Below are 230686 nucleotides of genomic sequence, written 5' to 3'. Positions count from 1 at the left end.
CTTCTTTTGCGGATAGAGAGCTTCTTCACGAAATATGATAAAATGGGACGGGTTCACTTTAATCAAGACAGAACAGGATGATGAATGACATGGCACAGCAGCTGCCTGCCGCTTTTGAAGAGCGGATGAAGTCGCTTTTGCAACAGAATTACGATCGTTTTATCGCTTCATACGACCATAATCCGTTCAGCGGACTCAGAGTCAATACGCTGAAAATCTCCGTGGAGGAAATGCTTGCGCTAAGCCCTTGGCAGCTGAAGCCGATTCCATGGTGCCCAACGGGATTCTATACGGAAACAGGCGAAAGGCCAGGAAGGCATCCTTATTACCATGCCGGTCTCTATTATATACAAGAGCCCAGCGCCATGGCTCCAGTGGAGCTTCTGGACGTTCAGCCGGGCGAAAAAGTGCTTGATTTATGCGCCGCTCCAGGAGGAAAGTCCACTCAGATCGCAGCCAAGCTAAAGGGCCAGGGCCTTCTTGTCAGCAATGATCTGAATGCGGAGCGGACGAAAGCGCTGGCCAAAAATCTTGAGCTGTACGGTGTGCGTAACGGCGTCGTACTGCAGGAGCATCCGGACCGGATCGCAAGCAAATTCCCGGCCTTTTTCGATAAGATCCTTGTCGATGCCCCATGCTCGGGTGAAGGCATGTTCCGTAAGGACGAGGATATGATCCGCCAATGGACAGCCGAATCTCCGGCAAAATACGCAGCCATGCAGCGGGATATATTGAAGTCGGCAGCAAAAATGCTGAAGCCCGGCGGGCGTATGGTTTATTCTACCTGCACATTCTCGCCGGAGGAAAATGAAGCCATTATTGCCGGTTTCCTTGCAGATCACGAGCATTTTCATGTACAGGCGCCTGCGCGAAGCGAGCTGTTCGCCAAGGGAGAAACGGGCTGGATCCGGGAGAATATGGAGGAAACGTCTTTCATTTTGGATGAGATATGGAAACAAGCAGAGCATACTGCGCGCTTGTGGCCGCATCTGATCGAAGGAGAGGGACATTTCCTCGCCGTGCTGCAGCATGATGGAACAGAAGAAGCGGAACACGGGCATCTGGACGTTGCTGAACCTTCCCATACAGCAGAAGGAGGACGTCTGCGCGGCAAGGATCATGCCCGGTCTGATCGGAATCGAAGCGGCGGAAAAAAAGGAAAAGATTCCTCTAAGGTTTCTGCGGCTGATCAAACGTCCGGCCCACTCGAGGCGTACAACGAATTTCTGAATAGCCATCTTACCTTTGAACCTGATGGTTATGCCATTGTCTACGGGCAGCATATCTATCAATCTCCGCTTCCTTCCGAGGCATTGGACGGGCTTAAGGTTGTGCGTCCGGGCTGGTATATGGGAGATACGAAGAACGGCCGCTTTGTCCCTGCTCATCCGCTGGCCACAGCTCTGCAACCACATGAATTCCTGCGTATTCTGGAGTTGCGGGTGGAAACAGGCGAGGCCGTTCGTTACTTAAAGGGCGAGACGCTTAATGTGGAATCCGGCCGCATTCGTTGTTCCGAAGGTACAAACATCAAAGGATACGTACTGGTATGTATCGACGGCTTTTCTGCAGGCTTCGGCAAATGGCAGGACGGTTTTTTGAAAAATGAATACCCAGCAGGGTGGAGGTGGACTTCCGTATGAGCGGAAAAGGGAGAGTAACCCTAAGACTCGATAAAGTGCTGACACATATGGGGTATGGCAGCCGGAGCGAAATCAAGAAATACGTAAAACAGGGATTCATCACAGTGAATGGAGTCCGCGCGAAAGACAGCGGCATGCATGTTCATCCTGAAGAGGATGTCATCCTGCTGGACGGGGAACGGATTGTATACAAAGAGTTCATATATGTCATGCTGCACAAGCCTCCAGGAGTGGTGTCCGCCACGGAGGATAACCGTGATCGTACCGTATTGGATCTGCTTGAGCCGGCGATTCTGGCTTTCGAGCCGTTTCCGGTGGGACGTTTGGACAAGGATACCGAAGGGCTGCTGGTGCTTACGAATGACGGCAAGCTGGCCCATGAGTTATTATCCCCCAAGCGGCATGTGCCCAAGACTTATACGGCGCTCGTGTCCGGCGACGTTAACGAAAAAGACGTGGAGCAGTTTGGCAAGGGAGTCACGCTGGATGACGGTTATGTAACCTTGCCGGGAGAACTGGTTATCCTGCAGCAAGAGCGGCGGGAGGATGAGGTTATTTCCCGAATTGAGCTGACGATCCACGAAGGGAAATTCCATCAGGTCAAGCGGATGTTTGAGGCGGTTGGCAAAAAGGTTCTTTATTTGAAACGCATCCGGATGGGCAACCTGAATTTGGATGCAGAACTGAAACTGGGCGAATACCGGGAACTCACGGATGCAGAGCTTGGCCTGCTTAAAATGAACGAATAAGTGCTGGCAGAAAAATACAGGTTACACTTCGATAACATTCCTGTATTACAATAAGAAGAATGATTCATCGTTATAGATAAAATGACTTAAAAGGATGGATGGAGACGTGAATTATAAGCTGATTGCTCTGGATGTTGACGGAACCCTGCTGAATGACAACCATGAACTGAGTGAACAAACCATAAGCACGATCCGGGAAGTATCCCGCAGCGGGGCTGAAATCGTGCTTTGCACGGGGCGAGGACCGCAAAATTCTATTCCATTCATGGAACAGATCGGATTGACTGGTTATGTCATCAGTCATAATGGAGCGGCAACGGTGGATGTAGAGTCGAAGGAAGTCGTGCACCAGTTTGCCATGGATTCGAAAGCGATTTTGGCTTATATGGATTTTTTCCGCGATAAGCGCGTCCATTTTGATGTCAATACCGCGTTTCATATGTATGTCGACAGTGTGGAGGGGATGGCTGTTGAGGTGCGCAGCATGTATGAGAATTTTCTGATGCTGCCTGCGGCACTCCCGCCTTTGACGGAATTCAGCGAACCGATCGTTAAAGTAACCGCGTTTGATCATGCCGATGTGCTGGACAAGGTTTACGAGGAACTTGTTTTATGGAAACCCGAATTCAATATTTTGCGCAGCGGCGAGTATTTCCTGGACTTGATGCATCCGGACGCTTCCAAAGGCAACGCGCTTAAGCAGCTGGCAGATCGCCGCGGAGTCCGGCAGGAGGAAGTGCTTGCGATCGGCAATTATTTTAATGATATTACCATGCTTACCTTCGCGGGTCTCGGCATTGCCATGGACAATTCTCCGTTAGAGGTGAAAGCAGCTGCAAATGAAGTAACTGCGTCAAATAATGAGGACGGCGTACATGCAGCCCTGCTCAAATACTGCTTATCCTAATCCGGAAATGATAAAAGGTACTCCGAGGTCTTCATAAGACCTCAGAGTACCTTTTTTTGGATGGTTTAAAATTGGCGAAGACCTTTGGGATAATGATTCTTCAGCTGGCCTCCGCTTGCTTTGCCCCAGCCTAATGGTAGACCATCTACGGTTACGAGCGTCCATCCGCGAAGCATCGGATCAACAGGCAGCGTTTCCCCGCGCAGGTACGCATCCACCTGTGGATCGCTCGCAGCGAGTTGTATATGCCGTTTGGCTTGCTCCGGCGTTAGGACCATGGCCAGCGCATGGGCGGGTTCGATCCGGTTTTTCTTCAAATGAGCCAGATGAAGGCCTGCTCTTGGAATTTTGAGGCCGCTAACAGAAAGTGGTTCTTCTGCCGGGAGCAGGTACAGGGCTTCTCCGAATAACACAGGACTGCCTGGTGGGAGCCGGTATCCGGGGAGTTCTTCGGCGGACCAAGCGGCAAACTCGCTCAAAGCGGTTTGCTCAGCTTTGTTATTTTTACCTTTATTTTGTGCTTTACGGGATTTTTTCTTCTCTGCTCCGGTCTGTTCCGGATTCTCCTGCTTTCGGAGCAAGGCTACGAAATGCCCTTCTCCGGCCTCTTGATGAGGCCATAACCGTTTCATTTCAACGATCTCCATGTCGGGATAATGGGTTGTGAATTGCTCCATCATGTCTTCGTTTTCACTACGGTTGAAGGTGCATGTCGAATAAGCCATCGTTCCTCCAGGCTTGAGCATCAGATAGGCGTGGTCCAGAATGTCGCGCTGGCGGACCGCACACATCTCTACCAGCGAGGGGGACCATTCTTCCAATGCCTTGGGATCCTTCCGGAACATGCCCTCACCCGAACAAGGAGCGTCCAGCATGATTCGGTCAAAAGCCTCCGGAAACCGGCGGGAGAGCTCATCCGGTGCGGCGCAGGTAACAAGGGCGTTAGCGACACCCATCCGTTCCACGTTCTCTGCAAGAATTTTAGCGCGTTCCGGATGTATTTCATTGGAGACAAGGACTCCCTTGCCCTGCATTTTGGAGGCGATATGAGTGCTTTTGCCTCCGGGTGCGGCCGCCAAGTCCAGGATGGTCTCACCCGGTTGCGGATTCAGCAATTCAACCGCCGACATCGCTGACGGCTCTTGAATATAATACAGCCCTGCCTGATGGTACGGATGCTTGCCGGGTCTGGATGTTTCCGTATAGTAGTACCCGCTTGGGCACCAGGGAACCGGCGTCAGGTCAAACTTGGAGATGACTGCCTGCTTAAGCTGGGGAGAGGTTTTCAGTTCGTTAAAGCGCAGACCTTGTGTTCGCGGATGATCATAGCTGTGCAAAAAAGCGGGAAGATCCCCGCCAAGTATGGGTTTCATTTGTTCAATGTATACGGAAGGCAGATTTTCTTTGCCCATGGTTCAAACTCCTTTGTTCAACATGGTTGTCCGGATTCGGAAATCCTCATGATTGTTTTGTTTGATAATGATGGTTATGTATGTTTTCCTGCATTAGGATACGGTTTCTTCCGCGTCCTTCTTCGGTGAAGGTACCCGGTAAGGGGATACCTTGTTCTTGCCTGTCGTTTTGGAGCGGTACATCGCCTGGTCGGCTTGTTGCACCAGTTCTTCGGCAGAGACATTTTTACGCAGTGAACTGTATCCTACGCTTAGTGTCACAATGGATTCCTCGGCTACTCGGGCACGAATGCGTTCTGCGATCTGGGCGACCTTGGCCCGCTTGTCCACGACCAGCCCCACCAACTCTTCACCGCCAAACCGGCCGCTAAGACCGAACTCGGATACTTCTTCATCAATAATAGCTGCAACCTGCTTTAATACCAAATCTGCACGATGATGCCCTTGGGTATCGTTCAGCTTTTTGAAATTGTCGATATCGCAAAAGATCATGGATACCTTGACGCCCTGCTCGACATAACGGTTCAGTTGTTTTGTGAAATAGCGGCGGTTATAGAGATTCGTCAGACCATCCGTTATGGAGGAACGGTAAATCGACTGCATTAGCTCGACAATGCGTTCAAACAGAATCAAGAATAGGATGGTGTAGTACGCAAGCGGCAGCCACAATAACGCTCCATCGATCCATGCTCCCTGTTCGTTTGCATAACGGGAGAGCATTCCGATCGCTATATACACAAAATACACGGCGATTCCCGCGAAATATTTCCCGCGCTGACCGATCCGCGGCGAAATAAAGGAAACTCCCGCACATAGAATGCCCAGCTGATAGACATCCAAGTAAAGCTTTTGCCAGCCGGTTCCTCCAAAAGGAATGAATGCTGAACTGACAGGCACTAAAAACAGCAGCGTTAGAACAGCAAATACCGTATAAGAAGCTCGGTTCATTCGCCTGTACAACTGATAAACCGAGAGATTCAGGAGCAGGAACGAAAAAATTTGCAGATCGGCTGCCCAAATACCGCTTCCATGATTCCGATCCGGTGAAAAAGCGAAATGGATGTTCAGACTTTCGTATGTCATAATGAAAAGAAAGGCAGTCACCATCGACAAATAGGCTTTTTTTCGCTGCTTGCTGTACATAATGAGGCACATTAGCGTCATGATGAGTATGATGTACAGACTGCAAGCTGAAGCTATACCCGCCTGAATGGCGGATGATGATCCAGATGTGTAAGGCATAATCATATATCGGCTCCCGAAAATGGTTTTCCTTTACTGAAACATATGTTCTAATATATCATAATTTCAAAGATCCTGAAACGAGGGGGATCTGCAGTAGAGGCCTATTATATTGATCGGAAATTTATCGTTCGATCATAAATGGCAGCCAAAGTCCGCAAAGCTGGGTGATTCTGCAGATTCCCGGAGAATAAGAGATTACGGAAAGGGGCATTCCCCATGAGATTACTGCAAGCACTCTTCTTTCCACCGGAGCAACCGGGTGGCGTTTCCTCGATGATTCCTTATATGCAGGAGCGGTTTCAATCGTCAAGGTGGGATATGGAGATGTTCTGGCTGCCCAAGCGCATCCGCAACAAAGGCCATGAGGAGATCCGTTTCGAAACCTTCGACTGGACGGAATACGGTGACAGCCCCACGGTTCAAAAATATATTCAGACCTACAGGGATTACCTGTGGTGGACGAAACTTCGCATTCAAAAGCCATATGATCTGATTCATGCCCATCATCCGATCGCGGGCCTGGCGATGAAACAGGTGTTTCCCGATATTCCGCTCATACAAAGCATCCACTCTAGTTATGAAAAAGAGTTGATTCTGAATGGGAGAATCGAAGCTGACGGCCCGGAGCACCGGTTCCTCGTTTCCCTTTATCGCGAACTGGAGCTGCGGAGCGAACGAATGCTGACCGTGTCACGGTCTTTCGCGGATTATCTGGGTGCCTACGTCGATCAGCCGGAAAGAATAGGCGTAACGCCAAACGGTTTTGATGAAAAACGTTTTAAGCCCGTTCCGCATGAAAATGAAGTGCCTCAGCTGATCACCGTGTGCCGCCTGGTGCCTGCCAAAGGGCTTGACATCTTACTTAAAGCCTGTGCTGAGCTTAAGAAAAACGGCCTGGATTATGTGCTTCATATTATTGGGGACGGTCCTTTCCGCACGGAGCTTGAAACGCTGGCCAAGCAGCTTGGCATATATAATGAAACCATTTTTTACGGATATACGCTCCATCCGGAGGAATTCATGCCTTTCTTTGATATATTCGTTTTGCCATCCAGAGCGGAAGCTTTCGGCTCCGTTTTTGCGGAGGCTGCCCTGAGCTGCCTGGCATTAGTCGGAACGGATGTCGGCGGCATATCCGAGCAGATCGAAGATGGCGTCAACGGCCTCCTCGTGCCTCCAGAAGATTATATGGCGCTCAGCGAAGCGCTGGAGAAGGTCATTGCCGATCCGCTCTATCGCTATGATTTGGCTCGCACGGCCTGGGATAAGGCGAAGAGCCATTATTCCTTGACTCATGCCGTGAACGAACTTAAAAAATTATACTTACAATATTCTTCATGAAAGAGTGATTGAATGGTTTCTTTCAAGTTCATTCATGCCGCGGATCTTCATCTCGACAGCCAGTTTAAGGGCATTAGCGAATTGTCGGAGGGGATCCGCTCCTTTTTACGCGAGTCCACGTTTGCTTCGCTTGATCGCTTGGTGCAGCTGGCGATCTCAGAACAGGTTGATTTTCTGGTGATCAGCGGAGATGTTTACGATGCCCAAGACTCGTCGCTTCAGGCCCAGCTGCGGTTTCACGAAGCGCTGGATCGGCTGGGTGGGCAGGGGATCAGGGCATATATCATTCACGGGAATCATGATCCTCTCGACAGCCCGCGCATGAAATCCGGAAAAAAAGAGCATGTGCATGTATTTGGTCCTGAATTTGAACAGGTAGTAGCAATTCGGAGACAGGATAAGAGACCAGCAGCAGTTATCGGCGGCATATCCTATCCGACTTCCAAAGTTACGGAAAATACATCGCTTCACTTTCGCAGGAACAGGGAAGAATCCCTGTTCCATATTGCGCTTCTGCATGCCAATGTGGATGGAGACCCGGCCCATGAAACTTATTCACCGTGTACCCGGCAGGATTTGATTGGTTCGGGTTATGATTACTGGGCTCTTGGACATATTCATAAGAGACAGGTACTGCATGAGCGTCCCCATATTGTTTATCCGGGCAACATTCAGGGACGAAGCGTCCGCGAAACCGGAAAAAAGGGTTGTTATGTAGTACAGGTGAACGATATCGGGGAGCCAAACATGGAATTTCATGAGTTGGATACGGTTCGCTGGTTTCAAGAGACGATCCCGATAGACGGCGTTGAAGACGAAGAAGCGTTTCAATTGCTGGTGGAAGACAGGATGCAGTACATCCGAAACGAATGTCCCGGCAAAATGAGCATCGTCCGGTTTATTCTTACGGGTCGGGGAAGCCTGCATGAGAAGCTGGAAGACGGGCGCATCGCGGACGAGTTGCTGCATGAGCTGCAGCGCAGAGCAGTACGATCGGCTGTGGAAACTAGCGGGTTCGAAGGCCTCGTCTGGGTGGAAAGCTTTCAAGTCCGATCGGGGCCGTGGGTCGATCGTCATGCCTTGTTGAAGGAGGACAGCTTTCTTGGAGAACTGCTCCGCTTCGCGCAGCAGACACGTGAAGAAGGGAACAGCCGTAGCGAGCTGCTACGGAGTGCCTTGAATCCTCTGACGTCCAATCGGGAGCTGAGCAGGCTGCTGAGCGGTATCGATGAAGAAGAGAAGACGCTGTGGCTGAACCGGGCTGAAGAAATGGCCATTCACCTTCTTTCCGGCCATCAAGAAGGAAAGGGGGACAAGGAAATCGATGAGGCTTGAGCGCTTGTACATTCATGGCTTCGGCAGAATCAAAGAGCGGGAGATCCATTTTAATGCTCCCATATCTATGCTCGCAGGCCCGAATGAAGCGGGGAAAAGCACCATTCTCATGTTCGTGCGAGCGATGCTTTATGGCATACCCGGCCGCATGTACCCTACTGAACGATATGAGCCTCCCGGAGGCGGCAGCCATGGGGGCGTGCTGGTTGCGGAGGCGGCAGACGGTTCGAAGTGGACCGTCACCAGATATGCTTCCTCGGAGCAGCGCTCGGGAAGCGGACGCGGAGAACGGCTGTCCATCGTGAAAACAGAAGCCCAAGGAGTTGCTATAGAGAGGACACAGAATGAGCTGGAGCAAGAGCTTTTGGGCGGGATGACAAGGGATATGTTCAATCAGCTGTTTGCCGTTACCCTGACGGAGCTTCAGGAAATCCGAACCTTGCAATCCGACGAAATGAGCAGTTATCTGTTCCATGCCGGCTTCGGCGGAGGCGGAGAAATCGTCCGGGCCGAAAGAAAGCTTACCCAGCATATGGAGAAGCTGTACAAGCCGCGGGGGCGTGTGCAGGAGAGCGCCAAGATCCTGCTGAGAATGGAGCAGCTGCAGCGTGAAATTGCCGAAAGTCGTTCCTATCTGTCCAAATATATGACCGCCGAATCTAATCTGGAGGATACCCAGCAAAAAATTGCGGAAGCGGAAAAATGCAAGACAGACGTAAACAGACAACTTGTCGTGGTTCACAAAGCGCAGGAAATTCGCACGCAGTGGTTGGAATGGAAGGAAGCGTCTATGGAACGGGGGGCGATTTCAGGCGAAATTCCGTTTCCTGCAGAAGGTCTCCCGCGCTGGGAACGTTTGCGCGAAGAACTTAATCGGATAGATCTCAGGCTGGAGGAGCTCGAACGAGCCTCGGAGGATTGGAATAACCGGCTGAAGGAGCTCCGGACAGACGAACAGTTGATAAGTCAAGGCCCGATTATTGAGAGGCTTTCGAGCCGCCGCGAGTATATGGAAATGCGGATGAAGGAGCTACAAGAGTTGTCCGGCGAGGAGGCAGCGTTGACGCAGCAGCTCCAGAGACTGCTTCTGCAGATTCATCCCGGATGGGGAATATCCCACTTAAGAGCCTTCTCCGGAGCGGTCTCCGAGAGAGAAACCGTCCGGCGATATTCGGCTGGTTTTGCCGAATATGACCGTAGGATGGAAGGGCTTGCGCTTGAACGTGAGCAGAGACATAGGCAGCTGGAAACGGCAGAATATGAGCTGAGCCACGCAGAAAACGCTCTTCGCGAACGAAAGGAAGCTGGCAAAGAGCGCTTTCACATATTTATTCCGCAAACCAAGGCAGAACTGCTGCCGATCTGGCAGGAGTTGCAATCGGAAGCGGAACGATGGCGCGAATTCAGGCTAAAACGGAGCTCGGCGATGGAGCAGGAACAAAGGGATGCCCTGATCAACGGGCGGATGAAGGCATTGTACGGTAAGCTGCTATGGGCCTGCGCTGTGCTGACGGTGATCTTTCCGGCCGCTTTATGGTTTATGAACACTCCATGGGGGGCTGTGGCTGCTCTTCTGGTTTTTGTCATAGCCGATGTTTTGCTGTGGCGGGGAAGTCAGGCTCTGACAGATAAGAACCGTCATTCCCGAAGAACTAGGGGACGGTTAACGCAGGAGATTTCTGAGACGGGAGAAGAACGCTTGTCACGCTTGATGACTTCTCTGATTTCCGATCCTCTGACGGCTGCGGCTTCGGCAGGCCATCGTCTGCGAGAATTCCCCATCCCCGAGGAGGATATGGAGTCTGCCCTGCGTGGGCTTCGGAAGCTGGTCGACGCTTATCTGCTGTGGCAAGAGGAACTGGAACGCTCGAAATCGGAAGCAGCTGAGGCGAGGCAGCGGGCTGAATTATTGCGGCGGGAATTATCCGATCTCATTCGTAAAATGGATGGAGAAGAAAGCACGTTTGCGGAGCTGGACTCTCAGTGGCAGTTCTGGCTTGCGGAGCGAGGCCTTGCGGAAGGATGCTCGCCTGAAACGGTAATGGATATGTTTGGATTCGCTGAACAGGGAATGGAGCTGGTACGGCGGCTTGACGCGCTGGAACGCAAACAGGAATCTCTGAGGCAGGAAATTGAAGCCTATGAGAACGAATGCCTTTTGTTATTGGCAGAGCAGGAGACGCAGGGCATCCATGTGATCTCCCGGCTGGAATTGAGAAGGCAGGCGTGGGAGGAACAGCAGGTTCTTCTTCGCAAGAAGGAGGCCGTCAGCTCAAAGCTTGAGCCGATTCAAGAGGAGATTCTAAGATTGAACGGGGAACGGAACCGGTCTTCCAAGATGATGCAGTCGCTTCTTGATGAGGCACAGGCAGCGGATGAGGAGACTTTTTTAAGAATGGGCACGCTGGCGGGACGCCGTACTGAGTTGGACCGCATGATTAGGCAGCTGGAAGTCGCGATGTTCAGCGGGTGGCCGGATGAGCAGAGGCGGGTTTTGGAGGATATGCTGGAACGGCATGATAATACCGCACTTGATGACGCATGCTACAGAGCGGAAGAAGATTTGGCGCAGGCTGAGAAGCGATGGAACGAACTGCAGCAGCAGCGGGGAAGGCTTTTGCAGGAAAAGGATCAACTGGTGGGTCTTTGCTCGCATGATACCGCTTTGCAGCAGCTGGAGGAGCAGAAGTCCATGTTGAAAGACATTGCTGCAGAGTATGCGGTGCTTTCCATCTGTTCGGAATTGATCACGAGGACCCGGGGGATTTACGAACAGGAAAAACAGCCTCAGGTACTGAAGTTGGCCTCAACTTATTTCCATGAACTTACCCGAGGGAATTACAGACGGATTGTGATGAAATTGGGTGAGAAAAAGCTGCTTGCGGAGCATCATGACGGTAGTCTGATCGACAGCTCGCAGCTGAGCCGGGGGACGGCAGAGCAGCTGTATTTGGCAATGCGCTTCGCGCTTGCAGGCAGTATGAACAGCTCACTCTCGATCCCCTTGATCCTGGATGACTTATTCGTTAATTTCGATGAAGAACGGATGTGCTCCGCACTTGATTTGGTCGGCAGGCTGGCTTCGGACAGGCAGATCGTTCTGCTCACCTGCCACAGGTATATGTCGGATCAGGTACGGAAAAGGCTGTCCGAGGCCGAAATTATCCCGATTTGAGCATGAGCTTCACGACCCACAGGATGCTCAGACAGCCGAACAGCGGGTATAACACGGACAATAGCGAACTGAAGCCAAACTGGCTGAGCATGAAGCAGATGAACATGACACCTACGGATATGAGCTTCGGAGACAGCGTGGTGTGCTGTTGAATTTGGAGCGTAATTCCATAAATATCGGCAACAAACGTGCTGAATATTTCCATGAAAATGAGCAGCACATAAATGATTTGGACAACCGCACCGAGATGCGTTGCGATACTGCCCATAGGGATTTCATACTGACGGATGCCCGGCATGTGTGCAGAGATCGCTATATGAGCAGAGAGCAGCATCAGTCCGACACCGATGCCTCCGGCGATCCCGCCCCATTTTACCGCGGTTGCGCTTTCTGTCTTGCTTCCCAGGGGCACAAGCACGGCTTGGGCCATGACGAGGTTAAAGGCCGTGTAGATAATGGGGGAGAACCAGACGGCCACCATATGCTGGTCGGTTGATAAGCTAAGGAAGCGGTCAGCTGTGGGCATCTTGAGCGTATTAAGCACGATAAGCACAGATAAAGTCAACATCATAGGAACGACGATACTGTTAATCTGCAAGATGGCTTGAATGCCGCGCTTCAGAAGCAAATAGGTTCCAATAATCGTTAGCAGCAGGCCTGTCTGATAATGCATATTGAGATGCTCCATAAATACTGAACCCGCACCGGCCAACATGACGCTGTTAACGCCGATCAGTATAATCAGCATGATGATGCTGATGACAGCTCCTGCCCGAGGTCCGAATAGATGCTTGTTCAAATCTTCATAGGATCTGGCAGAGATCCGTCGTGACATGAGCATCATCTTCGTTCCAAGCCAGACGAACAGGGCCGTGGCAACCATGATGGTCAGAGCCCCCCATTTGCCGTACTGGGTAAAAAACTGAATGATTTCCTGCCCGGTTGCGAACCCGGCTCCGACGATGGTTCCGATGTATGTAAATGCGATTTGAAAAATGCGTATCCCGGTTTTCATCATGTTCCTCCCTGCTTTAAAGCGGCGCTATTGTGCACTTCGCTTAGTACAGGTTATGATGAGGACATGAAGGACATGACTTAACATGTCCAAAAATCGGTTAGACCTCAGGTTTATGACAAACTCTAGAAGATCCGCATGAGAAAAGAGAGGTAACACGTTTGGCAGAAATTATGGTTTTCCTGACGCAATACGGTTACATCGCGTTGTTTATACTGCTTGCTCTAGGCATTTTGGGAATTCCGGTTCCGGATGAGACACTAATCGCGACTTTCGGAGGAATGATTGCGCAAGGACATTTTCATTTTGCCGGGGCACTTGTAGTTACGTTTTTAGGAAGTATGACAGGTATGATGATTAGTTATACGCTGGGACGGAAGGTGGGCAAGCCGCTGCTGGAACGTTACGGCAAGTGGATACGGATAACGCCAAGCCGCTTGGCGTCCACGGAAGCCTGGTTTAAGCGCTACGGCTCCTGGAGCATTTTACTGGGCTATTTCGTTCCGGGTCTTCGGCATCTGTCCTCCTACATGGCGGGGATTTCCAAAGTTCCCGTGAGCCGTTATCTGCTCTATGCGGCAGCAGGTGCATTGCTGTTCTGTACAACGTTTTTGCTGATCGGTCATGCTGTAGGTTATCACTGGAATGAGGTGGCTGCTGCGATGGAACGTTCGACGCTCCGCATCGGTGTGATTGTCATTGCTCTGATCGCAATTGCGAGCGCCGTCATCGTCTGGTGGAGAAAGCGCTGATTAACATCGGACCGGATTGTGTTATTAATTCTTGAATAGTGGACAAGGATTATGTTATTTTTACGTCAAAAGAAGTGCCGTCTTGGGGGTTGATGGAATGGATAAATTAAAGCAAAGAATTATTGAAGAAAGCTCGGTCATGTCGGAGCAAGTCCTGAATCTGGACGGGCTGCTTAATCATCAGGTCGATCCGGAGCTTACGATGGAGATGGGCCGTGAATTTGCCGCGCGTTTTGCGGATGCAGGCGTGACCCGTGTCATTACAGTTGAATCCTCCGGTATTGCCGTTGCCTTTGCGACGGCGCTCGAGTTGGGTGTTCCGCTGGTGTTCGCCCGCCGGAAAAAAACGCTTCTGGCCGATCCTGATGCTCTATGCGAGCGTGTGCCGTCCTTCACCAAAGGAATCGTCACCGATATTATGCTTTCGCGTAAATATATTCATGAACAGGATAAAGTATTGTTTATTGACGATATTATTGCCAATGGTGATGCGGCAAGGGGACTGGTGAAGATTATCAGCCGTTCAGGAGCCGAGTTGGTCGGACTTGGCGTCGTCGTGGAAAAATCCTTCCAGGCAGGTGCCCGCGCCATTCGTGAACAAGGGATTCGACTGGAATCGCTGGTGCGCATTGAGTCGCTTGATAACGGCACCATTACCTTTGGCGAGTAATCGTCCAAATATAAACAATTCCTTTCATGTAACATTCTTTTCGCTTATAATATAGTTGAGAACACGAAGAGGGGAGGCAGCACAAATGGGGAAAGAACCGGTAACGGAGCAATATTTCGTCGATAAACTGGCTGCAGCGAAGGATCACTTCGAACGCGCACTGGATTGCAAACATACGGAGTTTGATGATCTTTATCCCTATATTATGGAGCATCCTCAGTTTTTCTGGTACAAACGCTATGTCGCCTGGTCAGAGCTGCTGACCATCGTGCGCATGTGTGATGAGCTTGACTTTTCCTGGAAGGAATTGTTTACCCCTCATCAGGTGGAGTATGTTGAAAAACGGGTGATGTCTTCGACCGTGCTCGATTTTTGGTTTGAGAAAAACGACAGCAAAGAACATGCACAACGTTAATTTGCCGTTTAGATAACAATTCAGGCAGGAGTCTGCTGCAAAGATATGACCTAAATGAGCCCATTTAGGTCTTTTTTTGTGAAGATAAAAGAAGGGAGCCATAATGATGATTACTGATGAGCAGTTAAACAGCTACCGCCTTTCCGGAGAAATGGTCAGAGTGGTTCGCGATGGCATTGAAGATAATGATGTTAAAGGCATCGTGGTTGCATGGAATGACGAGCAGGTCATGATCCGTCGCCGCAATCGCAAGGTGGTCAAGCTTGACCGCAAGTACATTTACCAGCCGTTTGATGAACCGCGCGCGAATCCGGAGGCTTAAGGGGTCAAGTCAGAGGCATACTTTGATTATCCGGTACGAGTACAATAAAATAATTGGAATGTGCAGCCGTTTCGACCGATCAAGCTCTGCTTGGTGGTTGAAGCGGTTTTTTGAACATGGTTAAGAATTCTGGAAAGCCGTGGCGGAAGGATGCGGTTCAGGGGCGAAACCTCCGGGAGAAGCTGCAGATTGAAGTCCCAAATAAGCTTTCATTCTGGCTAGCATCTCGCTGCGGAATGCGGGCCATAAAATATTCATTTCTCCCGTGTATCCTCTGCATACATATTCCGCTTCGATCCCGCGTTCATCCTGGCCGACTTGGTACACCCGAATTCTGCGGCTTTTGAACTCACGCTTGACTTCCGACAGCAGCATTAAAGCTTGCCGGTCCCCTCCCGCAAGAACTTCCATGTAGAGCTCGGGGGTTTTGAACACGCCGCTTTCTTTCATGATCCGCAGATCGCGGTCAAACACTTTATGGATAAATTGAAGCAGCAAATAGCTTTTGATCAACGATAATTCATCTTGGGTTATGCCTGGGGCTGTCATTAAGAACACCACCTTCATTTGCGAACTTGTGTTCTTATTTTACCCTGAGCCATGGATTCTAATCAACACTTTTTGATATGGAATTTAATCCCGAAATGTCGCGTGAAAACTTTTTTTAGGGAAAAGTGTTGACTATATTTTATCAGCATGGTATGATCTATCTTGTCGCCGCGAAAGAGTTTGAAACGCGGATGCGACAAATACATATGCGGTCGTGGCGGAATTGGCAGACGCGCACGGTTCAGGTCCGTGTGGGCTAACCCCCGTGGAGGTTCGAGTCCTCTCGACCGCATCACCTTATCTACAATAGGTTTCTGATTGCTCATTCGGGCAAGTCAGAAACCTTTTTTGTTATGTTTAACAAATTCAGGCTGTTGCTCATCAGCGAGGCCAATGGTCTATGAACTAGGAAGAAAAGCAGTAGAGCAGGTCGTAAGTTCCCTTGGGAGGGCTTTTTATAACAGTGGAAATGGCTGATTGCCGTGTTTAAGGTAGTACTCACTAGTCGCTTTTTTTGCAGGTAGCCTTTCATTAAGCTCATTGAGCTCAACCTGAACAGGGAGTGCACGATTGGTATGTTCTACCTTAGTTGTAGTATGGGAAGAGTATTGGATCGCTTAGGTATGACATATGAAGGTACCCGTCGCAGAAACCATATGGTAAAAGGTGTCCTAGCAGATAGCGCACATTATTCTATATTAAAAGAAGAGTATGCAAAATAATGGAGAAAGAACTGATAAAGAAGCAACAAGGAAGCGCCAATTAGGTAAACCGGTCAAGGGTCAGACTTATTGGCTCTTCTATTTTTCCCTTGGTATTGAATTCCTCAATTTCTTATGGATGCAATGATTAGTTTAACCCGCGAGTTATTTCCTTCTAAGCAACGATTTGACTGGTAAGGCAAATATGAGATCATTCGGGATAAAAAAACGCCGGTGCCCCTTAAGCAGGAGTCCGGCGTTTACGTATTAGCTTTTCGGCATTTTGCTCTCATCCATGTACAGCAGGTTCCAGCGGTGACCGTCTAGGTCGGCAAATCCTGCGCCGTACATCCAGCCGCCAGTTTCACTCGGCTTGCCAAAGATGCTTCCTCCGGCAAACTCTACTTTTTGAATAAGGGCGTCTATTTCTTCTCTGCTTGCAGCGCCAATGGAAAATATGACTTCTGCGCTCTCGGAAGTATCTGCGGTTTTTGAACCTGTAAATTTCTCAAACGCCTCATCCGGGAACAGCAGAATCGTTGTTTGGCCTATGGCAAGCTTGGCTCTCTCCTTACCGACGCTCACCGCATGGAATCCAATCTCATTGAAAAAGGCTGTTGACCTCTCAACATCTTTGACCGGCAGGTTAATCCAAATCTCCTGTGACATGGCTGTAGCCTCCTGGAATATATTCGCAACAACTCCTACTATACTCTACTTCTGGCAGCGGAAGCGAATAAACCGCAAGACATCCCAGTGATTATTTATAAAGCGATAGCGGAGGTGCCGATATGGGGGAAAGATACGGCGAAACGGAGATACCGCCCCATCCCAAGCGTATCGTCTCGATCGGGATGGAAGATATGCTGCTTTCGCTCGTTGTACCGCTCGACAGAACAGGCGGGATACGGCAGCTTAGCAAAATCGCTTCCACGATCACTTTTAACTGGCAGTCAGGGATTCTGGATATTGGCAAAGCGCTGGGCAAGGAAGAACAGGCCAAGGCTGTGCTCCAGGCATATCAGGAAAAAGTAAAAGAAGCAAAGGAAAGATCGTACAAGCTGTTGGCGAAGAGAAAACAGTCGCATTCATTCGCCCGTCGATGAAGGAATTTTTTATGGATTACGGGGCATCGATGTCTTCCGAATCCGAGTTTCAGCAGGATGTCGCCAAAGCTTCCGAAGTGGAAAAATTAAAAGTGTGGAAATCGATTCCTGCCGTTGCGCAAGGGCATGCGTTCAAGGTATCGGCCCGACATTGGGCCTTAAACGGTCCGACCGCCGACGGGTTGAAGATCGACGATGTTGTGCAAACGCTGACGGCAATCAAATAAATAGGCTCTTATTGTTCAGGAGAGGAAATCTGAGAGCGTCTTTTTTCATGGGAATACATATTTCCACCTGCTTTCTCAAACAATGAGATAAACGATAAACGCTGCAATGAGAAGGAGGAAGAAGGCTCTTGAAATCACGGAATATATTCGAATGGCGCGCATGCATAAAAACGGCGGGACTGGCGCTCCTCCTCACAACCGCATCGGTATCTCCGGCATTTGCCGAATTTGCGGGAGCGGGGCTGCACAGCTCAATTGCGCCGGCAGGGGATGAACAGAATCGGCCTATTCAGCAAAATCCCATGAAGAAAGAAAAAAGGGTTGCTGTGATTATTGATGACTTCGGAAACGGTCAGGGCGGAACGGAAGAGATGTTGTCCATGCCCATTAAACTGACCGTAGCCATCATGCCTTTTTTGCCGACGACCCGCAGTGACGCCGAATTGGCGCATAAGAAGGGCTACGATGTCATTGTTCATATGCCAATGGAACCCAAGCAGGGAAATCCCAAATGGCTGGGACCCGGGGCTATAACGGCCAATATGAGCGATGAAGAGGTCCGCAGGAAAGTGGAAGAAGCCATTGATAACGTTCCTTACGCGATCGGTATGAATAATCATATGGGATCCAAAATAACCGGCGACGAACGGATCATGGCCATCGTGCTTAAGGTCTGCCGGGAGCGGGGGCTGTTTTTCGTCGACAGCAAAACCAACTACCACTCCGTCGTTGGCAAACTCGCGGTTAATATGGGCATGCCGCCGGTCGCCAATCATATTTTCCTGGATGACCTCCACACCACCAGTCATATCAGCAAACAAATGAAATTAGTTGAAGACTTTGCCAGAGAACATGACAACTGCGTGACTATTGGCCATGTAGGAACCCAAGGCAAGAAGACGGCTGAAGTGCTGAGAAGCAGCGCCGCCGATATGCAGGGACGAGTCACTTTCGTCGGCATCAGTGATTTGGTGCGTGATATCTGGGGCTGGCAGCCTTCGCCTATATTACCGTCAAATAATAACTGATTCCATCGGCGATGGCCTTGGCGATTTTGAGCTGGCCTCTGCGATCCGTCAACATGGCACGGTCTTCGGCGTTGCTCAGAAAGCCGGTTTCGACGATAACCGCAGGATCGGCTATCTGATTGAGCAGGTAGAACGGCCGCCCATGCTTGATGAACCCTTTATTGCCGTAAAGCTGGTCGAGCTGCTGCTGAATGGCGGAAGCAAGCAGCACGCTGCGTCCTTCATCCTGAAAGAGGACCAATCCGCCGCGTTTTGAAGTATTGCGTCCCCAGTTCACATGAAGGCTGACGACGATCAGCGTAGGGATTTGTTGGCTGAGTTCTTTTCGTTGGGCCAGATCGCGGAGATGTCTTGATCTGCTGCCTAACCAGTGATTATCATCGCTGAGCGCGTAATCGCCCGTCCGGTTCAGAACAGCGTGATAGCCTTGGCTGCGCAGCAGCATGAATACCTTTTGCGCGATCGCCAGATTGATATCCTTTTCCAGGTAATGCTGAAATGAAGTTCCTCCGTCGATACCGCCATGACCCGCATCCACGATAATCAAATCCCTTGGAAAGGCAGGATGCTCTTTGACCTCTTCGGCCGGTCCGGATGAAGACATAGCCTGCACAGGAAGGGCCATGGCAAGAGATGCTGCAATAAGGACGGGAACGGTCAGCTGTAAGAGCTTGTTCATACGTAAAGGCCATCCTTTCATGTAAGTAAAGTCCAGTTTTCTATTCTGGAAAATATCCAACCATCCATACCACAGCATTAGAATGTGCAAAATTCGGAAAAAAATGCATTTAACGGGTTCTGAATTATTTGAAGTGACTCGTTGTTTTCGGTTCGTTTAAAAAGCTGCGGATTTGCGCAAGCTATAATCATTACAGCTGCGGAAGGGGATACGCGGATGGCCAGTGGAGATGAACTCGTAAAATATATTACAGAACGTGTCGTAACGTTTATGGAGACGCCTAAGGAGGAACGGAGGCGGCATACCAAGCCGAAGGAGCCTTGGACCGCAAAATGGTTCGGCATGATCCCGCTTGGATTATCGCTGATGAAGAAGCAATCTCCGAAGAGAAAGTCAAAATCATGAGTGAAAAAAAGACGCCCAAGCCGAACATTCCGGCAGGTCGTCTTTTTTAATCCCATTAGAGATGAGATAAGTTCATATTGCGGAATTCTCCGTGCGAAAGAAGTGACGAAGCGGGTAAGTAACGACTGCCATTCTTTCCAGATGCAGCGTATAGCACGTTACCTTCCTTATCGGCCGCAGACCAGGTGTGGAGCCCTGTAATGGCAAAAGGGGCTCCATAGTTGGCATTATGGCCCGGTGAAGTGAATACTAGGCTCATATGCTCAGCCTTAACGGCTTGGATTAAGTCACCCGTTCCTTTGAATGAAAGCTTGGGCGAAGTTAACCACAACAGATTGTCGTAGGGGTCGCTTGCCCGCTGAGGCTCAGGGACTGTCGCCGCCGTAAGTTGAATTCCCCGCTGCGCAGTGAGTGCACCGCTGGCCGAATCTTTCTCAGTGGCATCGAAGGGCAGCTCCTCCGCAGAGATCCCATGGATATAAATCGCCCTCTTCCCTGGTTGCATCACCTTCCAGACCGGCAGCAACGCGGAATACTGCGCCTCTATACTTACGCCTGCAGAGAGCTTAAAGCTCGCGTTCAGAATACCCTGCTGCTTCAGGCGGTTGTATAGAGCTTGCGAATTGTACGGCATGGCTTCATCCCGTCCGTATTCACTGAGCATATAACTCCCATCATCGGTTGAAGTGAGAATCATATAGCCGATCGGCTTGCCGTTTTGGCTAACCGTGGCCAGCCAGCTGTGTGTACCGGGTCCTAGCGGATCATAGGAGATGCTGGCATTCTTCCATTTTTCAAAGGAATCCTGATGTGACAACTCGTCGGCCACGTCCTGTGTAAAGCTTTGTAATGAAGAAGGCGTGGCGGCGAGCTTTTGACTGAACACCATATTTTTAAGGGCGTCCGCTGTATTTATAGAAACGCTTTGCTTGACGGATGAGGTTTTGGCTGCCGCTTCCGCAGCGTTTGTTCCCGCTGACATGAAGCACCCCGTGAGGAGAAAGACGACAGCTGCTTTTGCGGTGAAAGAGATCATATTCATTGGGTTACCCTTTCTTGTGTTTCAAAATTACCTTCAGTGTAGCGGACAAGCCCTGAAAAGACTGTTGCAAGCTGTCGCGCGGCAATCCTGGGACCGGGTTCTATTTTTGCCTTCTTTTGTCTAATGTCATCTACCGGAGGAACGCAGGTGAAACAGACCGCAGGTTATGGCGGACAGTTGTACTTTGGGTTCGTATTGCCATGTCGTTTCACTGCGTCTGCTGGCATATTGCTCACGGATGGCAGCCAGCTTTTCCTCATCCTCTTCCTTGAGCAGATCCTCGTAGTAAATGTCGATTACGGCAAGCTCCTCACTCAGTCGTTCTCTGGCCTGCTCAGCCCATCCATAATCCATTTCCGCCAGCATACGGGTCATATAAGCCTCAAGAGAGATGGCAGCTTGCGGAAGCGATACAGTGGCAGGCTGAATATGAATATTTTCCGGCAGGCGGGGACTCAAGGTCACGCCGTGCAATCGTTCGGGAAAGGGAGAGATGATCCTTCCAGTGACGAGCGATATTCCGACAAAATGAAGTTCTTCCTTCTTCACGTCGCAGGACATTTCCGCTTTGAAGCAAACGCCAAGCCATGGTTCGTAGGCCGCAGAGAAAAGCGTCTCGCGCTGGAGCGCCGCGGGCTGCTCGAATAGGTAAAGGCAGGAGCCTTCCTGCCGCGCAGCATTCCAAATCTGCTGAAGCCTGTTGCTGCCATAAGTCACATCCTCGCGCTGTATCCTTCCCGGTCCAATGCGCGGCACCATGGGGGCGGTACCGAAGTAGCGGGAGAGGATGCTGTCCTGCTGTGGTTTCGTTTGCGGAATGCTGTCGTCCATTTGATTATTGTCATATTGTTCAGGATCAAAAACGAAAGTGAAGGAAAGGGTTTCCGGTTCTGCGCCCGTTCTCTCGACGAATCCCCAGTAATAGGGCCTGTTGGTCAGCTGTTTGTCAGCCTGGGGAGACAGCTTGACTGTCACATGGTATGGCGATTTTTCGATGATCTGACATTCCGTGCTTTCCAGATAGGTCATCATGTGGTCTTGAACCTGCTGCGATGACATGCTCACGTTATGCTTCCTCCTCCCTCATGGTTTCCGATTCGTAATCAACCTGCTGTTTAATTTGATCCAGCGTTTGGCCGAGTGAGCTGACCTTTTGCCGGATTTCCTCATTGGAATCAGACTCCAGGAACAACTTATATAAGCTTTTCTCCAAGGACTCCTGTTTTTCAAACCGTTCGAGAATCACGTCCAAACCGCCAATGACCATTTCGAACATATTGATCTTTTCGTGAAGCAGATGCAGGATATGTTCCTCGATCGTTCCGGAAGTGGACAAGTTGTATATTTGCACGTCCTTTTGCTGTCCCAGCCGGTGAACCCGGCCAATTCGCTGTTCTACCCGCATGGGGTTCCACGGCAGGTCAAAGTTGATCATATGGTGGCAGAATTGCAGGTTAATGCCTTCGCCGCCTGCCTCGGTCGCGATCATGACCTGGGCGCGTCCCCGGAACAAATCCATCATCCAATCTTTTTTGCCCCGATTCATGCCGCCGCGGTAGGGAACGCAGATCAATCCGTGCTTCTGAAAATATTGGAGCAGATATTCCTGGGTAGCACGGTATTCGGTGAACACGATGACCTTTTCATTCATTTGCTTGATCAGTTCGATTGTTTTTTCGGCCTTTGTGTTCGCCTTGATGGCTTTGATGGCATTGACCAGCTCCCAGACCTTGGCGGTGAGGGGGGACTCGTCCGGAATTTTTTTCGATAGATTTACCAAGGTGAGGAATACGGCATCACGGCTGCTGCACACTTCCCGTTGCAAGGTAACGAGCGACAGCATACTGCTTAAATTCCCCTCTGAGGCCTTATACTGGTCTTTGACAAAGGCTGTCACACCGTCATATAAGGCTTGTTCTTCGGCAGATAATTGAAGGCTGATATTGCTCACATTCCGCTTCGTAAAATATACCGGGCCTTCGCCGCGTCGATTGCGGATCATGACCTTGGCGAGTTCATCCTTCAGTTGTTCCTGATTCTTGGGCTGGCGCTTGCCGACGACGAAATTCGTGGAAAAGTCTCCCTGGCGGCCTAGCTGTCCCGGCTTCAACAGCGTGATGAGATTGAAGAGCTCACTCATGTCGTTTTGCACCGGCGTGGCAGTCAGCAGGAGACAATATTTCTTGCGAAGCTTCTGAATGAACTGATAGTTCGTCGTTTTCTTGTTTTTCAGTTTGTGGGCCTCATCGATAATTAGCATGTCGTATTCCTGTTCGAGCAGGAAATCTTTATGCGGATCACGCTTGGCTGTATCCATGGAGGCAACCACGACATCGGAATGCCAGGTGTAGGCTTTTTTCTGGGCAACGGCGGAAATGCCGAATTTGCTGTTCAGCTCTCGCACCCATTGCAGTACGAGCGAGGCCGGTACGAGAATCAGGACTTTGGAGACGAGACCGCGTATCATATATTCTTTTAAAATCATGCCGGCTTCTATCGTTTTGCCGAGTCCGACCTCATCAGCCAATATAGCTCTTCCGGACATTTCGAACAGCACCTTGTGCGCCGTGTCGAGTTGGTGGGGGAGCGGGGAAAGGCCTTGCAAATGCTTCAGGCACTGCAGCTCATCAAAGCTTGTGACCAGGCGCGCTTCTTCTCCCTGGATAGCCAGCTGTGCTAGCCGCCAATCGCCCCAGGGCCCGCCTTTTTCGAGACGGTTATTCAGCTGCTCGAGCCAGCTGCGATCGATATGGAGAGGAACCGGGAGTTCCTGCGGCTGTCCGTTTGCACTGGGTTGGGAAGTATTCATGCCCCGTACCTCCTTCGTTTTCGTATCATGCGTATAAGGATTTGCTTGATCCAAGTAATGTGTAGTATGCACGTAAAAGGAAGAGTTCATAACAGGGCCGAATCGGGCTTCGTTCATAAGTAAGGGATGATTTTCATGAATATTTTCAAAGTGCGTAAATCAAAAAAGTGAGATAGATGGAGAAAAGAAGAGTTTGTCCCCTATTGAAGAGCTTACATGCCTTAAATTTCAGGGTGTCTTTGTAGAGTTACAATATGTGGTATAGTATAATGAGTAATGAACACTATATATTGTGCGTGAAGAACGAAAACGTGTTTTTGTGCCTTCATCTTATGAAATAAAATGAACTAAAGTTTTTCTCTTTTATAGTTCGATTTTAGGTATGGAATGAGCGAGAGATAGGGCCGGAATTTAGCGCTTGAGTTCATTTCGCGGTGTGTATGTGAATAATACCAATATCATGGGAGGTTGTTTCATTTGGGTATGATTCAGCAGAAGCAAAAGCTTGAAGGATTGAGCGAAAAAATCTTTTTGGACCGTTATGCCTGGAAGGACCCGGATACGAGCCATGCGAAGGTCGGGGACGTCGTTCTGGTGTTGACCAAAGACGATCCGAAGTTTCCTACCAAGGAAGTCGGAGAGATCGTGAGCCGTGAAGGCAGCATCGTGACGGTCAAAACCCGCCGCGGTGAGCTCGTTGAATCTCATGTGGATAAATTGACTTTAAATATAGAGAAGACACCGGAAGAAATGTGGAACCGTTTGGCGGAAGCCATGTCTTCCGTGGAAGAGACCCCGGAGCTGCAGGAAGAGTGGCAGAAGAAGTTCCGCTATATTCTGGATGACTGGAAACTGGTTCCCGGCGGGCGCATTGCTGCCGGCGCAGGCGCCAGCGATGAGCTGACCCTGTTCAACTGCTATGTCATTCCATCGCCTAAAGACAGCCGCGGCGGCATTATGGCTACGCTGTCCGAAATGACGGAAATTATGGCCCGCGGCGGCGGGGTTGGGATCAACTTATCTTCTTTACGTCCGCGCAGAGCCGTCGTCAAGGGCGTTAACGGATCTTCCAGCGGCGCTGTTTCCTGGGGTGGACTGTTCAGCTACACGACCGGGTTAATCGAGCAGGGCGGCAGCCGCAGAGGCGCCCTCATGCTGATGATGAACGACTGGCATCCGGATATCCTGGATTTCATCACCGTCAAGCAAACGATGGGACAGGTTACGAATGCGAACTTGTCCGTATGCGTGAGCAACGACTTCATGAAGGCCGTTAAAGAGGATCGCGACTGGGATCTCGTATTTCCGGATACGAATGAGCCGGATTATAACGAAATCTGGGACGGCGATCTCGACAAGTGGAAAAAGGAAGGACGCAGCGTCATTCATTACCGCACCGTCAAAGCGCGCGAAATCTGGCATACGATCATCGAATCGGCCTGGAAATCCGCGGAGCCCGGTGTGGTATTCATGGAATACTACAACCAAATGTCCAACAGCTGGTATTTCAACCCGATCATCTGCACGAATCCTTGCGGTGAGCAGGGATTGCCGGCTTGGGGCGTCTGCAACCTGTCCGCCGTGAATCTCTCTAAGTTCTATGATGAAGAGAAACATGACGTGGCATGGGATGATCTGGCGCTAACCACTCGTTATTCCGTGCGTTTCCTGGATAACGTCATCAGCAAGACGCCTTATCATTTCGAGGAAAACGAGCGGAACCAGAAGAAAGAACGCCGCGTAGGTCTTGGCACCATGGGTTTGGCCGAGCTGATGATCAAATTAAACATCCGATATGGCAGCCCGGAATCCATGGAATTTCTGGATAAGCTCTACGGATTTATTGCCCGCGAAGCCTATTTGGCGTCTTCCGAGATTGCAGGGGAGAAGGGTTCCTTCCCGGCATTCGACGCGGAATTGTATCTGCAAAGCGGCTTTATGAAAAATATGACCGAGGCATATCCTGAGGTCGGCGATGCTGTCCGTGAAAGCGGCATGCGGAACGTCACCGTCATCACGCAGGCTCCTACGGGAAGCACGGGTACGATGGTAGGCACTTCGACAGGCATTGAGCCGTACTTCGCATTCAAGTATTTCCGCCAAAGCCGTCTCGGCTTTGACGAACAATTCGTGCCGATCGCGCAGGATTGGCTCGACGCCCATCCTGGAGAAGAGCTGCCGGATTACTTCGTAACCGCCATGGATTTGTCCGCAGAGGATCATATCCGCGCCCAAGCGGCAATCCAGCGCTGGGTTGACAGCTCCATCTCGAAGACGGCGAATTGCCCTGCGGACTTTACGGTGGAAGAGACAGGGCGCCTGTATGAGCTGGCTTTCGATCTGGGCTGCAAAGGCGTGACGATCTACCGTGACGGTAGTCGCGATGTGCAGGTCTTGCAGACCGAGAAGAAGGAAGACAAAAAGCAAGATACCGCAGTGAACGAAGCGGCCAGTACGAAAGAAACAGAAGTGCAGGAGCCTGCGGCCAAACTGCAACCGGCTATGGGCGAGTCCGGAGCGAAAGTCGTCGACAAGCAGTACAAGCGCCGCCCGCAGGTGCTGCGCGGAGCAACCTACAAAATTAACACGCCATTCGGCATGGCATACATCACCATTAATGATTTGGACGGCATTCCAAGCGAGATTTTCCTCAATGTAGGCAAAGCCGGTTCGGACGTCTTTGCGATGGCGGAAGCCCTTGGACGCGTCTGCTCGCTGTTCCTGCGTTACGGGGATCACGGTCACAAGGTCGAGCTGCTCATCAAACATCTGAAGGGCATTGGCGGTTCCGGAGCCATTGGTTTCGGCGCGAACCGCGTCGAGTCCATTGCGGATGCCGTGGCCAAAGCGCTCGAAACGCATGTGCAGGCAGGCTACGACGAGGATCATGATCCGGCACCGGTTGCGGCGACGCTGGCCCCTGAAACGGCCGATCACGGCGGCGGTCAGGACCACCGCTATGACGATCCGAAGGCATCTCGCGATCTTTGCCCGTCCTGCGGTTCCGCGACGCTGATTAATATCGAAGGCTGCAAAACCTGCGGAAATTGCGGATACAGCAAGTGTTCGTAATATAGAGAATGTGTGGCGTCATAATTATTGAGAAAACTTTTTAAATTATTGAGAATAAAATTTCATAATTAATGATAAATGTATAATCATGCATCTATATACATTGACTTGTTCTGTTGCTTTATGGGCGGAGCTGCCGATGTAGAAGCAATGGTTATAAACGAAGGCGTTGAAGTTGTTGTGGATCTGCGAGAGGAAGCAACGGAGTGTGCAAATCCGACAGATCATGTTCGCTGGGTGAAAGTTCCGCTTGACGACAACACGAAAGAAAATGAAGCAGATCTCTTTGAAAAGCCGATTAATGAAGATTTTGTTGCGTATAATGATGGTAAGAAAGTTGTCTTTCACTGTGGCGGAGGCAAAGGTCGGACTGGGACCGTTGCTGCTGGCGTACTGTTAGAGCTAGGACTCCCGAATTCGGTCGATGATGCTGAATCAAAGGCAAGCATCAGAAATATTAACGATATTAAGCCTATGCAAAAGGAATTATTGAAAAAAATATATGCAACATAATCAGAATAAAAGAGAGGCATCCACTAAAATGGATGCCTCTCTTTTATTCTGATTTCTTAAGGCACTCTATCTTCAATACAAAGACATCATTTTTACTGGTGTGTCTCTTTTGGGTTATAGCCAATTCTTTTTTCTTCACCAAATATGTCCCATTTGCGTTACGTGGATGGGATTCGTGATACGGTGATCTTATCGTTATTCTAGATGGAGGAAGGTACTACACACCTGTGCCAGAATGGGGGGGGCTCTTTTTTGGAGAACACAGAGTTCATGCAGATTATTCTCTAAAGTATTTTACGAAGGGCAGTCCTGCCTACAAGTTGAATGAGTTTCTTTTCAACAAAGATAATCATGAGCAGGGGTATGCTCGAAGGCGTTTCTTCGAGGTCGTTCTGTTGTTTGAGGATTCGCTTGAAAAGGATGCGTTTCTTGAATACGTCCATCACTACAAAGACGATTATCTGAAAAGATTAGCAGCCTTAGATGGCGAATGGTCATGGATAGAGTTGGTCATGGATAGAGTCCAACACCAAACGGCAGCTCGTTAAATTTCGAGACTTGACCGGTTAGATCGAGATTATGATGGGATCATTCGGGAATGGAAGCACATTACACGCGAAGTTGGTGCTGACATTGTCTGCCTGGATAATGAAACCTTGTTCGATAGTCGAAAGTTTAAAACAATGGGTGACTTTGGAAAGGTGATGGAGGATCAGTATTTAAGCCTCCTGGCATACGTGGCTGAACAGGAGCGTAAGAAGAACCGGCAGCGGCAGGCGGAAGGTATTGAAGTTGCACGTATGGAAGGAGTTACGTTTGGTAGACCCCGGAAGGAAATCGATGATCGTTTTCTTTAGGTCCAAATTTTTGTAAGACGACAAGAACATTTTGGTGGTCAGATGGGATTGTTCTTGAACCAGTAAACTCATCGTGTGAAGAAATAAAGAGAGCGACGAAAACGGAAACATGGAGTATTATCGCCTTCTTTCTCAAAGAAGCAGATATCAAAAAAAATTATTAAAAATTGTCACAAATCCACCCGCTTCACTATCTTAGTTTATGAAAGACAAAAAGGGGGAAGGGAGGTATCAACGATGAAACAGTTTGATGTGGCAATCATCGGTGGAGGTATTGCAGGATTGGTTGCTGCTATTGACTTGGCTCAGGCAGGTAAGTCTGTTGTCCTGTTGGAGAAGTCCAGCCAATTTGGTGGTCGGGCTATATCCGTCAAGAAAAACGGGGCTACCTTCGATCAAGGTGCTCATGCAATAATCAGGGGAGGGGCAGTAGATGAAATCTTTCAAGATTTAGGCATAAGAATGGAAGGGGGATCCCCCTCGGCTAACATATCATTTCTCTGGAACAATCAAGTATCTCATATATTTCGATTTTTTTTCTCTCAAAACTTGAGATGGTTAGGAAAGATAGAGTTTTTTAAATTTTATAATAAGTTGACAAAAATCGATGCTGATTCCGTGCCGGCTATCAGCCTGCGGAGTTGGCTGGAACAAGAAATTCGCGATCCGATGACTCGTCATATCGCTTACGCCATGTTCCGGGTAAGTTCGTATTTACATGCTCCTGATCACCAATTGGCGGGCCCTGCCTTACGTTCGATAGCACGCACGACGAAAAAGAATAGCATTATCTATGTACAGGATGGCTGGCAAACTCTAATTGATCAACTTTACGAAAAAGCAGTTCAGTCAGGCGTATCGATGATGATAAGAAAAAACGTAACGCAAATCAAGCATGATGGGGCCGTTCGCAAGATAAGGTTTGCTGACGGACAGGAGATGGACATCACGCATGTGATTTCCGCCACCCCACCTGCAGTAACCTCCCGACTCTTGGAAGATGAGGGAAGTAAGTCGGTTTTACGTTGGAAAGAACAAGCTCGTGTCATTAAGGCGGCAAGTTTGACTCTTTCTTTGAAGCGGCTTTCCGCACCAGATCATTTTGCGGTTTTGGGTGTGGATCAACCCATATACTTCGTGAATCAATCGAAATTTACTCGATTAAGTGAGGATGACACTCCCGTGGTGAACATTGTTAAATATAATGGCACTGGTGGAACAGATCCAAAAACTGACGAACGATTTCTCAAACAAATGTTGGACCTGATCCAACCGGGCTGGCAGGAGGAAGTCGTCGCCAAACAGTACCTCCCCAATATGGTGGTAGCCTATGACTATATGCACTTAGGCAGGGAAGATCGATTTCCGGGTCCAGCCGTACCCGAAATTGCAGGGCTGTATGTGGCGGGAGAGTGGGTCAGCCATGGGGAACAGCTGGCAGATGCTGCGGCGGCAAGCGGGAGACGTGCGGCGCGGTGCGTGTTAAAAGATATGGAGGCAGGCTGTAAGGGTGGTCGGGAAACCATTGTAGTGTGAATAACACGAAGAAAGCAGGTGGTTAACATGTTGGAAAACATAAAAACAGAACAATTCTATACCGAATACAAACCACTATTGTTCTCTCTTGCCTACCGTATGTTGGGCAGTGTCACAGATGCGGAAGATATTGTCCAAGAAGCCTTTTTAACCTTATATAAATCGGGGTCAGATCACATTCAAAACATGAAAGCATATCTGTGTAAAATCGTAACTAATGGCTGTCTCGGTCTGCTTCGTTCTACGAGGAAGCAACGGGAAAAATACATCGGGACATGGCTGCCTGAACCACTTGTGACAACAGCGAGTGAGGAAACAGATCCGATGCAGTCCTACTTACAGAAGGAATCGATATCTACCGCTTACTTGCTGTTGTTGCAGCAATTATCTTATGTGGAGCGGGCTGTCTTCTTGCTGCACGAGGTGCTGCAGTACGATTATAAAGAAATTGCCGACATTGTTGGCAAGAGTAGTGCGAACTGTCGGCAAATATTTCATCGAGCGAAACGCAGTCTTCATGTAAAAGATGATTCGGATCTTTTGGATCACTTCGATCAGGAGCAAACCACCAACTTGGTGGAGCAATTTATGCAAGCTCTTGCTTCCGCTGACGCAGCCCGAATCGTAGAATTCCTATCGACTGATGCAGTACTCATCACAGATGGGGGTGGTAAAGTAAAGGCACAACTGCAACCTCTTAATGGGCATATACCAATTTCCCATTTGACATCGAATTTCTTGAAAAAATTGCCTGGAAACTTAACTTACCGTCTCACCATGGTAAATGGACTGCCTGGAATCGTTGTATATTTGGATGGAAAAACGTTGACTGTCCTTTCATTCAAGATTCTAAATGGCCACATCGTTAATCTTTACTTTGTTATAAATCCAGATAAGTTGACACATGTGTTTTAGGTTATACACATTTGATAAGTTGTTTAGATCGATGTATATCAGCTGTTCCCTTCCTACTAAGTAATTCGTTTCCTGTCTTCTTGTTATTTTCATCTGGATCAACTTGCCCCTCAGTTGCTGTTTGCAGATTCTAGAGGCCTATCGTTTTTTAACATGGTGCTCGCTATGATATTAGATTTTCAGAAAAGATGTCACAAAACTACACCCTTCCGCATCTTAGTTTATGAAAGACAAAACAGCAAGGATGGTCGGAATGATGAAGAACAACACTTGATCATCCGGAAGCGCACTTTCAAAAAAAATCTTGATGAATGATTAGGAGGAACCACAATGTCCAACCAAGTAGAATTCGTTATCACGCGTACCGTAAATGCACCTAGTGAGCTTGTGTTCAAAGTTTTTACGAAACCTGAGCATTTGAAAAAATGGTGGGGTAATAAGGGTTTTGAGATGAATGTGACTAATTTAGATCATCTTCGTCCTGGAGGTCGCTTTCATTTCAACCAAAAATCTCCTGATGGCAAAGAATTGTGGGGGAAGTTTGTGTATCGTGAAGTGGTCGAGCCAGAAGATCTTGTGTTCATCAACTCTTTTTCCGATGAAGAGGGCAATACGATCCGTGCTCCATTTCATCCCACCTATCCATTAGAAATTCTGAATACCTTAAAGTTTAGGGAGCAGGAAGGTAAGACTACAATCACCATGCGTGTAGGTCCTTGGTCCGCTACAGAGGAGGAGCTCAAAACCTTTGAGGGGGGATTGGAGTCGGCTCAAAAGGCATTTGCTGTACTCTTTGACCGGCTTGAAGATTACTTGGCAAGTGTGGTTTCGTTGTAAATCAAACAAATCAACACCCATACAAAACAGTTGGTGATGATCGCTTGACATGGCGAATGGACGGCGAATTCGGTTTGTTCCTGTTCGACAAGCGGCAGTTGGCCACCCTTAAAAAAACAGCATTGGAAGGTTGATTCCACATGATTGGAACGGAAAGTAAGAAACAAGAAATTTTAAAAGCTTACCTGTTCAGACATGCTTGCAAGGTTTTTGACCCCAACAAAAAGATATCGGATGAAGATTTCGACTTTATTTTGGAGACGGGAAGATTGTCTCCAAGCTCATATGGACTCGAGCCTTGGAAGTTTGTCGTGATCCAGGATGCAGCGCTTCGTGAAAAATTAAAACCTGTAACTGGTGGTGCCCAGGGACAACTGCCTACTGCAAGCCATTTTGTGGTTATATTGGCGAGACAAGGCTTAAGGCATGATTCGGCTCACGTAATCAAGATGTTCAAAGACATTCATCATTTGCCTGAAGAAGTTGTACAGCGTGTTTGCGGTTTCTATAAATTATTCGTTGAAACCGAACTCGAAAATAATGATCGTCTCCTGTTTGAATGGGCAAGCAAACAAACATATATAGCAATGGGCAACATGATGACAACCGCAGCACTAATAGGCATTGATTCCTGCCCGATCGAAGGTTTCGATAATAAGCAGGTGACCTCTATTTTACAAAATGAGGGTATCATAAACACTAACGATTTCGGTGTAAACTGTATGGTCGCTTTCGGGTATCGGCAAGAGGATCCCAAGCATCCAAAAGCAAGACAAAATCTCGATGAGATTGTTGTGTGGCGATAAATGGTTAATAAAGTTGGGAAGTTACATTAAGCATCGTAAGAGCATTGTAACACTGCTACTCATGGATGTAAGGGTATTGACTGGTAAAAACGTGTCAAAACTTGATTTCTGGACGTGATGATTCCCCTAATTTGAGGTATAGAATGAACCAGGATTACCCAAAGTATAAAGGGTAAACTCAGATAAGCTGCTCTGCTTTCTCCTCTTCCCGGCCGTCCTATTGGGCGGCTTTTTGTTTTACCATCGTTAACTGTAATTGAAATGTATTATTAGTTAGGTTCTTCGTAATAATGTCCAAACTTAGACATGAAACAAAGTTTGGTTTGCCGGAGCTTTTTATCTGTCGAAATTATTCTTCAGGAATTTTTGAATAACCATTCGTCGTCTTATCTATACAGAAGATGACGAGATTTGGAGATGAATAAACATGAAATGTATACTTATTGGTATATGCCTTTTACGGAAGTAGCGAGGATCGAAATCGAAAATGATGGGGCAGAAGCATGCGAAACCCCAGGGGATATCCGGTATACTTTATCTACGAAGTCCGACACGGATGAACTCCTTCGTATTCAAGAAAATTGGTACTGCGATGACCTTATCTAGATCTGGATACGGAGCGTTTTAAGGAAGGGGAAGATCGCTTTAGGCGAGTCGAGACTTGATTCCATAATCGATGTATATAGGTGAATAAATATGCAAAACCAGTTTTGCGGGAATTCTCACTAATACTGAAAATAAGCATGATATCCGGCGTTTACTAAAGGAACTCCTCTCATTAAATATGAAAACACGCCTTGATGAAACAACACTTTTCCGTCGGATTTTCTCATCAATTTTGACAACACACAGTCTTCATAAAGACCAGCCACTGAGCTGGTCTTTTTTTATGGCATTTAGCCAGGCACCGGGCCTGTCCTCCATCTTCGCCCGTTGGCTGCTGCGTGAAGGCATCGCGGATATCTCCCTTCGTGTCGGGGGACGGCGAACGCTGAAGACGTTACCTTTTATACTGCTGTTTCCTGCGTTCATTGGCCTGATTGCTTACGGAATGGCCTGGACGACGGGGCTGGTACAATTCGTCACGCCGGACACGTTCATTAAAGCTCCGCCCGCGATTATCTTCTTAGGACTTTTGCTCATGCAAATGGTCGGCGGCACAGCAGTGGGCCTAATCGGGAGTGTCGGAGAGGAACTTGGCTGGCGCGGTTACATGCTCACTCGATTGATCGACGCCCGCGTTCCTTACCCGATGCTGACCAGCGGGATGATCTGGGGATTATGGCATCTTCCTGTGATGATTGCCGGTCTTTATTATTCCGGTCCCTATCCAGTCCTCTCCGTTATTTTGTTTATGGTTTCGGTGACTTCCTTCGGCTACATTATTGGACGTCTGCGGCTAACAACCGGCAGCATATGGCCCGCGTTCCTTCTGCATGCATCCTGGAATGCCGTGATCCAAGACGTCTTCGATTCCTTTTCCAAAGGTGAGAATGTGCTGCTATGGACGGGGGAGTCAGGGATTTTAGTGGCTCTTGCCTTACTGGCCTCGGCATGGATCATTTCGAGGAGGCCGATGAGCGTGAGGCGGTTATAAGAAGAGGCTCCCCTAAGGGGAGCCTCTTCAAATTCAAGGATCGATGGTTGCCGTTCCATTGAACCTTAGTATTTCTTCGGCGGCTTAAGACGCCAGACTTGGGTTTGCTTTAAGCTTCTTTGATCACTGCTTTTTTTAGCGGGACTTCGGAAGAATCCTCAGTGGTTCGTGATGTACGCTTGATAAAAAACGACAGCAGCAGGCCGACGACCCCAATTCCAATAATGACAACGTAAGCATCGTTAATTCCTTGGATGGTGGCTTCTAGAATCATATGTTCCTGGGTACCGCCTGTTGTGCCTGCGGCCATCATATCGGTCAGATGCGTCTTCGTCCGGTCCGTCATGACCGTGACCAGCAGAGAGGTTCCTACCGCACCTGCCACCTGTCTTACGGTATTGGAAATCGCCGTGCCGTGCGCATTCAATCGTGAAGGCAACTGGTTCAGACCGGCGGTCTGGATAGGCATCATCAGCAGGGCCATGCCGATTCGGCGACCGGTCGACATGAGCAGCAGATAGACATAGCTGGTCGAGTCTGTCAAATGGATGAAGCCGGCCGTGGTTGCGATCGTGATGATCAAACCGGCGATGGCGAGCCATTTGGCGCCGAACCGATCGAACAGCCGACCAGTGACGGGCATGAGTAAACCCATCACGAGCGCGCCGGGAAGCATCAGCAGACCGGATTCCAGTGCGGAATAGCCTCGCGCATTCTGGAGGTAGAGCGGAAGCAGCATCATGTCCGCATACATCACCATCGTTACCATGATGTTAATGACCGTGGTGAGTGAGAACATATTATACTTGAATGCCCGGAGATCCAGCAGGGGTTTCTTGGAAGTCAGCTGTTTCCAAACAAAAAGCCCGAGAGCTACGATGCCGACGGCAATGGACAGAAGAACTTCGCTGCTGGACCATCCTTGGCTACCTGCTAGGCTGAATCCGTAGAGCAGCGTGCCGAAAGCAATGGTTGACAGGAGGACACTGAGAATATCCATTTTGGAGCGAACAGGCTCCGAAACATTTTTCAGATAAACAAAACCGCAGACGATGACCAGGACGGCGAGCGGAATCATTCCATAGAACATCGTTTGCCATTTGTAGTTTTCCAAAATATATCCTGCTAGCGTAGGTCCGATCGCCGGGGCGAAAATGATGGCAAGTCCCATCATCCCCATGGCGGCGCCCCTTTTTTCCGGAGGGAACAACACCAAGATCACATTGGTTAGAAGCGGCATAATAATGCCGGCACCTGCAGCCTGGATCATCCGTCCTGTAAGGAGAACGGGGAAATTGGTCGCAATGGCGGACACGATCGAACCCGCGAGAAAGATCAGCATCGATGCCTGAAAAAGCTGGCGAGTGGTAAATCTCTGCATTAGATAAGCAGTAATAGGAATCAGAATTCCGTTGACCAGCATATAACCGGTAGTCAGCCATTGAGCTGTGGTAGCCGAAATATTAAAGTCAACCATCAATTTTGGCGTCGCCACGCTCATGACGGTCTGATTCAGTGTTGCCAGAAAAGCCCCCAATATCATGATGATTAAAATGGGGCCTTTCTTTACGGAACTGAAGGTTGTTTCCATACGGTTACTCAACTTACTCCTTTCTTTTCTCTCTAGATATAATTTACAATGTGTAGGATAATCAACATTGTATAAATTAGATTATAGTCAGAATGATTTAACGAATACAAACTACGATTTTTGTTGAAATGTAAAGTAATTTACGCATCACCTCAAAGTGTTCATTAAATTGGAGATCTACTGCATTATTTTAAAAATTGTATATTTAAATATGAAAAGAAAGGAATGAAAATGATGCCGGGCCATTCTAAGCATCCCATAGACCCTCGAATTATCCGTACAAGGCAGTTAATCAAGGAAGCTTTTATCGATTTGGTCCAAGAAATGGACATCGAAAAAATGACGATCAGCCGAATCGCCGACCGCGCAACGATTAATCGGGTTACGTTTTATCTTCATTATCGCGATATTCCGGATATGTTGGAAAAGATGGCGGATGAGATGATTGAAGATCTTCAGCTGGTATTAAACCAAGATGTCGCCGATGAAGAGGATTGGTTGATGCTGGTAAGGCTTCTTGAATATATCGCCGAACATGCGAAATTCTATAAGGTGGTCTTGGGTACGAAACGAGCCTCCGTCTTTACCGAACGGTTGTTAAACATGCTAACCGGGGTAATTACATCAAGAATCGAAATGAGGGGACCCGAATCATTGGTTTATAAATTGGGCATTCAAAAAGACATTGCCATTTGGCACGGTTCCTCGGCTCTAATCGGTACCATCGTGTCCTGGCTGCGGAACGATATGCCATACACGCCGACTTTTCTGGCAAAACAATTTTTTATGATCAATAATAAGGGACTATATTAAATTGAAGTCATTATGTTGCGCTTGTAATAATCAGGGATTCATCCATATTGTTAACTGGACAAACCACCTATGAATTCAGGGTTCTATCCTCTTTCTGGAGTAAGCATCGGCGTATGAAATTGAGGTCAAGCGCTCATCTTATGAGTGGAGGTGAACGTCATGTCTGGAAGAAACAACAAGCCGAAGAACGACGGACCTGCCTCTTCTCCTGGACGGCTCGATCAATTCGGCGAGAAGCTGACAGAAGATCAAGGCAACAAATCGACGAACCGGGGTAAAAACAACCGAAAGAACGGGTGAGTAGAGACCTTCGCCTTTTTTTCGGAGAGATTTCCAAAAAAAGAAACGGTGGCCTTTAACCGGCAGCCGTTTCTTTTTCATGCATGTTTCTCTACGCATGTCTAATCGCGTAATCATAAGATATTCGGGGCAATAATAGCATGGCATATCCATTCCTCGACATTTATAATGAATTCTATAGCCGCCCGGCAGCTAGGACCGGGCACGAAAGGGGGAATTCAGGCTTTGTCGCTAGTAGGTGAGGAACGCAAGACCTTCATAATGGATCTACTGAACCTGGAGGGTCAGGTCAAGACCTTCGATCTAGTCCATCGACTGGACGTTTCCTCCGAAACGATCAGGCGATATCTCGAAGAACTGGAGAACGAAAATCGTCTGAAGCGTGTTTACGGGGGAGCCGTCAAGATCAATCTGAACGGGGGAGAGCCTTCCTATCTGAAGCGCGAGGTGCTCAATGCGGAGGTGAAGAAGCTTATCGGCAAGGCAGCCGTTTCACTGGTTGAAGATAACGACGTGATTTTCATCGACGATGGCACCACCCCTCTGCAGATGATTCATTTTCTCATGAACCGCTCCAATCTGACCGTCCTCACCATGTCCATGCCCGCTCTTCACTTGCTCATCGAGTACAAGAACAAGGAGCTGTTCTCCGGCGAGATCTACTTGATCGGGGGCAAGGTGAACGCGACGCATTCCCGGGTGACCGGCTCGATCGCGGAGAAGATGGTATCGTTGTTTAATCCGAACAAAGCCTTCATTTCCATCGACGGCATCACCTTGAACAAGGGAGTAACGGCCTTCGATCCCGATCGGGGGCAATTGGCGAACCGGGTCATCGAGAATTCGAAGCAGACGATTATCATGACCGATGACACCAAGATCGGCTTGACGCAGCTGTATCGGATGGCGGACTGGCGGGACATCGACGTCGTCATTAGTAATGCGGCTCTGCCCAAGGGATGGGAAAGCACGCTGAACGACAACGACGTCACCTGGATCAAGGCGGAATAATGATATCGATTTGAAAATAGCTAAAAAGCCCCACCCTCGCTTATTCAGCGGAGGCGGGGCTTTTTGCGTTGCATAGCATTTCCCGTCGCCGGTTTAATCTACCTTATTCAAATGATTGAATTAAGTTGTAGATCGCTTGCGTTGCTTCTGCACGAGAGGTAAGAGCGGTTGGTTCGAAGCGTCCTGCTTGACGTCCCTTCAATAGATTCGCATGTAATGCTGCATTGACGTAAGGAAGCGCCTGTTGGCTAATTTTGGCTTCGTCAAGGAGGTTCGCAGGGGTGCGCTCGAGATTTTGTTCCGTTTGATGTTCGTAAGCTCGCACAAGCATTATTGCCATCTCTTCACGGGTGATGTTGCGATTCGGCCCGAATGATTGAGTTGATGCGCCAGTGACGATTTTTGCAGCATATGCCGCATTCACTTCATCTGCATACCATGCGTTTTCGGTTACATCGCTAAATGGAGATGCAGCCGAAGATGTAGTCAGACCAAGCGCTCTGGCAATGAGTGCCGTGAATTCTGCGCGGGTCACGTATTGGGATGGCGCAAAGCTTGAGTTCGTCACACCTGTAACGATATGCTTCGCTGTCAGTTCCCGGATCGCATCGTATGCCCAGTGCTGGGCATTTACGTCGTCAAATGTTTTTTCAAAGAACAATACCGCGTAGGGGCTGAAATGATCAAGTTCGATTTCGATCGCCGTGTTCCCCTGAACGAGTGTTCCTCCCAAGTATAGCGGGCTCTCGTTCTTCTGAATCCAATAAATACCGGCGAGCTTAGGATTCATCCCTCCAGGAATCGGGAACGACACCGTTACAGGTTTCGGAAATGCACTCAGGTTGTACGTTTTCCTGGATGCATCCGTTATGAAGATCGATAGATCGAACATGTTGCCGCCGAGCTTATAGCTGCCGCTGCCTGCCAGGCTTGCCTTCCGGAGCGTCTCATTTGCGTATACTGCTGCAAGCGGTTCGATTTTCACCGTAATCATTGCGGATTCATCAGCCGTTGGCAGCAAATGTCTTAATGCTTGCAAGAGATCGGCGGGGACGATCAGTTTAACGTTCTCGGCTTGGACGGTTAGGGTACGGCCATTCAGTTTATCCGTTTGCGACACGGGAATCATGACGCGGTTTTTACCTTCGGTCAGTTGAACGGATACGGATGGGCTATCGGCGTTCAGATCCTTATCTTGAATGGCGACGGCATCCGAAGGAAGCTCTGGGTTAACCTGAGGTTTAGATGGGAGTTCAGATGAGCCTCCGGATGAAGATCCAGTCGATTCCCCAGGCGACGTCTCGGTCGATGCTTTATCCCGATCGACGTTCACTACATATTCCTTGGTTGTGCTATGGTCGTGTGCTGTGACAAGGACGGAGATGCGGTTGTTCCCTACATTCAATTCAGGTCCTCCGGTAATGCGAACCGTTGCGGCGGGATCCTCTGCCGCGTAAGTGACTTGGGCTACGGACACTCCGTTGGATACGTTTAGGGTGTATTCAAGCTTATCCGGTGCAAAGTCCGCTACGGTCGTCCCGTTGATACGCAGATCCGTTAGGTTTGCATTTGACGATACCGCCTCAGGCAGCCTTGTGATTAGGATGTGATATGCAAGTTTTGTAATGCCATCTTGCGCTGTGACGGTCACAGTGATTGGATTCTCACCGATGACTAATGGGTCGCCGCCAAGAATTTCTACGGCTGCAGCAGGGTCCGCTGCCTCATACGTCACCTTGGTTACCGATGTCTCGTAAGGAACCGTTAGCGCATAATCGAGCTTGTCCGGCGCAAAATCTGCTATCGCTTTTCCATTTACGTTCAGCTGCAGCAGTGACGCATCGGATGGAAGAGGGGCGTCTGCCCGTTGTACATGGATAACGTAAGTTTTGCTGCTGCCATCCAGTGCGGTTACGACAACTGACACCAGGTTATCGCCAACCTGCAGATCCATTCCGCCGGTCACGTTGACGGTCGCATCAGCATTCTCTGCTGTGTACGTGACATCGACTGAAGTGGTAGAGTGAGATACGTTTATCGCATATTCAAGCTTATCCGGTGCAAAGTCAGCTACGGTCGTCCCGTTCACCTGCAAATCAAGCAACTGCGCGCCCCGGCCCGCGATCTTCTCGCCGGTAAAATCAATTTCGCTCATGCTGGTGAACTTCTTGGTTGTATCGGTATTATAAGTGCCTGTAACTAAAAATTTAACGTATCGACCCTGTACGTTTCTGTCGAGAGCGACAAAATCTTTGTATACGGAACCCGTCCAGGTTTTGCCGAACTCACCGGATACTTTATTCGCTGCGTCGCTCAGAAAGCCTGGATCACTCAGATCGGTTAGCTTGTCTGAAGCATACAGTTCAAATTCCTTGGGGAATTCCATCGCCGATTGATTCGGCCGGCTCGTACGTTGAATGCCGCTAAGTCGATAGGAGTCTTCCATGTCGATGATGACCCAATGCGGGAAATCAGCTACAGGATCTTGCCATTTGGAATGCCAGATGGTGGTCTGATCGCCGTCCAAAATGTTAGCTGCAAAGGCATCTTCATTGTCTGCATAGGAGCTAAAGGAATCGATGGTAAAGTCCGATTTTGGAAGGAAGTTGTACACCACGACTTCTTTCGCCGTTTGTAATTCCCACATTAAATCGATATAAGACTGGTCGATTGTGACTGCATCATCTCCTGCGCTCAAAGACTTCGCGGCAGTTAGCTGCCGAATCAGTGCTTCCTTCGCTTGCGCTGGAAGAGAAACTCCTGGCGTTGCAGAGACATACGTTATGAATTTCTCGGTCTCGGCGATTTTAGCCTTTAATTGTTCAAAAGAGTACTTCGTTTGTGTCATGTAGGAATCGGATAACGCTTTGGCTTCAGTAGCAGAGAGCGCGCGTTTCCATATTCTCAGGTCGTCGAGCGTCACGTTCGCTCCGCCGTTAGCTTTTTTGCCGTCCGCGCCAAGAATGATGTTATATGGCGTGTCCATACTTTCGGTCCCTAATGCGGAAATATCCTTGGTTGCCTTGGCAATGCCGTCGACGTAGCTTGTCGCGGTATTGTTCTCCCGGTCCACCGATATGGTAATGTGGTGCCACTCGGTTCCTACCCCGTTCGCGGAGGAGTCGATGCGTTTGCCACCCGAAGCCATGTTGAGTGTCATGTTATTGGTGGTGGCAGGACCGATATACCAACCCGCATTGCCTCCAGAATTCCAGTCTTTATTAGACAGAACGGTCTGGTCTCCTGCCAAATTGCCCATATGCCAGAACGATACGGTATAGCTGCCGCTTCCGAATTTCAGATCGGCGCGGTCGCCCAGATCAACATAATTGCCATTGCCGGCAGGAATGCTGATGGCTTTGCCGGATTTTCCTTCGACGAAGGAGACAGATCCAGCTTTGGTCGCGAGTCCTGTTACGCCTGCAGCGTCGTCACTTAAATCATCATCGAATTTCATATCGGATACGAGCTGTTTCCACATCGTTGCCGGATCGATCGGTGTTAATTCAGGCGGCGTACCCCCGGTCGTGAAGGAGGTTTGCAGCGGGGCGCTCTTGTTGCCATAGGCATCGACAGCAGTGACTGTAATGGAATAAGAGGTTGCCGCATCCAGTCCGGTCATCGGAATATTCATTTTGTTTGGAATCGGCGAGAAATAGTAATCCGATAGCACGTTGTAGGACTTGGAGATGGCCCCCGTGCGTTTGTTCAATATTTTGATTTCGTAGTGGTGCATGGATTGGTCATCTTTTGCTTGCCTGAATGAGAGCACAGGCGTGTCGTCCGCGCCGGTCGTTATTTGAAGCTCGGGATTCGACGGGAATTGCGGCGCGATTTGATTCCGGCTGTTCGACGTATAAGTGAAATTGCTTTTGATTTCTTCCTTGGTGTTGCCTTGCAGCTTCACGACCCACTTCTTGCCCGCAAGCGCGCCGGCACTGTTAAATGGTGCATTGGAAGGTCCTTGCCATTTGCCGTCTTTATAGATTGAACCAGGATCGCCATTGAATTCGACGCGCTCAATCTCGATGCGATCGGCGTATACCTCGATGAATTGGGCTTGGTTCACAGGGAATTCGAATCGTCCGTCTGCAAGACCTTCATCCGTGACGGCAGAATAGCCGTGGTCTACCTCGATATAAGACATCGATCCCAGGTTGATGGATGTAAAATCCTTCTGATGTATGGCCCGATCGTCATTGATATTCAAATGGGAGTGCCCGCTTAAGACGATGGCCTCCGGATAATCCTTCAGGTCCGTATAGAGGTTCGGGTTGGACGTCTGTTGGCCATCCATGACCGTGCCCGTAACGGGATGATGCAGCGTAATGAAAATCGGCTTGTTCATATTGGCCGGATCACTCGTAATTTCCGAGAGCCTGCTTTTCAGCCAGTTCCGCTGCGCGGTATCGCTGTTATAGTTGTTGCCATTCAGGAAGAAAAACGAATAACCGCCGATCGTCTGCTCGTAGTAGCCGTTGGGCTGTGTCGTGAACCATTCCGTCGGATAGTTATTGGTGGCCGTTGCGACCTTGTCGTCATGATTTCCCATTGAGAATTGAACGCGCGTATTCGTCATGTTCGTGCGCGCCAATTGTTCCTGAAAAATGTCCCGCACAATTGCGTGATTCGCACCGAGCCCGTCGCCGTTATCATTGATTGCGTCGCCTGCAATGACAATGGCGTCCGGCTTATTGAAGATCGAAGAAATAACGTCAAAATTGCTGGTATAACGGGCACGAACTTTTGCCAGAGCCTCTTCCGAATTGCCTTGTGGGTCTCCGCTAGAGGAACCGACGTGCACGTCGGACATCGCTACAAATTCAAGCAGGGGTTTCTCGGTTGTCTTAATGATGTAGCCGTAAGTACCCGCTGTGCTCCAGACGCCGTCTTTTAACGCCCTAACCGATACGTTCGTCGAATCCGTCAGAACAATCGGTGTTCCGTCGTACTTAAGGCTCGTGTCATCGGGAAGCGTCCCATCGAGTGTGTAAAAAATGGTTGCACCAGGGGTAGCACTGTTCAGCGTGATTGTCACGGACTGCTCATAGCGTCCGCCAGGTTTGGAAGCCACCGGCTTATCGACCGCGGCTGCAGCGAGTGCAGCTTGCGTATGCAAGGCTCCCGTAGAATACATAGCGGAAAAAGCAATCATTCCAGCCATGCACACGGATAACAATTTTTTGGCCTTCAAAATTTTAAATCCTCCTTCATGATGTCATTTGTGGATAAGGACGTAACGAGACTATAGCTGCGTGCCTGATCATTCAAAATGGGGCAGATGATGGATCATATGTCACAACTCCCTTCTGTTACAAAAAACAACTAAAAACAATATTTTAATTTGTGTTTATATTGTTTATGTTGTTTTTGATATAAACTTTACAGCAACTTTGTTCGATGATTGTTAATTGAATCCAGTTATTATGTAAAGATAGCTCTAGTGAACCGATTGTCATCATTTCATACTGCGATCACATTCCCCTAACAATTCAGGATTAGAGTAGAGGACAAACACGAGAAAGGCACTTTACATGGCTTTCATATCACGGTGTTATTTTCTTCTTGGAGGGAGTCACGAGGGTGTTTGGTTTTCTAAATGATTTTCGCACGATGGTAATCGGAATTTTGCTGGAGTCCCTGCCGTTTATATTGATCGGAGTTATTTTGTCAGCTTTGCTGCAGACCTTAGTCAGCGATCAGACCTTGCAGCGCTGGATTCCCAGAAGAACGATCACGGGCATTCTATTCGGCTGTCTGCTAGGTATTGTCTTTCCGGTATGCGAATGCGGATTGATTCCCGTCGTGCATCGGTTGATTCGCAAAGGGATGCCTCCGTACATCGGAATCGTGTTCATGATGGCAGGCCCCGTTATTAATCCGGTAGTCTTTGCGTCCACGTACGTAGCCTTTCCATCGCATCCGGAGATACCGGTCTTCCGTACACTGCTCGCATTTGCAGCAGCGGTTATCATTGGTTTGTGGGCCGCCCGGGTGAGAGGGGATTCCATGCTAAGAAACCCAGTAGATCCTGAGCTTGTATCTGTTCAAAAGAGCGGGCACCGCCGAAAAAACAAGCGTCAACACGGCCTAACTACTTCGCGGTCCAAAAACGCCGGGATGGCCAAATTTCATGAAACGCTAGAGCATGCAGCGATTGAAATGTTCGATGTAGGAAAATTCCTCGTGTTGGGTGCCACGATCGCTGCGCTGCTGCAGACCGTGGTTAGCCGCACATGGCTGCTGTCGCTTGGCGAGGGGGACGGAGTGCCGCAATTATTTATGATGGGATTGTCGTATGTCCTATCCGTTTGTTCGACAGCGGATGCTTTCGTTGCCGTGACGTTTAGTCCGGATTTCAGCTTTGGATCACTGCTTGCTTTTCTGGTGTTCGGGGCGATGTTCGACATCAAGAGCACGCTGATGCTGCTCAAAGTTTTTCGCGCCAAAACCGTATTCACCGTGTTAGCTCTTTCGGCCATTTCCGTTCTGGCCGGGTCGATCCTGATCGATCGGCTGTATTATGGATAAGTCGGGAATAGGAGGATTTCGATGAAAAATTGGTCTGAGTTTGCGCACCGAATCATTCGCGCTCTGATCTTGTCAGCATTCGCTTTATTTATCATGCACGCGCAACGGACCGATGCACTGGTTTATTTTATTGCGCCAAGAATGATGGTTTGGGTAAATTTTCTTGTGATCGGCATGTGTGTCCTGGCGGTGCATCAATGGTATCTTGCCGTAAAGAATGTGCTTCCAGGCCGGAAGCAGGAGCAAGCAAGCTGCGCTTGCGCTTCACATCACCATCATCACTCCAAGAGTGCGCTGATTGCATATGGAGCTTTGGCCGTTCCGGTGATGCTTACCCTTATTTTTCCGAATCAAGTGCTTGGAAGCCAAATGGCAGCTCAAAAAGGACTTAATTTAACGCCTTCTAGCATATTGCTCAATACCGCTGGCAAGGGAATTGAGCCACAATCAGGAATGAATGCCGAGTTCCCGTCGAATGAATCCACACGGCCTTACGCCAATTTAGCCGCAGAAATGATCCATAAACCAGTGATTCCGATCCCAGAGGATATGTATATTGAATCGCTTACTTCGCTGGATTTATACAGGGATCGTTTTGCAGGCAAAAAGGTGGAGTTGAAAGGATATGTGTATCGCATGAAGGGGATGGCCGAGAATCAGTTCGCCATCGGCAGATTCTCGATGCGCTGCTGTGTCGCGGACACGGTGCCTCTTGCGATGATGGCCGAACTGGGTGACGCCAAGGAGTGGAAAGACGATATGTATGTCGATGCGGTGGGTGAAATCGAATTACGATCATTTGGCGGGAAATCCGTGCCAACCATCGTCATTAAATCCATTACTGAAGTTGCGGACGAGCTGCCGGACAATCCTTATGTGTATCAGAACCCGTACTTTGGGGTTTAACTTCAAGAGTGTTAGACAACGCTAGTGGAATTGCATGCGTCGATTTTAAATATTTAATGATCATTCCATGCCGCTATGATCATTAGAAGGGTCTGAATCCTATTTGGATTCAGGCCTTTTATCCGTTTTTCCTTCGACATGCCGTTTCGAGATTATGGGATGATGGGCTTGCTGGGGCTGCGGTCGGGCAAAAAGTTGATTTTTGGATCATACAGTATGAATTGAGGGCGAAAGGTTACTGCTTACGCCGATTAAATCCATTGCCAAACCGCAGATCGGTTTGAATTCCACGGGCCTGCAAGCGTATTGGAAGCCATTTTCCGAAATTTGTGAACGCTCGCAGGAATACGGACGATTCATTGAGAAGAAGATGTCAATCCGCGGCCGAATCCACTATTTTGGGTTCGTGAACGAAGAAAGTATGGGACGAGGGGCGGGAGAGGTGTCATGTTATTACACACAATCAGGGAGGGTTCACGTTGTCGAACGAAATTGAAAAGGCTTACGAACTCGCAAGGGAGCAGTATGCCAAACACGGCATAGATACAGATCACGTTCTCGAACAGTTGGCAAAGATCAAAGTTTCGGTTCACTGCTGGCAAGGAGACGATGTCCGTGGGTTTCTTTTTCAGGATCAGGACTTGAGCGGCGGTATCTCCGTAACAGGCAGCCATCCCGGAGCGGCCAGAAACCCGGGTGAATTACGACAGGATCTGGAACAGGCTTTCAGCATGATACCAGGCAAACATAAAGTGAATTTGCATGCCATTTATGCGGATACGGATGAAGGGCCGGATCTGGACGAGATCTTGCCGCATCACTATGAACCTTGGGTGGCGTGGGCCAAGCAGCAGGGACTGGGGCTGGATTTCAATCCTACCTGTTTCTCGCATGAGAAGTCGGGGGACGGTTTTACGTTAAGCCATCCGGATGATGGAATTCGCCAGTTCTGGATCGACCACTGCAAAGCGTCCCGCAGAATTGGTGCCTACTTCGGAGAGGAGCTCGGACAGACCTGCGTGACGAATATCTGGATTCCGGACGGGTACAAGGATACCCCTGTGGATCGTATGTCTCCAAGAAAGCGGCTGATGGAATCGCTGGACGAAGTATTTGCGGAGCCTATCGATCCCGCATTCAACCTGGACGCGGTCGAAAGTAAACTGTTTGGCCTGGGTTCGGAAGCTTACGTTGTGGGTTCGCATGAATTTTATATGGGATACGGGATGAAGAACCAGAAGCTGATCTGCCTGGATGCCGGACATTTTCACCCGACCGAGACCCTATCGGGCAAGCTGTCCTCGCTTGCGCTGTTCACCAGCGGGCTTCTTCTTCACGTGAGCCGTCCCATGAGATGGGACAGCGACCATGTCGTCGTCATGGACGATGAATTGCTGGAGATCGCTCGGGAACTGGTACGGCATCAACTGCTCGGCAGCACGCATATCGGACTGGACTTTTTCGATGCGAGCATCAACCGGGTGGCGGCTTGGGTGATCGGAACGCGCAGCACGATTAAAGCGCTGCTCCGCGCCATGCTTGAGCCTATCGATGTGCTGAAGCAAGCTGAACTGGCGGGCGACTTTACGACGCGCCTTGCGTTAACCGAAGAATTCAAAAGCTATCCTTTCGGCGCGGTATGGGACTACTACTGCCTGAAGACAGGGGTGCCGGTGAGGGAAGCATGGCTGGAGCAGGCAAAGGATTACGAGCGGAACGTGCTTTTGCAGCGTGGTGCGCAGGTCTCTCCTGCGGTTGAATAGGGGGCGGGCTTATGAGCATCATCGCTTTTGATTTGGGTGCAAGCAGCGGCAGGGCTCTGGCCGGAGATTTAAAAGGGAATAGAATCCAAATTAAAGAAATTCACCGTTTTTCGAATGGGCCGATCCAACGCGGCGGTCATCTGTACTGGGACATTGACCATTTGTTCGCTCAGATCAAGCAAGGTCTGGCAAAAGCGAAATCGATGGGCAAAGAGCCTGACAGTCTCGGAATTGACTCCTGGGCTGTCGATTACGGGTTGATTGCCCAGGGACGGCTGTTGCAGGCTCCATATCATTACCGGGATCATCGTACGGATGGGGTGATGGATAGAGTTGGGGAAAAGATCGGCAGAAGCGAGATTTTCAGTAGAACAGGCATTCAGTTCCTGCCATTCAATACGATCTATCAGCTTGCGGCTATGGGTGAGCAGGAGCCGGAGGTGCTGATCAAGGCGGAGCGCTTCCTGATGATACCGGAGCTGCTCAGATATTGGCTGACGGGAGAGATGATCAGCGAATTCACCAATGCCACGACGACTCAACTGGTTCATGAAGCTACGCGTACCTGGGATGTTGAATTAATATCCCGATTGGGTCTGAAGAGGTCGTTGTTCGGGTCTTTGGTTCAACCTGGAACCCCTGCCGGACGGCTGTTATCTTCCGTTAGCGCCGAACTCGGATTGGGCACCATTCCCGTGATGGCCGTGGGAGAGCATGATACGGCATCGGCAGTAGCCTCGGTGCCAGCCATGGAATCCTCCTTCGCATATTTGAGCTGCGGAACCTGGTCCCTCCTGGGAACGGAAGTGGATCAGCCGGTTACGGGCAGGAAGGCACTGGATCTGAATTTCACGAATGAAGGGGGCGTCGGCGGCAAATACAGGCTGCTGAAAAACATTATGGGCCTATGGATCTTGCAGGAACTAAAGCGTGAATGGGACAGGAAAGGGCAAATCTATTCTTTTGAAGAATGGGTAGCCCTTTCCCGGCAAGCTCCTGCATTTGCATCATGGATCAATCCGGATGATCCCGCCTTTCTCCCCGCTGGTGACATGAGCGTCCGCATTCGTGAATTCTGCCTGAAGACAAAGCAGCAGGCGCCTGAGCAGCCAGGAGAGTTCGCTCGCTGCATTTTGGAAAGCTTGGCGCTGCAATACAGGCATGTCCTTGAGCAGACGGAGCTGCTGTCAGAACGAAGCTTTCCTGGACTTTACATGGTCGGGGGAGGCATCCGGAACGAGCTGCTGTGCCAGTGGACCGCGAATGCTATAGGAAGGCCGGTCTGGGCCGGTCCGATCGAAGGAAGTGCCATAGGAAACTTAGCCGTGCAGTGGATCGGCACGGGTGAGATCCGGGATCTGGAGGAAGCGCGGACCATCATCAGGAATTCGTTTGCGGTCAGGGAATATGAACCCGCACAAGGACCGCAGTGGCAGGAGGCTTATGACCGGTTTTGCGGACTTGGCGGGATGTAGTGTTGGAATACGCAGCCATGAGCAAGCTGGTAGAGCATACTGCCAACGCCGCCTGGCAAAGCTATATGAGCGATTTGCTGCTGCCGTGGGAGAATGGAGAGACGGCGAAGCGGATACCCGAAGCTTATTGTTTTGTCAGTTCATAAACATGCATATAAAGCTCGCAAACCGAAAAACCAGCCGGAAGGGACATCATCCCTATTTCGGCTGGTTTTAGTTTTTCCTTAGATCTAGACTATCTTCTTCAAAATTGCGTTGCTAAAAAAATTTAGGTCTGTATATCATCATATAGAAAAAGCCCCGTTACGATTCTCCTTAGAAATGTAGGATCATGCATTCAAGCTAACTATTCCGTGAACGAACTATTCTTTCGTAATATACTTTCTGCCGAGCAGCAGCATGGCGATGCTTAGAATCAAGAAATAGACGGGCATCGTCATCAAGGATTCATTATGGAGAGAACTCATGCCCCATGTCGTCAAGCTGACTAGCAGATAATATCCCAAACTGAACATTGCGCCTGCCGTTCCCGCCACATCGTGAAAACGGGCAAGAGCCAGACTCAAACAATTCGGCAGGGCGATCCCGGCCCCCATTAACAAAACAAATACACTCATTAAGATGCATCCGATGGCGACCGGATCAGGCATTGCTGTAACGCTGCTCATGACGGTTAACAACAAGGCTCCGGCGGTCATCACGAGACAACCCCAATGGATGATCTTTTCGGGAACTAAAACGTTCAATAGTCTCTTGGAGATCAGGGCACCCACAATCGATGCCAACGCCACCAGAATGCCAAGAAAACCGTAAATTCCCGGCGATAGATGAAAATGCTCCATGAAAATAAAGGGAGCTTCTGCGTAGTAGCTGAACAATACTCCGTTGATGCCTCCGATCAAGAGCCCGAAAACAGGCACTCTCGGGGATGCTACCATTCTTTTCAAGACAGGCAGCATCGAAATCCTTTTTCTAGTGGAAACATCGGTTGTTTCGGGCAGCCTGGCAGAGGCATAAATGAACAACAGGACGCTCATCACCACAAGGGTGAGGAAAACGGCCCTGAAGCCCAAGGCCTGGTCAACCCAACCGCCGATTAGCGGCCCTGCCGCGGGCGTAAAGGCGATGACGGCAGAGATTTGCGCAAACATGGCATGCCGCTGATGCCCCGAAACGCTTTCGCGAAGAATCGTTTGGGTGATGATCGATCCTGTCGCGGCTCCAAAAGCCTGAATGAAACGGCTAACGAGCAGCAGGCCGATGGATCCGGAAAAGAAACACATCAGACTGCCCAGTCCGTATACGATGAGACCTCCGAGCATGGCAGGCCTCCGCCCGATCCTATCGGACAGCCAGCCCCAGCCGAAGACGCCGAATGCGAAGCCGATAAAATAGATGCTTAGGGTGAGCTGCACCGCATTATTGGTGGCACCCAGCGCGATTGAAATATCAGGTAAAGAAGGTGTGTAGATCGTCTCGCTGATTTGCGGAAAAGCCACAAGTACGATCATTAACAGCAAAGAAGGTACTGTATATTTTTTCATTCCGTTTATGCCCTCCTACAGGCTCGTTATTTCAGATTCAGAATCAGGGAAATAGGAGCCTAGCTAGGGAAACGGGGGCATCATGACAGCAATACGGCCATAAATCATCATATGAGAACCGCCTTTTCGTTTAGTGGTAGGAGGGCTTGCTTGAATAACCGCTGAACGGATCAGAGGTCATCGGTATTTCGTTACATTCGGATTCACAAAAGGATACCATGCTTCCCGGGACAACTCAAGAATTCGAGAGGCAGGCCTTCTTAGAGAGGCGGTAAAAGCAAACATTCAACAAAATTATACATTTCCGATAGATTAAATTGGTATTTTTCGCTGCGCTGACGCGATTTTCGCGTAAAACCACGATTTGCCGAATAAAATCTATATCCCATTTTCCAAAAAAAGTTTTGCCTTCCTGACCAAGTGCCCTTATATTAAAAGTACAATCAACGTTCAATGTTCGTCTTTGGACATGAGCGCTGTTGAATATTCATGTTGGGAAAGGTGACTCTGCATTGAAGAAATCTATTTTTCAGTTGAACACAAGAACTGTGGTGACGATAGGCATCGGTGCGGCCCTGTATGGAGCCACCAGCTTTATTGGTATTCCCGTGGGACCCGATACCTCGTTACGTCCGGCGATTGCGCTGCTGGCGATTTTTGGAGCCCTGTTCGGCCCGGTGGTCGGGTTTATAGCGGGACTCATCGGCCACGTGCTGAATGACCTGCTGACCAGCGGTACGGTATGGTGGGGCTGGGCTCTTGGTTCGGGCATCACCGCCGCATTTATGGGACTTATTTTTCTCTCCAAGGGATTTGACCCGCAAAACGGTGCTTATAAAGGAAAACATATCAGTTTGTTTATCGTATACGGGATCGTAGGAATCATTTTGTCGCTTCTGTTCTCCGGCTGGTTCGATATTGCCTTCATGGGCGAGCCGTCCGACAAGCTGGTCGTACAGGTGACTGCCGCTTCGATTTCCAATATTATCGTATTCCTGGTGCTGGGCGTGCCGGCCGTGATCGGCTTTGCGAGAAGAAACGCCAAAGTCAGCAACCTGAGCGTCAACGAGTAGGTGCCTACAGCACCGAAGAGATAGGAGTTTTTAATTGTTATGCAGCCAATCATCTTGTTTCAACACTACGGATTTAAATATAAAAATCAGTCGGAGCCTACGCTGAAAGAGATTACGCTGGATATCTATCCGGGGGAGAAGATCTGGATCGCGGGACCCAGCGGCTCCGGCAAATCGACATTGGCCCATTGCATCAATGGGCTTATTCCTTTTACATACGGGGGAGAAGCCACTGGCAGTCTGAAAATCGATGGCCAGAATCCTTCCGATTTAAGCATTTTCAAATTGAGCCGCACGGTCGGGACCATCCTGCAGGACCAGGATTCCCAGTTCGTGGGGCTTACCGTCGCTGAAGATACGGCTTTCGTCATGGAAAATAAAGCGATGCCCCGCCCGCAGATGAAACAGGATGTGGCGGCTGCTTTAAACATGGTTGATATGCTGGAGTATATCGAGCACAGTCCGTATGAACTGTCTGGAGGCCAAAAACAGAATGTATCCTTGGCTGGCGTCCTGTCCACCGATGCAGATGTGCTTCTTTTTGATGAGCCTTTGGCAAACCTCGATCCGGCAAGCGGGCGCAAGGCGATGCAGCTCATCGACGATATTCACCGCCAGAGCGGAAAGACGGTTATCATTATCGAGCACCGCGTCGAGGATGTGCTGCAGCAGGCGGTCGACCGGATCGTGCTGATGAATGAAGGACGGATTGCCGCGATCGGCACGCCAGATGAGATTTTGTCTGCCGGCGTTCTGCGCAGTTACGGTCTGAGACCGCCGCTTTATGTCGATGCGCTCGAATATGCCGGGCTCTCGGTTGCCGGCGTGAGCGGCCTGAGCCGTCCGCAGGCGCTGAATATGCCGGAGTTAAAGTCCAAGCTGGATCTATGGAGCGAGCAAGCGGGGCTGGAACAAGAGCATGGGCAAACGAAGAATTTGCTCGAGGTTAACGGCCTTACGTTTGGTTATGATCCACAGAAGCCGGTTATTCAGGATGTTTCCTTGAAGATCGGCTCAGGTGAGATTGTTGCCTTGCTAGGCAATAATGGAGCCGGAAAGTCGACCATTTCGCAGCTGATCACGGGCATTCTGAAGCCGCAGGCCGGCGGACTGCTGTATGACGGACAAGATATGAACTCCTGGTCCATCCGCCGTCGCGGCGAGGCCATCGGTTACGTTATGCAGAACCCGAACCGGATGATTACGCAGCATATGATTGCCGAAGAGGTGGGACTTGGACTTAAGGTCAGGGGAGTCCCTGCGGCAGAAATCAAGGAGCGTGTCGAAGAGGTACTGCGGATCTGCGGCTTATATCCGTTCCGCAACTGGCCGGTCTCGGCGCTTAGTTACGGGCAGAAAAAGCGGCTCAGCATTGCTTCCATTTTGGTACTGGAGCCGAAACTGATCATTCTGGACGAGCCGACCGCAGGACAGGATTATCATCATTACAAGGAATTCATGGATTTCATCGAATCCTTATCAGGCCTCGGCATGGGATTTCTTCTGATCACTCACGACATGTATTTAGCGCTGGAATATGCAGCGCGGGCTATCGTTCTCAGTGGCGGACGTGTTATTGCCGAGGCTTCGGTTGCGACTGTGCTGAGCAGTCCGGATATTACGGAAGCCGCACACTTGAAGGAAACCTCGCTGTCCTTGTTCGCGAAAGCGAACGGGCTGGCTTCGCCGGAGCGGTTCGTGCAGGCGTTTATCAACGAAGAGAAAAAGGGGAAAGGCCATGAATAGAACGGGAAGCCTCTATGTAACGGGGAACTCGCTGTTTCACCGGCTGGACGGAGCTGTTAAGCTGGTGTTGTTTATGGCCTGGACGGTCATGACTTACATGTTTTTGGATCTGCGGGTGTTTGTTCCGATGTTGATTGTAGGCATTGCGCTGCTCATTACCGCAGGGATTCCTTTTAAGCGGATGGCTTTTTTGTTCTGGCTGATGATTATCTTCACCGTACTGAACGGGATTTTCATCCTGCTGATTACGCCGACCTTCGGAACCCGGCTTACCGGAACGGATACACCGGTTATTCCGCTTGGCTATAATACGATTAATACGGAAACATTGTTTTACGTATTAACGTTGTCAGCCAAATATTTGACGCTGCTGCCGATCACGATCCTGTGCATTTTCACGACACAGCCCAGTGCATTTGCAAGCAGCCTCAACCGCATCGGCATTCCCTACAAGATCGCCTATGCGGTCAGCATTGCGCTGCGTTATATCCCGGACCTGACGGAGGAGTTCCGCAGCACTTTGAATTCGATGCAGGCCCGCGGCATGGGCATCTCGAAGGAGGACGGCAGCATCAAGCAGCGTTTGCGCAACCTGGCTGCCGTGGTTGTGCCGGTGCTGCAGTCTGCCCTGCACCGCATCGATTCGGTTACGAATGCGATGGAGCTGCGGGGTTTCGGTACGCAGAAGTGCCGCACCTGGTACAGCGGGAAAAACATGGAGCCGGTGGATTGGACCATCGCAGTTCTGGGAGTTGCATTGCTTGCAGCAGGGATCTGGCTCAAGGTTGCCGTGCTTAAGCATTTTTGGTATCCATTTTCATGATGACACCGCGCTCGGAATTTCCGGGCCAAGAGAAGCTGGGGAAGCCGCCGTCCGGCTTCTCTTTTTTCGCCCTCGTTATAGCGATATTCATTATGATACAATAAGCGGGCATGAATAGAGGAAAGGGAGGTTAGCCCATGAAAGCTCTAGTGTTTGACCGTTTTGGAGGACCGGAGGTGCTGGAATACAGAGACATCCCGGAACCCGTCATTTCGGATGGTCATGTCATCGTGAGGATGAAGGCAATCGGCCTGAACTTCGCCGACATTTACCGCAGAAAAGGAAATTATCATTTAACAGGAACGCCTCCCTATATTCTTGGTTATGAGGGAGCAGGCGTCATTGAACAGGTGGGTGCCGGCGTGAGCGGCCTGAACGTGGGTGACCGCGTTGCTTTTGCCGATGTGCCGTTTGCCAATGCGGAGCTTGTGTCAGTTCCTTCCGACAAGGCCATTCCGCTGCCTGATGATATATCGTTCGAACAGGCCTCTGCCGTACTGCTGCAAGGACTCACCGCGCATTATCTCGTTCACGACAGCTACCCGGTACAAGCCGGGGAAGAGGTTCTCATCCATGCCGCCGCTGGGGGCGTGGGACAGCTTCTCATCCAATTGTGCAAGGCAAAAGGTGCACGGGTATTCGGTCTTACCTCGAGCGACGCCAAGAAAAAGGTGGCGCTTGAAGCCGGGGCGGACGAAGTGATGCTGTATCAGGAAGACTGGGTGAAGGCTGTGCCTGCATGGTCGGCTGGCTTCGAAGGCGTTCATGTGGCTTATGACTCCGTAGGCTCTACGCTGATGGACAGCTTTGCCGCCGTACGGAAGAGAGGAGCGGTCGTATTCTACGGAATGTCGGGTGGCGATCCGGAGCCTGTCGATCCCCGCATGCTGATGGATACCTCCAAAACCTTGACTGGCGGGGACCTGTGGAATCATGTCACGACAAGGGAAGATCGGATTTGCCGCGGCGATTCGCTGTTTGAAGAGATCAGGGGAGGCCGGTTAAGGTTGGGTGAACCGGCCCGTTATCGGCTGCATGAAGGGGCGGAAGCTCACCGGTTTTTGGAAGGGCGCAAGAGTACGGGCAAAATTTTATTGATTCCGTGATTTTCTTATTTGTTCAATAGACATAGCCAATCCGTTTACGGGTTGGCTTTTGTCATTGGCCGGCATCTTATGTATATTGAATAGAGGAGGGGATAGCATGAACCGTACCACAATATTGATCGCAGACGACGAGCATGAAATTGCTGACCTGATAGCATTACATTTACAGAAAGAGGGTTACCACTGCATCACTGTACATAATGGGCAGGACGCAATTCAGACCGTACATACACAGCCCGTTGATTTGGCCATTTTGGACATCATGATGCCCAAGTTCAATGGCTATGAAGTGACCAGGCAGATCCGGGAAAAGTATTATTTCCCCATCATTTTTTTGAGCGCCAAAGCGTCCGATCTGGATAAAATCGAAGGATTGGTCCGCGGGGCGGATGATTATATGACGAAGCCATTTAACCCGATGGAGCTGGTGGCCCGCGTGAATGCCCACTTGCGGCGGACTATGCAGCTTACGCAAATGGCCACGGCGAGCAAACCGATAATTGAAGTTGGGGGCTTGATCATTTATCCGGAGCAGCGCACCGTGGACCTGTACGGTAAAACGATCGAGCTCACGCCAAAAGAATTTGATATTTTATACTTGATGGCCAGACACCCGAAGAAGGTATTCAGCGCCGAAAATATTTTTGAGCAGGTGTGGGGCGAGGATTATTTCGAAGGGGGCAATACGGTCATGGTTCATATCCGAACGCTGCGCAAAAAGCTGGACGAGGATAAGAACAAATTCATCAAAACGGTATGGGGGGTAGGTTATACGCTCCATGCGTAGAATTATACACAGCTTTCGAACCCGAATGATTCTGCTGTTGATGCTTAGCATGCTTTCGTCCGGGGGGATCACGTTTGCTATCTATAAGGTGCTGCAGCTTTATTATCGTTCCGAGGTGCTGTATGAGAATCCGCTGACGCAGATCCGGTATTTTATGAGGGATGTAGGCGATGTGAACGCCTTTTTGATTATTTTTGTTCCCCTTGCCATCTTGTTTTTCTTTCTGTTTACGAAGCCCTATGCCACCTATTTCAAGAAAATATCCCAGGGAATTCATCACTTGGCGGAAGGGGACTTTTCTCATGAGGTCCGGATTTCTTCGAAGGACGAGTTTGGAACGATCGGTAAAGACGTCAATATCGCGATGAGAATGCTTCAGGAAGCGGTCGAAAGGGGAGACTACGCGGAAAGCAGCAAGGATCAGCTGGTGTTGAACCTGGCTCATGATCTTCGCACGCCGCTGACTTCGGTCATCGGGTATCTGGATCTTATTCTTCAGGACCCTGAGCTGAGTCCGGACCAGGCGAAGCATTATACGACGATCGCCTATACCAAATCGCAACGGCTGCAAAAGCTAATCGATGAGTTGTTCGAAATTACCCGGATGAATTATGGCAGAATGACGCTGGATAAAAGGCGGTTTGATCTCAGTGAGCTGTTAATGCAGTTATGCGAGGAGCTGTATCCCGTTTTCGAGAAAAACGACATGACAGCCCGCCTGGCCGTGGCCCGGCCGCTGAACATCACGGCGGATGGTGAGCTGCTGGCGCGCGTGTTCGAGAATCTGCTGACGAATTCGGTCCGCTATGGAAGCGATGGCCGTTTTATCGATGTTCGAGGCTTTATCGACGAGGAAGAAACGGTTGTCCAGGTCATCAATTACGGAGATTGTATTGATCCGGAGGATCTGCCGCATATTTTCGATATGCTGTATACGGGGGATAAGGCCAGAACGCAACCATCCGGAAGCACGGGTATAGGTTTGTATATAACCAAAAATATCGTGGAGCAGCATGGAGGGACGGTCTCGGTACAGAGCGGCCCGATAGAAACGCTTTTCGAAGTCCGTCTGCCCTCAAGCGAAGCCTGATTCGAACAGCAAATTTTAATCATGAATTGCTAAAACGAGGGTGGACGAGCTGAATATTCCTCAGAACCCGGATTTATGATACATTTATACCAAGTTCGATAGATCGGGGTTGGAACAGGTTGCTGCATAAATTCGGATTTTCACAGTATGAGAGCAAAGTGTATGAAACGCTGGCTGCGACGATGCAGCCAATGGACGCGACGATGATCGTCAAGCATTCCGGCGTGCCGAAAGCGAAAATTTATGAGGTCATCTCCCGGATGGTGGAGAAGGGGATGGTGCTGGAGTCGATTTCGGAAAAGAAAAAACTCTACACGGCACTTGCCTTGCCGCTGGTGATCGAGAAACTGACGGCCGAGTTCAAGTCGGACATCAAGGAACTGGAGCAGCAGAAACTGCAGAAAGAGATCGTGGATGACCGCGTGTGGAGCCTGAAGGCTGATACGTCCATCGAATCGCAAATCAAGCAGATGCTGGTAGATGCAGATCGATCTATCCGGTATTCCTCTTGGAAAGAGGATTTCCAGAAGTATTTGCCTATTCTTGAAGAAAAGGAACGGGCGGGAGTTCGCGTAGAAGCGCTGGCTGTCGGGGAGATCCATAGCGGTCTAAAGAATCTGGTGATTATGGAGCCGAATGAGGAGCATGTATCGCTGGAGCGGTTCAGGCTGCTGATCGTCGACGATGCGGAAGTAATCTTTGCCGGCGTGGAAAATGAGGCCTGGCAGGCTATCAAGACCCGATCCCAGCCTTTTGTGCGCGTCTTTACGGATTACTTCTACCATGATGTGCTCTTGAGCAAGATTACAACCAAATATAATGACGTCTTAATGAATGATACCGAAATCATGAACCAGCTTCTGCAGTTGAGGTACTAAGATTCTGGGGCATGGGCTGACTGGCGGATAGAGTAACTCTATCCGCTTTTTCATGCTTAAATTTCTTCTTGATGATAAAATGCATATAAGTTACTATTACGGTAGTAACCTTGGAGAGATGCAATATGCGACAACTTAGAGAAGGGGAGAAATTGCTTATGAATTATAAAATTTACATTCTGGCGATTGCCTGCTTTGTAACGGGGATGGTAGAGCTGATCGTCGGAGGCATTCTGGATCTCATCTCGGGAGATCTTCATATATCACTCAGCGCTGCCGGGCAGCTTATCACGCTGTACTCCATCGTGTTTGCCATATCAGGCCCGCTGCTGCTTACGGTCACGGCCCGCATGGAACGGAAAAGATTATACCAATATGCGTTGCTGGTGTTCATTATCGGCAATGTGATTTCTTCGTTGAGCCCCAATTTTATCACGATGGTGATTGCACGCGTCTTATCGGCGGCGAGCAGTGCGCTGATTACGGTGTTGTCGATTACGATGGCTTCGCAAATGGCGGAGGAGCGGTATAAAGCGAGAGCAATCGGCATTATTTTCATGGGTGTGAGCGGTTCGCTTGTGCTTGGTGTTCCGTTAGGCATGATGCTGGGAAATGCTTTTGGCTGGCGAGCTCCGTTTATCATGATTACGATGCTGTCGATCGTATCGCTGATTGCGATCCAGCTATTCATACCCAAGACACAGCCCGAAGCACCCATTCCGCTGCGTCAGCAACTGGCTTCCCTGAAGAATGGGAAAATTATTTTCGGCCAACTCATTTCGGTCCTGATGCTGACAGGTCATTTGACGCTGTATGCTTATTTGACGCCTTTCCTGCAGGAGACACTGCATCTTGGAGCGTCCACGCTCAGTTTGTTTTATCTGATCTTCGGGATTGCGGCCGTGATGGGCGGCGGATTCGGAGGCTGGGTAACGGATAAGTTCGGTGCAGAAAAAAGTATTCTGGCAATCGTGAGCGTGTTCGCCGTGGTGATGTTCCTGATGCCGCTTTCGACGGTTTCGGTGTATGTATGCTTGATTGTTATGATCGTATGGAGCGCCTTAAGCTGGTCGATCTCGCCTTCGTTACAGAGCTACCTTATCCGATCCGCTCCGGAGTCGGCTCATATTCAGCAAAGCCTGAACACTTCGGCAACTCATATCGGCATTGCGCTGGGATCGGCAATCGGTGGCATTGTCATCGAAAGCTCATCTGTTTATTACAACGCATGGGTTGGAGTCGTATTCGTTATTCTTGCGCTGGGTTCTGCGTGGATGTCCATCAAACGGAAGACAGGCATGAACACTTCGGATACCGCTTCGGCGGCTCATCATGTACAGTGACGTGTGAGGAGGGAATGCTGCTGCGGAAGACCGCAGCGGCGCTGATATGAGTGGAGGATATCTTTTTGAATCGGCCAAATGCATGGCCTTAACGCTTCAGCTCATGCAGGGCAGCGCGGCAACCGGCCCTGTGGAAGAATCTTTGTTGGACTACCGGCTGGTGAATGAATACCGGGCGGAAGCAACTTTTTGGCAGGAAAACACTCATGGCAGCGGAATCGAAGACAGCATTGGCCGCAACTCGCTGCTGGATTTTTATGAGAAGTTGGCCGTGCTGAGAAATGACGCCCTAATTAACGATCTGCTCACCCATGGGGATTTCAAGCTTGCAGCGCAGGAGGATGCGCATGTTTTCGCCTTTGAACGGAGTCTCAAGGGCCGCCGGTTCCTGATCGTATCCAACTGGAGCAAGGAGTTCCTTGATTTTTCATTAAGCAAAGATTGTTTAGGCGGCGACGTGCAGGTATCCGTATACCCGGAGACCGTGATGGCAAAGCAAATGAAGCTGCGCCCTTACGAAGCATTTGCGGTCTTGATATAACTGGAAAGGCTCATTATATGATAAAAGACCGAATTCTCATGCTGAGAATAACGGTCTTTTTGTCATTTCCGAATCCTTGAATTATCGTAGCGAAAACGATGTTATCTTGCCATCCATCCGCCGTCAACGCACAGAACATGCCCATTTACATAATCCGATGCGGAGGAGGCGAGGAAGATGGCCGCGCCCTGAATGTCTTCCGGCGTACCCCAGCGTGCAGCGGGGATGCGCTCCGTAATGGAGGCTTTACGCTTCTCGTCGGCCTGGATTTGAGCCGTATTATCCGTAATCATGTATCCCGGGGCAATGCCGTTGACCTGAATGCCGCTTGCAGCCCATTCATTGGCAAAGGCCTTGGTCAGCCCGGCTACGCCGTGCTTGCTTGCGGTATAGCCTGGCACATTAATGCCGCCTTGATAGGACAGCATGGAACAGATATTAATAATCTTGCCGCTGCCCCGTTCGATCATGTGCCTGCCGGCAAGCTGCGACAGCAGGAAGACCGTGTTCAGGTTCAGGTCGATGACATCGAACCAGTCTTTTTCGCTGTGGTCTTTGGCAGGCGTCCGCCGGATGGTGCCGGCATTGTTGACGAGAATGTCAATTTGTCCCGTTAAAGTCAGCGCTTCTTCGAATACTTTTTGAAGTCCCGCTGCGTCGCTTAGATCAGCTTCGATCGCAGCACCCTTGCGGCCCAAGGCTTTCGCTCTCTCGACGGCCTCCTGGGATGAACTGCGGGCAACGCATACCACATCGGCTCCAGCCTCTGCCAGCCCGATGGCAATTCCTTGGCCGAGACCACCGGATGTACCGGTAATCAGTGCCGTCTTACCTTTCAGATTAAACAGATTCATGTGCTCATCCGCTCCTTGATATTAAATGGGGATCAATAATCCCCGCTCAGCTCAATCGGAATACCCGCTGCCCGGAACTGTTCCAGACTTTCGCCGGACAGCTCATTGTCAGTAATTAGACTGTGCAATTCACGCAGTTGTGCGAACGTACGCAGCGCAGTCTGTCCAAATTTATGATGGTCGACCACCGCGATGATTTCCCTGGCGGTATCGATGAGAGCACGCTTGAATGCGATCAATTCCCCGGTATAGATGGTAAGTCCATGCTCCAGATGTATGCCGGTAGCCGAAATGAAGGCTTTCTGAATGTTCAGCTCCTTCACGTAGGCCACCGCTTCGGGACCGGTCAGAATGTTGCGGACCCTGTAGCCTCCAGGAACAACGAGATTGATTTTGTCTTTTTTGGAAAGCTCGCTGATGACATATACATCATTCGTAATGACGGTGAGCTGCTGGTTGGGCAAAAGGCGGGCGATTTCCAGCGTGGTGCTCCCGCCGTCAAGTGCGATAATGTCGCCGGGTTGGACGCGCTTGAGCGCTGCCGCCGCAATGCTCCGCTTCATATCCAAGTGTCTTGAGATCGGCTCCTTGGACGGCAATATGCCGAATTGATCCGCTTGGGCAAGGACGGCGCCGCCGTGAATGCGACGGATTAGCCCCTGTTCCTCCAGTCGGGTCAGGTCTTCGCGAATGGTTTTGCCCGTAACATTCAGAATTTCGCTTAATTCCGTCACGGTCACTTCCTTGCTCGTCAGCAGAGCCTCCATAATCTTCTCGTGCCTTAGTATCGGGTTCATTTGTCACATGCCTCATTTCAAATCAGGGTAAATAAGATTCTATCGCGTTTATTTTAAATCCTTCATATCCACCGGGTCCATATCGGAATAGATTTTGTTGTCGCCTGCCATGCCCCAGATAAATGTATAATTGCTCGTGCCTACACCGCTGTGAATCGACCAGCTTGGCGAGATGACGGCTTGCTCGTTTCTCATGACGATATGGCGCGTTTCACTCGGTTCACCCATTAAATGAATGACAACGGAATCATCCGGAAGATCAAAGTACATATAAGCTTCCATTCGGCGTGGGTGGACGTGGGCCGGCATCGTATTCCACATATTTCCCGTTTTGAGCAGAGTCATACCCATGACAAGCTGCGAGCTCTGAATGCCATTTTGATGAATGAAACGATAGATGGTCCGGTCATTGGAATTCTCGATGGCACCAAGATCCGCAGACTCTGCATCCGCAAGTGTAGCTTTTTGTGTCGGGTAGGTCTGGTGAGCCGGAGCGGAATTCAAATAGAATTTGGCTGGCTTTTCAGAATCGACGCTTTTGAAGAAAACTTCCTTGTTGCCCATGCCGACGAAAAGGCATTCCTTGTGATCCAGCGCATGCTCCTTGCCTTCCACCACGACGATTCCTTTTCCGCCGACGTTGATGATGCCGATTTCACGGCGTTCCAGGAAATAGCTAACGCCAAGCTCTTTTAAATCCATATCCAGCTTAATCTCTTCGGCAATCGGAAAAGCGCCGCCAATGATGAGCCGGTCTTCATGAGTCAGTACGAGCTCCAGGTGATTCGGGATAAACAACTTGGGAATATGAAATTCTTCACGCAATCGAGCCGTGTCAAATTGTTTGACTTCACGTGGGTGCGAGGCATATCTTCTTTCCAAAACAAACACTCCTTTAGGGTTCATTTATGTTCATATCGTTCATATAGGTTCACATTAACCCTTTTTTAGGTTTATGGCAATAGCTTTTGCATAAAATGGCGGATGAGGATTGGATGAAGACCAAGCAAAAGGGGAGAATCGCGCTGGTCTTATAAACGAAAAGGATAAAACGCTTGCAATTAAACCGTGAAGAACATGGCTTGCAGGCTTTTTTTGAATATAAAAAAATAGAAGTGTTCATCTTACTGATAGACGTTATTTTTGAAAATATTAAAAATTTTATGTTTTAGTGTCCTTGGTGGATGTACAAATGAATAAAAAGATGCTACATTGATTACTAGATAATCTCTTGTGTGGTAAGGTTTTTTAATGATATTAATGTCCTCTGTATGAGGACGCCTGTATATTTAGGAGGGATTCGCTATGTCCAGTCATTCGCTTGAGCAATTTTTAACGGAGAACATCGAGGATCTAAAAAGCAAGGGCCTATACAATGTTATTGATCCGCTGCAGGGTCCAAACGGGCCGACTATTGACATTGAAGGGAAGTCACTGATTAATCTGTCTTCCAACAATTATTTGGGACTCGCGACAGATAATCGTCTGGTTGATGCATCCATTGAGGCGGCGAAAAAATACGGCGCAGGCGCCGGTGCGGTCCGAACGATCAACGGCACCATGGATCTGCATTTGGAACTGGAACACAAGCTGGCCGAATTCAAACATACGGAAGCGGTCATTACTTACCAGTCCGGCTTTAACTGCAATATGGCGGCCATTTCCGCGGTCATGGACAAAAACGACGCCATTTTATCGGATGAGCTTAATCATGCCTCCATCATTGACGGCTGCCGGTTGTCGAGAGCCAAAACGATCCGTTTCAAGCATTCGGACATGGAGGATTTGAGAGCGCAGGCCAAAGCAGCCAAAGAATCCGGTCTTTACAATAAAATCATGGTGATTACCGATGGCGTGTTCTCCATGGATGGCGATATCGCCAAGCTGCCCGAAATCGTGCAGATCGCCGAAGAATTCGATCTTATTACGTATGTGGACGATGCCCATGGCTCAGGTGTTTTGGGTCAGGGAGCCGGTACCGTCAAGCATTTTGGCTTATCGGACCGCATTGACTTCCAAATCGGTACCCTTTCCAAGGCTATCGGCGTGGTTGGCGGATATGTGGCGGGCAGTACGAAGCTGATTGAATGGCTTAAGCTGAGAAGCCGTCCGTTCCTGTTTTCGACCGCCATGCCGCCTGCTTCCGTCGCAGCCATCATCGCTTCGGTGGATATTCTCATGAATGATCAGACGCTGATCAAAAAGTTATGGGAGAACGGCGATTTCCTGAAAAGCGAGCTGAAAAAGCTTGGTTTTGATGTAGGTCACAGTGAAACGCCTATTACGCCTTGCATCATCGGGGACGAAGTGAAGACGCAGGAGTTCAGCAAACGCTTGTACGAAGAGGGCGTATATGCCAAAGCGATCGTCTTCCCGACGGTCCCTAAAGGAACCGGACGAATCCGCAATATGCCTACGGCTGCACACAGCAGGGAAATGCTGGAACAGGTCGTTTCCGTCTACGAAAAGGTAGGCAAGGAATTGGGGATCATTTAATCGGTCTGCCGGGAAGCCAAACGGGGAGGAATAACGATGAAGAACATTTTGGTGACGGGTGCATTAGGCCAAATTGGATCGGAGCTGGTCGCCAAGCTCAGACATATGTATGGAAACGATCAGATCATTGCCACCGATGTACGGAATACGGGGCATGAAATCACGAGATCGGGACCTTTTGAAACACTGGACGTAACGGATGACAAAGCAATGTTTGAGGTTGCCAAACGTCATCGGGTGGATACGGTGATCCATCTGGCGGCGCTGCTGTCCGCTACGGCTGAAGAGAAGCCGTTGCTGGCATGGAACCTCAACATGGGCGGACTCGTGAATGCGCTGGAAGTTGCAAGAGAACTCGGCTGCCAATTCTTTACGCCAAGCTCGATCGGGGCCTTTGGTCCGTCCACACCGAAGGATCATACTCCGCAGGACACGATTCAGCGTCCCACGACGATGTATGGCGTGAACAAGGTATCCGGAGAGCTTCTGTGCGATTATTATTTTCATAAATACGGACTCGATACCCGGGGGATCCGGTTCCCTGGTCTCATCTCCTATGTGACACCTCCCGGCGGAGGCACGACGGATTACGCCGTGGAAATTTACTATGAAGCGGTAAGCCAAGGGCGTTACGTCTCGTTTATCGACAAAGGCACTTATATGGATATGATGTATATGCCTGATGCCTTGGATGCGGTCGTTCAGCTGATGGAAGCCGACCCCGCAAAGCTGGTTCACCGGAATGCGTTTAACATCACTGCGATGAGCGTAGATCCGGAGGCTATCGCGGCCTCGATCCGCAAAATGATGCCGTCATTTGCCCTTGGATACCAGGTGGATCCGAAAAGACAGGCTATCGCCGAGAGTTGGCCGAATTTCATCGATGCATCTGCAGCAGCCAGTGAATGGGGCTTCCAGGCGAAGTATGATCTCGATGCGATGACGCAGGATATGCTAAGCCAGCTTAGTTCGAAAGAGATGCTTGCCCGGAAGGCATAATCATGAATGAAGCATGAATGAAGAATAAATCATAGACTGTCTGCTTGGTCCGAAGTCAGGGCGATGGCAGGCAGTCTTTTTTTGATCGAATACAGTTAACAGGGACACGTGATGCATATTGACCTAAGGTTTATTTTTCATCCCGCATATGGAAATAAACGTGAAAGTTACTCTATAATGAAGGTGAAGCCCCGGTAAACCAGGGACTTCAATTTCCGGGAGACAGGAGATGTTCAGATTCATGATTCAATTTCCTAAGCCAGATGTGGAGCAATTCTTTCAAACTTATTTGATTCGTTCTTTTGGCGTCAGCAGCGATGAGTCTCGCCTCATATTCAGCAGCACGCTCAGCGGTAAATTCAACTTATGGGCCATGGATTTGAAGGGGGAGACATCCTATCCTTTTCCACTGACATACAACGATCAGATGTGCAGCTTCATCAAGCTGGACCCGCAGGGTAGACATATTCTGACGGCGTTTGATCATGACGGTAACGAAAATTACCAGTTAAGCGCGCTCCGATGGAACGGCGGCGAACCGATGCCGCTATTGGATGGATTGTCGCCGGATGACAAGCATGAATTCGTGCATTTGTCGGAAGACGGTAAGCGAATCTATTACACGGATTCTAAAGGAAACCCTAATTTCCTTAATTCGAGGGTATATCATCTGGACACGAAGGAAAATCATCTGTTGATCGAAGGCAAGGACACGACGACGGAGCTGTGTGCGGTCAGTCCGGATGAGAAAACGTTCGCTTTTACCAAAATCTACGCGAATACGTATTATGTAAGCTATATCATCCGGGAAAATGGGGAAGAAGCGTGTCTGACGCCAGATCCGGAACAGGTTCATACAGCGGGGAGCGTTCAGTTCCTGGACAATGACAACGTGATTTTCGCAACGGATTACGAGTCGGAATTTACATATATGGCGCATTATCATATTCCAACAGGGGCCTTTAAACGACTCTGCGAAATCGACAAGGAGACCATCGCGCAGCTCCGCCTGCATAAGGAAACGGGGACGGTTTATATCGTCACCGAAAAAGGGGTGGAGGATCATCTATATGCTTACTCTCTAGACAGCGGTGAGCTCACCTCAATACCACTGCCGGTCGATATTCTTGAGCAGCTTGCAGTTACCCGGTCCGGTAACCTGTATATATTGGGACGCGGGGCGGTGAAGCCGTTTAATATTTACCGTTATGACGGCAGCGGCTGGACGATGCTGACCAAGAATGTCATGACGGGCCTGACGGAGGAGGACCTCGTGGCTCCGGATGTCGTGACTTACAAGTCCTTTGACGGCATGGAGATTGAGGCGCTTCTTTTCCGTGCCAAAGAGCATACTGCAAACGGCTGTACGGTATTCTGGCCGCATGGCGGACCGCAGGCTGCAGAGCGTAAGCAATTCCGCGCCATGTTCCAATACATAATTGCCCAAGGCTATAATATTTTCTGTCCGAATTTTCGCGGAAGCACAGGCTACGGCAGCTCATTCGTGAAGTTGGTGGAGCAGGATTGGGGCGAGGGCCCACGCAAAGACTGCCTGGCCGGCATGGACTGGTTGTTCGAGCAAGGGATTTCGAGCCGAGACCGCCTGTTTGTCCTGGGGGGCAGCTATGGCGGCTACATGACGCTGCTGCTTGCCGGGAGGAATCCGGAATATTTCAAGGCCGCGATTGATATCGTCGGGGTCAGCAACCTCTTCACCTTCTATAACTCGGTGCCGGAGCACTGGAAGCCGATCATGAAGCAGTGGCTCGGCGATCCGGAGCAGGACCGTGAGCGGTTTATCAAAGACACTCCGATCACCTATCTCGACAATATGGTGAATCCGATGCTTATTATCCAGGGTGCTAATGACCCGCGTGTCGTCAAGGCAGAGTCCGATCAGATCGTCGAGGCGCTGCGCGCAAAAGGCCGTGACGTGGAATATATCGTTTTTGACGATGAAGGTCACGGTATCACGAAGAAAGCCAATGAGAAAATCGCTTATGCCCGGATGGTGGAGTTCCTGAACCGCTGCCGGTAGTATGTTGAACATGACGCATACGCTCATTCATCGTTATTGAAACTGAAGCGAATCTATCGAATTCGCATTGCCTAGGAGGCTATCCTACATATCTACGGATATGTAGGATAGCCCATTTTGATATAGTTGGTATGTTTGATTGCATAATTGAACATAAATTTGATATAATCAATTCGATTATGTGAATAAAGGGACAGACTGGAAGTGAGTATATGCAGTCAAACCAAAAGCCGTTGTACATGGTGATTATCGAGGATCTGAAGGAAAAGATACTTTCCGGTGAATATAAAGAAGACCAGCAGCTGCCAACCGAAATGGAGCTTGCCGAACGGTCGGGCGTCAGCCGGATTACATCCAAGAGAGCGCTGATCGAACTCGAACGGGAAGGATTGATCTACCGTAAGCGGGGCAGCGGCAGTTATGTGAAGAAACAAGAGCCGAGAAGCGGAGCAGGGGAACCCGGCACCGTGTCCGCAGCTCCGATTATTTCGATGGTATTGCCGTATATGGCTACGAGCGAGCTGGATTTCATTAAGGGAGCCACCGATTACCTGGATACCAAGGGATATTATTTGAGCATTCATAACAGCAATTGGAGCAAGGACAGGGAGCGGGAATTCCTGCTCCGGATTCCGAAAAACGGTTCGAGCGGGATCATTCTGTACCCCATCAGCACCATCAGCAATATCGATGTGCTGCATGCACTGTACTGGAACGACTATCCTCTGGTCATGATTGATCAGTACGTGGAGAGCCTTCCGGTAACCAGCGTCGTGTCGGACAACACGCAGGGCGGATACTTGATTGCCAAGCAGCTGATTGAGCTGGGTCATGAACGGATAGCGTTTGTTTCGAGCATTGCCATTGAGTTCCGCAGCTCGGTGCGCGACCGCTATCAAGGTTACTGCAAAGCGCTGCGGGATCACGGACTTGCCGTCGATCCGGAGCTGGTAATCGCGGACTTTTACCGCGACGCCGACGAAGACAAGAGCAATACCTTTTACAAGAACATGATCAGCAGGATCATGGATCTCGGCGTGACCGCCATTCAAGCGGAGCATGACCATCTGGCTGTTGATCTTCTGCGCAGCGCGTTGGACATGGGAATCCAAGTACCTGGACAGTTGTCCATTGCCGGATTCGACGATCATATGATTTCCAGCCTGGTGGAAGTGCCGCTGACGACGATTGCCCAGGATTACAGCGAAATCGGCCGCAAAGCGGCAGAGCTGATCGTGAGCCAGATCGAAGGGAGCGGGAAGAACCCCGTGCAAGCCGAGATACCGGTCCGCCTAATTGAAAGAGCTTCGACTGCGGCATTAACCGATGAATACACCGCCCAGGAACAAATATAGAAATAGTCTCACCATGGCCGGCCCAGCGGGGCCGGTCTTTTTGTTGTCCTTAAATGGAGAAGCGTGCACATCCGGTGATCAAAACGGTGGTTACCGGAAGATTGTTTGTGTTAGATATAATGAATAGGGACTAGTTGTATAATAAGATATATTCACTATTTACAAAATATAGGCACCCGATTATAATAACTCGTGTAAGCGGTATAAATGATATATCTAATATGATATATAAAGCGACAAATTCTGATCTTTTTACTCATTCAGGATGATGGGCGTATCGCTTATTTGTAAAAAGCTATTATGTAAGCGCATTCTTTTTTGTGGTTAAACGCAAATGACAAAGGGGTGATCGGTTTTATTGCTTAAGGTTTCATTGGTCTTTTCTGTATTCAGGTCCACAACACTAATCCGAAACGGAAAATGGGGGATGAACGCGTGAAGAAAATGAAAGTACTCTCCATGCTGCTCGTAGTCTTGTTATTTGTATTTACCATTGCAGGCTGCTCGGGCGGCGGCGCTCAAGAAGGCAGTTCCAATGAAAGCAATAAAGCCGCTGAGCAGGAGCCAGCGAAAGAGGCGGATCAAGAGCCTGCCCCAGAGCCTGAGAAAGAGCAGGCTGCTGCGCCGGAAGAGAATAAGACCGATTTGGGCGGAGACACCATCAAGATTGGCGTATGGTATGACGATGCCGATCCGAGACTGGTGAAGGAAAAAGGTCCTGCGGAAGAAGAGCAGATCAAGCTGATTGACCAAGTTGAAAAGAAATACAACTGCAAAATCGAATTCGTGAAATTTGGCGATTACGGCAAATACGTAGAAAACTTCACCACGACATCCCTCTCCGGCACACCTTTTGCCGACATTGTCCTCCTCGAGCTGTTCTGGGCCTTCCCGACGCTCGTCAACAAAGATTTTATACAACCGGTAGACGACAAACTTGATTTGAACGATCCGAAATACATCGACTGGATGAAAAAGGGCGGAAACTTCAAAGGCAAGCAGTACGGCATGACCGATTCCTCTCCATCGCCTTACGGCATTTTTTACAACAAAACACTCGTGAAGAAGCTGGGTCTTGAAGATCCGTATGAACTTCAGCAAAAAGGCGAATGGACGTGGGAAAAATTCCGCGACTTCGCCAAAAAAGCAACCAAAGACACGAACGGCGACGGTAAAACAGACATCTTCGGAATCGCCGGCGCTTACGGAAAAATCAATTCCTTCACGGAGCAAATGATCTACTCCAACAAAGGCACGGTTGACAAGGATGCCGAAGGCAACATCAAATTCTCACTGAACGGCGAAAATTCGATGGAGGCGCTGCAGTTCATAGCGGATCTCTACAACAAAGACAAATCCATCATGCAGCCAATTCCGGAGGATGCGAACAAGGAATTTGTTGCAGGCAAAGGCGTCATGTACGCCGGTTTCAGCTGGGAGCTGGGCGGATTGCTCGACAATATGAAGAACCAGGAACTCGGGTACGTGTTCTTCCCGAAAGGTCCGAAATCGGATAAGTACGTCTCCTACACTCCGTTCGGCAACATGTTCATGGTAGCGAAGTACTCAAAACATGCGGATGTGGCAGCAAAGATTCTGGATGAGATCAGCCTGCATGATGCCGGCAGAAAATTGTCGCAGCAATCTTGGGAAAGCTCTTATCCGAACAAGGAATCGCTGGATACGCGCAAGCAAATGTCTGAAAGCATCGACTACATTTCCTATTACGCGATTCCGGATGGCGGCAAGCTGTTTGAAGGTGTCGTCAAGGATATCACGACAGGCAAAATCTCGCCTTCCACCGCGGTCGATAAGGTTAAGCCGCAGTTCGAAGCCAACATCAACAAGCTGCTTCAGGACAGTAAATAACCGACCGGCAGCATAGTAACTCTGATGTGTACCCCTGTCCTTGGCCAAGGGAGAGGGGTACTGCTGAAGAGGAAGGGGGAGCCCATGCACAGATCGATATTCAAGGCAGCATCCACTCTGCTTGCGGTGTCCGTTGCCGCCGGCTTAATCACAGCTGCGCAGGGACCATCTTCCCGCGAGGCTTCAGCCTCGGCCGTGCAATCGCCGGTACAACTGGACCTTCGCGGCATCAAACAATCGGCGAAACCAGGCGGCTATGAAGAGTACCTGAACAATCATAAAGCGTCGGCCACATCAGCCGGGGACATGGTTATTGAAGGAGACGCCTACAACCAAGCTGAAGGCATGAACGTCTCCGTTCTTCCCAACTATCAGGGCGTTCAGGGGAATTCGATTCTTACACAGGATTCCGGCAGTGTGACATGGGATTTTGACGTGAAGAAGGCGGGCCTGTATAACATACGCCTCGAATTATACACGGAACCGGGCAAGGATTCCGACATCGAGCGGGAGCTGGCTATTGATGGTGCCGTTCCATTTGCAGAAGCAAAAAACTTGGTTTTGAACCGGGTATGGAAAAATGAGAAGAACCAATTCGACCAGGACGGGCGCGGGAATGATTTGACGCCGGGACAGGTGGAAGAGCATTTGTGGCAGGACATTGCCTTGAAGGACAGCAGCGGCGCGTACGAAGATCCGTTTTTGTTTTATTTTTCCGCAGGGAAGCACAGCCTGTCTTTGAACTCGGTCAAGGAACCGCTGGTGATCCGGCAGATTATTCTGTCTGCACCGGCTGCCATGCCATCATACAGCGACATCGCGGCGAAATACGCATCGGAAGGACTGAAGCCTGCGGCGGACGTTTCCATGAAAGTTCAGGCTGAGCAGGCCATGTATAAATCTTCACCGAGCCTTCTTCCCTATAACGACCGCTCCAATCCGGCGGTGGAACCTTACCATGTATCCAAACTTCGCAATAACGCCATGGGCGGCTATGCCTGGAGGCTTCCTGGGCAGTGGATCGAATGGGAAATCGAAGTGCCGAAGGACGGGTTATATCAGATCGCTTTTAAAAATCGGCAAAACTATCTGCGGGGCTTATCCGTGCTTCGTTCGATTTACATAGACGGCAAGCTGCCGTTTAAGGAAATGCAGACCGTTACATTCCCGTACAGCAGCTCTTGGCAGATGAAGGTGATCGGACCGGGGGGAGGGGAGCCTTATCTTTTTCATCTCACCGAAGGAAAGCACCGGATTCGGATGGAGGTTACGCTCGGGGACATTGCACCGATTCTCCGTTCGGTGGAGTCCAGTATCCTGGAGCTAAACGCCATGTATCGTCAAATCATCAGTTACACCGGCACGGTGCCGGATACGTTCCGCGATTATAACCTGGAGCAGCGCATACCGGAGATGACCCAAGTGTTCCGGGAGTCCAGCGAACAGCTGTACAGCATCGCGAAGGCGATCGAGGGACCATCCGGCCAGAGCGATGAGCGGACGTCCATTATCAATACGGTAGCTTACCAGCTGAAGGACATGGCAGACAAACCCGAATCCGTGCCTTCACGCATTGAGACGTTCAAAACCAACGTCGGTGCGCTCAGCTCATGGATGCTGACGGTGAACGAGCAGCCCTTGTCGCTGGATTACCTGATCGTCAGTTCTCCGGGCAGCAAGCTGCCGCAGGCTGAGGCTGGGGCTTGGACCAAGCTGGTATCCGGCACAGAGTCTTTCCTGGCATCGTTCTACGAGAATTACGATGACTTTTCTGCAGACGACAACAAGGACAGCATTTCGGTATGGGTTACTTCCGCGCGCGATCAGGCGCAGGTGATCAAAAGGCTCATTGACGACCAATTCACGCCGAAGACAGGCATCCATGTCAATCTGAAGCTGGTGGCATCGGACGTCATTCTGCCTTCGACCGTGGCCGGCAAGGGGCCGGATATCGCGCTTCAGATCGGCAACGATCTGCCCGTGAATTATGCGAGCCGCAGTGCGCTGCAGGATTTGTCGGCGTTCCCGGATTTTGGCACGGTGAAAGACCAATTTAATGCAAGTGCGCTTGTGCCATATGAGTACGGCGGTTCTTACTACGCGCTACCGGAGCAGCAGACGTTCCCGATGCTTTTCTACCGGAGGGATATCCTCGAGGATGAACTGCATCTGAAAGTGCCGCAGACCTGGGATGATGTCCATGACATTCTGCCGGTACTGCAAAAACATAACCTGCAGTTCGGTTTACCGCAAAAGTCGCTCGATTCCTTGGGCAATGACGTGGCCAATACCAACATCGTCACAATGCCGCCGAGTCCGGCCTACGCCATGTTCCTGTACCAAAACCAGGGACAGTTCTACAAGGACGGCGGGGCGGCCGTGGATCTCGATTCGGAAACGGGCATCAAAGAGTTCAAGCAGTGGACGGACTTCTACGTGAATTATAAAATCCCGATCTCCGTCGACTTCGCCAACCGCTTCCGGACCGGCGAGATGCCGATCGGAATCGTGGATTATACGATGTACAACAAGCTAAGCGTGTTTGCGCCGGAAATCAAAGGGCTGTGGTCGTTCGCGCCGGTGCCCGGCACGCTTGGCAGCGACGGCAAGCTTCACCGCGAGGTCGGCAGCAGCGGCTCGGCAACGGTGATGTTCAAGCATACGGAACATAAAGACGCGGCATGGGAGTTCATGAAATGGTGGACCGGGAAGGACACGCAAGTTGCTTATGGACGCCAGATGGAAATCCGGATGGGCGCTTCCGCCCGTTATCCAACCGCCAACAAGGATGCCCTGACGCAGCTTCCTTGGCCGACGCTCGATCTTCGCAAGCTGCAGGAGCAAATGCAGTGGGTCAGAGGCATTCCGGAGGTGCCGGGAGGCTACCTGACAGGACGCAACATCGACAATGCGTTCCGCCGTGTCGTCGTGCATGGCGATGACCCGAGGGAAACGATGGACAATTATGTGCGGGCCATGAATGAGGAAATTACGATCAAACGCAAAGAATTCAATCTCCCGACAGAGAAATGAGGGACCTTCATATGAAGCAGCAGATTGCCGATCGTCCCGTTGTGACGGGAGCGAAAATGCCAGGCGGGGGCGCGCCGGGGCGCATGATACGGAACAAGGCCGCGCGGATATGGACGGAAATGAAGATGAATAAGCATGCTTATGTTTTGATGGCGCCTTATTTCATTATTTTCTGCACGTTTACCGTTATTCCGGTGCTTTTATCCTTTGTATTAAGCTTTACGAATTTCAATCTGCTGCAGTCGCCGAAATGGATCGGCTGGCAGAACTATGCGAGATTGTTCGTTCAGGATGATATCTTTTTGATCGCTTTGAAAAATACGCTGCTGTTTGCGGCCATTACCGGTCCGATCAGCTATATTGCCTGCTTCATGTTCGCATGGCTGATCAACGAGCTGCCGCCGAAGCTGCGGGCGCTGCTGACGCTGGTGCTGTATGCTCCTTCGATTTCGGGCAACACGTATTTGATCTGGACGCTGCTTTTCGCCGGCGATTCTTATGGATACGCCAACTCGTTTCTGATGAAATGGGGCTTCATCATGGAGCCGATCCAGTGGCTTCAGGATTCCAGATATGTGCTGATGATTCTCATTCTGGTGCAGTTGTGGCTTAGCCTTGGCACATCCTTTCTGGCATTTATCGCCGGTCTGCAGAACGTGGACCGGACGATGTACGAAGCGGGCAGCATTGACGGCATCCGCAACCGCTGGCAGGAGCTGTGGTTCATTACGCTGCCGGCCATGCGGCCGCAGCTGATGTTCGGCGCGGTCATCCAGATCGCCTCCGCTTTTTCCGTCGCGGAAATTTCGATCTACCTGATCGGATTTCCAAGCGTGGATTATGCTGCACACACGATCGTAACCCACCTGGTCGATTACGGGACGATCCGTTTTGAAATGGGTTATGCCTCGGCGATCGCGACCGTGCTGTTCACCATCATGCTGTCGGTGAACCTGTTAACCCAGAAGCTCCTAGGAAAAGTAGGTGAGTAAAGCATGAAGCTCGTACTAAAGATGCCGAAAAGATTGAACCGTTCCTGGGGCGTAGACCTGCTTCTGTTCGTGCTGCTGGGCGGAGTGGCCTGTTTCATGGCACTGCCGCTGGTATTCACGATCAGCAACGCGTTTAAGCCGATCGATGAGATCTTTACTTTTCCGCCTAAACTGTTCGTGCGCAATCCCACGTTCAAAAACTTTACGGATTTGGTCAACATTTTCAGCGATTCCTGGGTTCCGTTTTCGAGATACGTGTTCAATACGTTTTTCATTGCCATCATCGGAACGGTGTGGCATGTCATCCTGGCTTCGGCCGCGGCATATCCGCTTGCCAAGCTCCGTTTTCCAGGCAAAAGGATATTATTCAACATCGTGGTGCTTTCGCTCATGTTCACGGTATACGTGACCCAGGTTCCGAACTATATGATCATTTCATATCTGGGTCTGATCAATACTTATTGGGCCATTCTGCTGCCAGCATTCGGTATGACGCTCGGACTGTACCTGATGAAGCAGTTCATGGAACAGATTCCGGATGCGCTGCTTGAGGCGGGGAAAATCGACGGGGCCAGCGAGTACCGTATCTACTGGCAAATCGTCATGCCGATCGTAAGGCCCGCCTGGCTGACGCTGATCATTTTCTCGCTCCAAAATCTTTGGACCAACGGCTCTGTCACGAGCCACAAATACATTTACAGCGAGCAGCTGAAGACCGTGGATTACGTGTTCGGGCAGATCGCAAGCGGCGGCCTGGTCCGTACCGGACCGGTAGCTGCCGTCACGCTCCTCATGATGATCGTTCCGATTACCGTATTCATCGTGACGCAGAGCAGCATCATCCAAACGATGTCCACGTCGGGCTTGAAGGAATAACAGGGGGGCATGCAGATGAAGAGAAGGTTCGCATTGTTCATGATCGTGCTGCTTCTGGCTTCCGGAACCGGCGCGGCGCAGGTATCGGCGGACGATACCTCTTACAACTACTCTTACTGGGGAACTCCGGTTCCGGCACCGGCTCCTTATGCGCTCGAGCAGGTGGTATACGGAAACGACTGGAGCGCAGGGCCTTTATCTTCTCCCCAGGATATGTACGCCGGTCCTGACGGCCGGTTGTACGTTGCCGACACTGGCAACAGCCGGATTGTCATCCTCAGCGGGGATATGCAGGTGGAGAAGGTCATTGCAGGTTTCGAGCATGACGGGAAAGAGGACAGTCTGAATCAGCCGCAGGGCATTTTCGTGGATTCCGAGCGCCATATATACGTCGCGGATACCGGTAACCGGCGGATCGTCGAGCTGGATGCAAACGGAAAGCTGATCCGGATCATGAACGAACCGAAATCAACGCTGCTGCGGGAAGGCTTTCAGTATTCTCCGGTCAAGCTGGCGGTGGATAAAGCCAAAAGGCTGTATGTCATCAGCCAAGGGAGCTATGAAGGCATCATGGAGTTTGATTCGGATGGCGTCTTCAATGGTTTCATCGGCACGAACCGCGTCAAGTTCAGTCCAGTGGATTTGTTCTGGAAGCGGATATCGACCAAAGCCCAGCGTGACCAGATGCAGCAGTTCATCCCGATCGAGTTCAACAATCTGGATGTGGATGAGAACGGCTTTATTTATACCTCCACCTCGGAGGAAGATTCCGATCAGCCCTTGAAACATCTCAATCCATCCGGTACGGATATTCTTCGCAGCAAGGGATATTTTCCGCCCAAAGGGGATGTGGGCAATCTGGAAGGCGGGAGCGTGACGGGCAGCTCCATATTTATCGACGTTATTCCGGATCAAGGCGGGATGTACAGCGGCCTGGATTCGAAGCGCGGGCGCATCTTCACCTATGACAAGGACGGGAACCTGTTATATGAGTTCGGCGGCCTGGGGAGCCAGCAGGAGAATTTCCGCACGCCGTCGGCGATCGAGATGCTGGGCGACCGGATGCTTGTGCTCGACAAGGATAACAACCGCCTTTCGGTGTTTGCGCCGACAACCTACGGCAGCCTGATACGCAGTGCGGTGGCCGCGCTTAACGAAGGACAGACAGAGCGTTCAACGGCCGACTGGGAAAAGGTACTTCAGCTCAATGCCAATTTTGACGTTGCTTATATCGGCATTGGCAAATCCCTTCTGAAGCAGGGGGATAACCGGGAAGCTATGACGTACTTCAAGTTGGGCAACAGCCGCGAGTATTACTCGGAAGCCTTCAAGCGCTACCGGAAGGAAGTGGTATTCGACCACTTCGGCTTGATCGTGCTGGTCATCGTCCTGGCGGTTGCCGTCATCGTGGCAGGCGTCAAGCTCGCGGGCCGCAAGACCAAAGGGCAATTCTACCAGGAGTTCGGCATTGTCCGAAATCCGTTGTATACGATACTCCATCCTTTTAACGGCTTCTGGGAAATGAAGTACGAACGCAAGGGAAGGCTGAGCGTGGCATTCATCATCGTGGCGCTGCTTGTGATCGCCATGATCGTCAAACGCCAGTTCAACGGATTTGTCATTAATTTCAACGATCCGGAGCAGCTGAACAGCCTGGATGAACTCAAATTCATCGTGCTTCCTTTCCTCTTGTGGTGCATCGCCAACTGGTCGCTCACAACCTTGATGGACGGAGAAGGTAAGTTTACCGAAATTATCATTGCAACGGCATATTCCCTGCTGCCGCTGGTGCTGATCTATTTTCCTCAGGTGCTGTACAGCAACGTGATCACGGCGGATGAGAGCTCGTTTTACTACCTTCTGAACACGGTCGCGCTGATATGGTTCGTCTGGCTTCTGTTTACCGGGACGATGACCGTTCATCAATATTCGGCCGGAAAAACCATCGTGACGATGCTGCTGACGCTGGTCGTGATGGGCATCATCATTTTCTTGGGTGTATTGTTCTTCAGCATGCTTCAGCAAATGATCAATTTCGTCAGCTCCATCTATAAAGAAATTTCATTCCGGATGTAGACGCCAAAAGGAGGGATGGGACGTGGGCATACGCAAAAAACAAGCCGCAGGCATCCTGTGCGCACTGCTCCTGACAGCAGCGATTCTGGAATCAGGCCTTGGCGGATTACAGGGCAGGGAGGCGGCAGCATCCGAAGCTCCAGCCATGGAAACGGCGCCAGTAAGCCAGGAGGCAGGGACAGATCAAACTCCGGTACACACGGTGACGGCAGTATCAGAGGCAAATCGGAATCAGGTGACCGCGAATGCCCCGCAAGAGCTCGCCGCGCTGGAAGCAATGGACATGGCTGCGGAGAATGATCAGCTCAGGTTGTACGTGAACAAGGAAACCGCGGAAATTGCCGTGCAGGAGAAACAAAACGGATATATTTGGTTTTCCAATCCGGCGGGGCGCGGTGATGATCCGCTGGCATCTCCCCTTTACCAATCGGAGTTGTCCGCGCAGGTGCTGCTTACCTACTATAACGACAAAGGGCAGGTCAATGCCTTTAACAGCTACGACGACAGCGTGGCCAAAAAGCAGTTTGAAATCTCTTCCGCGGATCATGGAATCCGAGTGGATTACCGGATGGGCAACGTGGCGCAGTCCTTTGCCAACATCCCCAAGGCGATCAGCAAAGAACGTTTTGAAAAAGAAATCCTTGAACATCTCAAGGATGCGGATCAGCGCGATGACGTGAAGTACAAATTCCGCCTGGATGAGCAAAAGCAGGTGTACGAGGTTCGGAAACTGCAGGATTATGTAGCGGAGGAGCTCTCGGCCGTGCTCGAGACTGCAGGTTATACGGCAGCGGACGCTGCGCAGGACAATAAGGAGAACGGGGCGGGAGAAACCGTGGCTTCGGAAGAAGCGGAATTCACAATCCCAATCGTGTACGCCCTTGATGGCGGCAATCTTGTCGTTTCCGTTCCGGCCAAAGAACTGAAAGCGACCAAAGCTTATCCCATCGCATCCCTGCAGGTGCTGAAGTTTTTCGGGGCGGCAGATGCGGGCAAGAAGGGATACCTATTTGTTCCCGACGGTTCCGGGGCGCTGATACATCTGAACAATAAAAAGCTGGACGCGGAAGGCTACAATCTTCCGGTTTACGGCAATGACGGCACCTTCGACGTGAAAGAGAGAATCCAAACGAACGAGACCACCCGCCTGCCGGTATTCGGACTGAAGCAGGGCGACCACGCCATGATCGGCATCATCGAAGACGGGGATGCGGGGGCAAGCATTTCAGCTGATGTGAGCGGTCGCAACGATTCCTACAATACGGTCAGCAGCAAATTCCAGGTGACGGCGATGGATTACTACACCTTGTCGTCGGGAACGAAGAGCAGCGCCGTGCCCATGTTCCAAACGGGAAAATATCAGGGCGATTTGCAGGTCCGCTACGCGTTTCTGTCAGGCGATGCCGCGGATTATAGCGGGATGGCCGCCGCCTACCGGAGTTATCTGGCGGACAAATACAAGCTGAAACCGCTGACGGCGTCAAAGGACGCCCCGTTCATACTGGAGCTCGCAGGTGCCTTCCGCAAGCAGAAATCGCTACTCGGCATTCCTTATCAAAGGGCGGAGGCTTTGACGACCTTCGGTGAAGCGGAAATGATCGTGGGCAAGCTGAAGGATGCCGGAATCCAAGCTATCGATCTGAGGTTGACGGGTTGGTTTAACGGCGGCATTCGCCATTCCTCCCCTGATGATGTGGCGATTGCCGGTGTTCTCGGAGGCCAAAAAGGATTTCTTCATTTGGCCGACTACTTGAAGCAGAACGGATACGGGTTCTACCCCGATGCCGCTTTTCTGGAGAAATATAAAAACTCCGCGGGGGCTGCGACTCTGCTCGACCGCAGCAAAGCGGAAGTATACCAATACAATCCCGTGACGTATGCGAAGGATACGGCTAAATTCTCGCATTACGTTCTGTCGCCGCGCCAGCTGCCGAAGCAGGTCGACGGCTTTCTGAAGGATTACACGAAGCTCGGTGTTGCCGGCCTTTCCCTGCGCGATCTCGGCAAGGAAGTCAATTCCGATTTCGATCCGGGCCATCCGGTGAGCAGGCAGGATTCCCTTGCGGCTTCGGTCCAAGAACTGATGCTTCTGAAGGACAAAACCGGTCCGCTGATGATTGACGGAGGCAATGCATACAGCCTGCCCTATGCGGGTCTGGTTGTGAATGCTCCGGAACGCAGCAGCCGGCTGAATATTATTGATGAAGAAATACCCTTTTACCAGATTGTTCTTCACGGTTACGCGGATATTGCCGGGGCCCCCTACAATATGAACGAGCTGCAGAGTCCGCGCGCGTCCATGCTGAAATCGCTGGAAACAGGTTCTGCCGTGTACTATCAATGGTTCGCCAGCGATGCATCCAAAGTGAAGGATACGGATTATAACGGGTTGTACGCGTTAAATTACCGGGATGGGTTGGATGAAGCCGTGAAGTTGTACCGGGAGGCCAATCCGATTTTGACCCAAGTCCGGAATCAAGTCATCACGGCCCATAAGGAGCTTGCTCCAGGCGTGGTCCGAACAACGTATCAAAACGGACTAAGCATCACGATTAATTACAATCAAACGGCGGTAGCCGTGGACGGCCTGCAGCTTCAGCCGCAGAGCTATCACGTAGGCGGTGAATAACATGTTCAGAAAACCACTCACTTTGTCCCAGAAAAAGCAATGGTACGGCGTTCTGTTCGTCACGCCGCTGATTTTGGGACTCGTCATCCTGTTCCTGCTGCCGCTCATCCAGTCGTTTCGTTTCAGCTTAAGTTCGATTCACCTGGTTGAAGGCGGTTTTGCCGTCGATTATAAAGGCTGGTCCAACTACAGCAATCTGTTTACGACCAATCCGGATTATCCGCGTAAGCTGACGGAGTCGGTTACGGGCATGGTAGTGAACGTGCCGATCATTATTATATTCAGTTTGTTTGCGGCGGTACTGCTGAACCAGAAATTCCGGGGCCGGGCGCTCGCGAGGGCCATCTTTTTCCTGCCGGTGATTCTGGCATCAGCCGCGATCGCGAATTTGGATATCAGCAGCTTTGTCGGCGGTTCGACCATGTCCGGCGGTAGCGAAGGCAGCGGCGGGCTGCTGCAAAGCTTCGAGCTGAAGAAAATGCTGACCGAGTCGGGCCTAGCGCCGGTATTCGTCGACTACATTACGGGAGCGGTTGACCGGATTTATGAGATCATCAGCTCCTCGGGCGTGCAGATCCTGATTTTCCTGGCCGGTCTGCAGTCGATATCGCCTGCTCTGTATGAGGCTTCCCGGATTGAAGGAGCGACGGGCTACGAGATCTTCTGGAAAGTCACCTTTCCGATGATGACGCCGCTGATCTTAACGAATGTAGTTTATTCGATCATCGATTCCTTCAGCCGTAATTCGATCAACTCCCTGATTTCCGAGACAGCATTCAAATCGTTCGAGTTTGGCCAAAGCGCGGCGATGTCCTGGGTATATTTTGCAGTCGTGACCGCGATCTTGGGCATTTCAACGGCCATCATTTCCAGGAAGGTATTCTACTACGACTGATAGAGGAGGAAAAGGCTATGAAATCGCCTGCCGCATACGCGGATATCATCCAGTACCGCTTCAACCCGCTGGAAAAATCCAAACTATGGCTGTGGATTCTCGTGCGCACCGTCCTGATCGCGGGATTCTGCTTCATCATATTATTCCCGCTGTTTCTGCGCCTGTCCGTAGCATTCCGCAGCAAGGTCGATATTTATGATCCGACGGTGCTGTGGATTCCCCGGCACTTCACGCTGGACAACATCAAAATCGCGATGGAAGCCACTCATTATTTTTCGGCGCTCCTAAATACCTTTCTGATCTCGGCCGGAACGACGATCATCCAGCTCGCCTCGTGCGCCCTTGCCGCTTATGCATTTGCGAGGCTGAAGTTTAAGGGCAGCGGCCTGCTGTTCGGATTAGTCATCTTCACGATTGTGGTGCCGCCGCAGACGATTATGATTCCGCTGTATCTCACGTACCGGTATTTCGATTTGTTCGGCGCCATCAAGCTGCTGACCGGCAAATCGAGTCTGAACCTCATCGACACTTTCTGGCCGTTCCTGATCTCTTCGGCTACCGCAATGGGACTGAAAAACGGTTTGTATATCTATATCTTCAGGCAGTTTTTTCGCGGCATACCGAAAGAGATCGAGGAGTCGGCATTCGTGGACGGTGCGGGCGTGTTGAAAACCTTTTATCGGATCATGCTGCCCAATGCAGTCCCGGCCATCGTTACGGTGCTGCTATTCTCGTTCGTGTGGCAATGGAATGACAGTTACTACGTATCGTTGTTCCTGAGCAAGGTCAAAGTATTGTCCACGCAGCTGATGGATATGGGCTCGGCGCTCGGCAAGGAACCGGATCTCGTCTACCAGTCCATGCTTCTAAACACGGGTGTGCTGCTGCTGACGGCACCTTTAATCATTCTGTACTTGTTCGTGCAGCGATACTTTGTGGAGAGCGTGGAAAGAACGGGAATCGTCGGATAATGTCTGAGTTTCTGGACGATTACCCATGCTGCAAGAGACCCTGATTGCAGAGATCGAAGAGGCTATGAAGGGTCTTCCGGCAGCGCAGGACAAAATACCCGGTAAGATTGGAGTGCAGAATATTGACACAATCAAAGACCGTACATATCATTTCACATACGCATTGGGACCGGGAATGGTATCTGCCTTACGAAAAGCATCATGTGCGGCTGATCAAGCTGATGGATCATTTGCTCGAAGTGCTGCAGGAAGATCCGGATTTCAAAAGCTTTCATCTGGACGGGCAAACGATCATGTTGGAGGACTATTTGCAAATTCGTCCGGAAAACAGGGCGCTGCTTGAGCAGTACGTCCGGGAAGGCCGAATACATATCGGACCCTGGTATATATTGCAGGATGAATTTCTGACCAGCAGCGAAGCCAATGTACGGAATCTGTTGTATGGGCATCAGGATGCTGCCCGGTACGGCGGCGTGAGTCAAACGGGGTATTTCCCCGATTCCTTCGGCAATATGGGGCAGGCACCGCAGCTGCTGCAGCAGGCAGGCATCGGCAATGCGGTGTTCGGACGCGGCGTGAAGCCGACCGGCTTCAACAATGAAGTCAGCGAAACGGCCGCCTATGAGTCTCCTTATTCCGAAATGATCTGGGAAGCGCCCGATGGTTCGCGTGTTCTGGGAATCCTGTTTGCGAACTGGTACAGCAACGGCAACGAAATTCCGGTGGAACCGGAGGCAGCGCTGAGCTACTGGGAACAGAAGCTGAAGGATGCGGCGGCGTATGCATCCACGCCGCACTTGCTGATGATGAACGGCTGTGATCACCAGCCGGTGCAGCTGGATGTGGCAGAAGCCATCAAGACGGCACAGCGCCTGTATCCGGAGCATCGGTTTATCCATTCCAATTTTACGGATTATATCGAAGCGGTATCTTCCGCCGCACCGGATTTTCTGTCCGTGGTACGCGGCGAGCTCCGCAGCCAGCATACGGACGGCTGGTCTACGCTGGTGAACACGGCTTCCTCCCGGATCTATTTGAAGCAGATGAACAGCCAAGGCCAGACGATGCTGGAGAAGGTAGCCGAGCCGCTTGCCGCATTCGCCCATCTAACCGGCAAAGCGCCATATCCTCATCATCTGCTGGAATACGCCTGGAAAACGCTGATGCAAAACCATCCGCATGACAGCATTTGCGGCTGCAGCGTAGATGAGGTGCATGAAGAAATGGTGACGAGGTTTGCGAAAAGCAGGCATGTGGCCGAAGCAGTAGCAGGAGAGAGTTTGACGGTGATCGCCGGAGAGATCGACACCAGCCTGTACGGAGATGAATTCCAGGATTCGGCGAGTGTTGTTCCGTTTATCGTATTTAATACCACCGGTTGGCTGCGATCAGGCGTAGTGACTACCGAGTTGGAGCTGAAGAGGATTCATTTTGGCAGCGGGTTGGGTTTCTCGGAGATGAAGCAAACACTGAAATCGCTGCCGCTGGAAGATCTGCATCTCGTGGGCCCGGAGGGACAGGAAATTCCTTTTAGCTGGGAGGATCAGGGCATCGCATTCGGATACGAGCTTCCGGATGACCGCTTCCGCCAACCGTATTTTGCGAGGCGCATTCAGATACGGTTCGAAGCTGAACGCGTGCCTGCATTAGGGCATAAAACGTATGCGCTTATGCTCGGAAAACAGCAGAAAAGCCGAATGAAGATCAAGGATCGGACCGGCCATTCGGCTGCGCAGTTGACGTGTCGGAATTCGCTGGTTACCAGCGAACGCAGCATGGAAAATGAGTATTTGGCGGTCACGATTGAGCCGAACGGCTCCCTGACTCTGAAGGATAAAGCGACGGGGAACATCTATGGAGATTTGTGCATCTACGAGGATACCGGCGACATCGGCAACGAGTATATGTACAGGCAGCCGGAAGGCGATGTGCCCATAACGACAAGAAATAGCACGGCTTTGATTCGTCTGGTAGAGGATGAGCCGTTTCAGGCTTCATTTGAGATGATACATACCCTGCGCATTCCGAAATCCGCGGATCATAGGCTTGTTCAGGAACAGAAAGAGCTGGTTTGGTTTACGGGCAGAACCACAAGCCGTTCTACGTCGCTCATGGATTTTCAGATTCATACCCGGATTACGCTGGACCGTGGCGGAAGGGGGCTGCGGGTGGAGTCGACCTTCTTCAACGAAGCGGAGGATCATCGGCTGCGAATGCTCTTCGAGACGGGAATAAACTCCGATACTCACAAGGCGGACTCCATTTTTGAAGCGGCGGAGCGAAACAATGCACCGGCTGCGGAATGGCGGAATCCGAGCAACTGCCATCATCAGCAGGCGTTTGTCTCGATCGGTAACGGGGAACAGGGCCTGACCATTGCCAACCAGGGCCTGCCGGAGTACGAAATCCTACACCAGGATACGGCTGTCATTGCCGTCACCCTTCTCAGATCAGTTGGGGAAATGGGGGATTGGGGTTACTTCCCGACGCCCGGAGCACAGTGTCCCGGGAAGCACACGACCCGGCTTGAGATTATCCCATTCGGCCCATCCGTACCAAGGGAGGATCAAACCCGGACAAGTGAATCAGATTCAATGATCATGGCCATGCAGTTTCAGGTACCTTGGTCGGTACAGCAGACGGGCCTTCATGACGGAAGCCTTCCTGCGGTTCATTCCTTCCTGGCCTGGAAAGGGGAAGATCTGATGTTCTCTGCGCTGAAAATGTCCCGTGAGACCGGCAGCATCATTGCAAGGTGGTACAATACGGCCTCAAGCCCGCGTTATTTGACGGTGAATCCGGATTTCAGGTTCCAGGAAGCAAGGGAGAGTCACATTTTGGAGGAACCGCTGGAGATAACGGGCCTCGAGGCCATGGAGATACGCCCGGCAGAAATTAAAACGATCAGCTTGAGTTTGCCGGAATAGTTTTTTACAAGTTGCATATCCAGCCGAATAACCGCCGCAGGAAGCCTGGCTTCCGCTGCGGTTATTCGCTGTTTCCGGAAGAAAAATGACGGCCTCCGGATTTACATATCGCTTCTTAGGGCAAAGGGATGAGGCGCCGATCCCCGTTGACTGTTTTCGTAAAGCGCGGTTATTGTATAGTTACAACTCGGGGCCACTGAGGCCCGGGGAGACGACACAACGCATAAGGTGATTAAGATGCATAAGAATTCATGGTATTCCCTGATCAAGAGAAAGTCTTTCGTTCTCCGGCGGTTGTCGATCAAAAACAGGCTGCTGGCTGCCTTCGTGATTACCTCGCTATTGCCGGTCGTATTCGTGAGCGTATATTCCAATATGAAATATGAGACCTCGGTTACGAATAAGATGAGTGCTTACTCCATGCAGATTCTGGACGAGCTGTCCCAGAATGCGACACGCGAGCTTGAGCAGTACGAAACCTTGAGCGAGAACATTATCATCAACCATTTAATTCAAAATGGAATTCCCCGATTTAATCAGATGAGCGATTACGAAAAAAATCAGCTCCAGACTCAGATTGGTGACGAAATGGGGCAGCAGATTTTCCAGCTCGGCAATATCAGTAACGTCATGATCCTGACCAACAGCGGAGAGTCGTTTTTCGATCTCGGCTTCGAACTGTATCCGGCGAAACCAATCCAATCGATGCTGGAAGAGACGAAGCAGTCCTTTGGAAACGCTTACTGGACTTATTTGCGTTCAAGCCGCGGAACCAATACGATTGCCCTCAGCCGCAGGATCTATGCGGAGGATAAGCTGAATAAGCAGCTTGGCTATCTGATTATATTCATCGATGAAAAAGTGTTTTCGCGCAATATTTATAAATTCGTCAATCTCGGAGCCGGAAGCAGCATTTATATTTCCGATGCAAGCGGAATGGTGATATCATCCCTTTCGGATGACATCCCGAAGGGGAGTCATTTTGCGGAAAAGGAAGTGTTTGACACCATAGACAAGCAATTTAACCAGGAAGAGAAGCTCAGTGCTTTTCATACCGATGTGGGCAAGCATCAGTTCCTCGTGGGGAGTTCCTATATCCGTTCGGCGAATTGGTTCTTTGTTGGAATGATTCCGCAAAAATTCATCGTATCCGAGCTCTCTGAAATGAGGCGGAACATTGTATTCATCTGTCTCGTTGTGCTTCTCTTATCCGGCATGATTTCGATGTGGATTTATTTTACGATCAGCAACCCGATGCGCTCGCTGCTGCTGTATGCCAAGCAGATCCGCATGGGCAGGCTGGAGGCGACGACAAGCACCAGGAACGCATATCCGGATGAAATGGATAAATTGACGGAAACCATCGACGGAATGGTGGAGCAGTTGAAGCAGCTGATCGGACAAGTACAATCAGAGCAGCAGGCCAAACGCGACGCGGAGCTGAAGATGCTGCAGGCACAGATTAATCCGCATTTTTTGTTTAATACTTTAAATTCCCTAAAATGGAGTGCCATGCTGGGCGGAAACGAATCGGTCACCAGCGGTATTGAGTCCCTGTCCGAGCTGCTGCGCAGCACGATTATGGTGAAGGATGAGTTTATTCCGCTGCAAACGGAGATTGAAAATTTGCTCCATTACGCGACAATCCAGAAAATCCGCTATGGTGATTCCTTCGTGCTGCATACTGACGTGGACGAGGATCTGTCTGTCGATCTGGTGCCGAAGTTTATTTTGCAGCCGATTGTGGAGAATTCCATTTTGCACGGTGTAGGGGACGATGAGAAACGGGTTGGCATATGGGTAAAAGCCAGCCGCGAGAATCATGTGCTCACCATCCGTATTACCGATAACGGAAAAGGCTTTGACATGAATGATGTCAAGACAAACCCTAAATCCCATTCCAAGCTGTCAGGACTTGGCATTGCCAATGTGGATGAGCGGATCAAGCTGCATTTTGGCGCAGCATTCGGTCTGGTTACAACCAGCGTTATCGGAGAGGGTACCGAAACCGTGATTACACTTCCGGTCTATACACACGAGGGGGATATGGAGCGATATGTATAAAGTATTGATCGTCGATGATGAAATGATTGTTCGTCATGCCGTGAAAACCCTGATTCATTGGGAAGGCAGCCAATTCGTCTACGCCGGTTCAGCCGCAAGCGGCAAATCAGCGCTTAGAATAATGCAGGAACAGCCTGCGGACATTGTCATTACCGATATCAAAATGCCTGAAATGGACGGCATTGAGTTGATCAAGCAGCTGCTGGATTCCGGCTTTGACGGGGAGATTCTCGTTCTCAGCAACTTTAATGATTTTGAACTGGTACGTGAGGCGCTGAAATGCGGTGCCCATGATTATATGCTGAAACTGACGCTGAAGAGCGATAATTTCATGCAGACACTGGGGGAAATTGCCACGAAGCTGGATGCGAAGAAGCGGAGTCCCGGAGTTCCTGTCTCCGCAGAGCAGCCGGGAACCACAAACCGTCTTCATGATGTATTATCTTCCATTTATTTGCCCGCTGGAGGAGCAGACGCGTTCAGTATCGAGGCTGCCGAAGAACTATGGCCCAAGGATCATTTCGTATACACCTTCGTCATTCAGGCGGAGACCGTAGGAGCAAAGAGAGAGGCGGGTTCTCTGGAGCATTCACTCAGCCAGCTCTGGAGCGACGTCTACCCGGGAAGTACTTGGCAGTGTACTGTAGCTGACGAGGACCAGAGGTTCCTGTTCGCGGCAGCCTACCCGGCAGCGGCTGAGGCTGCCGAACCGGCGGAAATGGCCGAACGAATCATCAGCCTGGCTTCGATGTACTACAGCATGAAGGTGAATATCATTTATGGCAATGCGGCTTCTCAAGCAGAGGAGCTGCTGACGGAAATCCGGTTATGCCGGGAGGCCCAGCCCCTGCTCTTCTACAAGGCAGCGGGCTCTATTTGCGAATCATGCCGGAGCGCAAGTGATGAAGATCCCGGATACCAACGCTTGGAGACGGAATGGCTGGAGGGGATCACTAAGGGGCAGTCCGAGTTTATTGCGAACTGGGAGAATCGGGCGCAGCAGATGATCCTGGAAGGGGCAAAGCGACGGATCTATCCGCGTATTGTCAAACGGGTGATCTGCGAGGGAATGTGGACTTTGAGCCGCAAGCTGGGGCTGGAACAGCAGCGCGGCTTTGATCCATCACTATGGCTCGAACGCATCACAGGGGCCGGCACGGATACGGAGATGATGATCATCGTGGAGGAACTGGCCCATGACGTCCTAGAGCTTGCTGGAAGCGGAGCCGGCGTGCGCGCGAATCGGCCCGAAGTTCGCAAGGCGCTGGTGTATCTGGAGGAGAACTATCCGCGGGCAGTAACCATACATGATGTGGCTGTGCACGTGAGCTTGTCAGAGACTTACTTATGTCAAATTTTCAAGACGGATACCGGCAAGAGCATGATGACTTTTCTGAACGAGCTTCGGATGGTTAAAGCCTACGAGATGCTGTCTTCCGGACAAATGCTCGTCAAAGAGGTTGCGGCCGAGGTCGGTATTCATGATCCTTTTTACTTTAACAGGTTGTTTAAAAAGCATTACGGGATCCCTCCAAAACAAGTCAAGTCGAAAGAAATTACAGGTTCTAAGGAGGAATAACGCGAAACTGAACAATCCTAAGCAACAATCATAAAATTGTCCATTAAGAGTGTAAACGCTTTCGGGAATTACCTAAAATCGTCCATGACAATCATCGGGTTTCTCCATTTGGCAGCGCCTTCAGCGGAAGTATAATGACAACATATATAAAGGAGGTCATGAAATGAAATGGAATAAGATTCTATCCGCTGTAAGCGTTTGCGCATTGACTGCATCCCTGCTTGCAGGATGCGGCAGCAGCAGCGACTCAGATTCAGGCGGCACGGATGCTGTAGGCACAAGCGATGGCGGCTCCAAAAAGGTAGCGAACGGAGAACTGAATATCGCGGTATTCCAGGGCGGATATGGGCGCGAGTATTGGGATCAGGTTTCGGACGAATTCATGAAGGAACATCCTGGCACCAAAATCAATATTACCGCCAGTCCCAAGATTGCCGAGCTGGTTCGTCCGAAAATCGTAGCGGGCAACCCGCCGGATTTGATGTACATTGCAGGCGGTGATAACCTTCCGATCCTGGACGGACTGATTAAAGATAAAGCGCTAACGGATCTCAGCGACATTTTCAATACCGATGACGGCAGCGGCGCACTCAAGGATAAAATGCTTCCGGGTGTACTCGAATCCCGTTCCATGGCGCCTTACGGCGACGGGAAAATCTATCTGGCACCTTTCAATTTCGGCGTGCTTGGCCTGTGGTACAACAAAACGCTCTTCGACCAAAAGAACATCCAGACGCCAAAAACCTGGGATGAGCTGTTTGCGATGAACGCCACCGCCAAGGACAACGGCAGAGCGCTCTTTACATATCAAGGCCTCTATCCAGGATACTTGGATGAAGTCATTATTCCTTCCATTTACGATTTGGGCGGGCAAAAGGCATTGGATCAATTCTTCGACTACGATCCCGAGTTCTGGAAGGGCGATGTTTTCAAACAGGTATGGGGCAATATCCAGAAGTTCGCGAATGAAGATAACGGCCTGATGAAAGGTACGGTCGCTCTGAACCATACCCAGGCGCAAACCTCATTTATGCAAGGCAAGGCGATGTTTATTCCTAACGGAACCTGGTTTGAGGATGAAATGAAGGATGCCCCTCGTGAAGACGGCTTCCAGTTCGGCTTCCTAGGCATTCCTTCGTTTAAGTCGGGCAGCAGTGTGAAGGCGATGAGTCAGATCGAGCAAATTGTCATTCCGGCTAAGGCGAAAAATCCCGAGCTTGCCGCAGAATTCCTGAAGTACATCTACAGCGACAAGAGCATCAAGCTGAACGCAGAAAAATCCAAAGCCGTAATGGCGGTCAAAGATGCAGCGGATCTGGCGAAACCTTACATTTCCGAAACGACGTATAACGTATATAAAGCCGTAGACAACGGCATGGAGCTTGTAAACGGAGCCTTCAAAACGGTAGCCAAAGGCAGCCGATACAGTCCGAAGGACGAAGTTTACAAAACGATCTCCTCCTTGATGAACAAGCAAATGACGCTGGACGAATACAGTGACAAGATGTACAAAATGTACACGGAAGTCAGCAAGGAATTGAAGGACTCGGCAGAGTAATTCTCACACCCTAACCTACTGGATACTTCGAAGGCAGACAAAAAGAGGTTGGCAAAACCCTTCGGCATTAATGCCGATTCGGGTTTTGCACAGCCTTAAGAACCAAAGTGAAGGAAGTGGAGAGAATGACTTTAAAAGCACGGCGGCGCTTTTTTATGGCCGCCTGTCTTATTCCCGGCCTGGTTATGTTCATACTGTTTAAGCTGTACCCGGCAATGCAGGTATTTTACAGATCCTTTTTCCTATGGACGGGGATCGGGGATAAGCCCAAATTCATCGGTCTCAAAAACTTCGTGGACATGTTCCATGACGACGTATTTCTTCTGGCACTCCGGAATACCGGCTTTTTGATCATAATTGTTCCGATCTTTACGCTGCTTATTGCCCTCGTCAACGCTTCGATTCTGACGCGGACGAAGCTGAAGGAAAAAGGGCTGTACCGCACACTGTTTTTCTTTCCGAGCATTTTGTCCTTTGTTGTCATCGCGATTCTCTGGTCGTTCATTTACCATCCCACCATCGGTTTTTTGAATTCTGGCATGGAACTGCTTGGCCTTGGGGATTACGCGATGGCCTGGCTCGGGGATTCCCGGACCGTACTGTGGGCGCTGGCCGTCACGCTGATCTGGCAGGCAGCCGGTTATTACATGGTCATATACATGGCGGGAATCGACAGCATTTCGCCGGATCTGTATGAAGCGGCAAGCATTGACGGAGCGACTTCGTTCAAGCAGTTCATTCATATTACGATTCCGATGCTGTGGGAGATTATTCGGATCACGATTATTTTCAGCATCAACGGCGTACTGACGATCAGTTTCGTTATAGTAACGATCATGACGGCCGGCGGACCGGACCGTCACTCGGAAGTGGTCATGACCTACTTGTACCAGCAGGCGTTCACGAATTCGAATTTCGGTTATGCGATGGCGATCGGTGTATTCGTATTCGCATTCTCCGTGATCCTGTCGCTGATCAGCAACAAACTTACGGAAAGGGGATCGAACTGATATGGCACAGATTCAGGCAAATGCGGCGATTCCTTCCCGTAAAGATCATAAATCCGTCAAACCCATGATTATCATCCGAAATTGGCTGCTCCGTATTGTTCTCATTATCCAGGCGTTGGCGGTTGTATATCCGCTGCTGTGGAATGTGCTCGCATCCTTCAAAACCAATGCGGAAGTCATGGAAAGTCCATGGAGCCTGCCCCAATCGCTCCATTGGGACAATTATGTCAGGGCATTTACTTCCGCCAAAATCGGCGATTACATGTTGAATTCGGTTATGGTTGTCATTTTATCCATGGTTATGCTGATTCTGATGGCCGTTCCCACCGCATATGTACTGGGACGGATGCGTTTCCGCGGGCAAAAGCTGATATCGAACATCTATATGGCGGGACTGTTTATCGGAGCAGTGTACATCATCGTCCCGTTGTTCATTCTGATGAACGATTTTCATATGCTGGATAACCGTTTTTGGCTGAGCGCCGTGTATGCGACGGGAACCTTGTCTTTCTCCGTATATCTGCTGACCGGATTCATGAAGTCGATTCCGCCCGATTTCGAAGAAGCGGCCATGATTGACGGCTGCGGTTACTTCTCGACATTGTTCCGGATTATCATGCCGATGGTGCGTCCAGGCATTATCACCATGGTCGTGTTCAGTTTCTTCGATTTCTGGAATGAATACGTGCTCGCCATGACGCTCGTGACCAGCGATGCGAAAAAGACCATTCCCATCGGTCTGAGCAACCTGATGCAGGTGCAGCAATTTGCGACCGATTGGGGCTCTTTGTTCGCTGGACTAGTCATCGTCCTGATTCCTACCGTCATTATTTACGTACTGTTGCAGAAGAAGCTTACCGAAGGCATGATGCTTGGCGGTGTCAAAGGCTAGGCATTGGTAGGCAAAATAGTCAAAATAATCTATCCCATTGGCCCTGATTCTGGCTTATAATAGCCCGGACAGGGCTAATGGCAAGAAAAGGGCCAAAACAAGACACCCAAAGGGAGAGATCAAGCGTTATGGCAGAGCTTAAGGTTCAAGGAAACGATTTTGTGTACGAAGGGAGTCCCCTCCGCATTTTATCCGGTTCCATTCATTACTTCCGCGTAGTTCCGGAATATTGGCGCGATCGCCTGTTGAAATTGAAGGCTTGCGGTTTCAATACGGTAGAGACGTATGTGGCTTGGAATGTTCACGAACCGGAGGAAGGGAAGTTCGTATTCGAAGGACTCGGCGATATCGAGAGATTTATCGAAACGGCCGGAGAGCTCGGGCTGCATGTCATTGTACGCCCAAGTCCTTATATCTGCGCTGAGTGGGAATTCGGTGGTCTTCCTGCTTGGCTGCTTGCAGATTCCTCGATGCGGCTGCGCTGCTTTGACCAGGATTACCTGAAAAAGGTTGACCGTTATTTCGATGAGTTGCTGCCGCGGCTGAAACCACTGCTGTGCACAAACGGCGGTCCGATTATCGCCATGCAAATCGAAAACGAATACGGAAGCTACGGCAATGACAAACAGTATCTGAACTATCTGAAGGAAGGTATGATCAGCCGCGGCATGGATGTGCTGTTGTTCACCTCAGACGGTCCTGAGGATCATATGCTTCAGGGTGGTATGGTTGATGGCGTGCTGGAGACCGTAAATTTCGGTTCCCGGGCCAAGGAAGCCTTCGAGAAGCTGCGTGAATATCAACCGGAAGGTCCTCTCATTTGCATGGAGTTCTGGAATGGTTGGTTTGATCACTGGATGGAAGAACATCAGTCGCGTCCGGCAGATGACGTGGCGGAAGCGCTGGATGAAATGCTACGCGAAGGCGCTTCGGTTAACTTCTACATGTTCCATGGAGGAACCAACTTCGGTTTCTATAACGGGGCCAACCATATCCAGCGATATGAGCCGACCGTGACGAGCTATGATTATGACACGCTGCTCAGCGAGGCGGGGGACCCGACACCGAAGTTTTATGCCGTGCGCGAAATCTTGTCGCGCTATACGGGCCTGCCGGAGCTAGACTTGCCTGAGCCGATCCGCAAGAAGGCATATGGCGACGTGAAAATGACTGAACAGGTCGAATTGTTCGCCAGTTTGGAGAAACTGTCGGAGCCGATCCGCCGCGCATGTCCTGAACCGATGGAGCGGGTTGGGCAAAGCTACGGCTTCATCCTGTACTCCACTCGCATCAGCGGGCCGAGAAAAGGTTTTGAACTGGTGCTGCAGGACGTGCGTGACCGGGCGCTTATCTTTGTGGACGGTAAATATGTGGGGACCGTGGAACGATGGAACCCGGCGGGAATTCCGCTCGAGATTCCGGCCGAAGGGCTGCAGCTGGACGTGCTGGTCGAGAATATGGGCCGCGTCAATTATGGGCCTCTGATGAGAGATCCGAAGGGAATTACGGAGGGGATCCGCCTCGGCAACCAGTTCTTGTACGACTGGACGATCCGTCCGTTGCCGCTCAACGATCTGTCTGATCTTTCGTTTGCGCCGCTTCGTGAAGACGAAGCTTCTGCACAAGAAGAGACTCCGGCTTTCTATAAAGGTACGTTTGAGGTAAATGAAAAAGCAGATACCTTTATCCGCCTTGACGGCTGGAAAAAGGGCGTAGTGTATGTGAACGGGTTCAATCTGGGGCGCTATTGGGAAGTGGGACCGCAACAAACATTATATCTTCCGGCACCGCTTCTGCAAGAAGGCAGCAACGAGCTTGTCATCTTTGAGCTTCACGGGACAAGCACGGCGATGATCAGCCTGGTGGATGCTCCGGATTTAGGATAATACAAATAGGGCGGTTTCTTATGGTCAATCCTTAAGAAACCGCCCCTTTATTTATTTCGATGTCCCGGGATTATCCTTGTTTATTGCGATGATTCCGTACGTATCCTTTGCTTCCGTCGATGCGCCAAACCAGATTTCTCCATTGCCCACCATAACGCCTTGATAATTGACGAACAGCGTATTCAGCTTCTGATCCGCGAGCGCCTTCTTGACAGAGTCAGTCATAATGTGATCGTAATCCGCGATAAATTCTGATTTATCCTTGTAACTCTTGCTTTTACCGTTTTCGTTCACGCGGAGCGGATAAAGAATATAACCGGCAACCTGCTCTTTGTTGCCAGCTGACACTGCCTTCTGTACAGACTCGAAGGTCTCTTTGAACTTGTCCGGATTGTCTATGCCTGCGACTTCATATGGATTTCCACCATTCGACGGAGTCTGGGAATGTTCCGGCGTATCCACATGGGGCGTGGTCACCGGTTCGTTGGTTTCTTTGCTTGCATCTTGTCCGGAGGCGTCCGTAACTTGATCACCGGTGCCGCACGCGGATAGGGCGATGCTTAAACAAAGCGCTACCGTTGAAGCTATAACGGGAAGACTTCTGGAGCGTACATTCTTAATCATGGATATCCTCCTCTCTGTACAGTAAAACTTAACCCGTTCCGCATCATTTAAACAACCGTGCATCGGCTCTCATTTCAGTTTTCCTGCTCCCCATCTTCGTACCAAGGGTTCAAATGCACCATGACGTCTGCGACCAGCTTCATCCGCTGCATGATCGTTTTCTTGACATCTCTGCTCACATCATGCCCCTCTTTGACGGTCAATTGATTGGGGACGCTCACTTTTACATCGACAATAATGGCATTCCCAAGCTCACGCGCCCGTATGCTGTCCACCCGTTTGACATTCGGAACGGAATAGATGATGGAACTCAGCTCGGCGAGCTGTTCATTCGTAATGTTTTTGTCCATCAGAATGTCGATTGCTTCCCGGCCCATTTTAAAGCCCAGACGGATTACGAGGTATGAAACGATAATACCTGCAGCGGAATCACCATATTCCGTATATGCGATATGGAATCGGTCTCCAATCAGGGAAATGCCGATCCCGACAAAAGCGGCTGCAGATGCATACACATCGGCAATATGGTCATAAGCGGTCGCGATCAGACTGCGGCTGTTCTCAGCTCTTCCGATGCGAATACAATACAAATATAACGCTTGCTTCCATATCAGCGAGATGAGTGCTGCAATCAATGATATCCAGCTGGCTGCGGCTGGCGGCTCAAAGAAGGATTCCACGGATTTATATACCATGAGAAGCGCAGCCATGATCAGAATAATGGCGACAAGTCCGGAGGCAATGGCTTCGGCCTTTCCGTGTCCGTACGGATGGTCTTCATCCGCCGGTTTTCGGGCAACCAGGGCAGAGGTCAGAGCTGCGATGGTCGCAACAACGTCGCCGGCATTATGTATACCGTCTGCCACGAGAACCTTACTATTGAAAATAAGACCGGTAACAATTTTTAATATCGTCAACAGGACATTGCTGATCAGACTGATCCATACTGCAAAAATGGATTTATTCGCCACTTCGATAATCTCCTTGATTCGATGGTTTATATGTATTTTCGAGATTGATTTAACAAAAGATGGATTGAATCCTCAAGTACAAAGTATTCAACATATGAATAAATTATATGCATCAAAGTTGGAAGGACAAGCAGGTTATGACTTATTTCAAACCATCGAAAAGGAAATGGCTGAAGGAAGAAGTAGGCCGGCAAAAAAGTACATGTCTGAATCAAAAGAGCTTAATCAGGAAGATGATCAAGACGATCGCTCCAACAGCAATAAGCAAATTAACTGTATTCCAGAGTAAACCCCTAAAAGAGCCGGATAATCTCTTTTCCAGTTCTTCTTCATGGCGTTTTTGGTGTACATCCGGGTCGTATTGTCCTGGCGGATTGCGGAAATCCATAAGTGCATCCCCTCTCGGCTTCTAATATTTTCCTAATTATAACATCTAACGCCTGCCTTCGTTTGTTCTGAACAGCTAACGTTGTACGGATGTACTCCATGATGTTTGAAACAAAGGCAAAAAAAGCGCTCTAAATTGAAGAAGTAATCTCGCTTCAATTCAGAACGCTTTTTTAAGATATCCCGCATTACCATGCGCTTTTTAATCTGCCTTGACATAAAATGAACGATTATTAAGGATTCTTCAAGTAGCCTATCTTGATTAGAACCGGAGATCCATCCGCCGTACCGATTAGCAGGGCAGTGTCCTTTTGACCCGAAATGCGCAGGGGCTGAACGAGTAGGCCGCTGTTAAAGGTTGTCCGGTTAATGACCTTATTCCATTCGGTGTTCCCATCGCTGCTAAGCTTCCATACAAGCTGCTTCGACACCGTTCCATGCCAATCCTGATTCACCGTGCCGGTAGCCATGAAGCCGCCGTCCGGAGCGGGCTGGATATCGTTCAGCATGCTACGGTCCAGTGAAGGATCGGGTTGATGAATCCATTGCAGAGAACCCTCTTGAGAAATACCCATAACGTAACCCGAGGTCAGATAACGGTAGCTGCCATCCGGATTCGGATGATTATAGTAACCGGCAAGTGCTAGATTACCGGAACTTCCTTCTGACAGGGCTGTAATCCACAGATTCTCGGTATCCTCTGCCGGATCATATTTGTTTTGCCAAATCAGATTCAACGCAGCATCCCATTTGGCGATGAAAATCTGCTCTGTACCGGTCTCCGTTACCGATTCCGCCGAAACGGCAAAGCCCCCATCCGATAAAGGGGTCAACGTATCGACGTTATCAAAGACAGCGCCGGGAAGCTCTTGTGAACGGAAGACCTTTCCGCTTGCAGTAAAATGGATCAACCGCAGCATACTCGTATTAGGCTGTTCGGCTGGTGAAGTGACGGCAGCCATATAACTGTGATCCTTCAGTTGAACGGCGGAACGAATGAGACCGGCAGGATCGCTCGAAGATGTGGTATATTCCCATTCCGGTTTGCCGGAATCATTAAGCTTCATGATGGCATTTCCGCCGGCAATCAAGAAACCGTGATCATCTGTCCCGTGAAATGATGAAATATAATTGAGCTTTTGGCCTGAAAACGACGCGACAGGCTTGATCTGTCCATAGGCGCCAATGGCAGTTACACGAACTAGACCATCCTGAATGGCTGCATAGGTTATCTGGTTATCATTATGCTCATAGACGGCACCATCGGGTATATCAATGGCTGAATAGGATAGCATTTCAGGTGGAACTTGCACGGATGGCTCTGCCTGAACATGGGCCGAAAGAGGGAGGAGCAGGACGGCGGATAATGCGGTGAGCAGTAGTTTCCCCGTTCGTGTTCCTATCCTAGTTATCTTTAAATGATACATCTTGGATCACTCGTTTCATGTCAGTTTTGCCCGGGCACATTCTATTATGGACCCCGGCCAAACCGCCTTCAAGCGTATTTAGTCTAGTCTTCTCTAAGGATTCTCGACCTAACGTACCGGTAGAATGGAACTAACCCTGCTAGGCAATTGGCAGCTTGAATGACTTCTTGAATATCGGATACAGCCACTTGACGCCTGCTGGCGTAAGAGAATCCGCAACCAGATGCGACATATATCCCGCGGTTGCGACGAGCATGATGCCTTCCATTTGCAGCTGATTCTGAAGACCCCAGCCCATGGCAGCCCAAAGTCCCAGCGCCCAGATCGTATGCGTCATGCCGCGGTGCTTCAACCAAGGGGCGGCAGCGACGAAAATGCCGAATCCTTCAAGCCACATCATATGATGCTGCCAGCCGTAATAGAGCAGAAGGCATCCGATGGCACTGACAAGGATGTTACGTAGAAGACCGTCCTTAATAATCAGGCCGAGCAGGAATAGGCTTAGCGCTGCCAGTGAATATTCCACGACAAAAAACTTCTCCGTAAAATATAACCAGGCAAGAATCACGATGAGAAGCAGGCCGGACCAATAGAGCATTTCCCGCAGCCATTTGGAAAACTGGCCGATCCTGGAACTGAGCATGCTCCGACCATCCAGATCGGCACTGAGCGCGGACAGCGCGGAAACCGCAATATAGAGTGCAGCATGCTTCAGCGTGAAGGGATAATGGGCGGCTGCTGCCGCTCCAATGGCTACGCCGATGGCCAAATGTGTTGAACCTTTCATTGTTCCTCCTCTGACTGACTAGATGAATTGTATGCAAACATATGTTTGCTACCATATTATACATGCTGAACCTGCATTTGTGCAAAGCTTCATATGAAAATTTTCATTTTTCCGTATGTATGATACACAGCTGCAGCTTTATGGTTCTGAAAACGTTGGCTCCGTGTCTACAGAAGCCCTGGGAATGTCTCTCCTTCCAAGCAAGTAATCAATGGAGACCTGAAACAGATCCGCCAGTCGGTTTAGAGTCTCGTAATCCGGCTTCCTTCGGTTTTTCTCGTAGTGAGATAACGCGGCCCTGCTGATTCCGATTGAAGCGGACAATTCCTCCTGCGTCCAGCCTTTCTGTTCCCTAAGCTCCGCAATCCGGTGTCCGTACTTCATTCTTTCCCACCCTCCAAGTGTGATTCCAAGCTCTTTTAAATAACGCTTGACATGATACAAAATGTATCGTAAATTAACAGTGTCGTCAATAGTTAATATTCATTTTGAAACCATTTTCCTAATAAAACAGGTTCCTATCCCTCTTGTAATCCTTGGAAAATTGCCTATTGGCGCAAGTTTTGGTGTCTGCTTCACTTCTCATCATGTCTTTTCAGATTTCGTGCTTTCTCAACAACAAACGCTGTCGACATCTTTACAGATGATACATATTGTTACAAAAAAGTTGTGAAAGAAACAGGTGCATATCAGATGATTGATACCCATTGCCATATCATTCCGGGAGTGGATGACGGCCCGAGAACCATGGAGGGAGCACTCCGCATGGCTGCCGGAGCGGTGAAGGAAGGCATTGATACCATTATCGCCACACCCCATCATGCCACCAAGAGGTATACCAACACAGCCCGAAAAATACGGCGGCGGATTGATGCACTCAACAGCAGGCTGAAGAAAAGCAGCATCCCGCTGAAGATTTTACCGGGACAGGAATTCAGGCTCACGGAATCGTTCCGGTCGGAACACCGGGCGGGGCGGATTCAGACAATGGCCGGAAGCTCTTATCTGCTGGTAGAATTGCCGTCGCGGGGAATCCCGGATTTCTTTCATGAATTTCTGTCTTTTGCCAGGAAACAAGGGCTTCGTCCAGTCATTGCCCATCCCGAACGGAATCTTGGCATTATGGCCAACCCGGATCAGGTGTTGGAATGGATTGAACAGTACGACGTAAGACTTCAGGTGACAACACAGTCGCTCATTGGTTTGTTTGGCGGCGAGGTGCAGAAAACGGCTGCCTATTTATGCGAAAAGCGCTGGATTCATTTGATAGGAAGCGATGCGCATAACACCTTGCGAAGGAACTTCTATACGAAGGAAGGATACGAGATGCTGAACCGGTTGTGCGGGCCATCTTATTTGCAATCGCTACAGGAACACGCAACCAAATTAATTCTTGGGGGAATGATCGACAAGCTGCATAGCTAGAAAAAATGCGGGTTCAAATCGTACAAGAGTTGGGGGAGTCCTAATGGAACTGAAGTTAATGATTCAAATGCTGAGAAAAAGGCTGTGGATGATTGTGGCATTTGTCGTCCTATGCAGCGCGGGAGCCGGATTGTACAGCAAGTATATGATGACGCCGGAGTATGAAGCCACCAGCACGCTGATCGTGAATAAGATGAATGTGGATCAGGGAGGGGGTAGGGGACTGGATCTGAATGAGATCAACTCCAATATCATGCTGATCAATTCCTACAAAGTCATTATTACGTCAGCATCCATTATGGACAAGGTCGTAAAACAGAATCCGGATCTGCAGGTAACTTCCACGGAATTGATGGATAAGTTGCAGGTTATCACGGTGCAGAATTCACAAGTTATTACGCTTAAAGTCAGGGATGAGTCCTATCAACGCGCTATGAAAGTCGTCAATGCCGTCTCACAGGTGTTTCAGGATGAGATCCCGAGGATCATGAAGGTCGATAACATTACCATTTTGGACAACGCCAAACCACAGAGTAATCCGGTACCGGTTAGTCCGAAGCTTAAAATGAATATGGCTCTTGCATTTGCCATTTCGTTTCTGATTGTCGTTGGCATCGTACTCCTGCTTGAATACCTGGATGATACCGTTAAAAACGAATACGACGTTGAGCGATATCTGGAGCTTACTACGCTTGGCGCGATTCGGAAAATGAAGAAGAGTGATCTTAAAACACGTTCCTCCGCCCGAACCAAAAAACAGGCAGGTGAAAAATATGCGCCGCTCAGCCAATAAAAGCAAGCTCATCATGAATACTAACCGCAGATCTACCATTTCCGAAGGTTACCGCACTCTTCGAACGAATATTCAGTTTTCCGGTTGGAACCACAAGCTGCAGGTACTGGCAGTTACTTCGACTCAAGCGGGTGAAGGCAAAACCACGACGATCAGTAATTTGGCGGTAGCCTACGCTCATGAAGGAAAAAAAGTGCTGCTGATTGATGCTGATTTACGACATCCTTCTTTGCATAGCATATTCAGTTGCTCAAACCGAATGGGCTTATCTAATATTTTGGCGAATCAGTGCACTTATGGAGAAATCCTGCATCAGACGACCATTGATAACTTGTCTCTGGTCACAGCCGGTCCCATTCCGCCTAATCCGACAGAGCTGCTGTCCTCAGATAAATTAAGGGAAATCATCGATTTTTGGAGAGAGGAATACGATGTCATTCTGCTCGATACCTCGCCGGTGATGGCGGTAGCGGACGGTCTGATCGTGGCCTCTATCAGCGATGGAGTCGTTTTGGTCGTTTATGCGGGTAAGGTGAAGCGTGAATATATCAAAAAAACGAAGGAAAAGCTGGAGCTCGCCAAGGCTAACATTCTAGGCGTGGTTCTGAACAATAAGAAGTACAGCAAGTCTGAAGCGAATCAGTACTATTATTACGGTCTTCCTGAATAACGGGGTTATAGATTGAAGAACTAAAGGTTATGTCTACTGTACCTTTATCATGGTAGGCACTCGATCATGCTGTGGGTATGCGAATACCTTAGACGTAAATCGTCAAGAGTGTGATGTGAGGTCGGGTTAAATGCCCGTTTCTTGTTTTGGTCGAAGTATGAGCTATATGACTGCCGGAGATATACCTCATACTTTGATCCATGTACAACAAAGAGAATGCAAGATCAAAAGGGGGATGAAAGCAATGAACAAAGTCAGAAAAGCAATTATTCCGGCAGCCGGTCTTGGGACGCGTTTTCTGCCGGCAACCAAGGCGATGCCGAAAGAAATGCTTCCCATCGTAGATAAGCCGACCATCCAGTATATCGTGGAGGAGGCCATTGCTGCGGGTATTGAGGATATCATTATCGTCACGGGAAAAGGCAAACGTTCCATTGAAGATCACTTCGATCACTCATTTGAGCTAGAGCATAATTTAATGCAAAAAGGCAAACTGGAAGTCCTCGAATCTGTACGCCGTTCTTCGGAGGTCGAGATTCATTATATTCGGCAAAAGGAAGCTAAAGGACTTGGGCATGCCATATGGTGCGCACGGAATTTTATCGGCAACGAACCCTTTGCTGTGCTGTTGGGGGATGACATTGTTCGATCGGAGGTTCCTTGCATCGGGCAGCTTGTCGGACAATTCGAAAAATATGGCATCTCGGTGATCGGAGTAGGTGCAGTTCCCATAGATCAGACACACCGCTATGGGATCATTGATCCGCTGCATGCGCTTGATCATTCCGGCATGACCTATGAACTGCGTAGAGTCGTGGAGAAGCCCGATTCTGGCGAAGCTCCGTCCAACCTTGCGATTATCGGTCGTTATGTGCTCACACCTGAAATATTCGGTTATTTAGAGCGGTTGGAAGCGGGATACGGTGGTGAAATTCAGCTTACGGACGCCATTCAGCAGCTCATCGTTGAGAAGGGATGCCTCGGCTACGCCTTTGAGGGAGAACGGTTTGATGTTGGAGAAAAACTCGGCTACATCCTGACAACGATTGACTTTGCACTGCATCAAGAGGATCTGAGGCTGTCTCTTCTGACTGAAATGGACCGTATCTTACAGGTGGAAAAGCAGGGAAAAGTATTGTATTAGATTTTCTTAACGTGTGATCTCGCTGATTTATATTTAATGATAAGGCAGGGACTCTAATGGTGAAGAAAGTGTGTGTAGTGGGGCTTGGCTATATCGGACTGCCTACAGCCAGTTTGCTGGCATTAAACGGATTTCAGGTGCATGGCGTTGAGATTAACATACATACCGTAGAAGGGATCAACCAAGGGAAGGTCCATATCGCGGAGCCGGAGCTTGAGCATGCTGTACAGCGTGCTGTTGGGGGAGGGCTGCTGAAGGCATCCACATTGCCGTCGGAAGCGGATATTTTTATTTTGGCGGTGCCGACCCCGTTTCGAGAGAACAACAGACCCGATTTAACCTATGTCGAGCAGGCGGCGAAGTCCATTATTCCGTTTTTGAGAGCCGGAAACCTGGTTATTCTTGAATCGACAAGTCCAGTGGGAACGACGGAGCGGATTGCGGACTGGATCGTTGAAGCGAGGGATGATTTGAGTATCTCGGACGCTGCCGAATACAATCGCATTTTTATATCATACTGCCCCGAGCGTGTGCTTCCAGGCCAAATTATGCGTGAACTGGTTGAGAATGATCGCATCATTGGCGGCATTGATGATGCCTCCACGCACTTTACGGCTGAATTTTATAAGCATTTCGTCAAGGGAGCCATTCTTGAAAGCAACGCCCGAACGGCTGAAATGGCCAAACTAACCGAAAACTCATTCCGGGATGTGAATATTGCTTTTGCCAATGAATTATCGCTAATTTGCGACCAACTGGATATTAATGTGTGGGAACTCATTCGTCTTGCCAATCATCACCCAAGAGTTAATATCCTTCAGCCGGGTCCGGGGGTGGGAGGTCACTGTATAGCGGTCGACCCGTGGTTCCTGGTCGATGCGGCCCCGGAACAGGCCAAGCTTATACATACCGCAAGAATCGTAAATGACCAGAAACCCTGGTACGTGGTGGAAAAGGTACTGCAGCAGGCCGCAAAGCTTCGATCACCGGTCATTGCGTGCCTGGGATTGTCTTTCAAAGCAAACATTGATGATTTGCGCGAAAGCCCATCCATGGCGATTGTTGAACACTTGGCCAAGATGGGGGGAGCCACTTTGTATGTGGCTGAGCCTCATATCGAGAAGCTGCCGGACCGGTTGAATTATGAAAATGTATTTTTTGCTGATGCGGAAGAGGCAGTGCAGCAAGCGGATATCGTCCTATTGCTCGTTAACCACGAAGCATTCCGCTTCATTAGTCCCAATCTGCTGCAGGAGAAGATTGTCGTCGATACCCGGGGCTTTTTCCTGCAATCGCCACGCATGGAAGTAGGCGTGTGAAGAATGGCGACGGGTCAAGTTCAAATCAAACGTTTGATGGCCATGCCGCTTCGTGCCGCAGTGAAGAAAATTGCCGGCAAAGCGATACAAGAGGCCAGGTTCGCTTACAGGCAGTACCGGATAAGCCGCTCGCCGATCATGTTGCAGCCGGAGCTGTTTCATTCGTTCGAATCGCATATGGTTTTTTCTTACGAGTCGCCCATCCGTGAACATGCTGCGGATTACCTGCGGGAGGAAGGGCTTGATGGGGAGATCATTCGCGATGCGGACCGGATTTGTGCACATATATTTAATTTGCTTGGTTCCGGAGACAAGAACCTGGGGCCGTTTCTGCCTTGGAGCGAAGATTTCAAAACAGGGTACCGGTGGGAGAACAAATATTATCAAAGAATTGCAATCGTGAATCTTGACGATGCTGCGGACGTTAAAGTTCCTTGGGAGCTTTCCCGGTTCCAGCATTTTTTTACATTGGGGAAAGCATACGCCTTGACGGGGAACGAGAAATACGCCCGCGAGTTCCAGACGCAACTGGAGGACTGGATGCTGAAAAACCCGGTCGAAATGTCGGTCAACTGGACTTGTGCCATGGATGTGGCCATCCGTGCCGCCAACTGGATCGCAGTAGTACCTTTTTTTCTTAAAAGCCTGTGTATACCGGACTTCTTCTGGGATAGATTCCATGCATGTCTTTATTTGCACGGAGCTTTCATCCGGAGCAACTTGGAAAGAACCGGGGAACACACCGGGAACCACTATGCGGCGGACTTGGCCGGGTTGATCGCGCTCGGCTTATATTTTGGTGGCAATGACGTGCAGGTGGGCCGTTTCGGCGAAACCCCTCGGGAGTGGCTCCATTTCGGGATGGCGGAGCTGGAGAAGGAGCTGTTCGTTCAGGTCAATGAGGATGGAACAAACTACGAAGCATCGACCTCCTATCATCGACTCGTCGCCGAAATATTTCTAATAACAACGGTTTGGTGCAGTAATAATGGGATATCTTTTTCAGAACGTTATATGAAGCGCCTGGAAAGCATGCATGAATTTCTTCTCAACATCATGAAACCGGATGGACGAAGCCCATTAGTCGGCGACGCGGATGATGGAAGATATTTAATTGTTTCCCGCTATGGCAATTGGGTACGCAGCGACTTTCGCCATCTGCTAGCCGTTGCCGGCGAATTCTTTAACCGGGATGATTTCCGGTCTGCCGGCCGAGGCAGCGCAGAGGATGCGCTGTGGATTATCGGCGGCATAAAGCCGCATACAAAGTCGCGGATGATAGGCATGAAGTCGGCTGCTTTTCCGGACGGGGGTTATTATATCCTTCGCAGCGCGCAGGCATATTGCCTGATCCGATGCGGAGAGAATTCTTTCCATGGTCATGGGGCTCACAGCCATAATGACCAACTGAGTTTTGAGCTGCATGTGAAGGGCAAGGATATCTTGGTCGATCCCGGATCATATGTATATTCGGCAGATTTTCGGGCCAGGAATCTCTTCCGCAGCACAGCTATGCATAATACGCTGCAAATCGGAGAGCTGGAACAGAATGATATAGAAGAACGAAATTTGTTTTTGCTGAGGGAACAGACTTTTGCGGCAAGCGATTCTTTTACAGAACATCGTTTTTCTGGGAGTCATCAAGGTTATCTGGAAAAAGTCGGATTCATCCATAGACGCCAGCTTGAGTTGGAGCAAACCGGGCTTGTTATTTTCGATACATTGGAGCAAGCCGTTCCGAATTCCGATCCGGTCACTTCGGCCTTCGTAACATTTCTGTTGGCACCGGACGTCCGCATAACCGGACATATGATGAACTGGCTCCTCGAATCCGGCGATTGCAAGTTATCCATTGATTTTGACGGTGCCGGGGAAGTGCAGCTTCAGTATGCATGGATATCGGCAAGCTACGGCACTCGTGTACGAACCCGCTTGCTGCGGGCATATATCCGAAATCGATGTCTGAAAACGAATATTCGTTGGGTATAAAAACGAAAGGAACATAGCCATGAATCAAGTAATTATTAGGCAAGGAACTGCTGTGGTCGAACAGATTCCGGCACCCGAGATTCAAAAAGGGACGGTATTGGTCCAAGTTGACTATTCATGTATTTCCATCGGAACTGAAATCAGCGGCCTTCGGACCAGCGGCGTTCCGCTGTGGAAGCGGGCGGTACAGCAGCCGGACAAAGTCAGGAAGCTGATAAGGATCGCCGCCAAGCAAGGTTTGTCTCACACACGCAACATGATCAAGGTCAAGACGGGAGCGGGACAGCCTTCGGGATATTCTGCAGCTGGAACTGTCATCGAAGTTGGCGAGGGCATTGCCGATCTGAGAGTAGGCGACCGCGTTGCCTGTGCTGGAGCGCAGTTTGCCCACCACGCAGACATTATACGTGTTCCGAGGAACTTGGTGACTCCGGTGCCGGAAGGTTTGAGCATGAGTGAAGCGAGCACAGTAACGCTCGGCGCGATTGCCATGCAAGGCATCCGCCGTGCTGCGCCAACGCTCGGGGAGACGTTTGTTGTGATCGGGCTCGGTATCTTGGGTCAGTTGACTGCGCAGCTGCTGAAGGCAAACGGCTGCAGGGTTATTGGAACGGACTTGGATGCCGGTCGAATTGCCACAGCCAAGGAACTGGGGATGGAACTCGGGATATACCCTCGAGAGGATAACGGGATTGAAGCGGTTCGAAGGCTGACGGATGGCGTGGGTGCAGATGGCGTCATTATCACCGCGGCGACCAAGTCAAGCTTAATCCTCTCTGAAGCGTTCCGAATGACTCGAAAAAAGGGCCGTGTCGTTGTCGTCGGCGATGTGGGACTGGAAATTAACCGCTCCGATATCTATGAGAAGGAGCTTGATTTTTATATCTCTACATCCTATGGACCTGGAAGATATGACCGCAGCTATGAAGAGAAGGGGCAGGATTATCCTTTAGGTTATGTGCGCTGGACGGAAAACCGCAATATGGGAGAGTATCTGAGACTTGTCTCTGAAGAGAAAGTCCGGCTTGTGCCGATGATTTCGCAAGTTTTTCCGGTTGAGAAAGCATCCGAGGCATATAAATTCATCCAGCATGAAGAGGCCAGACCAATGATGGTTCTGTTATCTTATCCGAAACAGTCTGAAATCACAGGACCTTCTCATAAAGTTATTGTGAATCCACGGCCGTTGCCGCTTCGCAGAAACGGGCAGCAAATCCGTATCGGACTCATTGGAGCCGGCGATTTTGCGAAACATATGCATCTCCCCAATATTAGAGCTTTATCCGGGAACTATGAGCTGCAGGCCGTGATGAGCCAAACGGGACATAACGCCGCTGAGACGGCAAAGCAATTTGGAGCACGATATGCGGCAACAAGTTATCCGCTATTACTTCAGGACCCGGATATTGATGCGGTTTTGATCGCTACGCGGCATGATACGCATGCAGCGATTATTCTGGATGCGCTCCGGGCAGGTAAACATGTGTACGTCGAAAAGCCGCTGGCGCTTACCCGTGAAGAGCTTGATGAGATTCAGCGATTTTATGATGACATTCCGGAAGGTGGTAGCTCACCGGTACTGATGACAGGATTTAATCGGAGGTTTTCGCCTTATGCGGCGAAAATCAAGGAATGGGTTGCGCAGCGCAGCAATCCCATGATACTGAACTACCGGATGAATGCCGGTTATCTTCCGCTGGATCACTGGACGCAGACCGAAGAAGGAGGAGGGCGCAACCGCGGGGAGTGCTGTCATATTTATGACATATTCACCTATTTAACGGGCAGCAAGGTACAGCGGGTTCGGGTGTCGCATCTCGAGCCGGCTACGAAGTTCTACTCGCGTTCGGATAACTTTGTAGCCACGATGGAGTTCGCGGACGGATCGGTTGCAACGGTAACCTACACGGCGTTGGGATCGAAAGATTATCCCAAGGAACAGATGGATATTTACGTGGACGGGAAAAATATTTTTCTGGACGATTACCGCAAATTAACGATGACAGGCGTCAAAGCCAAGGGCCTGGAAACGAAAACCAGCAGCAAAGGACAGCTAGAGGCGCTCGAACGGTTTGCCGAAGCGGTTCAGGGACGCAGTGAATGGCCGATTCCGTTATGGCAGCAGGTTCAGGCGACAGAGATTGCACTCGAAGTAGAACGATCATTAACCAAAGGAATGATGAATTTATGAGTATAACCAGAACAGCTGCCAAACAGATATTATCGTATTTCCCGTTCCGGTACGTTAATGTCGGCAGAGAATTTCATCAGTGGCTGCACAAATTCGAGCAGATGCAGAGCATGAGCTATGAGCAAATCCGGGAAGCGCAGCTGCAGTCCTTGAAGGATATCGTTATGCTTGCATACGAGCACACCGTTTTTTACAATCGCCTGTATAACGAGTACGGCTTTCATCCGAGCATGCTCAAGGACTTCAGCGATGTGGAGCGCATCCCCGTCATACACAAGGAGGATGTAAGAGCGCATGGCAAGGAGATGGTAGTCTCCAAATACTCGCCGGATAAGCTTAAAAAATTAGGAACAAGCGGAACGACCGGCACCTCGCTCACGTTGTACTCCAACCGCGCCGTGGAACAGCGGGAGTGGGCTGCAATCTGTTTCCAGTGGGCGAATGTCGGTTATAAGCCGGGCGAAGGGCGAGTGGAATTCCGGGGGGCTTTGCCGAGCGGTAAGACGTATATTTTGGATAAATACTCAAGGACCTTAAAAATCAATACGACCGGCATCACGGAACGCAATATAAGGGAAATCGTGAACGTTATATTATCTTCGGGTTACGAGTATTTATACGGATTTCCTTCAGCTCTTGCGATGTTCACCAAATTTCTGGTGGATCATCAGCTCACGGCGTTATATCAGCCGAAAGGCATATTGCTCGCCTGTGAAATGGTGCATGACTATCAAATATACCTCATCAGCAGCGTGTTTTCAAAATCCAAAATATTCGCCCACTATGGCCAGACGGAAAAGGTGGCTCTGGGCGGCTGGATGGATGATTCCCGCTCCTATTATTTCCTGCCTTTATACAGCTACGTAGAGCAGAACCCAGATACTAGCGCTATTATGGGTACTTCCTTGTTGAACGATGTGATGCCTCTGATTCGTTATGAGTTAACCGATGCTGCCGCGCGATTCGACCAGCAGCCGATGCCGGGAATGGAGCACTTGTTTCCTGTGATTCGATCCATCGACGGCCGGATGGGAGAGATCATGTACAAGCCGAATGGGGATATGCTTCCTTCACCGCTGATTGCGATTGCGCTTCGGGGTACCACTACCTTCAGTGCATGCAAGCTAATTCAACACCGCTATGATCTGATCGAAATTATGGTCGAATCCACGCAGCCGGAAGTGATGGTACGAGAAGAAATCAAGATGGTGGTGGAAAAGCTGGAAAAGCTGTTTACGATCGGTATGAATTTCAAAATTTCGATTGTGCCCCATATTACCCGGACGGAAACCGGAAAGTTCAAAAATGTGGAGGTTCTGGTCGGGAAGGAACCGGTTATCGTATGAAGCTGATCATGGTGGGACCGGTTCCGCCTCCGCTTGGGGGCATTTCCGTTCATATTCATAGGCTGAGCGCCGTCATACGTACTCATCATGTGGATTACGTCATTTATAATGAATTCAATATCGCGGATGCAGAGCGGCATATCCTGCCGATCGGCAGCTATAAGAGGTTTTTGCTGAAAATTCCCTTTATCCAAGGGGATCTGTTTCATTTCCATTCCATTGATCCGCGGATGAGGATGTTGCTAGGGATATACAAAGCGTTAGGCAAAAAAATCATGCTGACGGTTCATGGCGAGAGTCTGTCCATGCAGTTGCAGGAAGCCAGCCCTTTATCGAGAAAACTGCTGCTCGCAAGCCTGAAACGGATCGATTGTATCGTATGCGTCAGCGAGTCAACAACTCAGATGCTGACGAGACTCGGCTTTCGCGATGATCGGGTATGTACGGTTCCGGCGTATATCCACCCCGTGGAACGAAACGACGACGAACTCGCGATTCCGGCAGAGGTTCACCGGTTTATGGATCAAGCTGAATTTCTGATTAGCGCCAATGGGTTTGTCAGGCCTTTACAGGAGGGGGATCTATACGGTATCGATCTTCTGGTTGAATTAATGAGTGAATTAACCGACAGCGGCGTACAGGCCCGCCTGTTATTCGCTATGCTGGGCGCGAAAGATCAAAGTGCCGAAGAGCGGAGATATTACGAGTTGTTGAAGAAGAGAATTGCAGATTACGGCCTATCGCAACGGTTTCTTTTTTATGAAGTTGAAGATTCCGAATTTTACCCGATTTTGAAAAAAAGCCACTTGTTCATCCGTCCAACCCGAATGGATGGATACGGGGTATCGGTGGCCGAAGCGCTTTATTATAAGGTGCCGGCGATTGCCAGCGACGTGTGCCGCAGACCCGAGGGCACTATTTTGTTCCGGCAAGGCGACCACAAGAATACAGACTTGATTCGTGTGGTGCGGCAGACGTTGATCAATTACCAAAGCTGCAAGCAGGATATAACGGGTGCGATGACCCAGGACTATGCAGCGGATCTGATGGATATTTATTACCGGATATCAGGCCGAAGGCCTGTAGAAAGAAAAGTGATAAACCGTGCCAACCGATAACCGAAAAATGCTGTCGAGCGGGGCCGTATATTTCTGCGCTTCGATCTTGACACAGCTGATTAATTTGTTATTGATACCGCTGTATACCCGCCATTTGTCGCAGGAGCAGTTCGGTCAGTATGATCTCATCCTTAGCGTGCAAATGCTGCTTTCTTTGATGATCACCTTAGGCGTTCATTCCGGGATGGTCCGGTTTTTCAATGAATTCGACAATAAACAGGAGCTTCGAAATACGGCGCTGACGTTTGCCTTGATCTGGGGGACGGTATGCATTGGAGGAGCATGGGCTATCAGCCCATGGATTTCACCTTTTGTTTTCGATTCGAATCCTGATGCAAGTTTATTCATTCCGTATGTGGTTATGATTTCGGTGATCTCGTGCCTGAATCTAATCTATTCCAGCTACTATGCCATGCACTTTAAAGCGCTGAAATCAAGCAGCATCCAGTTCTCAGTGGTGTTGACGACGCTGATTTTGGCCGTTTATTTCTTTCTCCATTTGCAACTGGGCGTTATCGGCATATTAAAGGCTCAGCTATGGAGCAATGCATTCGTTTTTGCGGTTTTGTTTGTGCTGAACCTAAAGAGATACAAATTTACGCTGAGGCAGGATCCCATCCGCAAAATGCTCGGCTATGGAACAGGCCTGCTTCTGGGGGATGTTTCCGCATGGGTTCTCAGCCTGAGCGACCGGTTTCTGATTAAAGGTTACCTGAATCTGTCTTCCGTTGCCGTGTATTCGATCGGTTATAAGATTGGCATGCTGATTAATCCGGCTTTCATCACCCCGTTCATGTCGGTATTTACGGCTTTTAAATTCAAGGCCTACAAAGACGAGGACGGACCCGAGAAAATACGGAAGATGTTCCGAATCTATAATTTCATGGGCTGGTTATGCGTCCTGGGGTTAACGGTCTTCGCCAATGTAGCGGTACGTTTGGTAGCTACAGAGGAATATAGCAGCGCAGGCACCTTGGTTCCGCTTATTTCGTTCTCATATTTTCTGTCAGGCAGTCTGGCATTTTATTCATTGGGTCTTCATATCGCGAATAAGATGCGTACCAATTATCTGATCTCTCTGCTTGCTGCCCTGATCAACGTTGGCTGTAATATCGTTCTGATTCCATGGCTCGGCATTTATGGCTCGGCCCTGGCGACGGTGATCTCCTATGCGGTAACGAGTGTCGTTTTTTATCATTACGGCTCTAAATATTACCCTTTAGGACTAGGGATCTTGTTCCCGTACAAGTATCTTGTTATTTATTTGCCGTTGTATGCCCTGCATGCGGCGTATATGCACTTCATTCATTCCCTGCTGATAGAGATTGCGCTGAATCTACTGCTGGTAGGAGGATTCGTCGCCTGCAGCTTGATCTTTAAGTTCATTTCAACCAAGGAGCTTTTGGGGGACCTGCTGCCGATGCTCAGCCGCAAATCTAAAAAGATTATCATGGAAGGGGTTCGTTCCGAATCATGAATACGAAAATCATCACCGATGCGGACGGGTTTTTGGCAGTCCGGGAGGATTGGGAAAGACTGACCGAGAAGGACGCGCATGCTACTTATTACAGTACCTTTGAATTCAATTACGCCTGGTGGCAGGCTTTCGGCAAGGATGGCAGCAAGGAACTATTCATTCTCTGCCATTACCGGGACAACGTCATGGTGGCGATCGCTCCCTTGATGATTCGCGTGATTAACAAAAAGATCGTTAAATGCAGGGTGCTTAGTTTTCTGGGGAAGGGGGATTATTTCAACTTCATCATCGACTCCAGCAAATTCAAAGCTTCCTCCATCATTAGGGAGATGCTGAACACGATCGAGGAGCACTCTGCCAAATGGGATAAAATCGAACTGACCCATCTGCAGATGGACACCCCGCTGCTGAGATATTTGCTTCGGCATGACGAATACAGCAAACATACCCAGTATCTGACCTCATGCGCGAGAATCAACAGCAAGGATTACGAGTCTTTTGCGGATTTTGAAAAGGAAATGCTGAACACCAAGCTCCGGCGCAAGCGTACCAAGCTGCAGGATGACACAGGTTACCGTTTCAGGATCGTGACCGGCAGGCAAAGCGAGGAGATGTACGACAAAATCTCGCATATTCACCAGCTTGAAAAAAAGTACCTCCAAGAAGTGAAAGGAAGGCGCGACCGGGGAAGTGTGTTCGAGGATAAAAATAACGAATATTTTTTGAAACGCTTGTTTAAGGGGAATGAGCGGATTTTGTTCTTTTATCTGGAGTCCGATGACGGGGATATCATTATATATAAATGCTGCTACCTGTACCGAAATGTACTGTACGGATGGAACACCGGCTATTCTCCGAAATATTCGCAGTATCACGGTATTTCGGATGTGCTGCTGATGGAAATGATCGAGAGCTTGTTCCAAAGCAGCTGCACCAAGGAGATCGATTTCGGCGCAGGAACCTATTCTTGGAAATTTAGATGGACGAATCAATTTTCGGTCAGCTATTCTTTTATGATGTGGAACGAGACCAGCCAACAATCCAAACTTTTGCGGCTATTGACTCAATCAAGAGAAATTCTCCGTGCTGTAAAGGGATTGAAAAACGCGCTTTGATATTAGCGAAGTGATGGAGTGAGAATAAAGAAATGAAAACGGTGATCGTTCGGAATGTCGAGGAGCTGTTGCATTGGGAAGCGGCCTGGAAGGAATTGATGGACAACCTGGAGTATCCGGAAATTTTTCATACCTGGGAATGGGTGGTGGCATATCTGTCCCATCTGTTCAGCAAGGAGCAGCAGCTATTTGTTGTCGTCGTAACGGATGAGCAGCAATGTATCGCTATTGCTCCTTTATGCATTACGGAGCAAAAAATCAAATGGTTAAAAGTCAGATCTTTGCAGTTCATTGTCTCAGGAACCGGCGAGACCAACAGTTTTTATATACATAAAAATGTCCACTACATCAAGGTATTCATGGAGATATTCAAGGCGCTGCAGGATCACAAGAACGAATGGGACTGGATTGATCTGCACAATGTTCAATCTCAGCACCCCGTGACAGCACTGATCCTGCAGGCCTGCGGAAGCTTCTTCGATGTATATTCTACTACCAAGTCCATGACCCCTTACGTGAATCTGGAACGATTTCATGATGATAAATTGGCCCGAAGCCGAATCAAAGCCATTGAGCGCAAAGAACGAAAATTGAAAAAGGAACATGATATGAAGCTGGAAATTCATACTCCCATCGATCAAAGAACCTGGAGCCGTTTTACTGATATGCATAAATTGAGATGGACACACAGCTTGTTCGGAGACGAGAACACGATGTCCTTTTACCGTGACGTGATCTCGAAGTTTCATGAAACAGATAACGCACATTTTTCTTACGTCGAAATTAACGGGAGCATCGCATCCGCGATGCTGACCTTTTGTCATAGCGGCAAAGTATATCTGTATATCACCTCTTTTTCCCAGCAATACAAAGAATACGGTGTCGGGCTCATTCTCTTGAACAGGGTCATGGAGCATTATTTACAGAGCGGGGCACTGGAAATCGACTTGATGAGCGGTGCGCAGGAATACAAGTTTTTCTGGTCAGATACGGTCCGTCTTAACAACCATATCCGTCTGATTAACCACGGAAAAGGAAGGAAATGGATAAAGGCCTATACCTTGCTGCAGATGAACAAAAACCATATTAAATCGCTGCTATCGAAAACAAGCGGCACCGGTTAAAGGGAGACAGATTATTTCAAGGAGAATCGCTGATGCTGATAGAGCGGAGCAAATGGTACAACAATGCAGTTTCGCCTGTTCTGTTCATGATTGATGATTTGGCGAATGCATGGGTGGATACGAATCATAACGGAGCTGTGGATGCTGGCGAGGACTGGGGCTTCTTCAAGGATGAGGAGCAGTCCTCGTTTCGCTTTTTAAAGGAACATATCCTTCATGCCCATCCCGAGGTGAAGGTTACATTCTTTGTTCCCGTCGGGGCCAGGGTCGGGATGATCAGGAAGCCGGTGTGCCGCATGGTCTCATATCCTATCAATGCGGACGAGGATAGCAAAGCCTTTTTCCGTTCGATCCATCAGGATTCGAGGTTCGAGCTTGCTTATCACGGGACGACGCATGGAATTGTTGGAGAGGAAGCTAGGGATTTCGTGCAAGAATGGGCGTCTTTCTTGAGTCTGGATGAGGCGCTTGCCCGCATTGAGGAAGGGACACAGATTTATTCGGATGTGATCGGGGAGCGGCCCGCTGGCGGCAAATATTGCGGCTATGCGAGCAATGAATTCTCGGATGCAAGCATTGATGAAGCAGGCTTCCGGTGGTGGTGCAGATTCTGGAACCGTGGCCGTGCGGATGGTTCTGATGATCCGTCATGCGGATATGATTCGGATCCCGTCACCAATTACGATGTCAAGCGTTTTGGGAAAAACGGCGTTCTGGATATTCCGTCTACCGTGAATGGAGCCCTCTTAAACGGGCTGTATCACGGGGGGATCGGAATGAAGGCTATCGTAAAGCGTTTGTTCAAAAGGTCTTTTATACGGTGGAAGTTGAGGGAGATTGACGAACTGTTGGAAAAACGTCTTGTCATTAGTATTCAGGAGCATATCGCGCCCTCTCGTGATGACGGGAAAAGGCAGAGTCCGAATATTTTTGATGACAGGGAGAGTTTGCTTCAGATTTTCAAGCATCTCAACGGGAAGAAAGTGTGGTACTGCACATGCACAGAACTGGCCGATTATGTGAATCTGCGGGATCATGTGAGCGTGACACCGATTGGGGACAGCCAGTTTGTATTGCAACATGACGCCGAGTGTCGGGGGAAGCGGATCTCTTTAACATGCAGTGAATGGCGTCCTTTCAAGATCATGCTTCCCGGAGGCGACATGGTGAATGTGGATAAAGGCGAAGTGAATATCGAAGTGATGGAAGGGCGGTACACGATCATCATGGATTCGAAGCAGGCGTAACCATAGAGGAGGATACTTGATGAAGGTACTCTACCAAACAAGATATAATATCTTCACCCGGAAGGGTGGGGATACCGTTCAAATAATGAAAACAAAAGAATTTATTGAAAATAGATTCTCGGACATCCAGATCGACATCAACAGCGATCCCAAAGCCGATTTAACTTCCTATGACCTCATACATATTTTTAATATGCTGCGTCCGCAAGAGACCATCCTGTTTATGAACAACGCCAAGGCGCAGAACAAAAGAATTGCATTGTCCACCATTTTTTGGCGAAGCACGGAGTTTGAGAGGCAGGGGCAGATGGGCTTACGCAGAATGATTAACCGGATGATTGGCTATGACGGGATGGAGAAATTGAGGGGACTTTATCGCTACTACATTGACGGGGAAAAACACGAAGGAACGTTAATGCTGATTAAGCAGGGGTATACCAAGCTGCAGCGGGAGATTCTGGATCAGGCGGATTTGCTTCTTCCCAATGGAGAGGGTGAGATGGAGCTGATCCGTCATATTTTTAAGCCGAGTAAACCTTTGAACTATTTGGTGGTCCCTAACGCAATCGACACCGGGATTTTCGGATATGATACGCGGACGGAAAGGGATATCGTCCTATGCGCGGGAAGATTCGAACCTCGAAAAAATCAGCTGAACCTGATCAAAGCTTTTAATGGTTTGCCCTATAAGCTGGTTCTCGCAGGGACGGCGCATGAAACGCAGCGGAAGTATTTCAAGGCCATGAAAAAGGCCATCCAAAAAGACAACATCGAGATCGTGGATGAACTTGGCCACGGTGAGCTTAGAAAGTTATATGGCCGAGCCAAGGTTCATGTCCTGCCAAGCTGGTATGACACGCCGGGACTGGTATCGCTGGAGGCGGCTGTCAGCGGCTGCAATATCGTGGCTACGACGAGAGGAACGACGCGGGAGTATTTTGGAGACGACGCTTTTTATTGCGAACCCGGGGATATCGAAAGTATCAGGAGAGCTGTGACCGAAGCATACCAACAGCCTCATAATTCGCGCCTGCAGGCGCGAATCTCCGCGGAATACACGTGGGAGCAGACAGCCGACCGGACGGTTGAAGGTTATGCACGGCTGCTCGGACGACAGGAACCAGAGGTGAGTGCGGGATGAAGGAGACCCTGATCGTCATCTCCGACTATATGGAAGGTGAGCCTGTGGTCGCTTCTGTCAGGTATGCAGGAATCATGAAACATCTCTGTGAAAGATACGAGTTGATTGTCATCAATGATGCGAAATACGGTGCCGGAGCAAGCCGCTTCTCAACAACGAATTACAAATACGAGACGGCTGACAGCATTCTTACCCAATCGATGACAAGGAAAGCAGGTAAAAGGGCAGGCGGCTTGCGGCGGTTTGCGGAGAATCTGCTGAGGAATAAATGGACATTAACCGCCTGGCGGAATTACAAATACAGCAAGTTCAAATTTGACCGGATGAACGCAGCTCTCTATGGACAGCTTGACCAACTGCTTGCCGAAAAGGAAATCGCGGCGGTTTTCGTGACTGTTCCCGATGTGTACGCTCTTTATGTTCTTGATTACATCAAAAACAAATCCCCACATCTGCAGTCCGTCATTGAAATCCGCGACATCATTAACCATCATATTGGCGAAGGTAATCCACATTTCGTGTACAGGCAGGCGGAACAGATGATCAGCGGGTTGGCAGACGGCATGATCGCCGTCTCGGAGGGGATATACCAGCATTACCGAATCCGAAATCCTGCTGCGGTTATGCAACTGATTACTAACGGATACGATGAACAGTGGTTTGAAGACAGCGTATTTCAGCCGGTCTCAAGAGACGCCGGAATGATGACGCTTGTGCACTTGGGATCGATTTATAAGGGGAGAAACGTGAAGGCCATGATTGAAGGATTGGATTTATTTTGCCGGCGAACGGGGATGAAGGTTACATTGCACATTGCAGGGCTGCTTGACCGGCAAGCTATCCGCGATATGGACAGCGCCGAATATTCGGCAGACGGGGTTGAGATTCATGTCCATGGAAGTATGAAGCATGAGCTCGCTGTTCGATTGCTGAAGCAATCAGACGCTGCCGTCATTCTAACCCATACCCAAGGCAGTGATTTTGCGATTCCAGGTAAAACCTTTGAATACATAGGCGCTTGTAAGCCGGTGATGGCCGTAACCGAGGACCGTGAACTAATCTCGCTCGTTCAGGGACGTTACGGGGAATGCGCCAAACATGATCCGCAGGATATATCACATGCATTAGAAAGGCTTGTCGGCTCGGAATATGATTTTTCCGACAGGCACAAGTATTCGCGAAAATTACAAGCTCGGCGCATCTTGGATTTTTTGGATCATATCACATTGGACATCGGAAAGACTATTATGACTAGAGAGGTCTAAATATGCTGGCGATGGTGTTGTTTTTCATACCTGTGCTGATGGCTGGACTGCTTGCAGCGGTGAACATTCTGCCCCGGAAAGGGGCGGGAACGGTGCTGCTGAGTTTTCTGCTTCTGGCTATGGTTAGTAGTATTCAATTGAATACCGGTTATCGGGACGTTCATGTGGACTTAACCGTATTTATCTTATTTACTACTGATTTATCCCTGCTGGTGCATCTGGTTCTGAAGAGCAAGCTCCAATCATTGCCCAAACATCAAGGTGACAGGTACAGGCTTGGGCTGGTTGGAGTATCGCTTGCCATGCTACTGATCATAATGGTGTTTCAGGGATTTGCGCTGAACATCTTTGATTCCAGCCTCTATATTTACCATCTGAATCTCGAACTGAATGTATTGCTGCTGGCATTCATGTTTTATTTGCTGGGGGTGCTGCAGATAAGTACCTCAACGATCCTTCGCTGCATTGTCGGTTTCTCGGTCCTGAACTCATTGCTTGGGGTACTTCAATATATAACGAATAAGTCGCTGCTTCTTTTTTCGGCACAGAGTTCCATCAATTATTATGAGGGCGCCAGGGTGGCCAAGCGTGCGATTGGTTTTGTCGGTGCAAGCAACGGCGCGGGCAATCTTGCTGCAATTTTTTTTCCGGTGCTGCTTTATTACTTTATGAAGAAAAGAAGCCTATTCAGCATCGCGGCTGCGCTGTTGAACGGGCTTTTTCTGTTCCTCACCTTTACCCGCATCGGCTATTTATCCGTCTGCGTGCAGTTCCTCATCTTTCTTCTGTATGCCAGAATGGGGACCGGGCATCAGCTGTTGAAGAGATTGGGAGCGATCATGGCAGCTGCATTTGCGGCCATTCTGGTCTATCAGATCTTTTATGATGAGTTATACCAGATGCTGTTCGTGGACCGGGGCAATACGGAATCCCATCGGTTTATTCAATTCAGCGGAGCCTTTCAAATCTTGAAAGAACATATGTGGTTTGGACTCGGAGCAGGGCAATATGTTCCTTATATGCAGGCGTATCATGGTATTGACGACATTGCGCTGCACTCCCAGTTCTTGAACATGCTCGTAGAGCAGGGATTATTCGGGTTTGCTTTTTTTCTGCTCGTTTATGTGTCCTTGTTCGTATGGACCCTGAAAAAATACAAAGGGGACGGCTGGTTCCCTGTTACCTTGTTTCTGGGGAATTTGATCGTCGTTAATTTCAATCCCAATCAATACTACAGCCTTTGCATCTATACTTTCTTTATCATTGCCTACGGATTGGTTTTCGGTTGGAGAGAGGATGCTGTGCATCATACCGCTGATGAAAATGGACCAATGGAAGGGTCGAAGTGCCCGAAACCAAAAAATCAGATCGTCAATATAATGCAAATGAATGAGGGGGCATGCAATTCGGAACAAAGGAGGTGCCTTTGATGGCGGATGCGACGGGAGTTAACGTCAGGCTCTATGGAGCCAAAGGCGACGGTTTAACAGATGATACACAGGCCATTCAGAAAGCGCTGAACAGTATTTCGCAGACGGGCGGGACCATTGTAATTCCGGACGGCGTATATAATGCCAACATTACGATTACCACGTCCAATGTGTATATTACCGGAACGGGAACGCTGAATGGTTCCATTAACCTATACGGCACGCCCACGGGCAACACGGACAGGTTTAGCGGTACAGGCAACGTAAAGATTGACGGCATCACCATTCAGGGAGGAAAGACGAGAAACGGCATCAATTGCCGATGGTATTATGGCGTTCTCATTACGGAAGTTCGGTTCATGAACTGTCTTAAAGCCATTTATTTTGAAAAAGTGAACAAAACGCAGCATTGTTCACGCTACACCATAACGGGCAACCAGCTCATTGACTGCAACTACGGACTCTATGTAGACTATATCGCGCCAGACGATGGCGGAAGCCACGTCGTTGGAGATGTGAACTTTTCCAATAATATGTATGAGTCCAGAACCAATGTGCCAGGCGCATTCAGCAACATATACCATATTTGGGCCAAGGGGATTGACGGTCTCATCTGCAAAGGAAACACGTTCTTTTTTGGTCATACGGGCGCTGAGAAATCGAATATTTACATTGAGGATTTTAACTGGGTCGTCATTGAAGGGAATCATTTATTCGAAGCAGCCGAAAGCGCCGTCATAGCAAAAGAGGGATTCAATCTTATTATAGCCAACAATAATGTCGCTTGGGCTAAAAAATACGGCATTTTCTTATCCACAGTCGTTGGAGGCATCGTAAACGGCAATAACCTGACCTGGAAATCTGGTGAGGATATTCAATCCACCGGCGTATATATCGAGAACAGCCCTTACTTTATCGGCAATGTGTCAAATAATAATATATTCTTTCCGGGAGTCTATGCGATCCAAATCAAGGATAGTTCCATGATTAACATCACCGGGAATAACGCCCGAAGCCAGTATGGTAAGAACCAACCGTTAAAAATCGATTCTCCAGCCACATGCGCTTCTGTCAGCGTGACTTCAAATCAATTCACCAATTATCCTGCCAGTTCCTTAAATGCCGATTATTATTCTGTCAATCCGGTCAGTACGAATTATCTCAGCGGGAATACCGAGGGGGTACCAGCGGTTCCGATCAAGGGCGTTCTATCGGAAGAATATATGGCGTTCACCAATAACGGGGCTGCGGTTGACATTTCGAACCTTACCCTTGCCGTATTCGCTTACACACGTTCAACGATCGTCACGCAATTGACCAAGGAAAACCTGTCCAAATCGCTACCTCGGATCGTCGTGATCTATTCCTACACAGGCAATCTGAAAATATCCAGGCAAATTCTAAACGTTAAATTGAAGGGGAGCGGGTCTTACGTGACCTTTCCGGCCGATTCGAGTATGACGCTCTTGGTATACGGCTCGCAGATTATCGAACTCTCGAGGAATTTCCCGGTGTAGAGACGAAAAAACGGCAAATAGGATGAATGGGACCCGGAAAAAGGGTCTTTTTTGTTAATGCTTCTATAATTATACGCACGCTATTAAGAGTCATAAAAGAATGGAAGAGGTTGAAAAGATGACCAAGCACGTATTTATTATTGGTTCCAAAGGGATTCCTGCCAAGTACGGCGGCTTTGAAACCTTCGTTGAACAATTGACGGCGAGAAGGATGAGCCGGGAAACCAGTTATCATGTGGCCTGCTTATCGGATCGAAAGGGAGAGTTCGAGCATAACGGTGCCCGCTGTTTTCAGGTTCGGGTGCCCCAAGTCGGCAGTGCCCGTGCCGTCTTGTATGATCTGTTGAGTCTGGGAGAATGTGTCCGTTACATAAAACAGCGTCGGCTTACCGATTGCATCGTCTATATTTTGGCCTGCAGGATCGGGCCTTTTTTTTATGCCTATAAACGCAAGCTGGAACAGCTGGGAGTTACCGTGCTTGTCAATCCGGACGGGCATGAATGGAAGCGTGGCAAATGGAACAGCTTCATCAAACGGTACTGGAAGCTCTCAGAACGGCTGATGGTCAAGCATGCGGATCTGCTGGTATGCGATTCCAAAGGTATCGAGAAGTATATACGGCAGGATTATGCGAAGTATTGTCCGAGAACCACATTTATTGCATATGGGGCAGATTTGGTTCCATCTACAATGGATTCGCGCGAACTTGAATTGCTGATATGGATGGAAAAACATGAGATCAAGCCGAGGGAATATTATTTGATCATCGGCAGATTCGTTCCTGAAAACAATTATGAACTGATCATCAGGGAATTCATGAAATCGAAGACTGCGAAGGATCTGGTAATCATTACCGGTGCCGAGCACAATTCATATTTCGATGAACTGCTTCATAAATGCCGCTTCGATCAGGACCCGCGCATCAAATTCGTAGGGACCGTATATCATGAGCAAATGCTGAAGAAAATCCGCGAGCTCGCATTTGGATATTGCCATGGACATGAAGTTGGGGGGACCAATCCTTCTTTGCTCGAAGCGTTGGCTTCCACGAGGCTGAACCTGCTGTACGATGTTGTATTCAACCGCGAGGTTGGGGGGGATGGCGCATTGTACTTTTCGGCAGAGCCCGGTACGTTGACCGCTCGCATCCATGAGGTGGAACAATATGACGATTTTCGTATCAAGATGCTTGAATCGAGAGCCAAAGCGAGAATTTCAAAGGAATATACATGGGAGCGAATCGTCAAATCTTACGAGCATCTATTTCATTCTTTTGAAGTGCTCCATAGAAACCCGCAGCATGCACGCCACGGACTTAGTTATTCCAAGGAGAAACTGAAGCAAAGCCAATGATGAGATGCAGCAGCGGGCAAAGCTTAGAACTATTAGATACGAGGTATCCGAGATCATATGGAAATCATATTCGCTATGATTTATGTGCTGCATCAGGGAATTACTGCTAACCTGGATTTGTTCTATTTTTTGTCGATTGCTCTTATTTTAAGAGATATCGTGCAGCGCAAATCGGTGACCTTAAAAGCTGCCGGATATATTTATTTCGCGGTTTTGTATGCCCTTTTGCAGGTTTTGGTGAACGACCAGCTCGAAATCGGCCGAACCGTCGTCAATCTCGCCAAGCTGTTTCTGAACATTGTTTTGTTTCTGCAGGTAAGAGAGATGAAGATGAGCATGAGTTCTTTCAAAAAAATGATTTATGTTACGTCCGCGATCAATCTGGTTCTGCTGTGCATCGCCATGGTACATAAAACCAAGCTGCTATGGCGATTGGATGATGACGTGAATTTATACCAAAAGGTCAGACTAGCGCTTTTTTATGCGGAGCCGAGCGAAGCCTCCTTTCATGTTTGTATTTTAATCATCATTTTGGGATCGTTCATGCTGCATGAATCCAGTTTAAAGCATCAGATGATGAACTTATTTTTCATGCTGATCAATACAGCCATTATGGTCTTATCTGCCGGCATGGGAGGAATGATGTGCCTGGGTTTATCCCTTGGAATAGCATATCTGTTTTATTTACGCGAACGGATCAGCATCCGAAAGCTTCTGCTGACGATCCTGCTCTTCATCGCCGGGTCTTTGGCAGCCGTATGGTTCGTGGCAAGCGGCAACCGTCTTTATTTGCGCTTGATTGATATCGTCAATGGAACGGATGGTTCCGTATTTTACCGTCTCAATGTCAGCGCTCGAATCATGAACCAAATTCTGGTTCATTCGGATTTCATCGGAACCGGACTTGGAAATTTAAATACAGATACGGTTCAAAATGCTTATTACAGCCAAGGTTTGGTCGGAGTCATTGCCAATTCCTTCATGTATGTCATTGCTGAGGGAGGTCTAGGCGCTATTACGCTGCTGCTCGTGTTCCATCTCATGCTGTTGATGAGGATTCAGAGGCATGAGTGCGTATTTAAGGTTGGACTTCTGGTCTTCATTCTCACCTACCAGATTGCCGGCGGTTACTTTACCAATCCCGTCAACTGGATTATTTATGGTCTGATTGCAAATCTATTGATTTTTCACTCGGAAAAGGAGCGCATTCAACCACGGAGTTTCAACCGCCCTATTCATAAAATTAATCACAATGTCTACAGCAAAGAAGAAGTGATCTGAATAGTGTAGTAATGCTATAAGACTCTTTACAAGCTGGTATGAATGGACAGGAGGTTGAAGGAATGGCTGATGGTATACCGTGGGTTACACTGACAGACCCCTCCAAATTGGGAGATGAGATCGCGAGATTGAAAGCAAGCGGTGGTGGAGTGCTGATCCTTCCAAGCGGAAATTATCCGGTAAATTCTAATCTCACCGTAGATTCAAGTATCACGCTGAATTTCATGAACGGAGCCAAGCTGAATATCGCTAGTGGGAGAACGTTGGTTTTGAACGGTAAAATTGAAGCTGGAATCACACAGATTTTTGCCGGTGATGGTCAGATTTCAGGGCATCCGCAGGTGAAGGAGTTTTATCCGCAGTGGTTCGGCGCAGTGGGCAACGGAAAAAATGATGATTCCAAGGGCATTCAAAGCGCAATTGATACGGCGGCTTCAGTCGGAGGGACGGTCGTTTTTCCTCCGGCAGCATACAGTGCAGGGACCATTTATGTGAAATCCGGAGTCAAGATTACGGGTGAAAAAGGGGCTGTCCTGCAAAATAATGCAGCGTCCCAGTCTACGGACACGCTGTTTGCTGGAAGCGGTATCTCATCTTTTGAAATTGAAAACCTTGAAGGCAAAATCAGTTTTGATATCAGCTCAAGTTCCGATTTTATCATTGAGCAGCTTCGCGTGTTCGAGAACGCCGGTAACTGGGCCTTTTCATACTGCTCGAACGGAATGATCTTGAACAATCAAATCCTGAACACGAAGAACGTGAATAACCGGATTATGTATTTAAGCGTCTGCACCGACATGCTGGTTCAAGGGAACCGGATCAAGAACAAGACGCTGTTCAACAACGTGGAAGGGAATTTAAATACCGGCATCAACGCGTCATCTTCAAAATACTGCAAAATCGTGAATAACCATATCGAAAACTGCGGAGGACAAGGCATTACGTTTGATACGAATATCGGAATTACGGCGGCAGCCGACCGGAAATGCTTCAGCAATCTGGCAGCGGGGAATATTGTCATCGGTAACGGTCAGGAAGGAATTACCGCCTTCGCTTCAACCCAATTCGAGACGTACGATATCACGATCTCGGGCAACATCTGCATTAACAACCGATATGACGGCATTGAGATTTGGGGTGTGCGGCAGTGTATCGTGGAGAGCAACAGTATCAGCGCTCCTGCAATTTCGGATTACAGTTTTGGTGCCATTAATATTTATGCATCCAAAGATATCATCGTCAGCGGGAATGCGATCGACAATGTGCCAACCTCGGGAATCGCAACCGTGAATGGCTCGAACTATCCGGAATCCAAATGCTCGAACATTATCATTACGAGCAACCGCATTCAGAACTGGAACTACCAGGACATGAATCCGGCAACCAATCATGACCAGATCTGCGGCATTAATTTGTTCGGAGCGGACTTCACCGTCGTTCAGGGCAATCTGTTCATGGATACTCGCGGTGGCAGAAAATATGGCATAAAAGCCATTTCCGTCGTCCAAGGGCACCATCATATTCAAGGCAATGTCAATCCAGGCAACCTACCGATAGACGATCATGTCGAGGTGGACATGACTTGGGCGGGTCGACAGATAGCGGAGCGACTTCCGATGCTGAGAATGTCGCAGCTCCAGGGAGATATCAATAACGGCAGCATACCAGGCATTGATTCAGGTACCGTATGGTATAACGCGAACAAATTCGCGCTTTTCTTCAAAGGCTATGAAAAGGCTATGTTGACTCCTATGGTCATTGATGAAAACAGTCTTTCGGGATATCCCTCCGCGGACTACGCACCGGGCTATATGCAATACCAACTTCAGACAGGGCGCCTCTTTTTCCGGGGCAAAACGGGAAACTCCAATGGAAAGTACACGGAAATTGTGCTGAGAGATAAATTCATCAACTTAAAAAGAAGTACGGAAGTGACCAAAAAACCGGTAGAAGGCGACACGTATTACGATCCAACAAAGAAAAAACCGGTCTATTTCGACGGAACGAATTGGAGAGACTATGCAGGGAATATCGTCAGCGTAAATCCATAATAGTACGGGCTTGAATTGATTCAGAGAGCGCATGAAGCTTGCCCTGATGTCAGTTCTTTTTTTTTTGCCCAAGCTTGGACCATGAATCTATCAAACCTATTGAAAAGGTGGAATATCCATGCAAAAATCCATGATCGGACTCGTCAAAGAACACCGTGCTCCCGGAGCCGTATTTAAGGAAGTTCCCATCCCTACCATCGGTCCGGACGAGGTTCTCGTCAAAATCAAGGCAAGCTCCATCTGCGGCACGGATGTCCATATCTATAACTGGGACGAATGGGCCGAAAAGTCGGTTGTGACAGGAAACGTATTCGGCCATGAATTTGCCGGGATCGTGATGGAGACCGGGGAGCAGGTCAGCAGCGTGAAGACCGGTGACCATGTGTCAGCCGAGGGTCATATGGTTTGCGGCACCTGCAAGGCATGCCGCACCGGGAACGCTCATGTTTGCCATCATACGCGCAGCTTCGGTATTACGGCACCGGGATGTTTTGCGGAGTATGCAGTCGCGAAGGCGAGCAGTATTATTCAGAATGACTCGTCCATGCCTTATGAGCTTGCGTGTCTTCAAGATCCGCTGGGCAATGCCGTACATACGGTTCTCTCCGGCGATATCGTAGGCAAATCCGTACTGATCGTGGGAGCGGGATTGATCGGACTCATGGCTATTTCCGTTGCGAAAGCCTGTGGAGCCGGGCTCGTCATGGCGACTGATATCCATCCATATCGTCTGAACATGGCCCATCAGATGGGTGCGGATATCGTGATCAACAGTTCAAAAGTACACCTGCCCCAGGTAGTCCGTGATATGACGAGAGGTGAGGGGGCGGAGGTTGTGCTCGAAATGTCCGGGCATCCGGACGGCATCCGGAATGGCTTTGAAGCGGCAGCACGCGCGGCACGCGTCTCTCTGCTTGGTATACCAACAAGTGATGTGGCAATGGACCTTGGGCAGATTATCTTCAAGGGTATCCGGGTGGAGGGGATTACCGGCCGCCGGATGTATGACACTTGGTACCAGATGAAGGGGCTTCTACGCAGCGGGAATCTGGGTTTGGACAGGCTCGTGACGCATACCTGCTCGCTGGACCGCTTTGAGGAAGCCTTCGAGCTGATGAAGAGTGGTGCCTGCGGTAAAATCGTGTTCCTGAATGAGCTGAGCAACCACTTCGAGGCGGTGCAGCAACCGTCGATTCCGACGCTGCTGCATGTTTGAGATGTAACTCAGGAAAAAAGCAGGGAGCGAACCGTAAGATCCCGAGGATCTTTGGCACGCTCCCTGCTTTATTCATATGAATGCGTCGATTGATGTGATTCGCGATGTCGCCAGAAAGACAAGACCGCCGCGTCCCCATGAATATCCTCTTCTAGGTTACGAGTATTTTTGGTTCCGTCAAATCCCCGAAAATTCGAAGAAGATACTAACGTCTTTTCCTTAATAAATCCGGTGAATGATATCCTCGAAATCAGGCTCCTCCATATGAATATCCGCGACCTCGCCCCAGCCACTGACCATCCGCAGAATGTCCATGGCTTTGACCTGCTGCCTGTTCGCTTCAATATGTATCTCATGGCTGCTTGCCTCAACGATCTGAAAGGTGTGCTCAGCATCAAGTCCGAGTTCTACCGGAAGGCTAAGATCCTTGGGAATAGGCATCTGGTAGGTTCCATGGAATGTCACGTGTATGCGTGTAGGCAATCCGATTTTATCTCTCAGGTTCCCGATGGTTCCCTCATAACTGAGCTTTCCGTGATTGATCACCATGACCCGCTGACATAGCTGCTCGATATCATCCATATCATGGGTGGTGAGAAGAATCGTTTTTCCATATTCGCTGTTGAGCTTTTTCAAGAAGCCGCGAATGCTCCGCTTGGCGGTCACGTCAAGACCGATTGTGGGTTCATCCAGGAATAGAACATCCGGATCATGCAGCATGGAAGCGGCAATATCGGCACGCATTCGCTGGCCTAAGGAAAGCTTGCGTACGGGTGTAAGCCAAAACTCCTTCAGATCCAGCAGTTCTCCGAGCTCGTCAAGGCGCTTCTCCTTCTCGGAAGAAGCAACCTTATACATATGTGCCAAAATATCGTATGAGTCCTTCACCGGCAGATCCCACCACAGCTGGCTTCGCTGCCCGAAGACCACTCCGAGCCGCTTGGCGACGTGCCGTCTGTTATGATGCGGATTGATTCCGCCAATTTTCACCTCACCCGAAGAGGGATGAAGTATCCCTGTCAGCATCTTGATGGTGGTGGATTTGCCGGCCCCGTTCGGACCGATATACCCGACGAAATCTCCTTGCGAGATGGTGAAGCTAATATCCTTAACGGCCTCTTTCATCCGGTATTCCCTTGTAAATAATGTGCGGAGGCCGGCGAAACGCCCTTCTTTGACCACCGGTGTCTTGAACTGTTTGTGTAGTCCGCAGACCTCAATCATCGGTTGTGATGGTTTCATTTGGTTGATATCCCCTTTCCTACTAGCTTCCTGTACTTTGATAGCGGGTTAACCCGAATTTCCAAAACTTCAAGCTCACAATGAGACAGATGACTGCAAGGAAGGCGATGCCGTAAACTAGCCATGCTCCATATTCTCCGCGCAGAATGAACAGGGAAGGGACATAACCTACAAAGCCGACCGGAATGACGATGAGCAGAAGGGAACGGAGCCAGACAGGGTAGAGGACAAGGGGGTAGCGGACAGCCGTTTGTGCGGCATCCTCCGTCAGCGTTTGAAGTTCATCGATTCTTGTAATCCAAAAACCTATCGTGGCGGTGGCCAGTCCAATCGAGAACAGGATCACGCCTCCGGTCACGATGATGAAGAGCGTATAAGGCAGGGCCGCCCAGGTAATCTGGCCGCTGGTTATCAGTCCATGCATGGACCAGTAGAGAATCGTGCCTCCCTGAAGCAGCTCCCCCGGCATCAGGCGGATGTTTTGGGACATCAGCGCCAGCAGTATCGGGACCGGACGGGTCAGGAGCTGATCGAGCTCACCTGTCGTCAGGTAGTTCTCCAGATGATGGACATCGCTGGCAAAGGTTCGATACAGCGTTTTGGACAAGGTCATTACGGCAAAGAGGTATCCGACTTCATACAATGACCAGCCTTTGACCGCGCCGAACTTATTCAAGACGATGGCGATCATCAGAAATTCGGCAATTTGGACGATCGCCGCGAGGACCGTGCCCAGAATAAAGTTCAGCTTGTACTGCATCCTGCTACGTATGCTTGACTTAATGAGCACAACATACAAATCCAGCCAATATTTGATGTTCATCCGCCCTGCACCTCCACCTTACGCCGTACTACAACGGTCACAAGCAGACAAAGCAAAGTGAAAACGATGCACCACGCCATCGATCCGAGTAAACTGCCCGCTTGCTCATAGCCCAAATAAATACGGGTCGGAACGTACAACAGATAGGGATAAGGAGACATCCAACTAACGGTCTGAAGCCAGGACGGCAGCCATTCCACCGGAATAAAGAAACCCGCCAGCAGGTTAACGAGGGCATGATTGACCCAGAAAAGCCAGTTGGATTCCGTAGTCCACAGGGAAGTTGCGCCGATGAGGTAATTCATGCAGATGGACATGTAGGATGAGGCAGCCAGAGCGACGAAGGTATACAGGAGCGTAGTCCAGTGCGTCGGCAGGGATAGCCGGAACAGGATCATGTACAGAAGATAGATGGGAAGGGATTTATATACAAACTGATAGGCAATCTGCCCCCATTCCCTGCACATGCACAACACAAACAAATGGACCGGACGCATCAAATCCAGTGAGATTTGGCCTGTCCTCACGGCTTGCGGAATGCCGAGCCCGTTCGTGATAAAGCCTGTAATCCATAGTGAAGCTTGGGTAAAAGCGATGTAGCCGATCATTCCCTGCACGCCATACTCGCCTAGCGGGCGGTCCGCCCCAATGCCGATCCAGATACAGGCGTAGAGGTAGCCAAAGAGAGCGCTTGCGAGATTGTGCAGCATGTGCGCGCCGCGGTATTGCAAATTGCGGGCGTACGCTTTTGAAGCCAAAGTGAAATAGAGCATTGCACACCTCCGATAAGTTTTGTAGCGACGAGATCCGTCAACTTCAGTCAAGGCGAACGAGTGAGAAGGATTTCATCATACCAAAATCTGGTTTTGGACGCAATCAAAACTTTTAATAGGTGTGCATTCTCTATTTAGGCATGTTTTAGATGGAAGCGAGCTGAGATTTGGCGTTTTGCAGAATGCTGCTGACCTGGTTTTCCAGAGAGAGTATTTTTTGTTTCTGTGCCTGAATTTGACGCAGCTGGTTGACCAGGTTATTCAGATCCGTGTATATCTTTTTGGCATCCCCGACTTTTACTGCTTGGCTGACGCCCTTCCACATCGGGCTGACATTTTTATTCAGGATGGTCGCTGTACTTTTCTCGGACTTGATTTTAATGCGCAATGGATCGGCTCCGGCAAGGATCCCCCGGATCTTTTTCTGGGAAGCGGTTTTTTTGGCTTTGGCGGAAGCGAGCGCCTGTTCCTTGTTTTTAATATCTGTCTTCGCGATCTGAACTGCTATTTTCATTGTTTCCGCCTGTGCCTTCAATGCAGAGCTGAGCTGTTTGTTCTTGAGTTTATTGGCAGTCGCTATCTGCTGGTTCAGTGCGGTATACATCGAAAGCAGCGGTTTGTATTTGTCTTTGAGCTGTTTAACCGATTGTTCGAGCTTTGCAATGTTATCCGCGTCGATGACCTTGATTTGTTTGGTTAATGCGGATTGCGTTTCTTCGTTTTTGTAATGCAGCGTGCTGATGTTCTGATCGATCTGCTGTAGCTGCGACTGAACACCCGTAAAGGTGCTGTACATCGTCCCCAGCTTGCTGCGAAGAGCGGCATCCGCGGCAGTGGCGCGATCTACGGCGGCTTGCTGTGAGGCGGACCACTGCATGGAGGCGGCTGCTTCAGCAGAAGCGGAGAAAGCTAATGACATTGCGAACACGATGCAAAATAAGGCTGGAAAAAATCTCTTGATTGGTTTCATGAATATTCCCCTTTACACGAAAATTGGGATGAACATATGAAGCTTGCCTAAACATAAAAAAGCACCCGTAAAAGAGAGGCGAAATCCGCCTTCTCTTACGAGTGCTTCTACGTAAGCTGTTCATCGAATGATTTGAGAATAACATATATGGATTGCCTTAATATGTCAATAGAAAACATATATTCGTTTAATATTTATAATAAAATCTAAATAACAAACATAAACAGACATATAAAATACATAAACAAAAATAAAACAATATTATAATGTTTGTTTTTGTTGACTACATAAAAGGATCGCAGTACGATGAAAGTGTAAAATACAGATGAATAAAAAGGAGAGGCTTGCTGTGAGCACTTCGATGATGGAAGTGAACCGTGACGTGCCAGCGCTAGAAATTCCGTTTATCCGTGAGATGGCGGAAATTACGTATCATATGTGGAAGTTCGGCTGGGATGAACGCAACGGCGGGAACATCAGCCGCATATTGGAAGAAGCAGAGGTCAGCCCTTATATAGATCTGAATGGAACGGGCCGCGTGATTTCGCTGTCCTTTCCGGTACCCGAGCTGGCCGGCAAAATGTTTGTCGTGACAGGATCGGGCAAATATTTCAGAAATGTGATCGCCGATCCGGGAATGAACCTGGGCGTTATCCGGGTTACAGCAGATGGAGAGCATGTCGATGTATTGTGGGGCTTTAGCGGAAACACGTTCCCCACGAGCGAGCTGGCATCGCATTTTATGAGCCATATTGAACGGTTAAAGGTAGATCCGGCTCACCGGATTGTCATGCATACACATGCCACCAATGTGATCGCCATGACGTTTGTGCATGAATTGGATGAGAAAAAATTCACAAAAACACTTTGGCAAATGTGTACCGAGTGTATCGTCGTATTTCCCGAAGGGGTAGGCGTTCTGCCGTGGATGGTGCCGGGAAGCGCCGAGATCGGGCGTAAAACCGCAGATAAAATGAAGGATGGACGGGTTGTGATCTGGCCCCATCATGGCATCTTCGGCACGGGCTCCACGATGGACGAAACGTTCGGGTTGATCGAGACGGTCGAAAAGGCAGCTCAAGTATTCATGCTGACGGCGGGTCATAGCATCAAACAGACGATCAGCGACCAGGAACTGTCGGACCTCGCCAAGGCATTTGGCGTCATTCCTGCAAGCGGTATTCTTGAAGCTTAGACATGAACAACAATGTGGCAATGGATTCTCTTCCGAATTAGAAAAAAGGCATGCAGAACAGAGCGTCGCGTTACTTGCGCATGCTCTGTTGTTCTATCTGCAGACCAATGAACGGACTCATACATGACTCTAAAATATAACGTTTTCGACCTGCTATTTCTATGTGATATTCCACAAATTTTTTTATGATATCAAGGTCTCTCCATTGTATTGACTTGGATACCTTTGCGAGTAGAATGATGAGCAAAGAGAAGAAGAAGATGGCATAAAAAGCATGGTTTACCACCATCTCATGGTAGCTTTTAGAAGGAGTGCACATCATGATTTCATTAAGATCGAGGAAGCAGTATCGTAAAAGATCGGTGCAGAGGAAGAACCTTAGAATCGCTACCATGGAAGGTATTCCTGCTGTCATGTTCATGACCCTGCTCGGGGGTCAATTTCTCACCGGATTCATGCTGTATCTCGGTGCGAACTCCAGCGAGCTAGGCTTCGTATTGGCGATTACCACGTTTGTGAACATCGCCCAGCTTTTCGCCGCTTTTCTCATTCAGAGGCTGAAGAGCCGCAAGTGGACTTTGGTATTATTTGTGGCGCTGCACCGGATATTGTGGGCCGGTACGGGTCTGGTTCCGTTTGTTTTCCCAAAGCCGTATTGGGTTATCGCGTTCATCATTTTGTATACGATTGCCTTTATGTTCAATACCGTCGGGGGCATTCTGTGGAACTCGCTGATCAGTGATATTGTGCCGGCACGCGTCAGGGGCCGATATTTCGGTATCCGCAATACGATGCTGAACGCGCTTGGAACGCTCGTGATGTATGCTGGCGGAATGATTTTGGACCATGAACCCGGCGGCAAAGGCTTTTTGATTCTGTACGTGATTGTTTGGATATGCATTGCCGCAAATATAACGATGTTTTTCTTTTATCCGGATATGCCGTTCGAGCGCTCTTCCGAAAGCAAGTTCATCCCAATGCTGAAAAAGCCGCTGAAGGACCGCGCATTTCTGAAGGCGACCCTGTTTTTGGGAGGATTTTTGTTCTTTCAAAATTTGGTGGTCCCTTTGTATTCCTATGTCATGCTGCAGCTGCTGCATATCAATTACCAGACGCTGTCGCTCTTGAATGTGGCACAAACCGTATTCATGATGGGAAGCTTCTATATCTGGGGCAACCTCAATGCCCGATATAGCAACCGCCGTCTTTTGTTCTGGACGCTGCCGATCATCGCGCTTTCTTGTCTGTTGTGGGGGCTGTTATCCGTGCTGCCGATGCTGCCGGTACTTGCAGCTGCGCATATTATTTTCGGTATCGGAGTAGGGGGCTTTAACCAGCTGGCCTTCAACTTTATGATCGGGGATACGCCCAAAGGCGAACGTCCGATGTACATGGCTATGTATGCTGCTATTACAGGCGTCGCGGCATTTTTCGGGCCGCTGATCGGCGGACATGTGCATGAGCTGATCCAGGGCTGGCCGGTGTGGACGCAGATCTACGGCATGCAACTGATAGTAGGTACAGCCATGCTTGCGTTAACGGCGACATTAGGACGGCGGATTTTGAGGGATACCTAACATAGCGTTATAATAAAAGAACCGACTTCACATTCACGACTCTCTGGCCGGGCCAGGGAGTTTTTTAGTTTTTTATGCGATGAGTCGAATTAAGGGTATATTTTAAATATAGGACGTTACAACAGGAAGGGGAGACTAACGGATGTATATCCAGAAAATGTATATTAATGGTGAATGGAAAGAAAGCGGCGAGGTGCTGGAAGTACGAAATCCGGCAACCCTGGAAGTGATCGGATCGATTCCCAAGGGCGGCGCCGAGGAGGCATCTGCAGCCGTGGATGCTGCCTATCAGGCTCTGAAAGCTTGGTCTGCCATGACGGCGAACGAACGGGGAGCCCTGATGATGAAGTGGCATACTTTAATCGATGAACATACGCAGGAGCTCGCCAAGATCATGACCACGGAACAAGGAAAACCGCTGAAGGAAGCGGCAGGGGAAATCGCTTATGCAAACAGCTTCATCTCGTGGTACGCGGAGGAAGGCAAACGGGTGTACGGGCAAACCATACCTGCCTCTTCACCGAATAAAAGAATTTGGGTGCAAAAGCAGCCTGTCGGCGTGATCGCAGCGATTACGCCTTGGAATTTCCCCGCTTCAATGATCACGCGTAAAGTGGCACCTGCGCTTGCTGCGGGATGTACGGTCGTATTGAAGCCTTCGGAGGAGACGCCGTTTACTGCATTAAAGCTGGCCGATCTGGCGGGTAAAGCCGGAATTCCGGCAGGCGTAATCAATGTCGTTACCGGAGACGCGGCTCCGATTGCCGAGGCTTGGCAAAGGGATGAACGCGTAAGGAAGATCTCCTTCACAGGATCGACGGCAGTGGGCAAAAAGCTGATGCAGGGTGCTGCGGAAACGGTCAAAAAGATCTCTCTGGAACTGGGAGGTCATGCACCGTTTATTGTTACTGCGAATGCCGATCTGGATAAAGCCGTAGATGGTTTAATCGCGTCGAAGTTCCGTAACGGCGGCCAAACCTGCGTTTGTACGAACCGTGTATATGTAGAAGAGTCCATTGCAGATGCATTTTCGCAGCGGGTTGCGCAGCGGACTTCAGATCTCAAGGTCGGTAACGGCATGGATGAAGGCGTGGATATCGGACCGCTGATCAACGCCAAAGCCGTGGAAAAAGTGCAGCGCCAAATCGAGGATGCGAAAGCCAAAGGTGGACAGGTTCTTACAGGCGGTGAAGTCCTGCATGAAGCGAAGGGATATTTTATAAAACCTGCTGTCATTATGAATGCTACCGATGAAATGGAATGCATGATCGAGGAAACCTTCGGTCCTTTGGCTCCAATTACCACCTTCCGAACACTGGAGGAGGCGGTGGAGCGGGCAAACCATAGTCCTTACGGTCTTGCGGCCTATGTATTTACGGAACAAATCAAAGAAGCCCTGTATGTTGCGGAAACTCTGGAATACGGTATTGTCGGCGTTAATGATCCGCTTCCTTCCACAGCGCAGGCTCCGTTCGGCGGCTTCAAGCAAAGCGGGCTCGGACGCGAAGGCGGTCATTTCGGCATAGAGGAGTATCTGGAGATCAAATATATTTCGCTCGGATTATAAGATTGGCATCGTCATACGTTCCAAGCTTCATGAAATCTACAAATTTCAGGTTTATACTTGGGATAACACTTTTGTTTTGAACGGGCAGCTTCATGCTGCTGTCAGCACCGCAGGAGGAGTGCGGCATTTCGATGAAGAGATGGAACCGGATTGATATCAAGCTGGGCGCGGTTATGCTTGGCATGTTCTTCGTTGTGCTGCTTCTGCTCGGAGTAGTCATTAACGAGCTGTTTACCAAGTTTCATACCCAGCAGAGCCATGATGAAGCGGAGGAGCTTGCTTCCCATGTGGTCAAAATGCTGCAGGAACAGGAGCAAACCTCCGTCGATATCATCGGAACGATGGCTGAGTTCTCGAGCGTGGATATTTTTCTGATTCAAGCCGACGGCCAATTTTCACCAAGGGATCAGGTAATTCTCGCGCAGCGCCATTATCCGCAAGGGATCTGGGATCAAGCAAGCCTTCTTGCCTCGCATCAAGTGGTAAAGGAATTCGTTTCGCAGGGCAAGTGGTTTCTTCTGCATGGCAAGCCGATATTGGACAGCGCAGGCCATATGAACGGCGGTGTCTATGTCGTCAGCTCGCTGGAAGAGATGAAGGAGTCGATTCGGACGATACGGTTGATGATTTTGCTCACGGGAGTCGGGGCGTTTATCGTCACGCTGGGGCTTGTGCTCATGCTATCCAGAAAGTTGTCCTATCCCTTGCTGCAGATTGAAAAAGCGGCGAGAAGAATTGCAAAAGGCGAGTTTGAAACCCGCATGCCCGTGAAGCGAGGGGATGAGATTGGCTCCCTCATCGGGGCAATCAATGATCTGGCCGGCGAGCTGCAGCGTTACCGGGATACGAGAAACGAATTTTTCGCGAACATCTCCCATGAGCTGCGGACTCCGATCACCTATCTGGAAGGCTATGCGGACGTGCTCTCCAAAGGCTTGATTGAGGACGAGGACGAGCAGCGGAAAACGCTGGATATCATCGCAGAGGAATCTAGGCGCCTGATGGTGATGATCCGTGAGCTGTTTGACTTGGCCAAGATGGAAGAGGGCCGGATCGACTTTTATCCGGAGTGGGTCGCCATGAATGCACTCTTGGAAAAGAGTGCTGCGAAGGTAAAGCTCCGCGCTGATAGCAAGGAGGTTGAACTGGAGGTCAGGCATCCGGAAAAAGAGCAGTATATTTGGGCAGACAGCAACCGTATGGAGCAGATTTTAATGAACCTGCTTGATAACGCGATCTCTTTTACCCATCAGGGGCGGGTAATGCTGACTTTAACGCATGGGCGGGAACAGGTTAAGCTGGAAGTGACGGATACCGGACCAGGTATTCCAGCAGACGAACTGCCGTATATATTTGAGCGCTTTTACAGAGTGGAGAAGTCTCGTTCGCGCCAGCACGGCGGCAGCGGCCTTGGTCTTTCCATCGTGAAGAAACTGGTAGAGCTTCAAGGAGGAACCGTAGAAGTCAACAGCCGGGTCGGCGATGGGACCACCTTCCGTATCGTTTTCCCCTCAGCAGACGCTCTTGAAGATAGAGAGAAAGGAACGCCGTGAATGAATAAGGATCAAATTCTGGTGGTTGACGATGAATGGAATATGCGAAACCTGCTGCGCATTTATTTGACGCAGGCAGGTTTCGGCGTTAAGGAAGCGGCAAGCGGCAGGGAGGCCGTGGATTTGATGCGTATCAACGCCTTTGATGCCGTTGTCCTTGATATTATGATGCCCGATATGGACGGATGGCAGGTATGCGAGAAGCTTCGCAGCTTTTCCATTGCTCCTGTAATGATGCTAAGCGCGCGCTCCGAAACCAAGGATATCGTCAAGGGGCTGAAGATCGGGGCGGATGATTATATGCCGAAGCCTTTCCAACCGGAGGAACTCATAGAACGTATTCATGCTTTGATCCGGAGATCCCGCCAGGCACGGTTTCAAGCAGGACAGGTTCGCAAGATTGCGATGCCCGAGCTGACCATTTATCCTGAGGGCAGGGAAGTGCTTGTTCAGCAGATGGCTGTGGAACTGACGCAAAAAGAGTACGACATTCTACTGCTGCTGGCTGAACATGAGCATCGGGTATATACGCGGGATGTGCTTGTGGATAAGATATGGGGAACGGAATATGACGGAGATTACCGGGTCGTGGATACTCATGTCAAAAATATCCGTGAAAAGGTTCAGCGTGCAGGGCTCTCCTATAATCCGATTCAGACGGTGTGGGGAGTAGGCTACCGCTGGTATAAAGGCTGAGTATTAACATTGCAAAGAAGACGAAAAAACGGATGCGCCCTTATAGGGAAGCATCCGTTTTTTTAAGACCGTATCTTATTTGGTGGTGTCTGTTTTGCTCGTATCATCTGCTTTTTTGCTTTGCTCTTCTTCCAGGTGATTTGTGATCTTGGCTTTTGCTTTGATATCAGAAAGCCATGTTGGAGCTTTGGTCATGATGGCTTGATAGATCAGCTGCTCCTTAATGTCCGCTTTCTTCTCGTCCAGCGTTGCTGTGTGGGCTGCTTTATAGCCCGTTCTCTTGATGATATGGTAACCTGCGTCCGTTTTGATCACGCCGCTCAGCTCGCCATCCTTCAAACCGAATGCTGCATCTTCGAATTCTTTGTACATTTGATTGCGTCCGAAATAGCCGAGATCGCCGCCGTTCGCTTTGGAGCCTGGATCAGTAGATTTTTCCTTGGCCAATGTTGCGAAATCCGCGCCATCTTTCAGTTGTTTCAGGATCGCGTCAGCTTCTTCCTTGGTAGCGACCAGGATGTGGGAAGCCTTCACTTGCTCAGGCGTGTCGAAAGATGCTTTGTTATCTTCAAAATATTTCTTCACGTCATCGTCGGAAACTTTTACGTCAGGCTCAATCAGCTTGCGCAGTTTTACCTGCATGTCCATTTGCTTGTTGAATTCTTCGTCGGTCAGGTTGTTCTGTTGAAGTGCCGCCTTGAACTCTTCTTCAGAGCCGTAGCTCTTCTTGATGAATGCCGTTTCTTTGTCAATATCCGCTTGAGTTACCTTGATGCCCTTCTTAGCAGCTTCCTGGTTTACCAATGTTTCAGAAATCATGCCGTCCAGCGTTTGGGAACCGCCTGCAGCAACGAGTTCGCCATAGAGCTTGTCCTTGGTAATTTTATCACCGTTAACCGTAGCCACTGCTTCATTGTCTCCGCCTGACGCGAATGGCGGTTTAATCAATACAACAACCAGCACGACTGCCAGCACTAGGGAAACGATCATCCATACTTTGCTACCCATTCCCGTTGAAGGGGATGGTGTTGGCGGCACGGCAGCTGTTTTGGCTCCAGCCGGTGCTGCTGCATTTTTCGCAAGCATAACAGGTGGAGAGGGCTTGTCAGATTCTACTTGGTCTATAGGCTGTTCGTTTGTTTCCTTGATGTCCCCCGTTTGTTCTTCCGGTGTGAGGCCATTTTCATTATTCAATGTGTCTTTTTCTTTGTCTGACATTAAATCTAACTCCTCCTTTGATATTGAACAATAACACTTATGCGTTTCACTTTACCAGATTCAGCAGAAATAATCCTTAAGAAGAAATAAATTGTGGAGAAAAATTTTTAATGCATTTTTAAGAATCGCCAAAAAACAAGCTGTCCCCCGATTTGTAGATGGGGACAGCCGTGATATTTCATGCTGAATGATCGGCTTTATTTTTCGCGTTCGATCGAGACCGCATGGGCGATGCAAGGGATGGTCTCGTTTTGCTGAAAAGAAAGGGGAGAGAGCAAGGCACCGGTTGCAACGACCAGAATCCGGTTCAGTTCGCCTCTGCGCATGCGGTTCAGCAGGTGCCCGTAGGTCACCACCGCAGAGCAGGCGCAGCCGCTGGCACCGGCCTGTACGTTCTGGGTTTCATAGTTATAGATCATCATCCCGCAGTCGGAATACGTGGTTTGCTCCATCGGAATATGATGCTTCTTCAGCAGATCGCAGGCGATTTCATATCCGACCTTCGACAGATCGCCCGTTACGATCAGGTCGTAATATCCGGGTTCGATCTGGAGATCCCGAAAGTGGGCTTCGATGGTATCGACGGCCGCCGGCGCCATGGCCGCACCCATATTGAAGGGATCTTGGATGCCCATATCCACGACCCGTCCGATGGTGGCAGAAGTAACGTAAGGCCCCTTACCTTCCTGTCCGATGACTGCTGCACCCGCACCGGTAACGGTAAACTGTGCCGTAGGCGGCTTTTGGGATCCGTATTCGGTAGGATACCGGAACTGCTTCTCCACGCTGCCGTTATGGCTGCATGTTGCAGCCAGCGTGTGTTTTGCGCCGCCTGAATTGACGATGTAAGCGGCTAAGGCAAGACTTTCCATGGATGTGGAGCATGCTCCGAACAAGCCAAGGTAAGGAATGGTCAGCGTGCGTGCGGCAAAGCTGCTGGAGATGATCTGATTCATCAGGTCGCCGCCGAAATGGAATTGAATCTGGCCTTCGGTCAATCCCGCATGCTGGATTGCCATTTTGGCCGCTTCCTCAAGAAAAGCCTTTTCGGCTTTTTCCCAGCTGTCCTGCCCCAGATACAGCTCCCCGTGCACAATGTCGAAATCTTCGGCCAGCGGGCCCTGTCCCTCAAATGGCCCCACCGAAGTCGCGGCAGCGAGGATGGAAGGCTTGTTTTCAAACAACCAGCTTTGATGGCCTTTCAGCATTTTCGGTTCAACCTCCTACAATATTGGGATCAAAGATAACGTAGGCGATGCCGACGGCAAACGCCGCAATCGTGCCGAATACAATGACCGGACCGGCTACCTTGAAGATGCTTCCGCCCATGCCCAGCACGATGCCGTCGCGGCGGTATTCGATGGCCGCGGAGGCCATCGCATTGGCAAACCCGGTTACCGGCACGGCGGTGCCCGCTCCAGCCCATTGAGCGATTTTATCGTAAACTCCCAGGCAGGTTAGAATAACCGAAAGGAGAATCATGACACCTACGGTCGGATTGGAGGCTTCCTTGACGCTGTAGCCCCCGTAATGGACGAACAGTTGCTGGACGGTTTGCCCCACCAGGCAAATCAGCCCGCCGACCAGAAAAGACCTGTACAGATTTTTGAAGGTGAATTTACTGGGTTCCCGTTTTTTGGCGAGTGCTTGATATTCCTGCTGCACGGGAGTGAGCTTTTTTTTCGTTTTGCTGGCCATGAGATCACATTCCCTCCTAACGTGTTAATAATGGCTTGACGTCAGAGATAACCTGTTCGAGCTGCATGGAGCATTGCCCATACATGGTTTTGGCTTCCAGCCGGTCTGTGGACAGTCCGAACATTTCAAGATCCGCCTGACATTTTTTCAAATCGGCATATAGCGTCGCTTTCTGCTGAGGCTCCGGCACTTTGATTTTGTCGTCGAATAAATCCACATACAGCTGCCCGTAGGCATCCACCTGGCCGATATATACGTTATCCAGCGATACGCCAATCTTTTCAAGTTCGGTATGGATCCAGCGTCGGTTCAGACCCCGGGTTGCCAGCGGTTCATCCATCACTTTTCCATCGAGGATGACCGTTTGCGATTCCGTCTCAGGAGCAACCTGGATGCCGAGATGGGTAGGCGTTAATGGCTGATTTTGCTTTTTCAGCAGCACATTGATTTCACCGTTTGGCTCCATGATGGCAAATTCCACTTCGGCTGCTTTGAATACATCTTTGCCTCTAAGCTGCTCCAGAAGCTCCTCATTCGTAAGCCGTTCCTTTTTGAGGTTATCCTCGAGAATTTTTCCGTCCTTAATGAGAACGGTGCTTTTGCTATCGATGAAATCGCGTGCCTTTTTGCTTTTGAGCTGCAAAAACTCAATGCCGAGCGATACAAGCACCCATACGGACAAGGAGATAATTCCCAAATACCATGTCCCCTTCACATCCAGCGATATGGTCGCGGCTAAGTCGCCAATGGTGATGCCGGTTATATATTCGAAGAAGGACAATTGGGATATCTGCCTCTTACCGAGCAATCGGGTTAGCGCGAACAACACGACGACGGCTGCCAATGTACGGGTAATGACCTCGACCCATTCCGGCATTTTGCATAACCTCCATTTCAGTCTGATTAACCAAATTGTTTACTTATCCTATGAATTTTATGAATTTTTTCAATCCATGCAGGTTAGATTAATTTTCGTACTTATTCTGCAAAGGAGGTGAGATCCGATATGACAGTATCATCCCAGGTTAAAACGACTCTCGCTTCTTTGAAGAGTGCCCAAGCGAGCTTGGAAACTTTTGCGCTCAGCACGCAAAACCAGGATGCCAAGAACCTGTTTACCAACGCAGCACAGCAAACACAGCAAATCGTGCAGCAAGTGGAGAGCAGAGTACAGCAGCTGGAAAACGAAGAGCCACAGTATAAAGGATTCTAATCCATTCTTTGAAAGGTCTTGTTACATACAAGACATGGCTCAAGAAAAGCATCGGCGGTCCGCCGGTGCTCTTTCTTTTGGAATTCAAACCAAGTTCCATGCGTCTGATATCTGAAGGGATAAGCAGATCATGACTGCTATTTCAACGGATTTCGGGTCGTTTGTATGCGAAACGTGACAAAAGTCCGGGCTTTATGGATAATAGGTAAGAATGAATGGTTCATCCAAAAGTTGGGAGGATACGTTAGAGCATGAATTTGCATCAAAATCGGCTTCGAAAGCTGACCATGACAAGCCTGATTCTGGGCGTGTTTTTTATTATCATGACGATATTAATCGTAACGAACCATATTGCGTGGTTTGATAACGCCGTTATATCCGCGGTTCAGGGGATGGAGACAGGCTGGCTGACCTCGTTTATGAAAGTCTTTACCTTTATTGGATCTTCCCTCATGGCCGTGGTCTTGTCCGCGCTCGCCTTCTTCTTTCTAATGATCGTCATGAAGCACCGACGCGAATTGATCATGTTCGTGGTGGCAGTGGGCGGCTCTGAAATCTGGAATCTGATTCTGAAAAATATAATTCAGCGTGCCAGACCCAATACGCATCGCTTAATCGAAATATCGGGTTTTAGCTTTCCAAGCGGACATTCCATGGCGGCATTTTCGTTATACGGGGCGATTACCTTCCTGCTGTGGAGACATATTCCCTCGTTTGCGGGAAGAATAGCCATGATCATTATCGGGGTAGCCCTCACGCTTCTGATCGGCATCAGCAGGATTTATCTGGGTGTTCATTATCCGAGTGATGTACTGGGAGGATATCTCGCGAGCGGTACTTGGCTGATGATTTCTATTGTCCTGTTTGAAAAATATTGGAGACAGCCCCGGAACATCAAATAATTCGCTTTGAGAGTCCCAAAACTTGCATGAAAATGGTATGCTCGCGTAATATGATGTCATAGAGAACTTTGCTGCATCCCGGAGAGAGAAACTTTAAAAATAAAAGGAGTCTGGTTGCGAAACAATGACGTCTATGAAGGATTTTTTTCAACTTTCCGCCGTAAAAAAAGGCGTGGTGCTCATCCTGCTTGTTCTGGTTTTGTACTTGTTTAGAAGCATTATGAATTTGATTCTGATCACTTTCATCCTGACATATCTGGTAAACCGTCTCCATTCGTCGCTAACGCGGCGCTTCACGAACCGGCTGGGTGTCAGCAAGAAGATTGCACTCATTCTGATTTATGCCTTGTTCGTGGCTGCCTTATCGATTGGAACCTATCAATATGCACCCAAGCTTATTTCGGAGCTGAACGTACTGATCAAGCAGGTTATTTACTTTTACAGTAATCCATTGGTGCTTACCGACAATAAGATCATGAATTATATTCTGGATTACATACACAAAATTGATTTTGCCTCCTATCTCAAGCAAGGCTATGGTCTCGTGTCGAATACCATTTCGAACGTTGGCAAATTCAGTTTGAATTTGGCACTTGCGATCATTATGAGCTTGTTCTTCATGCTGGAGAAGGAGAAAGTGACGAATTTCACGGAAAAATTCAGAACGAGCAAGTTATCCTATGTCTATGACGAGCTGGCCTATTTCGGAAAGAAATTCACTTTTTCTTTCGGAAAGGTGATTGAAGTTCAATTTCTGATTTCGGTCATCAACGCTTGCTTCTCCACATTGTTTTTATGGATTATGGGTTTTCCGAATCTGTTTGCCTTGGGTTTGATGATTTTCCTGCTGGGTCTTATTCCGGTCATGGGCGTCATCGTCTCGCTGGTTCCGCTTTGCGCCATTGCTTTTGGCATCGGAGGAATTCCCAAGGTCGTCTATATTCTGATTATGGTGGCCGTTCTGCATGCGTTTGAGGCATATGTCATGAATCCGAAGTTTATGTCCGACAAGACTCATTTGCCAATTTTCTATACCTTTGCGGTGTTGATTGTCTCGGAACATTTCTTCGGGGTATGGGGATTGATCCTGGGGGTACCGGTGTTTATGTTCTTGCTCGATTTACTGGATGTGCCGGTTAACAACCCGCCCAAGGACCCGCCGCCCGTGAAGCAGAAGAAAACGGGGACTAAAAAAGTTTAAACGGTTTTTACAATCCGGATGATAGGCATAAATCCGCAAAATAAAAATCCTAACGCAGCCGTTAGGATTTTATTTTGCAGTGATATGCTGATTTAAATTTCGGAATGGGCAGCAGGCAATCTGCGGTCCTGGCGTGGATGATAGGTATGCTGCGTAAAGCGTTTCAGCGATTCAGGAAGTTTTTTCTTCAACTGATCCGCTTGCTGCTGCGTCATTTTACCGGCTTTGACGGCGTTATCTATCTTGGCGCTTTGGACGGTGGTAAGCTTCTGGACGAAGACATCAGCATCCCAATTCTTTTTCTCTTTGGCGATCTGCTGGAGTGATTTTCCTGTTTTCCATTCTTTTTTCAGATCCTGCTCGGTCATGTCAAGCAACGTGGCTGCATCCTTGAAGAGCACAAATTTTCTTCCATGATGTCCGTGGCGTTTGTGCCGGCTTTCGTCCTGTTGATCCTTTTCCGCTGGAGGGGTTACCTCGGCAGGCGTGCTCACGCTGGTTTCGGCAGCCGCGCCGGCTGTATGCGCAAAGGAGAATCCGCCTGCAGTCAGAATGCAGGAAAGGGCTCCCGCCATTAATGCTTTTCTGAAATGGTTCATCTGTTCACCTCATTGATGTTATGGTTAATCTTTCATATTCTGTTTTTATTATGGGCTTAATTGGATAAATCATACTTATTTTTTAAAACTGGCCGTCTCTGTTATGGCATTTTGTATCAATACGAGGGACAACGGGTAATATTCCGTATGTGGGACAGAAACTGCAGCGGCCTGATACACTAAACTTTTATTCATAGAGACTGGAGGAGATGCAGCCGTGACTTTCGGGGCGCGAATGCTGAAGACGGGGATCGCCGTCACGCTCGCACTATATATCAGCATGTGGCTACATTTAACCTCGCCGGTGATATCGGCTGTCGCGGCCATATTTGCGATGCAGCCGTCGATTTACCGTTCCTGGCGTTATTTTCTGGATCAAATTCAGACCAATACACTGGGCGCCGTGTTGGCTTTGATTGCAGGGTTGGTTTTCTCCAATGAACCTATTGCCGTGGGTCTTGTATGCATTATCGTTATCATGATTTGTTTGAAGCTGAAAATGGGAGATACCATTGGTTTGACGCTTGTCACGGTTATCGTCGTAATGGAAGCTTCCGGTCAATGGCAATTCGCACTGACGCGTTTTTCACTGAGCTTGATCGGGATCGTGTCCGCGTTCCTGATTAATATCCTGCTCTTTCCGCCAAAGCCGAAGATGCAGTTTACAAGCCAGATTCAGACGACCTTTGACCAGATGTCCTTATTGATGCGGACTGCGATATCCGATGAAATCAAAGAGAATATTTTCCGCGATAAGAAAAGGGCGCTCGAAGATTCGATCAAGTCATTATCCGATAAATACAAGTTGCTGGAAGAAGAGCAGAAGAAGCTGAAGCGGGCGAGTTTCAGCCAAACGAGGCACCTCGTAGTATATAAGCAGATGCTGAATACGCTGCGCAAGGGACGTGAAGTACTTGATGCGGTTGAGGAGCATTACTTCCAGTCTGAGCGTTCGGAGGAAATGGACCGCTTCTTCGATCATCAGCTGGAAAAACTGATTAAGCTGCATGAGCATGTGCTGCTGAAGTTCGAGGATAACTTGAAGCCGAATGTCGTCGAGGCCAGCCTTCTGCTGGAGGAGAGCGAGGCTTTTATCAAGCAGGTGCTGGAATATGCGGCGCAGCAGCCAGAGAGCAGATTGCGTCTGACCATAGTCGCTTCAACCATGTATGATTACGGTTATCAAATGGAGCGCTTGAACCGTTTGGTGGAGCATTACCATAAATCCGATGATGAGGCTTTGTGGTTGTCCTGGTTGAAGCGATAAAGAAAGTGAACGGGATGATGGCAAACGAAAAAGAGGCTTTTCCGTAAAGATCTGTCATGATCTCGGACAAGCCTCTTTTTTTATATTATTCCAGCGGCAGATGCACGATAAACTCGGTTTGCTGCGGGCTGCTGTCTGCGATGATGCTGCCGTCATGGAGCTCGATGATGCTTTTGACGATGGCAAGGCCAAGACCGGCGCCGCCGGTGTCGACCGATCTTGATTTTTCAACACGGTAGAACCGGTCGAAAATATAGGGCAGATCCATGGAAGGAATCGGGGAGCCGAAGTTGATGATTTTCACAACGGCTTGTTTGCCTTCCCTGGCGATGCGAACTTCAATTCGTTTCCCTTCTTTGCCATAACGCATGGCATTGGTGATCAGATTCTCGAAGGCCTGCATGATCTTATCCCCATCCCCGTCGATGAGAAGCTTCTCCTGGGGAGCAATGAACTTGATTTCCATTTTATGATGATGCAGCTGCAGAGTGAATTCCGCCGTGAGCTGTCCGATCAGCTGCACCAGATCAATTGAGGTGCGGTTTAGGGGAATCTGTCCGAAGCCCATGCGGGTATAATCGAATAAGTCTGTCACCAGGCGGTTCATGCGCTTGGATTTTTCATAGGCAATATTGACGTAATACCGCAGTTCTACCTCGTCTTTGTATTTATCCTCTTCAATTAGCCTCAGGTATCCGATGATGGAAGTCAGCGGTGTGCGCAGGTCATGGGACACGTTGGTAATGAGTTCATTTTTCGCTTGCGTGGCCATCCGTTCTTCCTGCAAGGAGATTTGCAGCTGCTTCGCCATGGCATTGATCTGATCCGCGAGCATTCCGATTTCGTCATTGGACCGAACCTGAATCCGTTCATCCATGTTTCCCTCCGCCATTCGTTTCACGCCGGTAATGATGCGAGTCAGCTTCCTTGTCGTTCCCCAGCTGAGAAGGAGCACGTAGAAAATGAACAGAAAAATGACCACGACCGACTGCCAAAAAGAAAAGCCGACGATTTGATTTAATTTCAGGATTCTTTCAACCAGAGGGTAAAGCGAGTTGAAATTTTGATAATAGATGTTATTAAGGATCGGTCGCAGCACAAAGAGCGTCCCATAGGTTAGCGCAACGCTGAAAAAGAACAGCCAAATGATCTTCCACTGCAGTTTGTTAAAGAAACTACGCATCGATTTTATAACCTACTCCCCACACGGTTTGTATCAGCTTGTAGCCAAGCTCTTTCTCCAGTTTGTCGCGCAGATTGCTGATATGAACCATGACCGTATTGTTGGATACATAATACTTTTCCTTCCATACCCTTTGAAATATTTCCTCTGCGCTAAAGACGCGGCCTGGATGCGAGGCGAGCAGGCCCAAAATATCGAATTCCCTGCCTGTCAGCTGCACGTCCTTGCCGTCGGCGGTTACCCGATGGGTGCTGCGGTTGATCTCCACGCTTTGAATGCGAAGTACCGAATCATCCGTGCCCCGTGGCTCCGTATTATACTGGAAAGTGCGGCGCAGGAGCGTTTTGACCCGGACGGTCAGCTCCAGCGGATTGAAGGGCTTGATCATGTAATCATCCGCGCCGGTCATGAGTCCCAGAATCTTATCCATATCCTCCGTTTTGGCACTGAGCATCAGAATCGGAATGACGGACGCCGTATCCCGTACTTGCCGGCACACCTCAAGCCCATCCACCTTCGGCATCATGATGTCCAGGACGATCAGATCAAACTGCTGTCCGGGGGTGCCGAGCATCTCTAATGCCTCTTCACCGTCATGGGCGCAGATGATATTGAAGCCCTCGTTTTTCAGGTAAATCGAGATCAAATTAGCAATTTCCTTGTCGTCGTCAACGACTAATATATTTCTCATTCCATATCCTCCAGAAGAAGTTGTGAATTTTAGCGGATGATCTGAGCTGATCTGTTCAGCCATCGTCCAAGGCCTGAACCGCTCTGGCCCTCAAAGCCATAGTTGAACATTTTGGCAGCATCCTCGAATCGTTTATTGGTATCCGATGCGCCCATAACAACAGCAACGAAACGTTTGCCGTCCCGTTCGGACGTGCCGGTAAAACAATAACCTGCTCTTTCCGTATATCCTGTCTTGAATCCGTCGTTACCGTCGTAAGAGAAAGCTTCTCCGGGCAGCATCGAATTGGTCGTGCGCAGCGTCAACTTCATTTCCGGTATGTACAATTCCGTTTTTTCGGTTACTTGGAGTATCTCCGGATAGGTGCGGATCAGATAACGGGCCATCTTGGCCAAATCCTTTGCGCTTACCTGCGTTTCGCCTTCCGATGAGGCCGATTTGAAGGCTTGAAGGTCTGCGGAAGACAAACCGGTCGAATTCGCAAAGACGGAATGCGCAGAAAGCCCGATATCATGCGCCATCGCATTCATTTGTTCCACAAAGGCGCTCTCGTTGCCCGCAATATGTTCTGCCAGAGAGATTGCCGCATCATTGGCGGAATGGATGACCATGGCTTCGAACATCGTCCGAAGGGGGAGCGTGTCGCCTGAACGAAGGCCGATCTCGGCCCCTGTCACATTGGCGGCATAACGGCTTGCCGTTACAGGCTCGTCCCAAGAGTTATGCCCTTCATTGACGTTCTTCAGCACCAGCAGCTCCGTCATCATCTTCGACATGCTGGCTGGCGGCAGAGCTGCGGAAGCATTATGTTCATAATATACTTTTCCCGTTTTGACATCCATAAGAACGGCTGCGGTAGCATCAATTTTAAATAGCGGAAAGCGAACCAGTGTCGCAGACGCAGCAAGGACCACGACAAATAACACCAGCAATAACATGACAGGTTTCTTCTTGTTCTTCTTCTTGATTACTCTCATAAAGCATACCCCGTTCGTTGTATTTTCGTTTAATCATTATTAACATCTTAACCAGCACTCATAAAGTGCCTACTAAGAAAATCTTAAGAAATTTAAAGATTTGATTTTCATTCCTGACCGGTTGTATGATGGGAAGAATCAAGCAAGACGTGGCAAGGCATGATAGGGTACGAGAGAGATGGAGGGTTTACATGAAAACAACAGCACGGGAAAGACGTCCCTTCGCGGAATGCATACCTGAACTGGTAGCAGCCGCACGCGGAGACCTAAAGGCAACCCTGATTATTCGAAACGTAAAGTTGGTCAATGTGGTATCCGGCGAGATTTTACCTGGAATGTCCATCGCGGTAAAGAACGCGCGCATTGTGTATGTAGGGCAGGATGTCAGTCATACCGTGGGCGAGCAAACTCAAATTATTGATGCAGGTGGAAAATATGCGGCTCCAGGTTTACTGGATGGTCACTGTCATATCGAAAGCACGCAGATGACGGCAACGGAATTTGCCAGAGCGGTGCTTCCGCTCGGAACGACGGGCGGTTTCTTCGATGCGCATGAAATTTCCAACGTGCTGGGTCTTGATGGACTCCGGTTCATGCTGGAGGAGGCCAGATCGACTCCGCTTGCAGCGTATATGCAGGTGGCTTCCTGTGTCCCGTCAACGCATCCGGGCCTCGAAACGACCGGCGCCTTTATCGGCCCGGATGAGGTTGCCGAAGCTTTGAGCTGGGGGGATGACATGATCGGCCTCGGGGAAGTGATGAACTTTCCGGGCGTGGTGTATGGCGACGAGAAGATGATAGGTGAGATTCAGGCAACGATACGGGCAGGAAAGCATGCAGACGGCCATTTTACCTGGAAATCGGATGATTGGCGTCTGCCGGTATACGCTGCAAGCGGCGTTAACGGTGACCATGAATGTGTGACCGCGGAGGATGTCATAGAACGCGTCCGGCTGGGTATGTACGCTAAAATGCGTCAAGGATCGGCATGGCATGATGTTGCGGCAACCATTAAGGCGCATACCGAGGGAGGCATCGACACCCGGCGGATGATTCTGGTTACCGATGACCGCAGCTCGGAATCGCTGATGAACGAAGGCCATATGAATTTCGTTGTACGTCACGCGATAGCTCAGGGGGTTAAACCGGTGACGGCCTTCCAAATGGCGACCATTAATACTGCGGAGCGATTTGGCGTTTCCAGGGATATAGGTTCGATCATTCCAGGTTCCTATGCAGATATCATTCTTCTTGACGGCAATCTAGCGGATGTAAATGTGGTTATGACGATTGCCGCGGGCAAGGTTGTCGCGCAGAACGGGCAAATGACTGCTGATTGGGAACGATATGAGCTTCCGGATCTGGCGTTTAATACGGTGAAGCTGGGCCGGAAGCTGAGTCCTGGGGACTTCGCTATTACGGCTCCGGTTGCCGAAGGGAAAGCGGAACTGCGGGCTATTGAGGTAGTTGAAAATCATGTGGAGACCATCGAAAAACGAGTACAGGTGGACGTCACTAACCACTTGGTGCAGCTTAATCCTGCTGTTGACCTCTGCAAAATGGCGGTGTTCGAGCGCCATGGCAAAGGAGGAGGCCAGGCGCTCGGCATCGTGAAAGGAATCGGCTTCCATAAGCCTGCAGCCATTGCGATGACAGTCGCTCATGACAGCCATAATCTGACGGTGATCGGCAATAACGATGAGCTGATGGCACGTGCAGGCAATATCGTAGCCGATATGCAGGGCGGAGTTGTGATGCTGACGGAGGACGGGATTTCCGAGTTTCCGCTTACGGTGGGCGGCATTATGTCGAACGAACCGTTTGAAACGGTAGCGCGGCAGTCCGAAGGCATCAGCCAGGCGTTGATTGAGGCGGGTTGTCCGCTGAATAATGCATTCATGACCTTGTCGCTGCTGGCGCTGGTCGTGATTCCCGAAGTCCGATTGTCCGACAAGGGATTGGTAAGAATATCTGCAGACGGCATAGATATCGTACCGTTGTTTACCGGCAATTAAACCGGGCAAAGTAAGCAGCAGGTATTGGAATACCAACCAAAAAGGGGAGCCTCATGGCTCCCCTTAAAATGTTGATTTTCGGATTGAATCTTGGTAAAATAGATCATACGGCCCTTTGAAAGGGTAATGGACATGAATATTCCTTCCTCATTATAACACCGGGAAAAGAGAATGTCAAATATAAAAAGGGGATGAAGACAGGCATGGACTTGAAAGATCAGGATTGGCAGTACGAACAGCAGCGGGTGGACAAGGTAACCGGTAAAATTGCCGCCCGCAAAGGAACGCTTGAAGCGGAAGTGGGCCTGGTTCGGGGCGATGTAGTTGAGCTGCGTAAAGATTTCTGGGATGAAGTCAGAGTCAATTTCAGCAGCTCCGATGATCTGGGAGAAACGTCCACCAGCTTGCGTCAGCAGTCCCAAGTATTATCCGAGCGGGAACGTGCCCATTTACAAGCTTCGGAAACGCTGAAAAAACTGAAGCTGCTGGTCAAATCACCCTATTTCGGACGCATCGACTTTACGGAAGAGGGAGATCAGAAGAGCGAAACGATCTATCTCGGCATTGCTTCTTTTCTCGATGACGATCAAGAGACCTTTCTGGTGTATGACTGGCGCGCTCCGGTATCCAGCCTTTATTACGACGGAGCTCCGGGGCAGGCATCTTATCAAACGCCAAGCGGTGAAATCAGCGGCATGATGGATCTGAAGCGCCAGTTCGTGATCAGAGACGGCTCCATTAAGGTCATGTTCGATACAGGCGTCACGATAGGCGATGAGCTGCTGCAGCAGGTGCTCAGCCACTCCTCGGATAACCAGATGAAGAGCATTGTTGCCACGATCCAAAAGGAACAAAACGCGGTAATTCGCAATGATAAAAGCCGGATGCTGGTCGTTCAGGGAGCTGCGGGCAGCGGGAAAACGTCTGCGGCACTCCAGCGGGTAGCTTATTTATTGTATAAATACAGGGAGACGTTAAAAGCGGATCAAGTGATCTTGTTCTCACCGAATCCGATGTTTAACAGCTATGTATCGACCGTTCTACCAGAGCTGGGGGAAGAAAATATGCTCCAGACCACGTTCCAGGCTTATCTGGAGCATAGGCTGGGCAGGGATTACGACCTGGAGGATGTATTTTCGCAAATGGAGTCGATTCTGAAAGCGGAGGAAGGTCCGTGGTTGAAAGTCAAACGGGCTTCCATTGCCTATAAATCCTCGCCGGATTTCTTGAAGGTCATCCGGCAATACAAGGATCATTTGGAGCATAACGGCATGAAATTCAAGCCGATCCGCTTCAAAGGACGGTTAATCGTCTCGGAGCAAGTCATGGAGGAGAAGTTTTATAGCTATGATCCGTCTGTAAGGCTTGCTAACCGGGTGGAACTCATGCGGGATTGGCTGCTGAAGGAGCTCGCCCAATTTTCCAAAAATGAGCGTCAGGCACCATGGGTGGATGAACAGATCGAACTCTTGGATCCCGATGAATATCAAAAAGCGTACACGCGCATCCGGCGCAAGCAGGCAGCGAAGAAAAGGGAGGGCTTTGACGACTTTGACCGCGAGCGGAGCCTACTTGCCAAAATGGTTGTGAATGAGTGGTTAAAGCCTGTACGGAAGTGGATCAAACGCATGCGGTTTGTGGATGTGAGGACGATGTACGAAAAACTGCTGACCGATCAGGAACTGTTCCTCGGCGTCAGCGGCGGAAGTGGACTTCCTGAAGAATGGAAGGAGATGGGCGCTCAATCCGTACAGCTGATGAAAGAAGGAAAGTTGGCATACGAAGACGTGACGCCTTACTTGTATCTGCAGGATCTCCTGAACGGATTTCAGATCAACAGCGTCATCCGTCATGTCTTCATTGATGAAGTGCAGGATTATTCTCCTTTCCAGCTGGAATACGTCAAAAGAATATTCCCTCGTGCACGGATGACGGCTCTTGGGGATTTGAACCAGGGGATTTATGCTCATACGGATGTGTTAGGAGGAAGTTTGGAGTCCTTGAAACAGCTGTATGGGGCGGAGGATACGGAGGTCATTTCACTGACCCGAAGCTACCGTTCGACGCTGGAAATCGTAGATTTCACACGCAGCATGATGCCGGGAGGAGAATCGATCGTTCCATTCAACCGCTACGGGGAAAAGCCGCTCGTGCGCTTGACGGAAGAGCGGGAAGAGCTGCACCGCAGCATCGTGGAGGATATCCGTCAGCTCAATGATCAGGGATACGAGCACACCGCGATCATATGCAAGACCGCGGAGGAATGCGAGCAGGTTTACCAGGCTTTAAAGGATGAACTTCCGCTCAAAAGAATTGCCAAAACGACGCCGTCGTTCGTGACCGGAACGCTTGTCATTCCTTCTTACTTGGCTAAGGGCGTTGAGTTTGATGCGGTTGTCATATATGATGCCTCCCAGAAGACTTACAGCAGAGAATCCGAACGGAAGCTGTTTTATACGGCCTGCACGCGTGCAATGCATCAGCTTCATATATACAGCCTGGGAGCACCCTGCAGATTTATCGGGGATGTTAGCGAAGATAAGTATGTTCTTCAATCTTAGTAGTTATAAGCGGGCAAATATCAAAAACCAGGGATGTCTTCCGTCCCTGGTTTTTTGTTTTGTCATGAATCCCTGGCAGCAAGCGTGGCCGGTTCGGTCAGAATGATGGAATTTTTATCATGAATAGACTTGCGGTATTGGGAAGGCGTGCAGCCCATGATCTGTTTAAATACCGTAATAAAATAGCTCAAATGATCAAAACCCGTTTCCATCGCGATGTCGACGATTTTCATGCTGCTGTTCTTAAGAAGCTTGCAGGATTTTGAAACCCGGTAATGGTTGATGTATTCCACCGGGCTTTTTTGGGTAAGTTGTTTGAAAAAACGGCAGAAATGACCTTCACTCATGCGGATCAATCCGGCCAAATCCCGGAGCTTCAACGATTCCCCGTAATGCTCGTGAATGAAGTTGAGAACGGTTTTGAGCCGTTCGATCTTGTCCGGGCTTCCGGAGGGCAGCTGCCGATGCGGGACAGGGGGTTCAGTATGGGCATACATGCTTGCGAATATCATATAGAGAAGACCTTTGGTAGATATTTCGTATGCCGGCGGGCGTTTTTCGTTGTCTTCCAGAATACGGTCCAGCGCTGTCAGCACCTCTTTTTCCCAGGCGGTATCACCTTTAATCAGGGGGGCGGGCTGAAAGCTTTGATGCAGCAGCGGTCCGATGTATTTTTCCTGAATCACATCGAAATCCGGGCTTGCAAGCAACTCGGGGCTGAAGACTACCGCAGAGAACACGCAAGGACGAGTCCCTTTTAAAATCCCTGCATGCAGCCTGCCGCTGTTGATGAACAAAGCCTGCCCCGCCTGCATTTCAATATCCGTCATATCGATTTGAAATACGGCGCAGCCTTGGCGGATCACGATAAACTCCATTTCATCATGCCAATGGCAGTCCAGAATGCTGTTGCCGCTGAGCTGCTTGATATTGGGATATATACTGACGGGATACATGGGTTGGCCATGTATGCGGTTTTCCCGGAGCATTTCACGATTCATGAACGGCACCTTCCTGCTGAAATTACAGCTTTTGTATTTCGGAATATCAAGATAATGATATATATGATCAAAATAGTATGAGAAAAATAATCTAATTATCAATATTATTATAATATACAAAAATTCAGGAGGGATCGATATGAAATTCACTGACGGTTATTGGCAAACCCGGGAAGGATACGAAGTGCAAAATCCGGCGGATATCCGGGATATCACACAAGTCGGCGATACCATGACGGTCTATGCGGCAACCAAAGTCATTGCTACAAAAGGCGATACGCTGAACGGCACGTTATTAAAAGCTTCTTACAGTTCACCGATGCCGGACGTGATCAAGGTAACGCTGAATCATCATAAAGGAAAAATGAATCTTGGCCCCGCCTTCGATATCCATGAACAGGAAACGGATGTAAGAGTTGAGATCAGCGAAGATCAAGCAGAACTTACTAGTGGCAGTTTGAGTGTTGTTGTTGACCGCAAGCAGGGCTGGAATGTGGATTTCCGGTATGCTGGCAAGCGGATCACGGGCAGCGGATGGAGAGCGCCGGCATATATCAAAGATCCGAAAAAGAAGGCATATTACCGTGAACAGCTGGATCTTGGAGTAGGCGAATATATTTACGGATTGGGTGAACGATTCACCCCGTTCCTGAAAAACGGACAAGTGGTGGAGATCTGGAACGAAGACGGCGGAACGAGCAGTGAGCAATCGTATAAAAACATCCCGTTCTATCTGTCCAATAAGGGCTACGGCGTATTCGTGAACCACCCGGAAAGGGTATCCTACGAAGTTGCCTCTGAAAATGTCTCCCGTGTCCAGTTCAGCGTGGAAGGGGAGAGCCTTGAGTACTTTATTATCGGCGGCGGTAGTCCGAAGGCCGTGCTCGATAACTACACGAAGCTGACAGGCAAGCCTGCGCTTCCACCCGCATGGACCTTCGGTCTCTGGCTGACGACCTCGTTTACCACCGATTATGATGAAGCCACCGTGAACCACTTTGTGGACGGAATGGCTGAACGCGACCTGCCTCTGGCGGTATTCCATTTCGATTGCTTCTGGATGAAGGAATATCAATGGTGTGACTTTGAATGGGATAAGGATATGTTTCCTGATCCGGAAGGCATGCTGCGGCGGCTGAAGGATAAAGGGCTGAAAATATGCGCATGGATCAATCCGTATATCGCGGAAAAATCCTACCTGTTTGATGAAGGCATGGAACATGGATATCTCGTGAAAACGACAGACGGCAGCGTATGGCAGTGGGATATGTGGCAGGCTGGCATGGCGCTTGTGGATTTCACCAATCCGGAAGCGGCAGCTTGGTACAAGAGCAAGCTGGCAACCTTAATTGATCAAGGCGTAGACTGCTTCAAGACCGATTTCGGCGAAAGAATACCGACCGATGTGGTCTATTACGATGGTTCGGATCCGCAAAAAATGCATAATTACTACACGTTTTTGTACAACAAAGCCGTGTTCGATGTGCTTGAAGAGAAGCTCGGAAAAGGCGAGGCAGCCTTGTTCGCGCGTTCGGCGACCGTCGGCGGGCAGCAGTTTCCGGTTCACTGGGGCGGCGATTGCTCGGCCACCTATGAATCGATGGCTGAAACGCTCCGCGGCGGACTGTCGCTCGGACTTTCCGGCTTCGGCTTCTGGAGCCATGATATCAGCGGATTTGAGAACACGGCTCCGCCGGATATTTATAAGCGCTGGGTGCAGTTCGGATTGCTGTCATCCCATAGCCGCTTGCATGGAAGCACATCGTACCGCGTGCCGTGGCTGTTTGACGAAGAAGCGGTCGATGTGGTTCGGGCGTTCACCAAGCTCAAATGCAGCCTCATGCCTTATCTTTTCAATTCCGCGGCCGAGTCCACCGTGCTGGGCTTGCCCATGATGCGTGCCATGATGCTTGAGTTTCCTGAAGACCGAACGTGTGCGGTACTTGATACGCAGTACATGCTCGGGGATTCGATCCTGGTTGCACCGATCTTCAACCCGGAAGGCCGGGTGGAGTATTATTTGCCGCAGGGGCGGTGGACGAATTATCTCACCAATGAGGTCAAAGAAGGGGGAAGCTGGCATCAGGAACAGCATGGTTATATGACCCTGCCGATCATGATCAAGCCGGGCAGCATCATTGCCGTCGGTCAAGAAGACAGCCGAACCGATTATGTTTTTGCCGAAGGCGTGTCGCTTCATGTGTTCGAGCTCGCCGATGGCGCGTCAGCTTCGACGGAGATTGTCAATTTGCAAGGTGAGAAGGTAATGGATGCAGCGGCCTCGCGCGCCGGAGATCGGATTGAAGTCGTTACGAAGGGGGGCAGCACCTGGTCGCTGGTGCTCAGAGGAGTATCTGAAGTGGCTTCAGTGGAAGGCGGTAGGGTTGAAACCTGCGAATGGGGGATCAGGGTCACACCGGAAAAAGGTATGTCCTCCGTATGCGTAACGTTGAAATAAGATGAAGTTTTAGTATAGACTTTTCATAGAAACCGGGCCATCCCTTCAGCAGTGTTGAAGATGCGGTCCGGTTTTTATATCATTTGAGCACGGACGTACTTTTATTTAATCAATGGGGTGAGTAATAATGTCCAATGCAAACGGCAGCATTTCCAGTTTATTTGCACCGGTAACCGATGAAGAAATCAGGATGATCGCGCAGGATACCTTCGGAACAGATTGCGAAGTGAGGCACATCTCCCTGCTCAAGGGAGGGCAGTTCAATACGACCTATCTTTTTGAAACGGAAGCCCCGGAGGGGAAATGGGTATTGCGCCTTGCGCCGCAGGAGCTTGAGCATTTATATTCGTTTGAAAAACAGATGATGGCTGTGGAGCCTTATATCTACGGACGGCTTCAGGAAGAAGGAATTCCAAGCTCGCGCGTGATCCGATACGATGAATCGGGCCGTTTAACCCAGAGACCCTACTTATTGATCGAATTTATCGACAGCATGCAGTTAAATGATCCAGCCATTTCACCAGAGGAATACAGCCGCTTGAAGGAAGAACTGGGCCGATATACACGGCAAATGCATGCCATCACTTCTGAACGTTTCGGGTGGCCGCAGCCGGATGGAACGATACGCGGGCATGAGACTTGGAGCGGGATGCTGATTGAACTTGGTGTAGAGGTGGCCGAGAGATGCAGGGAACATCATGTATTTGAAGACCATGTCTTAGATGAATTCGAGGCCGTCTTTAGCCGGAACCGGGCGCTTTTCGATGAAATTGCCGTTCCTTCGCTTGTACATAATGATCTCTGGGATCCGAATGTGCTCGTCCGCCGGGATGAACATGGAGAGCTGCATCTAGCGGCACTCATTGATGCGGACCGGGCCGTTTTTGCTGACCGTGAGTACGAATTTATCGTTTATGAGAATCATCCGAGCTTTATGAAGGGATACGGTACTGAGCTGTCGATGGACCTTTCCCCGCGCGCCCGGCGTACGGCTTATCAGATGATGTTGTCTTTTTTATGTGCCTTTGTATATGAAATCCAAATTGCTATGCCTGAAAACGCCATCTCGTGCAAGCAGGATGCCCTAAAGCAATTAATGGCTTTTCAGGAAATATGGCACGAAAATGCTCCTGACTGATGAATGTCTGTATAGTTGCGTGCGAAACAAACCACAATATAACGAGTTATTATCGAACGTAAAGGTGGTTTTGTCATGGAAGACAAGAAGTGGGATTTAGCGGCGCTTGCATCGATTCCTTTGATCATGACGCTTGGCAATTCCATGCTGATTCCCATTTTGCCGCAAATATCGCAGCAGCTTCATGTCAGCCCATTTCAGGTCAGTATGCTCATTACCGTTTACGCCGTGGTAGCCATTCTTTTGATACCCATTGCAGGCTATTTATCTGACCGCTTCGGGCGAAAAACCGTAATCATTCCAAGCCTCATTATCGCTGCAGCCGGTGGAGCTTTGTCCGGCGTAGGCGCATGGATGACCGGGGGACTTGCTGCATATTGGATTATCCTGGGCGGACGGTTTCTACAGGGAATTGGCGCTGCTGGAGCTTTCCCCATCGTGCTGCCGCTTGTCGGGGATATGTTCAAGGAAGAGGATGATGTGAGCAAAAGTCTTGGCATTATCGAGACCTCCAATACATTCGGCAAGGTACTGAGTCCCATCCTTGGGGCAGCGTTAGCCAGTGTGCTATGGTATCTGCCGTTTCTCAGCATCCCGGTACTGTGTGTCATTTCGCTGCTGCTTGTCCTGTTTTTTGTTAAAACGCCGAAGAAGAAAAATCAAAACGATAATACCATCAAACAGTTCCTTTCCGACACCAAAAGTATCTTGCGTGAAAAGGGAAGGTGGCTGTATGCCATTTTTGCGGTTGGCGGGATCAGCATGTTCATATTGTTCGGTGTTCTTTTTTATTTGTCCGAAACGCTTGAAAGCAAATACGGCATGCATGGGGTTGTGAAAGGCCTGGTACTCGCGATTCCGCTCGCCGTGCTTTGTCTGGCATCTTTTGTGGCCGGTAAAATCATCGGAAAGAATAAGAAGAGAATGAAATGGACCGGATTCGCGGGGATGGCGCTTTTGACCATAGGTCTTGTCATTACCGGGTTCAGCAGCCAGATATATTTTGTGGTGACGTTTTTTTCGCTGTGCGGAGCCGGCATCGGTACGGCCTTGCCTTGCATGGACGCCCTGATTACGGAAGGGATTGAGCAAAAACAAAGAGGAACCATTACCTCTTTATACAGCAGTATGCGCTTTATCGGAGTATCGCTCGGGCCGCCGGCAGTATCCCTTCTGATGAAGTCGAACCACTGGGTCCTGTTTGGAGCTATGGCTGTTGTGGGGGCAATAGGTGGTCTGCTGACGTTGTTCGCAGTCAAGCCCGAGGATAACAAAACGGATAAACCGACGGAGCGTAAATCCAAGCCTCCTGCTGGCATCCTGATGAACCGGGCCAAAGCCCGCTGATCCCCATAATAAAAGTGTGTCATGTCTGACGGCTTTCCCTTATACAATATAGTGATGTCCCTGTCCCTTGCGCCATTGTTCCGCGGACTGCACGATGAAGGCGCGGAACGCCGCCCGAAGCTCCTTGGCCGGGAGTCGTCTGATTTCATCCTTTCCCTTTACCGGTGCCAGAATTATTCCCGTGCATGACTGCAAACCATTGTAGGAATATTCACTTTACGCCAAAAAAACAAATGCTGCCGACCATAACTGGTGAAAAGGATGACGATGCGGCTCCCGCTGTTCCAAGGGGAGGGACATCTGCGATGAAAAACCAAGTCCCAATTCATATTGGGGCTTTTTTTGCTGTTTATGTCTGGTTTAATTTTTGTTCTCTTTTAAAATTTTTAAAAATAAGTATAAAAACAAATATATTTCTGCTATACTCAAGTCAATTCAAATAAAAACAAATAAAAACAAATTAAAACAAACAATGTGGGAGGCAACTCATTCATGGTACAAAGCCAGTGGAATCAAGAAGAAGCATCCAAACAACATGCGGGAGTAGACAAACTGGTCTACCGCTCCAATCTGATCGGCAGTGACCGGAGCGTATGCAACTGGGGCGGAGGCAATACTTCACTCAAAACCGTCGAGAAAGATTTCCGCGGTCGCGACGTGGAAGTGATGTGGGTTAAAGGCAGCGGCTCCGACCTTGCCACCATGAAAGCGCAGCATTTTACCGGGCTTCGTCTGGAAGATATCAAACCGCTGATTGAGCGCAGCGAAATGCCGGATGAGGAGATGGTTGCTTATCTGTCGCACTGCATGATGGACAGCAAGCATCCGCGCGCATCCATTGAAACGCTGCTGCATGCTTTTCTTCCTTATCCGCACGTGGATCATACACATCCGGATGCAATTATCAGTCTCTGCTGCGCGGATAACGGCCAAGAGATCGCTAAAGAGATTTATGGCGATACCTTTGTATGGGTGCCTTATATTCGTCCGGGCTTTACCTTATCCAAAATGATTGCTGAAGGCGTGAGAAATAACCCGAATGCCCAGCTCGTGCTGATGGAGAAACATGGTCTGGTCACATGGGGTGAAACTTCGGAGGCCTGCTACAACCAGACGATTGCCATGATCCAGAAGGCTGAAGCATACATCAATGATCACATTCAGGAATCCCGCATTTTTGGCGGCAGCCAAGTGGAGACGCTGGCTGAAGAGCAGCGTAAAGCCATCCTTGCAGAAGTGATGCCAGTCATCCGCGGTGCAGTCAGCGACGGCAAAAAAATGATTTGTACGTATGATGCCGGTGACGATGTGCTTCAGTTTGTGAACAGCAAAAATGCCAAGGACCTATCCCAAGTAGGGGCAGCATGCCCGGATCACCTGGTTCATACGAAGCGCACGCCATTATTTATCGATTGGACACCTTCCGCGGACGGAACTGCTACGCTGAAAGAAGCCGTACGGGAAGGTATTGAAGCATATAAAGAGGAATATAAAGCCTATTTCGAGCGCAACAAGCATGAAGGCGACGTGATGTTCGAAGCGGCTCCGCGCGTCATCCTGATTCCGGGTATCGGTATGGTGAATACCGGTAAAAGTATCGCAATGGCAGGGGTCAGCGGTGCGTTGTACCACCGGGCGATTGCCGTGATGAAAGGCTCGACTGCACTTGGCGAGTTTGTTTCCCTGAATGAAAATGAATCCTACAATGTGGAATATTGGCCGCTTGAGCTGTATAAGCTGACGCTGGCTCCTGCGGAAGCGGAATTTTCACGTAAAATTGCCTTTATTACTGGCGGCGCAGGCGGAATTGGCAGTGAAACGGCACGTCGTTTCGTATCCGAGGGTGCACATGTGGTCCTTGCCGACCTGAATCTTGAGGGCGCGGAGAAGGTAGCAGCCGAAATCAACGCGCAGTATGGTGAAGGCCGCGCCAAGGCTGTTAAAATGGACGTAACCAGCGAAGAGATGGTTATCGCGGCATTGGGCGAAACGGCATTAGCTTATGGCGGCGTGGATATTATCGTCAATAACGCGGGTCTTGCGACTTCCAGTCCGTTTGACGAAACTTCGCTGAAGGAATGGAATTTGAACATGAACGTGCTCGGGACCGGATACTTCCTCGTGGCCCGCGAAGCATTCAAACAAATGAAAGAGCAGGGCCTTGGCGGCAGCATGATTTTCGTAGCTTCCAAAAACTCGGTATACGCCGGCAAGAACGTAACAGCCTACAGCTCTGTCAAAGCGCTTGAGGCACATCTTGCCCGTTGTATTGCCGCTGAAGGCGGAGAGCATGGCATTCGCGTGAATACCATTTTGCCGGATGCGATCCTTCAAGGTTCCGCGATCTGGAATTCGGGCTGGCGCAATGAGCGTGCCGCTGCTTATGGAATTGAGCCGGACCAGCTGGAAGATCACTACCGCAAGAGAACGACGCTGCTCGTGAACATCTATCCAAAAGATGTGGCCGAAGGCATCGCCTTCTTCGCTTCTTCCAAAGCCGAGAAAACAACCGGCTGTATGCTCACAATTGATGGCGGCGTGCCGGCAGCATTTACGCGCTAAACCTTTTCGAATCCGCAATCATCCGATTTTGCAATAAGAAACAATCCCCGTCATCTTTCATGATTGGGGATTGATTTCTTCTTTGGAACAGATCCCAACGGTTATGAGAAAATGAATTCATATCATTTGGGGTAAAAGGAGGAGAAGCTTGAGATGAAAGTGTCGCTTTTTATTACATGCATCAGTGATGCGCTGTTTCCGCCCATTGGAGAGGCCATGGCTAAACTGCTTGCCCGATACGGCGTCCGTCTTCATTTCCCCGAGATACAGACCTGCTGCGGTCAGCCCGCCTTTAACAGCGGCTATTGGGATGAGGCACGGGCTTCGGCCAAAACCATTTTGGAAGCGTTTGACGACAGTGATTTTGTCATCGTCCCTTCGGGTTCCTGTACGGGCATGGTTCATCACTATTATCCTAAATTGTTTGCAAACGATGCGCTTCTTCTGGAAAAGAGCCAACGGTTAAAAGAAAAAACGTATGAATTCACCCAGTTTCTGGTTCAGGTGCTGGGAGTCACGGATGTCGGAGCCTATTTTCCGCACAAGGTGACCTATCATCCGTCCTGTCACGGTTCGCGGCTGCTCGGCATCAAGGAAGAGCCGATGCAGCTGATGGACCATGTGGAGGGAATGGAGTTTATACCGCTTCCGTATGCCGAGGACTGCTGCGGCTTTGGAGGCACCTTCGCCATCAAAATGAGCGAAATTTCGGGAGCAATGGTAGAAGAGAAAAGCCAGCATGTGCTGGAAACCGAGGCTGAGGTTCTCGTAGGTCTGGATATGGGCTGCCTGCTGAACATCGGCGGCAATCTGAAATTCCAGGGCAAGCCGGTTCGCGTAATGCACCTGGCGGAGCTGCTGTACGAGGGGGTGAAGAACCGTGAGCAAACCGCAGGGATCTAACGTCAAGGAGCGTGCCAAGTCGGCACTGAAAGATGAGTTCTTGATCGATGCCGTCAAATTCACGACCGAAAAGCTGAAGAACGGCAAAAAAGCGGCCACGGCGGAGCATGGCAACTGGGAGGAATGGCGGGAACGCGGCCGGCAGATCCGCCTCCACACGATCGCGCATCTTGATTATTATTTGAGTCAATTCATCGAAAATGCTCGGGCGCAGGGCGTTCATGTCCATTTCGCTCCGGAAGCGAAGGACGCTGCCCGAATCGCCATGGAGATCGCCAAGCACAAGGGTGCGAAGTCGGTCGTGAAATCGAAATCGATGGTGTCGGAAGAGGTTCATATCAACGAGGCTTTTGAGGAGCTTGGGATCGAGTCGATTGAAAGCGATCTCGGCGAATATATTATCCAGCTGGCCAATGAACCGCCGTCTCATATCATTATTCCCGCCATTCACAAGAACCGCTACCAGATTGCGGAGCTGTTGTCCAAGGAAGCAGGGGAGACACTGCCTCCAGAGACGAAAATATTGGCGGGGTTTGCCAGAAGAAAGCTTCGCGACAAGTTCCTTGAAGCGGATATCGGACTTACAGGCTGCAACTTCGGCATCGCCGAAACCGGCAGCGTCGTTATTTTTGAAAATGAAGGTAATGCACGCATGGTCAGTACGGTACCCAAAACGCAGATAACGCTGATGGGGATGGAACGGCTGATTCCTTCCTGGGATGATCTGGAGGTCATGGCTACACTTCTGCCAAGATCGGCTACGGGTCAGAAACTGACGGTGTATATGTCCGGCATTACGGGACCAAGACGCGAGCAGGACGGAGACGGTCCGGAGGAAATGCATATTATCATCGTGGATAACGGTCGTTCACTGCAGCTTGGAGATCCGGACTTTCAGGAGTTGCTGAACTGCATCCGCTGCGGTGCTTGTCTGAACGCGTGTCCGGTATACCGGCATATCGGGGGACACTCTTATCCGGGAACCTACAGTGGCCCGATTGGTGCGGTGCTCACGCCGGCACTGAATAAGAATACGCAGGAATGGCATGACATCGCCAATGCCTCAAGTTTGTGCGGAGCTTGCTATGAGGCCTGTCCTGTGAAAATACCTCTGCATGATATGCTCGTATATTTGCGCAACCGGAAAGTGGAACGGGGATTTACGGCTACTGGCGAGAAAATGGCCATGAAGGGGTTTAAGCTCCTGATGGGAAATCATAAACGCTTCCGCCAAGCAGTGAAGGCTGGTCAACTGGGTCAAAAGCTGCTTGTAAGAGATGGTTATATCCGTTCGCAAATCGGTCCGCTGGGGGGCTGGACAGCAAACCGCTACATACCTGCGCTGCCGAAACGTTCATTCCGTGAACAATGGGCCGGTATGTCCAGTGAGGTCGACAAATCAATGAAGCCTATGACGGGTGAAATGAAATCTAGAATGGAAGAGATTGTGAAGGCGCGAGGCAAGGGAGGTCATCACGGATGAGTAAATCCGATCCGGAATTTCTGTCGAAAATGAGCAAAGAATCGCAGGCAGCTGAGAAGCAGTTTATCGGTAATATCGCAAGCAGGCTGGGCCGCTCGGCCATCAGTTCGGCTCCTGAACATCCCTTCCGCGGTGCACCGGAATTCTGGACCTCCTATGAGCTTGGGCGGGAAGAACAGATCGCCCGTTTCATGAGCAACTGGGAGGCAGCGGGAGGGTTTACCGAAAGAACGGCTTCCATGTCCGATATTCCGGCTATCATTGTCCGCATTCTTGAAGAGATGAATGCTACGTCAACGATCCGGCAAAACCTGCCCGAGTTGGAGCAGCTGGGGCTGGATGAGAAGCTGCCCGAGCTTCGGCACTACGCCTGGGATGGTCTGGATGCAGAAGGCTCCTTACGTACCGCTGAACAAGCGGATGCCGGGATTGTTCTTGCTGATTTTGCCGTAGCTTATACAGGTTCGATGATCGTCACATCTTCAACGGAGAAGGGACGCTCCGTTTCGCTGCTGCCCAATATCCTGATCGCCATTATTTCTGCAGAACGGATGCATACCCGTCTTGGGGAAGTAATGAGCCGCGTCGCTGCGGTTCCGGGTGAGCAGTTTCCGGCAGGGGTGCATTTCATTTCCGGTCCAAGCCGGTCGTCGGATATCGAGAACGATTTGACCATTGGCGTCCATGGCCCCGGCGTAGCGTTTGCCCTGATCGTCGGATAAGGTTGAAATGAGCGGTCTGGAAACTATAATTTACGTCGATAACAATTTTGATATAATGGGAACATACCGGCCGGCACGTCACACACCGGCGATGAAAGAGGGTAGCTATGTTAGTTGCGGAGAGATACGATAAAATCGTGGGGCTTGTCAATGAACGCGGGAGCATACGCGTGTCCGAGCTCAGCGAGCTGTGCGGGGTGACGGAGGAAACGATCCGCCGCGATCTGGACCGTCTGGAGCAGCAGGGCAAGGTTCGCCGCAGCCATGGCGGAGCCGTTAGCGTCAAGGAGGCGCAGGCGGAAACTCCTTACTTCGAACGTGAAGTGATGCATCAGGAGGAGAAGAAGCGGATTGCCCGGGCGGCCGTAGCCTTGATTGAGCCCTATGACCGGATTGCGCTGGATGCCAGCTCGACAGCGTGGTATATGGCGTCCATTCTTCCGGATGTACCGCTTACGGTATTGACGAATTCCATTAAGGTAGCCCTGGAGCTGTCATCCAAAGAAAAGATCGAGGTGATCTCGACCGGTGGCCTTTTGGCGTCCAGATCCCTTTCTTATGTTGGGCCGATGGCTGAGCGCAGCCTGGAAGCCTATTATGTGGATAAAGCTTTTGTATCATGCAAAGGCGTTCATCCGGAGCGGGGCATCAGCGAGTCGAATGAGCTGCAGGCGATGGTCAAGCATAAGCTGATCAAGCAGGCCGCGAGCGTTTATATCTTGGCAGATGCAAGCAAAATCGGCGTCCAAGCTTTCACGCATGTAGCCGGATGGGAAGAGATTGATGCCGTGATCACCGACAGTCATATCGGTGACGGAGATGCCAAGCTGCTGAGGGAAAAAGAGCTTGAGCTTATTGTCGCCGAAGAAGCTTGAGGCAATATGACATACGGTTTGCAACACATACACGAAGAAAGAGGCTGTCCCCATGACTGGTAGACCAGTGGAAGGGAGACAGCCTCTTTTCGTTTTTAATATGCATGATCGAGCTGCTGAAGAAGTAAGAAAACAAAATAAACTTGTAGAGGATTATGTGAGGGAACATGGTGGCAGTTTGGAGGATGAGGAATCCCACTCGGAAGCGCTGAAGGCTTATTATAAGCTGTGGGGTACGATTTTGGTTTGGATGAGGAATGTTTGTGGTTCCTGAATTTCCGGAGGACGAATGAGTGAAATGAGTAAGGCAGGATAAGGGACGATGTACGTATGTCCATCGTCGTTGACACGTATACGCGTCAAAGCCGCATACAGATAGAGATCACCTACGGGAGGCACTTGAAGCTTGGGGAGCTAAACCGGAGAGTGAACGGATACGAAAGATGGGGATTTTTCGTAAGGAAGAAGACATGGCTGCGCGCGAACGGTTCGTCCGGAACTATGTAGATGAGCATTATGAGGAACGGATCCGGAGTGCCTATGACCTAAACTTAGGGGATGCTAAATTGCCGTAAGACCGTTGTCTTACATGATGGCTGGTTTCAAAGGCCATTTTAAGACTTGAATGGGTGTTCAAAGCATGATAGATTAAAGCCAAGATAAGAAAGCATCATAGGCATCACCTGCCAGATCGTAGGAGAAATTTCAACTCCTGCAGATCTGTTTCTATATTACCGAATGCAACTCTAGTTTTTGCCCGAATTTCGCCGTGAGCGGCGATTTTTTAAAATGTCCTGAAAAGCAAAAAAACGGCCTCTGTTCGCATCGATGGCGAAGAGGCCGGTTTTCATTTTTCTTGGAATTACTCGAGATTGCGCCCCGACCTGAGTACCGGGCGCAGACATATGCACAAAAGTTGGGATTTTGGATATATGTCTAACTGGGTCAAGAGTTTATTCAAGAAACAACCACCGAGGGACTAAACAAAAGCTACCGCCGGTAGAATACCACCTCAGTCCTCTATAGCTAGTCTTAGTCTCCAGGTGTCTAAATTTCTGGAGTCAGTTCACAGTAGTCACAGGGGATTCGTCATCAGTTTACAGGTCTGTTATTCAAATTATCTGTATTTAAATCCGAATAATACTTGTCCCGTAGTTGCATCGACTACAATATTATCTTCGGTCATCACATAATCTTTGTTTCCTTTCTTTCCGCTTCTATGAATGTTCAAACCTTCAAAGGAAACAATCCAAACAGGAGTATCTTTTATGAGTTCACTGGTTACCAACTTTGGATTTGCGGTTTTAGCTTCTTTACTGAATCCTTCCGTGTAAAATGAATCACTTGAAATAACATGATATTCCGCATGAATGCTTGAAGCAACATCTGCGTATCCTGTAATTTTATTGGCAGCTTCAATAGCAGAAATTTTATCTATTTGCGGTTCCTCTTCAGTCTGAGTAGACTGAGTTTCACTGAATTCAATTCCAGCAACTCTTTTTAGATCCTCTGCACTTTGAATCGGTTGATCACTTATTTTGTTAGAATAAGCAGGTACATTTCCGTTGAGGGTTACTGGGTTAGATTCAGCAAACGCATTGCTGTTATTACTCCAAATAACTGCTCCCGCTGCAAAAATTATCGCAGCAGCACCCAAACCAAAAAAATTTAGCCTCTTGCTGTTCATATTTATTCCTCCTTAAATCATTATCTTGTGTCCCAAACATCAAAGTAACCTGACGCCGTGTAGCTAGCATTATCCAATCCCGCGTAAAGATCCTTTAACCAACTTGTCATGGCGGGCTTCACCCATGTCCCGCTAGGCTGAAGAATTCTAACATTATTAAATCTTTCATGTAATGAGGCTTTTCCTATAAATTGAGCATCTGTATTGTATATTTCACCTTGGAATTGAGCACTGTTTGGTACCCAGTTTATAGTCTTTGCCCACGAACGAGTACCATCGATTAAACCGGATACATTACCAGATGAATCAGCTTGTATTCTATATTCATGGGTTGATCTTATAGCCGGTCCATATCCTGTTGTAAATTCTTGATAATTACCATTTGAATCAATTAGGCCCATAAAATAATAGACGGTATCCTGTTTGAGTTTGTCTACTGCATATCCAGTTTGAGCAAGCTGAGGCCCTTCCTTTGTAAAAAAATTGTTATTACATTTTTATAACCGTTGGAAATATCAAAAAGTTACATATTATAGAAAGTATTTGGGAATTAGCAGACAAAAAATCACATTGGAATAGGCTTTAAAGCAAAATAGTATTTATATATTCGCAGCCTGGTGTCCCGCATGGCTACAATTAACGTTTCGGAAGCAGCTTGACGTATTCATCCGAAAGTTTCATTTGTGCCAGGTTATAGTCGTAGTCTTTCTTGTATTTCGCGAAATCCGTGACAGGCTTCAGCGTGTCCAAATTAACCGCGCTGCCATCCTCGAACGTTTTGCCTGGAACGTACATAATTTCGTTGTTGAAGAAAGACCCGGTTGGCAGGTAATAACGGCTGCCTACGATATTGTTGTCGATGTTAAGAAGATCGTGGCCAAAAGCCGTGAAATTCTCTTCTTTCAGCGATACGCCGAGCAGATTGGCTAGGGTCGGCATAATGTCCACCTGTCCGCCAACCTGCTTAACTTCTTGCCCTTGGATCCCGGGAACATGGATCAGCAGCGGAATGTTAAAGCGCGTAACGCGGGGATCATAGGTGATGCCGAGCGCTTTGCTAACCATGTCCGGATCGTTGTCCTGTGGCTGCAGTCCAAAGTGGTCTCCGTAAATGACAAGCACGGTATCGTCCCACATGCCGTTTTGTTTCAACTGGTCAATCAGGGTTCCGATGGCATAATCCGTGTAATTCACGGCTGCCAGATAATTTCCGAGCTGCGTGTCTTTCAGATCGGACGGGATCGTCATTTTCATGCGGTCTTCCGGAATGTTAAAAGGAAAATGGCTGGAAACGGTAATAAACTGAGCGTAAAACGGTTTGTTTTCCTGATGAAGCTTCGATAAGGTTTGGATTCCAAATTTGTACAGTTCTTCATCGGAAGCGCCGAATTCATTGAAATGGTCGTTTTTATAATTCGGCTTGTCGTAGTAATGCGTGAAGTTTAAAGCCGGGTACAGCTTATTGCGGTCCCAGAATTTGACGTCGTTCACGTGGAACGTGTCCGCCTCGTAATTTCGCTTCTCGAGCAGCCGCGGCATGCTTGGGAGCTCCCGGTCACCATATCCGGTCGACATGGCGATAGCCGCCGTCGGATAGATCGAAGTATTGCTCATGAACTCCGCATCGGAGGTATTGCCTTGACCGATCTGCTGGAATACCTTCGGAAAATAAAAGCTGTCCTTGGCCAAGTTGTTCAATACCGGCGTGAGTTCCTGGTTGTCGACGGACAGGTGAATCGGGAAGTTCTGGAATGCCTCCATCTGGATCACGATGACGTTTTTCCCTTTGGCTGCGCCGAAAAACTTGGGCTGACCTTTGGGGTTCTCCTGATATTTAAAGGTTTCTTCTGTCGAATTGATCTTGTCTATGGTCTCGTCAATATTGCCTGAAGCCACCATCACAGCTTCCTCTTTAGCTTTGATTCCTGCGGCGACCTGATAGTTGAAGAAGCCCAGATGTTCTGCCTGAAGCACCTCATTGGCAATGGAACGGTCCTGACGGATAAAGAAAACGGAAGCCGCCAGGGCAATGATGCCAATGACAGCGGGCCATCTTTTTCGGAGCGGGGTCGACATGCTTGGTTTGCGCTTCAGCAATTTGCCGATGATCCATATCAATGCCATGATGATTATGTCGGCAAAAAAGAGGTAGTTCGCCGTTTGGATGGTCGACTGTACGCTGTCTTTGATCCCCGCGACCTGCTTCAGCTCGGATAGGGCGGTATAGGTCGGAACGGTGTTGAAATGCTGAAAGTACACCGCAGATGCAAAAAAGATCAATGAGCAGAGCAAATTAAAAATCCAGTAGACGACTCCCTTCGCCTTCGAAGGCGTCACGAGTTCAATCAGTGAAAGCAGCACGAGTAGCGACGCAGCATCTGCGGCTAGGCGACTCCACATGATCTCGTGGAAGAAAAAGTAGCGCAGAAGCAGAAGCTTCAGCAGCAACAGAATGAAGATCCCGATGACGGGAGTTTTAGGTTTGGATGGACGCAGCGAAAATGTAGATAAGTCTCTCATTATAACTCCTCTCAATCAATAGGGTTCATATTTGCACAGATAAATTCCTGATATGCCAATCTCCTATAATATCTATAACACAATGAAAATACTAAATTAACACAGATTTCACAATCTGTTAATCATTTTTGGGGCTCCGGACCACAAATTCCATAAAAAAATACCTGGACCATCTCTTCGATGAGTTTTTCCTGATTGTCTCTATACCGGGTTGACTCCAGCAGCCGATGGGAAGAATCGTTCAGCATATTCAGGTACAAAATGACGGTTTCGATCGAAACGTTTTCCGATATTTCTCCGTTCTCTTTGCATTTGGTAATCAGTTCGACCACCATGGGGACGCTGCGTTCCTCGTAGTTCCTTTTCACGAAATTCTGAATCTCCGGGTCCTCCTGCATGAGTTCCGCGATGACCGAGGGGTGGAAGGAATGGGAGGTCTGTTTCTTCTGGAAAATGATATACTCGATTTTTTCCTTCAAGGAATGCTCTCCGCGGACAAAGGTTTCAAAATCCTGCATGGTCGCAAGCATGTAATTCTTGAACACCTCCCGGATCAACGCCTCCTTGCTGCCGAAATAATTATATATGGTTACCTGGGAGACACCGGCATGTTTGGCGATATCCGCAACACGGATCTGCTTTGAGCTGCCTGCCGACAGCATACGAAGCGTGGTCTCCTTGATTTTATCTTTAATTTGCTGGGCCCTGCGTTCAAAACCATTCATTCACATGTCAGCTCCATCTTCCGGCGCTTGCCGATTAATGATGAAATTATATCATAATAATATTTCATCATTCTATTGACGAGGTAAATAGCCCGGCGTATGATCTGGATATGAAATATTCAAATGTCATTATTTCATAATTATGTTCCCGAATGGGAGGCGCAGGTCATGCTGACAGTTTCGCAGGTAACGAAGGTGTTTCCGGGCAGTAAAGGGATTTTTGATGTTTCTTTTACCGTTGAGAAAGGGGAAGTATTTGGTTTTCTTGGACCGAACGGGGCGGGCAAGTCGACTACGATCCGCCACATCATGGGCTTTATGAAACCGGCGAAGGGATACGTTCAAATCAATGGTTATGATACTTGGAAGGATCAGGGGCGGTTTCAAAAGCTGGTCGGCTACTTGCCTGGAGAAATTGCTTTTATGGAAGGAATGACGGGAAAATCCTTTCTTGATTTCATGTCCAGCCTCAGGGGTGGCGTGAGCCAGGAGCGCAGGGCCGAGCTCATCAAGAGATTGCAGTTCGATGAACGGACTCCCATCCGGAAAATGTCCAAAGGAATGAAGCAGAAGGTCGGGATCGTAGCCGCGTTTATGCATGAACCCGAAGTGATCATTTTGGATGAACCGACATCGGGTTTGGACCCGCTCATGCAGAAGGTGTTTATTGAGCTGGTTTTGGAGGAAAAAGCGAAGGGAACAACGTTTCTTATGTCATCGCACAGTTTTTCGGAAATTGAGCGTACCTGCGACCGTGCGGCCATCATCAAAGACGGAAAAATCATTGCAGTCAAAAATATCCATGAACTGCAGGCAGTCCAGCGAAAGCTGTTTGAGGTTACCTTTGAAAATAGAGCGGACCGGGATGCTTTTCTCGGCAGCGGACTGACGATTGATTCGTATCAAGACAATCAGGTGCGCGTATCGGTTCAAGGCGATTACAATCGTTTTACGCAGGAGGCTTCCAAATACCGGATTCGCAGCATCGACCTGTTCACGCAGAACCTGGAAGATATATTCATGGACTACTACGACCGGGAAGGAAGAGACTGACATGAACATGCCGTTATATGGACAAATGCTGAAGAACCATTTGCGCACGATGTCGAGTTATGCATTCGGATCGGCTTTTTATATTTTGCTCATGTTCTGGATATTTCCAAGCATGAAGACCCAATCGGAAAGCTTAAACGCACTTCTTGGCTCCATGCCTGAAGGTCTGAGCAAAGCGTTTGGACTGGAAAATGGATTCGGCAGTGTTGACGGATTCATTTCGGGAGAATATTACGGACTTCTGTTTGTGCTGATTCTGTCCATCTTCAGCATCATGACCTCCACGCAGCTGATGGCGCGCCTCGTAGATCAAGGCTCGATGGCATACCTGTTGTCAGCACCGACGACCCGGATCAAAGTGGCTCTCACACAGGCGCTCGTACTGCTTACTGGACTGCTGCTGATAACAGCGATAACGACCTTGGCCGGTTATGGCGGATATGCCTGGTTTATCGGGGATTTGAATGAATTTGATTCCAGTCGCTTTTTGCTGCTGAATGTGGGGGCTTTCCTGCTCTTTTTCGCCGTATGCGGCATCAGCTTTTTCATTTCTGCACTTTGCAATGATGAGAAGAGGGCCCTTGGCGCTTCCGGAGTTGTCGTATTCGGCTTTTTCAGCCTGAACCTTGTCGGCAAAATCAGCGATCAGCTCTCATGGATGCAGCATATTTCCCTGTTCTCGTTGTTTAATCCGGCAGGCATCGTCAAAGGAACCGTGGACTGGATTCCGGTCGTCGTCATTTTACTGGCCGTGGGTTTGGCCGGATTTGCTGCCGGTATCATCGTATTCAGAAAAAGAAGCCTGCTGCTGTAAATAAGTTATACTAGGGGGAGATGAACGTTGAACAGGAGGCCTTTATGAAAGCACTCATTCTGGCTGCCGGTTACGCGACAAGATTGTACCCGCTGACCCGGAACATGCCGAAATCCCTGCTCCCTTTAGGTGACATAACGATTCTGGACCTGATAATTCGCAAAATGGAGGAAGTCGCTTCCATTACTGACATCATCATTGTCTCCAATGCCAAATTCCATGAGCATTTTATCAATTGGGCTGACTCCCGCTCTTTCCAAAAGAAAGTCAACATTATCCATGATGGCTCCACGTCCGAAGATAACCGGCTTGGAGCCATCGGTGATATTCAATTTGCGATCGAAAAAGAGGGAATAGACGAGGATTTGCTGGTCTGCGCCGGTGACAATGTGTTTACATTCGACTTAGGCTCCTATGTGGATTATTTTCTGAGGCAGCAAACGGACTGTATTCTTGTCCAGCGTCTTCAGGATTCGGATGAACTGAGAAGAGTCGGCGTGGTAGAGCTGGACGATTCGAGCCGGGTACTGTCTTTCGAGGAGAAGCCGGAACATCCCAAAACGGATATCGGAGTTTTCGCGGTCTACTTATACCGGAAAGAAACGTTGCCTCTATTCAAGGATTATTTGCTGTCAGGACATCAGAAGGACGCTCCTGGTTATTTTCCGGAATGGCTGTCAGGTATGAAGGAGCTGAGTGCTTATTTTGCCGAGGGCGTCAGCTATGATATGGGTACGCATGAAGCTTACCGGAAGCTTCAGGAGCTTATGAAAAACCTGTAAATACAACCAAACAAATGTTCTTGTTTTGAAGTTCCCGAAATGGTATGATCTGGAATGAAAACACATTCTATCTGAATCAGCAAAGGAGCGGATTTTCATGAATACGAAGCAGGAAAAACTTGAGGCCTTCGCAGAGCTAATCGGATTCACCGAATCGCTGGAGAGTTTAACGGAATCACAGTGGACGGGTCCGATAGCTGAGGGGAAATGGTCGCCGCGCGATATTATCAGCCACATCATGCTGTGGGACAGATATTTTCTGGAGCACGCCGTGCTCCCGATGGCTGAGCATCGCCCCTTGACGCTGAAGGATCTTGATTTTAATGCCTTTAACCGTGATGCGTCTGCCTATGGGCTGACCCAAAGCCGACAGGATTTGATTCAACAGGCGGTGGAGGCGCGGAGCCGTCTGCTGGAAGTCATGCAGGACATTCCCGAATCCGAATTTGGATATAAACACGGTGACATCATGTCCGTAGATGAATACCTTATTGATTTTTACGAGCATGACCGGCATCATATGGGACAAATTGATACCTATAGGGCAGCTTTGGCATGAACATATTAACAAAGGGTGATTTGGCGGTCCGGCCACTATTGGCTGAGGATGCACCGCTTCTGTCGAAGTGGCTCAGCGATCCGAAGGTACTGGAATTTTACGAAGGACGTGACCGTCCTCTTGATCTGAAGCTGGTAACAGAGCAATTTTACCGAGAAGATAGCGATTCCGTTCGCAACATCATTCTATATCGCGATAAACCGATCGGTTATATCCAGTATTACGAGATTGATGATGAGGAGCGGGAACACTATGGATATGCGGATACCGATGACCGAATCTTTGGCATGGACCAATTTATTGGCGAACCAGGCTGCTGGAATCAAGGGATAGGGACGCAGCTGATTCGTGCTATGACGGCATACTTATTCAGCAGCATGCAAGCGGACCGGATCGTCATGGACCCGCAAGCGTGGAACAAGCGGGCAATCCATGTTTACGAGAAATGCGGTTTTGTGAAGAAAAAGCTGCTGCAGCAGCATGAATGGCATGAAGGCGCCTATCGGGACTGTTGGCTGATCGAACTGGCTGAACCCGAAGCTGCCGCTGATAAATAAAGGGCTATTCCCATGGGTCTGTATAAGAGGCCTAGAGGGAATAGCTCTTTTTTTAAGGGCTGTTATCTTGCGTTATTGTCATCATGGGCAATCGTCCCGTTGGCCTTCCGAGACATAAAGATATCCACGGAATCCTCGCTGTCCACTTCAAAACCAAACCGCTCATAAAGGCGTCTGGCAGAACTGCCCTGCAGGACATTCAATCGTACCTTTGACCCTTGGAGATCGGCTTGTCCAAGCAGTGTGTTCAACACATGTCCACCGATTCCTTGTCCTTGGTAATGGGGATGAATATAAAAATGTTCGAGCAGATAACCCTCGGTGGCGGGTTTAAAAGCAACACAACCGACAAAAGCCGGCTCGGCTTCGATAATCCAAGTATGATCGGGGTCGAACGAATCGCGGAACCGTTGACGAACCTTCTCTTCATCATACCTGCCTAATCGTGTTAAATCCTCGCGCAATACCATAGCACGCAAATTAGCGATGTTTTCCGTATCGGAATGTTTGGATTCCCGAAGTGAAATCTGTATCATCAGGTCAGCTCCTTAATTCTAGAATGTACAAAGGATCGTGGGCTGTTCTCATATGAGATGCCGTCTCAATTCTTTTATGAAAATAAACGTATTTCCACAGTATAACGGTTATCCTCTGATATTCAAGTGAAAAGCGTATCCGGATCAAAAGGGATATCCGCCGCGTTATGGGACGCTGCATTTTGAATCCTTCCATTTTTGCGGAGCTTCTTGGCATGAAACCGGACAGCCTGATCGTAAACTGTTATTAGCATGTTCAATTAACCAATCAAGGGAGGTCCGCCATGAGGACCGAGGACCGGCTAAAAAATTTGCAGGTGATAGAACTCACGGCCTCAATGCACTTATACAAGGCTGAATTTGCGGAGTGGAAGAGATACTGCTCCATTTATTATCATCAGGCGGTGGTGGGCTTTCAACTGCAGGCGGGCTTAGCCCATCTTCCTCTAGAGGGAAGCATGCCTTACTGGCTGAAAAATGATGGCGTAATCATCGGGGGAGCGGCCATATCCATAGACGCCATTCGCTGCCTGTTTACTATTCCGCCTCACCAGGCAGACGCCGGACTAGTCAGACTCCTATCCAAGGCGATTCGGCAGCTTGGAGAAATGCAAGCAATTCATGCCCGTGACGTTCCGACGGATCAAGAGGACATATACATCAGGGCTGGCTTTTGTCCCGAACCCTATGGGTACCGCTGGATGCAGCGGCCCTCGGCCGAATTTATTCAGCCGTTGAACAGCGGTATCAAGTTGGCTCATCCCGAGATCAATAATGAAGCGGGAGAGCATAGGCTTCTTCTGGAACGGGAGATCGGTCTGTTTCTCTTTAAGCATGCTTATGATAGAGCGTGTACGCGAATGCCGGCAATCTCATTTGCAGAAGTGTTGGTCAAGCTTCGGAGTAACGCTGCCCGGAACCCGGAGGATGTTTTGCTGGCTTCCAGCCTAATATATGATACGGCGACTCGCGCTCTAATCGGCGTGTGTCTGATCGGCATGCAGGAAGGTTGTCCGTCTATTGATGAACTTGCCGTCATGCCATCCTTCAGGGGGCGGGGGCTTGCAACAAGGATGGTGCAGCGGGCGCTCACCATATTGGAACAACGAGGGCAGCCTTTGCTGCGGATCAGGGTCATGCATGGTCATCCGATCGAATCGGTGTGTTTCCAGCTCGGTTTCATGCCAGGTCCCTTATTTCTCCCTTCCATGACGCAGTACGGGCAAGAGGTTTAAGCCGGTAGGTGAAGCTTCACTTTTTTGGCTGTGACAATATATATAGTGCTTTTGATTTAATGAATATACTATATATAGTGCCTGGTGGTGGAATACCGGCATGATCACACCGAAGGAGGAAAATGGATGGACAATTTAATGCTAAACGGGACACGTCAACTATGGCATTCCTTTCATGATATGATTCACGCCGGCAACATGGATTTGTTGCAGGAAAACGCTAATGTGGACGGTAAATCGCCCATGGGGCTCATGGGCAAATTCGGAAGCGAGAGCGCAAAATTGTATGCTTACGAACATTTGCTGTCACCCGAAACCAAGGAGGCGATGGAGCAAAACATACTCTATCCCCATGATCTCGATTTCTATGCCGCTGGGACGACGACCTGCTGTCAAATCCCGCTTGGCAAGCTGCTGAAAGGAGGATTCAATACCGGCCATGGCCATATGCGCGAGCCTCAGGACATTAAAAGTGCGCTGGCGCTGGCGTCCATTATTTTGCAGGCTAATCAGAACCAGCAGCATGGCGGGCAGGCATTCCCGATGTTTGATGCGGATCTTGCGCCTTATGTACGGAAAACGTACGAAAAAACGCTGCAAATGCTGAAGCAGTTGCCGCTGAGCGCGGATTTCAATTCTGAACCACAGGCCTGGAAAATGACCGAGCGGGACGTATATCAGGCATGTGAGGCTTTTATACATAATGCGAATTCCATGCATTCGCGCGGAGGCGGGCAGGTCCCCTTTATTTCGATCAATTACGGGACAGACACATCGGTATGCGGCCGGATGCTAACCAAGCAGCTGCTGCTTGCTACACAGCGGGGACTGGGACATGGAGAAACGCCGATTTTTCCCATTCAGATCTTCAAAGTGAAATCAGGCGTTAATTTTGAGCCAGAGGATCCGAATTATGATTTGTACAAGCTGGCACTGGAGACTACGGCGCGCCGGATGTTTCCGAATTTTGCCTTTCTGGATACTGCGTTCAACCAGATTTACGATCAGGGGACACGGGAAAGCGAGGTCTGTTATATGGGCTGCCGAACCCGCGTCATGGGGAACGTGAACGGGGAGGAGAATGCGATCGGAAGGGGCAACCTCTCTTTTACAACGATTAACCTCGTCAGACTGGCACTGCTGTCCTCGTCTTCCGGAGAGTTCGATCGATTGCTGGAGGAGGCCATGGATTTGGCCGTTAAACAGCTGCTTGACCGATTCCGTTATCAATCAGGCCGGAAGGCTGGAAACTTTCGCTTCTTATACTCCCAAGGGGTTTGGAGAGGAGGCGAATACTTGCAGCCCCATGATCATTTGGGTTCCGTCCTCCAACAGGGCACGCTCAGCGTCGGTTTTATCGGTCTCGCGGAATCACTGACCGCTTTGTACGGAAAGCATCATGGACAGAATTCAGAGCTGCAGCAGCGGGGATTGGAGATCATCCGGGCCATGCGTAGTCGAATGGACCGGGAAATGCAGGCGAGTGGATTGAATTTCTCCCTAATTGCTACGCCTGCGGAGGGATTGTCAGGCAAATTCGTGAAAAAGGACCGGGAACAATTCGGAACCATCCCCGGCATTACGGATCGAGAATATTACACGAATTCCTTTCATATTCCGGTGCATTTTCCGATAACTGCGGCGCAAAAAATCGAGCTTGAGGCCCCTTATCATGAGCTGTGTAATGCAGGTCATATCACCTACGTTGAAGTTGACGGATCAGTCATTCACAACACGGCGGCACTTGACCGGATCGTACGCTGCATGGCTGCGAACCAGATCGGCTATGGTTCAATCAATCACCCGGTGGACCGCTGCAAATCATGCGGATACAGCGGAATCATCGACTTGGATTGCCCGGTTTGCGGCAGCCCGGATCGGCAGATCGAACGAATCCGGCGTATTACCGGTTATCTCGTCGGAGATATGGAGAAGTGGAACCCGGCCAAACGTGCGGAAGAAGCTGATCGCGTCAAGCATGGAAAATAAGGAGCGTGAATTCGATGAATGGGACGGACGAAGCCATAACTCATGCCGGGAATGACGGGGAGGATGGGGTGTGGATCATGGATATTATCCATGACAGCGTGGTTGACGGCGAAGGATTGCGAACCGTTATTTTCTGCGCGGGGTGTCCTCATCAATGTCCGGGCTGCCATAATCCGCAGTCGTGGAGCATGCGCAGCGGCACCAAGCGAAGCATTGGTGAGATTGTGCGCGAAGCCGGAAGCAACCCGTTGACCGACATCACGTTGTCAGGTGGCGACCCTTTTCTTCAGGCTCAGGGCATGAGCAGGGTTGCCAAGGAGCTGCGACGGCAAGGGAAACATATTTGGGCATACACAGGCTACACGCTGCAAGAGCTTATAACCAGCCCTGACCGGCATAAAAGAGAGCTTCTTTCCTGCTGTGATGTACTCGTGGACGGAAGGTATGAACTGCAGCATCGGGATTTGTCGCTACCTTTCCGCGGCAGCCGCAATCAGCGCATCTGGACTCATAGGACCGGAGATTGGCAAGAAGCGGCAGACAATGGCAGCCCTAACGTTAAGCCGGACGCTGCTTTATTCTGTTAACGTAGCTCATTGACGCTTGCCGAAGAATGATTTAGAATTTCATTTCGAAAGGCTCAAACTAACATCACGAATTGCAGCACCTGTGTTTAAACTCCGATTCGTTCGTGAGTGGCGAAATTTTAACGAAGGCTAAAGCCATCGGTTTCGTTCGCCCCCTGTCCTAATAGACAGGGGGCTTTTGGTTGTTGCGTAACATGGGCACCAGGAGGAAATTACATGAACAAATTGAAATACTCTCTGCTTATATTGCTGGGCGCATGCAGTTATGGCGTGCTGTCCTCGATCATGAAGGTTGGCATGAAGGAAGGCTTTACGGTAAACCAAATGCTCGGAGGCCAGTACGTATTCGGTTGGCTCATGCTGCTTGTGTTGATGCTGCTGTTTTCGCGGAAAAAAGTATCGGCCAAGCAGTGGCTGGCACTGATGGCCGTGGGAATTACCATGAGCGGTACATCCGTGTTTTACGGAAAGGCCGTTGAACGTCTGCCCGCTTCGATCGCCGTGGTTCTGCTGTTCCAATTCACCTGGATCGGGGTTCTCATGGAAGCGGCCGCGGACCGGCGCGTTCCGAGCCGCAGCAAAATCATCTCCATTGTGATCCTGATTTTAGGAACTTTGCTTGCCGGAGGCGTTGTTGGCGAAAGCGCGGGACCGCTGGATATGAAGGGCGTAGTCTACGGCCTTTTGTCCGCATTTACCTTTGCGCTCTACATGTTTGTCAGCGGGCGTGTCGGAACGAGCGTGCCTGTACTGAATAAGAGTTTTTTTATGACGACGGCTTCAGGCATCATCGTACTGTCCGTGTTCTCACCCTCCTTCCTGTGGAATGGCGCAATTGGTGAAGGGCTGTGGAAGTACGGTCTTATCCTTGGCCTTCTCGGAATTCTGATCCCGGTCTTATTCTTTGCAATCGGCATGCCGAAGGTAGGATCGGGTACGGGAGCTATACTCGGGGCCGCTGAACTCCCTGCTGCCGTTGTAGCATCCGTACTTCTGGTCCATGAGCATGTGAGTACGCTGCAGTGGCTTGGAATCCTGCTTATATTCATTGGCATAGCCGTGCCTCAAATTCGGATTTCCCGAAAAAAACGAACCCCGGCCTACGAACCCTCGGAAACGGGTGTGAATCTCTAGTTTGTTCAGGAATACAGATTGAGCCTTACGGCACGGGGTAATGAACACATGTAGACTTCTCTTTATATGATTAGCCTCGGCTGCTTTAGCCGGAGGCTGTTTTTTTTGTATAATGGAAAAAAAGAAAAGGAGTCGTGTCGCATTTAAAAAAGGGATGACTATATTTCCAATATGAGGTAATCTGAGGGGACTAATTAGCAAATAAATAACGGAGGAAAGCATTCAATGGTAATAAGACAGATGCAGATTCATGAGACGGAGCTGATCCGGCAAATCGACAGATCGGAAACCATCGGCAAAATCTATGCAATGCAGGACGGCAGGCTTCAGGATATTGCCTCCGGACATGAATGCCCGACATGGAATGAAGCGCAAACGGCAGAAATGATGGAGCGTTTTTCGAAAATGCTTCGTGGCGGCGGTATTGCTTACGGTGCCTTTGACGGAGATACGCTTGCCGGCTTTGGCGTTCTGGGGCACCAGTTTCGGGGCGAAAACCTCGATCGGCTGCAAGTGGATTTAATGTATGTGAGCCGTTCTTACCGCAGACAAGGCATTGGGTCCCGTATCATGGAAGAGCTCAGCAGGGAAGCTAAAGAGCGAGGAGCATCTTACTTGTACATATCTTCCACTGAAACGGAATCAGCGGTTAACTTCTATATGGCCGGCGGTGGGGAAATCACGGACCAGGTCGACGAAGAGCTGTTCCGGTTGGAACCGGAAGACATTCATATGCTTAAAAAGCTGTAATGACGCTCATATCATTTGAGATATACCAATGAATAGGATGAGGGTGAAGAGTTGATTGTTTATATCGGATATGTTTTGGGGGTATTGATTCTAGCAGCCGCCGGTATACTTGCCTGGAGAAATTCGAGAATTATCGCGGAACAGCGGAAAACCAAAGGCGCGATTCCCGCCGTGTCCTCTTATACCGTTCAGGTTACACGCCAGTCTGAAACAGAGACGAGCGTTAACGTGACTCCTCTGATCGAAGCGGCTTATCAGGAGCTGCAGGGGACGGTGCGCGTCAGCTTGTGCCGGATGAACGGAACGATGAGCGAGCTGAAGCTGGAGCATGCAGTACAAATTATGGAGCATACCTGTTCCGAGTATGCAGATCAGGGATCGGTTATCGAGGTTTTGACCTACTCCGAAGCTGTCAGAAATGAAGAAGAAGGCAAAGCGCTGGATCGACTTGGACAGAGATTGCAACGGTCACAAAGCTAAAGAGGGAACCCGTTCATGATGTCTGCCGTTGCCGAATCGGACAGTAACGGTTTAGTCCAACGTGACTCCTAAGAAACACGCGATTAATTGTCCATTACAGATGATAGCTGCCGCTTGGATCATTCATTACCCATTCGAGCATGCTGATCATGTCTTCAAGCCGAAGCAGCTGGGCCGTCAGAGAATCATGCACCATACTCTCCGGACGGGCAACTTCCAGGCGGCTGACCAGTGATTTTTTCTGCAAGGCAAGTTCATTGATTTTGGATTTGATCTGATTTTCGGTTCTCATGTTTAATTCCTCCAGGTGTTGTCATCTTATGTCTGATTATAGCAGGTTGCAGGCAAGATCCATAATTGTCACATATGGTTGAATCTAATCTCATTTGAGGAGCGTGGAAGAGGATGAACTTGAAACAATTAGCCGCAGAAAAAGCGGTGGAATATGTCAAAGACGGCATGCGTATCGGTCTTGGAACAGGTTCGACGGCCTATTGGGCAATCAAGAAATTAGGTGAACGGGTCAAGGAGGGGCTGTCCGTACAGGCTGTGGCAACCTCGAAGGCGTCGGAAAAGTTGGCGCTTGAGCAGGGGATTCCCCTGATTCCTTTTGATCGGATCGACGGTCTTGATCTTACCATCGATGGCGCTGATGAACTGGACCGCGGGCTGCACCTGATCAAAGGCGGCGGTGGCGCATTGCTGCGAGAGAAGATTGTTGCCTATCACAGCAAGGAACTGATCATCATTGCGGATGAAAGCAAGCTGGTGGACAAGCTTGGCAGCTTTCCGCTTCCGGTTGAGATTGTTCCTTTTGCGAATGAATGGACGATGGCCTCGTTGCAGGAGATGGGCGCAAAACCCATGCTGAGAACGGAAGATGAGCATATCTACGTAACGGACAACGGCAACTACATCGCCGACTGCCGTTTCGGCGTCATTGAGAACCCGAAGGAGCTTCACCAAACGCTATTGGCCTTGCCGGGCGTTGTGGACAACGGTCTTTTTCTCGGGCTTGCCGCAAGAGCCGTCATTGGGCACAGCGATGGCACGGTGACCGTTATAGAGCCGTAAGAATATTAGGGCGCATGCGATACAAAAACCTTTTTCAGGTGTTTATAACATAAGAGATGATTGACAATCCGGCAGGTTTCGATTATCTTTGCATTAAGATAGTACGTTTGGAGGTTTCTTGTATGGCAGACAAATCAAACAATGACGAAATGTCCCTGGAATTATTTATTGTGCTCGCACGTGCGTATAACTCGGTAGTGGCCCACTCCACCCGCGATATTCAGAGTCATGGCCTGAATACCACCGAGTTCGGCGTTCTGGATCTGCTGTACCATAAAGGCCCCCAGCCTTTGCAAAAGATTGGGGAAAAAGTACTGATCTCCAGTGGAAACATCACTTATGTAGCCGATAAGCTTCAGAAAAAGAATCTGCTTGTCCGCAAGGCGTCGCCCGATGACCGCCGCGTGATTTTTGCGGATTTGACTGATGAAGGAAAGGCCTTTTTCGAGGGGATTTTTCCGCATCATCAGCAGGTGCTGGCTCATGCCGTTGAAGGCCTCGATATGGAGGAAAAGCGTCAAGCTGTAGAACTGCTGAAGAAGCTGGGCCTTTCTGCCGAAGAAAGCTTCAAGACCGGTCCCATCGTGTAAAGCTTTATATTTCTGAATATGTTAATGTACGAAGAACAGCCCTGTCACCCGCTGCACGCGGATGAACGGGCTGTTTTTTGTATATCGGTTTGAGGTTAGAGCTTGAAGCGATGGATCTGATCCCAATGCCCCTCTCCTGCCAAAATCTCCTTCTGACGTGGTCCAATAAGATCGAAATGGGGAAAAGGATTGCGGTTGTGAATATAACGGGCGGGCAGATCATGCTGCTCGCACCATATCCTGAGGCGGTCCAGATCCGAGCATCCAACCTTGGTTACGGTCGTTATGCCGGGAAAACGCGGATCCAGCCAGTAATGGGTCAAAAAGGATATCTCTCCCCGGCTGACCGCCTTTTTCCACTGGTTAAGCTCTTCACGGTTTATGCCGAAAGCCATGGTATATCATCCCCCATCAGTTTAAGAAATCAGCCGTTTTATTCATCAGCCTTCTGAGTTTCGCTTCCGTCGATGAGCCGGCGGCCGGCGTATAGACACTGCAGCGGAGATCGGCGCTGCCCTGAACCTGCAATGAAGTGAGATCAAAGAGCATTTTGCCCATTTTAGCATGGCGGAATTCGATCACGACCTCGGGGGCGCTGCTGACCTGGCTATGCTTCCATAAGGGCAGAAATTCGGGGTCCACTTGTTCCATCTCCCGTAAAAATTGTTCATACCACGCATCCTCCACATACTGACCGTAATAGGAACGGAAGATGGACAGGAAACCCATGACGAAATGTTCCCAATTGACAGCCAATCGACGGAATTCCTTGCGGGTAAAAAGGAGCTGGATCATATTCCGCTGTTCAACGGGAATCCGGTCGAATTCAAGAAATACATGGGATGCTGCTTGGTTCCAGCCTACGATCTGACAGTGGCGGTCGGAAATGATTGTTGGACAGAAGTGAAGCTCGTCCACCATTTTTTGCAGCGACGCGCTGATCTTGGGCTCTTCCTGCTGAATAAGGCCAGCGCTAGAAGGCGTCTCCATGGCAAGCGAGAATAAGTATTTCCGTTCATCGGCGGTCAGCTGCAGCGCGGAGGCGATGCAGTCAAGCACGGAGGAGGAGACGTTGATATCTCGCCCTTGTTCCAGCCATGTATACCAAGTGCTGCTGACGCCTGCGAGCTGGGCTACTTCTTCTCTGCGCAAGCCTGGCGTCCGTCTGCGTCCTCCGGGTGGCAGGCCAACCGATTCCGGCTGGATCTTGGCGCGCTGGGATGTCAGGAACGCCGAAAGTGCCTGTAAACGGGTATCGCGATTCATGAGAAGCGCTCCCTTTCCTATTCCATATTAAACGTTAAACTTCAACATAGTATTCATTATACTAGGATAAACAACAACTTGTAATAGGATAACAGCTATGAAAAGATAATGCCATAACAGACGAGTACTGGGAGGTAACAGAGGTATGGAAAGAGTCGTGATTACAGGCGCAGGTCTGGTTTCGCCGATAGGAAATAAAGTATCAACGTTTTGGAACGCGATGCTGCAAGGGAAATCGGGAATCTCGCGGATTGATTCTTGGGATACATCGCAAATGAAGACGCATATTGCGGGCGTGGTTCGTGATTTTGATGCGGAGGGACGCTTTGGCAAAAAGGAGGCCCGGCGTATGGACCGATTCTGCCAATTTGCGCTGGCTGCGGCTGAGGATGCCATTTCGGACGCAGGTCTTTCCCTTGAGCAAGTGGACATGGAGCGGATGGGCGTGTATGTCGGTTCCGGGATCGGAGGGATTTCGACCTTGATGGAACAAGAAGAGCTTCTCCGCTCCCGGGGGGCTTCGCGGGTTAGTCCGCTGCTCGTGCCGATGATGATCTCGAATATGGCAGCAGCCATGATCAGCATTCATACGGGCGCACAGGGGCCGACCCTGTCACCGGTGACGGCGTGCTCAATCGGCAATACGGCGATCGGGGAAGCGTTCCGGCTGATCCGATCCGGCGGGGCGGATGTTATCATCGCCGGCGGGGCAGAAGCCGCCATTACGGAAATTTCGATGGCCAGCTTTGGGAATGCGACTGCCCTCTCCACGTGGGACGGGGATCCTGCACTAGCCAGCCGGCCTTTCGATGCCGGCCGCGACGGTTTTGTGATGGCCGAAGGAGCCGGGATTTTGGTATTGGAAAGCTTGTCGCACGCGCTGGGACGCGGTGCCCGAATTTATGCCGAGGTCACTGGCTACGGCGCGACATCGGATGCTTATCACGTAGTAGCTTCTCATCCGGAAGGAAGGGGAGCCTATCTGGCGATGAAACTGGCACTCAAGGAAGCAGGCGTGGAGCCTGCGCAGGTGGATGTCATCAGTGCCCATGCCACGAGCACGCAGGTAGGTGACCGGTCCGAAATGGAAGCGATCAAACGGCTTTTTGGAGAAGAAGCTTACCGGGTTCCGGTGACGGCGAACAAATCGATGCTGGGTCATATGTTTGGAGCTGCCGGCGGGGCGCAAGCCATCGCCATGCTGCAGATGATTCAGGAAGGCAAAATCCCTCCGACGATTAATCAGCATGTGCTTGACCCCGGATGTGATCTGGACGTAGTACCCAATGAAGCCAGAGAAAAGAATGTCAACATCGGTATTTCTAATTCCTTTGGTTTTGGAGGACATAACGCCGTGATCGTTTTTCAGAAGTTTGAGCCATAATCTCAGAAAGGTTAACTCCGGGGAAAGTGCAACCAGATATCGCAAGAAAAACTACATCTAAACGCGGTCTGTCTTCATTGAAGGTACGTCGATAAGACGTTTTTGTTAAGATATCAGAAAGGTTAACTCCGGGGAAAGCGCAACCTGATATCGCAAGAAAAACTACATCTAAACGCGGTCTGTCTTCATTGAAGGTACGTCGATAAGACGTTTTTGTTATAATTAGGAAAAGCGTGAAAATGGGAGGGGAAACAGTGCCTGTCAAAATATGTCCGGCATGCGGTGAATCCAATCCGGTAGCTGCCGGTAGTTGTAGGATGTGCGGAGCTTCCTTGGAAAAGGCCAAGGCGGTCAGGTCTTTGAAAACAGCTCCTCGCCAAGAGGTGACCAATGGAGATAGGACGGATACATCTCATACTCTTCATACTCGGCATGCTCCCCCAGGCAGCAGTTCTGCGGTTTTATCCGGTTCAGGCTGGCTTATGGTGATGCTGGTGATCGCAACGATCATATATCCGTTTGTCGGCATGATCGTTGGCGGTGTCACGGCGCTGCGTGATGACAGGGACAAGCGGGAGAACGGTGCATTTTTGCTGCTGATCAGTTTGATCATTTGGGCGATCCGTATGGTCTTACAGCGATGGTTGTTTAATTAATATTGTTTTAGGGAAGTCTTGGGTATTTCTGTACGATTGAATGGTCCTGAGAAATGGGTATATCTCTAGTAGCTTATGAAAAGAAGCCGGGAGGTATAGACATGAACAGCGAACAATTTGAGGCGGCAAGACAGTCTGAAGCGGACTATCATCAGCGTTTTTATGAGGAGAACGACATTTTTCAGGACGGAACCTGGATGTCAGAGCCGGGACCTGTCGTCATGGATATGCTGGAGCGATTGCTCCTGCATAAGGATGATTTGACCGTGCTGGATTTAGGTTGCGGCGTCGGCCGCAACACGATTCCGGTCGCCGAGCGGTTGAAAGGCTCTTTGAGCAAAATAAAGGGAGTGGATCTGCTGGAAGATGCGGCTGCGAAGCTGAGAAGCAACGCAGACGAATTCGGTGTCGGTCATTTGATCGAAGCGGAAGCGGCAGACGTGGAGCATTACCCAATCGCCGAAGATGCGTATGATTATATTCTAGCTTGCTCTTGCCTGGAGCACACCTCGTCGATGGATGCGTTGCAGCGGACGTTGGATGCGATGCAAAAAGGCACCAAGCTCGGCGGAATCCACTGCATTACAATGAGCACCGAAGTGGAAGAAGTAGACCGTACTACGGGTGAGAACACGAAGGGCCTGATTGAGCTGAACATCCCGCAACAGGAGGCTTTAGATTTGCTTGATCATACCTACGAAGAATGGAATGTGCTCATCAAGCAGGCTGTTCCGCAAAGCATCGAAGAAGAGAAGGACGGTCGCCATATTGATTTCAGATGTAACCTCGTCACCTATGTCGCTCAAAAAATTCAATAAACATCAGAACAAGCAGCCCACATGGGCTGCTTGTATTCGTAGATCATAGGAGTTGGCGATATTCCTGTATAAGTCTGTTTCTTGATTCCAATCAAGCTTTCGCGGCATTTTTTTGATGGAGCCGGGCCAGCAGCATGGACAGCAGCAATGCGATAACCAGGAAGCTGGCTATCATGCCGACCACACCGTGCCATCCGTACGAACTCCAGAAGGTGCCGCCGAGTGTTCCGCCGACACTGGAGCCCGCATAATAGAAGAATAAGTACAGCGAAGAGGCTTGTGCTTTTTCATGCGTTGCCCGGATGCCGATCCAGGAGCTGGCTATGGAGTGGGAACCGAAGAAACCAAACGTGAAAATAATAATACCGGCGATTTTAATCACCAGCAGCGGACTGAGTGTCAACAGCGCACCGCAAAGGAAGATGAGCAGCCCGATTCTGAGCATGAGAGGTCTCCCATGGGTATCAGCCATCTTTCCCATCCAGGTGGAGCTGAAAGTTCCGGCAATGTAGACGATAAAGATAAAGCCGACAATCGTCTGGCTGAGAGAATACGGCGGAGCAATCAACTGGTAACCGATGTAGTTATATAGTGAAACGAAGCTTCCCATGAGCAGAAATCCCAGCGCATACAGAATGAGCAGCCCGGGGTCTTTGAACTGATTGCCGAGTGAGCGTAGCAGCGACTTGAACCGGAGCGGACGAGCCTCGAAATGACGGGAAGGAGGCAGCAGGAACATGAAGACGATGCTAAACACCAGACCGAGGAATCCGATCGCGGCTATGGCAATGCGCCAATTCCACAGGTCGGTCAGCACGCCGGTTATCACTCTTCCGCCCATGCCCCCTATGGAATTGCCGCTGATATAGAGACCCATCACAGCTCCTAGGCTTGCAGGGGCGATTTCTTCGCCGAGATAAGCCATGGCGATGGCCGGGAGTCCGGCCAATACAATGCCGAGTATGATACGGAAAATGAGAAGAACATGAAAATTCGGTGCGAAGGCAGTGATCAGCGTCAGTACTGAAGCGGTGATCATGGCAACCGTCATGATCGGTTTGCGTCCCCAGGATTCGCTCAGCGAGCCTACGATGATCATACTGAAAGCCAGAATCAGCGTTGTCAGCGACAGCGAGAGGCTGGCCGTAACTGGTGATATGCCGAACTCCTTAGAGAACTCGGGCATCAGCGGCTGAGTATAGTAAAGGATAGCAAACGTGTTAAAGCCTCCTGCGAATAGAGCCAGACTCGTTTTGCGGAAGGCGGAAGTTCCGTGTTGTATATAACTCATGATGCGCTGCCTCTTTCTTTGAAAAGAATTTGAAAACAGATCAATTACTTTCTTAACCAAGTGTACGCCTTCGGATAAACTTTTTTCAATATCAGTATGGCATATCATTCATGCCCGGAGCCTATGGGTGAGATGAAGAGTTGAATTTTTTCGTCCGAAAGGGTAAAGTAACGGAACGAAAACTTGCATGAGCAAGATAAAGTGGAGGTCATTGTTATGCTGTTGAATATCAAATCGTACATACGCAAACCGGAGGTGGCCGAGCTGTTCTCCTATGCAGTATTCCCGGATGATCAGTCGGTCGAGAAAACCGTCAGCGAATATGAAAGCAATGAGGCGTGGCAGCTGTATGGCTATGAGGATGGAGAGCTTCTGGTAGGCTTGGCCGGATATGAGAAGACGGGGAATGAAGTGATCCTCCATCATATTGCGGTCATCCCGGAAAATCGCGGGCTAGGGTATGGCAGAGGAATGATTCTGGAGATCATGACCAAGGAGAAGCCGGAAAGAGTGATCGCGGAAACCGATGAGGAGGCTGTGGATTTTTACCGGAATCTCGGCTTTGTCGTCAACAGTCTGGGTGAGCTGTATCCAGGGGTGGAGCGATACCGATGCGTTTATGAGGTTGAGGAAGAGGATGAGAATTAAGTTTAACGCTACATTCCATGAGTGGCAGCTTGAGACGGTTTCCTAAGGAAGCCGTCTTTTTTTGGAGATCAGGCAGTTAAAACGCAGAACATTCGCATTCAAATCCGGCAAGAAAAACTCCCACTGGATTCGGTCTGTCTGCTTAATATTGCACCGATAGACGGTTTTCTTACAACATGATGCAACCAAACCTCGTTTGGATGCATCATTATAGCAGGGGGGAGGAAAGCGGACTGGATATTATACCTGGATTGAAACGAAAGGATGAGGAAGCACTTCGGATGCTGATGCAATTATACGGAGATGATCTGCTGCGCACCGCTTATTTGCTGCTCCGGGATCGGCATGAGGCAGAGGAAGCCGTGCAGGACAGCTTTATCATGGCTTATGAAAGAATTGTGCAGCTGAAGGACGACACCAAGCTGAAAAGCTGGCTCATCCGCATTGTCGTGAATCGCTGCCGCATGAAACAGAGAACCTGGAGCTTCAGAAACCTGTTTCCCTCGGCCCAAATGGAGAAATGGCTGGCAGAGGATCAAGAGCCGGGTCCTGAAGAGCAGTTGATGCAGGAATTAAAGAACGGAAGACTTACAACGGCGATACATCATTTGAGCTACATTTACCGTGAAGTGATTACACTTCATTATTTTCAGGAATTCAGCGTGAATGAAATTGCGGAGCACTTGGATCTGAACAGCAATACAGTCAAGGCCAGGCTGGCCAGAGGCCGGAATGCTTTGAGGCAGGCGCTGGAGAAGGAGGGGGATGTCGAATGGAACAAGAACAGTCACATCTGAAACAACAGCTGGAACGGGAGCTCTCCGGTCTTCAATTCAGCCAACAGGAAGAAGTCGTTCGGAGAACCCATCCAACAACGGTGCGCGGACGTTTACGAGCCTTTTGGAACAAAGAACTGGAGCTGCCGATCATTCTGCTCGGAACGGTGTTTGCGCTTCTGTTAACAGCGGCTTTTCTGTATCATGCGGCACGTCAGCCCAAATCGGAACCAGCCGTTTCCAGCGAAGCGCCGCAGCAGCGTGAATTGATTGAAACGGGTGGCAGCATCTATTGGAAGGATGAATTTGAAAGGAGGCTGGCCCGCTATGAAGATCCGGATCAAGGTTAAACAGCTTGTCTATTTTCTGGGGCTGTTGATGGTGTTCGTTTTTGCTTTTAATTACGGGACATCTTCTTCTCAGAAGTTGGCAGAGGCAGACCGGGGCGTCATGCAGGCAGAGAAGAGCGAGCAAATCCTGCATATGATCGATTCGGCTAAGCCGGATGAGCAGCTGAAACTGATTGAAGAATATATGCTAAAAGACGACAGCGGTGACTTGACCCATATCTATGATGTCTACATTGGTCCAGATGGATCTATGTATGGGGGAGGTTCTTCGGAGGTAGATACCCAGCCGGAATTCAACCTGAAGGAGCAGGTTCCATATCTGGAGCTGTATGTGCAAAGTGGAACCTCGGATCCGGCCATCAGCACAGCAGCCAAGCTGCTGACATATTACTACGACGGCTCGGGACAGTGGGAAAAGGCTGCTCAGCTGCTGACTGAAGCCCGAAAACGACTGCATATCACCCGGTATATCTATGCAAGAGATGAATTGTTCATGTTGCAGGCCAAACTGGCCGCAGAGCATGAGCAGTATGATGAGCTCCTTCGGCTGTGTGCAGACATGCTGCTGGAAAACAAAAACTCAATCAATTCAGATACCTATGTGCGCATTTCCGATTTACTCGTGGAGTATGCCATGTCCGACGGAAAAGCAGCTGAAATGCTGAAACAGATTCAGGATGAGATGGAGCGGCAAAAGAACCAAATGAAGGATGGGGACGTCGTCAAACTGCAATCGGAACAGCTTCAGGGGATCCTGGACCGGCAGAATAAGCTCTCCTCCAACAAGATCAAGACTGGAGCGGAGGTCTCCGGCACGATTACCAAATCCAATGGGGAGCCTCTAGCTTATGCCGGGGTCTTTCTGCGGAGGGAGGAAGACATCAACCGCAGTATTTTCGATATGGAGCCGTATCAGACGATGACCAATGGCAAAGGAGAGTATACGTTCAAAGGGGTTGTACCAAACTCCTATAAGCTATTCCTCGGGGTGAATCTAAGCCAAATCAGCGGCTGGACATGGCCCGTATTGCCAGATGACGGCTGGATCGATCTGAGAGGGCAGTCCAAGGTGCAGGAGGATGTGGTCTTCCAGCCACTGATGGAACTGAAATCGCCTGTGAACGAAGACGTTGTAAGGGATAAAACCATGACTTTTGAGTGGGAGCCTGTGGCGGGTGCAGCGTACTACAATTTGAATATAGGCATGAAGCTGCATTCGGGTTCCACAAGCAGAGCGGTCAGACAAGGGATTACCACGCCCCGGGTACAGGTTCAGGCTGAAGACCTTTATTATGAAATATCGGGTATTTCCTCATATTCGCACGGCAAGGAGCAAGAACAACTCGATCCTCTGTCCCTGCTTGGATATGCGAACGCGAAGAATCAGTTTTCGTGGAGCGTCGAAGCCTACAGTGCCGATGGCAAGCTGCTGACCCGAAGCAACGGATATCGTCTCAGCAATGATTTGACCGGAAATCTGCCCTTCTTTTATTTGAAGGAACGGACGTTAACGGAGGCCGACGAGATGCTGCTTGCCGGAAAGCTGGATGATGCGGAAGCCATGTATGAAGCCGATGCAGACCGTGACCCTTCGGATGCGCATTCTCTGCATATGATGCTAATGATCCTCAAGGGGAAAACCTCGCTGCTGCGAGGAGCTGGAACGGCGGATGCCGAAGAGAAGAAGTCTATGGATGCTCAGCAGATCGATATCCTGAAAAAGTTGGTGGAACTGCATCCCACGGAGAATTATTATGAATGGCTTGCTGACTATTATTTTAAACAGGCGGATTGGAATCGATATAACCGTTACTATGCCATTGCGGAGTCGATGAGACCATTCAAAGATAACAGCTACAGCGATGGTAACCATGCGATGGCCCTTATGAAACAGGGAAAAACCGATGAGGCGAAAGTGTACCTGAAGAAATCCATCGAAAACGACAAAAGCCACCGGTTTATTGGTGCTTACCTTGCATTATTCTTATATTCGGGCGGCTCATTGGATGAAGGAATACAGCTGGCCGTCAAGTATCCGGATCGGATGGGTTATAACACTCCGGTGGATTGGGAGGAGTTGCTGATTGCGATGAAGCGGGAATCGGCGATAAACCCCGGCTACAAGGCTGTGCTGAAGGATAAGATTGCACAATACAATCACGGCAAAGACGAAGAGTTGAAACGCTGGCAGCCTGCTTCGGAATCGGGTCTGACTGCCTTGAAAAATTTCATGACAGCGCTCGCGCATGTCAGCTGACTTAGGCAGACATTGATTTTCACAGAACTTATGTAGTCCCAGAGCTTTGTCCCTTCCCACTTTCAATATACGTTCATACACTGCTATGGATGAGTACAAGGAAATGGAGAGGAGGCGAAGATGATGGCGGTTCCTTATACGGCAGTCGGCGATTCACTGACAGTCGGTTTTGGCGCCATGCCTGGCAATGGCTTTGTACCGGTTTATCGGGGGATGGCTGAGCGCAGAATAGGAGAATTCGTATCTTACGAGAACTTAGGAATAAATGGGCTGACTTCATCGGAATTGTATGCAAATATGAAGCGCAGCCCGCGGTTTCGAAATTCATTGAAAGAAGCGCACATCATAACCATTTCCATAGGGGGCAACGACTTGATCCGGGCTGCGAAAAGCGCGTCTCCCCAAAATATTACGCAGAACTTTAACAAAGCCCTAACGGAGTGCCAATCCAATTTCTCCGGTATCATGCAGACACTGGGCCAGCTTAAGTCAGGAAGCAGATCTTCATATATCGTGCGGGCTGTTGGACTCTATAACCCTTATCCGCAAGTGGAGGCTGCGACGCTGTGGGTTCAACAATTTAACCGTTATATTAACGGCTACTGGGGCGGGAATTATGCGGTGGCGAATATTTTTTCTTCTTTTCAAGGGAGAGAACATGAACTGTTGTCCTTCGATCATCTTCACCCCAACGGAAGAGGTTATAAGGTGATAGCAGAGCACTTACACCGCCTTGGATATTATCCACTAGCGTAAAAGACGTATGCACGAAAAAACAGACCTGCTGGGGTCTGTTTTTTCGTGCAATAAAAAGGTGAAGTCATTATTTTTTCATTAGGCTGAGAACGGCCCATTTCCGTTCCTGACGTTTTTTGTATTTGGGAAGCGAGCGATAAATATGGATGGATTCCTGAAATGCTTCCTTGGCCTCATTCTTGCGGTCGAGCGCCTTGTACATCATCCCTAGCAGATAGAAGCCTTCGCAGGAGGAGGATTGTATCTCCTGAAATCGATGTACATAATCCACGGCTTTATCACGGTCGCTGTTTTTGTACACATCCGCCAGACGCAGGTACGGCCGGCCGTACTTGACGCGGGGATTGATCTCCAGTGCCTTTAGAATGTAAGCCTCACCTTGTTGGATGTTGCCTTGCCGTAAATAGACGGTCCCAAGATCATCCCAGAACTCGGCGGAATCCTCGGACTGGTACTCGATCGACTCGAGTAGCTTTTGCGCTTCAGCATCTCTTTTACGGTCAATCAGCAATCTTGCCAGCTCGTGCTTCGATGAGACATCATTTGGATTCATGCTAATTTGGGTGCGGAGTTTGGAGATTTGTCCCATCCGTTTAAAGGGCTTGGTCAAACTAGGCAGTACGCCGACGAAGCGCCGATCCAGCAAATAAACGATTACCAATATAACGAGTATGGCCAGGAACGGGTTTCCCAGCAGCCTCCATAAGAGAATGAATCCGAAAATTTTCCCCATCTATTGTCCTCCTGATTCTTTTCATTGAAAATGCTAAAAATCAAATTAGAGATCTTTACTCCAGTTCGACTTATGTCGATAATGCGCTGCGGACACTCAAGATATATTTCGATTGGTCCAGCGGATTGACCCCGTGACGCTTCCGCTCGGCATGAACCTCGCGAGGGCACTCCTGATATCCGTAGAATGAAGAAGCCATGACCCCCCTGCCGCTTGTCATCGACCGGAGCCTGATCGGATATTCGAGAGAAGTGGCCGCAGGTATGATCCCTTCAATCATGCATCTTCCCTGAAGGATGGAAGGAGCATCGAATTCCGCTCTCATCTGTACTAGCTCACTCATGACTTTGCCTCCATATTCCTCTGGGACGGTGATCCGGAAACGGAGCACCGGTTCAAGCAGGGAAGTTCCCGTGCTTGCGAGCCCGTTCATGATGCCCATCGGCGTGGCAACAACAAAGTCCAGCGGATGGGTGTGCCAAACATGATGCTGGCCTTCGATCAGAGTCACCTTCAGATCGGTGACTTCCCATCCATGCAGCCCCTGCGTCAATGCATCAGGTACACGCCGCTGTACTTCATTCTGATAACTGGACAGCAGATCCTCGTTGCGCACGATTGAACTATAGATCAGACCGCTGCCGCGGGGCAGCGGCTCGATGGCAAAACGCAATATCGCCCAGCAGGGCTTCGGCATGGTATAAGCAATGAAGCCTTCTCCTGCTCGCGCAGGCGTTTCCTTATATATGACGGCAGGCTGACTGAACTCTGCCTGCAAGCCGTAACGGGTAAGCAACAGACTGGAGAGAATTTCGAGCTGGATAGCCCCCATGACCTTGAGATGCAGCTCACGTTCGGATTGCAGCCACTGCAGATCGAGCAGCGGATCTTCCTCGGTAAGCTCTTGAAGGGCCTCCACCAGATCCTGATACCGGGATTCCTCTTTTGCGAGCACCTGAACGGTCAGGAGTGGTATGGCGAGAGAGGGGGAAGAAGGAATGCCAGCCGAGCTGCCGAGAATATCCCCGATCTGAGACTGGCTGAGTCCATATACGGCTGCGATGTCTCCAGCATGCAGCTGGCCGAGATCGGCATGCTTTTGGCCGTTCATTTTGCGAATTTGGGTTACTTTTTCCTGTACATCCCGGGTCTGATTCACAACAGCATCCCTGTTTTTGAGCGATCCACGGTACAATCGAACGAATGCCGTCCGCCCCATCAGCTTGTCTCGCTCGATCTTGAATACGATGCCTGCCAGGTCTTCCGTATCGTCTCCAGCAGGGCCAGGCAAATAGTCCACTGCTGCATCCAGAAGCTCTCGGATACCAACTCCCCGCTGAGAGGAGCCGAAGCATACGGGGAATGCCAGGGCTTCATGGCTGAGGTTCTGCAGCTTTTCTTGCAGCTCCTGAATTGAAACGTCTTCGCCTTCGATGACCCGGTTCAACATTTCATCGTCCAAATCGGCGATAGTCTCCATGATGGAACGGCGGGTTAGGCCAAAGCCCTCTATATCCGATTCAATGGCCCAGACAGGCTTCATTCCTGTGAATTCCTCACCTTCACCATCGGGGGATTGCAGTGGGGCGATATGAGTGGATAATAGGCGTTTGATATCCTGCATGATATGAGTGACAGACACGCCTATACGGTCCATTTTGTTGATGTAAATTAACGTGGGTATTCTCATGGACCGCAGGGCATGCCATAACATTTCGGTCTGGGCTTGCACGCCTTCCGCCGCGGATATGATCAAGATGGCACCGTCCATAACCCGCATCGAACGTTCGACTTCCGATAGGAAATCGACGTGACCGGGCGTGTCGACCAGATTGATATGAACATCCTTCCAGATTAGTGAGGTGGCCGCAGAGCGGACGGAAATCCCGCGTTCACGTTCTACCTCCAGCGAATCCGTCTGGGCGGTTCCATGATCCACGCTTCCTATGGCCCGTATCGTACCGCTTTCGTACAGCATATGTTCCGTCGTTGTCGTCTTGCCAGCATCCACATGTGCGAAGATGCCAATATTTCTAAGGGATTTTGCTGTCATGGGTTTATGTAACACTCCATCTCGTTTTCTCCAAGATTCATGGGTTCCGGATTTGTTTTTATTATTATAGCATGCATAATCAAGCCGGAATGGAGGACGGGAACTGAGATTTCCGGATTTTTGTCCCGTGCAAGAGAGCTTAGCTTAGTCATGCTGGTTAGGTCCGGAGACGATTTCATATCCGAGGATTGAATCCATATAGAACTATAGTTTATTTTGTTAAATTATGCCATATCTGATTTCGCTCGAAGGGGATGTATCCGGAGGATGGATGGTCATCGTCTCGTCCGTACGAAGCAAGAGGATACCACTTGAATACAAAGTAAGGTTGTGACGCTCACCGCCGTATTCCTCAATGGAATGCGGCATTTTTTTGCACCGGGGAGAATGGCTTGGCTATACTGATGATAAAGGTTACCACTCAAAAATATCCGCGAGGAGGAAAAATGATGAACGAGCGATTGAGCTGCCAGATCGAATTTATCCGCGAGGTAGACAAGCTGAAGACGATATTCCGGCAGACATACCTGATGGATTCGACACGGAACGAGAATGATGCAGAACATTCCTGGCATATCACGCTGATGGCATGGCTGCTGGAGGAACATTCGACCAACAAACAGGTAAACATCCTGCGGGTCATGAAAATGCTGCTTGTTCACGATGTGGTCGAGATCGATGCCGGAGATACGTTTGCTTATGATGAGCAAGGACAGGAGGGCAAGTTTGAGCGGGAGAGAATGGCAGCAGAGAGGATTTTCGGGCTTTTGCCGCCGGATCAGTCCGAGGAAATGATGGAGCTGTGGCTGGAATTTGAACAGCGAAAAACAACGGACTCGCTTTATGCTGCAGCAATGGACCGGATCCAGCCGCTCTTTCATAATTACTATACACAAGGTAAAGCATGGCAGGAGCATGAGGTGACTTCCGGCAGGGTTCTTGCACGTATCGGCTTTCTTGAGACGGAATTACCAGATGTCCATTCACTGGTGTGCCAGTTGATCCACGATGCCGTCGATAAAGGCTATCTGCTTCCCTAATGGAGCGAAAGCAAGTCTATGTAACTAGGTATTGTTTCATATTGTAAGGAAAATGTATTTATTTACCAAGATAAACAAGGGTCTTTGGAACTAAATTTTTTTTAGGGATGAAAAGAAGCAGACCATTCGCCGATAAATAGCTTGAGGTGATACGGATGGCCAAAAAAGGACAGACTTTCTGCTCTTACAGTTTGGATACCAAGAAGAAGGCTGTGGACATGCGTCTTCAAGGAATGACCAAAAAAGAAGTGGCCGAAGCGTTGGGGATAGCCGATATCGGCCGACTGAAGGTATGGATGAGAAAATACCGGGAGCAAGGGGACTCCGGTTTAGTAGACCAGCGGGGACGCTCCAAAGAAACGCTTCATATTCAAGGAATGCAATGATAATGTACCTGAATACAACCAAGGGAGAGAAGCCTGATGACGGGGCTTCTTTTTCAATTGCGAAAAAATGTCGTGGCAATCGTGTATTTTTAAAGATTCATGGAGGATCGTCCATACAGGAAGGTTATCCGCGTACATATGTATATTTGTGAGGATATGGATATCCGAATTTCAAAGATACAAGATGGAGGTGTCTGTTATGCAAAGCCGAAGCGGCAATCATGCCAAAGGTATCGATGTATCACACTGGCAGGGGATAATCGACTGGAAGCAGGTGAAGAATGCAGGCTATTCCTTTGTATTTATGAAAGCGACGGAAGGAACGAAATTGGTTGATGACCGTTTCAGGGTTAACGCTCAAGGTGCCCGATCGGCAGGTTTGCTGACTGGAGCATATCACTTAACGAGGGCAACACAGCCGGCGGATGTCAAGGTTGAACTGGAGCATTTTGTACAGGTCATTGCGACCGCAGGAGGAATCGATTCCTTCAAGCTGCCGTTCGTGCTGGATATCGAAACGAAGGAAGGCGGGACAAGGACGAATATCTCGGCGATCGTGCATGAATGGGTACGGCAATTCAAGCTGCGGACAGGCCGGAGTCTTATGGTATATACCTTTCCAAGCTTTATTGACTCATCGCTCGATAGTACGTTCGGAAGCATTCCACTATGGTACGCCTACTACAGCAGCGGTACTCCGGCCAATAAGGGCGGCTGGAATGCATGGGAGTTTATTCAGTACACCAATAAGGGCAAAGTTCCTGGAATCAACGGAAACGTAGATTTGGACGAATATAAAGGAAGCGAGGCGGACCTGATGGCGGCATACAATTCACCAAAATCTGAGTCGGGATCGAAAATACCTGCCTGGAAGGAAGCGGGAAGACAATGGCTGATTGATCAGGCTGGGATCAGTACGGATTGGAAGGCGGACGACCCGCTGGATATAGGTACCCTGGGTGCCATTTTGTCTAAATATACCGAGTCAGTCGTCGGCAAAAAAGAATGAGTAAGACAGGCAGCTGACCTCTAAAATAGGCACTACTTCTCTTATCAAATGGGGAGGTGTCTATGCCAAGTGTCCCTGTAATCACATACTTTAGTATATGTTACAGGGAAGGAGGGAATGGAATGAGCGGAGTTGTTGGCGGAGTTGGTTGTTGCAATCCTTTCGCTTCTACAGGTGCCATTTTGGTTCTCTTTATATTGCTGGTTATTATCACGCGTTCTTTCTGGTGTTAGTCGATTTGATTCTCCTATAGATCGTGGCTTTTTTCGGGATCGCCTGATTGCGGCTTTAGAAACCGCTTCAGGCGGTTTTGCGTTTCACTTTGATTCAATTCAGCGAGGCCGGGTATTCACATTCAAGAGGTGAATGACATGGACAAGAATAAACCCGCTAAAGAGCCGGTAAACTTGGATGAAGAGCACGAAAGGAAACATATGGATCACCCAGAGCAATACTTAACAGACAAAGAAAGCCTCTTTGACCGATTCGAAAGCGAACGAAATGTGGATCCGATTCCGGTTGAAGAGTTGAACGAGAAGGTTAAGGATGAACGCAATAAGGAACACAGCAAGGACATGTCTTCGACGGAGAAAAAATACGGCGTGGACTATGATTGAGAAAAAGAGGAGATCCCGTCCTATAGGACGGGATCTCCTCTTTTTTTGCTGTGAAACTTACGCGGAACCCAGGTGAATGGACGCCCCTGTTGGCTAACAGCAGTCGTGCATCAGTCTGTAAAACGAACCTGTTCGCTAATCCTTGGCTGACAAGGTGATTAAATTGAGAAGAACGGTTACCGCTCCCAGAATGATGCTGCTCCACATCACATTGGATTCAACGGTATAGACAAACGGGAACACGATAAACCATGCGCCGGCCAGCAGTGAGATCCAGTTTTGCCAGGATCCCCATCCCGAACTGGAGAAAGCCCACAAGGATACAATCAACTGTACGGCTCCGACAATGACACTCGTCCAGAGGGCACCCTTATCGTCGGAATAGCCCGCAATCCAAGGAGCCATAACGAACCAGATACCGATCAGGGCGACAATGGTATTATCGACACTTCTTAACTTCATCCACACACCTCCGTTTAAGATCAATGCCAACACGAGGGTACGTAAAAATCATATGCAATAAAATGTGGATCATTACAAGAATATGTAAACAGGGACATTACAACCGGCAATAAGCGACTTTAATGTTCAGTTTGTAGAATACAAGTGATCAGCTTAACCGTTGGTAGCCGGTGACTTTGAAAGTGAAGAAGCAGAGCCTGGCGTAGAGGATCTGCACGGATCGCAGGCAAAAAAGAAGAGGCGGAACGGAGCCGCCTCAAGTTCTTTATGATCTGGATCGCCGGTTTACGCCTCTGGGTCCACCGCCGTGATGACCTCCACCGCTGTGATGACCTCCACCGCCTCCAGGACCTCCCGGTCCCCCAGGTCCGCCGCCGTGATGGCCTCCTCCGGGTCCTCCCGGACCGCCAGGCCCACCAGGGCCATGATAGCCTCCGCCCGGGTAACCTCCAGGAAAATTAAAATACCACCAAGGGTACGGGTAAGGATATGGATAAGGATAGTAAGGATATGGATAAGGGGATGGATAGAAGCTAGAGGATGGGGTGTAAGGATTGTAAGACATTCGCATTCCTCCTGTAATTACGATTTATATCACAGGGTATGCAGGAGCCCGGAATCGTGATCTTAGCCCGTTAAAAATGGGCGTATGCCAGGCATTTCTCTAAATTTAACTGATTTTAATGAATGTATAAGGAATTCTTCATGTTTCAATCGACGGGTTTCTGTATATTAATAGGTATAACCCCCTTTGATATATAGTACGGATTTGACCTTGTCGATATTGAAACCGGCAGGGTTCTTTTTTTATTCCTTCTACCGCTTGTATTGCTACATATGCGTGAATCAGGGAAACATCATTATGATAAAACGGAAAACGGATATGCCTTGAAAAGGCACATCCGTTTTGGTTGTTATTTTTGGTAAGCTCTCATTTTTAATTGGTCTCTGTGTTGTAGCGACTTATATAGATGAGGGTGGATTTTGTACCAGCTTGCATGCTTGAAGATGACGACGTAATTTTCAAGTGGAGGCTTCATTGCGTCTGTTCCCTTCTGTAAATCCACGCGATTCATCGCAATTCTGACCATTTCTTTGTTGATGTTCTTCCCGTTTGACGGGTCAGGATTACCATATAGGCAAACTTCAACCGTACCTATACCGTTATTCTCAAGCAGGATTTTGCTGTAGGCCAAAAGCGTTTCCGACGCGTCCATCATCCATTGTTCCGGATTAGCTGCTTCATGCCTCAGGGCCACGGTGACCGTTTTATTGTTTGCCCCCTGAAGCTGGATATCCCTGGCTTGTGCGACTTCGATGACTCCCTCGCCGGATGCGCGAGCAAGAACAAGCTTGACGTTCTCGCGGGTGACTTCAGCTTTGGACCAGATATCCTTTTTTTGCGCGACGTTGACTTTGGCCGGCTCTGTATTCCGCGAACAGGAAGCCAGCAGGAAGCACGCGGCAAGCATCATGTAAATAACCTTAAAAGGCGATCTGGGCTTCAACTTCATCCCCCTTTCTCTAAGCATGATACAAATGAAGTCTATCAGAAGCGGAACCAGAATGGAATACATAAACCATTTATGACAAATTAGACAAAATGCCGTTACAAATCTTTAATCTCTCTCATCTACTAATGCTAGAAAGGAGAGATTCATATGAAAAGTCATTCGTTTGCGCGTGACCGTGTGATCCGTCTTCGCAGAGGACAATCCATCAGATTGGTGTGTGGTTTCCCGTTAATTACCCGTCGTATCACACTCCATCCCGGTGAATTCGTGGTCGCTACTTGTGATGCCAGTCCAAGAGTGATCGTCGTCGGCTGCCAAGATTTTAATCGCAGGATCCGGATTCATCTTTTGCCCGGGCAGCAACTCATTGTCCGCTGCCGCCACTAAAACGTCTTGCCATAACTCATGCAACCTGGCGCTGGATTACCAGCGCTATTATTATGTGGATAATTTATTCTTTTTCACAAAAAAAAGTGTACATATTCTCCTATTGATTTTATAATACCAATAACAAAAGGAAAGATTTAGAAAGTTTGGGATGTCGGGTGGAAGGTGGGTTTTCACCTTGCAGGGAAGGAACATTTTTATGTAAGCGCTACCGGAATTATTCTTAACTCTTTTAGATATTTCATTAATGGACTAAATACGGACAGGAGTGGTGAAGGGTGTTTGATTTAATTATTATCGGCGGAGGACTAGGCGGCTGCGCGGCTGCTTTGGCGGCATGTTCGAAGGGATTAAAAGTATTGATGACCGAAGAAACGGACTGGATCGGCGGACAGAGCACCTCTCAAGCTGTGCCTCCGGATGAGCATCCATGGATTGAGGAGTTTGGCTGCACGGCGAAATATCGCCTGTATCGTGAGAATATCCGTACATTCTATATGAAAAATATGCCGGTTGCCGATGCAGTCCGTAGAGAAGGATTTAATCCTGGGGCAGCCATCGTCAGCAATATTTCCCATGATCCCCGGATTTCCGTACATGTATTACATGAGATGTTAAGTCCGTATTTGCTGACCGGCAGGCTTACGCTGCAGATGGAAACCCAAGCCATTTCAGTGGCAAGGAAAGAAAGGTTGCTGCAAAGTGTTGAGCTGGTATCCTTGCGAACCGATGAACGGATGACGGTGGAAGGGCGGTATTTCATTGATGCGACGGAGATGGGCGACATTCTGCCTTTGGCTTCCATGGAATATGTCACGGGCTCGGAAAGCCGAGCGGAAACGGGCGAACTGCATGCCACGGAGCAAGCTGATCCGGACAATATCCAGGGCTTTACCTATGTGCTGGCCTTCGAGTACGACGATAACGGCAGCCATGTGATTCCCAAACCGGAGATGTACGATTTCTGGAGAGAATACCAGCCTGACCATTGGCCCGATAAAATGCTCAGCTTGGTCGGTCCGCATCCCGTTACGCTGGAACGCAGAGAATATGCCCTGTTCGCGGACGGAGAGAAGTTCCCCCTCTGGAAGTACCGCAGAGTATATTCCAAAGACCAATATGATATGAAGGATGCGCGTGAGGTGACTTTGCTCAACTGGCCGCAAAACGATTACTTTATCGGCAACATTTACGATGTGCCTGAGGAAGATAAGAAGAGTCATCTGCATGGTGCGCAGCAGCTCAGTCTTTCCCTGTTGTACTGGCTGCAGACCGAAGCTCCGAGACCGGATGGAGGCACAGGTTACCCTGGGCTGCGGCTTAGGGGAGACGTACTCGGAACGTCAACCGGCTTTGCCAAGGCTCCTTACATTCGCGAATCCAGACGCATCAAGGGGCTCTATACCATAACGGAACAGGATGTTTCGCCCGCAAGCCAGCCTGCTAAATCCGCCAAAAAATACGAGGACCGGATCGGCGTAGGCTCATACAGCATCGATCTTCACCCGAGCTTCACCGGCATTACCTATGTGGATATTCCGGCCCTGCCGTACCATATTCCGCTTGGAGCGCTGATTCCGCGGGATATGGACAATGTACTGGCCGGGAACAAGAATATCGGGACGACGCATATTACCAACGGCTGCTATCGGTTGCATCCAACGGAATGGAATATAGGAGAGGTATGCGGGGAACTGGCGTTTTACTGTATCCGGCATCACATGACACCTGCAGAAGTTCGGGAAGACATGGAAACGTTAAGCGACTTCCAGCAGGTCCTTCGCGATGCCGGGGTAGAGTTGGAGTGGCCTGAGGAATTTTACGAGCTGCGATAAAAGAGCGGCGTGATAGCCTGATAGAGAATTGGATATTTCATTGGGAAGAGGCGGATAAGGCAGCCTTCCGTATACACCGGAACAGGCTGCTTTTTTGTGGGATATAAATCATCCAGGCAGTTAGGAGGGATCGCAAGCGAAGCGGCTAATTCTCACAACGCTGCATTGGAAAAGCCGCTGCATAGGAAAAGATCCTGCGGGGAACCTTATCATGGAAATGAATTTTGCCGGAGGTGAAATGACCATGAGAAAAAAAGCCGCAGCCTTTCTTCTGTCCGCAACCATCTGCATGATCCTGGCTGTTCCAGCGTGGGCCGAAGGAGATTACAACATGCACCAACAGATGAATAATGTCGGTCAAAACAATACGGTAACCGAAGATGTCAGGGATTTGAGACATGATCTGAAACGGGATACGATCCGTACAAATTCCTTCGATGATACCGGAGTCCATAGAACGAATTGGGGATTTCTCGGATTGTTCGGCCTGCTCGGACTTGCCGGTTTGATGAACCGGAATCGGGATCCTAGACGTTAATCAACGTATAGAAGCGCACCGAGGCATTATGTGAAAATGGCAGATCGCAGCGGTAATCCGCCGGATCTGCCATTTCTGCATGCCTTCAGACTCAATGCTCTCGAATCCACTCGAACATTCTCTGAATAGCCGTCATATGCGTTTCGTAAGGCATATGGTGTCCGTAACCCTCATACCAATGCAGCTGGACATCCTTTCCGAGTTCCTTCAGTCTGTCGTACATCCGCATACCATGGCTGGAATCCACCTGAGCATCCTCGCTTCCGTGGATAATCAATACCGGACAAGCAATGCGTTCAGCCATAAGAAGCGGTGAGCGTTCTTGATATGCTTCTGGCGCTTTTGACGGATTCCCGATGACCCGCTTCAGCATGCGCCGAAGATCTACACGTTCTTCATAGGTTTGGGCAAGATCCGACACGCCGCCCCAGAGGACTAGATGCGAAAGGTATCCCGTATCGGCTGCAGCGTAGGTCGCATTGACAGAGCCGCGGGAGAAACCCATAGCGGAAATGCGCGTGGTATCGACAAACGGAAGGCTGGCGAGCAACCGGCAGGCTGCAGGCACATCCTCCATATCCCCGCCGCCGAATTCATCCCGTCCTTCGCCGCCTTGCGTTCCGCGGTACACCGGGGCAAAGACGATGAATCCGCTGCGAGAAAAACGTTCCAGCCATTCGGTCTTCACTTGGCCCACCCGGCCGATGCCTCCTCGGCAATAAATGAGTACAGGCCACTGCTGTTCGTTAATATCCTGACGTTCTTCTACAATATTATTAGCGATCACCGTCATGGGTAATCCGGTTGTTCCATAGAATCGTTGAACATGCGTTTTCAGCTCATTCGGGTTGATTTTGTAACCATAGGGGAGGGAAAGATAGCCCTTTACTTTATATTCGCCGGAACGGTAGGTCATATGAATCATCATGTTTATCATCAGCCTTTTTGCGTTTGTTATCCGGAATAATTGCTTGGATGAATGTGATTGTACTCCTGTGCGAAGGAAAAGAGAAGCCCGGCATCCTGAAGGTAGGGGGAAATAAAATCGGGCGCCCCTTTCGGGACGCCCTTTCATGGGAGAGGAGAAACCGGACGAAGAGCTTATGGGGAAACGTAAGCTTTCCGCGGTTGTCTACGACATTCGTTTGATGTCGATAGTTAAAGCATTCCCCGGATAAGCCGTTTTATACATCCTTGCCAAAATTAGAGGACCGAGGTTTCATTTTTCAAATTCAGGGTGGTTGTGGTACGATATCGTCAGAAATAGACCATATTCATGTAAATACATGAACAATCGATTTTTATACGTAGAATGGGTGAGCATAAGTGAGAGTGGTAGCGGGCAGTGCCAAAGGAAGACCGCTGAAAGCCGTTCCGGGTATGGGGACGCGGCCGACGACGGACAAAGTCAAGGAAGCGATTTTCAGCATGATCGGCCCTTTTTTTGACGGGGGAACGGCTCTTGATTTATTTGCCGGAACAGGCGGATTGGCTATTGAAGCTTTAAGCAGAGGCATGGATAGGGCCATTTTTATTGATATGGATCCCAAAAGCATTGAAACCGTCCGGGCCAATTTGAAAGCGACAAGGCTGGAAGAACGGGCCGAAATCTACCGCAACGAAGCGGAACGAGCGCTTAAGGTACTGGCGAAACGGGATATATCGCTCGATGTTGTATTTTTGGATCCGCCGTATCGTATGAAGACCGGGGACAAGCTGATGGAGATGATGCATGAAAGAGACATGCTGAAAAGCGGTGCAACCATCGTTCTTGAGCATGAATCCGGTTATGAATATCCTGAAGAATTCGGTTTCTTTTCATGTATTCGCCATGCGGTGTACGGAGAAACGGCCGTATCCATTTATAAATATAACGAAAACAAAGCGGATTTGTCCGGGTGACGAAGCCGCAGAGGAGATCGATGATCATGTCAACGAATAAACGTGTGGCGGTATATCCGGGCAGTTTCGATCCGGTTACGATGGGACATCTGGATATCATTCAGCGGGCTGCAAGGCAGTTTGACGTCCTCATAGTAGCGGTGCTCAACAATCGCAGCAAGCAGCCGCTTTTTTCGATTGAGGAACGGATGGATCTGATCCGTCAAGTAACCGCACATCTTCCTAACGTAGAAGTGGACAGCTTTCGCGATTTAACCGCAAATTATGTCCGGCAGCGAAATGCGCAGGCGATCGTTCGCGGTGTGCGGTCCGTGACGGATTTTGAATATGAATTCCAGATGGCTTCCACGAATCACAAGCTGAATCCCGAAGCCGAAACGGTATTTATGATGACCAATCTTAAATATTCCTATGTCAGTTCCAGTATAGTCAAAGAGATAGCGGCATTTCATGGCGATGTAAAGGACCTTGTTCCACGGGAAGTAGAGCAAGCATTAAGGTTGAAATATCCTAGTTAACGGGATTTCTTCCGGTAGAGCTGCAGTATCATGAACAGCATAGAACAGCCCAGCATAATGGCCAGCAGAGTGCCCTGCCATTGGAGCAATTGGGGCAGAGTCTTCCACAGGTTGAAGATTTCGCCCATATCTGCGGGGATATCTCCCCGGTTGTTGAATACAGAGTTGGTGTTTTTCGGAAGATAACTGATGAAAGGCCATAAAACCCAGGTGGCACCGAATGCGACCAAGCCATGGAGAAGACGGATGAGAGTGAACCGGAGCCAATGAATCCCGGCTTTTCTGAGAACCGACATGGATTGCAAAATCGCGCTGATGCCGCTAAATCCAAGCAGGGCGGAGATGATGGACCATTGCAGCCTGTCTGATAACATCGCTGTACTGGCCTCTCTCGCTCCGAGATGCACTTCAAAAAGCCCTGATACTGCATATGGCGGGAGTTGACCCGGCATGAACCGTCCGGTGATTTGAACGACGACCGCAAAAATGATGATATACCCGCCGACCATCATCAAGGTTTGAACGGCATTGGTTACCGAATCTCCCAGCAGTCTGCCGAAGCCGCGTCCGTCCTTGGCTCGCGCCCGTTTGGCTGACTGTATGGAGCGGTACAACAGCGAACGCTTTACATTGCCTTTCGATTCTTTCGCGTCCTTCGCGGATGCATGCGGGATAGAGGCTTCCTTTGAAAATGGTCCGTTCCTGCCGGCAAGCAGGAATGCCAGAAGTCCGGAAAGCCAGTGCACCGCAAGGATGATATATCCTGCCGTCGGTTCATGCATCAGTCCTGTAGCAATCACGATCAAAATAAGCATCGGATTGCAGAAATGGGAGAGTGCGGCGAGTTTATTCGCATCCGTGGCGCTCAAATCCCCCTGATCGTACAGCTGCTTGGCTGCCTGGGCTCCACCGGGAAACCCGGTTGTCATACCCATCGCAAGCACCCAGCCACCGATTCCGGGAATCTTGAAAAGCCGATTCATCAGAGGTTCAAGCCATGCTCCAAGGGCATGCACCCAGCCATAAGCGATCAGTATTTCAGATAGCACAAGAAAAGGAAGCAGCGCCGGGAAAACAATCTGCCACCACAATTGAAGTCCCTGCAGCGAAGCCTGGAAGGCGGGGGCTGGAGAACTGACAACGGCAGCCACCAGCGCAAGCGCACCTGCACCAAGCAGAAAAGTCGAGGTAGCGGGCGTAAAGCGGAGAGGGGCTTTTTTTTTCATGATTTTCACCTCTTTTGAGTAAACATAGCTAGTACCCAATCTATGCGGGTAAGACAACCATAAGACCAGGGAGCAGGATGGGAATGAGAGAAGGGAAAAGAATGCAGATAACGAAAAAACGGGAAGGGCTGCGACTGATCCTCTACCTTTTCATGGTAGCCCTGCTGGTGTACGTAACGGTATATATGCCGACACCGTATATCATTTACCAGCCGGGAAGCGCGGATGAAGTCAAGCCTATGCTTTCGGTTAAACATGGGGATCACGACGAGAAGGGCGCATTTATGATGACAACCGTGTCAGCCAGCTACGCGAATCTTGTGATGCTGGTGGTTTCTGCTTTTAATCCGAACGCTGAGATTGATCAGAAACAGTCCAGGCTCGGCGACAAAAGCGAGGATGAATATGCCGCTGAGCAGGTGTACCTTATGAGTGATTCCCAGTCCTCCGCTATGGAGGCGGCATATCACGAAGCGAATGTCCCGTACAGCATCGTACCTCAGTATTTGTTTATATTTTCCACGCCTGAGGGAGACGAGGCACGGAAAAATTTCAAACCAGGCGACCGTTTGTCTGAAGTGGATGGTAAAAAAATTACGAATAATGAGAGCTTGAGCCAATTTCTTAAAAGCAAGAAGGTGGGAGATCAGGTTACCGTAAAGCTGATCCGCGGCGGCAAGACGCTAGAAGAAAAAGTGAATCTGATTGCGCTGAAGGACAAGGATACGAATCAGACGCGTCCGGGTCTCGGCGTGACCATAGCCACGATGCAAAAGGTGGAATCCAAAGATCCGGGCCTCCAGGTGGATTTTGCCAATACGCGCGTGGGCGGACCCTCGGCGGGACTCATGTTTACGATGGAAATTTTCAACCAGCTGACGGAGGGGGATCTGACCAAAGGTTATCAGGTTGCCGGTACAGGAACGATTGATAAAGAAGGAAAAGTAGGCCCTATAGGTGGAGTACAGCATAAAATCGTGGCCGCCGACAGGAAGCACGCGGAAATCTTTTTTGTTCCCAAAGATAATTACGCAGAAGCAAAAGCAAAGGCGGATAAAATAAAAACCGGCATGAAGCTCGTGCCGGTCGATACCCTTGAGGATGCCATCAAATATATGGAAGCCATGAAGGCCAGATCTTAATCGAACGTCCGGATCGGCGCCTCCATATAATCCCGGAAAATGTGATGTACTTCCGGACCGGGGAAGGCGTTGGCGTAAGCAGCTGACGCCCTGAGATCAAGCGTGAGCTGAGGATGCTCGAATGAAGACGGTTTGACGATGACGGGTAAGGATGCGGTCTTCTTCATTGTCTTCAGAAGTTTTTGTCCTCCGCGGCTGAATCCTAGAACGCGCAGATAGCCGGGGCCTTGGGAAAGTGCTGAGGGCGACATTTGTTCTTTGGTATGCCTCAGCAAAATATGGGTTAACATCCGCTGCAGCTTCGTATGCGTGTAACGTTTGGTCTTGAGGGCCTTCAGCAACTCGTCCACCTGCGGCTGCTTCAGGCTGTAGATGAGACGCCGCAGACGGTGTTCTAGCCCTTCTGTGACCTCATGCAGGCTTTCCAGCTCTTGCGGCGAACTGGTGAGGAGGATATGCATCAATGTCCCGCGAAAGGAATCCCAGGTTACCGGACCCCGGCCCTCACGGAATTCACGGCTGAGGATTTGAAGTGTGGATTCCGGGAGATAAGGTGCAGCTGCGCTCAAATCCTGCTCCAGCAGCATGCGCCGGACAGCCGTAGCACTCGCAATGGCCGAATGTGCCGGCATTTCATCGTGATATCCCGCGTGAATTCTTGGAATGGTAAAAGGCCGGATCGGGCTTTTCAGGCGGTGCAGGGCAATCAGATAATGAAGCCCCAGTGTATGATTAGGCTTCTGTAGGATCTGAAGAACTTCGCTCTCCTCGCCTGGATATCCAGCCGCGGCCGCTGCGGCCCGGCTGTAAGCGGCGGGATAGTTCATTCCCGCGCGCAAATAAAAGCTGATCTCCTCCTGCAGCTCCTGACTTTCCTCCGCGAGGATGCGGGAGAGCGGGAGCAGCAGATCGAGCGTTCCGCTCTCTGTTCCAAAGCATAGGCTGTCCACAACGCCTGTGGCGTGCAGAAGAGCGACGCCGCCGTACGCAAACCACTCAGCAGGCTGCACCGCGTAGGCTGCCGGGAGCTCGATCACGAGATCGGCACCCATGGCAAGGGCCATTTCAGCCCGTGCGAACTTGCTGACGATTCCCGGTTCGCCGCGTTGAAGGAATGGACCGCTAAGTATAGCTACCGAATACTCGGCGCCCGAAATTTCTTTGGCTCTGGTATAATGATGGACGTGACCGTTATGTAAAGGGTTGTATTCGACGATTAATCCGACAGCAGACACAGAATGTTCAACTCCATCCGTTTGTTGATTCTTATAAAATATATCATAAAAGCTCGTCTTCCCGAATTCATTTCATAATACCATTAGCTATTTCGATGAAGACGATATAACTAACGTTTTGGCTTGACTATATATCGTTTCGTTATCGTATATTTCATCCATGTATGAAATGGATGCATCCCTACAACAATAAATATTTGAGCTCTTTTTAGAGCAGATCGCGCTTTGATGAACCGTTTTACGCATCTCCAATCATCAAAGTGAAGGTCAAAGTAAAGGTCAAACTATTGACAAAGCTTCCCGGAAATCGGTATAATAATTTTTGTTTGTTTGGAGTGATATATATGCACTTTCAATTTAGAAAAATGGCAGCCAGCAGCGAGCCGCTGCAGGTGCGTCAGCAAGTGGATGTAAGTCGTTTCGTTGAAGGCCTTGGCGACATCAAGGTTCCGCAGCCGCTCCTGGCAGAGCTGAAGGCTACCTATGTCGGTCAAGATACGGTAGATGTGCAAGGAAAGCTCTCTGTAGAGCTGGACATGTCATGCTCCCGCTGTCTGAAGCCAGTGCATCAGCATCTGAACATTCCATTCCATGAGCAGTTCAAGTTTGTGAAACCATCAGAAGAAAGTGAAGATGAGGATGACGACACGAATTACGTGAACGATGAAAATGTGGATCTCGTTCCGTATGTAGAGGAATCATTCGTGCTTCATATTCCGATGACCGTCGTATGTAAGGAAACTTGCAAGGGCCTGTGCCCGAACTGCGGTACAGACTTGAATGAAGGTACCTGCGACTGCGACACGGAAGTCGTCGATCCACGGCTTGCGGCGCTAAAAGACTTTTTCAAATGAGCTTGCAAGCATTCTACCGGGGCAATCATGTACTCGGTTTATTGAAATAAGGAGGTGGGAACATGGCAGTACCTCAACGGAGAACGTCCAAAACACGTCGTGACAAACGTCGTACTCACTTTAAACTGGCAGTGCCGGGCATGGTGAAATGTGAACAATGCGGAGAATTGAAGCTTGCTCACCACGTATGCAAAGTGTGCGGAACGTATAAATCAAGAGAAATTATTTCGCAATAATGCGAAAGATCAAGTAGTACTTCATCTATGGTGAGGTGCTATTTTTTTTGTCTGCTCTTCCTTTTTGGCTTGTCATGCTTTATACTGTTTTAGTACCAGGTTCTAAAATGATACGGAACAATTGATGTATTTCTTGATATCCATGACGGCTTCAATAGCCTGATTATAAAAAAGCGAAGTAATAGGAGGTGCCTCTGATCGAACGGTTGCCCAAGAAACAGCGACATCAGCATCTATTGAAACTCATTGAAGAAAACCCGTTTGTGACGGACCGCGAATTGACCCGCGAGCTGAAGGTCAGCATTCAGACCATCCGTTTGGACCGTATGGAGCTAGGCATACCGGAGCTGCGGGAACGCATGAAGCAAATGGCCGAGCATTCGTACGATCAAGTGCGCTCGCTTCCTCTTGATGAGGTAGTCGGCGAGGTTGTCGACCTGCAGTTGGACAAGAGCGGCATCTCCATATTTGAAATCCGGGAAGATCATGTCTTCTCGCGGACGCATATTGCACGCGGACATTACGTTTTTGCCCAAGCCAATTCTTTGGCGGTGGCTCTGATCAATGATGAGATTGCGCTTACGGCCTCGGCGGACATTCGTTTCCTCCGCCAGGTTCACTTGGGGGAAAAATGTATCGCGAAGGCTTATGTGCGATCGATGAACGGGCATAAAGGCAAAGCAAAGGTGGAAGTATTCACCTACGTGGGCGAAGAAATGGTGTTCCAAGGCAACTTCGTCATCTACAGGTCAACAGCGGAAGATATCATTGAAGGAGGAATGTAGTATGCGGATCGCCATTGACGCCATGGGCGGCGACAATGCTCCTGAATGCAATGTCGAGGGGGCTCTGGCCGCAGCTGCCGAATGGAAGGACATACAGATCGTACTGGTGGGGGATGAATCAAGGATCAAACCGCTGCTCAGCAAAAATGGGGGCCAGGTTCCTTCCAACCTCACGGTTCATCATGCTGCAGAGGTTATCGGTCCGGAGGATGAGCCTGTCAAAGCGGTGCGTCGCAAGAAGGATGCCTCCATGGTCGTGGCCGGACGCATGCTGAAAGAGAAAGAGGCCGATGCGATGATTTCAGCCGGCAATACCGGTGCCTTGATGACAACGGGGCTTCTTGTTGTCGGACGGATGGAAGGCATTGAACGGCCGGCCCTTGCTCCTATGATTCCGACCCTTGATGGCGCGGGCGTTCTTGCGCTGGATCTTGGAGCCAATATGGATGCAAAACCCGAACATCTTGCGCAGTATGCGCTGATGGGCAGCCTATATCGTCAAAAGGTAATGGGCGTGGAACGTCCACGCGTGGGTCTTCTTAATGTGGGCACGGAACCCGGCAAGGGGAACGAGCTGACGAAACATACTTTTCCGCTGCTCGAGCAGATGCCGATCCATTTTGTTGGCAACGTGGAAGCGCGTGATATTATGAACGGTACCTGCGATGTGCTGGTATGCGATGGCTTTGCGGGCAATATTCTGCTAAAAGCGATCGAGGGCACCGCCGGATCGATGTTTAAACTTTTGAAGGAGCAGTTCAGTCAGAATCTCAAAAGTAAGCTGGGAGCTGCCATGCTGATGCCGCAGCTGCGCGGACTCAAAGATAAGCTGGACTACAAGGAACACGGAGGAGCACCGCTTCTCGGTCTTAGCGGCCTTGTTGTTAAAAGTCATGGTTCGGCTGATGGAAATGCGATCAAAAATGCAGTGCGCCAAGCGAGAATTGCAATCGAGAACCAATTGGTTGAGAGTATCTCAAACGAAATTAGCGGGAAGAGAGTGACGATATGAACAATTTACGGCCTGTAGGCATCATTGGCACAGGAAAGTATGTACCGGAGAAAATTTTGACCAATGCCGATCTTGAAAAGATGGTAGAGACCAACGACGAGTGGATTGTATCCCGTACGGGCATCCGCGAACGGCATATTGCGGCTCCGGACCAGGCGACATCCGATCTGTGCTATGAAGCGGCGGTGAAGGCGCTGGCATCTGCAGGCATGACCGCAGACCAGCTGGATCTGATTATCATCGCAACCGTAACGCCGGATACATTCTTTCCGTCGACCGCTTGTATTTTGCAGGATAAGCTGGGCGCGAAGCAGGCAGCTGCATTTGACTTGTCCGCCGCTTGCTCCGGATTTGTATACGGGCTCGCAACCGCGCGGAACTTCATCAGTACAGGCATGTACAACAATGCTCTCGTTATCGGAGCCGACTGTCTTTCCCGGATTACGGACTACACGGACCGGAACACTTGCGTTCTGTTCGGCGATGGAGCGGGTGCCGTGATCCTCGGTGAAGTGCCTGAAGGCCGCGGTTTCCAATCCTTTGATCTTGGAGCGGAAGGCGCTGGCGGCAACCTGCTGAAATTGGAAGCCGGCGGCTCCAGAATGCCATCCTCCACGCAAACCGTAGAGGACAAGAAGCATTACATCTATATGAATGGTCGCGAAGTATTTAAATTCGCGGTTCGCGTGATGAACACGGCGACTGAGGATGTCCTGAAAAAAGCGGGCAAGACCAAAGAGGACATTGATCTGTTCGTGCCTCACCAAGCGAATATTCGGATCATTCAATCCGCGATGGAGCGTTTGAACCTTTCTCCGGATAAATGCGTCGTCAATGTGGACAAATACGCAAACACTTCGGCAGCCTCAATTCCGCTGGCCTTGGTGGAAGCGGCCGAGCAGGGACGCATGAAGGAAGGCGACTGCGTTCTGATGGTCGGCTTCGGAGGCGGTTTGACCTGGGGAGCATCTGTACTGATCTGGTAATCATTTATATATATTAGACATCGAAAGCGAGAGGAGACGGAAAATGGGTAAAACAGCATTTGTATTTCCAGGACAAGGATCCCAATCCGTCGGAATGGGCAAGGATTTATACGAGGCGGTTACGGCTTCGCACGAGATTATCGACAGCGCAGATCGCGCGTTGGGATTCCCGTTATCCGCGCTCATGTTCGAAGGACCGGACAACGAACTGAAGAAGACATTTAATACACAACCGGCCCTGCTGACAGCCAGTATCGCCACTCTTGAGGCTTTGCGCGAAAAGGGCATAACCGCTGATTATGTGGCTGGACACAGCCTTGGTGAATACAGCGCCTTGGTTGCATCCGGAGTTCTCAGCTTTGAGGATGCGGTAACCATCGTGCGCGCCCGCGGCGAATACATGGAGGCGGCGGTTCCGGATGGACAAGGCGCGATGGCGGCCGTGATAGGTGCTGAACGTACGGCGCTTGAGGAGCTCTGCAGAAGTATCTCGGAGGGCGGACAGCTCGTGGAAATGGCGAACATCAACTGCCCGGGGCAGATTGTAGTGTCTGGATCGAAGGAAGGCGTTGCCGCTTGCGGCGAGCGTGTGAAGGAAGCCGGCGGCAGAAGAGCGATTCCGCTTGAAGTCAGTGGTCCTTTCCATTCATCCCTGATGAAGGAAGCGGCACAACGTCTGGCGGACAAGCTCGAAAGTGTAACTTTCCGGGAACCTTCCATTCCGGTCGTGGCTAATGTGACAGCCCGTCCGGCTGAGAACGCGGAGAGCATCCGTAAACTTCTTGTGGAGCAGGTTTATTCTCCTGTACTTTGGGAGGACACGGTGGCTTACCTGATCTCCGAAGGGGTCGATACCTTTGTGGAGATCGGACCGGGGAACGTATTAACCGGACTGATCAAGAAAATGGACAAGACGGTAAAACTCATCAATGTGAACTCGTTGGACAGTCTTTCTGCTGACTTTTAAGTATCAATGACAGTCAATCACCGTATACCAAGAAGAAAGGAGAATGTAACATGTCCAAACCATTGCAGGGACAAGCTGCGCTTGTCACAGGAGCATCTCGCGGAATCGGGCGCAGCATCGCGCTGGCGCTGGCTGAAGCGGGAGCGAATATAGCCGTCAACTACTCGGGTAGCGAGGCTGCTGCGCAGTCTGTGGTTGAAGAGATCAAGCAGCTCGGCGTCGAAGCATTTGCCATTCAGGCCAATGTAGGTCAAACGGAGCAGGCGGAGCATCTTATTAAAGAAGTGGGCTCTGTGTTCGGCCGCATTGATATTCTAGTAAATAACGCCGGAATTACCAGAGACAACCTGATTATGCGTATGAAAGAGGAAGAGTTCGATCAAGTTATCGAGACCAATCTTAAAGGCGTATTCAACTGTCTCAAATCCGTCAGCCGTCCGATGATGAAACAGCGTTATGGCCGCATCATCAATATATCGTCTGTTGTCGGCGTGCTCGGTAATGCGGGCCAGGCCAATTACGTCGCCGCGAAAGCGGGAGTGATTGGCCTAACAAAATCCTCTGCGCGCGAGCTTGCCTCCCGTGGCATCACGGTGAACTGTGTGGCTCCTGGCTTCATAGACACCGACATGACCCGCGAGCTCTCGGAAGACCTCAGAGGTAAAATGATTCAGGATATTCCGCTTGCCCGCCTTGGACAGCCGGAGGAAATTGCCAAGGTTGTGGTTTTCCTGGCTTCTGAAGGGGCATCCTATATGACAGGACAGACTCTTCACGTAGACGGCGGCATGTATATGTAAGGCCCAAAACAGGCGTAAAGCCTGAAAGAGAACCGTTTTCATCGCCTCTGGCATTTTGAAAACTTTTCTCGTATAATACCAAAGAGGAGGTGAACCGGATGTCCGATGTATTGGAGCGTGTAAAGCGCATCGTCGTGGATCGTTTGGGTGCTGACGAAGCTGAGGTAACACTGGAAGCATCTTTTAAAGATGATCTTGGTGCTGATTCTCTCGACGTTGTTGAACTAGTCATGGAATTGGAAGACGAATTTGATCTGGAAATCTCTGATGAAGACGCAGAGAAAATTACGACCGTAGGTGAAGTTGTAAACTACATACAATCTCATACCTAAGTCATTTTGATAAGTCCCGTACTGCTCTACAGGCGGGACTTCTCCTCATTTTTAAATGGCAATAACATGAATATATATTTGCATTGGAACAATATCACATTGGTACATGCAGTCGATATAGAGGTGAGTGTATTTGAATCATAGAGTGGTTGTAACCGGAATGGGCGTTGTGACGTCACTCGGCCATGACCTAGACACGTTTTGGAACAACTTAATGGCTGGCAAATCCGGCGTTTCCCGGATCGAATCCTTCGATGTCAGCGAATACCCTACACAAATTGCGGCTTCGATCAAAGACTTCAATCCAGAAGACTATATGGACCGCAAGGATGCACGTAAAATGGACCGGTTCGTCCAGTTGGCGGTGACTGCAGGTAAAGCTGCTCTTGAGAACAGCGGCCTCGACATCCAAAAGGATTCCGATCCCAACCGCGTGGGCGTATCCATTGGTTCGGGTATTGGCGGACTGGGAACATGGGAAGACCAGCATAACATTTTGCTTGAAAAGGGACCCAAGCGCGTAAGCCCTTTCTTTATCCCGATGATGATTGCCAATATGGCCTCTGGCCAATTGTCCATCATGCTTGGAGCGAAAGGTCCGAATACGACGCCGGTAACGGCATGCGCGACAGGCTCGCACGCTATAGGGGACTCTTATAAAATGATCCAGCGAGGCGATGCCGATGTCATGATCTGCGGTGGCGCGGAAGCGACGATCCGACCGACCGGCATGGCTGGTTTTTGTGCAATGCGGGCTATGTCCACACGCAATGATGAACCTGAAAAGGCAAGCCGTCCATTTGATACGGGCCGTGATGGATTTGTTATGGGTGAAGGTGCCGGGATTCTGGTTATCGAATCTCTGGAACACGCCCAAAAACGCGGGGCTCACATTATTGCGGAAGTGCTCGGCTACGGCCTAAGCGGCGACGCTCATCACATGACTGAACCCGATCCGGACGGACCGGCACGATGCATGGCGATGGCGCTGCGCGACGCGGGACTTCAGCCGGAGGACGTGGACTACATCAATGCTCACGGCACTTCGACGCCTGTAGGAGACCGCTCCGAAACCATAGCGATCAAGAAGGCTCTGGGAGATCATGCTTACAAGGTAGCCGTCAGTTCGACGAAGTCCATGACAGGCCATCTTCTTGGTGCCGCAGGCGGCGTAGAAGCAGTCATTTGCGGATTGTCTCTGCAGAATCAAAAAATCGCGCCAACGATCAATTTGGACAATCAGGATCCCGAATGCGATCTGGACTATGTACCGAATAAAGCTCGTGACGCGAAGCTTGACGTTGTTATGTCCAACTCTTTTGGCTTTGGCGGACATAACGCGACGATTATTCTTAAAAAATTCGATGAGTAAGGGGACGATTTGTTGAGTGGAGATCTGAAGCAGTTACAGCAGAAACTTCATATCCAATTTCACAATCGACTGCTGCTGAAACAGGCCTTTACCCACGCTTCTTATGTCAACGAACACCGATTTAGCCAGCAGCAGGATAATGAACGCCTGGAATTTTTGGGCGATGCGGTGCTGGAGCTGACGGTATCCGAATATTTATATCAACTTTTTCCGAACCGTCCTGAAGGTGAGCTGACGAAGCTGCGCGCGGCGATTGTCTGCGAGCCGTCACTCGTGAAATTTGCGGAGAGCCTGGAATTCGGGCAGTACGTATTGCTTGGCAAAGGGGAAGAGCTTACTGGCGGGCGTACGCGCCCTGCTCTGCTTGCGGATGTGTTTGAATCATTCGTCGGCGCTTTGTATCTGGACCAAGGTCTGGAAGCGGCCCGTTCGTTTCTAGAGACATACGTGTTTCCGTTGGTCGAAGCGGGTGGCAATTTGCAGATGAGCGATTTCAAAACTGAGCTGCAGGAACTAACGCAGCATCACAATATGGGCGCTCTGGAATACCGGATTGTGGAAGAACGGGGTCCGGCGCATGAGCGCGAGTTTGTCTCCGAGGTTTATATGGGGAATGAGCGTGTGGGAAGAGGATCGGGCCGCTCCAAAAAAGAAGCTGAGCAGCAGGCTGCTGCAGTCGCATTAAAGCAGCTGAAGCTGGCTGAAATTTGACGGCTCCTGTGTAAATAGTCAAGGACAAACAAAGAGCAAAGAGCAGTCGCGAATGATGAATGGCAGTAGCCTTCAGACTGCTTTTTGCTCTTTCTTCGTTCGGTAGCGGCTAGACTCCTATAAGACGCAGGGTTATGGTATTATAAGGTTTAGAGGTGATTTGGGAAATATGTTTTTGAAGCGGATTGAATTAGCGGGTTTTAAATCGTTTGCCGACAAAACCGAAATGGAGTTTGTCCGCGGCATTACAGCGGTCGTAGGTCCGAATGGCAGCGGCAAAAGCAACATTTCCGACGGCATCCGCTGGGTTCTGGGAGAACAAAGCGCCAAATCGCTGCGTGGCGGGAAGATGGAAGACATTATTTTTGCAGGGAGCGATGCGCGCAAAGCCGTCAATTTCGGTGAAGTGTCGCTGACGCTGGATAATGAAGACCACGCCTTGTCTCTGGATTTCAATGAGGTGACGGTCACGCGCCGGGTGCATCGGAGCGGAGACAGCGAATATTTCATTAACAGACAATCCTGCAGGCTCAAGGATATTACCGAGCTGTTTATGGATACCGGCATTGGCAAGGAAGCGTATTCGATTATTGGACAAGGCCGGATTGAGGAAATTTTAAGTACGCGGTCGGAGGATCGCAGGGGTATTTTCGAAGAAGCATCTGGAATCGTTAAATATAAATCCCGGAAAAAAGATGCGGTTCGCAAGCTCGACGAGACCGAGCAGAATTTGCTTCGCATCCATGACTTGGTGACTGAGCTTGAGGATCAGATTGGTCCATTGAAAGAGCAGTCCGAGAAGGCCAGTCACTACAAACAGCTGCGAGAGCAGCTCAAGAATAAAGAAATTTCGCTGTATGTCTATCAGATCGAGCAAATTCATGCGGCATGGAGCGAGGCGAACGCGAAGCTGGCGGTTCTGCAGGAAGAACAGCTGCAGCTCTCTACGGTCGTATCTGCACATGACGCCAAGCTTGAAAGCGACCGCGCGGCTCTGCGCAAGCTGGAGACGGAAGTCGAGACCTTGCAGGGCGAACTTCTGCAGTATAGCGAGGCCTATGAAAAAAGTGAAGGCTATGCGGAAGTACTGCGCGAACGGAAACGTAACCTGGAGACCAACCGGGAGCAACTTGCGGGTACGCTCAGTGCGGGTGATGAGCGTTTTGAAGACCGGAAGGCAGAAATTGAACTGCTGAAAACGAAGCTGGAGGCTTCGCAGGAGGAACTGAAGCAGCTGAAGGATCATTTGTCTGCTGAGGAATCGAAGCTGATCGGAATTACAGGCGGCATCAGCCAGCAGCAGGAAGAGAGCCTGAAAGGCAACCTTCTGGAGCTGATGAACCAGATGGCCCAAGCACGCAATGAAATCCGGTACACGGATCAGCAGCAGGAAGCGCTGGCCCGCCGGATGAGCCGAGCCGATGAGGAAACCGGCAAGTGGGAAGGCAAAAAGGAAGAGCTGATAGGCAGCAAGCAGCAGTTGGATGCGGCCATCGAGAAGCTCGGTCAGGAGATCCGCGATCTCCGCAGCAGTTACATAACTGAAAGCGAACGCTATCAGTCCTTGCAGCGCCTGCTGGATGAAAGCCAAGGCATGCTCCGCAAGTGGGAACAAAAACGGGAAGCTCAAATTTCCCGTCGTGATACCATGAAAGAAATGGCTGACGATTTTGACGGCTTTATGCTGGGCGTCAAAGAAGTGCTGAAGGCTGCTCGTAAATCTGTCTTGAACGGTGTGCATGGCGCGGTCGCGGATTTGGTTCGCGTGCCCGAGCGGCTGGAGCTCGCCGTAGAAACTGCTTTAGGCGCTTCCCTTCAGCATGTCGTTATGGACAATGAGGCGGTATCCCGTCAGGCGATTGCGTTCCTGAAGCAGCGCCAGCTCGGCAGAGCGACCTTCCTTCCGCTGGATGTCATCCGGGCCCGTAATATTTCATCGGGCGACCGGTCCATGGTCGAAGGCGTAGAGGGTTTTGTCGGTATCGCGGCTGATCTGGTCCAATACGACGCGCTCTATTCTCCGGTCGTCGGAAGTTTGCTCGGAAATGTCATTCTGGCAGAGAGTCTGGAGGTGGCGAACAAAATCGCTGCCCGCTGCCAGTATCGCTACAGAGTCGTTACGCTGGAAGGCGACGTGGTGAATGCGGGCGGTTCCATGACCGGGGGAAGCCAGCATAAGAAAAACAGCAGTCTGCTTGGTCGCAAACGCCAGCTGGATCAGCTCGATCAGGAGATTAAGGACACGGAATTGCAGCTGCATAAGCTGACTCAAAGCATCCACGATGTGAAGGGACAGTTGACCCAAACGCAGGATAAATTGGATGAGCTGAGACAAACCGGCGATGAAAAGCGCATCGAAGAGCAATCGCTCTCCAGTGATTTGAAGCAGCTGGAGCATGAGCTCCGGCATGTTCTGGAGCAGGCTGAAATGGCAGGACAAGAGAAGAAGAGTTTCCATGAGGAAAGTCAGGATCTCCAGAAGACCCGGGATGAGGCTGTGAAAAGACTCGCGCAGCTGGAAGAGGAAGAGAAGTCGACGCACCAGGCGATCCATGCTGCCGAGTTTGCCCGCAAGGCCAGCGAGTCGGCCAAGGAGGAGCTCCAAACCCAGCTGACCCAGCTCAAAGTAAGAGAAGGCAAGCTCGATCAGGAGTGTTTCTCTCTGGAAGAGCAGCTGCGCCGGATGCAGAGCGATTTCAATTCTCAGGATAAGGAGCTGCGGCAGTCGAAGACGCTGCTGGCGTCTATTGAAGCGGATCTCGAGACGAATACGAAAGAATCCATTCAGCAAATTGAGGATTTGAACCGCTACAAGCTGAAGAAGGAGCAGTCATCCGAGCAGCTGGAGTTTAAACGGGCAGCCCGGATGCAGCTTTCGAAGAAGCTGGAGCAGGATGAAAGCGAAACAAAAGAGCAGCGTACACGGCTTAAAGCAGTGGAGGATCAGCTGCGTCAAACCGAGATAGGCGTGAACCGGCTTGACGTGGAGCTGGAGAATATACTCAAGAAGCTGAGCGAAGATTACGAACTGAGCTATGAGCTGGCTAAAATGAGATACCCGATTCCGGATGACGTACCTGCTGTGCAGAGCGAAGTCCGTGAGCTGAAACGCAGCATTACGGCGCTGGGTGACGTGAATCTGGGAGCCATCGAGGAGTATCAGCGTGTCAATGAGCGGTACCAGTTCCTCAGCGAACAGAAGGAAGATCTGGTGGAGGCCAAAACCACGCTCTACGAAGTCATCCGGGAAATGGATGATGAAATGTCCAAACGCTTCAAGGTAACTTTCGATGCTATCCGGCATGAATTCGGCACCGTGTTCGTCAAACTGTTTGGAGGCGGGCGAGCGGATCTGGTGCTGCTTGATCCGGAGCATCTGCTTGAGACGGGGATCGATATCGTAGCTCAGCCCCCAGGGAAAAAGCTGCAAAACCTGCAGCTGCTCTCCGGTGGTGAACGTGCGCTGACAGCGATGGCTCTGCTGTTTGCCATTCTTCAGGTCAAGCCAGTACCATTCTGCGTGCTCGATGAAGTTGAAGCGGCGCTGGATGAAGCGAATGTCGTGCGATTCGCCCAATATTTACGAGAGTTTTCCGAGCAAACGCAGTTTATCGTCGTTACGCACCGTAAAGGTACGATGGAAGAAGCGGATGTTCTGTACGGCGTAACCATGGAAGAGGGAGGGGTATCCAAGCTGGTATCCGTCCGATTGGAAAATGATGAAGCCGAAATAGCATGATCATGATCAACGCGATAGAGATGGAGGAGACATATGAGCTTTTTTAAAAAGCTGAAAGAGAGCATTTCCAGCAAGACGGAATCGGTTACGAGCAAGTTCCGCGACGGACTGGAGAAAACCCGCAAGGGATTTGTCGAGAAAGTAACGGATCTGATGGTCCGCCGCAAGAAAATCGACGAGGAATTCTATGAGGAACTTGAGGAAATTTTGATCGGTGCCGATGTGGGTGTCAACACAGTCATGAACCTGATTGATGACCTGCGTTCTGAGGTGAAAAAGCAGCGGATCGAAGATGCAGCCGAGCTGCAGCCGATCCTCTCGCAAAAGCTGATGGAGCTTCTGCGCGGTGATGATAACAATGCCATTCGCATGAACCCGGATGGTATTACCGTGATTCTGTTCGTCGGGGTTAACGGCGTCGGCAAAACGACGACGATCGGTAAAATGGCCCACCGCTTCAAGCAGGAGGGGAAAAAGGTTCTGCTCGCCGCAGGCGATACCTTCCGTGCGGGAGCCATCGAACAGCTGGAGGTATGGGGTGAACGTGCAGGCGTAGAGGTGATTAAGCAGCATGCTGGATCCGATCCCGCCGCTGTCATGTTTGATGCCGTTCAGGCCGCAAAGCAGCGTCAGGCCGATGTGCTGATTTGCGATACGGCAGGACGGTTGCAGAATAAGTCTAACCTGATGGAAGAGCTGAATAAGATTTTCCGAGTCATCCAGCGGGAAATTCCAGGTGCGCCGCATGAAGTGCTGATGGTGTTGGATGCGACTACGGGCCAAAATGCGCTTAATCAGGCCAAGCTATTCGGCGAGAAGAGCGGCGTTACCGGTCTTGTACTTACCAAGCTTGACGGTACTGCTAAAGGCGGCATTGTAGTAGCGATCCGTCAGGAGCTCAATCTACCGGTGAAATTTGTGGGACTTGGTGAAAAAATGGAGGATCTGCAGCCGTTTGATTCCCAGCAGTTCGTGCATGCGCTATTCGCCGGGCTGATTCAAGAAGAAGAACAAGAACCCGAAACCAATTAATATATCGTTGCCATTATGGGAGTTGGGCAGGCGCTTTGAACCAAGGCGGAATGCGGTCACTTGTACGCATATTTCACTAGAACCGCTTGCTGATCAGGGAATACCCGCTAACCAACGGTGTATGTAAAAAGAAAGCACTGCCTTATCGGCAGTGCTTTTTTTGTTGCGATGCCGGATCAATCCGTTAATATTCGGATGAATTCGATGGAACGGAGCGGAATGAGGGCGACATCTCCCGGCGGACCGTACATGATCGGAGGGATTTTCATCAGCAGGGAAGCTTTATTAACGGATATGAGCGTCCCGACGATCAGATCCCCGGATGTCATGACTTCAACTTCTTCTCCGGTAAAACCTTGAACCAGTTCTTTGAAATTCATGATCGTATCTCCTCCTTCTTCAACAAGTAATAACAACAGAACACTTTCGCGTCACTGGACTGCGTTGATATGGCTGAACGGGATGATCAACAGATCGCCGTTTGCTTCACGGAGTTCCACGGCATCCGTGCCTACAACCAAAATGATTCCTTGCAATGAAGTTCCCGCCGTTTCAATCCGAACCTTCATTCCGATTTTCAGCTTGAGGAAGGCCTCAAGTTCGGGATTCTCCGTCAATCCGGTGAGTAACTGATCCTCGAGTTTTTCCACAAGATCATAGAGAGACTCTAATTGTTTGACTTTTTTCGAAAGCTGGTGGATCTGTTCCTTAAGAAAATGCACTTGCTGAAGTTCTTCCTGAACATGATTCACCTGTTTTTTCAGATGGTGGATCTCGTGTTCCAGATGGTGAAGCTGGTGTTCAAGGTTTCGGATTAATTTAAAGACATGACTGTTCTTCCAAAAAAACCACATCGTCATATCGCCTCCTTTGTTGCTCAATGGTTTGTTTTCTAAAAGGACTCAATTTCTTTTTTTAGTGCTGTAAGCTGCCGCAAGCTCTCAAGCTCTGCTGAGCGGATCGAGGCAACCTGCAGTTTGACTTCGGCAGCACTACGTAGTAAAAATTCATCAACCTTCGTTTTGATCGTTTCGTAAGGCAGCTGATAATCGCAAAAGTATTTCTCCATGCCAAAGGACTCAAGCAGGCTCCATACTTTGTTCATTCGGCTCAGGGCAAATACCGGTTTGCCTGCCCGAAGCGCGGCAATTGCGGGATGCAGCTTATAGGTGATCAGATAGTCCACATGCTGGATATAGTTATAGGTGAGGTCGAGTTCCATCAGCATCGGTAGCGTCTCTGCCGAGGCCTTTCGATCGGTTTCTTTGATTCGTGCCATAAGCTTCTGGCATGTGGAAAGATCGGAATACATGTTGGTCGGGTGATTAATGACAGGGATAAAGAGCAGGTGATACCCCTTTTTCAGAAGATGCTGCGAAAGTCTGACCATATTTTCAAACGGAAAGGAAGGATAGGAGAAGACGCATATTCCAATCGTAGGGCGATTTGAATAGGAGCGTACCGGATAATCCTGTTCTTCATAAGCGAAAGCAATATCCTGGGCATGCTGGACATGTGGATGGAACTTTGCTTTAGCTGCGATATCGGCCGATCTTTTGTCTCGAAATATAGCTTTTTGGGCCTTGCCGATATACTCCCTATAAAGCTCCACCTGGTCTTTCGGCCATGTTTCTTCCGGATATTGATCGACGATGCCGACGCCATAAACCCAGAGCGGATGATGGATAAGTGCCTTCGGGAAGTAGTAGGAGTTAAAGGAATAAGGAGTGATTAAATCGCCGCCACCCACGATCACTCTATCTACTTCTGAAGGATTCATATATCCGTTCCATGGAAAAACGGTATGGCCATCGAATATTTGCTGTAATGTCCGCAAGAACAGATCATCTCCGAAGTTGCCCATGCCGTAATATCCGCATACTGCGATTTTCACGGATTCATTCCTCCTTTGTTACTGAGCATTAGAGACCTTTTTGTTTCAAAACTTCCATAATGACGTTGTGTGCTGCCTCGCCGCGATCCTGCCAGCGATTGAGCCGGGCAAAGGCAACTCTTGCTTCGCGCATTTCCGGATCATCCGGACGGGACAGCGTGTAGCCAAGTTTTTGGATAAAGTCGGTGTGAGAGGTTGCAGTCGTGAGATGAGGCTCCATGCGGATACATTCTGGCAAAGCGGTCGATAAAACAGGCACACCTGCTGCCAGATATTCATAAGCTTTAACAGGATTTGTAGCGAGAGTAATGGGATGATATTGGAAAGGGATGACAGCCACATCAATGTGCTTAAGATAGCTTTTCAGCTCCTGATGGGGTTTTTCGCCTAGAATATGAACGTTGGACAGACGAGTATAGTCGGGAATGTCGCCGTAGGCTGCGCCAATGGATACAAATTGAACATCCGGATAAGCCTTGGCTGCTTTGGCCATCAGTTCATGATCCAGCCAGTAGGCCCATGCGCCGATATAAGCAACGATCTTGCCAGGAGGCAGGTCGCGCGGCCGTTCTGCGGCAGGGATGTTAAAGAATCCTTCGTCAGCTCCGTTTGGGATCAATGTCAGCGGTTTATCCGGATAGGCCAGCGAGAGCCGGGTACGGATATTTTCAGCTGTGCATACCAAATGGTCTGCGGCATCCACCATTTTCGGCTCATATTTCGCCCATTGGGGGAATTCATCGCAGCAGTCATAAATCACTGCATCCGGACGATACAAGGAAGAGAGCCTTGTCCGTTGTTTGGCCCATGTCGTCCAACCGATCACGGGCTGCGATTTTCTCAGATGGCGAAGCTTTTGTCTGACGAAGGCATGATGATCGGTGAACAAGAACACATTAGGCTCGACTTCCACGAGTTCACGGTCCAGCGGAGCCAGATTTTCGAAGAAAACCTGATGCCCTTGAGCTCCCAGTTGGGTGAGAAGCTGTTGCGGTCGCTGCCTCATATAGGTCCAGTTCATCGTTTTGGGGTAGATTATGATTGCCACCGTGTACATACCTCCTTCTCATATCAGAAAGTATAAATTCAGGGGTTCCCGCAAAGCATCCGGATAGACTTCAAAGTTAGGCGTCACTTTGTGGGGGGATTTTGTGAGTCAATGAACAATATATGTTCTGCTGCTCGATTAGATTGGATATAGTTACCACTTTTACTAGATTTGGTGATTAGCCTATATAAAAGATTCTGACCTCGATCTTTCACAAGACAGCCCAGAGCAGCCGGATTTACGGAAGTGGAAAAGGAAGGGGAGGAAAGAGTATAATGATAAGAAAAGAAACAATGAGAGGATTATTCATGGCCAATACGCATACCTATAGCCGGAGAGAAGAAGTGGCAAATGCCATTACGCATGGAATTGGAGCATTGCTCAGCATAGCCGCGCTGGTGCTTCTGATTGTTTTCTCGACAATGAAAGGGACGGCCTGGCATATCGTCAGCTTTTCGGTATATGGAACGACGATGCTGATTCTATACCTCAATTCCACGCTGGTTCACAGTTTTAAAGAGGGCAAGGTTAAGGATTTGTTTGAAATATTCGACCACTCCTCTATTTACTTGTATATTGCCGGTACCTACACACCGTTTATGCTGGTTGCTATCCGCGGTCCGCTGGGCTGGTCCTTGTTCGGTACCGTATGGGGGATCGCTATTCTCGGATGTGTGTTCAAAGCCTTTTTTACAAAACGCTTTCTATTCATGTCCACGATTTTCTATCTTCTGATGGGCTGGATGGTTGTTATTGCCTGGGGACCGCTTACGGCCTCCATCGCGACGGGCGGGATCGTACTGCTCGCGGTAGGTGGACTGCTATACACACTGGGAACCGTTTTTTATGTATGGCGGGGATTTCCTTATCATCACGCGATCTGGCATCTGTTCGTCCTCGGAGGCAGTGTCGTTCACTTTTTCGCCGTACTGGTTTATCTGCTTCCATGGTCATAAAGACTAGATTCCACAAAGACGAAACAACCGGATGCGACACTTGAAGAGTCAATGGAAAGATGACAAGGATAAATGCTTGACATCTTTCTTTGTTTTATGTATGATAATGAACGTTAAAGAAGTGTAAAGTGTTTTTCCTTGACGAAGGGAGTGCCCCTGAATGAGTCAGGAGAATAGACTCGAGAAAACGAATCGAATCAATTTGTTATTCGACTTTTATGAACTACTGCTCACTGAGAAACAGCAGACGTTCCTTAAATATTACTTTCATGATGATTTTTCCCTTGGGGAGATCGCGGCCGAGTTTGAGATCAGCCGACAGGCGGTATACGAACATATCAAACGAGCCGAGCAGGTGCTTGAGCAGTATGAAGAGAAGCTCGGACTTTTAAAAAAGCATGATCAGCGTACGCGGAGACTGGAAAAGCTGCGTGAGCTGGTGAATTCCAGCGCAATGGAGCACGATAAGAAGTCTCATATAAACGAAATTATGGATCAATTGGATGCATGGGAATAAAGCAAATGAAGGAGGTGGCGATCCATGGCATTTGAAGGATTGACTAGCAGGCTGCAGAATGTGTTCAGCAAGCTGCGCGGCAAAGGCAAGGTATCCGAGGATGATGTAAATGAGGCGATGCGCGAGGTGCGTCTTGCCCTCCTGGAAGCTGACGTTAACTTTAAAGTCGTCAAGGATTTCGTTGCCAAGGTGAAGGAGAAAGCCATCGGTACGGATGTGATGGAGAGCTTCACGCCTGGCATGGTGATCATCGATATCGTTAACAAGGAGCTCACGGAGCTCATGGGCGGAAGCCAAGCGAAGCTGTCTAAGGCGAACAAGCCGCCAACTGTCATTATGATGGTCGGTCTGCAAGGCGCTGGTAAGACCACAACTTCCGGTAAGCTGGCGAAGATGCTGCAGAAGCAAAACCACCGTCCGCTGCTCGTTGCAGGCGATATTTACCGTCCGGCAGCTATCAAGCAGCTGCAGGTGCTGGGGGAGCAGATCAATGTTCCCGTCTTCTCGCTGGGTGACAAGACAAGCCCGGTTGAGATTGCCAAGCAGAGCTTGCAGCATGCGAAAGAGAACGGAAATGACTATCTGATTGTCGATACCGCAGGCCGTCTTCATGTCGATGAAGAGCTCATGGAAGAGTTGCGGCAAATCCACAGCGAGATTAAGCCCGATGAAGTTCTCCTCGTTGTAGATGCGATGACAGGTCAGGATGCCGTCAATGTGGCGGATACCTTTAACAAACAGCTTGAGCTGACAGGCGTCGTGCTCACCAAGCTCGATGGCGATACCCGCGGCGGTGCTGCATTGTCCGTCAAAGCTGTAACAGGTTGCCCGATCAAATTCGCCGCTCTGGGCGAGAAGATCGATGCGCTTGAGCCTTTCCATCCGGAACGGATGGCTTCGCGGATTCTCGGCATGGGCGATATGCTGTCCTTGATTGAAAAGGCTCAGTCTAATATCGACACCGAGAAAGCCAAGGAAATGGAACGGAAAATGCGCAATGCGGAATTTACGTTCGATGATTTCCTGGAACAAATGGAGCAGGTTAAGAAGCTGGGGCCAATCGATCAGATTATGGATATGATTCCCGGCATGGGCAAGCTGAAGCAAACGAAGGACCTGAAGGTTGACGAGAAGCAAATGGGACGGATTGAAGCCATTGTTCAATCCATGACCAAGACGGAAAAACAGAGCCCGGACATCATCAACCATAACCGCCGCAAGCGGATTGCGACAGGCAGCGGTACCTCGTTGGCCGAGGTTAACCGACTGATCAAGCAATTTGATGAAATGCGCCGGATGATGAAGCAATTTTCCGATATGATGGGTCCGAAAGGTCCCAAGGGCAAAGCCTTGAAGCAGCTTAAAGGATTAGCCGGCAAAGGCGGAATGAAATTCCCGTTCCGTTAAAAGCCTGGGAATATATCATGTAAGCCATCATTAATCTTATTTTATTGAAGGAGGTGAATTTCGTGGCAGTACGTATTCGTCTGAAACGCATGGGTGCTCATAAAGCTCCTTTCTACCGTATCGTGGTATCGGATTCCCGTTCCCCGCGTGACGGCCGTTTTATCGAAGAAATCGGTTACTACAACCCGGTTCAACAACCGGCTGAAGTTAAAATCGATGAAGATAAAGCTCTTGCATGGCTCCAAAATGGTGCACAAGCTTCCGACACTGTTCGCAACTTGCTTAGCAAAGCGGGCGTAATGAAGAAGTTCCATGAGTCTAAGCAACAGAAATAATGACTGATTGTGAGGGTTATCTATGGAAGAATTAGTTGGAGTTATTGCTAAGGCTTTAGTGGATCATCCCGAAGATGTGATCGTGAAGAAGGTGGAGAAAGACCACCTGGTTGTCTATGAGCTTACCGTACATCCTGATGATGTGGGTAAGGTTATCGGGAAGCAGGGACGGATCGCCAAAGCGCTTCGCACGGTCGTGACTTCTGCAGCAGTCAAAATGGATAAACGCGTAACCGTGGATATTATATCTTAAAGGTATACGGAGGGGGTTAGGATGTATTTCCTAGCCCTTTTTTGAAGATTATAGAATGTTCCGCTTTAGGCAGGACGTTCTATAATCGCAAAAAAAACTACCGTCAACAGCGGTCCATCACCTCTGATTATACGTCGACAGACGTTTTTTTTATATATAAAGGAAGAGACAGGAATCATACTGTCTCATAGATGAGCATCTTATAAATGCCGCTGCCAATGATGGGGTGTGCGTTTTTGTTGTCTAGTCCGCAGGGGCTGCGCAAGTAGCGATGAAGAGCCAGGAGGAAACTATGCCGCAACAACTAATGAACGTAGGCAAGATTGTAAATACGCATGGAATTAAAGGGGAAATCAAGGTGTTGCCCCATACGGACTTTCCGGAGATCCGCTTCGCCAAGGATAGCGAGCTCCTGATTGTGCCCGCAGATGGCAAGGCACCGCTGCCTGTAACCGTACAATCATCCAGATTTCATAAGAACATGTACATTGTGAAGCTGGAAGGTTATGAGCATATTAATGAGGTGGAGAAGTTTAAGGGAAGTATGTTGAAGGTCACTCAGGATGACTTGGTGGAATTGCCCGATGACGAGTATTATTTCCATCAGATTGTCGGCTGCCATGTCGTGACTGATGAAGATAAGGACCTTGGCGTGATTACCGAAATTCTTACACCAGGTGCAAACGATGTATGGGTCGTTAAGTCGTCCGATGGAAAAAGCATTCTTATTCCATATATTGATGATGTCGTGCTGGATGTCAACGTGAAGGATAAGAAGGTACGGGTGCATCTGATGGAAGGACTGCTGTAACATGATGAAAGTAGATGTGCTGACGCTGTTCCCGGAAATGATGGATGGCGTATTCCGTTCGAGTATACTCGGAAAAGCTCAAGAAAAAGGCATTGTAAGCCTGAATGCCGTTAATTTCCGGGATTATTCGGGTAACAAACATGGTACGGTGGATGATACCCCTTACGGCGGCGGAGGCGGAATGGTGCTGAAGCCGGATCCGATTTTTGCTGCCGTGGAGGATTTGCTGTCCCAGAGCTCCGCAGCGCCCAGAGTCATTTTAATGTGTCCGCAAGGGGAGACGTTCACACAGCAGAAAGCGGAGGAGCTTTCGTCGGAGGAGCATCTGATCTTCATCTGCGGGCATTATGAGGGGTACGATGAACGGATTCGGGAACATTTGGTCACGGATGAACTGTCGATCGGCGACTATGTGCTCACGGGCGGCGAACTGCCTGCAATGGTTGCCATTGATTCTGTAGTAAGGCTGCTGCCTGGCGTACTAGGAAATGAATCCTCTGCCATTACGGATTCCTTCAGCACAGGTCTGCTCGAGTATCCGCATTATACCCGGCCAGCCGAATTCAGAGGCTTTAAGGTACCTGATATTCTGCTGAGCGGACATCATGCCAATATTGAGGTGTGGCGGCGGGAACAGGCTTTAAAACGTACGCTTCAGCGTCGCCCGGATATGCTGGATAAGGCTGTGTTGACGGATCAGGACTTCAAGATTATTCAACGACTCAAACAAGAGCAGCAGGAAGACGGCAGTTAAACCGAATTTTCTGCTGCAAACTATGATGACCAACTAAGGAGGATACCTATGGATTACAAAGTTTATTTTCAAGACAATCGAGACAAGCATTTGAATGAATTGAAGGAATGGTTATCGATTCCAAGCATATCGGCTCTATCCGAGCACAAACCGGATGTGAAAAAGGCCGCCGAGTGGCTTGCAGATACGATGACCCGCGCCGGGCTTGAAAATATCAAGATCCACGAAACCAAAGGACATCCAATCGTATATGCCGATTATCTGCATGCTGAAGGCAAGCCGACAGTTCTTGTATATGGCCATTATGACGTACAGCCTGTCGATCCGCTCAATTTGTGGAAGACACCTCCGTTTGAGCCGGATATTCGTGATGGTAAATTGTTTGCCAGAGGCGCAACGGATGACAAAGGCCAGCTGTTCTTACATATCAAAGCGGTGGAAGCAATCCTTTCCCAGGAAAAGGAACTGCCTGTGAATATCAAGTTCTGCATCGAGGGTGAAGAAGAAGTATCGAGTCCGAACCTGCCGGGCTTCCTTGAAGCCAATCAGGATATGTTGAAGTCTGATGTGGTCCTCATCTCCGACACCTCGCTGCTGGAAAAAGGAAGACCTGCGATTTGTACCGGTCTCCGTGGTCTTTGCTCGCTGGAAGTTGCACTGCACACGGCTAATACTGACCTGCACTCGGGATCTTACGGCGGAGGCGTTCCGAACGCCTTGCATGCAATGGTCAGCCTGCTGAATTCCCTTCATGATGAGAATGGACGCGTCAGCGTGGAAGGCTTCTATAAAGGCGTGCTTGAATTGACTCCGGAAGACCGGGAAGAATTCAAAAAGCAGTCCATTGATGAAAACAAGCTGAAGCAAGATCTGGGACTGGACGCGCTGTTCGGCGAAGAAGGATTCACGTTTGTCGAAAGAACCGGGGCACGTCCAACCCTCGAGCTTAATGGCGTGTACGGCGGTTTCCAAGGGGAAGGCAGCAAAACGGTCATTCCGAAGGAAGCTCACGCGAAAATTACCTGCCGCCTGGTTGGACATCAGGATCCGCAGGATATTCTCGACAAGATCGAAAAGCACATCAACAGCCATGTACCAACCGGTGCGAAGGTAACCGTCGTGCAGATGGAAAAAGGGAATCCGTTTACGATCGATCCATCTACGCCGATTCTGCAAAAGGCTGCTGATGCCTATGAGCATGTATACGGCACGCGCCCGGTATTTACCCGCGACGGCGGTTCGATTCCGATCGTGGAGACCTTCTCGCGCGTCCTTGAGGCTCCTGTAGTTTGCATGGGCTTTGGACTTCCGGATGAGAATCTCCATGCTCCAAATGAACATTTCAACCTGGAGAACTTCGATCAAGGCCTGCTGACGATCGTGGATTTCCTTCGAAGAGTTTAATATCCTTTGCCAATAGAACTGCCGGCTTGCATGGGGATTTCCCTCGCAGCCGGCAGTTTGTTTTTTTTGTTAATTTCTCGCAAAAGGTTGATGCCGCCCAGGATTTAAAATATAATTTCCTTAGATGAAATAAAATTTTATTGTGATTAATATTATCTGAAATATTTATTCTAACTTCCGGGAGGGCTTATCGTGAATATTATTCCATTGAACGAGGATTGGCTGGCACCCATGTGCGAGCTGTGGAACCAGGAGCTCGGAGACGATTTTCCGATGCGCGAGCAGTTGATGCGGCAAAATACATTTCAGGATGAGAACGTTTACCTCGAGGGTTCGAAACTAGCTGTCGAGGACGGAAGTCTTCTGGGGTTTGTGATCGCGAAAAAATGGCAGGAACAGCAGCGGGAAATGCACCTTGGTGACGGCGGAGGATGGATTCAGGCTATTCTGGTGCGGAGTGATGCTAGAGGGAAAGGGATAGGCAGCCGTTTGCTGGAGCAGGCCGAACAGGCTCTCAAGGATGCAGGTGCGGAACTGGCTTACATCGGAAGAGATCCATGGCACTACATTCCGGGGATTCCGAAAGCGTTCCCAGAAGCAAAGGCATGGCTGGAGCGCAGGGGTTATGAGGTGCTCTACGAGGTGTTTGACCTCGTTAACCAAACCGGAGCCGGAGATGCTGCGCGCCAGGAATACGTTGAAGGCGCTCATTCCCGTTTATTGGAAGAGAAAGACCGGGAAGAAATGCTGCGTTTCTTCAAACGCTGTTTCCCTGGACGTTGGTATTACGAAGCGCAATGCTATTGGGAGCGCGGCGGCAAAGGTCGTGAGTTCCTGGGATTGTTTTTGGGGGAAGAAATGATTGGATTTTGCCGAGTGAATGATGGAGAGTCCCCGCTGATCGCTCAAAATACCTACTGGGCACCTTTATTTGATGGCCCGCTTGGAGGTATCGGACCGCTGGGCGTAGATAACCGCTTTCGCGGCAAGGGCTACGGATTGGCAATTGTTAAG

At 49.6% G+C, this 230686-nt stretch carries 209 protein-coding genes, 1 tRNA gene and 2 pseudogenes (1 of these 212 only partly in view); 157 read left to right on the top strand and 55 right to left on the bottom strand.

Features of this window, described 5'->3' with window-relative positions; all coding sequences use genetic code 11:
- Nucleotides 1-89: 89 nt before the first annotated feature.
- From GRF59_RS09055 to GRF59_RS09045, 3 genes are all read left to right on the top strand, one after another.
- Nucleotides 90-1643, top strand: coding sequence for an RsmB/NOP family class I SAM-dependent RNA methyltransferase (locus GRF59_RS09055; protein WP_160497249.1), 1554 nt, complete (start codon nucleotides 90-92; stop codon nucleotides 1641-1643).
- Nucleotides 1640-2392 (top strand): pseudouridine synthase, encoded by a 753-nt coding sequence (locus GRF59_RS09050; RefSeq protein ID WP_160497248.1) that lies wholly within the window; start codon nucleotides 1640-1642, stop codon nucleotides 2390-2392. The genes GRF59_RS09055 and GRF59_RS09050 overlap by 4 nt, the downstream gene beginning before the upstream one ends.
- A gap of 106 nt (nucleotides 2393-2498) precedes the next feature.
- Nucleotides 2499-3299: a Cof-type HAD-IIB family hydrolase gene (locus GRF59_RS09045; protein WP_160497247.1), complete on the top strand. Its 801-nt coding sequence runs from the start codon at nucleotides 2499-2501 to the stop codon at nucleotides 3297-3299.
- 65 nt (nucleotides 3300-3364) lie between these two features.
- Here GRF59_RS09045 and GRF59_RS09040 read toward each other — a convergent pair whose 3' ends face one another.
- On the bottom strand, nucleotides 3365-4711 hold the full coding sequence (locus GRF59_RS09040; RefSeq protein WP_160497246.1) for an RsmF rRNA methyltransferase first C-terminal domain-containing protein: 1347 nt from the start codon (nucleotides 4709-4711) through the stop codon (nucleotides 3365-3367).
- A 93-nt stretch (nucleotides 4712-4804) separates the two neighbouring features.
- On the bottom strand, nucleotides 4805-5953 hold the full coding sequence (locus GRF59_RS09035) for a GGDEF domain-containing protein (protein WP_237391689.1): 1149 nt from the start codon (nucleotides 5951-5953) through the stop codon (nucleotides 4805-4807).
- Nucleotides 5954-6172: 219 nt separating this feature from the next.
- Between GRF59_RS09035 and GRF59_RS09030 the strand changes: the two genes are divergently transcribed.
- The 3 genes from GRF59_RS09030 to GRF59_RS09020 are packed head-to-tail and all read left to right on the top strand — an operon-like array spanning nucleotide 6173 to nucleotide 11807.
- Nucleotides 6173-7297: a glycosyltransferase family 4 protein gene (locus GRF59_RS09030; protein WP_160497244.1), complete on the top strand. Its 1125-nt coding sequence runs from the start codon at nucleotides 6173-6175 to the stop codon at nucleotides 7295-7297.
- A gap of 12 nt (nucleotides 7298-7309) precedes the next feature.
- Nucleotides 7310-8632 (top strand): metallophosphoesterase family protein, encoded by a 1323-nt coding sequence (locus GRF59_RS09025; RefSeq protein ID WP_160497243.1) that lies wholly within the window; start codon nucleotides 7310-7312, stop codon nucleotides 8630-8632.
- Nucleotides 8622-11807 carry an AAA family ATPase gene (locus tag GRF59_RS09020; RefSeq protein WP_160497242.1) on the top strand — a complete coding sequence of 1062 codons (3186 nt, stop codon included), beginning with the start codon at nucleotides 8622-8624 and terminating at the stop codon, nucleotides 11805-11807. The genes GRF59_RS09025 and GRF59_RS09020 overlap by 11 nt, the downstream gene beginning before the upstream one ends.
- On the opposite strand, the gene GRF59_RS09015 is transcribed toward GRF59_RS09020, so the two are convergent.
- The gene (locus GRF59_RS09015; RefSeq protein ID WP_160497241.1) at nucleotides 11794-12822 is read right to left on the bottom strand and encodes a YkvI family membrane protein; all 1029 of its coding nucleotides are present in this window, start codon (nucleotides 12820-12822) and stop codon (nucleotides 11794-11796) included. The two genes, GRF59_RS09020 and GRF59_RS09015, sit on opposite strands and share 14 nt — an antisense overlap.
- Before the next feature lie 161 nt (nucleotides 12823-12983).
- Between GRF59_RS09015 and GRF59_RS09010 the strand changes: the two genes are divergently transcribed.
- The 4 genes from GRF59_RS09010 (at nucleotide 12984) to GRF59_RS08995 (ending at nucleotide 14981) form a co-directional block, all read left to right on the top strand.
- Nucleotides 12984-13574 carry a DedA family protein gene (locus GRF59_RS09010; protein WP_160497240.1) on the top strand — a complete coding sequence of 197 codons (591 nt, stop codon included), beginning with the start codon at nucleotides 12984-12986 and terminating at the stop codon, nucleotides 13572-13574.
- A 97-nt stretch (nucleotides 13575-13671) separates the two neighbouring features.
- On the top strand, nucleotides 13672-14244 hold the full coding sequence (locus tag GRF59_RS09005) for a xanthine phosphoribosyltransferase (RefSeq protein ID WP_160497239.1): 573 nt from the start codon (nucleotides 13672-13674) through the stop codon (nucleotides 14242-14244).
- An 85-nt stretch (nucleotides 14245-14329) separates the two neighbouring features.
- A complete protein-coding gene (locus GRF59_RS09000; protein WP_160497238.1) occupies nucleotides 14330-14659 on the top strand; it encodes a hypothetical protein in 330 nt (109 codons plus the stop codon).
- Between the two features lie 106 nt (nucleotides 14660-14765).
- A complete protein-coding gene (locus GRF59_RS08995; protein ID WP_160497237.1) occupies nucleotides 14766-14981 on the top strand; it encodes a hypothetical protein in 216 nt (71 codons plus the stop codon).
- Between the two features lie 120 nt (nucleotides 14982-15101).
- On the opposite strand, the gene GRF59_RS08990 is transcribed toward GRF59_RS08995, so the two are convergent.
- The gene (locus GRF59_RS08990) at nucleotides 15102-15530 is read right to left on the bottom strand and encodes a YhjD family protein (protein ID WP_237391688.1); all 429 of its coding nucleotides are present in this window, start codon (nucleotides 15528-15530) and stop codon (nucleotides 15102-15104) included.
- 208 nt (nucleotides 15531-15738) lie between these two features.
- Here GRF59_RS08990 and GRF59_RS08985 point away from each other — a divergent pair.
- Nucleotides 15739-15822: transfer RNA gene (locus tag GRF59_RS08985), tRNA-Leu, on the top strand.
- A gap of 676 nt (nucleotides 15823-16498) precedes the next feature.
- Here GRF59_RS08985 and GRF59_RS08980 read toward each other — a convergent pair.
- The gene (locus tag GRF59_RS08980; protein ID WP_160497236.1) at nucleotides 16499-16900 is read right to left on the bottom strand and encodes a VOC family protein; all 402 of its coding nucleotides are present in this window, start codon (nucleotides 16898-16900) and stop codon (nucleotides 16499-16501) included.
- Between the two features lie 122 nt (nucleotides 16901-17022).
- Here GRF59_RS08980 and GRF59_RS08975 point away from each other — a divergent pair, with 122 nt between their 5' ends.
- From GRF59_RS08975 to GRF59_RS08965, 3 genes are all read left to right on the top strand, one after another.
- On the top strand, nucleotides 17023-17337 hold the full coding sequence (locus tag GRF59_RS08975) for a hypothetical protein (protein ID WP_160497235.1): 315 nt from the start codon (nucleotides 17023-17025) through the stop codon (nucleotides 17335-17337).
- Nucleotides 17334-17564, top strand: a complete 231-nt coding sequence (locus tag GRF59_RS08970; protein ID WP_160497234.1) for a substrate-binding domain-containing protein — start codon at nucleotides 17334-17336, stop codon at nucleotides 17562-17564. The genes GRF59_RS08975 and GRF59_RS08970 overlap by 4 nt, the downstream gene beginning before the upstream one ends.
- 128 nt (nucleotides 17565-17692) lie before the next feature.
- On the top strand, nucleotides 17693-18592 hold the full coding sequence (locus GRF59_RS08965) for a divergent polysaccharide deacetylase family protein (protein WP_237391687.1): 900 nt from the start codon (nucleotides 17693-17695) through the stop codon (nucleotides 18590-18592).
- On the opposite strand, the gene GRF59_RS08960 is transcribed toward GRF59_RS08965, so the two are convergent.
- On the bottom strand, nucleotides 18567-19271 hold the full coding sequence (locus GRF59_RS08960) for an N-acetylmuramoyl-L-alanine amidase (RefSeq protein WP_160497233.1): 705 nt from the start codon (nucleotides 19269-19271) through the stop codon (nucleotides 18567-18569). The two genes, GRF59_RS08965 and GRF59_RS08960, sit on opposite strands and share 26 nt — an antisense overlap.
- A gap of 216 nt (nucleotides 19272-19487) precedes the next feature.
- On the opposite strand from GRF59_RS08960, the gene GRF59_RS08955 reads away from it, so the two are divergent.
- A complete protein-coding gene (locus GRF59_RS08955; RefSeq protein WP_160497232.1) occupies nucleotides 19488-19676 on the top strand; it encodes a YqzE family protein in 189 nt (62 codons plus the stop codon).
- Nucleotides 19677-19731: 55 nt separating this feature from the next.
- On the opposite strand, the gene GRF59_RS08950 is transcribed toward GRF59_RS08955, so the two are convergent.
- From GRF59_RS08950 to GRF59_RS08940, 3 genes are all read right to left on the bottom strand, one after another.
- Entirely contained in the window at nucleotides 19732-20658 is a 927-nt protein-coding gene (locus GRF59_RS08950) for a hypothetical protein (RefSeq protein WP_160497231.1), read from the bottom strand.
- A gap of 186 nt (nucleotides 20659-20844) precedes the next feature.
- Nucleotides 20845-21783, bottom strand: a complete 939-nt coding sequence (locus GRF59_RS08945) for a YqhG family protein (protein ID WP_160497230.1) — start codon at nucleotides 21781-21783, stop codon at nucleotides 20845-20847.
- 1 nt (nucleotide 21784) lies between these two features.
- Complete coding sequence (locus GRF59_RS08940) at nucleotides 21785-23527, bottom strand: DEAD/DEAH box helicase (RefSeq protein ID WP_160497229.1); 1743 nt, start codon at nucleotides 23525-23527, stop codon at nucleotides 21785-21787.
- Between the two features lie 483 nt (nucleotides 23528-24010).
- Here GRF59_RS08940 and GRF59_RS08935 point away from each other — a divergent pair, with 483 nt between their 5' ends.
- The 10 genes and pseudogenes from GRF59_RS08935 to GRF59_RS08895 all read left to right on the top strand — a co-directional run bounded on the left by GRF59_RS08935 (nucleotide 24011) and on the right by GRF59_RS08895 (nucleotide 33660).
- Nucleotides 24011-26599: an adenosylcobalamin-dependent ribonucleoside-diphosphate reductase gene (locus GRF59_RS08935; protein ID WP_160498203.1), complete on the top strand. Its 2589-nt coding sequence runs from the start codon at nucleotides 24011-24013 to the stop codon at nucleotides 26597-26599.
- Between the two features lie 78 nt (nucleotides 26600-26677).
- Nucleotides 26678-27112: a protein-tyrosine phosphatase family protein gene (locus GRF59_RS08930; protein ID WP_160497228.1), complete on the top strand. Its 435-nt coding sequence runs from the start codon at nucleotides 26678-26680 to the stop codon at nucleotides 27110-27112.
- Between the two features lie 227 nt (nucleotides 27113-27339).
- Complete coding sequence (locus tag GRF59_RS29695) at nucleotides 27340-27660, top strand: hypothetical protein (RefSeq protein WP_237391686.1); 321 nt, start codon at nucleotides 27340-27342, stop codon at nucleotides 27658-27660.
- Nucleotides 27661-27942: pseudogene (locus GRF59_RS08925) on the top strand (recombinase family protein); the annotation flags it as partial. It lies immediately after the preceding gene.
- A gap of 264 nt (nucleotides 27943-28206) precedes the next feature.
- Nucleotides 28207-29505: a phytoene desaturase family protein gene (locus GRF59_RS08920; protein WP_160497227.1), complete on the top strand. Its 1299-nt coding sequence runs from the start codon at nucleotides 28207-28209 to the stop codon at nucleotides 29503-29505.
- A gap of 39 nt (nucleotides 29506-29544) precedes the next feature.
- A complete protein-coding gene (locus GRF59_RS08915) occupies nucleotides 29545-30420 on the top strand; it encodes an RNA polymerase sigma-70 factor (RefSeq protein WP_423802952.1) in 876 nt (291 codons plus the stop codon).
- A gap of 330 nt (nucleotides 30421-30750) precedes the next feature.
- The gene (locus tag GRF59_RS08910) at nucleotides 30751-31257 is read left to right on the top strand and encodes an SRPBCC domain-containing protein (RefSeq protein ID WP_160497225.1); all 507 of its coding nucleotides are present in this window, start codon (nucleotides 30751-30753) and stop codon (nucleotides 31255-31257) included.
- A 140-nt stretch (nucleotides 31258-31397) separates the two neighbouring features.
- Nucleotides 31398-32063 (top strand): NAD(P)H-dependent oxidoreductase, encoded by a 666-nt coding sequence (locus GRF59_RS08905; RefSeq protein WP_160497224.1) that lies wholly within the window; start codon nucleotides 31398-31400, stop codon nucleotides 32061-32063.
- A 417-nt stretch (nucleotides 32064-32480) separates the two neighbouring features.
- A complete protein-coding gene (locus tag GRF59_RS08900; protein ID WP_160497223.1) occupies nucleotides 32481-32669 on the top strand; it encodes a DUF2961 domain-containing protein in 189 nt (62 codons plus the stop codon).
- A 283-nt stretch (nucleotides 32670-32952) separates the two neighbouring features.
- On the top strand, nucleotides 32953-33660 hold the full coding sequence (locus GRF59_RS08895) for a CPBP family intramembrane glutamic endopeptidase (protein ID WP_160497222.1): 708 nt from the start codon (nucleotides 32953-32955) through the stop codon (nucleotides 33658-33660).
- A gap of 109 nt (nucleotides 33661-33769) precedes the next feature.
- Here GRF59_RS08895 and GRF59_RS08890 read toward each other — a convergent pair whose 3' ends face one another.
- Entirely contained in the window at nucleotides 33770-35251 is a 1482-nt protein-coding gene (locus GRF59_RS08890) for a DHA2 family efflux MFS transporter permease subunit (protein ID WP_160498202.1), read from the bottom strand.
- A 234-nt stretch (nucleotides 35252-35485) separates the two neighbouring features.
- On the opposite strand from GRF59_RS08890, the gene GRF59_RS08885 reads away from it, so the two are divergent.
- The 3 genes from GRF59_RS08885 to GRF59_RS08880 all read left to right on the top strand — a co-directional run bounded on the left by GRF59_RS08885 (nucleotide 35486) and on the right by GRF59_RS08880 (nucleotide 37375).
- Nucleotides 35486-36064, top strand: coding sequence for a TetR/AcrR family transcriptional regulator (locus tag GRF59_RS08885; protein WP_160497221.1), 579 nt, complete (start codon nucleotides 35486-35488; stop codon nucleotides 36062-36064).
- A 159-nt stretch (nucleotides 36065-36223) separates the two neighbouring features.
- On the top strand, nucleotides 36224-36364 hold the full coding sequence (locus GRF59_RS29355) for a hypothetical protein (RefSeq protein ID WP_202128517.1): 141 nt from the start codon (nucleotides 36224-36226) through the stop codon (nucleotides 36362-36364).
- A 225-nt stretch (nucleotides 36365-36589) separates the two neighbouring features.
- Entirely contained in the window at nucleotides 36590-37375 is a 786-nt protein-coding gene (locus GRF59_RS08880) for a DeoR/GlpR family DNA-binding transcription regulator (protein WP_160498201.1), read from the top strand.
- Between the two features lie 103 nt (nucleotides 37376-37478).
- On the opposite strand, the gene GRF59_RS08875 is transcribed toward GRF59_RS08880, so the two are convergent.
- Nucleotides 37479-42569, bottom strand: coding sequence for a cadherin-like beta sandwich domain-containing protein (locus GRF59_RS08875; protein ID WP_160497220.1), 5091 nt, complete (start codon nucleotides 42567-42569; stop codon nucleotides 37479-37481).
- 389 nt (nucleotides 42570-42958) lie between these two features.
- Here GRF59_RS08875 and GRF59_RS08870 point away from each other — a divergent pair, with 389 nt between their 5' ends.
- The 5 genes from GRF59_RS08870 (at nucleotide 42959) to GRF59_RS08850 (ending at nucleotide 48196) form a co-directional block, all read left to right on the top strand.
- A complete protein-coding gene (locus GRF59_RS08870; protein WP_341480030.1) occupies nucleotides 42959-43906 on the top strand; it encodes a permease in 948 nt (315 codons plus the stop codon).
- A 21-nt stretch (nucleotides 43907-43927) separates the two neighbouring features.
- Entirely contained in the window at nucleotides 43928-44812 is an 885-nt protein-coding gene (locus GRF59_RS08865; protein ID WP_160497218.1) for a TIGR03943 family putative permease subunit, read from the top strand.
- Nucleotides 44813-45291: 479 nt separating this feature from the next.
- Nucleotides 45292-46575, top strand: coding sequence for an L-rhamnose isomerase (rhaA, locus tag GRF59_RS08860; RefSeq protein WP_160497217.1), 1284 nt, complete (start codon nucleotides 45292-45294; stop codon nucleotides 46573-46575).
- 11 nt (nucleotides 46576-46586) lie between these two features.
- On the top strand, nucleotides 46587-48050 hold the full coding sequence (locus tag GRF59_RS08855) for a rhamnulokinase (RefSeq protein ID WP_160497216.1): 1464 nt from the start codon (nucleotides 46587-46589) through the stop codon (nucleotides 48048-48050).
- Nucleotides 48029-48196, top strand: coding sequence for a hypothetical protein (locus GRF59_RS08850; RefSeq protein ID WP_160497215.1), 168 nt, complete (start codon nucleotides 48029-48031; stop codon nucleotides 48194-48196). The genes GRF59_RS08855 and GRF59_RS08850 overlap by 22 nt, the downstream gene beginning before the upstream one ends.
- 216 nt (nucleotides 48197-48412) lie before the next feature.
- On the opposite strand, the gene GRF59_RS08845 is transcribed toward GRF59_RS08850, so the two are convergent.
- On the bottom strand, nucleotides 48413-49594 hold the full coding sequence (locus GRF59_RS08845) for a multidrug effflux MFS transporter (protein ID WP_160497214.1): 1182 nt from the start codon (nucleotides 49592-49594) through the stop codon (nucleotides 48413-48415).
- 533 nt (nucleotides 49595-50127) lie between these two features.
- Here GRF59_RS08845 and GRF59_RS08840 point away from each other — a divergent pair.
- The 9 genes from GRF59_RS08840 (at nucleotide 50128) to GRF59_RS08800 (ending at nucleotide 58981) form a co-directional block, all read left to right on the top strand.
- Nucleotides 50128-50667, top strand: a complete 540-nt coding sequence (locus tag GRF59_RS08840; protein ID WP_237391685.1) for an ECF-type riboflavin transporter substrate-binding protein — start codon at nucleotides 50128-50130, stop codon at nucleotides 50665-50667.
- 39 nt (nucleotides 50668-50706) lie between these two features.
- Nucleotides 50707-52413: an ABC transporter ATP-binding protein gene (locus GRF59_RS08835; protein WP_160497212.1), complete on the top strand. Its 1707-nt coding sequence runs from the start codon at nucleotides 50707-50709 to the stop codon at nucleotides 52411-52413.
- Nucleotides 52406-53236: an energy-coupling factor transporter transmembrane component T family protein gene (locus GRF59_RS08830; RefSeq protein WP_160497211.1), complete on the top strand. Its 831-nt coding sequence runs from the start codon at nucleotides 52406-52408 to the stop codon at nucleotides 53234-53236. The genes GRF59_RS08835 and GRF59_RS08830 overlap by 8 nt, the downstream gene beginning before the upstream one ends.
- Before the next feature lie 137 nt (nucleotides 53237-53373).
- On the top strand, nucleotides 53374-54342 hold the full coding sequence (locus tag GRF59_RS08825) for a quinone oxidoreductase family protein (RefSeq protein WP_160497210.1): 969 nt from the start codon (nucleotides 53374-53376) through the stop codon (nucleotides 54340-54342).
- Between the two features lie 97 nt (nucleotides 54343-54439).
- Nucleotides 54440-55129: a response regulator transcription factor gene (locus GRF59_RS08820; RefSeq protein ID WP_160497209.1), complete on the top strand. Its 690-nt coding sequence runs from the start codon at nucleotides 54440-54442 to the stop codon at nucleotides 55127-55129.
- Nucleotides 55122-56219 carry a sensor histidine kinase gene (locus tag GRF59_RS08815; protein WP_160497208.1) on the top strand — a complete coding sequence of 366 codons (1098 nt, stop codon included), beginning with the start codon at nucleotides 55122-55124 and terminating at the stop codon, nucleotides 56217-56219. Before GRF59_RS08820 ends, GRF59_RS08815 begins: the two co-directional genes overlap by 8 nt.
- A 119-nt stretch (nucleotides 56220-56338) precedes the next feature.
- Nucleotides 56339-57097, top strand: a complete 759-nt coding sequence (locus GRF59_RS08810) for a TrmB family transcriptional regulator (protein WP_160497207.1) — start codon at nucleotides 56339-56341, stop codon at nucleotides 57095-57097.
- Nucleotides 57098-57255: 158 nt separating this feature from the next.
- Nucleotides 57256-58440: an MFS transporter gene (locus GRF59_RS08805; RefSeq protein ID WP_160497206.1), complete on the top strand. Its 1185-nt coding sequence runs from the start codon at nucleotides 57256-57258 to the stop codon at nucleotides 58438-58440.
- Nucleotides 58441-58486: 46 nt separating this feature from the next.
- Nucleotides 58487-58981 (top strand): hypothetical protein, encoded by a 495-nt coding sequence (locus GRF59_RS08800; RefSeq protein ID WP_160497205.1) that lies wholly within the window; start codon nucleotides 58487-58489, stop codon nucleotides 58979-58981.
- Nucleotides 58982-59082: 101 nt separating this feature from the next.
- Here GRF59_RS08800 and kduD read toward each other — a convergent pair whose 3' ends face one another.
- From kduD to kduI, 3 genes are read right to left on the bottom strand one after another with little or no spacing between them, the layout of a single operon-like run.
- Nucleotides 59083-59835: a 2-dehydro-3-deoxy-D-gluconate 5-dehydrogenase KduD gene (kduD, locus tag GRF59_RS08795; protein ID WP_160497204.1), complete on the bottom strand. Its 753-nt coding sequence runs from the start codon at nucleotides 59833-59835 to the stop codon at nucleotides 59083-59085.
- A 32-nt stretch (nucleotides 59836-59867) separates the two neighbouring features.
- Nucleotides 59868-60632: a DeoR/GlpR family DNA-binding transcription regulator gene (locus tag GRF59_RS08790; protein WP_160497203.1), complete on the bottom strand. Its 765-nt coding sequence runs from the start codon at nucleotides 60630-60632 to the stop codon at nucleotides 59868-59870.
- A 48-nt stretch (nucleotides 60633-60680) separates the two neighbouring features.
- Nucleotides 60681-61514, bottom strand: a complete 834-nt coding sequence (gene kduI, locus GRF59_RS08785; RefSeq protein ID WP_160497202.1) for a 5-dehydro-4-deoxy-D-glucuronate isomerase — start codon at nucleotides 61512-61514, stop codon at nucleotides 60681-60683.
- A gap of 423 nt (nucleotides 61515-61937) precedes the next feature.
- On the opposite strand from kduI, the gene GRF59_RS08780 reads away from it, so the two are divergent.
- The 19 genes from GRF59_RS08780 to GRF59_RS08690 all read left to right on the top strand — a co-directional run bounded on the left by GRF59_RS08780 (nucleotide 61938) and on the right by GRF59_RS08690 (nucleotide 92777).
- Nucleotides 61938-63128 carry a glycine C-acetyltransferase gene (locus GRF59_RS08780; RefSeq protein ID WP_160497201.1) on the top strand — a complete coding sequence of 397 codons (1191 nt, stop codon included), beginning with the start codon at nucleotides 61938-61940 and terminating at the stop codon, nucleotides 63126-63128.
- A 36-nt stretch (nucleotides 63129-63164) separates the two neighbouring features.
- Nucleotides 63165-64127 (top strand): L-threonine 3-dehydrogenase, encoded by a 963-nt coding sequence (locus tag GRF59_RS08775; protein ID WP_160497200.1) that lies wholly within the window; start codon nucleotides 63165-63167, stop codon nucleotides 64125-64127.
- 241 nt (nucleotides 64128-64368) lie between these two features.
- The gene (locus GRF59_RS08770; protein WP_160497199.1) at nucleotides 64369-66165 is read left to right on the top strand and encodes a S9 family peptidase; all 1797 of its coding nucleotides are present in this window, start codon (nucleotides 64369-64371) and stop codon (nucleotides 66163-66165) included.
- 212 nt (nucleotides 66166-66377) lie between these two features.
- Nucleotides 66378-67520, top strand: a complete 1143-nt coding sequence (locus GRF59_RS08765) for a GntR family transcriptional regulator (RefSeq protein ID WP_160497198.1) — start codon at nucleotides 66378-66380, stop codon at nucleotides 67518-67520.
- A 444-nt stretch (nucleotides 67521-67964) separates the two neighbouring features.
- The gene (locus GRF59_RS08760) at nucleotides 67965-69389 is read left to right on the top strand and encodes an ABC transporter substrate-binding protein (protein WP_237391790.1); all 1425 of its coding nucleotides are present in this window, start codon (nucleotides 67965-67967) and stop codon (nucleotides 69387-69389) included.
- Nucleotides 69390-69473: 84 nt separating this feature from the next.
- Nucleotides 69474-72422, top strand: a complete 2949-nt coding sequence (locus GRF59_RS08755; protein ID WP_160497196.1) for an extracellular solute-binding protein — start codon at nucleotides 69474-69476, stop codon at nucleotides 72420-72422.
- Nucleotides 72423-72505: 83 nt separating this feature from the next.
- Complete coding sequence (locus GRF59_RS08750; protein ID WP_237391789.1) at nucleotides 72506-73414, top strand: carbohydrate ABC transporter permease; 909 nt, start codon at nucleotides 72506-72508, stop codon at nucleotides 73412-73414.
- A 3-nt stretch (nucleotides 73415-73417) separates the two neighbouring features.
- Entirely contained in the window at nucleotides 73418-74290 is an 873-nt protein-coding gene (locus tag GRF59_RS08745) for a carbohydrate ABC transporter permease (protein ID WP_160497195.1), read from the top strand.
- A gap of 15 nt (nucleotides 74291-74305) precedes the next feature.
- Nucleotides 74306-76366: a YIP1 family protein gene (locus GRF59_RS08740; RefSeq protein WP_160497194.1), complete on the top strand. Its 2061-nt coding sequence runs from the start codon at nucleotides 74306-74308 to the stop codon at nucleotides 76364-76366.
- 22 nt (nucleotides 76367-76388) lie between these two features.
- The gene (locus GRF59_RS08735; protein WP_160497193.1) at nucleotides 76389-78995 is read left to right on the top strand and encodes a DUF5696 domain-containing protein; all 2607 of its coding nucleotides are present in this window, start codon (nucleotides 76389-76391) and stop codon (nucleotides 78993-78995) included.
- 1 nt (nucleotide 78996) lies between these two features.
- Nucleotides 78997-79890, top strand: a complete 894-nt coding sequence (locus tag GRF59_RS08730; protein WP_160497192.1) for a carbohydrate ABC transporter permease — start codon at nucleotides 78997-78999, stop codon at nucleotides 79888-79890.
- 17 nt (nucleotides 79891-79907) lie between these two features.
- Nucleotides 79908-80861 carry a carbohydrate ABC transporter permease gene (locus GRF59_RS08725; RefSeq protein ID WP_160497191.1) on the top strand — a complete coding sequence of 318 codons (954 nt, stop codon included), beginning with the start codon at nucleotides 79908-79910 and terminating at the stop codon, nucleotides 80859-80861.
- A gap of 122 nt (nucleotides 80862-80983) precedes the next feature.
- Nucleotides 80984-83788 (top strand): alpha-mannosidase, encoded by a 2805-nt coding sequence (locus tag GRF59_RS08720; protein ID WP_160497190.1) that lies wholly within the window; start codon nucleotides 80984-80986, stop codon nucleotides 83786-83788.
- Between the two features lie 237 nt (nucleotides 83789-84025).
- Nucleotides 84026-85852 carry a sensor histidine kinase gene (locus tag GRF59_RS08715; RefSeq protein ID WP_160497189.1) on the top strand — a complete coding sequence of 609 codons (1827 nt, stop codon included), beginning with the start codon at nucleotides 84026-84028 and terminating at the stop codon, nucleotides 85850-85852.
- Nucleotides 85845-87431 carry a response regulator transcription factor gene (locus tag GRF59_RS08710; RefSeq protein ID WP_160497188.1) on the top strand — a complete coding sequence of 529 codons (1587 nt, stop codon included), beginning with the start codon at nucleotides 85845-85847 and terminating at the stop codon, nucleotides 87429-87431. Before GRF59_RS08715 ends, GRF59_RS08710 begins: the two co-directional genes overlap by 8 nt.
- Before the next feature lie 163 nt (nucleotides 87432-87594).
- Nucleotides 87595-88989 carry a carbohydrate ABC transporter substrate-binding protein gene (locus GRF59_RS08705; protein WP_160497187.1) on the top strand — a complete coding sequence of 465 codons (1395 nt, stop codon included), beginning with the start codon at nucleotides 87595-87597 and terminating at the stop codon, nucleotides 88987-88989.
- Nucleotides 88990-89114: 125 nt separating this feature from the next.
- The gene (locus tag GRF59_RS08700; RefSeq protein WP_160497186.1) at nucleotides 89115-89999 is read left to right on the top strand and encodes a carbohydrate ABC transporter permease; all 885 of its coding nucleotides are present in this window, start codon (nucleotides 89115-89117) and stop codon (nucleotides 89997-89999) included.
- Between the two features lies 1 nt (nucleotide 90000).
- Nucleotides 90001-90891 (top strand): carbohydrate ABC transporter permease, encoded by an 891-nt coding sequence (locus GRF59_RS08695; RefSeq protein ID WP_160497185.1) that lies wholly within the window; start codon nucleotides 90001-90003, stop codon nucleotides 90889-90891.
- A gap of 128 nt (nucleotides 90892-91019) precedes the next feature.
- Nucleotides 91020-92777, top strand: a complete 1758-nt coding sequence (locus GRF59_RS08690; protein ID WP_160497184.1) for a glycoside hydrolase family 35 protein — start codon at nucleotides 91020-91022, stop codon at nucleotides 92775-92777.
- A gap of 51 nt (nucleotides 92778-92828) precedes the next feature.
- Here the strand turns inward: GRF59_RS08690 and GRF59_RS08685 are convergent, their stop codons facing one another.
- Together GRF59_RS08685 and GRF59_RS08680 are read right to left on the bottom strand one after the other, a co-directional pair.
- Nucleotides 92829-93401 (bottom strand): hypothetical protein, encoded by a 573-nt coding sequence (locus GRF59_RS08685; protein ID WP_160497183.1) that lies wholly within the window; start codon nucleotides 93399-93401, stop codon nucleotides 92829-92831.
- Nucleotides 93402-93475: 74 nt separating this feature from the next.
- Nucleotides 93476-94381, bottom strand: a complete 906-nt coding sequence (locus GRF59_RS08680) for a cation diffusion facilitator family transporter (protein ID WP_160498199.1) — start codon at nucleotides 94379-94381, stop codon at nucleotides 93476-93478.
- 4 nt (nucleotides 94382-94385) lie between these two features.
- Here GRF59_RS08680 and GRF59_RS08675 point away from each other — a divergent pair, with 4 nt between their 5' ends.
- Nucleotides 94386-94661 carry a hypothetical protein gene (locus GRF59_RS08675; RefSeq protein ID WP_160497182.1) on the top strand — a complete coding sequence of 92 codons (276 nt, stop codon included), beginning with the start codon at nucleotides 94386-94388 and terminating at the stop codon, nucleotides 94659-94661.
- 331 nt (nucleotides 94662-94992) lie between these two features.
- Here GRF59_RS08675 and GRF59_RS08670 read toward each other — a convergent pair whose 3' ends face one another.
- The 3 genes and pseudogenes from GRF59_RS08670 to GRF59_RS08660 form a co-directional block, all read right to left on the bottom strand.
- Nucleotides 94993-96054 (bottom strand): hypothetical protein, encoded by a 1062-nt coding sequence (locus tag GRF59_RS08670; protein ID WP_237391684.1) that lies wholly within the window; start codon nucleotides 96052-96054, stop codon nucleotides 94993-94995.
- Nucleotides 96055-96325: 271 nt separating this feature from the next.
- Nucleotides 96326-96973 (bottom strand): metal-dependent hydrolase, encoded by a 648-nt coding sequence (locus GRF59_RS08665; RefSeq protein WP_160497180.1) that lies wholly within the window; start codon nucleotides 96971-96973, stop codon nucleotides 96326-96328.
- Between the two features lie 159 nt (nucleotides 96974-97132).
- Nucleotides 97133-97357, bottom strand: a pseudogene (locus GRF59_RS08660) (helix-turn-helix domain-containing protein); the annotation flags it as partial.
- A 309-nt stretch (nucleotides 97358-97666) separates the two neighbouring features.
- Here GRF59_RS08660 and GRF59_RS08655 point away from each other — a divergent pair.
- The 21 genes from GRF59_RS08655 to tdh all read left to right on the top strand — a co-directional run bounded on the left by GRF59_RS08655 (nucleotide 97667) and on the right by tdh (nucleotide 125186).
- Complete coding sequence (locus GRF59_RS08655) at nucleotides 97667-98398, top strand: tyrosine-protein phosphatase (RefSeq protein WP_160497178.1); 732 nt, start codon at nucleotides 97667-97669, stop codon at nucleotides 98396-98398.
- Between the two features lie 43 nt (nucleotides 98399-98441).
- Complete coding sequence (locus GRF59_RS08650) at nucleotides 98442-99191, top strand: YveK family protein (protein ID WP_160497177.1); 750 nt, start codon at nucleotides 98442-98444, stop codon at nucleotides 99189-99191.
- Between the two features lie 13 nt (nucleotides 99192-99204).
- Entirely contained in the window at nucleotides 99205-99861 is a 657-nt protein-coding gene (locus GRF59_RS08645; RefSeq protein WP_423802935.1) for a CpsD/CapB family tyrosine-protein kinase, read from the top strand.
- Between the two features lie 244 nt (nucleotides 99862-100105).
- Nucleotides 100106-101005, top strand: coding sequence for a UTP--glucose-1-phosphate uridylyltransferase GalU (gene galU, locus GRF59_RS08640; RefSeq protein ID WP_160497175.1), 900 nt, complete (start codon nucleotides 100106-100108; stop codon nucleotides 101003-101005).
- Nucleotides 101006-101061: 56 nt separating this feature from the next.
- A complete protein-coding gene (gene wecC / locus GRF59_RS08635; protein WP_160497174.1) occupies nucleotides 101062-102324 on the top strand; it encodes a UDP-N-acetyl-D-mannosamine dehydrogenase in 1263 nt (420 codons plus the stop codon).
- Between the two features lie 3 nt (nucleotides 102325-102327).
- Entirely contained in the window at nucleotides 102328-104313 is a 1986-nt protein-coding gene (locus tag GRF59_RS08630) for a heparinase II/III family protein (RefSeq protein WP_160497173.1), read from the top strand.
- Between the two features lie 19 nt (nucleotides 104314-104332).
- Nucleotides 104333-106504: a bi-domain-containing oxidoreductase gene (locus tag GRF59_RS08625; protein ID WP_160497172.1), complete on the top strand. Its 2172-nt coding sequence runs from the start codon at nucleotides 104333-104335 to the stop codon at nucleotides 106502-106504.
- Nucleotides 106501-107850 (top strand): hypothetical protein, encoded by a 1350-nt coding sequence (locus tag GRF59_RS08620; RefSeq protein ID WP_160497171.1) that lies wholly within the window; start codon nucleotides 106501-106503, stop codon nucleotides 107848-107850. Before GRF59_RS08625 ends, GRF59_RS08620 begins: the two co-directional genes overlap by 4 nt.
- A complete protein-coding gene (locus GRF59_RS08615) occupies nucleotides 107847-108968 on the top strand; it encodes a glycosyltransferase family 4 protein (RefSeq protein WP_160497170.1) in 1122 nt (373 codons plus the stop codon). Before GRF59_RS08620 ends, GRF59_RS08615 begins: the two co-directional genes overlap by 4 nt.
- A 7-nt stretch (nucleotides 108969-108975) precedes the next feature.
- On the top strand, nucleotides 108976-110445 hold the full coding sequence (locus GRF59_RS08610; protein ID WP_202128630.1) for a lipopolysaccharide biosynthesis protein: 1470 nt from the start codon (nucleotides 108976-108978) through the stop codon (nucleotides 110443-110445).
- Nucleotides 110442-111560 (top strand): GNAT family N-acetyltransferase, encoded by a 1119-nt coding sequence (locus GRF59_RS08605; protein WP_160497168.1) that lies wholly within the window; start codon nucleotides 110442-110444, stop codon nucleotides 111558-111560. Before GRF59_RS08610 ends, GRF59_RS08605 begins: the two co-directional genes overlap by 4 nt.
- Nucleotides 111561-111592: 32 nt before the next feature.
- A complete protein-coding gene (locus GRF59_RS08600; protein WP_160497167.1) occupies nucleotides 111593-112684 on the top strand; it encodes a GNAT family N-acetyltransferase in 1092 nt (363 codons plus the stop codon).
- Between the two features lie 32 nt (nucleotides 112685-112716).
- Complete coding sequence (locus tag GRF59_RS08595) at nucleotides 112717-113931, top strand: polysaccharide deacetylase family protein (RefSeq protein ID WP_237391683.1); 1215 nt, start codon at nucleotides 112717-112719, stop codon at nucleotides 113929-113931.
- 19 nt (nucleotides 113932-113950) lie between these two features.
- On the top strand, nucleotides 113951-115072 hold the full coding sequence (locus GRF59_RS08590) for a glycosyltransferase (protein WP_237391682.1): 1122 nt from the start codon (nucleotides 113951-113953) through the stop codon (nucleotides 115070-115072).
- Nucleotides 115069-116337, top strand: coding sequence for a glycosyltransferase family protein (locus GRF59_RS08585; RefSeq protein ID WP_160497165.1), 1269 nt, complete (start codon nucleotides 115069-115071; stop codon nucleotides 116335-116337). The genes GRF59_RS08590 and GRF59_RS08585 overlap by 4 nt, the downstream gene beginning before the upstream one ends.
- 2 nt (nucleotides 116338-116339) lie before the next feature.
- Nucleotides 116340-117767, top strand: a complete 1428-nt coding sequence (locus GRF59_RS08580) for an O-antigen ligase family protein (protein WP_160497164.1) — start codon at nucleotides 116340-116342, stop codon at nucleotides 117765-117767.
- Nucleotides 117767-119284 carry a glycosyl hydrolase family 28-related protein gene (locus tag GRF59_RS08575; protein ID WP_160497163.1) on the top strand — a complete coding sequence of 506 codons (1518 nt, stop codon included), beginning with the start codon at nucleotides 117767-117769 and terminating at the stop codon, nucleotides 119282-119284. Before GRF59_RS08580 ends, GRF59_RS08575 begins: the two co-directional genes overlap by 1 nt.
- 118 nt (nucleotides 119285-119402) lie before the next feature.
- The gene (cps2T, locus tag GRF59_RS08570) at nucleotides 119403-120638 is read left to right on the top strand and encodes a beta 1-4 rhamnosyltransferase Cps2T (RefSeq protein ID WP_160497162.1); all 1236 of its coding nucleotides are present in this window, start codon (nucleotides 119403-119405) and stop codon (nucleotides 120636-120638) included.
- A gap of 57 nt (nucleotides 120639-120695) precedes the next feature.
- Nucleotides 120696-121919, top strand: a complete 1224-nt coding sequence (locus GRF59_RS08565; RefSeq protein ID WP_160497161.1) for a hypothetical protein — start codon at nucleotides 120696-120698, stop codon at nucleotides 121917-121919.
- 62 nt (nucleotides 121920-121981) lie between these two features.
- Nucleotides 121982-123970, top strand: a complete 1989-nt coding sequence (locus GRF59_RS08560) for a right-handed parallel beta-helix repeat-containing protein (RefSeq protein ID WP_160497160.1) — start codon at nucleotides 121982-121984, stop codon at nucleotides 123968-123970.
- 118 nt (nucleotides 123971-124088) lie between these two features.
- Nucleotides 124089-125186: an L-threonine 3-dehydrogenase gene (tdh, locus tag GRF59_RS08555; RefSeq protein ID WP_160497159.1), complete on the top strand. Its 1098-nt coding sequence runs from the start codon at nucleotides 124089-124091 to the stop codon at nucleotides 125184-125186.
- Between the two features lie 219 nt (nucleotides 125187-125405).
- On the opposite strand, the gene GRF59_RS08550 is transcribed toward tdh, so the two are convergent.
- From GRF59_RS08550 to GRF59_RS08535, 4 genes are all read right to left on the bottom strand, one after another.
- Entirely contained in the window at nucleotides 125406-126410 is a 1005-nt protein-coding gene (locus tag GRF59_RS08550; protein WP_160498197.1) for an ABC transporter ATP-binding protein, read from the bottom strand.
- 40 nt (nucleotides 126411-126450) lie between these two features.
- Complete coding sequence (locus tag GRF59_RS08545) at nucleotides 126451-127251, bottom strand: ABC transporter permease (protein ID WP_160497158.1); 801 nt, start codon at nucleotides 127249-127251, stop codon at nucleotides 126451-126453.
- Nucleotides 127248-128024 carry an ABC transporter permease gene (locus GRF59_RS08540; RefSeq protein ID WP_160497157.1) on the bottom strand — a complete coding sequence of 259 codons (777 nt, stop codon included), beginning with the start codon at nucleotides 128022-128024 and terminating at the stop codon, nucleotides 127248-127250. Before GRF59_RS08540 ends, GRF59_RS08545 begins: the two co-directional genes overlap by 4 nt.
- 145 nt (nucleotides 128025-128169) lie before the next feature.
- Complete coding sequence (locus GRF59_RS08535) at nucleotides 128170-128994, bottom strand: hypothetical protein (protein ID WP_160497156.1); 825 nt, start codon at nucleotides 128992-128994, stop codon at nucleotides 128170-128172.
- Nucleotides 128995-129355: 361 nt separating this feature from the next.
- Between GRF59_RS08535 and rhaD the strand changes: the two genes are divergently transcribed.
- From rhaD to GRF59_RS08510, 5 genes are all read left to right on the top strand, one after another.
- Complete coding sequence (gene rhaD, locus GRF59_RS08530; protein ID WP_160498196.1) at nucleotides 129356-130189, top strand: rhamnulose-1-phosphate aldolase; 834 nt, start codon at nucleotides 129356-129358, stop codon at nucleotides 130187-130189.
- A gap of 320 nt (nucleotides 130190-130509) precedes the next feature.
- The gene (locus GRF59_RS08525; protein ID WP_160497155.1) at nucleotides 130510-131766 is read left to right on the top strand and encodes an MFS transporter; all 1257 of its coding nucleotides are present in this window, start codon (nucleotides 130510-130512) and stop codon (nucleotides 131764-131766) included.
- Between the two features lie 142 nt (nucleotides 131767-131908).
- A complete protein-coding gene (locus GRF59_RS08520) occupies nucleotides 131909-133333 on the top strand; it encodes an NAD-dependent succinate-semialdehyde dehydrogenase (protein WP_160497154.1) in 1425 nt (474 codons plus the stop codon).
- 92 nt (nucleotides 133334-133425) lie between these two features.
- Nucleotides 133426-134886: a sensor histidine kinase gene (locus GRF59_RS08515; protein WP_237391681.1), complete on the top strand. Its 1461-nt coding sequence runs from the start codon at nucleotides 133426-133428 to the stop codon at nucleotides 134884-134886.
- A complete protein-coding gene (locus tag GRF59_RS08510) occupies nucleotides 134887-135582 on the top strand; it encodes a response regulator transcription factor (RefSeq protein ID WP_160497153.1) in 696 nt (231 codons plus the stop codon). It abuts the gene before it with no gap.
- A 75-nt stretch (nucleotides 135583-135657) separates the two neighbouring features.
- Here the strand turns inward: GRF59_RS08510 and GRF59_RS08505 are convergent, their stop codons facing one another.
- The 4 genes from GRF59_RS08505 to GRF59_RS08490 form a co-directional block, all read right to left on the bottom strand.
- Entirely contained in the window at nucleotides 135658-136800 is a 1143-nt protein-coding gene (locus GRF59_RS08505) for a peptidylprolyl isomerase (protein WP_237391680.1), read from the bottom strand.
- Nucleotides 136801-136997: 197 nt separating this feature from the next.
- On the bottom strand, nucleotides 136998-138008 hold the full coding sequence (gene spoVAD, locus GRF59_RS08500; protein WP_160497152.1) for a stage V sporulation protein AD: 1011 nt from the start codon (nucleotides 138006-138008) through the stop codon (nucleotides 136998-137000).
- Nucleotides 138009-138015: 7 nt separating this feature from the next.
- Nucleotides 138016-138498: a stage V sporulation protein AC gene (spoVAC, locus tag GRF59_RS08495; protein WP_160497151.1), complete on the bottom strand. Its 483-nt coding sequence runs from the start codon at nucleotides 138496-138498 to the stop codon at nucleotides 138016-138018.
- 16 nt (nucleotides 138499-138514) lie between these two features.
- The gene (locus GRF59_RS08490; protein ID WP_160497150.1) at nucleotides 138515-139375 is read right to left on the bottom strand and encodes a DUF421 domain-containing protein; all 861 of its coding nucleotides are present in this window, start codon (nucleotides 139373-139375) and stop codon (nucleotides 138515-138517) included.
- A 129-nt stretch (nucleotides 139376-139504) separates the two neighbouring features.
- On the opposite strand from GRF59_RS08490, the gene GRF59_RS08485 reads away from it, so the two are divergent.
- From GRF59_RS08485 to GRF59_RS08475, 3 genes are all read left to right on the top strand, one after another.
- On the top strand, nucleotides 139505-139711 hold the full coding sequence (locus GRF59_RS08485) for a DUF1657 domain-containing protein (protein ID WP_160497149.1): 207 nt from the start codon (nucleotides 139505-139507) through the stop codon (nucleotides 139709-139711).
- Nucleotides 139712-139962: 251 nt separating this feature from the next.
- Complete coding sequence (locus GRF59_RS08480) at nucleotides 139963-140613, top strand: phosphatase PAP2 family protein (RefSeq protein ID WP_160497148.1); 651 nt, start codon at nucleotides 139963-139965, stop codon at nucleotides 140611-140613.
- A 124-nt stretch (nucleotides 140614-140737) separates the two neighbouring features.
- Nucleotides 140738-141814 carry an AI-2E family transporter gene (locus tag GRF59_RS08475; protein WP_160497147.1) on the top strand — a complete coding sequence of 359 codons (1077 nt, stop codon included), beginning with the start codon at nucleotides 140738-140740 and terminating at the stop codon, nucleotides 141812-141814.
- A gap of 92 nt (nucleotides 141815-141906) precedes the next feature.
- Here GRF59_RS08475 and GRF59_RS08470 read toward each other — a convergent pair whose 3' ends face one another.
- Nucleotides 141907-142413: a hypothetical protein gene (locus GRF59_RS08470; RefSeq protein ID WP_160497146.1), complete on the bottom strand. Its 507-nt coding sequence runs from the start codon at nucleotides 142411-142413 to the stop codon at nucleotides 141907-141909.
- A gap of 217 nt (nucleotides 142414-142630) precedes the next feature.
- Here GRF59_RS08470 and GRF59_RS08465 point away from each other — a divergent pair, with 217 nt between their 5' ends.
- Nucleotides 142631-143680 (top strand): aromatic acid exporter family protein, encoded by a 1050-nt coding sequence (locus GRF59_RS08465; RefSeq protein WP_160497145.1) that lies wholly within the window; start codon nucleotides 142631-142633, stop codon nucleotides 143678-143680.
- Between the two features lie 85 nt (nucleotides 143681-143765).
- Here the strand turns inward: GRF59_RS08465 and GRF59_RS08460 are convergent, their stop codons facing one another.
- The 3 genes from GRF59_RS08460 to GRF59_RS08450 are packed head-to-tail and all read right to left on the bottom strand — an operon-like array spanning nucleotide 143766 to nucleotide 146531.
- The gene (locus tag GRF59_RS08460) at nucleotides 143766-144863 is read right to left on the bottom strand and encodes a sensor histidine kinase (protein ID WP_160497144.1); all 1098 of its coding nucleotides are present in this window, start codon (nucleotides 144861-144863) and stop codon (nucleotides 143766-143768) included.
- The gene (locus tag GRF59_RS08455) at nucleotides 144856-145554 is read right to left on the bottom strand and encodes a response regulator transcription factor (protein WP_160497143.1); all 699 of its coding nucleotides are present in this window, start codon (nucleotides 145552-145554) and stop codon (nucleotides 144856-144858) included. The genes GRF59_RS08460 and GRF59_RS08455 overlap by 8 nt, the downstream gene beginning before the upstream one ends.
- A 29-nt stretch (nucleotides 145555-145583) precedes the next feature.
- A complete protein-coding gene (locus GRF59_RS08450) occupies nucleotides 145584-146531 on the bottom strand; it encodes a D-alanyl-D-alanine carboxypeptidase family protein (RefSeq protein ID WP_160497142.1) in 948 nt (315 codons plus the stop codon).
- 191 nt (nucleotides 146532-146722) lie between these two features.
- Between GRF59_RS08450 and GRF59_RS08445 the strand changes: the two genes are divergently transcribed.
- On the top strand, nucleotides 146723-148546 hold the full coding sequence (locus GRF59_RS08445) for an adenine deaminase (protein WP_160497141.1): 1824 nt from the start codon (nucleotides 146723-146725) through the stop codon (nucleotides 148544-148546).
- A gap of 203 nt (nucleotides 148547-148749) precedes the next feature.
- Nucleotides 148750-151107 (top strand): RNA polymerase recycling motor HelD, encoded by a 2358-nt coding sequence (helD, locus tag GRF59_RS08440; protein WP_160497140.1) that lies wholly within the window; start codon nucleotides 148750-148752, stop codon nucleotides 151105-151107.
- Between the two features lie 62 nt (nucleotides 151108-151169).
- On the opposite strand, the gene GRF59_RS08435 is transcribed toward helD, so the two are convergent.
- Nucleotides 151170-152108: an AraC family transcriptional regulator gene (locus tag GRF59_RS08435; protein WP_160497139.1), complete on the bottom strand. Its 939-nt coding sequence runs from the start codon at nucleotides 152106-152108 to the stop codon at nucleotides 151170-151172.
- Nucleotides 152109-152247: 139 nt separating this feature from the next.
- Here GRF59_RS08435 and yicI point away from each other — a divergent pair, with 139 nt between their 5' ends.
- From yicI to GRF59_RS08385, 11 genes are all read left to right on the top strand, one after another.
- Nucleotides 152248-154566: an alpha-xylosidase gene (gene yicI / locus GRF59_RS08430; RefSeq protein ID WP_160497138.1), complete on the top strand. Its 2319-nt coding sequence runs from the start codon at nucleotides 152248-152250 to the stop codon at nucleotides 154564-154566.
- A 127-nt stretch (nucleotides 154567-154693) separates the two neighbouring features.
- A complete protein-coding gene (locus GRF59_RS08425) occupies nucleotides 154694-155704 on the top strand; it encodes a phosphotransferase family protein (protein WP_160497137.1) in 1011 nt (336 codons plus the stop codon).
- A 75-nt stretch (nucleotides 155705-155779) separates the two neighbouring features.
- Nucleotides 155780-157051 carry a bacillibactin exporter BcbE gene (bcbE, locus tag GRF59_RS08420; RefSeq protein ID WP_160497136.1) on the top strand — a complete coding sequence of 424 codons (1272 nt, stop codon included), beginning with the start codon at nucleotides 155780-155782 and terminating at the stop codon, nucleotides 157049-157051.
- 164 nt (nucleotides 157052-157215) lie between these two features.
- Nucleotides 157216-157494 carry a hypothetical protein gene (locus GRF59_RS29690; RefSeq protein ID WP_237391679.1) on the top strand — a complete coding sequence of 93 codons (279 nt, stop codon included), beginning with the start codon at nucleotides 157216-157218 and terminating at the stop codon, nucleotides 157492-157494.
- A gap of 49 nt (nucleotides 157495-157543) precedes the next feature.
- Nucleotides 157544-159613 carry a bifunctional aldolase/short-chain dehydrogenase gene (locus tag GRF59_RS08415; RefSeq protein ID WP_160497135.1) on the top strand — a complete coding sequence of 690 codons (2070 nt, stop codon included), beginning with the start codon at nucleotides 157544-157546 and terminating at the stop codon, nucleotides 159611-159613.
- A 153-nt stretch (nucleotides 159614-159766) separates the two neighbouring features.
- The gene (locus GRF59_RS08410; RefSeq protein ID WP_160497134.1) at nucleotides 159767-160516 is read left to right on the top strand and encodes a (Fe-S)-binding protein; all 750 of its coding nucleotides are present in this window, start codon (nucleotides 159767-159769) and stop codon (nucleotides 160514-160516) included.
- A complete protein-coding gene (locus tag GRF59_RS08405; protein WP_160497133.1) occupies nucleotides 160494-161999 on the top strand; it encodes a LutB/LldF family L-lactate oxidation iron-sulfur protein in 1506 nt (501 codons plus the stop codon). Before GRF59_RS08410 ends, GRF59_RS08405 begins: the two co-directional genes overlap by 23 nt.
- On the top strand, nucleotides 161996-162721 hold the full coding sequence (locus tag GRF59_RS08400; protein WP_160497132.1) for a LutC/YkgG family protein: 726 nt from the start codon (nucleotides 161996-161998) through the stop codon (nucleotides 162719-162721). Before GRF59_RS08405 ends, GRF59_RS08400 begins: the two co-directional genes overlap by 4 nt.
- A 107-nt stretch (nucleotides 162722-162828) precedes the next feature.
- The gene (locus GRF59_RS08395) at nucleotides 162829-163596 is read left to right on the top strand and encodes a DeoR/GlpR family DNA-binding transcription regulator (protein ID WP_160497131.1); all 768 of its coding nucleotides are present in this window, start codon (nucleotides 162829-162831) and stop codon (nucleotides 163594-163596) included.
- Nucleotides 163597-163648: 52 nt separating this feature from the next.
- Nucleotides 163649-163870 carry a hypothetical protein gene (locus tag GRF59_RS08390; RefSeq protein ID WP_160497130.1) on the top strand — a complete coding sequence of 74 codons (222 nt, stop codon included), beginning with the start codon at nucleotides 163649-163651 and terminating at the stop codon, nucleotides 163868-163870.
- 56 nt (nucleotides 163871-163926) lie between these two features.
- Nucleotides 163927-164103, top strand: a complete 177-nt coding sequence (locus GRF59_RS08385; RefSeq protein WP_160497129.1) for a hypothetical protein — start codon at nucleotides 163927-163929, stop codon at nucleotides 164101-164103.
- Nucleotides 164104-164713: 610 nt separating this feature from the next.
- Here the strand turns inward: GRF59_RS08385 and GRF59_RS08380 are convergent.
- The 4 genes from GRF59_RS08380 to GRF59_RS08365 all read right to left on the bottom strand — a co-directional run bounded on the left by GRF59_RS08380 (nucleotide 164714) and on the right by GRF59_RS08365 (nucleotide 168528).
- The gene (locus GRF59_RS08380; RefSeq protein ID WP_160497128.1) at nucleotides 164714-165283 is read right to left on the bottom strand and encodes a hypothetical protein; all 570 of its coding nucleotides are present in this window, start codon (nucleotides 165281-165283) and stop codon (nucleotides 164714-164716) included.
- A 20-nt stretch (nucleotides 165284-165303) separates the two neighbouring features.
- Nucleotides 165304-165684, bottom strand: coding sequence for a hypothetical protein (locus GRF59_RS08375; RefSeq protein WP_160497127.1), 381 nt, complete (start codon nucleotides 165682-165684; stop codon nucleotides 165304-165306).
- A gap of 235 nt (nucleotides 165685-165919) precedes the next feature.
- A complete protein-coding gene (locus GRF59_RS08370; RefSeq protein ID WP_160497126.1) occupies nucleotides 165920-167803 on the bottom strand; it encodes an LTA synthase family protein in 1884 nt (627 codons plus the stop codon).
- 122 nt (nucleotides 167804-167925) lie between these two features.
- Nucleotides 167926-168528, bottom strand: coding sequence for a TetR/AcrR family transcriptional regulator (locus GRF59_RS08365; RefSeq protein WP_160497125.1), 603 nt, complete (start codon nucleotides 168526-168528; stop codon nucleotides 167926-167928).
- 168 nt (nucleotides 168529-168696) lie between these two features.
- Here GRF59_RS08365 and GRF59_RS08360 point away from each other — a divergent pair, with 168 nt between their 5' ends.
- The 5 genes from GRF59_RS08360 (at nucleotide 168697) to GRF59_RS08340 (ending at nucleotide 172293) form a co-directional block, all read left to right on the top strand.
- Entirely contained in the window at nucleotides 168697-169581 is an 885-nt protein-coding gene (locus tag GRF59_RS08360) for an ABC transporter ATP-binding protein (protein WP_160497124.1), read from the top strand.
- 1 nt (nucleotide 169582) lies between these two features.
- Nucleotides 169583-170395, top strand: coding sequence for an ABC transporter permease subunit (locus tag GRF59_RS08355; protein WP_160497123.1), 813 nt, complete (start codon nucleotides 169583-169585; stop codon nucleotides 170393-170395).
- A 44-nt stretch (nucleotides 170396-170439) separates the two neighbouring features.
- Nucleotides 170440-171177 (top strand): nucleotidyltransferase family protein, encoded by a 738-nt coding sequence (locus GRF59_RS08350; RefSeq protein ID WP_160497122.1) that lies wholly within the window; start codon nucleotides 170440-170442, stop codon nucleotides 171175-171177.
- A gap of 97 nt (nucleotides 171178-171274) precedes the next feature.
- Nucleotides 171275-171736, top strand: coding sequence for a DinB family protein (locus GRF59_RS08345; protein ID WP_160497121.1), 462 nt, complete (start codon nucleotides 171275-171277; stop codon nucleotides 171734-171736).
- Nucleotides 171733-172293, top strand: coding sequence for a GNAT family N-acetyltransferase (locus tag GRF59_RS08340; RefSeq protein ID WP_160497120.1), 561 nt, complete (start codon nucleotides 171733-171735; stop codon nucleotides 172291-172293). Before GRF59_RS08345 ends, GRF59_RS08340 begins: the two co-directional genes overlap by 4 nt.
- Before the next feature lie 62 nt (nucleotides 172294-172355).
- On the opposite strand, the gene GRF59_RS08335 is transcribed toward GRF59_RS08340, so the two are convergent.
- Nucleotides 172356-172829: a GNAT family N-acetyltransferase gene (locus tag GRF59_RS08335; protein ID WP_160497119.1), complete on the bottom strand. Its 474-nt coding sequence runs from the start codon at nucleotides 172827-172829 to the stop codon at nucleotides 172356-172358.
- A gap of 122 nt (nucleotides 172830-172951) precedes the next feature.
- Nucleotides 172952-173083, bottom strand: coding sequence for a hypothetical protein (locus GRF59_RS29950; RefSeq protein ID WP_272914968.1), 132 nt, complete (start codon nucleotides 173081-173083; stop codon nucleotides 172952-172954).
- A 30-nt stretch (nucleotides 173084-173113) separates the two neighbouring features.
- Between GRF59_RS29950 and GRF59_RS08330 the strand changes: the two genes are divergently transcribed.
- From GRF59_RS08330 to GRF59_RS08305, 6 genes are all read left to right on the top strand, one after another.
- Nucleotides 173114-174064: a GNAT family N-acetyltransferase gene (locus tag GRF59_RS08330; RefSeq protein ID WP_160497118.1), complete on the top strand. Its 951-nt coding sequence runs from the start codon at nucleotides 173114-173116 to the stop codon at nucleotides 174062-174064.
- A gap of 126 nt (nucleotides 174065-174190) precedes the next feature.
- On the top strand, nucleotides 174191-176053 hold the full coding sequence (locus GRF59_RS08325) for an anaerobic ribonucleoside triphosphate reductase (RefSeq protein ID WP_160497117.1): 1863 nt from the start codon (nucleotides 174191-174193) through the stop codon (nucleotides 176051-176053).
- 68 nt (nucleotides 176054-176121) lie between these two features.
- Nucleotides 176122-176640, top strand: coding sequence for an anaerobic ribonucleoside-triphosphate reductase activating protein (gene nrdG, locus GRF59_RS08320; RefSeq protein ID WP_160498193.1), 519 nt, complete (start codon nucleotides 176122-176124; stop codon nucleotides 176638-176640).
- 216 nt (nucleotides 176641-176856) lie between these two features.
- Nucleotides 176857-177774: an EamA family transporter gene (locus tag GRF59_RS08315; RefSeq protein ID WP_160497116.1), complete on the top strand. Its 918-nt coding sequence runs from the start codon at nucleotides 176857-176859 to the stop codon at nucleotides 177772-177774.
- Between the two features lie 240 nt (nucleotides 177775-178014).
- Nucleotides 178015-178524 carry a GNAT family N-acetyltransferase gene (locus GRF59_RS08310; RefSeq protein ID WP_237391678.1) on the top strand — a complete coding sequence of 170 codons (510 nt, stop codon included), beginning with the start codon at nucleotides 178015-178017 and terminating at the stop codon, nucleotides 178522-178524.
- A gap of 75 nt (nucleotides 178525-178599) precedes the next feature.
- A complete protein-coding gene (locus GRF59_RS08305; protein WP_160497114.1) occupies nucleotides 178600-179004 on the top strand; it encodes a hypothetical protein in 405 nt (134 codons plus the stop codon).
- Nucleotides 179005-179098: 94 nt separating this feature from the next.
- Here the strand turns inward: GRF59_RS08305 and GRF59_RS08300 are convergent, their stop codons facing one another.
- The gene (locus tag GRF59_RS08300; RefSeq protein ID WP_160497113.1) at nucleotides 179099-179296 is read right to left on the bottom strand and encodes a hypothetical protein; all 198 of its coding nucleotides are present in this window, start codon (nucleotides 179294-179296) and stop codon (nucleotides 179099-179101) included.
- Between the two features lie 113 nt (nucleotides 179297-179409).
- Here GRF59_RS08300 and rpiA point away from each other — a divergent pair, with 113 nt between their 5' ends.
- Entirely contained in the window at nucleotides 179410-180078 is a 669-nt protein-coding gene (gene rpiA, locus GRF59_RS08295; protein ID WP_160497112.1) for a ribose-5-phosphate isomerase RpiA, read from the top strand.
- A 122-nt stretch (nucleotides 180079-180200) separates the two neighbouring features.
- Nucleotides 180201-180668 (top strand): MarR family winged helix-turn-helix transcriptional regulator, encoded by a 468-nt coding sequence (locus GRF59_RS08290; RefSeq protein ID WP_160497111.1) that lies wholly within the window; start codon nucleotides 180201-180203, stop codon nucleotides 180666-180668.
- A 95-nt stretch (nucleotides 180669-180763) separates the two neighbouring features.
- Here GRF59_RS08290 and GRF59_RS08285 read toward each other — a convergent pair whose 3' ends face one another.
- Together GRF59_RS08285 and GRF59_RS08280 are read right to left on the bottom strand one after the other, a co-directional pair.
- Complete coding sequence (locus tag GRF59_RS08285; RefSeq protein ID WP_160497110.1) at nucleotides 180764-181063, bottom strand: hypothetical protein; 300 nt, start codon at nucleotides 181061-181063, stop codon at nucleotides 180764-180766.
- Nucleotides 181064-181079: 16 nt separating this feature from the next.
- Nucleotides 181080-181934 carry a helix-turn-helix transcriptional regulator gene (locus tag GRF59_RS08280; protein ID WP_160497109.1) on the bottom strand — a complete coding sequence of 285 codons (855 nt, stop codon included), beginning with the start codon at nucleotides 181932-181934 and terminating at the stop codon, nucleotides 181080-181082.
- A 145-nt stretch (nucleotides 181935-182079) separates the two neighbouring features.
- On the opposite strand from GRF59_RS08280, the gene fabF (GRF59_RS08275) reads away from it, so the two are divergent.
- From fabF (GRF59_RS08275) to GRF59_RS08265, 3 genes are all read left to right on the top strand, one after another.
- On the top strand, nucleotides 182080-183318 hold the full coding sequence (gene fabF, locus GRF59_RS08275; RefSeq protein WP_160497108.1) for a beta-ketoacyl-ACP synthase II: 1239 nt from the start codon (nucleotides 182080-182082) through the stop codon (nucleotides 183316-183318).
- A gap of 254 nt (nucleotides 183319-183572) precedes the next feature.
- On the top strand, nucleotides 183573-183974 hold the full coding sequence (locus tag GRF59_RS08270; protein ID WP_160497107.1) for a hypothetical protein: 402 nt from the start codon (nucleotides 183573-183575) through the stop codon (nucleotides 183972-183974).
- A 101-nt stretch (nucleotides 183975-184075) separates the two neighbouring features.
- The gene (locus GRF59_RS08265; protein WP_160497106.1) at nucleotides 184076-184792 is read left to right on the top strand and encodes a class I SAM-dependent methyltransferase; all 717 of its coding nucleotides are present in this window, start codon (nucleotides 184076-184078) and stop codon (nucleotides 184790-184792) included.
- A 91-nt stretch (nucleotides 184793-184883) separates the two neighbouring features.
- Here GRF59_RS08265 and GRF59_RS08260 read toward each other — a convergent pair whose 3' ends face one another.
- Nucleotides 184884-186083, bottom strand: coding sequence for an MFS transporter (locus tag GRF59_RS08260; protein WP_160497105.1), 1200 nt, complete (start codon nucleotides 186081-186083; stop codon nucleotides 184884-184886).
- A 216-nt stretch (nucleotides 186084-186299) separates the two neighbouring features.
- Here GRF59_RS08260 and GRF59_RS08255 point away from each other — a divergent pair, with 216 nt between their 5' ends.
- The 5 genes from GRF59_RS08255 (at nucleotide 186300) to GRF59_RS08235 (ending at nucleotide 190870) form a co-directional block, all read left to right on the top strand.
- Complete coding sequence (locus tag GRF59_RS08255) at nucleotides 186300-186731, top strand: GNAT family N-acetyltransferase (RefSeq protein ID WP_160497104.1); 432 nt, start codon at nucleotides 186300-186302, stop codon at nucleotides 186729-186731.
- Nucleotides 186732-186982: 251 nt separating this feature from the next.
- On the top strand, nucleotides 186983-187528 hold the full coding sequence (locus GRF59_RS08250; protein ID WP_237391677.1) for an RNA polymerase sigma factor: 546 nt from the start codon (nucleotides 186983-186985) through the stop codon (nucleotides 187526-187528).
- Nucleotides 187504-187857 (top strand): hypothetical protein, encoded by a 354-nt coding sequence (locus GRF59_RS08245; RefSeq protein WP_160497103.1) that lies wholly within the window; start codon nucleotides 187504-187506, stop codon nucleotides 187855-187857. The genes GRF59_RS08250 and GRF59_RS08245 overlap by 25 nt, the downstream gene beginning before the upstream one ends.
- Nucleotides 187835-190114: a carboxypeptidase-like regulatory domain-containing protein gene (locus GRF59_RS08240; RefSeq protein ID WP_160497102.1), complete on the top strand. Its 2280-nt coding sequence runs from the start codon at nucleotides 187835-187837 to the stop codon at nucleotides 190112-190114. Before GRF59_RS08245 ends, GRF59_RS08240 begins: the two co-directional genes overlap by 23 nt.
- 123 nt (nucleotides 190115-190237) lie before the next feature.
- Nucleotides 190238-190870, top strand: a complete 633-nt coding sequence (locus GRF59_RS08235; protein ID WP_202128516.1) for an SGNH/GDSL hydrolase family protein — start codon at nucleotides 190238-190240, stop codon at nucleotides 190868-190870.
- A gap of 67 nt (nucleotides 190871-190937) precedes the next feature.
- On the opposite strand, the gene GRF59_RS08230 is transcribed toward GRF59_RS08235, so the two are convergent.
- Together GRF59_RS08230 and GRF59_RS08225 are read right to left on the bottom strand one after the other, a co-directional pair.
- Nucleotides 190938-191603 (bottom strand): tetratricopeptide repeat protein, encoded by a 666-nt coding sequence (locus GRF59_RS08230; protein ID WP_160497100.1) that lies wholly within the window; start codon nucleotides 191601-191603, stop codon nucleotides 190938-190940.
- Between the two features lie 70 nt (nucleotides 191604-191673).
- Nucleotides 191674-193656, bottom strand: coding sequence for a GTP-binding protein (locus GRF59_RS08225; protein WP_160497099.1), 1983 nt, complete (start codon nucleotides 193654-193656; stop codon nucleotides 191674-191676).
- A gap of 449 nt (nucleotides 193657-194105) precedes the next feature.
- Here GRF59_RS08225 and GRF59_RS08220 point away from each other — a divergent pair, with 449 nt between their 5' ends.
- The 5 genes from GRF59_RS08220 (at nucleotide 194106) to GRF59_RS08205 (ending at nucleotide 196708) form a co-directional block, all read left to right on the top strand.
- Nucleotides 194106-194696 carry an HD domain-containing protein gene (locus GRF59_RS08220; protein WP_237391676.1) on the top strand — a complete coding sequence of 197 codons (591 nt, stop codon included), beginning with the start codon at nucleotides 194106-194108 and terminating at the stop codon, nucleotides 194694-194696.
- Nucleotides 194697-194851: 155 nt separating this feature from the next.
- Nucleotides 194852-195082: a helix-turn-helix domain-containing protein gene (locus GRF59_RS08215; protein WP_160497097.1), complete on the top strand. Its 231-nt coding sequence runs from the start codon at nucleotides 194852-194854 to the stop codon at nucleotides 195080-195082.
- A 199-nt stretch (nucleotides 195083-195281) separates the two neighbouring features.
- Nucleotides 195282-196091: a glycoside hydrolase family 25 protein gene (locus GRF59_RS08210; RefSeq protein ID WP_160497096.1), complete on the top strand. Its 810-nt coding sequence runs from the start codon at nucleotides 195282-195284 to the stop codon at nucleotides 196089-196091.
- 122 nt (nucleotides 196092-196213) lie between these two features.
- Nucleotides 196214-196324: a YjcZ family sporulation protein gene (locus tag GRF59_RS29685; protein ID WP_237391675.1), complete on the top strand. Its 111-nt coding sequence runs from the start codon at nucleotides 196214-196216 to the stop codon at nucleotides 196322-196324.
- Between the two features lie 138 nt (nucleotides 196325-196462).
- Nucleotides 196463-196708 (top strand): hypothetical protein, encoded by a 246-nt coding sequence (locus GRF59_RS08205; protein ID WP_237391674.1) that lies wholly within the window; start codon nucleotides 196463-196465, stop codon nucleotides 196706-196708.
- 135 nt (nucleotides 196709-196843) lie between these two features.
- Here GRF59_RS08205 and GRF59_RS08200 read toward each other — a convergent pair whose 3' ends face one another.
- The 3 genes from GRF59_RS08200 to GRF59_RS08190 form a co-directional block, all read right to left on the bottom strand.
- Complete coding sequence (locus GRF59_RS08200; protein ID WP_160497095.1) at nucleotides 196844-197170, bottom strand: SPW repeat protein; 327 nt, start codon at nucleotides 197168-197170, stop codon at nucleotides 196844-196846.
- Nucleotides 197171-197435: 265 nt separating this feature from the next.
- Nucleotides 197436-197735, bottom strand: coding sequence for a hypothetical protein (locus GRF59_RS29350; protein WP_202128515.1), 300 nt, complete (start codon nucleotides 197733-197735; stop codon nucleotides 197436-197438).
- Nucleotides 197736-198084: 349 nt separating this feature from the next.
- On the bottom strand, nucleotides 198085-198678 hold the full coding sequence (locus GRF59_RS08190; protein WP_160497094.1) for a hypothetical protein: 594 nt from the start codon (nucleotides 198676-198678) through the stop codon (nucleotides 198085-198087).
- 671 nt (nucleotides 198679-199349) lie between these two features.
- On the opposite strand from GRF59_RS08190, the gene GRF59_RS08185 reads away from it, so the two are divergent.
- Both GRF59_RS08185 and GRF59_RS08180 read left to right on the top strand, forming a co-directional pair.
- Entirely contained in the window at nucleotides 199350-200906 is a 1557-nt protein-coding gene (locus tag GRF59_RS08185; protein ID WP_160497093.1) for an FAD-dependent oxidoreductase, read from the top strand.
- A gap of 211 nt (nucleotides 200907-201117) precedes the next feature.
- Complete coding sequence (locus GRF59_RS08180; protein WP_237391673.1) at nucleotides 201118-201444, top strand: WGxxGxxG family protein; 327 nt, start codon at nucleotides 201118-201120, stop codon at nucleotides 201442-201444.
- 91 nt (nucleotides 201445-201535) lie between these two features.
- Here the strand turns inward: GRF59_RS08180 and GRF59_RS08175 are convergent, their stop codons facing one another.
- Nucleotides 201536-202372 (bottom strand): alpha/beta hydrolase family protein, encoded by an 837-nt coding sequence (locus GRF59_RS08175; protein ID WP_160497091.1) that lies wholly within the window; start codon nucleotides 202370-202372, stop codon nucleotides 201536-201538.
- A 398-nt stretch (nucleotides 202373-202770) separates the two neighbouring features.
- On the opposite strand from GRF59_RS08175, the gene rsmD reads away from it, so the two are divergent.
- Together rsmD and coaD are read left to right on the top strand one after the other, a co-directional pair.
- On the top strand, nucleotides 202771-203346 hold the full coding sequence (gene rsmD / locus GRF59_RS08170) for a 16S rRNA (guanine(966)-N(2))-methyltransferase RsmD (protein WP_160497090.1): 576 nt from the start codon (nucleotides 202771-202773) through the stop codon (nucleotides 203344-203346).
- A 26-nt stretch (nucleotides 203347-203372) separates the two neighbouring features.
- The gene (gene coaD / locus GRF59_RS08165; protein WP_160497089.1) at nucleotides 203373-203864 is read left to right on the top strand and encodes a pantetheine-phosphate adenylyltransferase; all 492 of its coding nucleotides are present in this window, start codon (nucleotides 203373-203375) and stop codon (nucleotides 203862-203864) included.
- On the opposite strand, the gene GRF59_RS08160 is transcribed toward coaD, so the two are convergent.
- Nucleotides 203861-205090 (bottom strand): nucleoside recognition domain-containing protein, encoded by a 1230-nt coding sequence (locus GRF59_RS08160; protein ID WP_160497088.1) that lies wholly within the window; start codon nucleotides 205088-205090, stop codon nucleotides 203861-203863. The genes coaD and GRF59_RS08160 overlap by 4 nt on opposite strands.
- 101 nt (nucleotides 205091-205191) lie before the next feature.
- Between GRF59_RS08160 and GRF59_RS08155 the strand changes: the two genes are divergently transcribed.
- Complete coding sequence (locus tag GRF59_RS08155; protein WP_160497087.1) at nucleotides 205192-206232, top strand: SepM family pheromone-processing serine protease; 1041 nt, start codon at nucleotides 205192-205194, stop codon at nucleotides 206230-206232.
- Here the strand turns inward: GRF59_RS08155 and GRF59_RS08150 are convergent.
- Complete coding sequence (locus GRF59_RS08150) at nucleotides 206229-207467, bottom strand: nucleotidyltransferase (protein ID WP_160497086.1); 1239 nt, start codon at nucleotides 207465-207467, stop codon at nucleotides 206229-206231. The genes GRF59_RS08155 and GRF59_RS08150 overlap by 4 nt on opposite strands.
- Nucleotides 207468-207811: 344 nt before the next feature.
- Between GRF59_RS08150 and GRF59_RS08145 the strand changes: the two genes are divergently transcribed.
- The 12 genes from GRF59_RS08145 (at nucleotide 207812) to ftsY (ending at nucleotide 220293) form a co-directional block, all read left to right on the top strand.
- Entirely contained in the window at nucleotides 207812-208321 is a 510-nt protein-coding gene (locus GRF59_RS08145; RefSeq protein WP_160497085.1) for a YceD family protein, read from the top strand.
- 62 nt (nucleotides 208322-208383) lie between these two features.
- A complete protein-coding gene (gene rpmF, locus GRF59_RS08140) occupies nucleotides 208384-208557 on the top strand; it encodes a 50S ribosomal protein L32 (RefSeq protein WP_036645943.1) in 174 nt (57 codons plus the stop codon).
- Nucleotides 208558-208763: 206 nt separating this feature from the next.
- Complete coding sequence (fapR, locus tag GRF59_RS08135) at nucleotides 208764-209342, top strand: transcription factor FapR (protein ID WP_160498190.1); 579 nt, start codon at nucleotides 208764-208766, stop codon at nucleotides 209340-209342.
- 1 nt (nucleotide 209343) lies between these two features.
- Nucleotides 209344-210354, top strand: coding sequence for a phosphate acyltransferase PlsX (gene plsX, locus GRF59_RS08130; RefSeq protein WP_160497084.1), 1011 nt, complete (start codon nucleotides 209344-209346; stop codon nucleotides 210352-210354).
- A complete protein-coding gene (locus GRF59_RS08125) occupies nucleotides 210351-211340 on the top strand; it encodes a beta-ketoacyl-ACP synthase III (RefSeq protein WP_160497083.1) in 990 nt (329 codons plus the stop codon). The genes plsX and GRF59_RS08125 overlap by 4 nt, the downstream gene beginning before the upstream one ends.
- 43 nt (nucleotides 211341-211383) lie before the next feature.
- Nucleotides 211384-212307 carry an ACP S-malonyltransferase gene (fabD, locus tag GRF59_RS08120; protein ID WP_160497082.1) on the top strand — a complete coding sequence of 308 codons (924 nt, stop codon included), beginning with the start codon at nucleotides 211384-211386 and terminating at the stop codon, nucleotides 212305-212307.
- A gap of 50 nt (nucleotides 212308-212357) precedes the next feature.
- Nucleotides 212358-213107: a 3-oxoacyl-[acyl-carrier-protein] reductase gene (fabG, locus tag GRF59_RS08115; protein WP_160497081.1), complete on the top strand. Its 750-nt coding sequence runs from the start codon at nucleotides 212358-212360 to the stop codon at nucleotides 213105-213107.
- A 98-nt stretch (nucleotides 213108-213205) separates the two neighbouring features.
- Complete coding sequence (acpP, locus tag GRF59_RS08110) at nucleotides 213206-213439, top strand: acyl carrier protein (RefSeq protein WP_019638123.1); 234 nt, start codon at nucleotides 213206-213208, stop codon at nucleotides 213437-213439.
- 133 nt (nucleotides 213440-213572) lie between these two features.
- Nucleotides 213573-214811, top strand: coding sequence for a beta-ketoacyl-ACP synthase II (fabF, locus tag GRF59_RS08105; RefSeq protein WP_160497080.1), 1239 nt, complete (start codon nucleotides 213573-213575; stop codon nucleotides 214809-214811).
- A gap of 12 nt (nucleotides 214812-214823) precedes the next feature.
- Nucleotides 214824-215522 (top strand): ribonuclease III, encoded by a 699-nt coding sequence (rnc, locus tag GRF59_RS08100; protein ID WP_160497079.1) that lies wholly within the window; start codon nucleotides 214824-214826, stop codon nucleotides 215520-215522.
- A 169-nt stretch (nucleotides 215523-215691) separates the two neighbouring features.
- The gene (gene smc / locus GRF59_RS08095) at nucleotides 215692-219261 is read left to right on the top strand and encodes a chromosome segregation protein SMC (protein ID WP_160497078.1); all 3570 of its coding nucleotides are present in this window, start codon (nucleotides 215692-215694) and stop codon (nucleotides 219259-219261) included.
- 33 nt (nucleotides 219262-219294) lie between these two features.
- The gene (gene ftsY, locus GRF59_RS08090) at nucleotides 219295-220293 is read left to right on the top strand and encodes a signal recognition particle-docking protein FtsY (protein WP_160497077.1); all 999 of its coding nucleotides are present in this window, start codon (nucleotides 219295-219297) and stop codon (nucleotides 220291-220293) included.
- Nucleotides 220294-220469: 176 nt separating this feature from the next.
- Here ftsY and GRF59_RS08085 read toward each other — a convergent pair whose 3' ends face one another.
- The 4 genes from GRF59_RS08085 to GRF59_RS08070 are packed head-to-tail and all read right to left on the bottom strand — an operon-like array spanning nucleotide 220470 to nucleotide 223235.
- Nucleotides 220470-220673: a hypothetical protein gene (locus GRF59_RS08085; protein WP_160497076.1), complete on the bottom strand. Its 204-nt coding sequence runs from the start codon at nucleotides 220671-220673 to the stop codon at nucleotides 220470-220472.
- Nucleotides 220674-220724: 51 nt separating this feature from the next.
- Nucleotides 220725-221147, bottom strand: coding sequence for a hypothetical protein (locus GRF59_RS08080; protein WP_160497075.1), 423 nt, complete (start codon nucleotides 221145-221147; stop codon nucleotides 220725-220727).
- Between the two features lie 38 nt (nucleotides 221148-221185).
- Nucleotides 221186-222187 carry a polysaccharide pyruvyl transferase family protein gene (locus tag GRF59_RS08075; RefSeq protein WP_160497074.1) on the bottom strand — a complete coding sequence of 334 codons (1002 nt, stop codon included), beginning with the start codon at nucleotides 222185-222187 and terminating at the stop codon, nucleotides 221186-221188.
- Between the two features lie 28 nt (nucleotides 222188-222215).
- Nucleotides 222216-223235 carry a glycosyltransferase gene (locus GRF59_RS08070; protein ID WP_160497073.1) on the bottom strand — a complete coding sequence of 340 codons (1020 nt, stop codon included), beginning with the start codon at nucleotides 223233-223235 and terminating at the stop codon, nucleotides 222216-222218.
- A gap of 308 nt (nucleotides 223236-223543) precedes the next feature.
- Between GRF59_RS08070 and trhA the strand changes: the two genes are divergently transcribed.
- The 9 genes from trhA to GRF59_RS08025 form a co-directional block, all read left to right on the top strand.
- Complete coding sequence (gene trhA / locus GRF59_RS08065) at nucleotides 223544-224191, top strand: PAQR family membrane homeostasis protein TrhA (RefSeq protein WP_160498189.1); 648 nt, start codon at nucleotides 223544-223546, stop codon at nucleotides 224189-224191.
- A gap of 160 nt (nucleotides 224192-224351) precedes the next feature.
- Nucleotides 224352-224708 (top strand): putative DNA-binding protein, encoded by a 357-nt coding sequence (locus GRF59_RS08060; RefSeq protein WP_160497072.1) that lies wholly within the window; start codon nucleotides 224352-224354, stop codon nucleotides 224706-224708.
- A gap of 24 nt (nucleotides 224709-224732) precedes the next feature.
- A complete protein-coding gene (gene ffh, locus GRF59_RS08055; RefSeq protein WP_160497071.1) occupies nucleotides 224733-226115 on the top strand; it encodes a signal recognition particle protein in 1383 nt (460 codons plus the stop codon).
- Nucleotides 226116-226177: 62 nt separating this feature from the next.
- The gene (gene rpsP / locus GRF59_RS08050; RefSeq protein WP_127599456.1) at nucleotides 226178-226450 is read left to right on the top strand and encodes a 30S ribosomal protein S16; all 273 of its coding nucleotides are present in this window, start codon (nucleotides 226178-226180) and stop codon (nucleotides 226448-226450) included.
- A gap of 22 nt (nucleotides 226451-226472) precedes the next feature.
- Nucleotides 226473-226703 carry a KH domain-containing protein gene (locus tag GRF59_RS08045; RefSeq protein ID WP_160497070.1) on the top strand — a complete coding sequence of 77 codons (231 nt, stop codon included), beginning with the start codon at nucleotides 226473-226475 and terminating at the stop codon, nucleotides 226701-226703.
- A gap of 292 nt (nucleotides 226704-226995) precedes the next feature.
- Complete coding sequence (gene rimM, locus GRF59_RS08040; protein WP_160497069.1) at nucleotides 226996-227514, top strand: ribosome maturation factor RimM; 519 nt, start codon at nucleotides 226996-226998, stop codon at nucleotides 227512-227514.
- 4 nt (nucleotides 227515-227518) lie between these two features.
- Nucleotides 227519-228268 (top strand): tRNA (guanosine(37)-N1)-methyltransferase TrmD, encoded by a 750-nt coding sequence (gene trmD, locus GRF59_RS08035; protein WP_160498188.1) that lies wholly within the window; start codon nucleotides 227519-227521, stop codon nucleotides 228266-228268.
- Between the two features lie 48 nt (nucleotides 228269-228316).
- Entirely contained in the window at nucleotides 228317-229672 is a 1356-nt protein-coding gene (locus GRF59_RS08030; protein ID WP_202128513.1) for a dipeptidase, read from the top strand.
- Nucleotides 229673-229864: 192 nt separating this feature from the next.
- On the top strand, nucleotides 229865-230686 hold the 5' portion of the coding sequence (locus GRF59_RS08025) for a GNAT family N-acetyltransferase (protein WP_160497068.1). It continues 135 nt past the right edge of the window; 822 of the gene's 957 nt are visible here — the first part of the coding sequence; it begins with the start codon at nucleotides 229865-229867; its stop codon lies beyond the right edge, outside the window.

This window comes from Paenibacillus dendrobii (assembly GCF_009807035.1).
GTDB lineage: Bacteria > Bacillota > Bacilli > Paenibacillales > Paenibacillaceae > Paenibacillus_AQ > Paenibacillus_AQ dendrobii.
Note: the sequence above shows the minus strand (reverse complement) of the source record. Positions and strands in the feature narration are given on the sequence as shown.

Bases quoted from the DNA above. Each gene is read 5' to 3' on its own strand.
- GRF59_RS09055 (WP_160497249.1), top strand. From the start codon at position 90: ATGGCACAGCAGCTGCCTGCCGCTTTTGAAGAGCGGATGAAGTCGCTT.
- GRF59_RS09050 (WP_160497248.1), top strand. From the start codon at position 1,640: ATGAGCGGAAAAGGGAGAGTAACCCTAAGACTCGATAAAGTGCTGACA.
- GRF59_RS09040 (WP_160497246.1), bottom strand. From the start codon at position 4,711: ATGGGCAAAGAAAATCTGCCTTCCGTATACATTGAACAAATGAAACCC.
- GRF59_RS09035 (WP_237391689.1), bottom strand. From the start codon at position 5,953: ATGCCTTACACATCTGGATCATCATCCGCCATTCAGGCGGGTATAGCT.
- GRF59_RS09030 (WP_160497244.1), top strand. From the start codon at position 6,173: ATGAGATTACTGCAAGCACTCTTCTTTCCACCGGAGCAACCGGGTGGC.
- GRF59_RS09025 (WP_160497243.1), top strand. From the start codon at position 7,310: ATGGTTTCTTTCAAGTTCATTCATGCCGCGGATCTTCATCTCGACAGC.
- GRF59_RS09020 (WP_160497242.1), top strand. From the start codon at position 8,622: ATGAGGCTTGAGCGCTTGTACATTCATGGCTTCGGCAGAATCAAAGAG.
- GRF59_RS09015 (WP_160497241.1), bottom strand. From the start codon at position 12,822: ATGAAAACCGGGATACGCATTTTTCAAATCGCATTTACATACATCGGA.
- GRF59_RS09005 (WP_160497239.1), top strand. From the start codon at position 13,672: ATGGATAAATTAAAGCAAAGAATTATTGAAGAAAGCTCGGTCATGTCG.
- GRF59_RS09000 (WP_160497238.1), top strand. From the start codon at position 14,330: ATGGGGAAAGAACCGGTAACGGAGCAATATTTCGTCGATAAACTGGCT.
- GRF59_RS08995 (WP_160497237.1), top strand. From the start codon at position 14,766: ATGATTACTGATGAGCAGTTAAACAGCTACCGCCTTTCCGGAGAAATG.
- GRF59_RS08990 (WP_237391688.1), bottom strand. From the start codon at position 15,530: ATGACAGCCCCAGGCATAACCCAAGATGAATTATCGTTGATCAAAAGC.
- GRF59_RS08980 (WP_160497236.1), bottom strand. From the start codon at position 16,900: ATGTCACAGGAGATTTGGATTAACCTGCCGGTCAAAGATGTTGAGAGG.
- GRF59_RS08975 (WP_160497235.1), top strand. From the start codon at position 17,023: ATGGGGGAAAGATACGGCGAAACGGAGATACCGCCCCATCCCAAGCGT.
- GRF59_RS08970 (WP_160497234.1), top strand. From the start codon at position 17,334: ATGAAGGAATTTTTTATGGATTACGGGGCATCGATGTCTTCCGAATCC.
- GRF59_RS08960 (WP_160497233.1), bottom strand. From the start codon at position 19,271: ATGAACAAGCTCTTACAGCTGACCGTTCCCGTCCTTATTGCAGCATCT.
- GRF59_RS08955 (WP_160497232.1), top strand. From the start codon at position 19,488: ATGGCCAGTGGAGATGAACTCGTAAAATATATTACAGAACGTGTCGTA.
- GRF59_RS08950 (WP_160497231.1), bottom strand. From the start codon at position 20,658: ATGTCAGCGGGAACAAACGCTGCGGAAGCGGCAGCCAAAACCTCATCC.
- GRF59_RS08940 (WP_160497229.1), bottom strand. From the start codon at position 23,527: ATGAATACTTCCCAACCCAGTGCAAACGGACAGCCGCAGGAACTCCCG.
- GRF59_RS08935 (WP_160498203.1), top strand. From the start codon at position 24,011: ATGATTCAGCAGAAGCAAAAGCTTGAAGGATTGAGCGAAAAAATCTTT.
- GRF59_RS08930 (WP_160497228.1), top strand. From the start codon at position 26,678: ATGTATAATCATGCATCTATATACATTGACTTGTTCTGTTGCTTTATG.
- GRF59_RS08920 (WP_160497227.1), top strand. From the start codon at position 28,207: ATGAAACAGTTTGATGTGGCAATCATCGGTGGAGGTATTGCAGGATTG.
- GRF59_RS08910 (WP_160497225.1), top strand. From the start codon at position 30,751: ATGTCCAACCAAGTAGAATTCGTTATCACGCGTACCGTAAATGCACCT.
- GRF59_RS08905 (WP_160497224.1), top strand. From the start codon at position 31,398: ATGATTGGAACGGAAAGTAAGAAACAAGAAATTTTAAAAGCTTACCTG.
- GRF59_RS08900 (WP_160497223.1), top strand. From the start codon at position 32,481: ATGAATAAACATGAAATGTATACTTATTGGTATATGCCTTTTACGGAA.
- GRF59_RS08895 (WP_160497222.1), top strand. From the start codon at position 32,953: ATGGCATTTAGCCAGGCACCGGGCCTGTCCTCCATCTTCGCCCGTTGG.
- GRF59_RS08890 (WP_160498202.1), bottom strand. From the start codon at position 35,251: ATGGAAACAACCTTCAGTTCCGTAAAGAAAGGCCCCATTTTAATCATC.
- GRF59_RS08885 (WP_160497221.1), top strand. From the start codon at position 35,486: ATGCCGGGCCATTCTAAGCATCCCATAGACCCTCGAATTATCCGTACA.
- GRF59_RS29355 (WP_202128517.1), top strand. From the start codon at position 36,224: ATGTCTGGAAGAAACAACAAGCCGAAGAACGACGGACCTGCCTCTTCT.
- GRF59_RS08865 (WP_160497218.1), top strand. From the start codon at position 43,928: ATGAAAAATTGGTCTGAGTTTGCGCACCGAATCATTCGCGCTCTGATC.
- GRF59_RS08855 (WP_160497216.1), top strand. From the start codon at position 46,587: ATGAGCATCATCGCTTTTGATTTGGGTGCAAGCAGCGGCAGGGCTCTG.
- GRF59_RS08845 (WP_160497214.1), bottom strand. From the start codon at position 49,594: ATGAAAAAATATACAGTACCTTCTTTGCTGTTAATGATCGTACTTGTG.
- GRF59_RS08835 (WP_160497212.1), top strand. From the start codon at position 50,707: ATGCAGCCAATCATCTTGTTTCAACACTACGGATTTAAATATAAAAAT.
- GRF59_RS08830 (WP_160497211.1), top strand. From the start codon at position 52,406: ATGAATAGAACGGGAAGCCTCTATGTAACGGGGAACTCGCTGTTTCAC.
- GRF59_RS08825 (WP_160497210.1), top strand. From the start codon at position 53,374: ATGAAAGCTCTAGTGTTTGACCGTTTTGGAGGACCGGAGGTGCTGGAA.
- GRF59_RS08820 (WP_160497209.1), top strand. From the start codon at position 54,440: ATGAACCGTACCACAATATTGATCGCAGACGACGAGCATGAAATTGCT.
- GRF59_RS08815 (WP_160497208.1), top strand. From the start codon at position 55,122: ATGCGTAGAATTATACACAGCTTTCGAACCCGAATGATTCTGCTGTTG.
- GRF59_RS08805 (WP_160497206.1), top strand. From the start codon at position 57,256: ATGAATTATAAAATTTACATTCTGGCGATTGCCTGCTTTGTAACGGGG.
- GRF59_RS08800 (WP_160497205.1), top strand. From the start codon at position 58,487: ATGAGTGGAGGATATCTTTTTGAATCGGCCAAATGCATGGCCTTAACG.
- kduD (WP_160497204.1), bottom strand. From the start codon at position 59,835: ATGAATCTGTTTAATCTGAAAGGTAAGACGGCACTGATTACCGGTACA.
- GRF59_RS08790 (WP_160497203.1), bottom strand. From the start codon at position 60,632: ATGAACCCGATACTAAGGCACGAGAAGATTATGGAGGCTCTGCTGACG.
- GRF59_RS08780 (WP_160497201.1), top strand. From the start codon at position 61,938: ATGTCCAGTCATTCGCTTGAGCAATTTTTAACGGAGAACATCGAGGAT.
- GRF59_RS08775 (WP_160497200.1), top strand. From the start codon at position 63,165: ATGAAGAACATTTTGGTGACGGGTGCATTAGGCCAAATTGGATCGGAG.
- GRF59_RS08770 (WP_160497199.1), top strand. From the start codon at position 64,369: ATGATTCAATTTCCTAAGCCAGATGTGGAGCAATTCTTTCAAACTTAT.
- GRF59_RS08765 (WP_160497198.1), top strand. From the start codon at position 66,378: ATGCAGTCAAACCAAAAGCCGTTGTACATGGTGATTATCGAGGATCTG.
- GRF59_RS08760 (WP_237391790.1), top strand. From the start codon at position 67,965: ATGAAAGTACTCTCCATGCTGCTCGTAGTCTTGTTATTTGTATTTACC.
- GRF59_RS08755 (WP_160497196.1), top strand. From the start codon at position 69,474: ATGCACAGATCGATATTCAAGGCAGCATCCACTCTGCTTGCGGTGTCC.
- GRF59_RS08750 (WP_237391789.1), top strand. From the start codon at position 72,506: ATGATACGGAACAAGGCCGCGCGGATATGGACGGAAATGAAGATGAAT.
- GRF59_RS08745 (WP_160497195.1), top strand. From the start codon at position 73,418: ATGAAGCTCGTACTAAAGATGCCGAAAAGATTGAACCGTTCCTGGGGC.
- GRF59_RS08740 (WP_160497194.1), top strand. From the start codon at position 74,306: ATGAAGAGAAGGTTCGCATTGTTCATGATCGTGCTGCTTCTGGCTTCC.
- GRF59_RS08730 (WP_160497192.1), top strand. From the start codon at position 78,997: ATGTTCAGAAAACCACTCACTTTGTCCCAGAAAAAGCAATGGTACGGC.
- GRF59_RS08725 (WP_160497191.1), top strand. From the start codon at position 79,908: ATGAAATCGCCTGCCGCATACGCGGATATCATCCAGTACCGCTTCAAC.
- GRF59_RS08715 (WP_160497189.1), top strand. From the start codon at position 84,026: ATGCATAAGAATTCATGGTATTCCCTGATCAAGAGAAAGTCTTTCGTT.
- GRF59_RS08710 (WP_160497188.1), top strand. From the start codon at position 85,845: ATGTATAAAGTATTGATCGTCGATGATGAAATGATTGTTCGTCATGCC.
- GRF59_RS08705 (WP_160497187.1), top strand. From the start codon at position 87,595: ATGAAATGGAATAAGATTCTATCCGCTGTAAGCGTTTGCGCATTGACT.
- GRF59_RS08700 (WP_160497186.1), top strand. From the start codon at position 89,115: ATGACTTTAAAAGCACGGCGGCGCTTTTTTATGGCCGCCTGTCTTATT.
- GRF59_RS08695 (WP_160497185.1), top strand. From the start codon at position 90,001: ATGGCACAGATTCAGGCAAATGCGGCGATTCCTTCCCGTAAAGATCAT.
- GRF59_RS08690 (WP_160497184.1), top strand. From the start codon at position 91,020: ATGGCAGAGCTTAAGGTTCAAGGAAACGATTTTGTGTACGAAGGGAGT.
- GRF59_RS08685 (WP_160497183.1), bottom strand. From the start codon at position 93,401: ATGATTAAGAATGTACGCTCCAGAAGTCTTCCCGTTATAGCTTCAACG.
- GRF59_RS08670 (WP_237391684.1), bottom strand. From the start codon at position 96,054: ATGCTATCCTATTCAGCCATTGATATACCCGATGGTGCCGTCTATGAG.
- GRF59_RS08665 (WP_160497180.1), bottom strand. From the start codon at position 96,973: ATGAAAGGTTCAACACATTTGGCCATCGGCGTAGCCATTGGAGCGGCA.
- GRF59_RS08655 (WP_160497178.1), top strand. From the start codon at position 97,667: ATGATTGATACCCATTGCCATATCATTCCGGGAGTGGATGACGGCCCG.
- GRF59_RS08650 (WP_160497177.1), top strand. From the start codon at position 98,442: ATGGAACTGAAGTTAATGATTCAAATGCTGAGAAAAAGGCTGTGGATG.
- GRF59_RS08645 (WP_423802935.1), top strand. From the start codon at position 99,205: ATGAATACTAACCGCAGATCTACCATTTCCGAAGGTTACCGCACTCTT.
- galU (WP_160497175.1), top strand. From the start codon at position 100,106: ATGAACAAAGTCAGAAAAGCAATTATTCCGGCAGCCGGTCTTGGGACG.
- wecC (WP_160497174.1), top strand. From the start codon at position 101,062: ATGGTGAAGAAAGTGTGTGTAGTGGGGCTTGGCTATATCGGACTGCCT.
- GRF59_RS08630 (WP_160497173.1), top strand. From the start codon at position 102,328: ATGGCGACGGGTCAAGTTCAAATCAAACGTTTGATGGCCATGCCGCTT.
- GRF59_RS08625 (WP_160497172.1), top strand. From the start codon at position 104,333: ATGAATCAAGTAATTATTAGGCAAGGAACTGCTGTGGTCGAACAGATT.
- GRF59_RS08620 (WP_160497171.1), top strand. From the start codon at position 106,501: ATGAGTATAACCAGAACAGCTGCCAAACAGATATTATCGTATTTCCCG.
- GRF59_RS08615 (WP_160497170.1), top strand. From the start codon at position 107,847: ATGAAGCTGATCATGGTGGGACCGGTTCCGCCTCCGCTTGGGGGCATT.
- GRF59_RS08610 (WP_202128630.1), top strand. From the start codon at position 108,976: ATGCTGTCGAGCGGGGCCGTATATTTCTGCGCTTCGATCTTGACACAG.
- GRF59_RS08605 (WP_160497168.1), top strand. From the start codon at position 110,442: ATGAATACGAAAATCATCACCGATGCGGACGGGTTTTTGGCAGTCCGG.
- GRF59_RS08600 (WP_160497167.1), top strand. From the start codon at position 111,593: ATGAAAACGGTGATCGTTCGGAATGTCGAGGAGCTGTTGCATTGGGAA.
- GRF59_RS08595 (WP_237391683.1), top strand. From the start codon at position 112,717: ATGCTGATAGAGCGGAGCAAATGGTACAACAATGCAGTTTCGCCTGTT.
- GRF59_RS08590 (WP_237391682.1), top strand. From the start codon at position 113,951: ATGAAGGTACTCTACCAAACAAGATATAATATCTTCACCCGGAAGGGT.
- GRF59_RS08585 (WP_160497165.1), top strand. From the start codon at position 115,069: ATGAAGGAGACCCTGATCGTCATCTCCGACTATATGGAAGGTGAGCCT.
- GRF59_RS08580 (WP_160497164.1), top strand. From the start codon at position 116,340: ATGCTGGCGATGGTGTTGTTTTTCATACCTGTGCTGATGGCTGGACTG.
- GRF59_RS08575 (WP_160497163.1), top strand. From the start codon at position 117,767: ATGGCGGATGCGACGGGAGTTAACGTCAGGCTCTATGGAGCCAAAGGC.
- cps2T (WP_160497162.1), top strand. From the start codon at position 119,403: ATGACCAAGCACGTATTTATTATTGGTTCCAAAGGGATTCCTGCCAAG.
- GRF59_RS08565 (WP_160497161.1), top strand. From the start codon at position 120,696: ATGGAAATCATATTCGCTATGATTTATGTGCTGCATCAGGGAATTACT.
- GRF59_RS08560 (WP_160497160.1), top strand. From the start codon at position 121,982: ATGGCTGATGGTATACCGTGGGTTACACTGACAGACCCCTCCAAATTG.
- tdh (WP_160497159.1), top strand. From the start codon at position 124,089: ATGCAAAAATCCATGATCGGACTCGTCAAAGAACACCGTGCTCCCGGA.
- GRF59_RS08550 (WP_160498197.1), bottom strand. From the start codon at position 126,410: ATGATTGAGGTCTGCGGACTACACAAACAGTTCAAGACACCGGTGGTC.
- GRF59_RS08545 (WP_160497158.1), bottom strand. From the start codon at position 127,251: ATGAACATCAAATATTGGCTGGATTTGTATGTTGTGCTCATTAAGTCA.
- GRF59_RS08540 (WP_160497157.1), bottom strand. From the start codon at position 128,024: ATGCTCTATTTCACTTTGGCTTCAAAAGCGTACGCCCGCAATTTGCAA.
- GRF59_RS08535 (WP_160497156.1), bottom strand. From the start codon at position 128,994: ATGAAACCAATCAAGAGATTTTTTCCAGCCTTATTTTGCATCGTGTTC.
- rhaD (WP_160498196.1), top strand. From the start codon at position 129,356: ATGATGGAAGTGAACCGTGACGTGCCAGCGCTAGAAATTCCGTTTATC.
- GRF59_RS08525 (WP_160497155.1), top strand. From the start codon at position 130,510: ATGATTTCATTAAGATCGAGGAAGCAGTATCGTAAAAGATCGGTGCAG.
- GRF59_RS08520 (WP_160497154.1), top strand. From the start codon at position 131,909: ATGTATATCCAGAAAATGTATATTAATGGTGAATGGAAAGAAAGCGGC.
- GRF59_RS08515 (WP_237391681.1), top strand. From the start codon at position 133,426: ATGCTGCTGTCAGCACCGCAGGAGGAGTGCGGCATTTCGATGAAGAGA.
- GRF59_RS08510 (WP_160497153.1), top strand. From the start codon at position 134,887: ATGAATAAGGATCAAATTCTGGTGGTTGACGATGAATGGAATATGCGA.
- GRF59_RS08505 (WP_237391680.1), bottom strand. From the start codon at position 136,800: ATGTCAGACAAAGAAAAAGACACATTGAATAATGAAAATGGCCTCACA.
- spoVAD (WP_160497152.1), bottom strand. From the start codon at position 138,008: ATGCTGAAAGGCCATCAAAGCTGGTTGTTTGAAAACAAGCCTTCCATC.
- spoVAC (WP_160497151.1), bottom strand. From the start codon at position 138,498: ATGGCCAGCAAAACGAAAAAAAAGCTCACTCCCGTGCAGCAGGAATAT.
- GRF59_RS08490 (WP_160497150.1), bottom strand. From the start codon at position 139,375: ATGCCGGAATGGGTCGAGGTCATTACCCGTACATTGGCAGCCGTCGTC.
- GRF59_RS08485 (WP_160497149.1), top strand. From the start codon at position 139,505: ATGACAGTATCATCCCAGGTTAAAACGACTCTCGCTTCTTTGAAGAGT.
- GRF59_RS08480 (WP_160497148.1), top strand. From the start codon at position 139,963: ATGAATTTGCATCAAAATCGGCTTCGAAAGCTGACCATGACAAGCCTG.
- GRF59_RS08475 (WP_160497147.1), top strand. From the start codon at position 140,738: ATGACGTCTATGAAGGATTTTTTTCAACTTTCCGCCGTAAAAAAAGGC.
- GRF59_RS08470 (WP_160497146.1), bottom strand. From the start codon at position 142,413: ATGAACCATTTCAGAAAAGCATTAATGGCGGGAGCCCTTTCCTGCATT.
- GRF59_RS08460 (WP_160497144.1), bottom strand. From the start codon at position 144,863: ATGCGTAGTTTCTTTAACAAACTGCAGTGGAAGATCATTTGGCTGTTC.
- GRF59_RS08455 (WP_160497143.1), bottom strand. From the start codon at position 145,554: ATGAGAAATATATTAGTCGTTGACGACGACAAGGAAATTGCTAATTTG.
- GRF59_RS08450 (WP_160497142.1), bottom strand. From the start codon at position 146,531: ATGAGAGTAATCAAGAAGAAGAACAAGAAGAAACCTGTCATGTTATTG.
- GRF59_RS08445 (WP_160497141.1), top strand. From the start codon at position 146,723: ATGAAAACAACAGCACGGGAAAGACGTCCCTTCGCGGAATGCATACCT.
- helD (WP_160497140.1), top strand. From the start codon at position 148,750: ATGGACTTGAAAGATCAGGATTGGCAGTACGAACAGCAGCGGGTGGAC.
- GRF59_RS08435 (WP_160497139.1), bottom strand. From the start codon at position 152,108: ATGAATCGTGAAATGCTCCGGGAAAACCGCATACATGGCCAACCCATG.
- yicI (WP_160497138.1), top strand. From the start codon at position 152,248: ATGAAATTCACTGACGGTTATTGGCAAACCCGGGAAGGATACGAAGTG.
- GRF59_RS08425 (WP_160497137.1), top strand. From the start codon at position 154,694: ATGTCCAATGCAAACGGCAGCATTTCCAGTTTATTTGCACCGGTAACC.
- bcbE (WP_160497136.1), top strand. From the start codon at position 155,780: ATGGAAGACAAGAAGTGGGATTTAGCGGCGCTTGCATCGATTCCTTTG.
- GRF59_RS08415 (WP_160497135.1), top strand. From the start codon at position 157,544: ATGGTACAAAGCCAGTGGAATCAAGAAGAAGCATCCAAACAACATGCG.
- GRF59_RS08410 (WP_160497134.1), top strand. From the start codon at position 159,767: ATGAAAGTGTCGCTTTTTATTACATGCATCAGTGATGCGCTGTTTCCG.
- GRF59_RS08400 (WP_160497132.1), top strand. From the start codon at position 161,996: ATGAGTAAATCCGATCCGGAATTTCTGTCGAAAATGAGCAAAGAATCG.
- GRF59_RS08395 (WP_160497131.1), top strand. From the start codon at position 162,829: ATGTTAGTTGCGGAGAGATACGATAAAATCGTGGGGCTTGTCAATGAA.
- GRF59_RS08390 (WP_160497130.1), top strand. From the start codon at position 163,649: ATGACTGGTAGACCAGTGGAAGGGAGACAGCCTCTTTTCGTTTTTAAT.
- GRF59_RS08385 (WP_160497129.1), top strand. From the start codon at position 163,927: ATGTCCATCGTCGTTGACACGTATACGCGTCAAAGCCGCATACAGATA.
- GRF59_RS08380 (WP_160497128.1), bottom strand. From the start codon at position 165,283: ATGAACAGCAAGAGGCTAAATTTTTTTGGTTTGGGTGCTGCTGCGATA.
- GRF59_RS08375 (WP_160497127.1), bottom strand. From the start codon at position 165,684: ATGGGCCTAATTGATTCAAATGGTAATTATCAAGAATTTACAACAGGA.
- GRF59_RS08370 (WP_160497126.1), bottom strand. From the start codon at position 167,803: ATGAGAGACTTATCTACATTTTCGCTGCGTCCATCCAAACCTAAAACT.
- GRF59_RS08365 (WP_160497125.1), bottom strand. From the start codon at position 168,528: ATGAATGGTTTTGAACGCAGGGCCCAGCAAATTAAAGATAAAATCAAG.
- GRF59_RS08360 (WP_160497124.1), top strand. From the start codon at position 168,697: ATGCTGACAGTTTCGCAGGTAACGAAGGTGTTTCCGGGCAGTAAAGGG.
- GRF59_RS08355 (WP_160497123.1), top strand. From the start codon at position 169,583: ATGAACATGCCGTTATATGGACAAATGCTGAAGAACCATTTGCGCACG.
- GRF59_RS08350 (WP_160497122.1), top strand. From the start codon at position 170,440: ATGAAAGCACTCATTCTGGCTGCCGGTTACGCGACAAGATTGTACCCG.
- GRF59_RS08345 (WP_160497121.1), top strand. From the start codon at position 171,275: ATGAATACGAAGCAGGAAAAACTTGAGGCCTTCGCAGAGCTAATCGGA.
- GRF59_RS08340 (WP_160497120.1), top strand. From the start codon at position 171,733: ATGAACATATTAACAAAGGGTGATTTGGCGGTCCGGCCACTATTGGCT.
- GRF59_RS08335 (WP_160497119.1), bottom strand. From the start codon at position 172,829: ATGATACAGATTTCACTTCGGGAATCCAAACATTCCGATACGGAAAAC.
- GRF59_RS29950 (WP_272914968.1), bottom strand. From the start codon at position 173,083: ATGCTAATAACAGTTTACGATCAGGCTGTCCGGTTTCATGCCAAGAAG.
- GRF59_RS08330 (WP_160497118.1), top strand. From the start codon at position 173,114: ATGAGGACCGAGGACCGGCTAAAAAATTTGCAGGTGATAGAACTCACG.
- GRF59_RS08325 (WP_160497117.1), top strand. From the start codon at position 174,191: ATGGACAATTTAATGCTAAACGGGACACGTCAACTATGGCATTCCTTT.
- GRF59_RS08315 (WP_160497116.1), top strand. From the start codon at position 176,857: ATGAACAAATTGAAATACTCTCTGCTTATATTGCTGGGCGCATGCAGT.
- GRF59_RS08310 (WP_237391678.1), top strand. From the start codon at position 178,015: ATGCAGATTCATGAGACGGAGCTGATCCGGCAAATCGACAGATCGGAA.
- GRF59_RS08300 (WP_160497113.1), bottom strand. From the start codon at position 179,296: ATGAGAACCGAAAATCAGATCAAATCCAAAATCAATGAACTTGCCTTG.
- rpiA (WP_160497112.1), top strand. From the start codon at position 179,410: ATGAACTTGAAACAATTAGCCGCAGAAAAAGCGGTGGAATATGTCAAA.
- GRF59_RS08290 (WP_160497111.1), top strand. From the start codon at position 180,201: ATGGCAGACAAATCAAACAATGACGAAATGTCCCTGGAATTATTTATT.
- GRF59_RS08285 (WP_160497110.1), bottom strand. From the start codon at position 181,063: ATGGCTTTCGGCATAAACCGTGAAGAGCTTAACCAGTGGAAAAAGGCG.
- GRF59_RS08280 (WP_160497109.1), bottom strand. From the start codon at position 181,934: ATGAATCGCGATACCCGTTTACAGGCACTTTCGGCGTTCCTGACATCC.
- fabF (WP_160497108.1), top strand. From the start codon at position 182,080: ATGGAAAGAGTCGTGATTACAGGCGCAGGTCTGGTTTCGCCGATAGGA.
- GRF59_RS08265 (WP_160497106.1), top strand. From the start codon at position 184,076: ATGAACAGCGAACAATTTGAGGCGGCAAGACAGTCTGAAGCGGACTAT.
- GRF59_RS08260 (WP_160497105.1), bottom strand. From the start codon at position 186,083: ATGAGTTATATACAACACGGAACTTCCGCCTTCCGCAAAACGAGTCTG.
- GRF59_RS08255 (WP_160497104.1), top strand. From the start codon at position 186,300: ATGCTGTTGAATATCAAATCGTACATACGCAAACCGGAGGTGGCCGAG.
- GRF59_RS08245 (WP_160497103.1), top strand. From the start codon at position 187,504: ATGGAACAAGAACAGTCACATCTGAAACAACAGCTGGAACGGGAGCTC.
- GRF59_RS08240 (WP_160497102.1), top strand. From the start codon at position 187,835: ATGAAGATCCGGATCAAGGTTAAACAGCTTGTCTATTTTCTGGGGCTG.
- GRF59_RS08235 (WP_202128516.1), top strand. From the start codon at position 190,238: ATGGCGGTTCCTTATACGGCAGTCGGCGATTCACTGACAGTCGGTTTT.
- GRF59_RS08230 (WP_160497100.1), bottom strand. From the start codon at position 191,603: ATGGGGAAAATTTTCGGATTCATTCTCTTATGGAGGCTGCTGGGAAAC.
- GRF59_RS08225 (WP_160497099.1), bottom strand. From the start codon at position 193,656: ATGACAGCAAAATCCCTTAGAAATATTGGCATCTTCGCACATGTGGAT.
- GRF59_RS08220 (WP_237391676.1), top strand. From the start codon at position 194,106: ATGAACGAGCGATTGAGCTGCCAGATCGAATTTATCCGCGAGGTAGAC.
- GRF59_RS08215 (WP_160497097.1), top strand. From the start codon at position 194,852: ATGGCCAAAAAAGGACAGACTTTCTGCTCTTACAGTTTGGATACCAAG.
- GRF59_RS08210 (WP_160497096.1), top strand. From the start codon at position 195,282: ATGCAAAGCCGAAGCGGCAATCATGCCAAAGGTATCGATGTATCACAC.
- GRF59_RS29685 (WP_237391675.1), top strand. From the start codon at position 196,214: ATGAGCGGAGTTGTTGGCGGAGTTGGTTGTTGCAATCCTTTCGCTTCT.
- GRF59_RS08205 (WP_237391674.1), top strand. From the start codon at position 196,463: ATGGACAAGAATAAACCCGCTAAAGAGCCGGTAAACTTGGATGAAGAG.
- GRF59_RS08200 (WP_160497095.1), bottom strand. From the start codon at position 197,170: ATGAAGTTAAGAAGTGTCGATAATACCATTGTCGCCCTGATCGGTATC.
- GRF59_RS29350 (WP_202128515.1), bottom strand. From the start codon at position 197,735: ATGTCTTACAATCCTTACACCCCATCCTCTAGCTTCTATCCATCCCCT.
- GRF59_RS08180 (WP_237391673.1), top strand. From the start codon at position 201,118: ATGGAAATGAATTTTGCCGGAGGTGAAATGACCATGAGAAAAAAAGCC.
- GRF59_RS08175 (WP_160497091.1), bottom strand. From the start codon at position 202,372: ATGATGATTCATATGACCTACCGTTCCGGCGAATATAAAGTAAAGGGC.
- coaD (WP_160497089.1), top strand. From the start codon at position 203,373: ATGTCAACGAATAAACGTGTGGCGGTATATCCGGGCAGTTTCGATCCG.
- GRF59_RS08160 (WP_160497088.1), bottom strand. From the start codon at position 205,090: ATGAAAAAAAAAGCCCCTCTCCGCTTTACGCCCGCTACCTCGACTTTT.
- GRF59_RS08155 (WP_160497087.1), top strand. From the start codon at position 205,192: ATGCAGATAACGAAAAAACGGGAAGGGCTGCGACTGATCCTCTACCTT.
- GRF59_RS08145 (WP_160497085.1), top strand. From the start codon at position 207,812: ATGCACTTTCAATTTAGAAAAATGGCAGCCAGCAGCGAGCCGCTGCAG.
- rpmF (WP_036645943.1), top strand. From the start codon at position 208,384: ATGGCAGTACCTCAACGGAGAACGTCCAAAACACGTCGTGACAAACGT.
- plsX (WP_160497084.1), top strand. From the start codon at position 209,344: ATGCGGATCGCCATTGACGCCATGGGCGGCGACAATGCTCCTGAATGC.
- GRF59_RS08125 (WP_160497083.1), top strand. From the start codon at position 210,351: ATGAACAATTTACGGCCTGTAGGCATCATTGGCACAGGAAAGTATGTA.
- fabD (WP_160497082.1), top strand. From the start codon at position 211,384: ATGGGTAAAACAGCATTTGTATTTCCAGGACAAGGATCCCAATCCGTC.
- fabG (WP_160497081.1), top strand. From the start codon at position 212,358: ATGTCCAAACCATTGCAGGGACAAGCTGCGCTTGTCACAGGAGCATCT.
- acpP (WP_019638123.1), top strand. From the start codon at position 213,206: ATGTCCGATGTATTGGAGCGTGTAAAGCGCATCGTCGTGGATCGTTTG.
- smc (WP_160497078.1), top strand. From the start codon at position 215,692: ATGTTTTTGAAGCGGATTGAATTAGCGGGTTTTAAATCGTTTGCCGAC.
- ftsY (WP_160497077.1), top strand. From the start codon at position 219,295: ATGAGCTTTTTTAAAAAGCTGAAAGAGAGCATTTCCAGCAAGACGGAA.
- GRF59_RS08085 (WP_160497076.1), bottom strand. From the start codon at position 220,673: ATGAATTTCAAAGAACTGGTTCAAGGTTTTACCGGAGAAGAAGTTGAA.
- GRF59_RS08080 (WP_160497075.1), bottom strand. From the start codon at position 221,147: ATGTGGTTTTTTTGGAAGAACAGTCATGTCTTTAAATTAATCCGAAAC.
- trhA (WP_160498189.1), top strand. From the start codon at position 223,544: ATGGCCAATACGCATACCTATAGCCGGAGAGAAGAAGTGGCAAATGCC.
- GRF59_RS08060 (WP_160497072.1), top strand. From the start codon at position 224,352: ATGAGTCAGGAGAATAGACTCGAGAAAACGAATCGAATCAATTTGTTA.
- ffh (WP_160497071.1), top strand. From the start codon at position 224,733: ATGGCATTTGAAGGATTGACTAGCAGGCTGCAGAATGTGTTCAGCAAG.
- GRF59_RS08045 (WP_160497070.1), top strand. From the start codon at position 226,473: ATGGAAGAATTAGTTGGAGTTATTGCTAAGGCTTTAGTGGATCATCCC.
- rimM (WP_160497069.1), top strand. From the start codon at position 226,996: ATGCCGCAACAACTAATGAACGTAGGCAAGATTGTAAATACGCATGGA.
- trmD (WP_160498188.1), top strand. From the start codon at position 227,519: ATGAAAGTAGATGTGCTGACGCTGTTCCCGGAAATGATGGATGGCGTA.
- GRF59_RS08030 (WP_202128513.1), top strand. From the start codon at position 228,317: ATGGATTACAAAGTTTATTTTCAAGACAATCGAGACAAGCATTTGAAT.